Raw genomic sequence first — 230,686 nt, 5'->3', positions numbered from 1 at the left:
TAGTACTCGGCCCTTACCCGCAGAAACGCAAAGCCGAAAGTGATCGCAATATGCTGCGACGAGCCGGGATTGAACCTTGCGCCATCTGGTACTGGGACGCCTGAGTCGTTTGCTGACCTGAGAACAGCTCACGACACTGATGAAGGATGCTGAAGCAGACAAAACGCTGCCAAGGCATCCTTTTTTTATGGCCTTCACTGCGCAGATTCTCTTGTTTGCCTTGAAATCGGAAACCGCCATCCCCAGATCTGCGGCTATACCCATACCGGCCCACGAGCCGGACTGATGCTAAGAGGTAATACCGTGACAACCATAGTCTCTGTACGTCGCAATGGAAAAGTCGTCATCGCCGGTGATGGCCAGGTCTCACTGGGCAATACCGTCATGAAGGGCAATGCCCGCAAAGTCCGCCGCTTATACAACAATCAGGTACTGGCAGGATTCGCCGGCGGTACCGCCGATGCCTTCACCCTGTTCGAGCGCTTCGAACGCAAGCTGGAAATGCACCAGGGGCACCTGATGAAAGCCGCGGTTGAACTGGCCAAAGACTGGCGTACCGACCGCAGCCTGCGCCGCCTGGAAGCCTTGCTGGCCGTTGCGGATGCCACCGCCTCGCTGATCATCACCGGGAACGGTGATGTGGTTCAGCCGGAAAACGACCTGATTGCCATCGGCTCAGGCGGTAATTTTGCGTTATCCGCAGCCCGGGCGCTGCTGGAAAACACCGAGCTGGATGCTCGCACCATAGCTGAGAAGTCGCTGACCATTGCTGGTGATATCTGCGTTTACACCAATGACTTCCAGACTGTTGAAGAACTCGATACCCAGTAAGGATTCCCCATGTCTGAAATGACTCCCCGCGAAATTGTTCATGAACTGAACCGCCATATTATCGGCCAGGACAAGGCCAAGCGTGCCGTGGCGATTGCGCTGCGTAACCGCTGGCGTCGCATGCAGCTGCCGGAAGAGCTGCGCGTTGAAGTAACCCCGAAAAACATCCTGATGATAGGGCCGACCGGTGTCGGTAAAACCGAGATCGCCCGCCGTCTGGCCAAACTGGCCAACGCGCCTTTCATCAAAGTGGAAGCCACCAAATTCACCGAAGTCGGTTATGTCGGCAAAGAAGTGGAAACCATTATCCGCGATCTGACTGACGTTGCGGTCAAAATGACCCACCAGCAGGCCACCGAAAAAGTCCGCTTCCGCGCTGAAGAGCTGGCCGAAGACCGCATCCTGGATGTCTTGCTCCCGCCACCGCGTGATGCCTGGGGCAAAAATGAAGAAAGCGACACCAATTCGGCCACCCGTCAGTCATTTCGCAAAAAGCTGCGCGAAGGCAAGCTGGATGACAAGGAAATCGAAATTGACGTCGCCGCGCCGCAAATGGGCGTTGAGATCATGGCCCCTCCCGGCATGGAAGAAATGACCAATCAGCTGCAGGGCATGTTCCAGAATCTGGCGGGCAACACCACCAAAAAGCGCAAGATGAAAATCAAAGATGCGCTCAAAGCGGTGACCGAAGATGAAGCCGCCAAACTGGTCAATCAGGAAGAGCTGAAAGAGCAGGCGATCCACGCGGTCGAGAACAACGGTATCGTCTTCATTGATGAAATCGATAAAATCTGTAAGCGTGGCGAAAGTTCAGGCCCGGATGTGTCCCGCGAAGGGGTTCAGCGTGACCTGCTGCCGCTGGTGGAAGGGTCCACGGTCTCAACCAAGCATGGCATGGTCAGAACCGATCACATCCTGTTTATCGCTTCCGGCGCCTTCCAGGTGGCACGTCCGTCTGATCTGATCCCTGAGCTGCAGGGCCGTCTGCCGATTCGTGTTGAACTCGAAGCCCTGACCAGCGAAGACTTCAAGCGCATCCTGACCGAGCCGAACGCCTCGCTGACCGAGCAGTACCGCGCCCTGATGGCTACGGAAAATGTCACCATCAGCTTTACTGAAGATGGCATTGCCCAGATTGCCGATGCAGCCTGGCAGGTCAACGAGCGTACTGAGAATATCGGTGCCCGCCGTCTGCACACTGTGCTGGAGCGCCTGATGGAAGAGTTGTCTTATGATGCTTCCGAACAGGGCGGTAAAGAGCAGATCATCGACAAAGCCTATGTGCATGCCCATCTGGGCGAGCTGGTGGAAGACGAAGATCTCAGCCGCTTTATTCTGTAACCCAACCTGTTACTAGCGGGGGTTCACTGAACCACTCAGTGCTCCGGACACAGCGGGATGCCAGATTCTCAACTGGCATCCCGTTTTTTATCTTCTTGTTGCGCCAGAACAACATTCTTTTCTGCCATCGGGCCATACTCACACCCTATGATGTCTTTATCTTAGGATCTTGGCTTTGTCCTCTCTCTCCGTCTGGCTGGATGCGACCCGGCCCAAAACCCTGCTGCTGGCTGTGGCCGCTTTGCTGTGCGGTAACAGCCTGGCCGCTGCCCAGGGACACTTTTCACCGGCGATCGCCCTGCTGGCACTGCTGACCGCTTTGCTGCTCCAGATCTTGTCGAATCTGGCCAACGATTATGGCGACGTACGCAAAGGTACGGATAACCGCCACCGGCTGGGGCCGCAGCGCGGACTTCAGCAGGGCCGGATTAGCCTCACAGCCATGCGGGCAGCCATCACCGTGACCCTGGTATTTACCACGCTGAGCGGCATCGCCCTGCTCTGGCTGGCCCGGCCGTCCACCACAGTCCTGCTGAGCTTTATGGCGCTGGGAATCGCTTCTGTGCTGGCAGCACTGGCCTACACCCTAGGCGCCAAACCTTATGGCTATCGCGGACTGGGCGATCCTGCCGTGCTGATCTTCTTCGGCTGGGTCGCCGTCGGCGGTGGCTATTACCTGCAAAGCCACCAGTTTCAATGGGTCATCTTACTGCCAGCGACCGCCAGCGGATTGCTGGCGGTCGGGGTACTGAATCTCAACAACCTGCGGGATATTGATAACGACAGGCAATGCGGAAAACTCACCCTGGCGGCAAGACTCGGCCCCGCGGCAGGCCGATGGTATCACCTGCTGCTCATGGTATTCAGCTTGCTCGGCTTTGCGGCCTATGCCCTGCTGACGGCCCGCTCGGCGTGGGGCTGGCTGTTTCTGCTGGCCGCTCCTTGGTTGCTGGCGCATGCCGCTCACGTACTGGCCGCGCAAAAAGCACAATCATTGGCTCCGATGCTGGGCTTACTGGCTAAAATCGCACTGGTGACTAACCTGCTGTTTGCCATCGGGTTGCTTGCCGACCGCTAAAGCATAGCGCCGAGATTGCAATGCAGCCTGAGCTGGTTATACTTTCAGCAAGTTAGTGAATAGGCGCTTTCTGCATCCTGTCCTACTGAATATTACTGCCAATAAAGAAGCGAGCTTATGGAATACAATACCTCTGAACTCTGTGATATTTACCTCGACCTGGTTGATGTGGTTGAGCCAATGTTCAGCTCTTACGGTGGCCGAAGCTCATTCGGAGGCCAGATCACCACAGTAAAATGTTTTGAAGACAATGGCCTGCTTCAGAGTGTGCTGGCCGAACCTGGCGCTGGGCGAGTCCTGTTAATTGATGGTGGCGGTTCGCTTCGTCGCGCACTGATTGACGCCGAGCTGGCACAACTGGCAGTACAGAGTGAGTGGGAAGGGATCATCGTGTATGGCTGTGTGCGCCATGTCGATGAATTAGATGAGCTGGATATCGGCATTCAGGCCATGGCCTCGATCCCTGTTGGTGCTGACAAGCAAGGGACGGGCGAAGTCGACGTTGCTGTGAATTTCGGTGGCGTTACCTTCCTGCCGGAAGACCATCTCTATGCCGACAATACCGGGGTGATTCTGTCGCCTGAACCGCTGGATATCGACTGATAGCCGCTGGCTGCATGAACACTAAAAAAAACAGAGCCCAACGGCTCTGTTTTTTCTTGCCGATGGCGGCGGCGGACATTACTCCACTGTCTCCATTTTACCCAGCAGCGTACGGACCCGCTCCTGCCACGCCTGATGATCATTGCGCAGCTTCTCATTGTCCTGGACCAGCGACTCACGATCGGCGCGCAGTTCCTGAGCAAGGTTGACCAGATTATCGTTTTTCTCTTTCAGTTCTTCCACTTCCATCTGCAGCAGGGAAATGGTGTCGACAGCCATTTGCACTTTGGCTTCCAGCTGTTCCAGCATCTCTAAAGACATAGTTTTCACCCTATCAGCACCTGCGCAAGACCGCAGCTTAAGCTACGCCTACCAGGCAAATTACAATTCCAACGTAGCCCCTATTCTAACTAGGCCTTATTCGTCTGGCATCTACTAATACCACGCTTTTTCACAATCGGATAAAATTTATCCAAACTTCCACAAAATTTTACCTTCCGCAAGCCAGTGCGGGCGGCCCGCTGCGCTGAACTGTTAGCGAACACTCAGTTTTCCTCCGCGCGTTTTGAACCGCTGTGGCCGACATGCTAGTGTTCGCGCCTCGCAAGACAAAAAATAGAGCATTAACTCCACCCTCCGACTTTCGCTTTCCTTTCGAAATCGACCAATGAAACAAATTATATGCTCGAACGCACATTTTTGATTCACAGCCCTTTCGATGAAATCACCATTCGAGTATTTTTTGGTCACATAACGATAACAACTCTATTACCTATCACTCGACATAAGGATTGGCACATGACAAAACGACAACCCCCTACGCTGCTCGGTGAATGCCTGGCAGAATTCATCGGCACCGGACTGCTCATCTTCTTTGGTGTGGGCTGTGTCGCCGCACTGGTGTTAGCAGGTGCTGACTTCGGTCAGTGGGAAATCAGCATTATGTGGGGCCTTGGCGTCACCATCGCGATTTATTGCACCGCGGGTGTCTCCGGCGCGCACATCAACCCGGCCGTCACTATTGCACTCGCCCTTTTTCACGGCTTTGATAAAACTAAAGTACTCCCTTACATTCTGTCCCAGCTGGCTGGCGCCTTCTGCTCGGCCGCCCTGGTATACGGCCTGTACAGCAACTTGTTCACCGAGTTCGAAAGCGCGCATGACATGATTCGCGGCAGCGCAGAAAGTCTGGCCACGGCCGGGATCTTTTCTACCTACCCGAATCCTGCCCTGTCATTGAGCGGTGCTTTTGCGGTCGAGTTTGTCATTACTGCCGTGCTGATGTTTGCCATTCTGGCGATAGGTGATGAGAAAAACGGCGCGCCGCGCGGCGCGTTGGGTCCGGTTCTGATCGGTATCCTGATTGCCGTGATTGGGGGTTCGCTTGGTCCACTGACCGGTTTTGCCATGAACCCGGCCCGGGACTTTGGCCCCAAGTTTTTTGCATACCTGGCAGGCTGGGGCGACATGGCGCTGACTGGCGGCAAAGATATTCCTTACTTTATCATCCCTATTCTGGCGCCGATTGCCGGAGCCGGCTTCGGTGCCTGGCTGTACCCGAAAGCCGTTGGCGTCTATCTGCCGGGTAACCGCTGTACCCTGCCGAACCAATGTGAATCAGACAATGAGCAAGAAACCGCGCAAGCCTGATTGCGGCGCTATCTATAATTGATCTAGAGAGAAGAGGACACTCAGATGACCACAGAACAAAAGTACATCGTCGCACTCGATCAGGGAACCACCAGCTCACGCGCCGTGATCTTGGATCATGACGCCAATATTGTCTGCACTGCGCAGCGCGAATTCACCCAAATCTACCCCAAAGCAGGCTGGGTTGAGCACGACCCGATGGAAATCTGGGCCAGCCAGAGCTCCACTATGGTGGAAGCCCTGGCCAAAGTCGGCATCCGCACCGATCAGATTGCCGGTATCGGGATCACCAACCAACGCGAAACCACCATTGTCTGGGACAAAAACACAGGTAAACCTGTCTACAACGCCATTGTCTGGCAGTGCCGCCGCACCGCCGACATCTGCCAGCAGCTCAAACAGCAACAGGGTCTGGAAGACTACATCCGTGACAACACAGGTCTGGTGGTCGACCCGTATTTCTCCGGCACTAAAATCAAGTGGATTCTGGACAACGTCGAAGGCGCCCGTGAGCAGGCCGAAGCGGGTAACCTGCTGTTCGGTACCGTCGATACCTGGCTGATCTGGAAACTGACCCAGGGCCGCGTGCATGTCACTGACTACACCAATGCCTCCCGGACCATGCTGTTTAACATCAACTCGCTGCAGTGGGATGAAAAGCTGCTCAAAGCCATGGATATCCCGCTGTCTATGATGCCGGAAGTCAAAGCTTCGTCCGAAATCTACGGTCAGACCAACATTGGCGGCAAAGGCGGCACCCGGGTGCCTATCGCGGGCATTGCCGGTGACCAGCAGGCCGCGCTCTTCGGTCAGATGTGCGTGGAACCCGGCCAGGCCAAAAATACCTATGGCACCGGCTGCTTCCTGCTGATGAACACAGGCAAAGAGAAAGTGAACTCGCAGAACGGCCTGCTGACCACTCTGGCCTGCGGCCCGAAAGGCGAGCCGGCTTACGCACTGGAAGGGGCGGTCTTCATGGCCGGTGCCTCGATTCAATGGCTGCGTGATGAGCTGAAACTGCTTGGTGATGCCAAAGATTCTGAGTACTTTGCAGAAAAAGTAGGCAGTGCCAACGGGGTGTATGTGGTGCCGGCCTTCACCGGCTTAGGCGCTCCTTATTGGGACCCGTATGCGCGCGGCGCCATTGTCGGCCTGACCCGGGGCGTCAACAACAACCACCTGATCCGCGCCACACTGGAAAGTATCGCTTACCAGACCCGCGATGTCCTGGATGCCATGCAGGCCGATTCAGGGATCCATCTGGCCGCGCTGAAAGTGGACGGCGGTGCCGTGTCCAACAACTTCCTGATGCAGTTCCAGTCGGATCTGCTGAACACCGAAGTGCACCGCCCTGTGGTGACGGAAGTCACCGCCCTGGGCGCCGGCTATCTGGCCGGTCTGGCGGTGGGCTTCTGGGACAGTATTGATGAGCTGCAAAACAAAGCCGTGCTGGACCGCAGCTTCACCCCTTGCCCGGATGACAACAAGCGTGCCCGACGCTATAAAGGCTGGAAGCGCGCCGTGGAATGCGCCAAAGGCTGGGCGATCGACGAGGACGAATAATCCCCGCGGGATCGGGTTATGCCCACCCCTTTTACGCTGAATATTTCACTCTGACCACAAGCCTGCCCTTTCCGGCGGGCTTGTTTTTTTATCGATACCTTGCAGCAGGAAACGCGGCGCTGGCGTCTGTGTTACAATTCGCGCAGAGAATCGACACCCTGATATCTGTGACTGACCTGATATCTTTTACTGAGTAGTTCTGGAGTTCCCATGAAACGCGATTTGGCAATGGCTTTTTCCCGTGTCACTGAAGGTGCCGCGCTGGCAGGTTATCAATGGCTCGGCCGGGGCGACAAAAATGCCGCTGACGGCGCTGCTGTCGAAGTCATGCGCACCCTGCTAAACCAAACCGAGATCACCGGCGAGATTGTCATCGGTGAAGGGGAAATTGACGACGCCCCGATGCTGTATATCGGCGAGCAGGTCGGTGCCGGTGGCGATGCGGTCGATATCGCGGTCGACCCGATCGAAGGCACCCGGATGACCGCCATGGGCCAGAACAATGCACTGGCGGTGCTGGCGGCCGGTGAAAAAGGGGCGTTTCTCAAAGCACCTGACATGTACATGGAAAAGCTGGTGGTCGGCCCGCAAGCCAAGGGGCAGATAGATCTCAACCTGCCGCTGGAAGACAACCTGGTCAATATCGCCGCCGCGCTGGGTAAGCCGCTAGAGAACCTGGTGGTGACCACACTGGCGAAACCGCGCCATGACGAGGTGATTGCCAAAATGCAGGCGATGGGCATTCGTGTCTATGCCGTGCCGGACGGCGATGTGGCCGCCTCCATTCTCACTTGCATGCCGGACAGCGAAGTCGACGTGATGTACTGCATCGGCGGGGCGCCGGAAGGTGTGGTTTCGGCGGCAGCCATCCGGGCGTTAGGCGGTGATATGCAAGGGCGTCTGCTGCCGCGTTTTCTGGTCAAAGGCGGCAGTGATGACAACTATCGCATGGGCCAGCAGGAAATGGACCGCTGCCGCGAAATGGGCATTGAACCCAATCAGGTCCTGCTGCTGGAACAAATGGCGAAAAGCGACAATGTCATCTTCGCCGGGACGGGCATCACCAAAGGCGATTTGCTGGACGGCATTACCCGCAATGGCAATATTGCCACCACGGAAACCCTGCTCATCCGTGGTAAATGCCGAACGATTCGCCGAATCAAATCGATACATTACTTAGACAGAAAAGATCCGGCGATTCTGCCTCATATTCTCTGACAGCGCTCTGCCTTCCCGGTACGCGATAAGTACCGGGATAACCGCCTGATCATCATCAGACTTTCACTGCTTTTTTATCAAGCTGGACTATGCTATTTAGTAAAGCCATTGCTTTATATACTTTGCTGGCCGCATAATGGGCGCATGAATACAAGTAATACGACTATGAAAACCATAGATAAAATTCTTCACAGAATGAAGCAAGACGGCCCGGTCACTGCCAAAACCCTGTCAGAAGAGCTGGGCCTGACGACTATGGGCGTGCGTCAGCACTTGCAGGGGCTGGAAGATGACGGCCTGGTGGGGTTTGAAGACATCAAAGCCAAAGTCGGCCGGCCAACCCGTCACTGGCACCTGACGGCCAAAGGCCACGAGCAGTTTGCCGATCGTCACGGTGATCTGATCATTCAGATGCTGGATTCGGTGGAAAATCTGTTCGGCCAGGAAGGTTTGCAGAAGATTTTGCTGCAGCGCGAGGAAGGCACGCTGAGCCAGTATCAGCAGGCCATTGCAAAAGCCACAGATTTAAAAGAAAAACTTCAGATTCTGACTACACTGAGGGAAAAGGAAGGTTACATGGCACAGCTGGAGTCCGATGAACACGGCTTCATCCTGATTGAGAACCATTGTCCTATCTGCCATGCCGCGAAGCGCTGCCCCTCACTTTGTCGATCTGAACTGGCGGTCTTCCAGCGTCTGCTGGGGGACGGTGTGACCATAGAGCGCAACGAGCACATCATTGCCGGTCAGCGCCGATGCAGCTACCGCATTCATCCGTCCTGAGAATCTGACTCGGTCAATCTGACAATGTAATAGGAGATCAACAATGGCTGACTGGATCCCTGCCAAGGTTATCAATAATCGTCACTGGAACAGCGAACTATTCAGTTTAACGCTGGCGGCGAATATTGAGCCCTTTAAAGCCGGACAATTTACTAAGCTGGCGCTGGAATGCGACGGCAAAATGATCCAACGCGCCTACTCCTTTGTCAATCCGCCCAGTACAAACCAGATTGAAATCTACGCCACCCGAGTCGCGGACGGTTTACTGTCCCCTCGCCTGCACGCTCTGGAAGCCGGAGACGAGGTCTTCATCACCGCCCGGGCTAACGGCTTCTTTACTTTGGATGAAGTGCCTGACGGAGACACCCTCTGGCTGTTATCAACCGGGACGGCCATCGGGCCTTATCTCTCCATTTTGCGGGAAGCCACCGCCTGGCAGCGGTTTCGTAAAATCGTACTGGTGCATGCCGTTCGTTTTGCTGCCGATCTCAGTTACCAGGCCGAAATCAACGCGCTCAAAGCGGCTCACCCGGAACAGCTGATCGTCCAGCCGTTTGTCAGCAGGGAACCGGCACCGCTGGCACTCACCGGCCGTATCCCACAAGCCATTTCAGACGGCCAGCTTGAACGGCACGTTGGTCTGCCGCTCGATCCGAAAACCGCCCAACTGATGCTGTGTGGTAACCCGGCGATGGTGAAAGACACCAAGGCGGTACTGGAAGCTCGCGGGTTTGAGAAAAATCTGCGCCGTAAACCCGGCCAGATCACCGTTGAGCACTACTGGTAACTGGTCAGCCAGCCAGAGCAAGCCTCATTCTCTGTACACTCAGGTTACTTTTATTGAGCGTCTCATCAACGAGACGCTTTTTTCATGCCCCGCCATCTAGTGTTAAGTAAGTCACAGATTTGACGCTTGGGGGAATGAGTTATGCAGACGTTACCATCCTTTGATGAACTCAAAAAACTGGCCGAAACGGCACCTGAAGAACTGGAAGCCTTGCGACTGCGGATGAGCGAAGAAATTATTGAGAACGCCAGCCCAGCCATGCAACCCCGCTTGCGCGCGCAGATGAGTCACATCAATCAGGTCATTGCACGGGGTAAAAACCCGAACCATACCAATATGCTGCTGCGGGCTGAACTCCAACAACAATTACAGCGCTTTGCCCGCTCATTGACCGCACCGGAAACCCTGACGGAACATGAAGCGAAAGTGATGCCGTTTCGCCGTCAGGCCTAAGCTGCCTCTAAACAGATAAGAAGCCAGCGATTGCTGGCTTCTTGCGGGCAGTTCAGCGCTTCGACTTTAAGTAAGTTTCACTTTCCATATCCCGAATTTCAATCGTCAGGCTGTCAATCGCCGCAGCGTGCTGCTCCAGCAGCGGCATCAGACGCTCTGCCAGTCCGCGCTTACAGTCATTGTCACGCCCCGACAACAAAGCCAGTTCCAGGTGAATAAAATTATGAGCATCGCCGCCCTCTCCCACCTGCCACTGATGGCAGGGATAAGCGCGAGATTTCACAGAGGCGGGCTCAAACACCCCGCAGGTTAGCAATGACTGATGGAGGTCTTCCAGTAAGGCTGCAACGTTAACGCGCTCAGCAACGGGATCGGCAAATTCCAGCTTCAGGTGTGGCATACAACTCTCCTTGTTGGTCAGGGGCGACCCGATATTCCATAAACTGGCGCATAACTTAGCCGATTTTACTGACGACAGCGACACGGGCATGCAGAAATTCCCTGTGGATCACTGTTCACCCTCAATCGGGCTAGCCGCGCTGAGCTGAAAGTGAAAATTTATTACAGCTCAGAGTTCACTTTTGCCGTTGAAACAGGTACAACCGGGCATGGATTTGTTCGAGATTAAGGAAGTTTACGTCTATCGGGCGTATACTGTCGGACGTTTAAACCTGCATTATCAGGCAGGCTGCACTGAACACACTACTGCCAGACAGCGGTGTACTCAGTTTAGTCTGACTTTAGACATCACATAGATATGGAGAAAATCTTATGCGTCATCCTGTAGTTATGGGTAACTGGAAACTAAACGGCAGCAAAGAAATGGTCACCAACCTGCTGACAGGTCTGGATGCCGCGCTGGCTGGCGTTGAGGGCGTTGATGTGGCAGTCGCGCCACCTGTGATGTACCTGGATCTGGCACAGCGTCTGATCAGCCAGGGCAAGAGCAAGATCATTCTGGGTGCCCAGAACGTAGATGTGAACGCCAGCGGTGCTTACACAGGTGATATCTCACCTGAGATGCTGAAAGATGTCGGCGCCAGCCACATCATCATCGGCCACTCAGAGCGCCGTGAATACCATCACGAGTCAGACGAGTTCGTGGCTCAGAAGTTTGCCTTCCTGAAAGAGCACGGCCTGACGCCTGTACTGTGCATCGGTGAATCTGAAGCACAGAACGAAGCCGGCGAAACGGTTGCCGTTTGTGCCCGTCAGCTGGACGCTGTGATCAAAACACAAGGTGTTGAAGCCCTGAACGGTGCCATCATCGCCTATGAACCTATCTGGGCCATCGGTACAGGTAAAGCGGCGACGGCTCAGCAAGCACAAGAAATCCATGCTGCGATCCGCGCCCACATTGCGTCTTTCAGCGCTGACGTGGCGAAAAACGTGGTAATCCAGTACGGCGGCTCGGTGAAAGCCGGCAACGCGGCTGAGCTGTTCGCGATGCCAGACATCGACGGCGCCCTGGTTGGCGGTGCGGCACTGGACGCCGAAGGCTTTGCCGCGATTGCTAAAGCGGCAGCAGAAGCCAAACAATAAAACACTCTCAGGAGCGGCGCCTGCCGCTCCGCTAGCGTTTTGTCACCAGACAGACGCACAAAAAAGCCGACCTGCAGAGGGTCGGCTTTTTTTATCTGTCTGTCCCGTCCTGAGATAAGTTGACACATTGGAGACTTATCAATGAACTCATCAAGCAAATCAAAGATAAAACGAACACAGCGTGATTACACATTAGGCTTTAAACTCGCTGTTGTTGCTCAGGTTGAAAAAGGCGAGATGACCTACAAACAAGCCCAAGCACACTTTGGCATTCAGGGACGAAGCACTGTTCTTGTATGGCTAAGAAAGCATGGTAAGTTAGATTGGTCGAAGCCAGTTGAACACTTCCCTACTATGCCTAAATCAAAAGAATCGCCAGCACAGAAGATTAAGCGCCTAGAAAAAGCCCTTGCCGACGCTGAATTAAAGAACATGATTTACAGCGATATGGTGGAAATCCTTAAAAAAGAACACGGAATAGACTTGGAAAAAAAGTACTTAGCCGAGCGCTCTGGCTTGCCAAAGAGCAAGGAAAAGTAAAGCTCGCAACTGCATGTAGGCAGTTCAATTTATCCCGGCAAGCTGTGCATCAATGGAAGCAGCGCCTCGAAGTGCGTGCTGAGGAACTCTTGCCTGTAAAAGAGATGGTAAGGTACTGGCGGCAACTTATGCCTCGGGTTGGTACTCGTAAGCTATACCAGTTGATTAAGCCCCAGCTAGAGAAACAAGGAATAAAGTTGGGACGAGATGGGTTATTCAAGTACTTAAAAAACGAGAACCTGCTGGTCAAGCCAAGGAAGAACTACACCAAGACGACGAACAGCAAACATTGGCTCAGGAAGCACCCAAACCTTTTGAAAGATAAAGTTGTTCATCATGTAGAGCAAGTGGTTGTGAGCGATATTACCTATGTCAAAACAGATGAAGGGACACACTATCTCTCACTAGTTACAGACGCTTACTCCCGGAAAATATTAGGCTATGAATTGAGTAACGAAATGAAGGCTAGCGACGTGGTAAAAGCGCTGGATATGACCATAACCAACCGCCAAACAGATGCAGCAACAATTCACCACTCAGATCGAGGGTTACAATACTGCTCATCAGAGTACCAGGAAAAGTTAAGCGCCAATAGCATGATACCTTCAATGACTGATGGTTATGACTGTTATCAGAATGCGCTGGCTGAGCGGGTTAATGGCATACTAAAGAGTGAGTTCCTACTCTACCAGTGCAATACCCTAAAAGAGCTTATGGTGTTAGTGAAAGAGTCGATATCGACATATAACGACTTGAGACCGCATACGAGCTTGGGGATGAGAACCCCGAGTGAAGTGCATGAAAAAGCCAGTAGGGAATACCTACTGGCTACATAAAAAGCGTCAACCTATTTTAGGACTAGACAGTCTGTCCCGTCCTGAAACAATCAGAACAGTTTATCAGCGACCTTGTACAGGTCTGTGCGCACCGGACGTTTCATATTCTCGATGGCATCAATGATGTCGTGATGCACCATTTTCTCATTCTGCACCCCCACGCAACGGCCGCCTTCGCCCTGCATCAGCAGATCAACCGCGTAGGCACCCATGCGAGAGGCCAGAATCCGGTCAAAGGCTGTTGGCTGCCCGCCACGCTGGATATGGCCCAGCACAGTGGCGCGGGTTTCACGGCCGGTTTCCGTCTCAATATACTTAGCCAGTTGATTGACATCTGTCATCAGCTCGGTAATCGCCACAATCGCGTGCTTCTTGCCTTTATAGATGCCTTCTTTGATTTTGGCCAGCAGCTGCTCTTTGTGCAGGCCGGTTTCCGGGGTGATGATGTACTCACAGCCACCGGCAATCGATGCCATCAGGGTCAGATCGCCGCAATGACGCCCCATGACTTCCACAATCGAAATACGCTGGTGCGACGATGAGGTATCACGCAAGCGGTCAATCGCATCAATCACGGTATTCAGCGCCGTCATAAAGCCGATGGTATAATCGGTCCCGGCCACATCGTTGTCGATAGTGCCAGGCAGACCGATACACGGATAACCCATCTCGGTCAGCTTTTTCGCCCCCATGTAAGAGCCATCACCGCCAATCACCACCAGCGCATCAATCCCGTGAATTTTCAGGTTTTCGATCGCCTGAGCACGGACTTTCTCATCACGGAATTCAGGAAAACGGGCAGAGCCAAGAAACGTGCCACCCCGGTTGATCACGTCAGAGACACTGGAGCGGTCAAGCTTCTGAATACGGTTCTGATGCAAGCCCTGATAGCCATCATAGACACCGTAAACTTCCAGGCCTTCTGATAAACCTGCGCGAACAACACCGCGAATCGCCGCGTTCATACCTGGGGCGTCACCGCCACTGGTCAAAACACCAATCTTTTTAATCATGGTTACCCTCTGACTTTGGGAAATGAAAATCCTTTCCTTTGCGAGCTGGCCCAAGTCAGCGACTCCGCCTCGCCTCCCTCACGGTGGCGACTCGCGTAAACTGTAACTTTCCTACTAATGTAGGAGTATTACAATTTAGAAAAACGATGTATTGATTCATATCACGTAAACTTGCCATGTGTCGGCAGCCTTGCTGGCATCCTGGAACCCCGAGTGCGTTTTGTACCCCAGGGTGCCGCCAGACTATATGCCACTAAGTATATGCTGAGTTCGCCATGTCGGCTGCCTTGTCAGCGAATTCTTCCGAGCCCTGACGGCGAGCCGGGATTCCGGCCACATGAACAGACAAATATTATTCGCAGTATAGCGGTTTTGTGATGAAATTTAATAACAAAATTGACAAGTTAAGCTCATGGTGACAACAAAAAAAGCCACAACATCTCGTTGTGGCTTCGGTATTTTCAGTCAAAGGCAGCATTATTCACTGCGTTTTTCTTGCCATTTCGCCATGCATTCTGCCTGCTTCTCGGCATGCAATGTCTTATACTGTGCTTTCTGCTCCGCAGTCAGAATATTGAGCATGTCGTGACGTTTTTTCATCATGCTGACACGACGCTCAATTTGTTGATCTGACATTTGCTTGGCCAGATCACGCACGGCATTTTCATCAAAGTTGTCGGCAAGCAGCAAATCTTGCATTTTGTCGTGATTTGCTTTCATGGCTTCACGGCCCTGAGCCATGTTGTCGCGCATTTCCGCTTTATAGCTTTCGCGCAGGCTGCGCATCTGCTCTTTTTGCGCGTCGGTCAGATCCAGTGACTGCATCACCCCGCGCTCGGCACGAGGGCCACCACAGTCACCATAATGACCTTTACCATGATATTTGCCCCCTTCCGCCAGGGCCGACACGGAGCCCAGCAGCATAGGTACCGCAAGTACCATGCCGATTGTGGCTTTCATTTTTCTGGTCATCGTCTTATTCATATCCTGTTCTCGCTCTGTTGATGTCCGATAAGCCAATACTACCCGCTGGCAGGTAAACTGTTGTCGTGAAAACGTAAAGCTGGGTAAAGCCCTGTTATCCGGCTTGGCCTGCTTTCGGGCATAAGGGATACTTAACCTGAATCATTTAGAGGGTATGGAATCAGTATGGCAAACATTCTTCTGGTCGATGACGATCATGAACTGACAGCACTGCTCAATGACATCCTTCAGCTGGAAGGCTTCACGGTGCGCGTCGCGCACAATGGCGAGCAAGGGCTGTTAATGGTCGATGAGGACACAGATCTGATTCTGCTGGACGTCATGATGCCGGTCATGAACGGCATTAATATGCTGCGCAAACTCCGTGAGACCAGCAGTACGCCGGTCCTGATGCTGACCGCCAAAGGCGAAGAGATAGACAGAGTGCTGGGGCTGGAGCTGGGCGCGGATGACTATTTACCCAAGCCTTTCAGCGACCGGGAACTGCTGGCCCGCATGCGTGCTATTTTACGCCGCTCCCGCATGGTGCAGGACAACCAGAACGAATCAGACTGCGTAAGCTATCTGGATCTGACCATTTATCCCGGCCGACAGGAAGTGACCTGTAACGGCGAGCTGATAGAAATGACCGCCACGGAACTGGCCCTGCTCAGCCACCTGATCCGCCACCCCGGCACTGTGGTGACCAAACAGGATCTCAGCCTGGAAGTGCTGGGCAAACGCCTGGCACCGTTTGACCGCGCCATCGACATGCATGTCTCCAACCTGCGTAAAAAACTGCCCGCGCGCGAAGACGGTAAGCCCCGAATCAAAACCCTGCGCGGCAAAGGCTATCTGTTTGTGGAGGCGGGATGAAGCGGCCCCTGTTTAACCAGCCCATTTTCAGCCGGCCGCTGTTCAACCGGCTCTCCAGCCGGATCTTTGCCATTTTCTGGCTCACTCTGATGCTGGTTGTTGTGGTGCTCCTGCTGCTGCCGCACCTTGACCCGCGCTCACAGCACACGATTCCTCAGCCTGAATTGGAGCGTTACCAGAACGCCGCGGCGCGCATATCAGAACGGTTAAGCAGCCAACCCGGCACCCTGCAGAAAAAACTGCTGCCGCTGGCCGATCCCGAGCGCCACAAAGGCATGCAGCTGTATTTCACCAATGACGATGGCGAGCTGCTTACGCCGCATCAGCGCACCAAAGCCCTGCGTAATTTCATTACCAGTGCCGACAGCCCGGACGCGCCGCGCCAGAAACTCTACGGCCGCTGGATGGTGGCCGGGCCTTTTCTGGTCAAGGATCAGCAGCAAAGCGCGCTGATGTATATCGGCAGGGTGTCACACCGGCCACCGCCTTTCTTTCTGCGCATTCTCGATCAGCCTTTTCATCTGCTGCTGCTGACCATGCTGGTCAGTACACCGCTGTTGCTCTGGCTGGCCTGGGCATTGAGCCGCCCGGCGCGCAAACTGCAGGAAGCGGCGCAACGGGTGGCAAGCGGACAATTCACCCAGGATCCGACACTCGAATCCTCCGGCCCGCTTGAATTTCGCCAGGCCGGCGCCAGCTTTAATCAGATGGTGACCTCAGTCAATCAGATGATCAGCGGGCAGCAGCGGCTGTTGTCGGATATCTCCCACGAGCTGCGCTCGCCGCTGACCCGGCTGCGCATGGCGACCGCCCTGGCCCAGCGCAAACAGGGCAACAGCACAGAGCTGGAGAGGATTGATACCGAAGCTGAGCGGCTGGAAGCCATGATTGCCAAACTGCTGGAACTGTCACGGATGCAAATCCACGGGCAGGAAACCCGCGAGTACAGTGATGCGGTCAGCCTGTGGCAAGACATGCTGGAGGATGCTGAATTTGAAGCCAGCCAGAACCAGAAAGCGCTGAGCTGCGGCCCGTTACAGCCCTGGCCGCTGGCGGGCAATGCAGAGTTGCTGATCAGTGCCCTGGAAAATGTGGTCCGCAATGCCATCTACTACAGCAAAGATCGCATCGAAGTCCAGTTCAGCGCCAATGACCACTCGCTGACCGTGACCATAGACGATAACGGCGAAGGGGTACCCGATGATCAACTGCAAGATATTTTCCGGCCTTTCTATCGCGTCTCAACCGCCCGGGATCGCCACAGCGGCGGCACGGGACTGGGGCTGGCGATCACAGAAAATGCCATTCGCCAGCACAATGGCAGTATCACCGCCAGCCACAGCCCGCTGGGCGGACTGAGAGTGACCCTGATGCTGCCGCTGGCACAGAAAAGCCAGCGTCACTCGTTGTCGCAGCCGGAAGCACGGTAGTCCCGGATCCCCATGCCGGTCCAGCGTTTAAACGCCTTGGCAAAGGCACTGTCATCCGCATAGCCAAAATGCAGCGCCAGGTTAGCCTGGGTGCTGCCTTTTTGGTGCAGCATCTGCAGCGCCTGCTGTTTTTTTATCTGCTCAGACAAGGTCCTGAAACTGACACCAAAATCTGCCAGCTTGCGGTTGAGGTGGCGCTCGCTGAGATTGCACACGGCCGCAGTCTGGGCGCGGGTAAGGCCGGGTTGCTGTGTCAGCAGATGGCGGATCTGCTCCAGAAACGAGGCGGGTGCCAGGCGTTTCATCTGCTGCTGGGCCAGCCGGATCAGCTGAGCCTGCAATTCCGGCTGGATGTCGCGCCGGGTGCACAGCCAGTCTTCATCACTGAAAACCATGTAGTTCCCTGTCTGGGAAAAACCGATCTGGGTCTCGCCGAACACCTCGCGGTACAGGGCCAGTGGCGCCTGAGGCGGATGCTCGAACGCGACAGTTTTGGGGATCACCGGGCCACTGGCGACCACGGCAGCGCCCTGCATCACACTGGCAAAAATGGCTTCCAGCCGCGGAGCTCTGGCCGCCTCAAAATGGGGACGGTAAACCAGATGCCAGCCTTCCTGACTGTGGAACCGGGCAAAGCGTCCGCCCTCGCCGACCAGATCGGAAAACCGCAGCAGATTGTCCACCGCACCAGCCAGATTGACACTGCTGAGTAACAAAAAGCCCAGCATATCAAACTGATCGATCTGCAGCTGGCGGCCAATCCGCAATCCGACCCCGTCGCAATCGGCGTGATCCGCAATCGCCTGCCAGAGCTGATCCTGCAGCGACAGCGGCAAGCGTTCACCGGCCGGACAGGCTGCCACCTGACGTCGCAGCGCGTCCGGCAGAGCGATCCCCAAAGACGGCAGAAATTTAAGGATCGCTTTGCTGAATCCTGGTGTGACAGTGCTGGCATACATAGTGCGAATCCGGGCAGTCAATTCATCATACTTGCAATCGTTTATACCACAGGCCCGTCTGCGGGCACTGTGATACGGCTCGGAACCCAGCTGTTATTTCGGGCCATTTCGTCCCAAATTAACCTGTTTACGTCCCGTCTGGGCCATAGCCAAGTGTTAACAAAAAGTTAATGATAAGATTCAGAACCTAAACAGAGAGTCATTCAGTATGCATCCCTACATTGTGATTGGCGCCGGTCCTATGGGCCTGTGCACAGTGCGCCGCCTGGCCGAACAAGGATTGCCTGTGATCGGGCTGGAAGCCCATGCCGATGTCGGCGGACTGTGGGACATCAGCAGCCCGACCAGTACCATGTACCAATCGGCTCACTTGATTTCCTCCAAGCGAATGACAGAGTTCTCTGACTTTCCCATGGCGGAGCATGTAGCCACTTACCCGAAACATGATCAGCTCTGTCGCTATTTTCAGGATTATGCGCGGCATTTTAATCTGTATGGCCACTATCGTTTTCACGCCTGGGTGGAGAAGGTGGAACCTTGTCAGGGCAACTGGCTGGTCACTTACCGTCAGCATGATGAGACCTTTACCCTGATGGCATCCGGGGTCTTGCTGGCCAATGGCACGCTGCACCACCCCAGACGGGGGAACTTTAACGGTGACTTCCAGGGCGAGCAATTTCACAGCAGCGATTACAAAAGCGCCGAGGTCTTTGCCGGAAAGCGGGTCCTGATTGTCGGCTGTGGGAACAGCGCCTGCGACATTGCGGTGGATGCCGTGCATCGCGCCCGCTCGGTAGACATGGTGATCCGCCGCGGATATTACTTCCTGCCGAAATTTGTGGCGGGCGTCCCCACAGATACCCTGGGCGGCAAAGTGCGCTTACCGAACCGGCTGAAGCAAATGGTCGACGGCACCCTGGTCCGGCTGATCTCCGGCAAGCCAAGTCAGTTTGGCCTGCCCGACCCCGATTACCGTATGTATGAATCCCACCCTGTGGTCAATTCCATGTTCCTGCACCACATCGGGCACGGCGATATTGGCGTGCGGCCATCGATTGAGCAGTTGTTGCCAACTGGTGCGCGCTTTCAGGACGGGCAGCAAGCAGAGTATGATCTGATCCTTGAGGCCACCGGCTATTCACTGCATTATCCCTTTATTGACCGCCGGCACCTGAACTGGGACGGTGACGCCCCCAGCCTGTATCTCAATATGTTCACCCCGCAGCATGACAACCTGTTTGTGATGGGGATGGTGGAAGCCTCAGGACTTGGCTGGCAGGGACGCGATGATCAGGCGCAGCTGGTGGCCCGTTTCATCCGGGCCCGTCATGAGAAACCGGCCGAAGCGGAAAAATTCATGGAAAAAGTCCGCCAGCAAGCCAGCCGCAGAATTGACGGCGGCATTGCGTACCTGAACCTGGAGCGAATGGCCTACTATGTACACAAAGCCGACTATCTGGCGGCACTGAACCGCGAAATGCGCCAGCTGCAATGGGAGAGCTGAATGTCGAGCACGAGCCTGCTGTTACTGAATCTGATCCTGGCAATGATGATGTTTGGCATCGCCCTGAGTCTCAAACCGGCCGACTTCCGCCAGGTCGTCCGTCAGCCCAAAGGCCCCCTGACCGGGCTGGCGGCCCAGTTTGTGCTGATGCCGGCCCTGACCTGGCTGCTCACCCTGCTGGTGCCCATGCCCGCCGAAGTGGCGCTGGGCTTAATCCTGGTGGCCAGTTGCCCCGGCGGCAGCTTTTCCAATATCGTCACTTATCTGGCCAAAGGCAACACGGCGATGTCCATCAGTATGACTGGAATCGCCAGTGTCGCCGCAGCCTTCATGACTCCCTTTAATTTCATGTTCTATGCCAGCATGAACCCGCGCACCGCCCAGTTGCTGAAGCAAATTGCCGTGCCGCCGGAGAGTCTGTTGATTGTGGTGACACTGGTACTGGCCTTGCCGCTGGCGCTTGGACTGATCTGCAGCCAGCTGGCCCCCGGCTTTGCCAGACGGAGCGAACCCTTTTTCCGCATCATCTCGCTGCTCACCCTGTTCGGCTTTGTCGCCATCGCGCTGATCTCTAACTGGCCGCGCTTTATCGTCGGCGCCAGTGTCTTCCTGCTGGCCGTTATCTTCCACAACGCCCTGGCGCTGGGGATCGGCTGGCTCTGTGCCTGGGTTATGAAACTGCCGGTTGCCGATCGCCGGGCGATCACGCTGGAAGTCGGACTGCAGAACTCAGGCCTGGGACTGGGCATCATTTTTACCTTTTTCGGCGATCTGACCGGGATGGCCATTATTGCCGCAGGCTGGGGGATCTGGCATCTGATCAGCGGCATGGGGCTGTGTTATTGCTGGCACCGCCTGGATAACCGCCACGCCGCCCTCACCACACTCGTTTCATCCTCTCGCGAACAGCATAAAGGGACCTTATGACACAGCGAATTTTAATCACCGGCTGCCAGGGCTATCTGGGCCGGCAGCTTTGTGCGCGCCTCGCCCGGCACGCCCAAGTGTTTGGCATTGATATTCAGGAGGCTCAGCCTGAGGGCATCACCTACCACAAAATGGATATTCGCTCTGCCGCGCTGAGCGATTTCATCGGCCGGCATCACATCAGCCATGTCATCCATCTGGCCAGTATTGTGCAGCCATCCCGTGACCGGCAAAGAGACTATGACATTGATGTCAACGGCACGGAAAACCTGCTCAAAGCCTGCATCAATAATCAGGTCCGCCATCTGACTGTGACCAGCAGCGGCGCCGCTTACGGCTATCATGCCGACAATGCCGAGTGGCTGCGTGAGTCCGACCCGCTGCGCGGCAACCGGCATTTTTCCTACAGCTACCACAAACGGCTGGTGGAAGAGATGCTGGCCACCTACCGCGTCGCCTACCCGGAACTGCAACAGCTGATCCTGCGCCCGGGCACTGTGCTGGGCGCCGAGACCAACAATCTGATCACCGACCTGTTCCGCAAAGACAAGTTGCTGGCTGTCAAAGGCTCGCCGTCGCCTTTTGTCTTCATCTGGGATCAGGATGTGGTCGAAATCATCACTGAGGGGGTCACCCAGAGTAAATCCGGGCAATTTAACCTGGCCGGAGACGGGGCGCTCAGCGTTCACCAGATTGCCGGTATTCTCGGGAAAGACACCCGGGATTTGCCGGCCTGGCTGCTGAAAACCGCCCTGCGGATCGGCAAGCTGCTGCGATTGACCCAATACGGCCCCGAGCAACTGGACTTTCTTCGCTATCGCCCCGTGCTGGCCAACTACGCGCTGAAATTTGATTTTGGTTATATCCCGAAGAAAACCTCACTGGAGGTGTTCGAATATTATGCCAGCCAGCAAGGGTTGATCCCGGCCGGGAGGGGGCAGCATGACTGAGCACAAACCGGTCGCCATCCTCACCGGCGCCGCCTCAGGCCTGGGCCGCGATCTGGCCATTCGTCTGTCATATGGCTACCGGCTGTATCTGATCGACAGGGACCAGGATAAGCTGACGGAGCTGGCCGCCACGCTGGAAGACAGCCGTTTTTTTGTCTGCGATCTGGCTGACAGCCATGCCATAGACACGCTGATGGCCGATATCCACCAGCGTGAGCCTGAGATTGCGCTGCTGATCAACAATGCCGGGATCACCCACCGCTCGCTGTCCCGCATCACGCAACCGGCAGTGATCGAAAAAGTCATGGCAGTGAACTTCTTTGCGCCGGTCCGCCTGACCCAGGGGCTGCTGCCGCTGCTGGTGCAGCATCAGGCCAAAGTGGTCAACATCAGTTCAATGGCAGGCTGGATGCCGGTGATGGGCCGTGCCGGTTACTGCGCTTCTAAGTCTGCCCTGCACCAGTATTTCGAAACCTTCCGCGCCGAAATGCGACAGGACGGTGTGACGGTTCTGATGGTGTATCCCAGCTTTCTGGACACCCCCATAGAGCACAACGCCCTGAATGGCGACGGGGGACGCTGCCGCCATCAACGCTCTATGGTCGGCAAAATGCGCACCAGTTCATGGATGGCCGAGCAGATTGTCACTGCCATCCAGCAAAAGAGAGAACGACTGTTCCCGGATGCCTTTACCCATTTTTCCAGCCTGCTGTACCGCTTGCTGCCGCGGGTGTTTCTGCACCTGATGCGCCGGAAATTTGCCACTGAGCTTGAGGTGAAATCATGACACTGGTGTGGCTGGGCCTGGCAATTATTCTGGCCTTTGGTATTGAAGCCATGACGGGGTTTGGCAGTATCGTGCTGGCGCTGTCGCTGGGCGCGCTGGTGATGGATATGGCATCACTGGTGCATATTCTGGTGCCGCTCAATCTCCTGATGACGGTGCCGCTGGCCTGGCAGCTCAGACAGCACATCCAGATTTCATTCCTGCTGCGTACCGTGTTGCCCATGATGCTGGTCGGCACAGCCGTCGGCGTCGGGCTGACCCCCTATGTCCCCGAACTGCTGAGCAAAACCCTGTTTGCCGGCCTGATCATCTGGTTCGCCGCCCGAGCCCTGCTGCAACCGGCGGCGGTTGAGATGCCGGCACTGCGGCGGCACTCCACCATCACGGCGGCCGGGATCACCCATGGCTTGTTCGCGTCCGGCGGCCCGCTGCTGGTTTATGCGCTGGCCCGCACCTCGCTGGATAAAACCCAGTTCAGGGCCACCTTGCTGACGGTCTGGCTCAGCCTCAATGGCTGCCTGACGCTGTATTTCCTGCAGGCCGGCGAACTGGCACCCTACCGGGAAACCTTGCTCTGGCTGGCACCCTGTGTCGGCATAGGGGCATTTATCGGTAACCGGCTGCATCACCGTATCGATCAGGCGCACTTCAGCAAGCTGGTGTTTGGTGTCCTGCTGGTTGTCGGGCTGATTCTGATGACCAACACATTGTTTTCCTGGGCAGCGCTCAACACTGGTTCCAGACTATGAATGCAAGCTACAATAGTGTTTTTGCCGCTGTTGTAGCCTGACCATGTTTGATATCGCCCTGTACGAACCTGAAATTGCGCCCAATACGGGCAACATTATTCGCCTGTGCGCCAATTGTGGCGCCCATCTGCATCTGATTGAGCCGTTAGGGTTTGATCTGGAAGAGAAAAATTACGCCGTGCCGGTCTGGATTACCACGATCTGGCCCATGTGCATCGTCACGCCAACTTTGAGGCTTTCCTGGCCGCCACTGCCGGTCGCCGCCTGTTTGCCTGCACTACCAAAGCCACCCAGTATCACACTCAGGCCCGGTTTCAGGACGGCGACATTCTGCTGTTCGGCCCGGAAACCCGCGGCCTGCCAGCAGATATCATAGAGAGCCTGCCCCAGACGCAGCGGCTTCGCATCCCGATGCATCCGGACAGCCGCAGCCTGAACCTCTCCAATGCTGCCGCCATCATTGCCTATGAGGCCTGGCGCCAGTTTGATTTTGCCGGGGCGAAATAACCCCTTCAGTGACAAAAAAGGGAGCCGAAGCTCCCTTTTACACAGGCTGAATTTTAGCTCTGCATACGCGCTCAGATGCCGTCACCGGCAATAAAGGTCTGATAAATGCCGTTGAACTGCTGATCCATATCCATCGATGGCTTGTCGCTGCTCGGACGGCCGACAATTTTCGCCGGTACACCCGCCACTGTGGTATGAGGCGGCACAGGTGCCAGCACCACTGAGCCCGAACCAATCTTGGCCCCTTCACCCACTTCAATATTCCCCAGCACTTTGGCACCGGCGCCTATCATTACCCCTTCACGGATTTTCGGGTGACGGTCGCCGCACTCTTTACCTGTCCCACCCAGTGTCACATCCTGCAAGATAGACACATCGTTTTCGATAATCGCCGTCTCGCCAATGACGATACCAGTGGCATGGTCAAACATGATGCCCTGGCCGATACGGGCTGCCGGGTGCACATCCACCTGACAGGTGACTGAGATTTGATTTTGCAGATAAATGGCCAGTGCTTCGCGTTTTTGTTTCCACAACCAGTTGGCAACACGATAGCCCTGCAAAGCGTGAAAGCCCTTCAGATACAGAAGCGGCACAGAAAATTTGTTAATCGCAGGGTCACGGTCAACGACGGCGCGAATATCGCACGCAGCCGATTCCGTCAGCATATTGTCCGCGATATAGGCCTCTTCCACCACTTCGCGCACGGCCATGGCCGGCATGGAAGGGGTGGCCAGCTTATTCGCCAGTATATAGCTGAGTGCAGCACCCAGATTATCGTGCTTGATGATGGTGGCATGGTAAAAACTGGCCAGCATGGGTTCCTGCTCAGTCAGCACCTTGGCCTCTTGCTTAATCGTCTCCCAGACGGCTTGCTGTTGACACTCCCTCACGTCGTCCCCTGTATATCCTTGATATGTTTGCACCATAGCCTGCACCCTACTCACCAGATGAGCCTCGACTGCTGATCATGGTTATCACTTTAAACTTCTCAGCAAAAAAAACAACGCGGGCTTGTTTGCCCGCGCCGTGTCATTTAGGTAAAGTCCCTTTTCCAGCCGATCACTCGTCTTTCTTGGCCCGCGCCAGCAGATCTCTGGCGGCCTCACGTGCATCCTTACCCTGGTAAAGCACCTGGTAAATCTGCTCGGTGATCGGCATATCGACCCCAAAGCGCTGGGCAAGCACCCAGACTTCCTTGGTATTTCGGTAACCTTCAACCACCTGGCCAATACTGTGCTGCGCTTCATCAACTTGCTTGCCCTGACCCAGCGCCAAGCCAAAACGGCGGTTGCGCGACTGGTTGTCGGTACAGGTCAGCACCAGATCGCCCAGCCCGGCCATCCCCATAAAGGTTTCCGGCTGAGCACCGAGCGCCGCCCCCAGACGGCACATCTCGGCCAGCCCGCGGGTGATCAGCGCGGTGCGGGCATTGGCACCATAACCAATCCCATCCGACATACCGGCACCAATCGCAATCACGTTTTTCACCGCACCACCCAGCTGCATCCCGATAAAATCGTTATTGCTGTACACCCGGAAGCTTTTATCGCAGTGAATCTTATCCTGCAGATCTTTGACAAACCCGGCATCCGGTGACGACACCGCAATCGCGGTCGGCAAGCCGGCAGCCAGCTCTTTCGCAAACGTCGGGCCGGAAAGCACCGCTAACGGGATATTCTCACCCAGGATCTCATGGGCAACATCCTGCAACAGACGTCCGGTTTCCGGCTCCAGCCCTTTGGTGGCCCAGCAGATCCGCGAATCCTCCCGCAGGAAGGGCTTCATCTGTTTCAGCACATCGGCAAAAGCATGGCTGGGGACCACCAGCAGTAAATCCCGGCTGGCCTTGACGGCGGCTTCCAGATCCACACTCAGGATCAGCGAGTCCGGAAAGGCCACGCCAGGCAGAAATGCCTCGTTGGCCCGATCGGCTTCCAACTGCGCCATATGCGAAGGATTATGGCCCCATAAAATGACATTCGCGCCATTTCGGGCCAGTGAGATCGCCAGTGAGGTGCCGTAAGAACCGGCACCCAGCACTGTCATCGTTATTGCGTTATCAGTGATTGAAGTCATGCTGTGTCGCCAATCAGGCTTGCGTGCTTTCCTGGTTCCCTTCCGCCTGACTTTGCAGGTAGTTCATAAACAGGGCGTCAAAGTTAACCGGCGCCAGGTTCAGTTGCGGGAAAGTGCCTTTGACAACCAGGCTGGAAATCGTTTCACGGGCATACGGGAACAAGATGTTCGGGCAGAATGCACCCAGGCAATGGGCCAGCTGTGGCGCTTCCATACCGGCGACAGAGAAAATACCGCCCTGCTGAACTTCACACAGGAACGCCGCTTCTGACGCATTGTTCACTGTGACTGTCAGGCGCAGTACCACTTCGTACACACCTTCCGCCAGCTCACGACTCTGCGTATCCAGATCCAATTTCACTTCCGGGTTCCACTCTTTCTGGAACATTTCCGGCGAGCTTGGCGCCTCGAAAGACACGTCTTTCAGGAAAATACGTTGGATTTGGAAGTTCTGTTGCGCTTCGTTGGTCGCTGCTTCAGCCATGTTATTGTCCTTTTTTGATGATTTCTTTCAGAAATCTGTCATTTTTACCGGAAGTTTCCGGCCTGAAATAAAGGGCAGCTGACCGGGTCAGCCGCCTGAGAGTTCAAGAACTTATTTCTTTCCCTGCACCAGAGGCAAATTGGCCTCATTCCAGGAAATCAATCCGTCCTTCAGCAGGCTCACCTTGGCGTAACCCGCTTTGTGCAGCAGGCTGGCACTTTCCTGCGCCGTCTGACCTGTTTTGCATACCACAATGATGGGGGCTGACTTATACTTTTCAAGCAGTCCAAAGTTCTCGGCTTTAATTTCGCTTGGTAAAATGTGAAGTGCGCCTGCAATATGGCCACGCTGGAACTCATCTTTGCTGCGAATATCGACAAAAACGCCGTCTTCACGGTTGACCAGCACTGTCGCCTGATTCGGGGTAACAACGGCATAACCCGCGGTTTTTTGCTTCACCATGGAAGATATCAGGGCCAGAACCAGGCCAACCCAGACCAGTGACAAAATGGGATTACTCGTAACAAACTCTATGAATTGCTGCATGATTTTCGCTCTATTAACCTTTACTGCCTGCCGGATTCCCGCACAGTGGCAAGATTCAACCAAAATTAAGGAAACTGAGTATACCTGTGGCCGGAATGATGTACAGTCACCCACCACATTTACGCGTTGCGGCTCACTGCTTTCTGCGCAATAAACCACATATCGCAAGGCGCCGCCTATAACTACAATAGAAAAAAACGCATGCTCAGATCTTACGTTACACCGTAGAAATGAATATATTCTAGGGTGTAAAGATAACAAACCATTTACAGCAATGTTTGATCTGAACTACAAAGCAGCGCTCGTTTTGTAGTAAAATTACCGACCTGACTACTTACCTGAGCGCCTTGTCGCGACTTTACCGCCGGATGTTGAGGTAATTGGTCTACATTTTCAGATTGTTCACATTGATGGAGAGGACAGCTTATGTCTGCTAAGAAACCACTGGCGCTGGTGATTCTGGACGGTTGGGGATACCGCGAAGATACGGCAAATAACGCGATTGCCAATGCCAACACCCCGGTACTGGATAACCTGATGGCAAATGAAGCCAACACACTCATTCAAGCCTCTGGTTTTGATGTGGGTCTGCCTGATGGCCAGATGGGTAACTCAGAAGTGGGCCATACCAATATCGGTGCCGGTCGCGTGGTGTATCAGGATCTGACCCGCATTGCCAAATCCATCTCCGACGGCGAATTCCAGCATAATCCTACGCTGGTCAAAGCCATGGACAGCGCTATCTCTGCAGGTAAAGCCGTTCACATCATGGGTCTGATGTCACCGGGTGGTGTTCACAGCCACGAAGATCACATTGAAGCGGCTGTGAAAATGGCGGCAGAACGTGGTGCCGAGCATATTTACCTGCACTGTTTCCTGGATGGCCGCGACACGCCACCACGCAGTGCACAAGCTTCCCTGGAGCGCTTCGATGCCTTATTTGCCCAGCTGGGCAAAGGCCGCACTGCCTCTCTGGTTGGTCGTTATTATGCCATGGACAGGGATAACAACTGGGAGCGTGTCGAATCTGCCTATGACCTGCTGACTGCGGCCAAAGGCGATTTCACGGCGGCGTCTGCGGTTGAAGGATTGCAGGCTGCGTACGCCCGTGAAGAAAACGACGAATTTGTCAAAGCCACTGTGATTCGTGCCGACGGCCAGCCGGATGCCGCCATGCAGGACGGTGACGCGGTTGTTTTCATGAACTTCCGTGCCGACCGTGCGCGTCAGATCTCCCGCGCCTTCTTGACTGATTTCAATGGCTTCGAACGCAAACAGTTCCCGGCATTGCACTTCGTGACCCTGACCCAATATGCCGCCGATATCGATTTGCCATCCGCGTTCCCGCCGGAAAGCCTGACCAACACCTTAGGTGAATGGCTGTCGAAGCAAGGCAAAACCCAGCTGCGCATTTCTGAAACCGAGAAATATGCCCACGTGACCTTCTTCTTCAATGGCGGTGTAGAAACCGAGTTTGAAGGCGAGTCCCGCGCCCTGGTGGCATCTCCTAAGGTCGCCACTTATGATCTGCAGCCTGAAATGAGCGCCCCTGAGCTGACCGACAAGCTGGTCGCGGCCATCAAAGGCGGCGAATTCGATATGATCATCTGTAACTACCCGAACGGCGACATGGTCGGCCACACCGGTGTTTACGATGCGGCAGTGAAAGCCTGTGAAGCGATTGATGAAAGTATCGGCCGTGTGGTTGAAGCCATTAAAGAAGTGGACGGGCAACTGCTGATCACCGCCGACCACGGGAACGCTGAAATGATGGTGAACCCGGAAACTGGGGGGATTCATACCGCGCACACGAACCTGCCTGTGCCGCTGATTTATGTCGGCGATAAGCAGATCAGCCTGAAAGACGGCGGTAAGCTGTCTGATCTGGCGCCAACCATGCTGTCATTGACCGGGCTCCAAATCCCGTCAGAGATGACTGGTCAGGTGCTGTACGATCTGAAATAATCCCTGCCATGCGGGAATTATTTTATTGTGTCATCTGTACACTCCGCGCCAGTGCCTTAGGCACTGGCGCTTTGCTATGCCTGGCGTTCAGTGCATCCGTCTATGCTGACGATAAGAATCAGCTTGATGGCATGAAACAGGAAATCGCACGGCAGCAAAAACAACTGAGCGATAAAAAACAACAGCTCAACGATGTCCAGAAAACCCTGAAACAACAGGAACTGGCCATCGCCAGAGCAGCCGGCGATATTCACGCCGCCGAGCAAAAAGTCGACGGCCTGACACGTTCCATCAGTCAGCTGGAAAAAGAACAGCAGGCACTGCTACAACGCCAGATTGGCCAACGTGAACTGCTGAAAGAACTCCTTACCAGCCAGTACAAAATGGGCAAATCCTCACCGCTCGCTAACTTGCTGGGTGAAAACGACCCGACCCGGTTAGACCGAATGGCCATCTACGCTTCGCACCTCAGCCAGGCTCGCAGCCATGCGCTGGATGAACTGGCCGCCACGGATACCGAACTGCAGCTCAAAAAACATCAGTTAAGCGAACAGCGTAATGAGCAGCAAAGCCTGCTGAGCCAGCTGAAAAAGGACAGGGCGACACTGCTGGGCAGCCAGCAGGCGCGTAAAAGCACGGTCAGAGAATTACAGGGTCAGTTGAATGCAGATAAACGCTACTTAACCGAACTGAAAAGCAATGAATCACGCCTGATCGCCGAAATTGCCAAAGCCCGCAAAGCGGCCGAGGAAGCGGCGCGGCAGGCCAGAGTCAATATGGATGGACTGGGCAAATACAAAGGCAAACTGCCCTGGCCGGTTTCGGGCAGTATTCGCCACGCTTACGGTAGCCCGCTTCAGGGTGAGCTACGCTGGAAAGGCATCGTGATAGGTAAAGCTGTGGGCAGCGAAGTGAAAGCCGTGCATGGCGGGAAAGTCGTCTTTGCCGACTGGTTGCGCGGTTACGGCCTGATGGTTGCCGTGGATCACGGCCAGGGCGACATGACTTTCTACGGTTATAACCAGACTGTGCTGAAAAAAGTAGGTGATACCGTCCAGCGTAACGAAGCCATTGCCTTGGTTGGCGACAGCGGCGGACAGGAATCACCGGGGCTGTATTTTGAAATCCGCCGTAAAGGCACGCCAACCAATCCGCAGCCCTGGCTGACCCGTTAACCGCATTTTATGACACGCAGCACCCATTAAGCAGAACAAGGATGGTTCGAATGAAGGGGTTATTCAGTGTAGGTCTGGTCTGGCTGTGGCTCTTGGCATCTCCTGCGCAAGCGGCCAGACTGGCGATTGTAATTGATGATCTGGGTTATCAGCATATGCCCTCCCCGTTATCAGCCCTCCCGCCGCAAATCAGTGTCTCCATCTTGCCCGAGACCCCTTATGACCAATTGACCGCCCGTCAGGCCCGGCAGGAATTCAGAGACGTGCTGCTCCACATGCCGATGCAGCCGAGCAGGACGGCGCCGCTTGAAATGGCCACCCTGACCGAAACCATGAGCAAGGAAGAACTTCAGAGAAAGCTCCGCTTTGCGCTGACACGCGTACCGGGCGCGGTTGCGGTCAACAATCATATGGGCAGCGCCCTGACCCAGAATCCGACCGCTATGGGCTGGGTGATGGAAGTCCTCAAACAAGAGCACCTGGCCTTTCTCGACAGCCGTACCACGGCTAAGTCTGTTGCCCAGGCTCAGGCTCAGGCTGCGCACATTCCCGCCCTGCGCCGCCATGTTTTCCTGGATCATGTCCCGAGTGAAACCTTCATCCGCCGCCAGCTGAAACGCGCCGTCTTGCAGGCGAAAAAACAAGGCACTGTGATCGCGATAGGCCACCCGCACCCAATCACGCTGTCGACACTCGCAGCCATGCTGCCCGAGATTCAGCAGCAAGTTACTCTGGTACGCCTGTCTGAGCTGTTTCCCGCCGGCAGCTGATAAAAAAACGGTGTGCCGAGGCACACCGTTCAGTTTGTTTGGATATGAGAGGGAAATCAGTCCCAGCTCAGAATCACTTTGCCGGACTGGCCGGAGCGCATGACATCAAAACCCTGCTGGAAGTCATCCACATTGTAGTGGTGGGTAATGATTGGTGTCAGATCCAGGCCAGACTGAATCAGGCTCGCCATCTTGTACCAGGTTTCAAACATTTCACGGCCATAAATCCCTTTGATCACCAGGCCTTTAAAGATGACCTGAGTCCAGTCGATACCCATGCTTGATGGTGGAATACCCAGCATAGCCACCTTACCGCCATGGTTCATGCTCGACAGCATGCTGTTAAACGCTGCAGGCACACCCGACATTTCCAGACCGACATCAAAGCCTTCTGTCATGCCCAGCTCCGCCATCACATCTTCCAGCTTCTGCTCTGCCACGTTGACCGCGCGGGTCACACCCATCTTGCGGGCCAGATCCAAACGGTATTCGTTCACGTCAGTAATTACCACATGACGGGCACCAACGTGCTTGGCAACCGCCGCCGCCATGATACCGATAGGGCCGGCACCGGTGATCAGTACATCTTCACCCACCAGATCAAAAGACAGTGCCGTGTGCACTGCATTACCGAACGGGTCGAAGATTGACGCCAGATCGTCTGAAATGTTATCCGGGATCTTAAACGCGTTAAACGCCGGGATCACCAGATACTCGGCAAAAGCACCTTCACGGTTGACACCCACACCGATGGTGTTACGGCACAGGTGGGTACGACCGCCACGACAGTTACGGCAGTGACCGCAGGTAATGTGGCCTTCACCGGAAACACGGTCTCCAATTTCAAAACCACGCACTTCCTGGCCAATCGCGACCACTTCGCCCACGTATTCGTGGCCGACGACCATAGGGACAGGAATCGTATTTTGTGACCATTCGTCCCAGTTATAGATATGAACGTCAGTGCCACAAATCGCGGTTTTCTTAATTTTGATCAGCAGGTCGTTATGGCCCAGTTCAGGCTTGTCGACCTCTGTCATCCAGATGCCTTCTTCAGGCTTCAGTTTTGCTAATGCTTTAATTTTCATGATGCTTTCCACAAGTGGCCCAGAAGCGGTATCGTACCGCTCCTGCAGCAAAGTCGGTGATGATCAGATGATGCCCATCTCTTTACCAATGCGAATAAACGCATCGATCGTATTATCCAGCTGTTCTGCGCTGTGCGCGGCAGACATCTGAGTACGGATACGCGCCTGGCCTTTCGGCACGACCGGGTAAGAGAAGCCCACCACGTAAATGCCTTCTTTCAGGGCGCGCTCAGCAAATTCCGCTGCAACTTTCGCATCACCCAGCATAATCGGGATGATGGCATGATCGGCACCTGCCAGCGTGAAGCCGGCTTCAGACATGCGGGTGCGGAACTGCTCAGCATTTTTCCACAGCGTTGCACGCAAATCACTGCTTTCCGCCAACAGGTCCAGCACGCGGATAGAGGCAGAGACAATCGCCGGGGCCAGCGAGTTCGAGAACAGATAAGGACGAGAACGCTGACGCAGCCAGTCGATCACTTCTTTCTTACCTGCGGTATAACCGCCTGACGCGCCGCCCAGGGCTTTACCCAACGTCCCTGTGATGATATCGATACGATCAATCACATCATGGTATTCATGAGTACCCCGGCCATTGTCACCCATAAAGCCAACGGCGTGGGAATCATCGACCATGACCAGCGCATCATACTTGTCCGCCAGATCACAGATAGCCGGCAGGTTTGCGACCACACCATCCATAGAGAAAACACCGTCGGTCACAATCAGCTTGTGGCGCACACCGGCGTCATTGGCGGCGATCAACTGCTGCTCCAGCTCGGCCATGTCATTGTTCGCGTAGCGGAAGCGTTTGGCTTTACACAGGCGTACACCGTCGATGATAGAAGCGTGGTTCAGCGCATCTGAAATAATGGCATCTTCAGGGCCAAGAATGGTCTCAAACAGACCTGCATTTGCATCAAAACACGAAGAGTAAAGGATAGTGTCTTCCATGCCTAAGAAGGCCGACAGCTTACTCTCCAGCTCTTTATGTGCGTCCTGCGTACCGCAGATAAAACGCACTGAAGCCATACCAAAACCGTGCTCATCCATGCCTTGTTTGGCAGCCTCAATCAACGCCGGGTGGTTAGCCAGACCCAGGTAGTTGTTGGCACAGAAATTCAATACCTGATCGCCACTGGCTATCGCAATATTGGCTTCCTGAGCAGAAGTGATTACACGCTCACTTTTGTATAATCCTTCTGCTTTCACTTCCTGAATCTGATCGGCGATCTGTTGATAAAAGGCAGCTGACATCTTGCTCTCCAAACATGTAAAGGCGTATTTGCCACTTTTAGCGAACAACCTACTATTAAATTAGCAATCATTCGCCACAATGTTACAAAGTTTGCCGGATTCTAAGAGCTAAACTCTACTCAGTCGACAACTATGAAACATCCCGCTCCACTTGATCACAATAATGTGATTCAAGTTGAAGAACGACCTCCCGCCCCTGCGCACTGGTCAGAGGTCTTATCATAGCAAGCATCTGCAACACCCCCTGATAGATGACGGCTTTGGTAATTTTAGCCTTGGGCGCCTGCGCGGTCTGGTAACTGATCCAGCTGGTGGCCACCAGCTTGAGCGTGGTTGCCAGACTCAGCAAATCCTCATCGTTCAGGGTGACCAGCCCCAGGGAACGAAAATGGCGCATCACCACCATAATATCCTGATGGAGGTTTTCCTGCGCTTCCAGATACTTATGCTGTAGCACAGGATCCCGGCTGAGAATATCGGGCAGGTTGGCGTAGAAGAAACGGTAGCGCCACATCAGCATAAACACCGCATCCAGGTATTGCAGCAGGCTGTCAGCCGACAACACTGCCTCTTCCCGCGGCTGGAAGCGAACCCGCAAATCCTGAGCGTATTCATCAAAAATACTGTGTATAATCTCTTCTTTATTACGAAAATGGTAATACAGGTTGCCTGGGCTGATGCCCATATGTGCCGCAATATGGTTGGTGGTGACGTTGGGTTCCCCTCCGTCATTAAACAGCTCCAATGCAGCATGGATGATTTTATCGCGGGTTTTCATAAGCCTCTCACTTGCGTCGCCCTGGGCAGTCTCGGTTTGTTATCTTATGTGGGTCAAAATCAAGATCAACAAACCCTGATGATGTTATCATAACTACTGACTAAATTTTGACGCGGTGGTGCAGTTCTTCTGCTACGCTTTTGGCCACTTATCACCGGGTCCATCTGACAAAACTGGAAGTGCCATGATTATAGTGACTGGTGGCGCCGGCATGATCGGCAGCAACATTGTTAAAGCGCTCAATGAACAAGGGTATAGCGACATTCTGGTCGTCGACAACCTCAAAGACGGTACCAAATTCGCGAATCTGGTCGATTTGGATATCGCCGATTATATGGACAAAGAAGATTTCATTACCCAAATCATGGCAGGTGATGACTTTGGCCCGATCGAAGCCGTCTTCCACGAAGGTGCCTGCTCCGCCACCACAGAGTGGGACGGCAAATACATGATGCTCAATAACTATGAGTATTCCAAAGAGCTGCTGCACTTCTGTTTGGAGCGTGAGATCCCATTCCTGTATGCCTCTTCCGCCGCGACCTACGGCGGCCGTGACCGTGATTTCATTGAAGAGAAGGCCTACGAAGGTGCGCTGAACGTTTACGGTTACTCCAAGCAGCTGTTTGACAACTATGTCCGCCGCCTGTGGCAAGATGCCGAAGCCCACGGCGAAACGCTGTCACAAATCACCGGTTTCCGTTACTTCAACGTCTACGGCCCGCGTGAGCAGCACAAAGGCAGCATGGCATCGGTGGCGTTCCACCTGAATGAACAAATTGCAAAAGGCGAAATGCCGAAGCTGTTCGAAGGCTCAGACACCTTTAAACGTGATTTCATCTATGTGGGCGATGTCTGCAAAGTCAACCTGTGGTTCTGGCAAAATGGTATCTCCGGTATTTTTAACTGCGGCACAGGCCGGGCAGAAAGTTTCCAGGCCGTTGCCGATGCGGTGATTAAGCATCACGGTCAAGGTCAGGTAGAAACTGTCCCATTTCCTGAGCACCTGAAAGGCCGCTATCAGGCCTATACTCAGGCAGATCTGACCAAAGTCCGTGCCGCTGGCTATAACGAAGCGTTTAAAACCGTTGCCGAAGGCGTCGCTGAGTATATGGCGATTCTGAACAGCTAATACTAACAAACCTTGTCAGCGACACCCTGATCCACTCTGGGTGTCGCTGACTTGTATAAAAAGATTGATTTGATGACTATACCAACTTTCGTTGTCAGCTTAGCCCGGTCTTCTCATCGCCGTGAGCACATGCAAGCGTTGATGGATCAGGCTGGAATCCCTTTCCAGTTTTTTGATGCCGTCGATGGCATTGACTCTGAGCATTTCCTGCACAGTGAAAAGGCCACGCCAGCGCTGACATTCAAACGAAAAGGCTATCAATTGGTCCCGGCTGAAATTGCCTGTTTTGCCAGTCACTATGCTCTTTGGGAAAAGTGCCTTGAACTGGATACGCCAATATTGATCCTCGAAGACAATGTCAACTTGCTGGCTGACGTTCACTCCGTGCTGGCTGACATTCAGCCATACATTGAACAATACCATTACATTAAACTGTCAGCGCATCAGCCAAACACATTTAATGCTCTGTTTACTGTCTCTGATACCCACTCAATCGGTGTTTACCGAAAAGGCACCTGCGGTACCAGCGCATATATCATTACCCCGTTTGCCGCAAAAAGTTTTCTGGACAATGCACAGCAGTTTATCGAACCGGTGGATGACTACATGGAAAAGCCCTGGCGACACGGCATTCATGCCTACCATGTCTATCCGTCAGTGTTTGAACGTTCGCAAACCGCGACGACGATTGGCTCCACCCGCAAACAGAAACAATCTGTGGGATTCTCCCACAAACTATACATCGAAGGTTTCAGAACCTATGAAACTATTATGAGAAAGCTGAAAAGCATAAAATAAAAAATAATCAGCCTTATCAATATGAATCACTATTTCAGAGCAACCAGCAATGCAATTTAACGCGCAAATAAAACGACTCATCAACTCTCGGGGCTTTTGTCTGGCGATGCTGTGCTGCATTGTAGGCTATGTGCTGTTCAAGCGCTCTTACCGCGAAATGGGAGACGTATTCCAGTCGGTCTTTATGCTGGCTTCCGTCGCGGCACTGTTTGTCGACAGAAAACAATTTTTCAAAGATAAAATGCTGTGGGCACTATTATTTGCTCTCGTCGTTCAGGTGCTCAGCTGGGCCAATTCACTGATAGACATACCTGAACTCGCCTATTCCAGCCCGCATATTGGTGTGTTAGCAGACCTGTTTGTCTTTATTTTTGTTGCGTATTGGCTGAAAGGCTCACTCAACAATGTTTACCTGATCTGGTGGGCTATGTGCCTGGGCATTTTGCTGGCGTTTTACAGCCATTCCGACATTGTTCAGCAGGTGCAACTGGGCCTTCAGGGTGTTCGCATCGATTTCAATATCATCAATGCCCAATATCCGGCCATGTACAGCGGAGTCGGCTTTCTGCTCTCCTCCTTCTTCTTGGTGAAATACCTGTGCCTCAGCATCCGGACCAGGAAGGCTCAATATATTGCTCTCTTCTTCTCTGCATTATTGCTGTTTATTGCCTTTGTGTTCGTGGTGATCACCACTCAGTCCCGCCAGGTGTGGGTCGGGTTGCTGGCTGCCTATGTGATAGGCACTGTGCTTTATGCGATCTTGCATAAAGAAAAACTGAATAAGATCATTCTGGCCGGTTCATTGTCTCTGTTGGGATTTGCCTTTTACTCCTATGCCAGCATGCCTTTGGTCCATGACAGAGTCCAAAGAGAGATGGGCACAGCCACCAGTTTAGTCACCAGTGGCGACATGTCTAAGATACCTTATGACAGTGCGGGTACCCGCCTGCATTTGTGGTACGAATCCATCAAATGGATCAAAGAAAGGCCACTGCTGGGCAGCGGCTACAACACCCGCGAGACGGTCATTAAGCAGGCAACACATTTTCCACCCAATATCCATAAGTATTTCACACACTTGCACAGTTCACATATTGAGCTGCTGGTTTCTTACGGTATCGTTGGCCTGGCATTAATGTACTTTGTTTTTGCTTGGGTCATTCGAAGTACGCAGGTTGCCCCAGAAAAACGCGGTATTAATGAAGTTCTGCTGATTTCTTTGCTGTTTACGGTTTACTGGCTGACGGTAAATCTGTTCGAATCATTCTTCTTTTCCAATAATGGCCAATGGATCCATAACGTGATGTTAGGCAGTTGTTATACCTTCTACCTCACATATAAACTGAACCGTTTACCGCCTTCAGAACAAGCGAGCTCATGATTAAAAAAATCCACGCCATCTGGCTTGGCAATAAAATGCCACCGTTAGCCTTCGTCTGTATTGATGACTGGAAAAAACAAGGGTTTGACTACACCCTTTGGACGGAAAACAATCCGCTGCTTCAGCAATGGATCAGCGAATGCCGGTTTGCAAAAGAGTGTTACGATAAAGGCCTGCTGGCCTTTGTCACTGATTACTTGCGATTGAAAATTCTGCAACATGAAGGCGGGCTGTATCTGGATGTGGATGTCACCATCCAGCAGGATCCTTTCCCGTTATTTGACAATTGTCTGTTTTCAGTAGGCTATGAAACGGAGACACAGCTGGGTACCGCTGCTATTTATGCCGTACCGAACTCGACGATCTTGGGGCAACTCATTGATTTTTATGAGAATGATATTTATCAGTCCCCGCTGTATATGGGCCCTGATATCATGACTCATTTCCTAATCGAGAAAGCTCTCAGCAACACAGAAAACAGCCAGCTCTACCCGGTAGCCTATTTTTATAACTATCAGGGTGAACCCATGCATTTTGAAAAGCCCGACAACGCTTACCTGACACACTGGTTCCAGCACAGCTGGAAAAAATCGCAAGGGCTGGTGTTTTTGAAATCCAAACACATGGGGCTACTGGGGAAATTCTACGTTTGGCAGAAATATTTTTTCCGTACATAATCCTGCCATTGCTGCTTCCAAACGGTTGATTAGAGTTTACTGCTAAAAGAGAGAACATCTTTTGACTACAGTCCGAACCCGCGTATCACAGGATGAACTGACACCAGGCTATCGTCCAACTTTTCAGTGGTCTTTTTTACATCCCCGCCACTGGGGAACTTGGGTCAGTATTTTGCTGTTAAGCCTCCTGGCACTGTTGCCCTGGAGAATTCGTGACCCCATCGCTGGCTTTCTGGGTTTGCACATCGGTCGGAAAGTCAAGAAAGCACGGCACCGTGCCAGAGTGAACCTGACACTGTGCTTCCCGGATCTGACCGATCAAGAGCGGGAAGAGAAAATCGACGCCATGTTCACCGTCGCCGCCAAAGTGGTGTTGGCCATGGGCGAATTGTTGTTCAGAAGCCGCCGTCACCTCCAGCAGCGCACTGAGGTTTTTGGTCAGGAAAATATTGATAAAGAAGTAGAAGCTGGCAATCCTGTCATTATTTTAGTGCCTCACTGCTGGGCCATTGATTTTCCGGCTATCTACTGGGCATCACTGGGTCTGCCTGTTGCTGCTTTGATGCAGCCTCAACATCGCCAACCTGTTTTTGACTGGTTAATCAGTTGTCAGCGGCTGCAGTATGGGGGAATTTGTTATGCACGCGAGGGAGGATTAAAGCCTTACTTCCGTGCAGTTAAGTCAGGCTTTTTGGGCTATTACCTGCCTGATGAAGACTTCGGGCCAGAGCAGAGTCAGTTTACTGATTTCTTTGCGACCCAAAAGGCGACATTTTCTGGTCTGGGTAAGATTGCGAAACTGACAGGGGCCTCCGTAGTACCTATGATTCCTGTATACAACACGACAAACGGAAAATTTGAGATTCATATCTCCCCGGCCCTGAAACCACTTCCGGGGCCAGATGCGCAACATGATGCCAATTTACTGGCAAACGCACTGGAAAAAATGGTCGCCCCCTATCCTGAGCAGTACATGTGGAATCTGCAATTGCTGAAAACACGCCCTGATGGCAGCAAACCCTACTGAAGTGAATGAGCAGCCTCCTATGAAAATTCTTATTATCGGCCCATCCTGGGTTGGCGATATGGTGATGTCGCAATGCCTGTATACCAGTCTGAAGCAGCAGTATCCGCAGGCTGAGATTGATGTGCTGGCACCGGCCTGGTGCCGGCCTATTCTAGAGCGCATGCCCGAGGTGCACCGCGCGCTTGAGATGCCCATCGGCCACGGCGAATTCAACCTCAAAGGCCGCTACCGGATTGGGCGAAATCTGCGTGAAAATCACTATGATCAAGCATATATTCTGCCTAACTCGGCGAAATCTGCCCTGATCCCGTTTTTTGCCCGCATTCCGGTTCGCACCGGCTGGAAAGGCGAAAGCCGCTACGGTTTGCTCACGGATCTTCGTGCGAACAAGCGTGATTTCAGCCTGATGATTGAGCGCTACTGCGCACTGGCTTATCCCAAAGCGGACATGACAGGGAGTGCGGCGCTGCCGCTACTGCCCAAGCCGGTACTGACGGTTGACCGCCACAATCAGGCCAGTGCAATGAAGCGCCTGGCGCTGAATCATGATCGCCCCATAATAGGCCTTTGTCCGGGGGCCGAATTTGGTCCGGCCAAGCGCTGGCCAGATGCCTATTTTGCGCAGGTGGCACAAAAAATGATTGAGCAGGGCAAGCAAGTCTGGTTGTTCGGCTCGGTCAAAGATCAGCCTGTCACCGCCGCCATCAAACAAGCCCTTCCCGCTGAATTACAAGCGTTCTGCCATGATTTAGCCGGAAAAACCAGTCTGATTGAAGCAGTTGATCTACTGGCGGCCTGCGATACGGTTGTCAGTAACGATTCCGGGCTGATGCATGTCTCCGCAGCGGTTGGCTGTAAAGTCGTGGCTATTTATGGCTCAACGTCACCAGACTATACCCCGCCGCTGGCGCAACAGGTTGCGATCGTATATACAGAGATTGAATGCCGCCCGTGTTTTAAACGAGAATGCCCCTATGGGCACCTGAAGTGCCTGAAAGACTTACCGGCAGATCGTGTCATTCAAGCCATTGACGACCTGACGATATCCAAAACAGATCTATGATGACATTGATACATCAACATAAAAATAATAAAGTCGCTTTTTACAGTCGTAACATACTGCGTTCCCTGACACCCAAGGCATTCTACCATCGCAGATTGCAGTACCTTCTGAATACCCTGGACAAATACGACAGACAATACATTGCATCCAGGGTCAATTATTACCTCAAGTGCAATAACAGATTCCAACTGCCCGAAGACAAAGCCGTATCAATCAAGCATTATCGCAAGAAAGGCCAGAGTGCCTACTATTACGATCTGAAAGAATACCTGCATTACTTTGATCGTCATTTCAAAGTCACCTACCGCTTTGGCGATGACACCCACCTGGAACCTTACCCGTTCCTGGTCAAAGCACGACCGATTGCCGGTGACAATGCCAACGCCGTTTTATTTAAACTCAATAAAGTCCGTCACTTCAATTTCATTGAAGATTCACTGAGCTTTCGTGAGAAAACAGACAAAGCCGTCTGGCGCGGTGCCGCCTACCAGCCCCATCGAGCCAACTTCGTCAGACAATATTACAACCATCCCCTTTGTGATATCGGTCAGACCAACACCGGCGAGACACCGCGACCGTGGGATAAAGGCTTTATGACGATTGCGGAGCAACTCGACTATAAATTTATTCTCTGTATTGAAGGCAACGATGTCGCGACAAACCTTAAATGGGCTATGTCATCAAACTCGCTGTGTATGATGCCCAAGCCGAAATACGAGACCTGGTTTATGGAAGGCACGCTCAAGGCCGGTGTCCATTATGTCGAACTGCAAGATGACTTCTCTGACTTGGAAGAAAAAATTCGCTACTACAGTCAGTACCCAGAAGCCGCCGAAGCGATTATTGCCAATGCCCATGAACACGTGCAACAGTTCTGCCATCTCCGACGAGAGAAACTGATAGGTTTGCTGGTACTGAAGAAATATTTCGAACTGTCCGGCCAATGGCAACAGGAATCGAATCACTGATGCTACGCTTTCTCTACACCTGCCTGCTCGCTGCAGCGGCCCCGTTGCTGCTGGTGTCACTCTATAAAAAGCGCCCGGGTGTCCCGCCGATTGGTCAGCGCTGGAAAGAGCATTTCGGCGTCAGTCCTCAGGTGCAGGGCCAGCGTCCGCTGTGGATCCATGCAGTGTCCGTCGGAGAGACTCTGGCGGTCACGCCGCTGCTCAAAGCGCTGAAAGCCCAGTCTCCCGATTTACCGATCCTGCTGACAACCACGACAGCCACGGGCGCAGAGCAAGCTGCACGCCTCGGATCACTGGTTGAACATCGCTATATGCCGCTCGATTTTCCCTGGGCACTGCGCCGCTTTATCCGTACACAGCAGCCACGTGCTCTGTGTATCATGGAAACTGAGCTCTGGCCCAACACGCTGGCCGAAGCCAAACATGCTGGCCTGCCCGTCACTGTGTTGAACGCCCGCTTATCTGAGCGCTCCTGCCAGCGTTATGCCAGAGTCCAGCCCCTGTTTAACCTGCTTGCCCATAACCTGGATCAGGTCTTGTGCCAGCATCAGGATGATGCCGAGCGCTTCATGCGCTTAGGCGTTGCGCCACAAGCGGTACAGATTACCGGTTCCATTAAGTTTGACCTTGGATTGCCCGAAGGGCTGGAACAGGCCAGTGAGAGACTCAGAGATGCGCTGGGCGGCCAACGTCCAGTGTGGATTGCCGCCAGCACCCACCAGGGCGAAGATGAGCAGGTACTTGAGGCGCACAGACAGATTTTACGCCGCCATCCTGACGCGCTGCTAATTTTGGTGCCAAGGCACCCCGAGCGATTCGACCCTGTCTTCGCGCTGATTGACCAACAGGGTTTTACCGCCGCACGCCGCACTCAGGTCAATGAGCCGCTGACCGGTCAACAAGTCTATCTGGCCGATACCATGGGCGAAATGATGCTGCTGCTCGGTGCCTGCGATCTGGCGTTTGTCGGCGGCAGCCTGCTGGGCGACAAAGTCGGCGGTCACAACCTGCTTGAACCAGCCGCACTGGCAAAACCCGTTCTGACCGGCCCGAGCTATTACAACTTTACCGACATCACCACTCAGCTGTTAAACGCGGGTGGCGCAGAAATCGTCGGCAACAGCGAGGAATTAGCGCGCGCCGTATCACGGCTGATGACGGATAAAAAGGAACAGGTCAAAACAGGTCAGGCCGCCCTTGGCGTGGTCAAAGCCAACCAGGGGGCCATTGCGCGCACCTTGCATGCACTCTCTGCCAGCCTCAATTAATCGGAAGATGACCGGCGGTAACCTGACAACAGTTGCTGCCAGTCGCTTTCCTGCCAGTGAATCCCGGCTTTATCGACTTCTTTGACAAAAGAACGACGCAGCCGGGACAAATTATCGTCCTGCCAGTCATCATCACCACGGTGAATACTGCATTTATCAAAATCAATCAGCCAGATCTGCTCCTGACTATCCAGCAAAATATTGTGTGCATTCAGATCCGTGTGATTGACCCGGCAGTCATGCATCCGGCGAACCATCTCACCGACAAGCTGCCATTGCTCTGACGACAAAGCACCCTGCTGCAAACGCGCCACCAGATCAGTTGCGTCAGGCACTCTTTCCGTCAGCAGATCCGCCCGGTAGTATGGTCCGGATTTACAGACTCTTGCCGCGACCGGTCTCGGTACCCGGACGCCCTGCGCCACCAGATGTTGCAGCAGGGAGAATTCAGCCATACTGCGGCAAGTTGACCAGCTCTTAAACCAATACTGATCTTTCACCAGCTTGCCAAACAACCCGCCCCGAAAGTAATGCCGCAATGCCATCTCAACCCGTTCACCGCGTACAAACCAGGTGGTGCCCCGCCCTTTGGCACTGCCCAGCACAGCCTGCTGACGCTGCCAGAAATCCGGCTCAAAGCACTGCCAGGGATCTTCTGCCAGCAAAGCAGGGTCAAACATGACCTGGCAGTTATCTTGCTCCCGTATTTCCATTGCGGTGTACCCTAAACGACTGAAAAGATCTATTTTATACAGGTTTATCCGTGCCCGTCATAAGATAGGCAGAATCTTTGCACAGTGTTCGCGCAATCACGCTGATTCCGGCATGCGAAATGTATATAATTCCCAACACACAATCACATCTATTCGGTTGAAAGCAGGTGTCATGACATTATTCCACTCCGCTCCCCAGTCTTTGTGCATCCTGCGCCTGTCGGCGATTGGTGATGTCTGCAACAGTATTGCCATGGCACAGGCAATTCAGCGGCAATGGCCTCAGACGCGCCTGACCTGGATCTGCGGCAAAGCTGAGGCAAGGCTGCTGAAAGATTTACCGGGCATCCGGGTGATCATCTTTGATAAAAAGCAGGGCTGGCAGGGATACAAAGCCGTCTGGCAGGCGCTCAACGGGGAGCATTTTGATGCGCTTTTGCATATGCAAACTGCCATTCGAGCCAGTATCGTCAGTCTCGGCATCAAAGCCAGATACAAGCTGGGATTTGATGCCGCCCGCAGCAGCGATCTGCAGCAGCTGTTCACCAATGTGAAAGTCCCGTCACCGGATTCCCCCATGTACTGGATGGCTTCATGCAGTTTGCCGCCACTCTGGGGGTCAGCGATCTGACGCCTCAGTGGGATATTCCGTTATCTGAAGACGATCACCGCTGGGCCGATCAGCAAATTCATCAGGACGCCACATTAGTCATCACACCCGCCGCCAGTAAAGGCTACAAAAACTGGACGCCGGAAGGGTATGCCGAGCTCGCCCGCCATGCCCACCAGCAAGGCTATGCCATCATTCTGGCCGGCAGTCCGGCAAAAATTGAGATAGACCTGGGTAATGCCATTGAAGACAAGCTGGACTTCCCGATCACCAACCTGATTGGCCAGAGCAGCCTGAAACAACTGCTGGCCCTGCTGCAAAAAGCGGCGCTGGTGTGCGCGCCGGATACCGGCCCGGCCCACATGGCGGTGGCTGTCGGTACCCCTGTGCTGGGGCTGTATGCCCACCATAACCCCAAACGTACCGGCCCCTATCTGTCGCGGCAGTATGTGGTGAGTGTATACGATGAATGCATTGCAGCCGAAACGGGCAAGACGCCTGAACAGCTGCCCTGGCGCAGCCGGGTCAAAGATAACGAGGCGATGAAACGCATCACAGCAGAGCGCGTCATCGCGATGTTCGACAAAATCACCGCTGAATTGTGATCGTATGCTTTTCAAACAAAATGAAAGCGATAGATTGATCCCTGAATCAAGGCCGGGGTTTTACATTCCCCCCGGTCGGCATAATCGTTGGCATATCACTGCTTTGACAGTCACGACTCATCTATCTGAAAACTGGACACCTAATGGCGCCTAACACCTCCAACACCACTTTGGGTGTGCTGATGATCATCAAGAATGAAGCCAAGCATTTGGCAGCCTGTCTGGAGACGGTAAAAGACTGGGTTGACGAAATCGTCATTATTGACTCAGGCAGTACGGATGATTCGGAAAACATTGCCCGTCGTTACACAGATAAATTCTTCCGCTATGACGACTGGCCCGGCTTTGGCCCGCAGCGCCAGCGTGCCCAGCAGCATGCGACCACCGACTGGGTGCTGGTGCTGGATGCCGATGAAAGGGTCACGCCTGAGCTGAAAGCGGCTATACAGTCTGCGGTCAGTGGCAATCCGAGCGGGGTGGCCTTTAAGATAAACCGGCTGAGTGACGCCTTTGGCAAAACCATTCACCATTCCGGCTGGTCGCCGGATTGGGTGATTCGCCTGTACCGCCGTGACGAAACCCGCTACAACGATGCCCTGGTGCATGAAAAATTGCTGACCGATGGGCTGGCGGTCCGGCCGCTCGAAGGCCGATTGCTGCATTTTACCTATGACAACCTGCACCATTACATCGGCAAAACCACCCAATATCTCAAAGCCTGGGCGGATGAACGCGAAGGCCGGAAAAAAGCCGGACTGGGGACCGCTTTGCTACATGCCCTGGCCAGTTTTCTGAAAATGTACATTCTTAAGCTCGGTTTTCTGGATGGTCGCCATGGTTTTATTCTGGCGTGGCTCAGCATGCACTCGACCTTCGTCAAATATATTGATCTCTGGCTACGGGATTATCAAAAAGAGAGAAATCAATGAAAGTCGCTCTCATTATTACGACTTACAACTGGAAAGAAGCCTTACAGGCCGTATTGGACAGCGTGAAGCGCCAATCTGAGTTACCTGATGAAGTGATCATCGCTGATGATGGCTCCCGAGCAGATACCGCTGAACTGATTCAATCCTACCAAGCGCAGTTCCCCTGCCCCCTGATACATTCCTGGCAACCCGATGACGGTTTCCAGCTCGCCATGAGCCGTAACCGTGCCATGGCAAAATCGCAGGCGGACTATATCATTATGATTGATGGCGACATTGTCATGTCTCCGGATTTTATTCGCTCTCATAAGCAGGCGGCAAAAGCCGGTTATTTCGTTCAGGGTGGCCGCGTGCTGGCGAACGATGCCATCAGCCAGCAGATCATGCATCAGCATGTGGTGCCCAACCTGTTTTCGCCCGGCATTAAAAACCGCCATAATTGCATCAGCAGTACCTGGCTCAGCAAATTGTGCTCTTACGAGCGCAATAACGATGCCTCAACGCGTGGCTGTAACATGGCATTCTGGCGAGCCGATCTGATCGAGGTCAACGGCTTTAACGAAGACTTTGTCGGCTGGGGCCGTGAAGACAGTGAATTTGTGCACCGCATGCTCAATTGCGGTAAGAAACGGCTGTATCTCAAGTTTGCCGGTGTCGGCTACCACCTCTACCATGATGAAAGCTCAAGAGCCTCATTAGCCAAGAACGACGAGATATTGGAAAATACCGTCCGTCAGAAACTGACACGTTGCGAAAACGGCATAGATAAATTTCTGGATGAAAAATCATGACAACCCGAGTCATTTACCCTGGCACTTTTGACCCTATCACCAACGGCCATCAGGATCTGATTGAGCGCGCTGCCGCCATGTTCGATCAGGTGGTCGTCGGTATCGCTTTCAGCCCGAGCAAAAAGCCGTTATTCGATCTGCAGGAACGAGTGGATCTTGCCAAAGCCATCACCCGTCATCTCGGTAATGTCGAAGTGGTGGGGTTTTCCGGGCTGCTGGTGGATTTCGCCCGCGAGCAACAGGCAACGATTCTGGTGCGTGGCCTGCGCGCGGTATCAGATTTTGAATATGAATTTCAGCTGGCGAATATGAACCGCCGCCTGATGCCGGAGTTGGAAACGGTTTTCCTGACACCGGCCGAGGAAAATTCCTTTATCTCCTCCACCATCGTCAAAGAAGTGGCACTGCACAAAGGACAAGTCGATCAGTTCGTTCACCCGACTGTGGCACAGGCACTGAAGGCCAAGCTGGCCAAATAACACGCAAATCCAAACTCAGATTCGGCGGCTCGCCACTCAGCGTGCCGCTATCTTTGCCTTCGCTGCTTGCCCGTAATACTCCAGATACCAATCCACAAATTGCTGCACCCCCTGCTCAATGCCAACCTGAGGTCTGAATCCCGTCACCTCAAATAAATCCTCGGTGTCGGCAAAGGTGGCATACACATCTCCCGGTTGCATCGGCAGGAAGTTTTTGCTGGCTTCTCTGTCCAGCGATTTTTCCAGTGCGGCAATAAAGTCCATCAGCTTGACCGGCTGACCATGGCCGATATTGTACACCCGGTACGGCGCTGAACTGCTGGCGGGTGAGCCTTCTTCTACGCTCCAGTCAGGCTGAGGGGCAGGAACAATATCCTGAATCCTAATCACGCCTTCAACGATATCATCAATGTAAGTGAAATCGCGCCGCATGTCGCCGTGGTTGTAGACCTCTATCGGCTGACCCGCCATAATCGCCTCAGTAAAACGAAACAGCGCCATGTCGGGCCGGCCCCAAGGGCCATAGACCGTAAAAAAGCGCAAGCCCGTGGTAGGCAGGCCGTAGAGGTGAGAGTAGGTATGCGCCATCAGTTCATTGGCTTTTTTGGTGGCGGCATACAAAGAGACCGGATGATCAACGCTGTCCCGGGTCGAGAAAGGCTGCTTACGATTGAGACCATACACTGAGCTGGAAGAAGCGTACACCAGATGCTCAACCTGATGACGGCGACAGCCTTCGAGAATGGTCAGATGGCCAGTCAGATTACTGTCGGCGTAAGCCATCGGGTTATCCAGTGAATAGCGCACACCGGCCTGGGCGGCCAGATGGATCACTCTGTCGAATTGATGAGTAAGGAACAAACGGGCAATCGCTTCCCTATCGGCAAGATCACAATTGACCACCAGCAAGGCAGAATGGGCAATTTGCTTTATCCTGTCTTGTTTCAATTTCACATCATAGTAGGTATTGAAATTATCAATGCCGACCACTTGATGGCCCATGCTGCATAAACGCTGTGCCACCGCACTGCCAATAAAACCTGCTACCCCAGTTACCAAGAAACGCATATTCACCTACCTGTCAGGTTAATAACCCCAGATATTGAAGTGCATACCGCTAAGGCTGAACCTTAATGCAACCCATTGATTAAAAAATTAATAAAACTATTTCTGACATTGGCTACAGTACACAGTCGCACGCTGTCCGACTTTGACCTCACTCAGGGTATGTCCGCAATTGGGACAAGGTTTTCCTGCTTTTCCATAGACTTGCAGCTCTTGCGCAAAATAGCCAGGCTTTCCGTCACTTTGTTTGAAATCTTTCAGCGTCGTCCCGCCCTGAGTGATCGCCTTACTCAGCACGCCTTTGATTTCAGCAACCAGCACAGCCAGCCGCTCGGCCGTCAGTTGCCCTGCCGGGGTCTGCGGATGGATGCGTGCAGCAAACAGGGACTCATTAGCATAGATATTGCCAACGCCCACAACGACCTGATTATCCATGATGAACTGTTTAATCACGGTGCGCTTACCTTTGGCCCTTTCTGCCAGATAGCCGGCATCAAAGCCCTCAGCCAAAGGCTCAGGACCGAGCTTACTCAGTACAGGGTGTTCGCTGTCACGCTCCTGCCACAGCCAGGCACCGAACCGGCGGGGGTCGTTATAGCGCAGCACTTCACCGCTGGCGAGCAGTACATCGACATGATCGTGTTTCACCGGTGGCTCTTCGGCGGGCAAGATACGCAAGCTGCCTGACATCCCAAGATGGATAATGGCAAAACCGGCATCGGTTTCCAGTAGCAAATATTTGGCTCTGCGTGTCACACCACGAATGGTCTGCCCCTGCAATAACTGTAATTCAGCAGGGACGGGCCAGCGCAGGCTGGCATTGCGAACCGTCACACGGACGACGGTCTGACCCACCACATGAGGCGTGATCCCCATGCGGCTGACTTCAACTTCAGGTAATTCAGGCATCTTCTCTCTGATTAATCTTTGCTGTGGTCAGTGCAGGATATCAGATTTCAGGGAACAGGTAGCTGGCCTCAACCGTGATCGCCAGCCATTCACCCTGCCAGTTTTGTAACAACCAGAACTGGGGAAGCTGATAGACCGTCAGGCGGTAAGGTTCTTCATGATTTTTCAGCCACACTTCCACGCTGCGTGGCGATGCCAGCTTATCATTGAGCTGGGCGAAGGTTTCCGAGTCGATTTGTGTCCCGGCGACATCCTGCCAGTTTGCCACGATGGCCGACGGATCGCTGGCGATGACGGGCTCGGACTGCCAGTCTTGCTGATGGCGGCTGAAAATAATATTGGGCAGCACCAGCTTTTCAATGTGGCTGTCAGCAGGAAGTAAACGCACTAACCCGGCAGATTGCTGCTCGGCTGGCGTGGCCTGCATCATCCGCTGCTGAATCAATTCCGGCAACCGAATCATAGCCAGAAACAGCAAGACCCCAATGATGATGATGTTGTTCCATCCCTTGCGCGACAGTTTCATCGTCTCTCCAGCACTAAGTATGAGTGAGTGATCATAATCCGCTTCCTGACCGACAGCCATAAAAAAACCCAGCCTTGGCTGGGTTTTTATCAAAAAGCAGAATAAACCAATTACTTGATTTTTGCTTCTTTGTACAAAACGTGCTGGCGAACAACTGGATCAAATTTCTTGATCTCAAATTTGCCTGGCATGTTACGTTTGTTTTTGTCGGTAGTGTAGAAGTGTCCAGTGCCGGCAGATGATACCAGACGGATCTTCTCACGAATGCCTTTAGCCATTCTTCAAATCCTCTTAAACGTTCTCGCCGCGAGCACGCATTTCAGACAGAACGGTATCAATACCTTTCTTGTCAATGATACGCATGCCTTTCGCAGAAAGACGTAGTTTAACGAAGCGTTTTTCGCTTTCTACCCAGAAACGATGAGTTTGCAGGTTCGGCAGAAAACGACGCTTGGTGGCATTACGTGCGTGTGAACGGTTGTTACCCGTTACAGGACGTTTACCAGTTACTTGGCATACTCGGGACATTACTGTCTTCTCCAAATCGTTTCAGCTCGATATCAACCGCGATTAACCGAACGCAAAAAGCATTCCACCTAACCGAAGCTATCAAAGGTCGCGCATTATACTAAGTCAAAACCAGTTGCTCAAGTCCCGAGCAGATCCTTTCTCGTCTTTTTGATCAATTTCGGCCTAGTTTGACATCAAGCTGCACAATAATCAGCTTGATAGTTACAGCCATCCTCTTTCAGCAAAAGAAACCACTTCCCCGTCTCCGACGACAAAATGATCGAGGATCCGAATATCTACCAAGGCCAGCGCATCGCTGATCCTTTGAGTAATTCGCCGATCGGCCTGACTTGGCTCCGCCACGCCTGAGGGGTGATTATGCGCTAAAATCAACGCCGCTGCATTAAGTTCCAGTGATCTTTTTACCACTTCTCTCGGATAAACACTGGCGGCATCAATCGTTCCTTCGAACATTACCTCCCCGCGAATCACCCTGTGCTGGTTATCTAAAAACAACACATAAAATGCCTCGCGATGGCGATCACGCAGCATCTGGCTTAAATATTGCCGCGTGTATTCCGGGCTGCTGAGGGCATCCCCTTTCGCCAGTTTCTCGGATAAATAACGCAGGCTCATCTCCAGCACCGCCTGTAACTGGACATATTTAGCCGGCCCTAAGCCTTTGTGCTGGCAAAAGGTTTTACAGTCCGCCGCCAGTAACGCACGCAGAGAACCGAACTCTTCCAGCAACTGGCCAGCCAGCTCAATCACATTCATGCCCGGCAGGCCAGTGCGTAAAAAAATGGCCAGCAGCTCCGCATCCGACAGCGCATTAGCCCCACGCTGCAGCAATTTTTCCCTGGGACGCGACTCCGCAGGCAAGTGTTTCAATACCATGGCGTTTCAACCCTTTCACTGTGTCTGTGCCAAAGAAACGCACATGTTGCTCCCGAGACAAAGCCCGGTCGTTGAAAATGCGGCGGCTGGCGCAGCTCTGGTGTCGTGTTACAACGCTCCGGCCTTGCCGTGTCGAGCGATTGCCCGATCTTGGTCATCCGCCACAACCTGACCGGCACTTTTCTCGCGACTAAAGCGATGAAACCTCGTCGCTTTGGTGATATCTTGTTGCCAGTTTTTTCACGACACAGGCAAGCGAATGAAAACTCTGGCAGGAAAGAAAATACTTCTGGGGATCAGCGGCGGCATCGCAGCATACAAGTGTGCGGAGCTGACACGGCGTCTGATTGAACGAGGCGCAGAGGTTCGCGTCGTCATGACCCCGGCCGCCAAGGAATTCATTACCCCGCTCACCATGCAGGCCGTTTCCGGTCATCCGGTGGCCGACAGCCTGCTCGACCCCGCCGCCGAAGCCTCCATGGGCCATATTGAGCTGGCAAAATGGGCAGATTTAGTGCTGCTGGCACCCGCCTCCGCCGATCTGATTGCCCGCCTCCGTGCCGGCATGGGTAACGACCTGCTGACCACCTTATGTCTGGCCACCGATGCGCCGATTGCTGTCGCGCCGGCCATGAACCAGCAAATGTATCGCCAGCCGGCCACCCAGGACAACTTGTCTGTGCTGGCGAGCCGGGGACATCAAATCTGGGGCCCTGCCAGCGGCGAGCAAGCCTGTGGCGATGTCGGTCCGGGCCGGATGCTGGAACCGATGGCACTGGTGGGTGAGATAGAAAACGCATGCCAGCCACAAGACTTAGCCGGTGTCCGTATCGCCATTACTGCCGGCCCGACCCGGGAAGCGCTGGATCCGGTGCGCTACCTCTCCAACCACAGCTCAGGAAAAATGGGCTTCGCCATTGCGCAGGCTGCAGCACAGCGCGGCGCCAGCGTCACGCTGATCAGTGGCCCGGTCAACCTTGCGACCCCGGCCGGTGTTAACCGTATCGACGTAGAAAGTGCTGTAGACATGCATCTGGCCGCCACTGAGCAGGCCAAGGCGCATGATATTTTTATTGGCTGCGCGGCAGTGGCCGATTTCCGCCCGGCGGAAATCGCGTCACAAAAAATGAAAAAGCAGCAAGGACAGGACGAGCTGGCACTGAAACTGGTGAAAAATCCGGATATTATCGCCACCGTCGCTGCCCTGACTGACCAACGTCCGTTTACTGTCGGCTTTGCCGCCGAAACACAGGACGTCGCTCGCTATGCGCAGGATAAATTACAACGCAAAAACCTTGACCTGATTTGTGCCAATGATGTCGCACAACAGGGCCAGGGATTTAACAGTGAGACCAATGCCCTGCACCTGTATTGGAAGAACGGTGACAAGGCGCTGCCCCTGACTGACAAAGCATCATTGGGGCGCCAATTAATGACAGAGATCATCAACCGCTATAAAGAGCAAGCCTAAGCCGGTTTCGTTGAACCCTCAGCGAAACCGGTAAAAACCCTCAGCGGTTCATTCATTTTTGGCAGCCAGCTCTCAAGCTTACACTCTGGCTGTCGATACAGATAACACTGCCTGATCCAGACACTTTCCATGCCCTGTACGCATGGCTAAGATAGTCAGGCTTTTTCTGTCCGGACACAGTCTTATATCGAAAAGGAACGGTTATTCATGGCTGGCAATAAAAAAAACAACCGCCGCGAAGAAATCTTACAAGCGCTGGCTGAAATGCTGGAATCAAACCAAGGCAGTCAGCGTATTACCACAGCGAAACTGGCAGCTCAGGTGGGCGTTTCCGAAGCCGCGCTGTATCGCCACTTTCCCAGCAAAGCCCGTATGTTTGAAGGCTTGATCGAGTTTATTGAAGATTCGATCACCACACGCATTAACCGTATTCTGGATGATGAAAAAGACACCATGACCCGACTGCGTATGGTGCTGCAATTGTTGCTGGTGTTTGCCGAGCGCAATCCCGGGCTCACCCGCATCATGACAGGCCATGCCCTGATGTTTGAGCAAGACAGGCTGCAGTCGCGCATCAACCAGCTGTTCGAGCGCATTGAAACCCAGCTGCGTCAGATCCTGCGTGAGCGCAAACTGCGCGAAGGGCGTGGTTTCCCGATTGATGAAAACCTGTTATCCGCCCAGCTGCTGGGCCAGGTCGAAGGCAGCTATAACCGCTTTGTGCGCTCCAGCTTCCGTCACAAGCCGAATGACAATTTTGATGCCTACTGGGAACTGCTGACCGGTCAACTGAGCTAACCTTTTCACCGCCATCTATTGTATCGGGCTCAGCACACAGCGGCATTCAGCACAGAAAAAAGGGTTGGCACATGGCCAACCCTTTTTCATCGCATTCTCTGCCCTGTAACAAGCTGAATCAGATACCGTACTGAGCGCGATACGCTTTCACCGCTTCCAGATGTGCGGCCATGCCGTCCTGCTCTTCCAGATAGCTCACCACATCGCCCAGCGAAACAATCGAGATCACCGCACAACCGAAATCGCGCTCCACTTCCTGAATCGCAGAGAGCTCGCCTTTGCCTTTTTCCTGACGGTCAATCGCCACCAGCACACCGGCCAGATCTGCCCCATTGGCCTGGATGATTTCCATCGACTCGCGGATTGCCGTACCGGCCGTAATCACATCGTCAACCAGCATAATGCGACCTTCCAGCGGGCTGCCCACCAGATTGCCGCCTTCGCCGTGGTTTTTGGCTTCTTTGCGGTTAAAGCAGTAAGGCGTGTCCACATCATGGTGATCGGCCAGTGCGACCGCAGTCGTGGTGGCGATCGGAATGCCTTTATAAGCAGGGCCAAACAAGACATCAAACTCAATGCCGGAATCAGCCAGTGCCGCGGCATAAAAGCGGCCCAGACGCGCCAGATCGCGGCCGGTATTAAACAGGCCGGCATTAAAGAAATACGGGCTCTGACGGCCAGACTTCAGGGTGAACTCACCAAACTTCAAAACGCCTTTTTCCAAAGCAAATTCGATGAACTGACGCTGATATGCTTTCATTGTTTCTCCTCGAGCGATTGGTCACATGCTTCAGCCAGACACGGGCGCTGGCCGGTCAATCCGCCGCAGCCTTCGCTTGCTGCAGGCAAAAAAAGCGGCTCCGACAGGAACCGCTCCAAAAACATTAACGTTCCAGCGACGCCTGCTGGATAGTGATGATCTCGGCAATGCCGTCTTTGGCTAACGACAGCATCGCCATTAATTCTTCCGTACTGAAGGCTTCCCCTTCCGCCGTGCCCTGAATCTCAATAATCTTGCCATCACGGTTCATGATGACATTCATATCGGTTTCAGCATTGGAATCTTCGGCGTAATCCAGATCGCACACAGGCGTGCCCTGATAGATGCCCACAGATACGGCTGCGATCGTGGTTTTCAGCGGGTTCTTCTTCAACTGACCTTTTTCCAGCATCAGATTGATCGCATCGGTCAGCGCCACCATGGCACCGGTAATCGAAGCGGTACGCGTGCCGCCATCGGCCTGAATCACATCACAGTCGACCGTGATCATTTGCTCGCCCAGCACTTCCAGATCCACCGCTGCACGCAGGCTGCGGGCAATCAGACGCTGAATTTCCAGTGTCCGGCCGCCCTGCTTTCCATTGGCCGCTTCACGACGGTTCCGGGAATGGGTCGCGCGTGGCAGCATGCCGTATTCCGCCGTCACCCAGCCCTGGCCTTTTCCTTTCAGCCAGCGCGGCACGTTTTCTTCAACACTGGCGGTACAGATGACCTTGGTATCGCCAAACTCAACCAAAACCGACCCTTCGGCATGGGCGGTGAAATGACGGGTGATAGTAATAGGACGAACTTGACTGGCACTTCTTCCACTTGGACGCATCGGGTTTCACCTTGGCTGAGATTGGGTACTGAGCGCTGACCGAACCGTGGTCAGCAGACATTAACCAGCGATTATAGCCAGATCTGCGTCGCAGTGCACGCCTGTCCGCACCCGCCTGCCGAGGAGAGATTTCCATTATTCGCACCGGCGCGTATAATCAAGCCATCATTTCTTAAGGGCCGACAGCCAATGATTCACAGTATGACCGCCTATGCCCGTCGCGAAGTAAAAGGCGACTGGGGCAGTGCCGTTTGGGAAATCCGCTCGGTAAATCAACGATACCTGGAAACTTACCTGCGTCTGCCAGAGCAGTTCCGCAGCCTGGAACCTGTCCTGCGCGAGCGCTTCCGCCAGCGTCTGGCCCGGGGCAAGGTGGAATGCAGCCTGCGCTTTGAAGCCAGTCCGGCTGCCAGCAGCGAACTGCGTATCAATGAGTCTTTAGCCAAGCAAGTGATCAAGGCGGCCAGCTGGGTCAAAGAAGCGGCCGGTGAAGGCAATATCGGCCCGTTTCAGGTCCTGAACTGGCCCGGCGTGATGGAAACGCCTGAGCAAGACATGGACACCATCAACCAAGAGTTGCTGACCGCATTTGACGGCGCGCTGGACGACTTCCTGGCCGCCCGTGCCAGCGAAGGCGCCAATATGAAAGATCTGATTGACCAGCGTCTGGCCGCGATTTCAGAAGAAGCCGGCAAAGTGCGCGCGCTGATGCCGGAAGTGATGCAATGGCAACGTGACCGCATTCTCAACCGTCTGGAAGAAGCTAAAGTTGAGCTGGATGCCAACCGCATCGAGCAGGAACTGATTCTGCTGGCGCAGAAAAGTGATGTCGCCGAAGAGCTGGACCGCCTGGATTCTCACGTCAAAGAAACCCACAAGATCCTGAAAAAAGGCGGCGCCTGTGGCCGTCGCCTGGACTTCATGATGCAGGAGTTCAACCGCGAATCGAACACCCTCGCCTCGAAGTCCATTAACACAGAAATCACCGCCTCGGCCGTTGAACTCAAAGTGCTGATTGAGCAGATGCGCGAGCAGATCCAAAACATAGAGTAACCTTCACCAGCGGTCAAACACGGACGTAAAACCATTTTAAATCATTACATTATGAAAAAATGACACTCATAACATCCATTGCGAACCTACTAAGTTTGGGTAGTTATGGGTAGTAGATTGGGGAGTATTTTCTCGCTATAGTTTGTTTAGCGAGATTTTACTCCCCAATTTTTTGAGGTCGAGAAATGGGCAATTTGCATGACAAAACCGTTAAAAAACTGATCAAGGAAAAATCATCCGTCCGACACTCCGATGGCGATGGACTGTATTTGATGACTCCCAAACGCGGGGATGCCTACTGGATGCTGCGCTACACCACACCAGCAACTAAGCTTCGGCGCGAGTACACTATCGGTAAAGTTGATGACTGGTCACTGGCCGATGCTCGTGATGAGGCCGCCAAGCTGAGGTTAGCGATCAAGCGTGAAGGAGTTGATCCCGTCCAAGAACGCAAGAAAGTTAATCAGAATCCCTTTAAAACCCTGAATGATTTGTATGCTGACTATCATCAGCTCCGCCAGCGACAAATTGCTACCCACGAAAAGGAAAAGAGCCTTTACGAACGAGAGGTGGCTTGGCGTATCGGTAAAGTCGAGCTGGATAAAATAAGACCACTCGACATCAGTGAAATCCTACGGGATATCGTTAATGGTTATGGTGATAAACCACCAAGACCAACTATATCTAACGATGTAATGCGTATGCTTAAGCGCATTTTTGATCATGGCATCAAGCTCAATGTTACTCAGTTCAACCCTGCAAGCCCTTTTCGACCCAAAGATGCAGGTGGGGAGGAACAAGCTGCAAACGACCCTATGACCGAAACCGAAGTCGTTGAGTTCTTTACCAAGCTCAGAGTGATCCCTGCGCAATTCAGCCGAGAGAACTATTTGGCTTGTGCTTTGTTGATTGCGACTTGTACTCGGAAAATGGAATTATTGGCCGCCCCATGGCATGAGTTTGATTTGCCAAACCGAGTGTGGCATCTGCCGAAAAACCGCACCAAGAAACGTCGCGCAATCGACATTCCTCTCAGTGATGCAGCCCTGTTGTGGTTGGAAGAGCTGAAGATCCGCAGTTGTGGTAGCGAATGGGTATTCCCAGCCAGACGAATAAGCAAAAAGGCACGTACCCCACATGTCTGCGAGAATACCCTAAACCATGCACTGAAGAAGTTGTTCGAACAGAACTTTTTCTCGTTTGAAAAGCGCCGGGTGCATGACCTAAGAGGCACCGCCAGAACCCGAATGGGCAAGATGAATATTCCTGACAATATAGCTCAACGATGCCTTAACCAAATTCCAGGTAACCGAACTGATGGTATCTATAACAAAGATGCTTATTTTGAGGAGCGCAAAGTGGCTCACAACATGCTTGGTGAGTGGCTGGCTCCAATTGTTAATGGCGATGAGGCAAATAAGATTGTCAATTTTGACATGGTTTTTAAATCACAATTTTCACGGCAATAATTGCCGTGAAATTACAAATTTACAAACCAAAAATCCAAATCAGTTTGAAAAACCTGAAAATCACGTCGATAATCAACGTGTATTTTATTTTTTATAAACCAAAATGGGATCAGTCATGCTGAACACTGAAGCCAGACAGCAACTACAGAAACTGCTGCCGTTGGATATGCTCGCCACCAAATCATGGCTGGAGACGCAAGGACTCAACCTGCATTTTCTGGACAATGCAGTACGGAGCCAAACGCTGATCCCTGTCGCAGCCGGTGTTTACACTAGGCAAGAAGCGAGACTATCCTGGAAAGGAATCGTTGCCTCGTTGCAACGCATGGCCGATGTCCCTGTCCATGTTGGAGGTCTGACAGCGTTAGAGCTGGAAGGACTTGGCCATTACCTGTCCAAAGGAAACAAACCCAAAGTTCACCTCTATTCTGCTGAGATGCTGCCTAGATGGCTGGCTAGAATCGATGCGCCAGCACAATTTGAGTGGCATGGCACTCGTCGCCTATGGCCAGAGACGCTAATGCAAGACAACCAGTACCTGAGGCAAGATAGCTGGCAAGCATCTCTTCCTTCATTACATTATTCCTGTCCAGAGAAAGCCATTTTGGAGCTTTTAGCTATAGTGCCCAATACCATCAGCTTTGAACACGCTGACCAACTTATGCAAGGATTACACAACCTATCGCCTCGTAAGCTGAATTCCTTGCTGAAAGCCTGTAGCAGTATCAAAGCAAAGCGACTCTTTCTCTGGCTGGCAGGAAGACATCAACACGCTTGGCTTAAATACCTCACACCAGAACAGTATGCACTGGGCACTGGTAAACGACTGATCGCTAAAGGCGGCAAACTAGAGCCAACCTGGCAAATAACAGTGCCTAAGGATATGTGAAAACATGAATAGACAAAGCCACTACTACCGACAAGTGCAGCTACTACTCAGGATTATTCCTTTTGTTGCGCAGCACGACTGTTTCGCTCTCAAAGGTGGAACCGCTATCAATTTGTTCGTTCGTGACTTTCCTCGACTTTCGGTTGATATCGACTTAGTTTTTCTGCCCATGATGGAACGGAATGAAGCCCTGCAGACCATCAAGAGCAACCTAGATACCCTGGCCTCCACGATAACGGCTAACATCGACAATACTCGTGTTGTCCGCTCCTTCCTGGATAAATCAGATGCTCTGCGTTTATTGGTGGAGCGAGATAACGTTCAAATCAAAATTGAACTCTCCCCTGTACTACGCGGTACGGTTTACGACCCCCAAGTCATGCCAGTAAGTGGGGCTGTTGAAGATGAGTTTGGTTTTGCAGAAATGCCAGTGGTGAATTTTGCCGATTTATACGCGGGGAAAATCTGTGCAGCACTGGATCGTCAACACCCGAGGGATCTTTTCGACGTCAAGCAACTACTTGATAACGAAGGACTCACCGATGAGCTTCGCAAAGCCTTATTGGTTTATATTATTAGCCACCCACGTCCTATTGCCGAACTACTTAGACCAAACTTCAAGGACATTTCAGGTGTTTATGAAGGAGAGTTTCGGAATATGGCCGATCAAGACATTCCCCAAGCGGAACTCGAAGCAACTCGCGAGCAGCTGGTGAGGCTCATAAACTCGTCTTTGACGCCTCAAGAGCGATCATTTTTACTGTCTTTCAAAAATCGCTCCCCCGACTGGTCTCTTTTGGAGCTTTCAGGAATCGACCAGTTACCTGCTGTTCGTTGGAAAATGCAAAACCTGGCCAAAATGAACCCCGAGAAACATTCCGAAGCTTACCATCGGCTTCAACAAATATTGACGATATAAAAGCCCCACCCTACACGGGACAGGGCTCGAACTTTACTCAAGCGGCTTTTCTCTGCTCAATCCACCATAGCAGATCTGAAAGCCGCCAAGCTACACAATGGGCGCTCAGTCTGACCCGTTGGGGGGCTATGCCTTGCCGTTCCATCATCCACCACTGAGTGCGACTGACGCCAGTGATCATCTTACGGTCAGGCTCTCTGACCAGTCGCTCGCACTGACCTGATTGACTGAGCACTTGAGTACGAACTTCTTCACTAGGCAAAACGAAGGTTTGTTCACTCATTGCATTTTCCTCCGAAGACTAACTGGGAAAAGTGGGAAACTGGGATATAAGCTGTGCTAGTCATCAATTTCTAGCTCCTGTATCCCTGCAAAAACTCGGTCTGGCAAGAGTGCAAAAAAACGTCTCGATCTGCCATTTACCATAAGCTTTAATGTTGCACGTTCGGGCTCATTGGTAGTTAGCCATCCTCGTTGGAGTAAAGGCATTACCTCGCGCATATACTGCCCAGGCATTTCCAACTGGCGCAAAAACTGGCTTTTATCGATGAGCCATTGCCGCTCGCCATTAACATCTCTGGAATATCCGAGCAACGAAGCGGTATTCTGCTGCCCCATAGGAGATAGAGCCTTTTCCCATTTTGGCAGCAAGACTTTTAAGCGGGCCAAGACCTGATGTTCCTCTGTGTTCATGACGTGGCCACGAGCTGCTAACCACTGACCCAAGACTTGCTTCACAGAATCAATAGACTCTTCCTCATCCCAAGGCACCAAATAATTGCGCGAAGCTAAAGCAAGCGCAGTAGCGACCAGAGCAAAGCGTTGCAATACCCGAATCACTTGGGAAGACATACTACTGGTACGCCATTGATCAACCAGCCGCTGAATCTCTGATTTGGTATAATGAGCAAGTTCATCCGTCGATGTCAGCAGATTCATCCATTCGGGAAATAAGCTTCCGTAGTATCGGCTGGTCTGAGACTTCACATGATCGACAAACAATTGCGGACGTTGAAAGCGATGCAATACATCAAAAGCTCCGAACTGACCAAATACCGGGATTTCAACCAAACGAATCTGTTGCCCGGCCTTAGGCCGTTTGCCAAGCGATTCAAATACCTCTGACAACCATACTTCACCAGTACTCAACGCCAACGTTCGCCAGTGGGATGGTTTTGCTAATCCCCCACTCTCTGTAGCCCGCAATTTACTGGTACCGGCGACAATATGATAAGTTGCAATATCAACATCCTCAGGACGCGCTAAGCCAATTTCATCAAGCCCCAGCATCATATCGTGTTGTTCAGCGGCAACAGCAGCCAAGCCATTGGCCGTCGAAATCCAGCTGCGGACGAAAGATCTATCACTATAGACAGATGCTGCCAGTTCAAGCAGCGACGTCTTGCCAGTCGACGAAGGCCCTACCAAATGAAAAATACCATTCTCTACTGCGGCGGGATGCAGTAGCGGTGCAGACAGTGCCACGCCCACCACAAAAATCATCAGCGGATTTCCAACACATAAGGCCCCAACCTGAGACTGCCACTGTGCTAAAGTACCAGCGCGTTTAAGCATCGACTCATTGAGCTGACCCGCGTAATAGTATGGTTCTGAGTTTGTACCAACGCACCAATCCTGAGTGACATAAACACTGTCATGCCATCCTGTTGAATCGACACAAATTCCCGCAGGGGCTTTTAGAATCTCTTGCAGCAAATAGCGCTGCAAACGCGACCAGCTTTGTGGATAGGGCTCTAACCAATAGCCAGAATCAATCAGGGCGTCCTTAATCAAGCGAGACTGGTCACCATGTAATACCCGGTTGAATACTATGTCCTGTAGCAAAACGCCATCCATGTTGCGCCACTGGATTAACGCACCAAACCCATGCTTCTTGGATTGCTTTCGAGTTCTGGCGATTACTTTTATCCACCCACCTACAACTTGGCGTTCTTCTTTTTCCAGACATTCAAGGTGAGTCTCTGTAAGATGAAATCCCATTCTTACCTCCCGCCAATTAGAGCTCAGCCATCCAGCGACGAACATCACTCGCTCTAAATCTGACGGCCTTACCTTCTGGATTGGGCTTAATAGGCTGAGGAAACTTGCCTGCTTTGACATAACGGCGCAAAGTGGGCTGGGACAGTTTGGTTAGTGAACACACTTCTTCATACGTGAGTAGATTGTTCAGTAATGCGATATTCATATGCTAGTATCTCCCATAACATCTTGATTTGTCATGAGCGATCATACCGTTCACCGAGTACAATCCTCGTCGCTGGAATTGTCCATTTTGGGCACATTGAGCGATATTTATCGGTGCTGCAAATACAGGAATGAGAACAAAGAATTAAAACTATCGACTCACAAACCATAATGTAACAAATTGAATTTTAATGACTAAATCTAAACCGTTACATGTCACACTGTTCATTCGTGACATGTAACGCCAGAATTTTTATTCTAAACACTCACAGAACTGTTCAGAATATTCATGGAGAGCGCTATGGCTAAAACACTGAAACAAATGCTGGAAGAACAGCCTGAGCATATTGTTGCTGCGGCGGCAGAAAAGGCATCATTGATACTGGCGGAGCTGGATAAGAAAAAGCAGCTCGAAGAGGGAGGGAAAATGGCTGGAAGTGATGAAAGTTAATCGTCACTAAAGGTCCGGAAGTCATAATCATAGCTTCCCAAAAGCCATCGTCTCTGTTGCCGACGCTTCGCTGGTGTTGCCCGAGCAATGCTATGCCGCTGCTTGAACATCAACACGATAATCACTGAAGCGCTCAATCCTAACGCTGCTGGCCATTGAAAACACAGCAGAACAAACCATGCAAACGCCATAAGCCTTGGAAAGCGCACGCACCAACCAAATACACGCCAGAACCACACGACTAAGGGCAAACAAAGCAGAAACCAAGCAAAGCTGGTATTGCCATACGCGGCTAATCCGATGACAAAAACCAGCATCAAGAAAATATTACTCAGGTGTTTCATCATCAGACCCTCTCTAAAACTTTCACATGTGAAAGTCAGCACGTTTAAATAAGTGTTACTAAAAGCAGACTAACACCACATTGAAAAATGCAAGTTCCAGCCACTAATCGCCACCCTTGCCACCCTTGGAGTTCATCTTGTTGGCTCTGTAACTGTATAAACTCCAGACGAACACCAGCGTGAAAAACCCCCAGAGCCCAAACATCCCCCATTCAAAAGCAGTCATCCTTTTTCCTCTCGCGGTTAGTTCTCAATAAATCATGGTCCCGACACAGAGAAAAAACAATAAATAATTGAAAAATAATAACTTTGCTCTGTCAGAACATTTTATAAAAACACAAAGGACAACATTCCACACTGGAAAATATCTGATTATTCCCGCCCAATACCTAGCCAATAACTTTCCACATAACTATCTATCTGGAATGTTGCTCATCAAATTCCACATAAGTGGAATCTCACGGCAAAATCATCGGTTGGAATAAATCGGCAGGGATTCCTATCTATCTGGAATCTTAGTGATTAAATTCTATTCTGGAGTATTGCTATTAAGATTCCAGCACTAAGAGCTGCGGTGATACAGAAGGCTATTGAGTTGCTATTTAGCTAGAAGCTTTTGAGCAAATCTTGGCTTAGACTATTAAATACGGCCCAAAAACCACTTCCGAGTTCCTTGTCATTAAAGTTCCGATTACAAAAACACCCAAAAACGACTTATTGATCGTTTTTGGGTAGCTAATACCGTGACATGGTTGTGGGTGGTGAAAAAGCAGACTCTTAGCCTTAAGATCCCGAAAGCCGCTTCCATACTTTCAAATAGTCTTCGCCGGACAGCGAGGAATTATCAGGTTTCAAACGCGCCCAATCATCCGGTTTCAAAGACTTCAGATATTCGCTGGCTTTTCGAGGTGACAGAGTATTTTCTGCACCGGCTTCAGTTCGAGCCTTAAAGTCTTCACCGGCACGTTCAGCAATACTACGCGGAACGCTGTTCATCCGCATCAACACGCCTTCTTCGGTTTTTACACCATGGTAAAGCATCGCTGGAAGGTTATTTAATCTGCGCTTTTCTTCGTCTGTCATGGCTTCAAAATCAAGCCCTGAAGTTGGCATTTTGCTTAATGCCGACAACCCCCAAGCGCCATTATTGGCCAAATCTCTATAAACTGCTCTGCAAGCTTTAGATATTTGATCTGTAAGGCTATCACCTTCAAAGTAAGTCTTCGCTATAGATTCAATGGAGCTACCTGTTACCCAAGCCTGGGTAATATCAGCAAGTTTACGATGACTATTCCCCTGTCCTTTACTAATCTCTTTTAAACTTTCTTGTAACTGCGGAACCCGCAGCATAATCCCCATCAAGCTTGGCAGCACAGACTTCGATTTATCGCCAAATAGACTCGAAGGCTCCCAATCTGCAAGCGTTAACTTGTTTTCAAGGTTATTCAAATCCAATAAAGTTGAACGAACCCCCTCAGGAGAGAAGCCTGTAACATCAGCAAGAGAAGCATTTTCTGGATGCGCAGCTAACTTTCTAACATATCCTTTGGTAGCTTCAAGAAGCGCATCGGCTTTCTCTTGCGAGGCTTTATCAGCTTTAGCGCGAAGAGAACCAAACCCGTAGGTATTTCGCAGTAATTGTTCTGCTTCACCAATTACAGCGTCCAAATTACGTTTTTCATTCCATAAATGAGCGATATAGCTTCTGAAGTCTGCCCATTGTTCTTGCTGCATAACCCAAGATAAGTTTGCTAATTCCCCCGCAGCTTGAAGATCATCCAGCATTCCTTCCAGGCGGGAAACTAACGATGCAGTTGCATCACTAACATATTTCCGGATCTCATTCGGCTGTGCACCTGCTGCAATACCGATAACGCCTACGCTATCATGGCCGATACGCCCAGCTCGACCCGCTAGGTTCCAAAATGCCCGATGCGACATTTCATTGCCGTAAGGCAATTTTCTCGTCGCAAGAAAAACAGATGAAACAGGGAAGTTAAGCCCTTGTGCAATGGTTGTCGTCGCGCACATCACTCGAATATGGCCAGCTTCTGTAAGCCATTCGATTAATGAAAGCGCCTCAGCGGGTAAGCCTGCATGATGCACAACAACACCTTTTGACAGCATATCAATTAGCTCAAAGTCCTCACTAATTTCAGCCGCTAGAAAACGCTGAACCAGTTTAATGTCTTCATGCACCGAAACTAAAGGTTCAAGCTCTGCGGCAACTTTACGAGCAATACTCCAAGCATCTGGAATCGTCTGCGCTACAGCAATACTGGTACCACGCTTAGAGAACACCTTAGCCATAGCAACAGCCTGTGTTGCGAGCCCTTTAGCGCTAGAGTACGTCAGTTTTTGCAGAGGGCGGTTACCATCTACATTGTGGATTCCTTTAAGGTGAATCGTCCGTTGAGTAGTCGTCAACGTTTCAAAACTTAAATTCCAATCACCACGTTTTTCACCTTTATGAATATCAAATAAGCCAACAATTCTCTCATTCGGTTGCCAAGCAGAGGTGCCCAAGCTGATGCTTCGGCCACGATCAGCGGCTAGCCATTGAGCTAAATCGTTAGCATTCGGCACAAATGGCATCAATAGTAAGAAGTTTGCCCGAGGTGATTCTTGCTTAATCGTTGCAAGCAGAAGTTCAATGCGCAAGCCACGAGACTCATCTTCAATATTATGAGCTTCATCCATTACAACCAGAGCCAATGGGCGAGCGACTTTTTTGTTTCTCATCACCAATTGAAGTTTCTCAGGTGTTGCAACCAAAACCTGAAAAGCACGTGCTTCACCCAAAAGCGCTTCTTCAAAAGCATCGACTTCAATCGCGCCAGTTAACGGCTCAACTTGAATACCTAATGGGCCAAAATCTTCACGTAATCGTCGGGTAATTTGAGAAACCAAAGCGCGAGTTGGCGCAACATAGGCCACCCAACCATCATCCTGATCAAACTGATTCAGCGCTTGCAACATGCGGAACTGTGCCAGCGCGGTTTTACCGCCGGATGTAGGCAAATCAACAATTACCGCTCTGCTGGCTTGATCGAGTAAACCTTGCTCTTGCAATGCCGCTCGTTGCGGCGGTAACAGTTCAAATAAGCTCTTGTGCTTAGTCACATGGGAAACAAAGCGTGTCACACGGGAGTTAACCGTATGCGCCACCCACCATAAAGAGCCAGCGACCATTTTTCGGCTTGCGACATGTAACCAGCGTAAAATCATTTCGAGCTGCGGGTCTTTCGAGGCTTGTGCCGCTTTTTGCGCCGCCTCAAAATGCTGATCTAATTGTGCATCGATCGCTACCGGTTCGCCTTGCAGCATGTACACCGCTAAACGCTCTGTTGCTTTGGCCCAGTGATAAAGCGCCACTAAACGCATGGCGATGCTTTGCGCCTCTGCACCTTGAGTTTGCTCTAGTAACGCTTTTTCATAGTTTGCTTGATCGTTTCGTAAACCAAGCACAATCTCTGAAATCTGATCTAAGTCGTCCCAGCGGTTTTTGCGAAGCAGTCGCAACCAGCAATCAAAAATTCGGTAAAGCAAACGCTTATCCCAAGTAACACCAGCCACACTGGGTACTGCTACTGTACTGTTCTGCTCTTCAAACCATCGACGTAAATCGGTCCAGCGATCGGCGCAATACGCCAAACCCGACACATGCAACACATGAAACAAGCGCGCCTCATTGTCACTCGGTACGGGTAACACACGATAAAGCCCGAACGCTCGAAACGCGCCAGCTTGTGCAAGCTCACGAATATTTTTATTGTCCTGATTGGCTACTGGGTGCAACAAAGCGCCAATGCCTTCGATCGCGGCCAACTCATACGCCGTTGCTACTTGCTCTAACAAGTCGCTGTCAAACTCAGTTGCCGCATGTTCAAGTAGATTACCCAGCGCCACATCAACCAAGCGCCGTTCAGCCATTTCCATAGCTTTATCACGCCGCTCAGCGCTAATGGACTGAACAGCCCAATGCTGATCTACCTGTAGTAAGTGCTCTTGTGAAAGCGTCATGACGCCTCCTGCATAGCCGCTTGAGCACGAGCAGACAGCGTACCAATCATGTTTAGGGGAAGGTATAAAGCGTACATTTCAATATCAGTTTGCACTGGACAATCGGCCGCCAGTGCTTTTGCTCGGCCAGCAATATCAGAAGCGCTTGGGGCAATATCGCGCACCAAAACACCATAAACAGCAACGTCCGTTGTATTCGAGCTAAAATAGCGTTTGGCAGCGCTTTTAAACATCGGTTCCCACGGAGCTCGCACCGCATGGAGTCCTAAATAACGTAAGAGAGCATCTTTTACTTGGCGATTATCTCGTAGCCCAAACAATTGGGTACCCAAGCTGGTCATCACGCTTGGCGGCGCTTTGTTCTCTTCAGACGTTTTTACTTCACCAAACGCAAAACGGTAGGGAAGCTCAGCATCCTTTACAGGTTGAAATCCAGTCAAATCGCACCCTGCTGGGCTGGCGTTCGGGTTTTTAAGATCACGCCCTGTGGGCCACGGAAACACGCAATTGCCTTTATCTGCCACAAAGGCTTCGGCAATAGCTTCGCCCACCCGCCAATTATCAGGCACGGTTTCATCGATCAGCGCTTGGCGTAAACCCTCTTGCTCAAACTCCGTGCTCACGACACTGCCAAGTAACTCCTGGAGCTCATCATTGCCTGCGGTATCTTGCAAAATATGCTTTACGGGGCCAGCTAACATCTCGTTCACTTGCTCGTCCTGATAAGACAAGCCATGAGCAATCACAGGCTGGGTGCCAGCATCATAAGCAAGCGTCGGTGCAGGCATAGACATTAAACCAATTCTCCCTTAAAGGCTCTATCTAAAATTGAAGGCATCAGGGCCTCTAGCTCAGTCGCATTTTCTGATTGAGCTTGTTTAATTTTTTCAACATAGCTTTGCAGTTGATTAAACCAAAGCTGCTTATCGTAATCGGGTACAGGAACCTTAATTTTCTCTAATCTTTTCATCGCTAAGGTTCGGTTTCGGTCTGCACTACCAGGCGAAGCTGCCTGTACTTGTTCAATACCCTCTTGAGTCAGAAGATAAAACGCCAGAAAGTTTGCAGTTGTTACCCCTTCTACAGGCACACATGTGATATACCTGTGCGACCCAACTCGACCGTGATCATTATCTCCAGCAGCAGCAATAGCGCCTTCCCAGGCTTTAATATTACTTAAGACCAGATCACCAGAGTGGACGGTATACAGCTTTTGCCAATCGAGTTCCGCACCGATTAACGTCGGCTTGTGGAAAATACCTTTGCCAAAAGACCGAGCACCCAGTTCTGGATATTCGCCATCAACTGTAATTTCAATTTGTCTTCTAACAATCGGAGCCACTTCCGACATCGGCTTGTAGACAGCGCCTTCAATAATTTTATGGAAGGCACTACTCAGCATTGCTTGCGCATCATCAAGCATTGCGGCTCTTAAATTTTTTACTTCTTCAATTTTACTAATAACGAAGTCAATATGATTAACAATCTCTTTTTGTTTTTCCAGTGGAGGTAAAAATACTTCTACTTCAGCAATATCTTTTACTTTCAAAGAAACGTTTGATGTTCCCTTCATGAGTGGGACTAGAACATAGTCTTTGCTTGATTGTAGGTAATAGTATAAGTATTTAGGATCACAAATCTCTGAGTTAGTTGGCACCAAAGCAACCATAATATTCGCGAGGGCAAACTTGCCGGTTTGATAGTGGACTCGATGAATCGCTGCATTGCCATGCCCAGTGGAGGACACAAGAGGAATACAAACCGCCTCTGTATCAAATTGGTATCTGTTAGCAGATCTTCGAAATTCAGCGGTTACGACCAAAGGAAAATCACCAGGCTCAGTTTTTAAAGTTGGAGATTCACCTTTAACCAGATCACAAAAATCTCGTATTTTTAACTTGTTCGACAAAGCCATAGTCAATTCTTCAATGCTCCTTTAATCTCAGTTAAAAGAGTTAGAATCGTTTGTTCTTTGCCCATTAATCTTTCCAATAGATACTCAGGCGGCGTATGTTCTAGTGCCGCTAAGCTTCGAGGGTTTCTAAGGTCTAAATTGACGGCTACAAGTTTCCCCTGCTCATCGTATTTAACCACATCGGAAGACTTAATTTTCCATGAATACTGAGTATCTTTCCTATTATCCCACCAGTTAAGGCACTCTGAAAAAGCACTGTAATCTAATGGGTTTGTTTTTGTATATTTCCTGCGACCTTCGGGTGTTGATATTTCATAAAACCAAATATCTTGCGTGGGTCCACTACGATCAAAGAAAACCAAATTCGCAGGGATATCCGTGTACGGTGCAAACACACCTTCCGGCAAACGAACAATGGTATGCAGGTTAAAGTTCTTTAACAGCTCTTCTTTAATGCGTGCGCTGATACCATCACTGAATAACGTGCCATTTGGCACAACAACCGCGGCGCGACCGCCATTGTCTGAACCATGACCAGGGCGCTTGAGTTTACGCATGATCAATTGAAGGAACAGCATTGCGGTTTCGGCGGTTTGCATGTCTTCTGGGAAGTTGCCAAGAATGCCTTTTTCTTCCTCACCGCCAAAAGGTGGGTTGGTTAAGATCACATCGACACGGTCTTTGTCACCCATCTCTCGTAGTGGAAAGCGCAGGCTATTTTCTGGGTCAATTCTTGGGTACTCCAAACCATGCAGTAACAGGTTCATTTGTACCAGCAGGTAAGGTAACGATTTGGCTTCACCACCAAAGATACTGCTTTCTTGCAATACTTCGCGGTCTTCGACTGTTTTACACTGGCGATCTAAGTGTTCGAACGCTTCAACCAAAAAACCACCCGTGCCGCAGGCTGGGTCCAATACGGACTCACCCAACTGCGGGTCCATCACCTCAACCATAAAGCGAACCACTGGGCGCGGAGTATAAAACTCGCCGGAGTCACCAGCGGCATCACGCATTTCACGCAGCATGGTTTCGTATAAGCGGCTTAAGGTGTGCATCTCTTCAGATGAATTGAAATGAATGCCGTTTATTTTGTCGACCACATCACGTAACAAATAGCCGTTGATCATGCGGTTTTGCATGCCTTTAAACACGGTCGCAATCACATCTCTGCGATCACCACCGTTGTCACCTTGCAGGCTACGCAAGTACGCAAACAAACCGATGCCACGCGTGCCATCAGGTCGCATTGCCTCGTCGTTGTTAATAAAGGCAATTAACTCGTCGCCGGTGATACCACCTTCAATTGCTGCCCAATCTCGCCAGCGGTATGGCGCTTCGATGGCTGGCTGAAAGCTTTTTCCTTCTAGCACGGCTTCGGTTTCTCGCATTTGCTCTAAGTCGTCGAGAAACTTTAAAAACATGATCCAAGTGAGCATTGGCAGGCGATCGAGGTCGCCATTTAAGCCTTTGTCTTTACGCATGATTTGCCGAGACGATTTAACAATCGCACCTAATTGCTGGGCGGTGGTCATCGGCTGATCTGCTTTCTTTGTTCGTGCCATAAATCGTGTCGTCACTTCTGTTATTGCTGGCTATAGAGCAGCGTTTGTAATTGGTCCACGGCGGTTTTCATTTGCAATGCGCCGCCAAAGAGATTGGCTATTTCCATCACATTGCCATATTCAGAAATGGGCGGTACCTGTAGCGAATCCGGAATACTGAATTGCTTAGGGCCGTGGTCGGTGTATTTATCCAGTAAAGACGTTAAGATCGCGCGGGCCTCTGGGCCATACTGATCAAAAAATCCGGTTTGTTTTTCTTCAAATAGTCAGCGCGCTCTTTTCTGGTTCGCAGCGGTACGTTGAATGCTATGTGACAAAGTAAATCCAATGGATCTGCATCTGTTTTACCCGACTCTGCCACCAAATCATCAAACTGGATCCCGCGTTGTTGTAATTCGAGAATGATCTCTTCTCTCTTTAACGGGTTAGCCCAACTATCTTTTAGTTCGTCCAGTGAGGAAAAGAGGGTCTTTACCTTTTCTGCGGTGTAGTCGGTATATTGGATGACGCGAAGCTGTTTACCGTCTTCGTCTAGCTCATAGACCAAATGAGACGTAATTTTAACGCTGCCACCGTCTACGTAGTACTTTCTCGGTTCGTGCTCCCCTTCATCATCAGCGCCTTCACCTTCAGTATTCACTTCGTATTCACCGGTCTCTTCAGCAACCTCTAACTCTTCACTCTCTGGTGTTAAAGTGTCATCCACTACTTCTTCACCGTCTTCATCAATCACCACTTCATCTTCAATTTCTGGGTAACCGTCAAAGTCAGGATCAGCAAAATTTTGTGTAGCGGAGCCGGTATAATCAATGATATTGAACCACAGCTTGCCGTAATCTTCGCGTAGACGAGTACCACGGCCAACAATTTGCTTGAACTCACTCATTGAGTTCACAACACGCGCAAGCACAACATTTTTACAGGTTGGCGCATCTACCCCCGTTGTTAATAGCTGTGAAGTGGTCAGTATCACTGGGGTACTGGTTTCCAACTCTTGAAAACGACTGAGGTGCCCTTTGCCAATTTTCCCTTCTTCTGATGTCACACGTGCAACGTAATCAGGATGCTTGCGTGAAAGGTCAGAATTCAAGTTATTAAGCGCCCGACGCATTTCATCGGCGTGTTCTTGGTCGACACAAAACACGATCGTTTTTGCAAAACGATCGGTTCGTTTCATAAACTCGGTGAGATGCTTAGCAAACGCATCTGTTCGAGCCTTTAACGCAATAACCCGTTCAAAGTCCTTGGTTTGGTATTCACCATCTGGGATTTCTCGTCCAAAGCGGTCTACATCGCCTTTGCTGGGTCGCCAACCTGCCGCATCGACTTCCGAAATAACTCGGTGTACGCGGTATGGCGCAAGAAATCCGTCATCAATACCTTGGCGCAAACTGTAGGTGTAGATTGGGTTGCCAAAATAACGATAAGTATCGCGGTTATCTTCACGCAGCGGCGTCGCAGTCATACCGATTTGAAAGGCTGGCTCAAAATACTCCAGAATTTCGCGCCAGTTACTGTTGTCGCGGGCACTGCCTCGGTGACATTCATCAATGATAATTAGATCAAAGAAGTCTTGCGGAAATTCTTTATACAAGCCAGGACGACGCTCGTCACTGGCAATGGACTGATAAATGGCAAAATAAATTTCACGACTTTTAACAACTTTGCCGCCTTCAATTTTGTGCCTGGCATCACCAAACGGGGTAAATGTTTTATCCTTTGGGTCATCGACCAACACATTTCTATCTGCCAAAAATAGAATACGAGGCTTTCTGTAGTCTCCCGTCCGATTCCAGCGAGCACTCCACAGCTTCCAGCTAATTTGAAAAGCGACGACAGTCTTACCCGTACCCGTTGCCATCGTAATTAATGAGCGTTTTTTACCTTGAAGAACCGACTGGACTGCGCGGTTTATGGCAATTTGTTGGTAGTAACGTGGGGAATATCCTGAAACATGGTGGTAAGGGGACAGCAAGGTATCAAGATCTTCATCCTTTAAACCTTCATCGCCACAAAGCCGCTTGAATAACTCATCAGGAGTTGGAAAGCGCGACAACAATTGCTCTTCACCAGTGGTGTAGTCAAATTCTAAGATCTCATGACCATTGGTTGAATAAGCAAACTTTAGCCCTAAAATTTCTGAGTAATCTTTTGCCTGTTGCATCCCTTGGCCGACAGGGCTGTTTTCAGGTTTAGCCTCAACAACAGCAATAGGAAAGTCGCGAGTGTACTTAAGTAAATAATCCGCTCGCTTTTGCTCCCCACGTTGAACTTTACTGCCCTTAAACTGAACACGACCATCGGTAAATGTGTACTGTTCAGTTATTGCGCTAGGATTGTTTTCCCATCCAGACTCTTTGAGCTTTGGCGTCACATAGACCCGGCAAGTATCTGCTTCGTTTAAGGCCATACTATTTTTCTTCCTTGCTATCATCTGATGCGCCACCAGATCTAACCCACTGATCCACCTCATCTGCTTTAAACTTCCAAGGCCGACCAATTCTATGAGCTGGCATACCCTTTTTACTGATCCATGAATACACAGTATCTTTGCTTACGCCAAGATATTCGGCTATTTCTTCAACAGATAACCAGCGGTCTGAAGTCACAAGAGCACCAAAAGTTTGACGGATTAAAGTTAGAATCAAATTCTGACATAAAAACCGCAAGAGATAAATCAGCTCAAGTCAGATTAGAGCTGAATAAGGATGAATTAGTAGGAATGGGCTGGATTTAGTGTCTCAAATACCTAACATGTGGGATATGTAATTAACACAAATCCTTTAAATCAGAGTAAACTCACAATAGCCTATTACTGAAGACGCGTTCCCACTTTCCCAGTTTTCCCATATCAATAGGTAGAATATTTGCTTACTTGATGAATGTTTTTTCAGCACAAACCGATTAAACACTTTTTCTATGGGTAGTAAATTGGGTAGTGATTATGATAAAAAGACCAGTGGATAATATAAACAATTGTTTTTATTCAAAAATAAATTTTTAATTTACGAGCAGATCCAGAACATCGAATAAAGTTTTTTTGAGTTGACTTATTCTGACCAAGCCCCTGTTTTCAGGGGCTTGTTGTTTTCATTAGGTTTCAGCATTTTTCCGGTGCTTCAACCAACGGATGCGGCTTCACCTTGCCGATTTAGGCCATGTAATGTTCAATCAGCGATTGAGTGAGTTTGCGACACAGCTCGGTTCCTGCTCGCTTCTCTGCTGCTGACGGACTTGCACAAACAAGCCAATCCCGGACAGAGAACCGAGTACCGCGAATGTCAGCCACAGCCAGCCAGAGTGGAAATCCGGTAAGTCCAGCAGCCAGCCTGCGCCCCAGTTGCCTGCAAACGCAAAGAATCCACCGATACACGAATGCAGGCCGTAATAACTCGCCAGTTTCGCCGGTTCGGCAAAACGTGGCACATAAGCGCCTATCAGCGGGTAAACCATCATCGAACCGGTGCTCAGCAGCATGGCACAGAGTACAAACGGCAATGGCAACCAGGGTTCAAAGTGCAGATTCAGGAACAGAAAGGCACTGCCCATCAGCGCCATCCCAATGCCCATGCCTTTGGCAACACCGAGCGTTTTATCCACCCAGCGACTGACGGGCAGTTGCAACAGCACCCCCATGAAGGACGACACCATAAATACCCAGGTGATGACAGAAGGGGTGCCGGTTTGCACCTTGGCCTGATGAGGTATGGCAAGGTAAAGCTGGTGAAACAGAATCTGATAGACGCTGGCGGCCAGCACGAAGTGCATAAAGGCTTTATGTTTCAGCATCAACCACCAGTCGTGCAGAAACCCCTGCTGCGCTGTGCTGCTTGGAAAATAGCTATCTTTGGGCAGATAATGCCACTGAAGCACAAACAAAAGGCAAAACACGCAGGCTGCAGACAAACCGACCCAGCTGAAACTGACGTAAAACAGGGTCAGGCCAATCAGGGGACCAATCAGCATCCCCGCTTCCTTTGCCAGATTCTGCAACGCAAAAACGCGCTGGCGCTCGCTTGGATCAGGGTACTCGGACGACAGATACGCCTGACTGCTCGGGGTAAACAGCGCGCCGGCAAACCCGGTACAGAAAGCCCCCAGGATAATCGCGCTAAAGCTGTCACTGACGCCCAGCAGAAAGAAACCCACAATGCGGACGGCGCAGCCCCACAGGATCATCTGTTTGTAGCCAAACCGGTCGCCCAGCGTGCCGCCCACCAGGAACAGGCCTTGCTGACTGAGGACACGCAGGCCGATGATCAGACCTATATACCAGCCGTCAAACCCCAGATTCTGCAGATGCTCAGCCAGATACGGCAGCAGCATATAAAAGCCGAGATTAAAGCTGAAACTGTTAAACACCAGAACGCGACCTGCGGCCGACAGCAAGCGCCAGTCATGGGTGAAATGGTGCAATCTCACTTACGCCGCCTTTTTCGAACGCAGGGTACGTACAAAGGGGACACCAGTGTCATCAGTGATCACCCGAGCTTCCACGTTATAAATCTCTTCGACCAGTTCAGAGGTCAGAATCTGTTTGGGATGCCCGCAGGCAACGAGATCGCCCTGCTTCAGTACCAACAGATTATCGGCATACTGCGCGGCCAGATTGAGATCGTGCAAGACCATCAGCGTAATGCATTGCTTCTCTCGGGTCTGGCTGACCAGGTGCTCCAGCAAGACATGCTGATGATGCAGATCCAGCGCACTGACGGGTTCATCCAGCATCATGATTGCCGGATCACGCATTACAGCTTGTGCAAACAGCACCATCTGGCACTGACCGCCACTGAGGGTATTCACACTGCGGTTCGCCAGATGCGCAATCCCGATTTTGTCGAGAATTTGCAGCACCTGATTAAGCGTTTGATCATCGACGCGCAGGCTCAGGGCGTCGAGTCGTCCCAGCAGGATCACTTCAATCACCGTTAGATTGACATCCAGATTGATATCCTGCGGCATGTAACCAAATTGATGTCGCCACTGCGCTAACGATTGATAAGACAAGCGATGACCGCAGTAAACAATCTCGCCGCTATCCAGTTTGATCTCACCGAATAACGTCTTTAAAAGGGTGCTTTTCCCGGTGCCGTTCGGCCCGAGAATCGCGGTGATCTGCCCCGGCTTTAAGTCAAAGCTCATATCACGGGCTAAGGTCAGTGAGCCAAGCTGAATATTGGCTTTGTCGACAGTCAACATGGATTAACTCCGCTTCGCGATAATGAGCCAGAAGAAAAACGGCACCCCAATAATGGCGGTCACGATGCCGATAGGAAACAAAGCGCCCGGCACAATCACTTTAGACAGCACCGAAGCCGTAGACAGCAGAAAGGCACCAATCAAAAACGAGAGCGGTAAAAAGAATCGCTGATCTTCACCCACCAGAATTTTGGCAATGTTGGGCGCAACAATCCCCACAAACCCAATGATCCCGACAAAGCTGGTGATGGTTGCCGTCATCAGAGCGACGATAAACAGTGTTTTCAGCCGCAGCTGCTTCACATTCACCCCGACGCTTTTCGCACGCTCCTCGCCCAAACGTAACGCCGTCAGCTTCCAGGCATCTTTCATCAAAAAGAAGAATCCCGAGATCACCACAATAGCCGTCATCATCAGGTTACCCCAGGTCGCTTTTGACAAACTGCCAAATAGCCAGAACAGGATTTGCTGGCTGAGTTCCGGTGACGAAACAAACTGCACCAATGACAGCAGAGACTGGAAAAGGAACAGTAAGGCGATACCCGCTAAGATGAGCTGACCGGAACTGATATGCCGCATCGAGGCCAGCGCGAACAGGAAACAGGCCGACAACATGCAGCAGACAAACGCCCCGATCGGGACGGCATAGTAGCTCTCTATGCCTAAAGAGCCGAAGTAAAGCGTAATCGCCGCGCCAAACCCCGCTGCCGCCGCCATGCCCAGGGTATACGGGCTGGCCATATTGTTGTTGAGCAGAGTCTGCATCTCAGCCCCGCCGACTCCCAAAGCCCCGCCGACAACAATCGCCATCAATGCAATTGGTAGTCGTAAATCAGTGACGATGATCTGTGTCGAGCTGTCGACCTGGAAAGGTAAGCCAACAAACTGAAAGATGGCATGCAAGACGCGCGTAGCATCCAGCATAGAGGGGCCACTCATAATGTCGAGCACAAAGGATGCCATCAAAACAAGACAAAACATGATGAGCACAATTATGCGACGATATTCGTGTTTTCTTTGTATCTCAATGGCTTGTAATACTGCTGCGGATTGCATCTGACATTACCCGATTCTGTATTTGATTGGTTAACAATTGCGACCAGGCGCCTGCCATGATCAGGCTGACTGGCTGATTTTATTCCGTAAGCACATTAACAGAAATGATAATAGTTTGCTTAAGTGTTATTGAACGAATTATGATTACTGGCTAAGTAAGCACCAGGTTGTGCTGGCCGATATGGATAACAAAGAATCAGGGTTCTCATTGATGTATAAAAAGTTACTCAGTATTGCTGCGCTGATGTTCAGCGCATCGACGCTTGCAGAAATCACCACAGTCACGGATGTACTGGGCAGAGAAGTCACCTTTGACGCACCAGCTAAAAGAGCCATTGTCGGGTTTTATCCGGAAGATTACATGGCAATCGGCACAGAAGCGGCGTATGACCATGTTGTCGGCATGTCGAAGTATATCTGGCAGGCACGTTCGGCGAACTGGGATCTGTATGTCAAGCACCGCCCTTCCCTGCAGGACATTCCCGGCATTGGCCGCGTTGATACCAATACGTTTTCCGTTGAAAAAGTCATTAGCCTGCAGCCGGACTTACTGATGCTGGCAGACTGGCAATACAAAGCATTAGGCGCAGAAATAGCGCGCATCGAAAGCGCCGGCATTCCTGTCATTGTTGTCGATTACAACGCGCAAACCCTGGATCGCCACATCCAAAGCACCCAACTGATCGGCGTGATTACCGGTCAAAAAGAAAGAGCCGAAAAAATTGCCGGTGAATACCGCCGGAATATCGACATGATCAACGAGCGCCTGGCCTCGGCCAACCTGGCAAAACCCAAAGTCTATACAGAGTACGGCGCGACGGGTATCAAGGAGCTTGGCTACACATTCGGTAAAAACATGTGGGGCGCCATTGCCACCATGGCCGGCGGCGACAACATTTCCGCACCTTATGTAGAGTGGTGGGGCAAGCTGAATCCGGAGCAGATCATTGCCGCGAACCCAGACGTCATTGTCATGACAGGGTATGAATTAGGCAGTGTGAATGACGCCATGGTGATGGGACAAGGTGTCCCGGAGGCACTCGCTAAGCAGCGCTTAGCCGGCTTTAAGAACCGCCTTGGCTGGACATCTGTTGCCGCTGTCCGCAACAATCGTCTGTACGCCGCCTACCACGGAGCATGCAGAACAATTATGGATGGCGCGATGATCCAGTTTTATGCCAAAGCCCTGTACCCGGAGTTGTTCAGCGATCTGAACCCCCAGCAGGCTTACCTGGATTTCTACCGCAATTACCTTCCCGTCACCCCGGAAGGCACCTTTGTCACTCAGTTGTAGCCATTCAACCCAGCGTTTTTTAAATCAGGCAGACTGCAGCAGGGTTACATCCTGCCCCGCAGTCCGCCGCCCCCGAGTCCGCGCAGCTGACCCGCGCCAATATTGGGGTGATTCATCATGCCGCGCTGAATCGCAGGTCGGTTCGCGCGAATGGCTGAGCGGTCGACAGGCCCCTGCGCTCGCCGGGTTTGCAATTGTTGCTGAACTCGCTGCTGGGTTTCCGGCGGCAGACTCTGCCATTTCTGATCAAACCGGGCTTTGACCGCCGGCAGGTTGTCGGCAATATCAGCACGATCACCCTGCCAGTTGTCGAACTTATCTTTAATTTCCTGCTGCTTGTCCGGATCCAGACTTTGCCACCACTGGGTCACCATTTCCTTGTATTCGCCGTCACCCTGACAGCAGTTCGGATAATAATGGTGCCAGTAATACAGGTAATCGTCGTACCACCACGTATTGCTGTAGTGATAGCTGGCTGAGCTGGATGAACCGGCTCCTGTGCTGCCGCATCCGGTTAACAGCAATAACAGACCGAGACACAAAAAACGAATCGCCATGTTGAGGAACTCCGTTACAGAGATGAGATGAACAGCGTCAGTCACCCAGCCCGGCAATCAATCACAGATAAGCCTGATAATCAGGTTAGCAGATTCGGCTCAAACCCCAACAGGCAGGGAATATTTTCCTCGCTGCTTCTCGCTGTTTTCGCCCTCTCATCTCAACTTTTGCATGACTTTACTACGTCGCCGCTCAGTACCTGCCTTCACTGACTATAGTTAACAAGAGCGGCGAAAATATAGCATAAAAGTTCAATTAAAAGTCGCAGCTAACCACTGATTTTCAAGGGATAATGCAGAAGGGCAAAAGCATGACAGCAAAAAAAGACAATAAAGTCATCCTGATTGGTGCGGGTTACATATCGGATGTTCACGCGGCGGCGATCCGGTCGCTGGATGACATTGATCTCGTTGCTGTGGTCGATCCCAACCGCTCTGCCGCGCAAGCACTGGCGGAGCGCCATCATATTCCGTTGCGCTTCAGCACCGTGGAGCAGGCGCTGGCTGAAACCGAGTTTACCGCCGCCCATGTGCTGACCCCGCCCAATCTGCATTATGCGCTGGCAAGCCAGCTGCTCCGCCACGGCAAACATGTGCTGGTCGAGAAACCGCTGGCTGAAACCGAGGAAGAATGCGAGGCGCTGATCAGTCTGGCTCAACAACATAACGTCACCCTGGCCGTGAATCAGAACTTCATCTTTCACCCTGTGATGGAGCGGGCGAAACAGCATCTGGCCAATAATGATATCGGCCCGGTCAAATCGGTTTGCCTGCACTATGAAATGCCGTTACGCCAGCTGGCGGCCGGCCAGTTCAGCCACTGGATGTTCCGTCAGCCGGTTAATTTACTGCTGGAGCAGGCCGTGCATCCGCTGTCGCAACTGATGAGCCTGTGCGGACGCCCGACAGCACAGTCAATGGCAAAGATGCTGGCGAAGATCACTCAGCCCCGGCAGCTCAGCAATGGTCAGCCTTTTATTCAGCGCCTGGATGTCATCGGCGAGCTGGACATCCCGGTCCATTTTGCCTTTGCGATGGGCCAGGATTTTCCGGTGTGGGACATGCAGATCACCGGTGAAGATGGCTGCCTGAACCTGGATTTCGTCCGTCAGCAAGTCACAGTGCAAAGCCGCAGTCGCTTTTTGCCGGCACTGGATACTGCGGTGACCGCCTGCACCCAGGCAGGCAGCCTGCTGTCCCAGGGAATGCAGCAGTTAACCAACTATGCCCTGACCACTGCCGGTCTGAAAGACTCGCAGGACCCCTTTTTCCTGTCGATGAAAACCAGTATTAACCAGTTTTATCAGGCGATTGCGACCGGGCAGCCCTTGCTGCATGACGGGACATTCGGCCGCGATCTGGTGGCACTGTGCCATCATCTGGCCAGCCAGAGCCAGGGTGCCGATCTGCTGAGCGTCCCTAAACCGCCGGTTCGTCGCGCCGTTAAGCCCGACGACGACCAGCCATTCGATGTACTGGTCATTGGCGGAACCGGTTTTATCGGCCGTCATGTGGTGGCACAATTGCTGGCCAAGCACGATTCAGTCGGCGTCATGGCGCGCAATATTCAGGCCTTACCCGCGTTTTACCACCAGCCGGCCGTTCAGCTGCTCCAGGGCGATGTGTGTGATCCTGCCGCCCTGGATGCAGCGGTGCGACGTGCCACCTATGTCATCAACCTGGCCCACGGCGGCGCCAGCGGGGACTGGGAGACGATCAAACACGCCATGGTTGATTCGGCCCGCGAGATTGCCCAGGCCTGTCAGACACACCAGATCACCCGGCTGGTACATCTGGGCTCCATCGCTTCGCTCTATCTCGGCAGCGACCGGGCTGTGATTCACAGCGACACCCCGCCGGATCCCGCCGCTGCTCAGCGGGCACATTACGCCCGCGCCAAAGCCATGGCGGATCACCTGCTGCTGCATGAGCTCAAAGGGCAGGACCTTGTCGTGCTCCGGCCCGGCATTGTGGTCGGCCAGGGCGGATTGGTGAATCACACAGGGGTCGGCTTTTTTAATAACAACCAGTACTTTATTGGCTGGAACCTCGGCCATAACCCCCTGCCTTTTGTTCTGGCCGAGGATGTCGCCGCCGCCGCAGTTTCCGCCCTCACCGCGCCGGGCATTGCCGGCAAAGCCTTGAATCTGGTCGGTGATGTGCGCCCCAGCGCGCGTGAATATGTGGCCATGATCAGCAAAGGACTGGGCCGTCCCTACCGCTATGTGCCGCAATTGACCTTCTGGCTGTATCTGCAAGAGCTGGGCAAATGGAGCATCAAACGCCTGGCCGGACGCCGCACGCCGCTGCCCGCCCTGCGGGATCTGCGCTCCCGCGCCATGAATGCGCGTTTTGATACCAGTGTCGAAAAGCGCTTACTGAACTGGCAGCCGGTCAGCGACTGGGACAGCTTCTATCAACAGGCCATTCTGGTGCACCGGGCAACGCCTGCGGCGATATCAGCAGCCAAAGCCACCCGTGATAAAAAACCCGTTCCGCTCGCTATGCAAGCTGACAAGGTGGCATCCGAATGACCCGCCTTCTGCATGTGTTTTCCACCTTTGCCGTTGGCGGCCCGCAGATCCGCTTCGCGCAGCTGGCCAATGCTCTGTCCGGGCAATATCACCACACCATCCTCTCGCTGGACGGCGCCAGCCAGGCAATGTCCCGGCTGGCACCCGATGTGCAGGCCGACTTCCTGCCGATGGCAGAACTGAAAGCCATGAGCCTACCGCAGCGTTTCCACACCATTCACCGCCTGATCCGCAGTCATCAGCCCGATATCCTGATGACCTACAACTGGGGCGCCATCGAATGGGCGTTCTGCAATCGCCTGCTGCGTCTGTGCCGGGGCATTCACTGGGAGGACGGCTTCAGTCCGGACGAAGCCAGCGGGCTGTACCGGCGCCGCAATCTGTTCCGCCGCCATGCGCTCAGCGGTCAGACTCAGGTCGTGGTGCCATCCAACACCTTAATGGCCATTGCCCGGCAGCACTGGCAGATCCCCGCGCAGCGGCTGCACTATTTTCCCAACGGCATTGCCATGCCGGCGGCCGTCAGAAAAGGGCCGTCTTCCGCGGTGACCACACTGATCACCCTGGCGAGCTTGCGCGCCGAAAAAAACCTGCACCGCCTGATCGACACCTTTGCCAGCCATGCCCCCAACAGCCGCTTACTGATTGGCGGTGATGGCCCGATGCTGACCGAACTGGAGGCTTACATAGATAGGCTCAATCTGACCCACTGTGTCCGGCTGGCCGGACGCATTGAGGATGTCTGGGGGTTTCTGGCCCAGGGCGACATCTTTTGCCTGTCATCCGATACCGAGCAAATGCCCTTATCTGTGCTGGAAGCCATGGCCTCGGCCCTGCCGGTCGTGGCCACCGATGTCGGCGATGTCAAAACCATCGTGGCCGCGGAAAACACCCCTTTTGTGGTACCGCCCGCTCATTACGCCAGCGCGTTTCGCCAGATACTGTCTGAGCCCAGACACTGGCAAGCGATTGGAGAAGCCAATTGCCAGAAGGCCCGCCAGCACTACAGCTTCCAGCACATGCTGGACAATTTCACCCGCCTCACTGCCCCGCAGCGCTAACCCGGCAACAAGCTGCTATTTTTTATAAGAGCAAGGGGATGAACGCGGTTTTGGCTCCGAAGGCGAAACTTACACGTGCCGATTCAATTTAGCCGAAGTTCGTGATACCCTGCGCGCCCTTTCTTCCACTTGAGTGACAATGGTAATGAGCAAAGGCACGCTATACATAGTTTCGGCCCCCAGCGGTGCAGGCAAATCCAGCCTGATCAACGCCCTGCTGGAAACCAATCCGACCTATGACATGAAAGTCTCCGTATCCCACACCACGCGCGGTATGCGTCCGGGTGAAGTTCATGGTGTGCATTACAATTTTATCGGCGTGGAAGAATTTCAAGAACTGGCTGAACAGGATGCGTTTCTGGAACATGCCGAAGTGTTCGGTAATTTCTACGGTACGTCTCGCCTGTGGATCGAACAGCAGCTGAACAAAGGTATCGATGTGTTTCTCGACATCGACTGGCAGGGCGCGCAGCAGATCCGCCGCCTGATGCCTGAAGCCAAAAGTATTTTTATCCTGCCGCCGTCCAAAGATGAGCTGGAGCGTCGTCTGAATGCCCGCGGTCAGGACAGCGAAGCCGTGATCGCCAGACGCATGGATGAAGCACGCTCTGAAATCTCGCATTTCACAGAGTACGACTATGTGATCGTCAATGACGATTTTGATGTCGCATTAATTGATTTTAAAGCAATCATCCGCGCTGAGCGATTGAAGCAAGACAAGCAAGCTGCTAAATATAGCAGCATGTTGACTGCGCTACTGGCGCAACAGTAAGTAATTTTGTACAATTTTCCGTCTTTTTATTAAACCCACTGGAGTCCTCGATGGCACGTGTAACTGTTCAAGATGCTGTTGATAAAATCGGCAACCGTTTCGACCTGATCCAAATTGCTTCTCGCCGTGCACGTCAAATGCAGACTGGCGGTAAGGATCCATTGGTTCCTGAAGAGAATGACAAGTACACAGTGATCGCACTGCGCGAGATCGAAGAAGGCCTGATCACGAAAGACATTCTGGATGCACGTGAGCGTCAGGAAATGCAAGAGCAGGAAGCCGCAGAACTGGCGGCGGTCAGTGCGATTGCAGGTAACCAGCGCTAATTCAAGGAAGCGGGCAATTTGTATCTCTTTGATAGCCTGAAAGAAGTTGTAATTGAATACCTGCCTGAGACTCAGATTGAGGCGCTCAGGCAGGCCTATTTAGTCGCAAGAGACGCCCACGAAGGCCAGACGCGTTCCAGCGGCGAGCCTTACATCATCCACCCGATTGCCGTTGCCCGAATCCTGGCCGAAATGCGTCTGGACTTTGAGACTCTGATGGCCGCCCTGCTCCACGACGTGATCGAAGATACCGATGTCACCAAAGACGACCTCGACAGTCGTTTCGGCTCGACCGTGGCAGAACTGGTGGACGGCGTGTCCAAGCTGGACAAGCTCAAGTTCCGCGACCGCAAAGAAGCGCAGGCGGAAAACTTCCGCAAGATGATCATGGCCATGGCCAATGACATCCGGGTTATCCTGATCAAACTGGCCGACCGGACCCACAACATGCGCACCCTGGGTGCGCTGCGTCCGGATAAACGTCGCCGCATTGCCCGCGAAACGCTGGAAATCTTCTCGCCCCTGGCCCACCGTCTGGGTATTCACAATATCAAAACCGAGCTTGAAGAGCTGGGTTTCGAGGCGCTGTACCCGAACCGCTACCGGGTGCTGAAAGAAGTGGTTGCTGCCGCCCGCGGGAACCGCAAAGAAATGATCAACCGTATCCACGCCGAGATTGAAGGCCGCCTTCATGATGCAGGGATCAACGGCCAGGTGCTAGGCCGTGAAAAAAATCTGTACTCCATCTACAACAAGATGAAGAACAAAGAACAGCGTTTTCATTCCATCATGGATATCTACGCGTTCCGGGTGCTGGTCGATAACCTGGATACCTGCTACCGGGTGCTGGGTCAGGTGCACAACCTGTACAAACCGCGTCCGAGCCGGATGAAAGACTATATCGCCATCCCGAAAGCCAACGGCTATCAGTCGCTGCATACCTCACTGGTCGGCCCGCACGGTGTGCCGGTGGAAGTGCAGATCCGTACCGAAGACATGGATCAGATGGCCGATAAAGGGGTCGCGGCGCACTGGGCTTACAAAGACGGTGAAAGCTCAGGCACCACAGCGCAGGTCAAAGCCCAGCGCTGGATGCAAAGCCTGATCGAGCTGCAGCAAAGCGCCGGTAACTCGTTTGAATTTATTGAGAACGTGAAATCCGATCTGTTCCCGGATGAGATTTACGTTTTCACCCCCAAAGGCCGGATTGTCGAACTGCCGGTCGGCGCGACTGCCGTTGACTTCGCCTATGCGGTACACACCGATGTCGGCAACACCTGCGTCGGCGCCAAGATTGACCGCCAGCCTTATCCGCTGAGCAAACCGCTGAAAAACGGCCAGACGGTCGATATCATCAGTGCGCCGGGTGCCCGTCCGAATGCGGCCTGGCTCAACTATGTGGTGACCTCGCGGGCTAGAACCAAGATCCGCCAGGTGCTGAAAACCATGCGCCGTACCGAGTCAATCACCCTGGGTCGTCGCCTGCTCAATCATGCGCTCGGCGAGCTGAACATCGATCAGATTGACCCGGTCACGCTGGACAAAGTCCTCAGGCGATCTGCGTCTCAAAGACGCAGAATCCCTGCTGGCTGCGATTGGCCTGGGTGAGCTGATGAGTGTGGTGGTCGCCCGCCGCCTGCTGGGCACGCTGGATGAAGAGACTCAGGCGGATGACAAACGCCGCATGCCTATCCGGGGTGCGGACGGCATTCTGCTGACCTTCGCCAACTGCTGTCATCCGATTCATGGTGACCCGATCATGGCCTATGTCAGTCCGGGTAAAGGGCTGGTGATCCACCGCGAAGAATGCGCCAATATCCGCGGCTACCAGAAAGAATCGGACAAATACATGCCGGTCGAATGGAGCCGGGACTTCGAGCAGGAGTTCGTCACCAACCTCAAAGTGGATATGCAGAACCACCAGGGGGCGCTGGCCGATCTTACCAACACCATCGCCAATACAGGGTCTAACATCCAGGGATTGTCGACGGAAGAGAAAGACGGCCGCCTGTATACCATTACGGTGCGCCTGACGACCAAAGGCCGGGTCCATCTGGCCAATATCATGCGCCGGATCCGGGTAATGCCCAATGTGGTCCGGGTGGCCCGGCAGAAGAACTGATATGTCTGCCTGCTGCAGCAACACTGATCACTCAAACGCCCGCCCCGGGCGTTTGTGCTTTCCCGAGCGCTGAATTATCACCCGTTCAGCCAGAACTCAAACAAGACCAGAATCATGACGCCAGAACGTTACCAGAGGATCCAGTCAGTACTGGCCACCCGCCAGCCCGATTTAACCCTGTGCCTGGAAGAAGTGCACAAACCCAATAACGTCTCCGCCATTATCCGTACCGCCGACGCCGTTGGCGTGCACAAAGTCCACGCCGTATGGCCGGAAAAAATGCGGGTACTCGCCCATACATCCGCCGGCGCGCGCAACTGGGTTGAGCTGGAAACCCACACCAGCATGCCCGATGCCATCGGCCAGCTGAAACAGCAAGGTATGCAGGTCCTGGCCACGCACCTGTCTGATCGCGCGGTGGATTTTCGCGAGATTGATTACACCCAACCCACCGCCATTATCCTGGGCGGCGAAAAAAACGGGATCACTGCCGAAGCGCTGTCACTGGCTGATCAGGATATCATCATTCCTATGGTGGGTATGGTACAGTCACTCAATGTCTCAGTAGCCAGCGCGCTGATCCTGTATGAAGCGCAGCGCCAGCGCCAGCTCGCCGGTATGTATGACAGAGACACCACACCGCTGCCAGCCGATACGGTTCACCGCATCTTGTTTGAACGCGGCCACCCTGTGCTGGCGAAAGTGGCCAAACGGAAACAACTGCCCTACCCGCCGCTGGACGACGCCGGCCAGATCGTGGCCGATGACGCTTGGTGGCAGGCGATACAATCCAGGGATAAGCCCCGGCGGAAAAAATAATCCAGAACGGACAACGCACAGAGTAAGCAGGCATGAGCGGACAGATGCTGGACACCATCGCCCTGACAGAACTGTCAGGCGTCGGCGCCAAAATGGCGGAAAAACTGAGTAAAATCGGTCTTCACACCGTACAGGACCTGCTGTTCCACCTGCCGCTGCGCTATGAAGACCGCACCCGGATCTGGCCGATTGGCGAAGTGACACCCGGCCAGCACCTGACGGTGCAGGGCGAAGTGCTGCATCACGCCATCAGTTTTGGCAAGCGCCGGATGCTGACGGTCAAGATCAGCGACACAACCGGCTCTGTCACCCTGCGCTTTTTCAATTTCAATGCGGCGATGAAAAATGCCCTGTCCGAAGGCAAGCAGGTCAAAGCGTACGGCGAGATCCGTCGCGGCCAGCACGGGCTGGAAATCATCCATCCGGATTACAGCGTTTTTTCTGAACCGACCCCACTGGCGGTTGAAGACACCCTCACGCCTGTCTACCCCACCACAGACGGCTTACGCCAGCTCACCCTGCGCAGCCTGACCGAACAGGCGCTAAACCTGCTCGACAAAGCGGCAGTCAGCGAATTGCTGCCCGAAGGCTTGTACGACCGCCAGATGACCCTGGCCGATGCCCTGCACCTGATGCACAGACCCACGCCGGATGTGTCGCTGGATCAGCTGGAAAAAGGGCAGCACCCGGCCCAGCAAAGGCTGATCCTGGAAGAACTGCTGGCACAGAACCTGTCTATGCTGGCGGTGCGTGAAAAAAGCCAGCAGCACCAAGCCTGGCCGTTGCCGTCCAGTATCTCACTCAAGCAGCAGTTACTCGCTGGCCTGCCGTTCAGCCCGACCGGTGCGCAGCAGCGTGTGGTGGCCGATATCGAAAGCGATCTCGCCAAGCCCATCCCCATGATGCGGCTGGTGCAGGGCGATGTCGGTTCAGGCAAAACCCTGGTCGCCGCTTTGGCAGCAGTCCGCGCGATTGACCACGGTTATCAGGTCGCGCTGATGGCCCCCACCGAATTGCTGGCCGAACAGCATGCCCTCAACTTTGCTCAGTGGCTGGAGCCGCTCGGTATTCAGGTCGGCTGGCTGGCCGGAAAACTCAAGGGCAAAGCGCGGGACACCGAGCTGGCCCGCATTGAAAGCGGCGAGGCCAAAATGGTGGTCGGCACGCACGCTTTATTTCAGCAGCAGGTCGTGTTCAGCAACCTGGCTTTGGTGATCATCGACGAGCAGCACAGGTTCGGGGTGCACCAGCGGCTGGAATTGCGGGAAAAAGGCGCCAACCAGGGCCGATACCCGCATCAGTTGATCATGACGGCCACCCCGATTCCGAGAACGCTGGCCATGACCGCCTATGCCGATCTGGAAACCTCGGTGATTGACGAGCTGCCGCCAGGGCGCACCCCGATCCAGACCGTAGCCGTTTCAGACACCCGCCGGGCCGACATCATCGAACGTATCCGCGCGGCCTGCCTCAGCGAAGGCCGACAGGCTTACTGGGTCTGCACCCTGATTGATGAATCTGAAGTGCTGGAAGCCCAGGCCGCATCAGACACAGCCACCGAGCTGACCGCACAGCTGCCCGAGCTGAAAATCGGGCTGGTGCACGGCCGGATGAAAGCTGCCGAGAAACAAGACATTATGCAGCGCTTTAAAGCCGGTGAGCTGCATCTGCTGGTGGCCACCACAGTGATTGAGGTTGGTGTCGATGTGCCCAACGCCAGTCTGATGATCATTGAAAACCCGGAGCGGCTGGGACTGGCCCAGCTCCACCAGCTGCGCGGCCGGGTCGGCCGGGGCAATGTGGCCAGCCACTGCGTGCTGCTCTATCATGCCCCGCTGTCAAAAACCGCGCAGCAGCGTCTGGCGGTCCTGCGCGAAAGCAGCGACGGCTTTGTGATCGCCCAGCGCGATCTGGAAATTCGCGGCCCTGGCGAGCTGCTTGGGACCAAGCAAACCGGCATTGCCGACTTCAAAGTCGCCGATCTGGTGCGTGACCAGCACCTGATCCCCCAGGTGCAGAAAATGGCCCGCTATCTGCACGATCGGTACCCGGCCAATGCCAAAGCTATCATTGACCGCTGGCTGGGGCAGAAAGAAAACTACTCGAACGCCTGATCACCCGTCTTCTGTTTGCTGATGGCGACAATGTGTGGCTATTTTCTGCTTTTAATCGCGATTTTACCGTTAATTTAATTGCGCAAACGTTTGCTAAAAATAACAACCTCATTAGAATAGTGGCCACTTTTGACCCCAGAGTCATTATCGGCTTCAGCGACTGCCCGTCTCGCAGCCTGAGGCCGTTCTGTCGACGCCCATAAGGAAGCTTCATGACTGGCCAGCACCAAGAGATCACGCCACCGCGTTCATCCGATTTGATCTACCGACTCAATGACAGACCGCCTTTGCCGCAAACCCTGTTCGCCGCATTGCAGCATTTGCTGGCAATGTTCGTGGCCGTGATTACCCCGTCGCTGATTATCTGTCAGGCGCTGGGCCTGCCCGCCAGTGACACCAATACCATCGTCAGCATGTCGCTGCTGGCTTCCGGGGTGGCTTCTTTCATTCAAATCCGCACGATAGGCCCGGTTGGTTCCGGCCTGCTGTCGATTCAGGGCACCAGCTTTAACTTTCTTGGCCCGATTATCGGTGCCGGACTGGCGATGAAAGCCGGCGGGGCGGATGTCCCGACCATGATGGCGGCTATTTTCGGCACGATTCTCGCCGCTTCTCTTACTGAAGTGGCGATTTCTCGGATTTTGCAGCACACCCGCCGCATCATCACGCCACTGGTGTCCGGCATCGTGGTCACTCTGATTGGCCTGACGCTGATCCAGATAGGCCTGACCTCCATCGGCGGCGGTTATGCGGCCATTGAAAACGGCAGCTTCGGCAGTCTGGACAAGCTCCTGCTGGCTGGCATCGTGCTGGGATTGATCGTGCTGCTCAACCGGATGAAAAACCCGTATCTGCGGGTCTCGTCGATTGTGATTGCCATGGCCGCCGGCACACTCACAGCCTGGGGCATGGGCATGATAGACAGCAGCCAGCTCGCGGAAACCAGCCTGATTGCGGTGCCAGCGCCGATGCAGTACGGCCTCGGGTTTGACTGGTCTTTGTTGATCCCGCTGGTGATTGTCTTTGCCATTACCTCGCTGGAAGCCATTGGTGATATCACGGCCACTTCGGAAACCTCTGAACAGCCTGTCTCCGGCCCGATTTACATGAAACGTATCAAAGGTGGTGTGCTGGCCGATGGCATCAACTCCGCTCTGGCTGCCGTGCTGAACAGTTTCCCGAACTCCACCTTCAGCCAGAACAACGGCATCATCCAGCTGACCGGCGTTGCCAGTCGTTACATCGGCTATTTTGTTGCAGGCATGCTGGTGCTGCTCGGCCTGTTCCCGGCCGTGGCCGGCCTGGTGCAGCTGATCCCGGAACCTGTGCTGGGCGGCGCCACCATCGTGATGTTCGGCACCATTGCCGCTTCAGGGGTGCGGATTATCTCCCGCTGCGAACTGGATCGCCGGGCGATTCTGATCATGGCGCTGTCGTTCTCGATGGGCTTGGGGATTGCGCAGAAACCGGAAATTCTCCAGTTCATGCCGGATGTTGTGAAGAGTATTTTGTCCTCCGGCATGGCGGCCGGTGGCCTGACCGCGATTCTACTCAACCTGATCCTGCCGGAAGAAAAGAAAGCCTGAGTCTGTATGATCCCTCCCCTTGCCAAGGGGAGGGAATATTCGTGGTTTCTGCAAGCTCATTACGACCCCTCCCCCTTTTCAAGGGGGAAGGATGGAAGAGGATACAGGGAAAAGAGCTTAAGACTTCACACTCCGCTTGCCATTGTGTTTGACTGTCCGCACCGGCAGGCTGATCTGCACTTTCAAACCACCGGCACTGCGGTTACTGAACTGAATGTCGCCCTGGTGCTGATCCACAATCCGCTTGACGATAGCCAGCCCCAGACCGGTGCCTTCTGCGTCACTGCCCCGGGCGCTGTCGCCGCGGGTCAGCGGTTGCATCATTCTGGCCACCTGATCCGGCTCAATGCCCGGGCCATCATCCTCAACACAGAACCAGGCCATCTGGCGATCGGCCGTCATGCCGCTGGTGACCCGCACCCAGCCGTGACCGTACCGCAGGGCATTGACCAGCAAGTTACTGATCAACCGCTTAATCGCCACCCCGTTGGCATACACTTTGCCGTTAATGGTGCCCAGCGACTGTTCAATCCCGCGCTCAATGCCGCCTTCTGCTTCTGCCACATCTTCAAGCAGTATGTTCAGATCGAGCAGTTCCTGCTCCAGCAGCTGGGTGGATTTCAGGTACTCCATAAACTGGCTGATAATGGCATTACACTCTTCGGTGTCCTTAATCATGCTTTCAGCCAGATAGGCATCTTCGGGCGACATCATTTCGGTCGCCAGACGGATTCGGGTCAGCGGCGTACGCAAATCATGGCTGACACCGGCCAGCAGCAATGCCCTGTCATCTTCAAGCTGCTTGATCCCCTCACCCATGCGATTAAAGGCTTTGGTGACCGCCCGGATCTCCGAAGCGCCCTGAACATCTAAGTGTGGCGGAGAGCCGCCTTTGGCCACTTCCAGTGCCGCCTGCTCCAGCGCCACCAGGGGGCGGTTCTGGATCCGGATAAACATCCAGCCCCCTGCGATCACCATCACAGCAATAAACAGGCTGTAACCAAACAGCGGCGCAAAGTCTTCTTCCTGCAATTCCGACAGCGGGACCCGCATCAGGTAACCCGGCATGGCATCGCAGTCAAGCCACAGCACATAGCTGTCCGTGCCCAGCACCAGGCGCACTTCCGTCGGGGTGCTGAGCTCTCGGGTCATTTCCTCGCTGAGATAATCAATGCGGGTGGCTTCTCTGAATTCGGCCGATTCGGGGCTGTCGTCGGCATGAAGCGTGACCCCCAACTGCTCCAGCAACTGCCGGCGCAGTGGAGTATCAAGGTGAAACTTGTGGCCATCGGCCAGTTCCACGTCTTCTTTGAGCATCAGTTTGACTTCATAAGCCATGATGCGGTTGAACTGCTGCAGGCTGGGGAGCAGGGCGTAATTCAGCACCGCCAGATAGGAAAAAATCTGGCTGGCTATCAGCAAGCCAGCCAGCAGGATCAGGGTGCGGGTAAAGGTCGAGCGCGGCGACAGGCGCATCGGCATGGTTTAGGCCTCGCTGCCGTCTGGGACAAACACATACCCCAGCCCCCACACGGTCTGAATATAACGCGGACGGCTCGGATCTTCTTCAATCATGCGGCGAAGACGCGAGATCTGGACGTCAATCGAACGCTCCATCGCCGAGTATTCGCGGCCGCGGGCCATGTTCATCAGCTTGTCGCGCGACATCGGCTCGCGGGCGTTGGTGACCAGGGCTTTGAGCACTGCAAATTCACCTGAGGTCAGCGGCATGGCGTCCTCCCCGCGGAACATTTCGCGGGTGCCCAGATTGAGACGAAACTCGCCAAAGGTGATGATTTTGCCTTCCACACTCGGCGCACCTGGCGCTTCGACCGTCTGGCGACGCAAGACCGCACGGATACGGGCCAGCAGCTCGCGCGGGTTAAACGGCTTGGGCAGATAATCATCGGCGCCGACTTCCAGACCGACAATCCGGTCGACTTCATCGCCTTTGGCGGTGAGCATCAGGATCGGCAGCATGTTGTTGGCATTGCGCAGACGACGGCAAATCGACAGACCATCTTCACCTGGCAGCATCAGATCCAGCACCATCAGGTGGAAATTTTCACGGGCCAGCAGGCGATCCATCTGTTCGCCATTGGCCACACTGCGTACCTGAAAGCCCTGCTCAGACAGGTAACGCTCCAGCAGCGCACGCAGGCGCATGTCGTCATCGACCACTAAAATCTTAAAATTGTCTTGCATCGTTTCACCTTATGCTTCGAACTCTGGATGTCGCCGAGGCGCTATTTTACGCGACCGCTGCCTGTTCTGACTGACACAGTGCACAAATGATCACCCTGAAATTGTTACTGAGTGTGTCCCCACACCCGGCACGCCCTTAAAGCCTAGTCTGTGACGTAAGTTATCGTATTGATGAACCAGACTTTATCACCTTCAGGTGTGCGTACCACGACTTCATCGTCCACTTCTTTTTTCAGTAAGGCACGCGCCATCGGCGAATCAATCGAAATATAATCCCTGCGGCCGAAAATCTCGTCATAGCCGACAATGCGGAATTTCTTGCTGTCACCGGCTTCGTTTTCCACCTCGACCCAGGCACCGAAAAACACCTTGCCTTCCTGCACCGGGGAGTAATCGACAATTTTTACTTTCTCTAAGGTTTTGCGCAGGTAACGCACCCGGCGGTCGATCTCCCGCAGGCGTTTTTTGTTGTACTGATAATCGGCATTTTCCGAACGATCGCCCAGACTGGCCGCCCAGGTGACTTTCTTGGTCACTTCCGGCCGCTCTTCCTGCCACAGAAAATCCAGCTCCTGCTTGAGCCGGTTATACCCTTCCCGGGTGATCAATGGGGTTCTCATTCCGCCTGTCTCTGCTTGCTGATAATGGCTTGATTATATGACGTTGTAAGGCCTGACGGCGAGTCGTTCGCATCCACTGGCCTGTACCGAGATCACACCCACCGCTTCGGCTGGCAAACTCCTGACATTTTGCGGGGATTTGAGCGCTGACTGACGGGCGGAATTGTGGTTAGATGGTCAGCCTGAGACATACTGTATCCAAAGGAATTCTATGACCACGAGTATCCATCACCTGATTGCGTCTGAACTGAACGTCAAAACGCAGCAGGTTGCCGCAGCCGTGGCGCTACTCGATGACGGTAACACCGTCCCTTTTATTGCCCGTTACCGGAAAGAAGTGACCGACGGGCTGGACGATACCCAGCTGCGTAATCTGGAGTCCCGTTTGGGCTACCTGCGCGAACTGGAAGACCGCCGTCAGGTGATCCTCAAATCCATTACTGAGCAGGACAAGCTGACGCCTGAACTGAAAGCCGAGATTCTGTCGGCCGACAGCAAAACCCGTCTTGAAGACCTGTACCTGCCGTACAAACCCAAGCGCCGCACCAAGGGCCAGATCGCGATTGAAGCCGGTCTGGAGCCGCTGGCCGAGCTGCTGTGGTCACAACCGGACCACGATCCCGACGCCGCGGCGGCCGGCTATGTGTCGGCCGACAAAGGGGTCGCTGATACCAAAGCGGCCCTGGACGGTGCGCGTGCGATTCTGATGGAGCGTTTTGCCGAAGACGCGGCCCTGCTGGATAAAATCCGCCGCCATTTGCAGGGCAATGCCGAGCTGACCGCCCGCGTGGTGGAAGGCAAGGAGCAGGAAGGCGCCAAATTCAAAGACTACTTCGAACACAACGAGAAACTGACTCAGGTGCCGTCGCACCGGGCGCTGGCGATGTTCCGCGGCCGCAACGAAGGCGTGCTGCAGCTGGCGCTCAATGCGGACCCGAATCAGGAAGAAGGCGTGCGCGGCTCTTACTGTGAAGTCATCATTGCCGATCATTACGGCGTGAACTTAGGCACCCAACCGGCGGACAGCTGGCGCAAGCAGGTGATCAGCTGGGCCTGGCGTATCAAGATTCTGATGCACATGGAAACCGAGCTGATGGCCGCCCTGCGTGAGAAAGCCGAAGACGGCGCGATGCAGGTGTTTGCCGATAACCTGAAAGATCTGCTGATGGCCGCTCCGGCCGGTCCGCGCATGACACTGGCGCTCGATCCGGGCCTGCGTACCGGCTGTAAAGTGGCTGTCGTCGACAGCACGGGTAAGCTGGTCGATACCGCCACCATTTATCCGCACCAGCCGCAGAAACAGGTGGCCCAGTCCGCCGCCACTGTGCTGGCACTGCTGAAAAAGCACAATGTCGATCTGATTGCGATCGGCAACGGCACTGCTTCACGTGAAACCGACAGTTTCGTGGCTCAGTTGCTCAAAGACAACAATTTGAAGATTCAGAGCGTGATGGTCAGTGAAGCCGGAGCCTCTGTGTATTCGGCCTCTGAGCTAGCCGCCAACGAATTTCCGAACCTGGATGTGTCGCTGCGCGGCGCGGTTTCCATTGGCCGCCGCCTGCAGGATCCGCTGGCCGAGCTGGTGAAAATCGATCCCAAATCTATCGGTGTCGGCCAGTATCAGCACGATGTCAGCCAGAGCAATCTGGCCAAACGTCTGGACGCCGTCGTGGAAGACTGCGTAAACGCCGTCGGTGTCGATGTCAATACGGCCTCCCCGGCCCTGCTGACCCGCGTGGCCGGTCTGTCGCCGGCGATTGCCAGCAATATCGTGGCTTACCGTGACGAGCACGGCCGCTTTGATGCCCGAACCACACTGAAAAAAGTCTCCCGTCTGGGGCCAAAAGCTTTCGAACAGTGCGCCGGTTTCCTGCGGATCATGAACGGCAAGAACCCGCTGGATGCCTCTGCGGTTCACCCGGAATCCTATGATGTGGTCAAAGCCATTGCGGCGAAAAACGGCAAGCCGCTTGATGCCTTAATTGGCAACAGCGAGTTCCTGCGCGGTCTGAAAGCAGCCGACTACACCACAGACGAAGTCGGCCTGCCGACCGTCACCGACATCATCCGCGAGCTGGACAAACCGGGCCGCGATCCGCGCCCTGAGTTCAAAACAGCCACCTTTGCCGAAGGCATTCACGAAGTGAAAGATCTGGTGCCGGGCATGGTACTGGAAGGGGTGATCACCAACGTGACCAACTTCGGTGCCTTTGTCGATATCGGCGTGCACCAGGATGGTCTGGTCCACATTTCGGCGCTGTCGGACAAATTCATCTCCGATCCGCGCGAAGTGGTCAAAGCCGGTGATGTGGTGAAAGTCAAAGTGATGGAAGTGGACTTGCAGCGCAAACGGATTGCCCTGTCGATGCGTCTGAGCGATGAGCCGGGCCAGGAAGCCAGCCACAAACCGCAGGGTGGTCAGCGTCAGGGCGATCAAACTCGCCGTGCGCCGCGCCAGCAGCGTGACCGCCAGCCGGACAACAATGCGATGGGCGGTGCCTTTGCCGCGGCGTTTGCCAAAGCCAAAAAGTAACCCACCCGATCATGCACGCAATACAGCAAAAGGCGGGGATTCCCCGCCTTTTTTGACTTCTTTTGTCTTCTTTTTTACTTCAACGTATCAAAGCAATCCAGTCAGACAATTTTCAGCATTTCGGTGGGCGGATTCGGCACTGTAGCCTGGGCATACTTGTAGCGGATCACGCTGCGGATGCGTTCCATTTTGCTGATCTGAGCCAGCTCTTCGAGCAGCGCCCTTGGCAGGCGGATGTGCATGCTGTAGCCCAGCTCGCTGACATCTTTCATATAACTGTCGGCTGACAGTGCCAGCACCAGTTGTTCGAATTCCTGCTGATAGCCATAGCTTTTTTGCTGGGCGCCATCCAGCGACGCATAATCCGGGTGTTCACTGGGATCCCAGCCCGGCCGCCGCATTTGTTTGTCATCGCCTTTGAGTGAAGGCTCACCGCCTGAGGGGAGACTGGCACTGGCCGGGCGCACTTTTTCACGGATCTTGTTATCCCGCGCAGCCTGCTCTGTCATCGGATTTACCGATGGCGCCAGTGTCGGTATACCGGCATTCAGGGGCGACACTATCATGTTCAGGCGACTCCTACAGACAACGCTTTGAGCCACGGGCTCTACGCTGACGCACCCGAGCAACGGCTGTCGTGCGCCTCATGAATAACTGCAAAAATGGCAGAGCTCTCTGCCGTGACACACAGATTATCGGCCAAGAAAGGTTTTACTTTAATCTTTCTGTTGATTCTGTCGCCAGGGCTGCCGAGGTACCACCGTCAATAAATCTCTGTAATGCCTGCATAAAGTCCTGCGGATGAGAAATAAAAGGCGCATGCGACGCTTTGGCGAAAACCACTTTCTCTGACTGCGGTGCCAGCTTGTCCATATCGCTGGCCACTTTGGCCGGCACCAGCCCGTCCAGCCGGCCATAGAGGCGCAGCCAGGGCTGTTGGATTTGAGCCAGCTGCCGCCGCAAATCCACCTCCGCCAGCATCTCCAGGCCGGCAGCCAGCGCATCCGGTGACGGCTGAGGACGCGACAGCACGGCCTGCTTGAGTAACTTGATGTCCTGCCGTGCACTCGGACTGCCCATCGCCTGTAGCGCCATGAAGCGCTCAACCGTCAGGCTGAAATCGTCACTGAGCTGTTGCTGGAAATCACTCAGCACCTGAGGCTGGATGCCGCGCCAGCTGTCCATCGCGGCAAAACGCGGCGAACTGGCCACAGTGATCAGCCTGCTGACCCGCCCGGGTGCCTGCAGCGCCGCCTGCTTGGCCACCAGTCCGCCCAGCGACCAGCCCAGCCAGACTGCCTGCTCGGGTGCACCGGCCAGCAAGGCTTGCGCCATAGCTTCAACCGACTGCGCCTTGACACCGGCACTGTAACCATAACCCGGCATGTCGACGACATGCACCCGGTAGTGCGCTGCCAGTTGCGGCACCAGATGCTGCCAGACGGCGCCATTCATACCCCAGCCATGAATGAGAACCAGATCGGAACCCTGAGCCGGGTCCTGACCAAATGCTTGCCAGTAGACAGATGCCGTCATGTACACTTCCTTCACTTCAAACCGGATGGCAAGGATGTTATCCCCTGTGGCTGTAAGATCAATCTTTCGTTGGCCAAACCAGCGATGTGCCCTGTGCCGTTTACCGCTGCGTGACGGTGATCACTACTGGTGTCTGCACTGCCTGACCAGCCTGCCTCGGCCGCCATATTGTCAGCGCTGCGGGGCCACCACACTTGAGACTGTCAGCCACTGCGGCTATTGCCTGCGCCGCCCGCCGCCCTGGGATCGGCTGGTGCGCCTCGGCGAATATGGCTTTCCGCTCAACCGGCTGGTCCAGCAATACAAGTTTCAGGGGAAGTTCTGGCTCAGCCAGCCACTGGCCGGCTTGTTAGCCGAGCAAATCACTGAGCCTGCTCCGCTGCTGCTGCCTGTGCCGCTGCATCCCTGGCGACGCTTCATCCGCGGTTTTAATCAAAGTGCGCTGCTGGCGGATGCCCTGGCAGAAATCACAGGGAGCGAGAGCGATCACCGGGTGCTGCACCGGACCCAGTGGGCCCGCCCGCAGCATAAGCTGTCGAGAAAAGCGCGCCTGCAGAATCTCAAGCAGGCATTTATACTGAACAATAGAGTGTGGCCGAATCATGTCGCCATCGTTGATGATGTGGTGACCACGGGCAGTACGGTCTCCGTGTTATCTCAGCTGCTCAGAAAGCAACAGGTGGCCAGAATTGATGTCTACTGCCTGGCCTTTACACCGCATTCTCGCTGACCGGTGACCGTCCGTTATGACTGTTCAAAAAAACCACACAAGATTCAGGGGTGCGAGTTCTTCCGCCAAAGAGTAGAATAGGTTTAACGCTTACTAAGTCAGGTATTACGTCGTGTCTATGATTACTATTTCAGAAAATGCACAGCAGCATTTCGTTAAGCTGCTGGCCCAGCAGCCGGAAGGCACCAACATCCGTGTCTTCGTGGTCAACCCGGGTACCCCAAATGCTGAGTGCGGCGTGTCTTATTGCCCGCCGGAGGCCGTAGAAGCCAGTGACACCGAAATTAAGCTCGGTATGTTCTCCGCTTATGTTGATGAGCTGAGCCTGCCCTTTCTGGCCGACGCTGAGATTGATTTTGTCACCGACAAAATGGGTTCACAGCTGACACTGAAAGCGCCCAACGCCAAAGTCCGCAAAGTGTCAGACGATGCGCCATTGATGGAGCGTGTGGATTATATGATTCAGACTCAGGTCAACCCTCAGCTTGCCGGTCACGGCGGCCATGTGTCCCTGTCTGAAATCACTGAAGATGGCGTTGCGATTCTGCAGTTCGGCGGCGGCTGTAACGGCTGCTCCATGGTAGATGTGACCCTGAAAGAAGGGATCGAAAAGCAGCTGCTGGCCGAGTTTGAAGGCGAGCTGAAAGGTGTGCGCGACGTGACTGAGCACGCCCGTGGTGACCATTCTTACTACTGATTGTCTTACTACTGATTTGTGCCCGCGCGGGATCGCATCCCTACTCCCGCGCACCGGGAAAAATCACATAAAAAAAGCCGCATTCGCGGCTTTTTCCATGATTGTCTTTTGCTTAATGCCTATCAGGATAATCAGGCTTTCGTGCGATTATTCGGCTAGGTATTGTGCGATATCAGGCTTTTAAAACTGTGATAGTCACAGCGCGTCGGCCCCAGTTTTTCGCGGCCCGGACATCCCGCCCCATATAGATATCAATTTTCTTTGACCAGCGGTGATGCATCTTATCCAGCACCACATACTCACCAGGCAAACCTGAGATTTTGACTTTAGAACCGTGTTTGAGGCCCATTTTCAAAAGGTCCCGAGATACTGCGATTGCCTTCATTCCCGGCTTAAGTCTGTCTCCCCAGGCAGCAATGGATGGGTTGCTGTCGGTCTGGGCTGGCACGGAATTATACGCCGTTGCCGTCACTCGAACTTTGGCTCCCGGAGCCACGGCACTAGCATTAAAACACCATCCTAAGCCCATAAAAAGCAATAAAAAAACACCGATTTTTTGTTTCATTTTCAACCTGCTCAACTCCAAAAACAGGTCATATTTTAAACACTATCAATAAGAAAGGATAGGGTTATTAGCCAGCACAGGCTTATTGAACAGCATAAAATATGATAACTATTTGTTAGAACAGGCCTCTTCAAGAAAAATATTTTTTTGCCATTGATACGCAAAAATAGCCGCTAACAGTACCCCTCGCATGGCCAGAAAACCTAACATTGCCGCCCACAACGCATGGTTGCCAAACGAGTTAAACAGTAGCCATATCAGGAAGAAACTACAGGTTGCAATAAACATGCTGTTCCGCATTTCTTTGCCTCGGGTCGCGCCGATAAAAATGCCATCCAGCAGAAAGCACCACATCGACACCAGAGGCACGGCAGCCAGCCAGGGCAGGTAGCGACTTGCTTCGCGCTGCACCGCTGGGATATCGGAAATCAGGGCGATAATCGCATCGCCGAACAGCGCGAAGGTCAGTGTCATCAGCAAAGCTATCATCACACTCCAGAGCGTGGTGCTGATCAGTGTCCGGCTCAGGGCTTCGCGGTTTCTGGCACCGATGGCTTTGCCCACCATAGCTTCCATCGCATAGGCAAAACCGTCCATCCCGTAAGACACCAGCATCAGAAAACTCATCAGCACCGCATTGGCAGCCACCACGTTATCCCCCAGGCTGGCGCCCTGAAATGTCATAAAGCTGAACGCCAGCTGCAAGCATAAGCTGCGCAGGAAGATATCCCGATTCAAACGTAATAAGCGCCCCATGCTCTGCCCGACTTTATTGAGCTGGCTACGCCAGGGCGGTAAATTCAGGGTTTTCCACTGGCAGGCCACAAAATACAGACCCAGTATCATACCGCTGTATTCGGCAATTACAGAGGCGGCGGCCGCACCGGCCACCTGCCAGCCCAGCCCCAACACAAACAGAACATCGAGCAGAATGTTGATGCTGTTGGTGATGATCAGCAGCCACATGGGCAGCCGGGCATTCTGGCTGCCCAGCAGCCAGCCCATGATGACGAAATTGGCCAGTGCCGCCGGTGCCCCCCAGATACGAATCGAGTAATATTGCTCCGCATAGGTTTTCACTGCGTCGCTGGCATCGCTGACGGAAAACACCGCATCCGCGATCAGGCTGTGACTGAGGATCAGCAGTGCCGCCAGACCCCAGGCCAACGCGATGCCCTGCAGGAGCACAGTGGCCTGAGCCGCTTTATTGCTGGCGCCGTAAGCCTGCGCGCACAGCCCGGTTGTTGCCATACGCAGAAAACCAAGCAACCAGAAGGTCACGCTGATCATCGTGCCGCCGACCGCCACGCCCCCCAGATACCAGGCATGCTCAAGATGGCCGATCACAGCCGCGTCCACCAGCCCCAGCAAAGGGACAGTGATGTTGGACAACACCATAGGAAGCGCCAGGGCAAAGACCTGGCGGTGGAGGGAGATATCTTTTAATGCGGCCAGCACAGTTTCAACCTTATGATTCACACGCTTAAGCCGCACAGTGTAACAGCAGCACTCATGACTGCCAGCGGTTCGCATCCATTAGCCTGTGTTACGCCAGCAGTATTCCCAGCCAGTGGTCAGCCAGCAACACCACAAACAGCCCCAGCAGATGCCAGATTGAAAACTTGAAGGTGGCCCAGGCATGGCCAGGTTCATCGGCAAACTTGAGCTTCACCGCGTAACCGACAAAGCCCAGATTCAGCACCAGGCTGCCCGCCAGATACAGCGCACCGCTCATGCCTGTCAGCCAGGGGAACAGGCCAATCAGCGTCAGAATCAGGGTGTACAGCAGTACCATGGTCTTGGTGAAAGCAATTCCGTGCGTCACCGGCAACATAGGAATATCAGCCTTGGCATAATCATCGCGCCTGTGTATCGCCAGCGCCCAGAAGTGCGGCGGTGTCCAGGCAAATACCAGCATCACCAGTAACAAAGCATGAGGATCAAACTGGCCGGTCACAGCCGCCCAACCGAGCAAAGGCGGCGCTGCGCCAGCCAGACCGCCGATCACGATATTCTGTGGCGTGGCGTGCTTGAGCCACACCGTATAAACCAGCGCATAACCGACCAGACTGGCCAGCGTCAGCCAGGCCGTCAGCGGGTTCAGCTGCCACAGTAAAGCAAAACCCACGATCATCAGCACAGTGGCAAAAATCACCGCGTTGACAGTCGGCACCCGTCCGCGCGCCAAGGGCCTGTGATGGGTACGCGCCATTTTGGCATCTAATTGCCGATCGAGCACATGATTAAAGGCCGCCGCGGACGCCGACTGCAAGCCGATCCCCAGCAACCCCAGCACCACGGCGTTGACGGGCGGGATCCCCGGAACCGCCAGACACATGCCCACCAGCGCCGTCAGCAGTAACATGGCCACGACTTTGGGCTTGGTCATCATCAGATAATCGCGCCCCAGCTGTCGCCAGCTTCGACCCGAATACGCTAGCTGGCGCTGTTCCAGTGACTGTGATTTCGCCATATCGCTTCCCTCCCTGAATTAGCCTGACTTGGGTGTCATACGGCCAAAATGCGTTTGCCTTCCCTGTGAACCTGTCTGCAACTGGAGCGGAGCATGACGGACTGTTTTCACCCGCGGTATCCGTGCAGACCGGCTGACACTCACTGCAGCTGGAACCCTAAACAACGCCCAGTTCGCCGCCAGCACGCTGAGCAGTAGACTTAAACCGCCGAGATTATGGCCCACAGCCACAGGCAGTGGCAGGCTGGCCAGTACATTTGTCACCCCCAGCGCGATCTGTCCGGAGAGGCACACCACTATCACGACGGCGTGACGCCGCCAGCCGATATGCCATAACCGCCAGGAAAGCAGCAGGAGCACCAGCGTCGTCAGCATAGCGCCGATACGGTGCGCCGCATGAATCGAAACCCGCTGGTCAAAATTCAGTACACCATACTGATAGGTCTGAAAACCCGGTTGCCAGGGCTCAAACGCCCTGATATCAAATTTACTCACCCAGTCGACTTCGCAGACAGGCAACTGAGTACACACCACAGCGGCATAGTTGGCCGCCGTCCAGCCGCCCAGAGCAATCTGCACTGCCACCACGATCAGCCCGGCCACGGCTAAGCGCCTGACACTGAGTCGTTGGTGCGCGGGAGACTGCACAGCCGGTAATCGCGCCCGCTGTCTCATCAACATCCGTAACCAGAGCACCAGTAACAAGCTGGCGGTGGTAAAGCCGCCCAGCAGGTGACCCATCACGATCACCGGTTTGAGCGACATGGTCACAGTCCACATCCCCAGCATCGCCTGAAAGACTACTATCCCCAGCAACACCAGCGGTAAACGGCGCGGTCTGTCAACGCGGCGACGGGCCACGACATTCATGGCCACAATCAGCAGCCCGAGCGAACCGGCCATGTAGCGGTGGAGCATTTCATTCCAGGCTTTATGAATCTCGACCGGGTGCTCCGGGAAAGCCTGCTGAGCCAGTGCATGCTGAGCGTCTGTTTTGGGGACGGTCATGAAACCATAGCAGCCGGGCCAGTCCGGACAACCAAGCCCGGCCTCTGTCAGCCGGGTATAAGCCCCCAGAGCGATGACCGCAACGGATAATAAGAGCGTCAGTCCAACCAGCCAGGTAAAACGCCGGTCAGCCTGCCGGTGTTGGGAAGAAGCCATTGATAACATCGCCACTCCTTAGCGCATGCGGTTTGCAGCATCAGCCTATTTTGGAAACCTTGAGTAAACGCTTGAGATCCCTCAGCATGTCCTTCCCCTGAGCCAGGACCTGGGTCTGACCTTCCACCAGCGGATAAGCCAGCATGACATTGCCTTGCGGATCTGAGATATAAATGGCCTGGGCGCCGAATTCCAACGCACGGATTTGAGCAAGGACAGGATCCGGTGCGGCCAATACTGTACTGCCGCCGGCCTGCACATGCTCTGCAGCAGGTAAGCCTGTATCCCCCTGACCTGAGACCAGTACCAGGCTGGCAATACGCTCCTGTTCGGCCCCCATGGCCTGAGGCACCTGACGCAAATTAAACAAGGCGCCCTGACAACGGGTATCACACTCTGCCGGCAGCAGATACACCAACTGCCATTTGCCACGCATCCCCAGCCAGTCGGTCACCACAGGCTCATCCAATAGCTGCCCCCGATTGATGGCGCCCCCTGATACCAGTGGTTGTCCAGCACCAGCTTGGCCACCACCACAGGCAAAACAAACAACAGTAACAACAGCACTAAATTGATGTGTTTTCTCATCCCTGACTCCTGATTCTCAGCGCACACTGCGTTCTCAGTGCGTACTGCGTTTCAGCCACCACCAGGCCAGTCCGGCGACCGCCAGCGCCAGCAGAAACCACTGTACGGCATAGGCGTAATGCTTTTCCGGCCCCATTACGACGGCCTGCCAGTTTTGCTTGAGCGCCAATGGATCATCCGGCGCTATCTGTATGACCCAGTCAGGCAAGGGCAATCCTGTTGCCGCTGCCAGTTCTGCTGGCTTGATGTTTTGTACCCGCCTGGGCCAGCCATTTTCTGTCCCGGCCTCGCTCAGTTCAGGAAGCTGCGTCGAAGGTGCAATCATGCCCGTCAGCATGACCTGGCCATGAAATTCGGGTAACACAGGCAGCTCATCCCGGTATTGGGGTGCAGGCAACCAGCCTAAGTTCACCAGTACCCAGGCGCCGTTTTCCGTCCGGAACGGGTAAAACAGGTGATAACCCGGTCGGCCGCGATCCAGCTGGTTATCCAGTAAAATCGCTTTGCTGTGATCATATTCGCCGCTGAGCCTGACCCGGTACCACAAGGGATCATCCGGCAGACTGGCGATACTGTAAAATATCTGCTCTCCCCTGAGCTTCAGTGCTGCTGTCAGCGTTTCTTTTTCCTGTCCCCGTGAGATCTGCCACATTCCCAGCTTGACCAACACGGTCAGGACCACCAAAGTAAAAAGAACAAATCCTGTCCGTCTCATCGCGTCCTGTACCTCTTCACTGGCGCCCTGATTCAGCCATCTACGGAGATACCATGCTGCTGAAAGCCTTGATTGTCTGTTTGCTGATTTTTATCGTATTTAATCTGTTTCGCGCCTTGCCTGTGATGCTAAAAGGCAAACAAGACAAACCTATGTCTCACTACCTTGGCCGCCGTGTGTTGTTTTCCGCACTCTTATTTGCCCTGTTGCTGCTGGCGCTGGCCACAGGCATTCTGGAACCCAACACACGTCCGTACTGATACCTTCGGCATCGTCCTCAGAGGATATAGACAAAGACAAATAACCCCAGCCACACCACGTCCACAAAGTGCCAGTACCAAGCACCTGCCTGAAAGGCGAAATGGTGCTGCGGAGTGAAGTGCCCTCTCAGGACCCGCAGCCAGACAATGAACAAAATGATAGTGCCCAGGGTCACGTGCATACCGTGGAAGCCAGTCAGCATAAAGAAAGTATTACCGTAGACACCCGCATCCAGTGTCAGACCCATTTCTTCATAGGCATGGATATACTCGACACCCTGCAGGTACACAAACAGCCAGCCCAGTAACACGGTTAACAGCAGAAACAGCGTCAGTTTCTGTCGTTCACCTTTTTCCAGCGCAACATGGGCAAAGTGTACCGTCACCGAAGAGGTCAACAGGATGAGGGTGTTGTAAAGCGGCAATCCAACCGGCCCCATGGCTTGTGTTTCGCTACCCCCGGTGTCAGTATCAAGGGCCAGTGTGCGACAAACTCCGGCCATAAAACTTCGTGGGTCATGGCGTTATTGCCCGCCCCACCCAGCCAGGGTACGGCGATCAAACGGGCGTAAAACAGTGCGCCGAAAAAGGCGGCAAAAAACATCACTTCTGAGAAAATGAACCAGCTCATCCCCTGCCGAAACGATCGATCCATCTGGGAACTGTACAGGCCGGTCATCGATTCACTGATCACATCGCGGAACCATCCCACCAGCATGATCAACAGCAGGCCCACGCCGCCCATCAAAATCCAGGGGCCATGACCGCTAAACAGTCCGCCGACGGTCGCCCCTGCACCCATCGCTATCAGAAATAACGCCACAGCACCGACTATCGGCCAACCACTGGCCGCTGGCACATAGTAATGATCATGGGACGGTTTCAGCGACTGCTCATGTTCTGTGTACGGATTTGCCATGGTCGACCTCATTGCGTTTGCGCCGCAGGTTCCGGCTGAGCGTTAAACAAGGTATAAGCCAGAGTCAGCGTCTTGATATCCTCAGGCAGCTTGGGATCAATATAGAAGAGCAAAGGCAGCTCTGCTGACGCCCCGGCTGCCAGTGGCTGTCGGTTAAAGCAAAAACATTCAATTTTATTGAAGTACTGCGCCCCCAGCCCCGGCGAGACAGACGGTACGGCTTGTCCTACCGTTGCTAGCTGCGTCAGGTTCTTAGCCGAATACAGTACTTTATGAGTTTCACCCGGATGTACCTCCAGCCTTGTCACTTCCGGCTCAAACTGCCAGGCCATGCCAGGATGCACATACGCCATGAACTCCACCGTAATCGTACGTTGGTCGTCCACCTTCTCGCTGGCGGCAGCGACTTGATCGGACGTCTTGCCGTTGATACCCGTAACGTCACAAAACACGTCATAAAGCGGCACCAAAGCAAAAGCGAAACCAAACATCCCCAATGACAGTAAAATCAGGCTCAGTAACGATTTCTTCTTGCCTTTTTCCTGATCCGCATCAGCCATATTGCCTCCTTAATCCACCTTTGGTGGGGTGGAGAAAGTATGATGTGGCGCCGGAGAAGGCACTGTCCATTCCAGTCCTTCGGCACCATCCCAGGGTTTCGCACCTGCCGGTTCCCCGCCACGTATACACTTCACCACGACGGCAAGGAAAATCAGCTGTGACAGACCAAACAGAAAGCCGCCAATACTGACAATGGCGTTCACATCGGCAAACTGCAGCGCATAATCCGGAATCCGGCGCGGCATTCCTGCCAGTCCCAGGAAATGCATCGGGAAGAACAGGATGTTGACGGAAATCACTGAGCACCAGAAATGCCATTTCGCCAGACGGTCATTGAACATATGCCCCGTCCACTTCGGCAGCCAGTAATATGCCGCAGCCATAATGGAGAAGATTGCCCCCGACACCAGCACATAGTGGAAGTGAGCCACCACGAAATAGGTATCGTGATATTGAAAATCTGCCGGGGTAATGGCCAGCATCAGACCGGAGAAGCCACCGATGGTAAAAAGGATAATAAAAGCGATAGCAAACAGCATCGGCACTTCAAACGTCAGTGATCCTCGCCACATGGTCGCCACCCAGTTAAACACTTTCACCCCGGTCGGCACCGAGATCAGCATGGTGCAGTACATGAAGAACAGCTCGGCGGCCACCGGCATCCCAGTGGTAAACATATGGTGCGCCCAAACCAGAAAACTCAGGCCGGCAATCGACGCCGTGGCGTATACCATGGAGCTGTAACCAAACAGTTTTTTACGCGAAAAGGCAGGGATAATTGCGGAAATGATACCGAAACTCGGCAAAATCATAATGTACACTTCCGGGTGACCGAAGAACCAGAAGATGTGCTGGAACATCACAGGATCCCCGCCCCCGGCAGCATCAAAGAAACTGGTGCCGAAGTATTTATCGGTCAGCACCATAGTAACCGCCCCCGCCAGCACCGGCATCACGGCAATTAACAAAAATGCCGTGATTAACCAGGTCCAGACAAACAGCGGCATCTTCATGTAAGTCATGCCAGGCGCGCGTAAATTCATGATAGTGACGATGACGTTGATCGCCCCCATGATGGAACTGATCCCCATGATATGAATCGAGAAGACAAACAGGCCAGTGCTTTGCGGGCTGTACGTTGTCGAGAGGGGCGCATAGAAAGTCCAGCCGAAGTTAGGGCCGCCACCTTCCATGAACAATGAAGACAAGAGTATCAGGAAGGCAAACGGCAAAATCCAGAAACTCCAGTTATTCATTCTCGGCAGCGCCATGTCCGGCGCCCCGATCATCATGGGCACCATCCAGTTTGCCAATCCGGTAAAGGCGGGCATCACGGCACCAAAGACCATGATCAGGCCATGAACTGTGGTCATCTGATTAAAAAACAGCGGCTCAACCAATTGTAACCCCGGCTGGAACAATTCAGCCCGGATCACCATCGCCATTGCTCCACCAATCAGGAACATGGTGAAACTGAACATCAGGTACAGGCTACCGATATCCTTGTGGTTGGTAGTAAACAGCCAGCGCTTAATACCACTTTGATGATGTGTATCATGCTCAGTATGGCTGGTTTCTTCCACAGCCTGTTCACGCATCATGTCCGTCATGACCTGTTACTCCCTAAAGCTGTTCGCCCTTAAGAATTGCCTGCACTTCTGCTGCCTGAACCGTATCGCCAGTGTTGTTTCCCCAGGCATTCCGCTCATAGGTAATGACAGAGGCTAATTCCTTCAGGCTCAGCTGCGGTCCGAATGCCTGCATCGCTGTGCCATTTCGTCCGTGCACAACAACACTGATGTGTTCCAGTTTCCTCGCGGGATCGATGGCGATACCGTCACCCGCTAATGCAGGGAAAGCGCCCGGTAACCCCTGACCATTCACCTGGTGACACACAGCACAACGGGTGTTGTAGACTGTCTCCCCCATCGCCATCAGCTCATCCATGGGCATCTGCATATCCAGCAGACGCTGCTCTTCAGCTTTTGCCTCTCGCTGAGCCGTTTTAGTGACCTGGAGCCATTCCTCAAAATCGGCCTGCGGCTTGGCGATCACCACAATCGGCATAAAGCCATGATCTTTTCCACACAGCTCGGCACATTGCCCGCGATAGATGCCCGGTTTGTCAATTTTGGTCCAGGCTTCGTTGATGAAACCGGGATTGGCGTCTTTCTTGACGGCAAACGCAGGAACCCACCAGGAATGAATCACATCCTGTGAGGTCATCAGAAAGCGGATTTTCTGCCCGACAGGCACCACCAGCGGATGATCGACTTCCAGCAGGTAGTTATCGCGTTTTTGACGTTCATTGTTAATCTGGGCCTGAGAAGTGGCCAGGTTGGAATAAAACTCAACATCTTCGCCGAAATAGCGATAGTGCCATTTCCACTGTGAGCCGGTGATCTGAATGGTAATGTCCGGTTGCGATGCATCTTCCATCGCCAGCAGCGTTTTGGTCGCCGGAATGGCCATCACGATCAAAATCACAAAAGGTATCAGGGTCCAGAGCAGTTCAACCCGGGTACTTTCATGGAAGGAGGCCGCCACAGCCCCCCGTGACTTTCTGTGATGAATAATCGCCCAGAACATCACGCCAAATACCACAATGCCTATCGCGACACAGATATAAAAAATCGTCATGTGCAGTGAATAGACTTGCTGACTGATCCCGGTGACGCCCTGGGTCATATTCAGCGGCATCGACTTGGTTTCTGCCAACAAGGGCAAACTCAGCAAGCCCAATAATCCATAAAACAATTGCCGCATCATTCTGTGGATCCCTCCCTCAGTCACCCTGACAGCCAAGTGCCAGTTACCGTCCCACGCCAGAGACAACAGACGCCTGTCTCAGCCAGGATTCCCTAATCAGCGCAAAATAGCCATAACAGCTTGTTTACATTTAACTTAGGACAGATTTGCCGGAATGAACAAAAATTTGAGTAAGAAATAGTCAACGCCCACCAGAAATGGGCGCTGGTAGACATAAGCGGGCAGAAAGAGAAAAGAGCAGGCTTAAAGACGAAGGTGCGAGACTATCGGTGTCAGTCTGTGACCGAACGAAGGCAAGTGCGACAACCAACGCTGCCAGGGACGCCAGCGAGGACAAGGCACAGTCAGGGGAGAGTCGCTGGATATCTGCTCCGCCCACGGCAGCCATTGCAGCAACTGGCGGACAGGATCCTCAAAACCATGGGCATAGTCCTGCGTCCCTAACCTATGACCCAAAGCGCTGTCACAGCGATCGCCGGCCAGCACAAGACACAATTCCAGCTGATTAAAGTGACAGCCTATTCGCTGGACAAATTTCGCCACATCCGTCGCAGAAACCTGCAGCAAAGCCTGATCACAAACCAGCATCACCGGTGAAGAAAAAGAGGTCGGCAACTGGGATAACCAGCTCAAATCCGTCACAGAGCCCGACTGCATCCGATACCGCTCACTGGCGTGAAACAGCTTTTGTCGCCACAGCAGGTTCTCGTTGCAGTCCAGCTCCAGCCAGCGGCACCGGCCATTATCCAGACGATAGAAGCGGGTATCCAGACCGGCCCCCACATTGATGACATGACCATTCGGAAAGCGGCGCAGGAAATGCTGTACCCGCTGATCCACCAACAGAGTCAGGGTCGCGTGCAGCAGCTGGTGTTGATCAACATTACCAGCCAGACAATCGGGTGCCAGATGACATTGCTGGCAAGCCGCTGCGGCCAAAGGGTCATAAATCAAGCCACCGTCAGCCAGACTCTCGCGGCTACGCAGCCAGAGCGGCTGCAAAAGTGCAGCCGGAATATGATAGCGGGCAGATTTCGTCATTATCGTCATCGTCTACAAGGTGATAGATTGATGATAATGACTATCATTCACTATTGCAAAGGATTCGTCGACGCTTTACACGCGATCAGGTCTCAGCCCCAGTCGCCGTTACGAATCACCCCCACCGCAATGCCTTCTATGGTCAGGTGCTGCTGGGTCAGATCCACCACAATCGGTGCGAACGCCTCGTTTTCAGCATGCAGGTATACCTGAGACCCTTTCTTTTCAAGACGTTTGACCGTCACATCGTCATCGACACGGGCAACCACCACCTGGCCATTACGGACATCCTGGGTTTTATGCACCGCAAGCAAGTCGCCATCCATAATGCCGATGTCCTTCATGCTCATACCATTCACACGCAGCAAGAAATCAGCCTGCGGTCTAAACATAGACGGGTCGACATCGTAATGGGTTTCAACATGTTCCTGAGCCAGAATCGGCTCACCGGCAGCAACACGCCCGATGAGCGGCAAACCACGTTCCTGTGCATCCTCGTCATTCACCAGCAGGCGAATACCGCGTGATGCACCCGGTACAATTTCAATCACCTGCTTACGAGCCAGCGCTTTTAAATGCTCCTCTGCCGCGTTGGCAGATCGGAACCCCAGTTCACGGGCAATTTCCGCCCGAGTCGGCGGCATGCCGGCTACTTCAATTTTTGCTTTGATCAAATCAAAGACTTCTTGTTGGCGTGGCGTTAACGGCTTCATGACATACCCTGTCTTTTTATACAGTTCACTGTGAGTATATCCAGTGTTCATTGTTTTGAAAAGACTATATTCAATGAAATGCGGGCTTGGCAGTCCCTGCCATAACACCAGCGAACAAAATTTTACGCTTTGCTCTCCTGTATCCTATTTTTCGCAGCAATAACCGGCCTGTTTTCTGCTATCCTTGCCACGCATTAAGATTTCGAGGCTCGTTATAAACATGTCAAGTTGGCAGAAATTTTCGCAAAGTCTTCTGAATTTGCCGCTTTCTTTACTGGTGAAGACCCGTACCATTCCGTCCGATCCTGTTTCTGAACTGGAACTGGATCTCGACCGCCCTATTATCTACACCCTGCCTTTCAGCTCGCAGACCGATCTGCTGACCCTGAGTGCGGCGACCCGGGCCGTCGGACTACCCGACCCGCTGGAGCCTGTTACCATTAATGGCCAGGTGTTCCCCCGCTATGTCTTCGTCGCCAACAGCCCGAGCATTTTCGGCAGTGATGGCCAGTTACCGGCCAAATCTTTAACGCTGTTTACCGATTTGCTGGCGGCCCATAAAGCGGATCAGCAACTGGATGTTCAGCTGTTGCCCGCGTCGATCTTATGGGGCCGCAAGCCCGGCACTGAAGGTGAGCAAAAACCAATACTCAAAGCCTTAAATGGCCCGGAAAAATGCTTCGCAGTGCTGGCACAGGGCCGGGATTGCATGGTCCGCCTCAGCCCGACCATGTCCTTACGATTTATGGCCGACAAGCACGGTACAGATAACGCGATTGCCAATAAGCTGGCCCGGGTGGCGAAGATCCACTTCTCCCGCCAGAAGCTGGCCGCTGCCGGCCCGCGTCTGCCGCAGCGTCAGGCACTGTTTAACCGCCTGCTGGCTTCCAAAGCGATAGAAAAAGTGGTCCGCGAGGAAGCGGAAAGCCGCGATGTGCCGTTAGAAAAAGTGCGCAAAGAAGCCATTGATATGATGGAAGAAATTGCGGCCGATTTCTCCTACAGCCTGGTCCGTCACGGTGACCGCTTCCTGAGCTGGTTATGGAATCGTCTCTACAAAGGGATCAATGTCAGCAATGCCCAGCGCGTCCGCCAATTAGCGCAGGATGGCCATGAGATTGTCTATGTGCCCTGCCACCGCAGCCATATGGATTACCTGCTGCTGTCTTATGTACTCTATCAGGAAGGCATGGTGCCGCCGCACATTGCAGCCGGAATTAACCTGAACTTTTTCCCGGCCGGGCCGATTTTCCGCCGCGGCGGCGCGTTCTTTATCCGCCGCAGCTTTAAGGGCAACCGCCTCTATTCGACAGTATTTCGCGAATATCTCGGCGAGCTGTTTGCCAAAGGTTATTCGGTGGAATATTTCAGTGAAGGCGGCCGATCCCGGACCGGCCGCTTGCTGGCCCCGAAAACCGGCATGCTGTCGATGACCATTCAGGCCATGCTGCGCGGCCTCAACCGCCCGGTCACTCTGGTGCCTGTGTATATTGGCTACGAACACGTGATGGAAGTGGCCACTTACGCCAAAGAGCTGCGTGGAAAGCGCAAAGAAAAAGAAAGCCTGGGCCAGGTACTGCGCACCCTGCGTAAACTGCGCAATTTCGGCCAGGGTTATGTCAACTTCGGTGAGCCTATCCCGCTCAATCAGTACCTGAACGAGCAGGTGCCGGACTGGCGTCAGCATATCGACCCGATTGAGCCTGCCCGCCCGCAATGGCTCAACCCTGTGGTCAACAACCTGGCCGATAAGATGATGACCCACATCAACGATGCGGCAGCGACCAACGGTCTGACCCTCTGTGCGCTGGCCTTGCTGGCCTCCCGCCAGCGCGCCCTGAGCCGTGAAGAGCTGGAGCAACAGATTGACTGTTACCTGCAGCTGCTCCATAACACGCCCTACTCATCGGACTGTACCCAGCCGTCAGACACAGCAGCTGAGCTGGTTGAGAATGCCATCAGCATGGACAAGTTCATGGTTGAGCGTGACAGCCTGGGAGAGATAGTGTCGCTGGATCGGCAGCAGTCACTGCTGATGACCTATTACCGCAATAACATCATCCACCTGTTTGCGCTGCCTTCGCTGATTGCCCACATAGTCGTCTCGCACCAGCGCCTGAGCCGGGCCGAAATGCATCGTCAGATCAGCCTGCTGTATCCGTTTTTGAAGGCCGAACTTTACCTGCGTTTTGACTGGGCGGATTTACCGGAAGCGGTTGATGCCCTGATTGATGAGCTGATCCGCCAGCGGCTGATCCTGAGCGACGGCAATGAACTGTCGCTCAACAGTGTCCGTATCGGGCCGCTGCAGTTACTGGGCAATACCATTACCGAAACCTTGCAGCGCTATGCCATTACCCTGACGCTGCTGCGCAGCGAACCTCAGCTGATGAAGAGCGATCTGGAGCAGCAAAGCCAGATGATGGCACAGCGCCTGAGCCGCCTTCATGGGATTAATGCGCCTGAATTCTTCGATAAAGGCGTCTTCTCTGCGATGGTCAAAACCCTGCGTCAGGAAGGCTATCTGAATCAGGACAACCATGCCGTGTCCCGTCCGGTGGCCACTCTGGCCGATTTACTGGCCGACCTGGTGTCTCCGGAAGTGAAGCTGACCATTCAGGCAGTCATGAACCGGGAAGAGAAAAAAGAGCCGGGGCCGGATTCAGCGAACAAATAATCCCCCCGCTGACAACAGAAAACGCCCGCAATATGCGGGCGTTTTTACAACCGGAGCGGAATCCTCAGCTCAGAGCATTAGGCCTGCAGCCATGCCCAACCACACCAGCATGCCGACATAGTTATTGTTGAGAAAAGCCTTAAAACAAGGTTCACGCTCTCTGCCGCGAATCAGCATCTGCTGATAAACAAACAGCGCCGCCGCACCCAGCAGGCTCCAGTAGTACAGCTGAGATAGCCCCATCTGCATACCGACCACAATCAGCAGCCCTAATGTACCCAGCTGCAACAGGCCGATCATGCGCTTGTCATTGCGGCCAAACAGAATGGCGGTGGATTTGATGCCGATTTTTAAATCATCATCCCTGTCGACCATGGCGTATTGGGTATCATAGGCAATGGTCCAGAGAATATTGGCGATAAACAACAGCCAGGCCACTGGCGGTAAAGCCCCAGACTGCGCGGCATACGCCATTGGAATGGCCCAGCCAAAGGCCATGCCCAGCACCAGCTGCGGCAAGTGGGTGTAGCGCTTCATAAACGGATAAGCGGCCGCCAGCAACAGGCCGACCACAGACAACTGAATTGTCAGTGTATTCATGGTCAGCACTAAGGCGAAAGACACGAACGACAACACGGCAAAAAAACCCAGCGCTTCGCGTTCGCTGATCAAACCGGAAGGCAGAGGACGCTGCGCGGTGCGCTTTACATGACCGTCAAAATGCCGGTCGGCGTAATCATTAATGACACAGCCCGCCGCGCGCATCGAAAAAACCCCGAGCACGAACACCACCAACACCTTGATATCCGGCATGCCATCTGCAGCCAGAAACAAGGCCCACAGGGTCGGCCACATCAGTAACAAACTGCCAATCGGGCGATCCATCCGCGCTAGCTGCCAGTACGCTCTGGCTTTGGTCATCTCCAAACCTTCACTCTCCTACTTTTGTTCGTAATGGGCGGCTTTCTTGCTGCCCGAGACCACCGGTCATGTGCCGTTCAATGGCGCTGTCTGGCTGATAAACCGGCGCGGGGGCCAGAAACAGCTCAGCCACCAGCATCGGCTTTTCCTTGACCCACAGGCGGGAGCGCCGCGCCCATAGCTCATCGCCATGGAACGGAATGCGCGCCAGCTGCAGGGCGTCACGGCGCGCACTCTGATCGGTAAACACCCGGTAACCCAGCGGCGATTCTCCCAGCCGGGCGATGTCCTGCTCTTCTCCCGTCAGGGTCGGCACCGGGATCAGCGTACGGCCAAACACCCAGGGCACACCGTCGCCATGCAAGAGTACGATACGCTCCAGGCAATCCACTGGCCCCAGCATCGCCTGCTCATCAGGCTGTAAGCGGCTGGCTTTGATCGGCTCCTGCGCCAGCAGCAGCACACTGAACTGATGACAATAACGGGCAAAACGACGTGACAACGAGCCATTTTCCTGCAACCAGCTTTGCAGTTCCGGCTGATTGAGGTGTATGTTTTCCGTCAGTTGCCAGTCGGCATTGTCCAGAGCGGACTGATATATCTGCTTGAATTTCGACATCTTCCCAATTCAATTCCTAGAAAGGGTGATAGAATGTGGCCAATTGATAACACTGAATGATGCCCTATTGTAGCAAGCCGTCACGGACAGGAATATCATTCCTCGCCAAAGTAGGCACTTGGGTAACAGATTTTTCCCTGATACAGATGGATAGCAAGATGAAATCTCTACTCCTGACATTGGCGATGGTGCTGATTACCCTGACTCAGCCTGCGCTGGCACAATCTGCGCCGGCAAAGACCCCTGAATACAGTTATTTCACCCTGACGCCGGATATCACCACCAACTACATCACCCAAGGTAAAAAACTGGGTTATCTGCGCCTGCAGGTCGATCTCATGGTCTCCGACCCGGACTATATCCCTCTGGTGGAACACCATGCGCCGCTGATCCGCGATGCCATTATCCAAATCATTGGCGAACAGCCGGAAGTGAAAATCAAGTCTCTGGCCGGTCGCGAAGCCATACGCCAGCAATGCCTGGACAAAGTGAATGATCTCTTGATAGCCGAGACCAACCAAAAGCTATTAACTGAGCTGCTGTTCACCAAATATCTGTACCAGTAACCCCGACAAAACAATCACCACCGCCATCACCTGTGGTTTAGAGGTGACAAAAAAAGCGCCCGATGGGCGCTTTGGTCTTTATTTCCCGTATTTCATTACACAGTATCAGGCTGCAGCGTGCGCCTTGCCATGTTGCGAGGCAATATACTCTGCCACCGCCTGTTGCTGCTCACGATTCAGATACAGCCCCAGCTTGCTGCGCCGCCACAGCGCATCGTCTGCGCTGACAACAAACTCACGGCTGATCAGATAATCCAGTTCTCTGGCGTAAAAACCTTCGCCAAAATGCTGCCCCATCTCTGCTTCACTGCTGACACCTTCCAGGATCTGCCAGCTCAGGACACCGTAATTGGTTGCCATGCGATCGGCGGTAAAGGCGCTCATCCAGCTAAACCGGGTGCGTAAATCCGCACTGAGGCGCTCACGGTCAAAATCCACCTCGCCGCCCGGCAGGCAGGCTTGCGCCGTCCAGGCCGGTCCCATGTCCGGGAAGAAAGGCGCCAGCTTGCGCAGTGCCGATTCGGCCAGCTTGCGATAAGTGGTCAGCTTGCCGCCAAACACAGACAGCAAGGGCGGCTGAGAGCCTTCCTGTTCCAGCTCCAGCGTATAATCACGGGTCACGGCTTGCGGTGAGTCTGACTCATCATCACACAGCGGACGGACGCCGGAGTAAGTCCAAACCACATCCTGGCGTTGCAATTTGTGTTTAAAGTGATCGTTGTACACTTTGAGCAGGTAGCGAATTTCGTCTTCATCAATCGCCACCTGACGCGGATCGCCGTGGTATTCCACATCTGTGGTGCCGACAATGGAGAATCTGTCCAGATAAGGAATCACAAATACGATGCGGTTATCTTCGTTTTGCAGTATGTAGGCCTGCGGCTCGTCGTGCACGCGCGGGACCACGATATGCGAGCCTTTGATCAGGCGAATATTGCGCGGCGACGGGGTATCCAGACTGGTGTCAAAGAAGGTTTTCACCCACGGGCCGGCCGCGTTGACCAGCGCATGCGAGCGACGAATGAAACGCTCACCGGTCTGGCTATCCAGCACAGTCACTTGCCACAGCTCGCCGTCACGCTCGGCCTTTTCAACCCGGCAGCGGTTCCGCACTTCACCGCCACGGGCCGCGGTTTCCATCGCATTTAAGATCACCAGACGGGCATCATCAACCCAGCAGTCTGAATATTCAAAGCCGCGGGTAATTTCAGGCACCAGCGCGGAATCCGCTCCAAAGCGTAATCCTTCACTGGCGGGCAAAGTGGTACGTTTTCCTAAATGATCATACAAAAACAAGCCGGCCCGAATCATCCAGGCAGGACGCAGGTGCGGCCGGTGCGGCAGGCGAAAACGCATTGGCCGGGCAATATGCGGGATTTTTCGCAGCAGGACCTCTCGCTCGGCCAGGGCTTCGCCAACCAGGCGAAACTCGTAATGCTCAAGATAGCGCAGACCCCCGTGGATCAGCTTTGAACTGGCAGACGAGGTGGCAGATGCAAAATCATCGGCTTCAAACAGTGCCACTTTCAACCCGCGACCTGCGGCATCAGCGGCAATACCCGCACCGTTAATGCCACCCCCTACGACGATAATATCCAGAATCTCGTTTGCTGCTGTCATGCCTTTCACCTGTGCCTTAACTACGCTGCGCGCTTACCGTATGCATTGCCTCTCTGCTTATATTAGGCCATGCATTCGAAAGTGTTCACTTTGCATAAATGTTCGATATCGCTCAATATAGCCAATTGAAAAGCGAATATCATCCTTTTTATGCTCGAAAAATGACACCTATTTGATCATACGCACAAAAAAAGCTGCCTTATCAGGCAGCTTTCCGCGTGTATGCAGGCAGAACAATGCTCGTTGCAAACCGTGATGAGCGAAAACGCTCATCTCCAGCACTGTCAGTCGATGATGATTTCGAGGTGGGTATCCAGCTCTGCCATCCGCTTGGCCAGCGGCTCTGGCGGTGTTTTATTGGTGAACAGCATATCAATCTGGCTGATGTCTCCCAGATTGACCATGGCATTGCGGCCGAACTTGGTGTGATCAACACCCAGCATGACACAGCGGCTGTTTTCAATAATGGCTTGTTTGACCCGGACTTCGTGATAGTCGAAATCCAGCAGGGAGCCATCGAGATCAATGCCGCTGATCCCGATGATGCCAAAGTCCAGACGGAACTGGGAGATGAAATCCAGGGTCGCTTCCCCCACGATACCGCCGTCACGATTACGCACTTCGCCACCGGCCAGAATCACCCTGAAATCATCTTTGCCGGTCAGAATACCGGCGACGTTCAGGTTATTGGTCACGATCCGCAAGTCGGCGTGGTCCAGCAAGGCGCGCGCCACCGCTTCCGGCGTGGTCCCTATATCAATAAACAGCGTGGCGCCGTCGGGGATATGCTTGACCATCGCCTGCGCGATACGGTCTTTCTCGGCCAGCTGCATCACTTTACGGGTGGTGTAGGACGTGTTGACCGAGCTGGACGGCACTGTCGCCCCGCCGTGATGGCGCCGGATTTTATTCTCTTCGGCCAGCTCATTGAGATCCCTGCGGATCGTCTGCGGGCTGACGTTAAAACGGGCAACCAGGTCATCGGTACTGACATAGCCCTGAGTTTTCACAAGATCGATGATCTCCTGATGACGTTTGCTTTGCTTCACTGCTGTTACTGCTCCTGATTGACGAAGTTCCAATGACCGTAGTGGCCCGTTTTCCGGGCGTGCTCATCTTACTGGGCAATCGGTCTGGTTACTAGGTAAGTGATCCCACTCCTGGCTGAAACCTTACTGTGCAGAATCCGCCGGCTGCCGCAGATGCGCATCGACAAAAGCCAGCAGGCATCCTGAAATCAACCCGAACAGATGTGCCATATTGGCTACTTCAAACCCCATCACACCAACGAAACCTAAGACCAGCCAGACCAGCATAAAGACGACATAGCCATTGGGAATCGTGAGGCCCCGCGAAGGGGCCAGCCAGCCCAGCCACCACAGGTAACCCATCAATGCGTAAACCACGCCGGATAAGCCGCCGAAGTTGGGGCCGTGGAACCAAAACTGTGCCAGGCCGGATACCAGCGCGGAAACGATGAAGACTTCCAGTAACTTGCCGCTGCCGCTGTGTCGCTCAAGCCGTCCGCCCAGCACCCACCACCACAGACAGTTAAATATCACATGCAGTGCGGAGAAATGGATCAGCGTGTGAGACACATAACGCCAGATTTCCCAGCTGTCGCCCTGCATGGTCGGAAAATGCAGCCAGTAAAATAGCGGTACCTGCCAGCCCAGCAGCCAGCCACCGTAAATGCCGAGCGCCAGCACCATCACCAGCAAACAGACAGGCCCGGCACCCGACTTGACCATGTCAACCATACTGGGACTGTCGTAACGAAACGAAGGCTGCTGGCGGCGGTTCGCCACCTGCCAGGAGGCAGCCTGGTATTTCTGATCGTCAGGACGGCGGAGAAACTGCTGCCACTCGGCTTCGGTTTCTACCTGATGTGCTGGGTCAGACAACCAAATGGCAAACTGGCCGCCGGGTTCAGCGGCCAGGGTCAGTTCAATACCACGGGAGGCCATGTAATCGATGAAGGCCTGTGCCATTCGAGGGTTATTGAGCACGGCGATACGCTGCATCTCAGACTCCCTGTTAAAAGTTGTGCGCCGGCAGGCGCAGGGTGATCATCTGGCTGAATTACTGCTCAACGCACGGATAGGCCTGACGACGCCACGCTTCAAAGCCGCCGTCCATGCTGTACACGGTTTCATACCCCTGATTAATCAGATACTGGGCAGCGCCCTGAGAGCTGATCCCATGGTAGCACATCACGATCACCGGCTGCTCGAAGTCAACATCATCCATAAAACTGACCATAGTGTCATTGGTCAGATGAAAAGCAGACGCCGGATGAGATAAGGCGTGAGATTGAGGATCGCGGATATCAACCAGTACCGCCTTGGTGTCGGACTGTTGTAATAATGCGTAGGCTTGCTCAACCGAGATATGTTCAAACTGCTCCATGATGACCTCATTCTTTAATTTTCAACCGGGGGCCGGCATCTGGCTGCGGCCCCCTCATCACACGATCTTACGCGACACACGATCGACGTAAAAACCGGCCATGGTATATGGCAATAGTATGCGGCAATGATATGCCCAGGGATCCTGGCTCATTGAGCGCGGTATTCCCAATTCTTGCAATGCCAGCCAGTATACTCAGTTACTCACAGCTTTGAAAAAAATCTGGCTGCCTTTTGCCTGCAGGTTTTGCCAAATCTCCTTACAGGATCGAGAGTTAGTCAGACTGGCTGTGTCAGCCGGCACCCTGCTGATCATAGTTTCACCAGCTGTGGAAAAAACTGTGAATAGCGTTGATAATGTGTTTCAGCCCAAAAGGATCCACTAGATATAGTAAAGATCCGATCAAAGCCTGTGGATAACATTTTCAGCCGCCACCAGGCCAGCCCGTGCTCACTCAGCAAACCGCCATTCCATCGGTGTTCAGGCATAAAAAAACCGGCTCAAAGCCGGTTTCTTCATTCAATAAGTTTGTGGATAGAAAATCCAGCGACCCACAGGGATCCTTACCCCCAGGATCCTGCGCCCTACGGATCGTTACAGCGCTTCACCGACGGCATCTTTCAATTTGCGCATCGCGTTTTTCTCCAGCTGGCGAATTCGCTCGGCAGAGACACCATAATGATCAGCCAGATCCTGCAATGTGGACTTATCGTCCTCCAGCCAGCGTGAACGCACGATGTGCTGGCTGCGGTCGTCCAGATTCGCCAGTGCCAGTGACAGACGATTGTTGGCGTGATCTTCCCAGTTATTCTCTTCATAACTGAGCGCCACGTCAGATGACTTATCTTCCAGGAAATACACAGGTGCTGTGTAGCTGTTATCACGCTCGTCATCATCGGCCGGCATATCAAAAGTGGCATCCTGCGCAGCAAGACGGGATTCCATCTCACGCACTTCACTGGTTTCCACACCCAGTTGCTCGGCCACCATTTCGACTTCTTCATTATTAAACCAGCCAAGGCGCTTTTTCGCCTTACGCAGGTTGAAGAACAGTTTACGCTGAGCCTTGGTGGTCGCAACTTTCACGATCCGCCAGTTACGCAGCACATACTCATGAATTTCAGCCTTGATCCAATGGACAGCAAAAGACACCAGTCTGACACCCACTTCCGGGTTAAAGCGTTTGACCGCCTTCATCAGACCAATGTTGCCTTCCTGAACCAGATCAGCCATTGGCAGGCCATAACCTGAATAGCCGCGGGCAACATGGACTACAAAGCGCAGGTGCGACAATACCAGACTGCGGGCAGCCTCAATATCACCGTCATAATGCAGACGCTCAGCTAACTCCCGCTCCTGCTCGGCTGTCAGCATCGGATGGCTGTTTACAGACCGGATATAGCCTTCCAGGCTATCAGCAGAAACTAAAGCTAATGAAGTCATCTCTTTTGTCATTCAAGTAACCCCTGTGGATGCTTTGCCAGGGCTAAATCCCCTGGACTTTCACGTCAGTCAGGCAGCATGACGCTGCCAGACCGATAATAATGCCTTCAATACTGCACAAAATGCAAGCATGCGTAACCAATAGGTAGAGTCTGATTCGTCATATTGGTTCAATTTCTTTTAAATGTCTGCCGGCCGAAAGACGAGCCGCCAGTATGCCCAGCAAAGCGGATAACAGGATCAGCAACAGGCATTCGTCCCATGCCAGGCCGGTTAAGTGGAAATCACTGCCATACAAGGCTGCCAGCTTATCCACTGCACCTTCCAGTATAAAGCTGACCACCGTAGTAAGCACTAACGCAGCTACCGAGGCCAATAAGCCATACCAGGCACCTGTGTACAGAAAAGGCCGCAGAATATAGGTATTGGTCGCCCCGACCAGCTTCATGACCTGGACCGCCTCTTTCTGATTTTGCAACTGAAGACGCAGGGTATTCCCCACAATCAGGAACACCGCCAGCAGCATCAGACCCGCCATTAACAGAGTCAGCGTGACACTGAGTTGTTTGATGGCATCAAGACGCTGCAGCCAATCGCTGTCGAGCCGGACATCATCCACACCGGCCTGTTCACTGAGCTTGCGGGCCAGTATTTCCGCCTGGCTGCCCGACTGCCACTGCACCGAAGGTTTGATAATCAGCACCGCCGGCAGGGGGTTTTCATCCAGCAGGCTCAGTGCCTTGGCAAAGCCGGCATGCGCGCGAAATTCATCCAGTCCCTGTTGAGGAGAGACATAGTCCGCCGATTGGATTTCCGTCCAGCCTGCCAGCGTATCCCTCAGGGCACGGGCGTCTGAATCGCCGGCACCCGGCGCCATGTAAACCGTCAGCTGAGTCGGGTTCTGCCAGGCCTGACTGACAATCGCAATATTCTTGGCCGCCAGGTAAAAACAGGCCGGCAGCGTCAGAGCAAACGCCAGCACGGCCAGCGTCAGCACATTGCCCACCGGACGGCGCCATAAATCAGTGAGTGCCTGCTTACCTACCTGTCGCTGGACAGAGAACCAGCTTTGAGCTTCACGCGCCATACGCCACCTCGCGCAAACTGCCCTGGTGTAAATCAAGCCGTCTGTAACTGTGACGGCTTAATAAAGAGGTATCGTGGGTGGCCATCAGTACACTCACCCCGACCCGGTTAAATTCGGCAAACAATCCCATCATCTGCTGGGACAAATCAGCATCGAGATTGCCGGTCGGTTCATCCGCCAGCACCACCAGCGGCTTATTGACCACAGCCCGGGCAATACCGACCCGCTGCTGTTCCCCGCCGGACAGCTGAATCGGCAGGCATTGTGCTTTATCCAGCAGGCCGACTTTATCGAGCGCGGCGGAAACCCGCCGCTTCACATCCCCGGCCGGAGACTGGGCGATTTGCAGCGGCAGCGCCACATTGTCAAACACAGTCCGGTCCATCAGCAGTCTGTGATCCTGAAAAATCATCCCGATATGACGGCGAAGAAAAGGGATCTGATGGCTGTCGATTCGGGTAATATCATGATCATTGAAGAAAATCCGGCCATCACTCGGCCGCTCAACCGCAGCGATCAGTTTCAACAGCGTACTTTTACCGGCACCGGAATGGCCGGTGAGAAAGGCCATCTCACCTTTTCCCAGATGGAAATCCACTTTTTGCAGGGCCTGGCGACCGCCCCGATATGCTTTACTGACCTGCTGAAACCGAATCACAGTTAATCCTCGTCGCTGAACAGAGCCTCAATAAATTCCTGGGCGGCAAAAGGACGCAAATCTTCAATCCCTTCGCCAATCCCAATGTAGCGGATAGGGATATTGAACTGATCCGCGATGGCAAAAATTACCCCACCCTTAGCCGTGCCATCCAGTTTGGTCAGTGTAATACCAGACACTGGTGCCACTTCACTAAACAGTTTGGCCTGACTGATCGCATTCTGGCCAGTACCGGCATCGACGGTCAGCATAATTTCATGCGGCGCCAGCGGATCAATTTTCTGCATCACCCGGACAATCTTACGCAGCTCTTCCATCAGATTGCCTTTGTTCTGCAGACGGCCGGCGGTATCAGCAATCACCACATCGACATTGCGCGCTTTGGCGGACTCAATCGCATCATAGATCACAGACGCGCTGTCGGCCCCGGTATGCTGGGCAACCACAGGCACGTTGTTGCGATCGCCCCACACCTGCAGTTGCTCGACCGCCGCGGCCCGGAAGGTATCCCCGGCGGCCAGCATGACAGACAGGCCCTGCTGCTGAAATTGCTTGGCCAGCTTGCCAATGGTGGTGGTTTTACCCACGCCATTGACGCCCACCATTAAAATCACATACGGCTTGCGGCTGGTGTCGATCACCAGTGGCTGCTCGACTTTGGCCAGCATCTCACTCAGCTCGTCTTTCAGCAGACCGTACAGGGCCTCGCCATCTTTGAGCTGTTTGCGGTCGGCTTTTTCGGTCAGGTTTTCGATAATCTTGAGCGTGGTGTCCATACCGACATCCGCAACCAGCAGCTGCTCTTCCAGCTCTTCAAACAGATCATCATCAATCTGCTTGCCCCGGAATAAACCGAAGAAGCCTGCCCCCAGATTGTTGCGGGTTTTCTTCAGCCCTTTCATCAGCCGGGCAAAGAACCCCTCGCGCGGCGGTTTTTCCTGCACCGCTGGCTCCTCAGAGGCAGAGACCGGTTCAGCCGCTGCTTGCTGGCTTTGTGGCTGTGCCTCGTCTTCTACCGGCCGGATCTGAGTATCGGCCTCGACATCCAGATGCACACTCTGCTCTGGCAATTCGGGCTCAGCGTCGCGGTGCGTCAGCGGGGCTTCCGCATCCGCCATGTCCTGATGAGGCGGAACCGGCTCCTCTGCGGCAGCAGACTGGGTTTGCGTCTCCGTAGCGACATCTTGAGGCTGCTCCGGCTCTATGGTCTCTTCTTGCGGCTTATGCTGTTCTTTTTGCTCGGTTTGTTCTTCTTCACCAAACCCCAGCCATGAAAATAATCCGCGCTTCTTTTTTCTGCCATTGGCAAATCCTAGACATTGATTGGTACAATTTACGGCCTGAAAATAAAGGGCCTGTTTATCTTTGGGCTTGCCAGCTTAGTGTACCCGGCAAACATAGCCAATCGCCAAGGTAACAACGAACAAACACAAAGATAATCAGGCCCATGTATACTACCACTTTCTCTACGGTCGAAGAAATGTATGACTAGACGTAAGACGCATTCCGGACACAAAGCTAACCCGCCCAGCCAGGCCGGCTTTGTGCGTATCATCAGTGGCCGCTGGCGAGGACGTAAACTGCCGGTCCACGATGTGGCCGGGTTACGCCCGACAACCGACCGTGTCAAAGAAACCGTTTTTAACTGGCTGGCACCGGATATCCACGGCTCGCGATGCCTGGATCTCTTTGCCGGCAGCGGCAGCCTGGGTCTTGAAGCCTTATCGCGTGGCGCTGACCATCTGACGCTGCTGGAGCTCGACACGAAAGCCGCCAGCCAGCTGAAGCGTAATCTGGACACGCTGGCAACCGACAAAGCTGAGCTGCATCAGACCGACAGCCTGGCTTTCCTCAATCAACCGGGGTCGGCTTTTGATCTGGTTTTTATTGATCCGCCTTTTCGGCGTGACATGCTGCCGGAGGTAATTCGTCTGCTGGAAACCAATGGCTGGCTGACCCCTAATGCCCTGATTTATCTGGAAGCAGAAAAGGAACTGGGACTGCCTGATACGCCCGAACACTGGCAGCTCATCAAAGAAAAATCGGCGGGACAAGTTTGCTACCGCCTGTATCAAAGAGAGGAAATATGAAAGCGCTGATTTTACTGGCGAAAGTTGCGATCGGATTTGTCTGGGCGGTGCTTTTGCTCAACCTGTTCCACCCTTTCCCGGGTGTGGCGGCGATCGCTCTGTATATTATGACGGCGTTTCTGCTGGCGATGCATGGCCTGCAAATGCTGATTTTCCTCGGTGCGTTTGGTGACAAACTGTCTCTGAGTCGCTGGGAAAAATGGTCGATACTGATTTTCGGCATCTTTGCGCTGCTGGATATTCGCCGTAAGCACATGGTGTAAAAAGCTCACAGCAAGGGCGCTCTAACAGCGCCCTTCGTTGATTCATTCATTGATTGATTCAGCGCTCGGTCTCGGGTTTATCGGTGCCGCATTGCCAGCACCAGTCAAACTGGCCTTCGTTCTCTTCGCCGCAGGACACGCAACGCCAGCGCCGCTGATTCCCCTTCTCGTACCCGGCGAGTAACTGGCGCGCCTTCAGTGCATCCTCTTCCGATACCCAGACTGTCACCTGTACCACATCCGCCGGTAATTCCCCGGCAGCCGAACCGAGATTTTCCCCGGTCAGACGCACCGCCAGACCGGCATGTTCCAGCAGTCCTTTCAGGGTGTGCGCTTCCAGGCTGTTGCCCGCCCGGTAGATCTGTTGCCAGCTAGCTGCCATTACCAAACCCTTCTCTTTATCATCAGCGTAGCAGCACACTGACCACTAAGAGCGACTGGGCAAGATAATAGGTGGTCATGATACTGCCGGTGGCAGCCCTGAAATGGCCTCTGAACCGATCCAGGGCCAGCAAGGTATCGGAGACCAGAAACACCAGCGCCCCGGCAAAGGCAGCCAGGCCGGCACCTGTGCGGGTCGTCAGCCAGTATTCACCCGCAGCCCAGGTCATTTGCAAAATCACCCCGATATAGACACCGACCGGCAGAGCCAGCCGGCCCAGCGACGGCAGCAACAGCAGATAGACGATAATCCCGGCCCCCATCAGCAAGGCAGGCAGCCACCAGACAATCGAGCCGGTCAGCTCATTCCAGAAGGCCAGTGAATACACGATGTGCGCCAGCAAGAAGCTGGTCAGGCCCGGCACAAACTTGTCTTTGGGCAACATCAGAAAAATGTCCCCGGCGACGGAGCACAGCAGACCGGCCATGATCCATTGCTGATAGCCATCACTTTGGCCAAACTGCAGGATTGTTGCCAGCAGCAAGACAATCGTCAGCGGTTTAAACAAATAAAACTGCCACTGCGGACCGCGGTAAGCGGCATTGATATGTAACAAAGCAGAAAAAGAAATGGCTAACCAGACCCACATACGTTCACCCGAGTTATCAAAGCAGTGACAGTGTAAAAAGCAAACACAGTTTGTCTAGCTCAGATAGACCAGAAACCCGGTCAATTCTCACCTCTGTGATCCATCACTCTTTCATATAACTTATTCCTTTACCGCCACTTTTATTCCTTTTCGTTCAATGCTATGGCTGCGATTCCCTGCCTGAGAACAAAAACAATGCGCTTCCGCTGCCCAAACCGCCAGGTTCGTACTCATGCGACAAATACCGCTTCAGTTTCGCAAATCCAGTAAAGAAAACGGATAGAAACCCCGTTCAAAACAAAAAATAAAACACAATAAAAACAAAAAGATAAAACAAAACACACCACCAGAAACAGGTCAGAGCTCTCTTGAGCTCTTTTATCGGACATCCACGCACTTACTAAACACTGAATGTCGATAAATAACGTAAATCGTATGCAAAAACCTGAGCCAGCTGTATACCTTACCCTGTTTTATTTAGTTTTATCACGAAAAACAACGATAACTAACGCCAGACGCCGCCAGAGCACAAAACCACAACCAGAACTTAAACACGGATAAAATCAGAATAATAAAACCAATAAAAATTAATGATAATCAAATACTTAAATGAGATCAAAAACTTAAAAACCCAACAAGGTTGTTTTTTGACCTCACCATTTTCAGCAGCAAAATGTCATCGACAAAGGGATTTCATGACAACTAAAAGTAAATTTATTGCTAAATATCACACTCTTCCTTTGATCAGGCGACAAAAAAAGTGCTATTCTTTTCTTAACAAATTTTCCAGCAACAGAACAGGAGCCTATAACTATGTTATCACCCTCTCAAAAACAAGGGCTTGTCATGATCGCCGTCGTCGCCGGTCTCATGTTGCTGCCTGTGCTTTATTAAGCAAAAGATAAAATTAGCCAATAAAAAAGGTGCCTGAGGCACCTTTTTTATTGTGTCGCTATCCTGCGCCATCCGTTACGGATCCAGCTTGATATGGTGCCAATTGTTTGAATAAAACCACATCGCCAGCGCGGTCATGCCTAGCACCAGCAACACGGCAACCGCCCACACCCTGCGTGCACTGCGGGGCGTCAGCTCTTTTTCGCACGCCTGACAGGCCCGCCGAAAGCGACGACTGTCATCCAGGCTAAATCCTTCCTCATGCACCACTTTATTGCGTATGGTGGCCACATAACGCAAAGTCGGGATGATCTCATGCGGCAAACGCTCTTCACAGCTGGTAATGAGCTGATGCAGCCCTTTTCCTTCCGCATGATAATGGTGCCGCAGCAAATACTCGAGGCGCCGGCTCCGGCTCACCACTAATTCAATTTCTGACACCCACATCTCTCCTGCTACACACTTCTTCTTTAACCTTACAAGGAGATCAGCCAGTTGCAAATCTACCGGCAGCGATCTCACCATCCCCGCATTCTGTCACAGACAACCCGATACACACTCAAGCATAATAACGGGCAGTTACCTAAGGAGCCTGCTATGCCTGTTACTCTTGTTCTGATTCTTCTGGTGTTGCTTGTTGTTGCTGTCGCCTCATTCGCTTACATCTACCGCCGTCATCTGTCGGGCAACGCGGCGATAGAAAAGAAAATCGAGGTGCTGATACTCGATAAACAGAGCGTCGCTGTCGACAACACGCAACCCGGCAGCGACAGTGAAGAATATTGGCTATATGTCCAGCCGGTCAAAGGCGGCCCTAAACGTGATTTTCAGATCGGACCGCACTACTTCCACGCCCTGAATCCCGGTGACTCAGGTACCCTGACCTACCGAGGCCGTCTGTTCCTGCACTTTGCACTGAAGCGCTGACAAATGTCGCCATCGTCAGTAAGACAATACATCAGGGCACCAGCCAGGCCGTCAGCCGGTGTCGGCTGAGCAGCCAGCTCGCCAGCAAAGCAAGGCCGCCGGCCACCAGAGTCCAGAACGGTATCATCACAACAGGGTGAATAAAGTACCAATCAAATGCCCTGACCGGCCACAGAAAAATCGGGTGCAGCAGGTAAATCCCCAGACTGTAACGGCTCACAAAGGCCAGCTTGGTCAGCGTCTCTTCACTGAGGCGATCGGCAATATAACGGCACACCATAAAAACCATCGCGGCAATGAGCACAGTATTCAGGGTTTTGTAAGACAGCCAGCGGCCCACCATGTATTCACCGGCCGCAAAGCTGCGGCTGAGTACCATATAATCGGTCAGCAGCAATGCCGCTATCCCCAGGGGCAGTAACCAGCCCAGAGTCGGCCAGGAATAACGATAAAGGCAATAACCCAGCAGCAGATACCCGCTGTACAGCACCAGCTGGTGGCTCCAGGGGCCGTCGATGTAAAACAAAAACAGAGCCGTCAGCAGCATCCATACCAGCGTCACCCCTTTCACTGCTGTGGGATCCGCCCGCTTCACCCACGCCTGCAAAAACGGCATCACCAGATACAGAGGCAGGAAGTAGTAGAAAAAGCCCAGGTGATAATAGGTTTCGTGCTCCGGCATGTGAGCCAGTGTCGTCATCGCGGTACTGCTCTGATAGCCCTCAGGGGTCAGGCCGGAAAAAATGCATAAAACACCGACCACACCAGAAAAGGGATCAATACCTTACCCAGTCGTCGCCGGACATAATAATTGAGCTCAAACGGCCGGGTATCTGTCAGCATGAGCGCGCCGCTGATCATGATAAAGACAGGCACAGCCCAACGGCTGAAGCTGTTATAACTCACCGCGGTAATCCAGGCATGGTCCGGGATCTGCCCGATCAGTTCACGGTAAGGCCCTAACACATGAATCACAACCACAGCGGTGGCGGCAACACAGCGCAGTAAGTCGACAAAGACTATTTTTTCCCGCATGGGATCTCCTTCACTTGTGACAGCCCGCTTTCAATACGAAAGCGTCATGAGTTGCCTGTTCAGAATTTGTGCATCCCTCCCTGCCGTGCCGTCCACACTAACTAACGGCAAACTAAAGGCAGACGCTTATCAGTATGTTATCAAATTGATAATTTGAATGATGTTTTATTAAATTCCCACCAAAACGAGAGATGGATCACACTTTCATCACCGTTATCGGAAGCAGACCAAGCAAAACTGAGTCCTTTATTCTCTGGGTCACTCGCGCAAATAATCAACAGAAAGCATATGAAAAAGTAAAATGGTCCACTGCTAACACAAAAATAAACATAAAAGACCAATTTGATCGTCAATATGCAGTCATAAAACATACAATAGAAACATTTAGACACATTTTTATCTTGTTTATAGTGTTAACAATAGCGTAACCTCCCGCACCGATTAAGATGCCCATTGACGGGTACATGACGTAAGAATGGAGGTCGTGATGCATTCGAGTGCTTCACAAAAACAGTTGAATACCAAAAAAACGCTCTTTACGCGTTTTCTGGATACAGTGGAGTGGCTGGGTAACCTGCTACCGCACCCTATCACCCTTTTCGCCCTGTTCAGCCTGGCAATCCTGATTGCTTCCGGCATTGCCGGCTACTTCGGCGTTTCAGTGCCAGACCCGCGCCCGGAAGGCGCCCCGGGACGTGCTGCCGACGGTATGATCCACGTGATCAGCCTGATGAACGCCGAAGGTCTGCAAATGATTGTGGCCAATCTGGTGAAAAACTTTACGGGCTTTGCCCCGCTGGGCACCGTGCTGGTGGCCATGCTGGGCGTCGCGATTGCAGAATATTCTGGCTTACTTTCTGCTGCAATGCGCGGACTGGTCATGGGCGCGTCGCGTCGCATGGTAACTCTGGTGGTGGTATTTGCCGGTATCATTTCCAATACAGCATCTGAGCTGGGCTATGTGGTCCTGATCCCGCTGGCTGCCATGCTGTTCCACTCGCTGGGCCGTCACCCGCTGGCGGGTCTGGCCGCGGCTTTTGCCGGTGTTTCCGGTGGCTACAGTGCCAACCTGCTGCTGGGCACAGTGGATCCCCTGCTGTCCGGGATTACCCAGACGGCCGCGCAAATGATTGACCCGACCTATCAGGTTGGTCCGGAAGTCAACTGGTACTTCATGTTTGCCTCAACGTTCGCGATCACCATCATGGGTGCCTTTGTGACCGAGAAAATTGTGGAGCCGAAACTGGGCACTTACAATGTCGAGGAAGCCAGCGACGATCTGGGCAAAGACAAAATGGGCGCACTGACGGATCTGGAAAAGAAAGGTCTGAAAATCGCAGGACTGGCGGCACTGGCAGTGTCTGCCCTGCTGGCGCTGACGATCGTGCCGGAAAACGGCATCCTGCGTCATCCTGAGACCGGTCTGGTGGCGGGTTCGCCTTTCCTGAAAGGTATTGTGGCTTTCATCTTTGTGTTCTTCGCCATCCCGGGCTTTGCGTACGGTAAAGTCGTTGGCACCATGAAGACAGATCGCGACGTGATCAGTGCAATGTCGGCTTCCATGTCGTCCATGGGCATGTATATCGTGCTGGTGTTCTTTGCCGCTCAGTTTGTGGCATTTTTCAAGTGGACCAACTTCGGCCAGGTCTTTGCCGTAGCGGGTGCAGACATGCTGCAGTCCATCGGTCTGACCGGACCGATGCTGTTCTTCGCCTTCATTCTGATGTGCGGCTTCATCAACCTGATGATTGGTTCCGCCTCAGCACAGTGGGCCGTAACCGCGCCGATCTTCGTGCCGATGCTGATGCTGGTCGGCTATGCGCCGGAAACCATTCAGGCGGCGTACCGTATCGGTGACTCAGTCACCAATATCATCACTCCGATGATGAGCTACTTCGGTATGATTCTGGCGGTGGCGACCCGTTACCAGAAGAATCTGGGACTGGGAACCCTGATTGCCACCATGCTGCCGTATTCCATGGTCTTTGTGGTCGGCTGGAGCCTGATGTTCTATGTCTGGGTGTTTGTACTCGGGATCCCGGTCGGTCCGGGCGCAGCGACCTATTACAACATCGGCGGCTAACCCTGCTTCCCCCTGAAACGACAAACCGGGCAAATGCCCGGTTTTGTTTTTCCTCTTTTCCCTCAACGGGATACACAGATCATTTCTGATACGGGATCTGATAGCTGGTCAGCCAGCGCAGCGTCTGGTGATACACATTGGCGACCTGAGCTTCATTCATCCCCAGCCGCTGGCAATACCGGGCCGTACTTTCCCAGTCGGCATTGTCATAGGCATCGAGCAGATTCAGAATATCGCCCAGCGGCCCTTGCCGCAGCAACAAGGCGCTGTGCACTTCCTCAGACAGGGGTAACAGCTCCAGCAATTTAGGCAGCGGCTTGTCGAGCAGGGCATCAAGCAGCGAAAACATCCCGGCCAGAAACGCCTGATCACTGTTCAGGGCAATGCCGCTTCCTCTGGCCAGCTCTTCGCACATCCGTGCCCGCTGCAACGACAGAATATACAGCTCGCGTGGTTTGCGAATCGAAGCGTGCGCCGCGGCCACCACAGAGACAAACAGCTTAATTTTCTCCTCGCCCAGATAGACCAGCGCCTGCTTAAAGTTACCGATAGGCGATAAGGTTCTGTGGGCGGCGGAATTGACATAGCGCAGCAAGAGATAAGACAGAGACACGTCGCTGGCAATAATGCGCTCGACACGGGGAAAGTCGACCGGGGTACGGCTGATTTCCCGCAGCAGCCTCAGGGTCGTCAGGGTTTCAGGGGTCACCTGACGGTTTTTCAGCAGCTCAGGCTTACTGAAATAATAGCCCTGAAACAGATGAAAACCGGCAGCCCGGGCGGCTTCAAACTCTTCGCGGCTTTCGACTTTTTCGGCCAGAAATTTCAGGCGGCGATTCTCATGCTGGGCCACAAAGGCACAGGCGCGTTGACAACCCAGCTTGATGAAATCGAGCTTGATCAAATGCACGTAGGGCATGAATCGCTGCCAGGCCGGATGCAGATCAAAATCATCCAGCGCGATGGTATAACCCTGCTTGTTCAGATGGCGTATCGCCGCAAACAGCTCATCATCCGGGGTGCAGGTTTCCAGCACTTCGATCACGACCTTGTGCCGCGGCAGCAATAACGGCAGCAATTTGACCAGGCTGTCATAGGGAAAATTGATAAAGGTACGCTGGCTGGCGGTTGCCAGATCATCACCGACCGCCATGTAGTTTTCCACCAGCAAACGGCTGGTGGCCGTATTGGCTTCGATGTCCGGAAAAGCATTCTGCTCCCCATCACGAAACAGCAGTTCATAACCAACGGTTCTCTGCTGGCGGTTCAAGATAGGTTGACGAGCAACGTAGGCGTACATATTGGGGAAATTAATGATCCTGTCCGGTGGAAGACAATAACAATAATAGAATGGCAGCAGATTTTATGCCGTATCCAAAACCATCAACACTTTACGTTATACTGGAACATATTACTAATTCCTTTATCACGCCACCAAGAGCGGACAAATGTTGGACAAGCTTCCCATGACTCAAGGATTTTCTTTTGCCCTCCCGGCCGGGGCGATCAGCATGGAACCCGATTTTGCAGCCACCATGGCAGGACCGGTCGCCGAGTGCTGGGCCCAGCGCCGGCAAAGCCAGTTCGCCGGTGTCGGCGGCGTGCCCATTGCCTGGATGAGCCTGACCGGATTCAGCGCAGACAGAGCCATCGTGCTGGTCAACGGCCGGGTCGAAACCTTCCATAAATACCAGGAACTGTGCTGGGAGCTGACCCGTCAGGGCTATGATGTCTATGCCCTGGATCACAGAGGTCAGGGCTGCTCCGGCCGCTTGACCCCGGACAGCCAGCTCGGCCATGTGGAAGAATTTGCCGATTACGTCAGCGATCTTCATACCTTTGTCGAGACCATCATCAAACCCGCGGGCTACCCGCAGCTCTTTATGCTCGGCCATTCGATGGGCGGCACAGTCACCAGCCTGTATCTGGCCCAGTATCCGGATGAGATTGCAGCCGCCGTGCTGAGCGCCCCGATGCACGGCATCAAAGTCAGCCACTGGATGAAACCGATTGCCTCGCCGCTGGCCAGGGTTGCCGAGCAGCTCCAGCGTCAGCCCGGTTATGCACCAGGCCAGGCGCCTTATTACCCCAAACCTTTTGCCGATAATCCCTTGTGCCAGAGCCAGTGCCGCTATGAGTGGTTTCGCCAGTTATATGAAGATCACCCTGAATTAAAGCTCGGCGGCCCCAGCTCCCGCTGGGTCTGGCAGGCATTGGGCGCCGCCCGCCAGTCGGTGGCCCTGGCCGGTCAGATCCGCTGTCCGGTACTGCTGCTGCAAAATGAACAAGACACTATCGTCGACAACCGGGCGCAGAACCTGTTTTACCAGCAGATCAAACAGGCCGGCGGTCAGTGCCAGGTGAAGGTGATCAAGGGCGCCCGCCATGAAGTGCTGTTCGAGCAGGACTCGCAGCGGGTTGAGGCAGTTACGGCGATGCTGGCGCACTTCGCCCGGTTCAGCAAACCGGCGGCAGCCGAGACCCCGCGGGTCGCCAATAGTCAGCCAGGCTGAACCCAGACTGACTGGAATAGCGGAAAAAACCGGGGTCGCAGATTAGCCTCTTTTCTTGATCCCAATCTGGTTTACACTGCCGGTGTAGGTCAATCACCCGGCTGGCCCGAACGGTGCAGCCAATCAAAGAAAGAGATGCGCCATGTATAAAATTGTTGCTTCAGATCTCGACGGTACTTTGCTGACACCTGATCATAAAATCGCTCCTTTCACCAAAGAGGTGCTCCAGCAGTTGCACCAGCAAGGCAAAGATTTCGTCTTCGCAACCGGCCGCCACCATGTCGATGTGGCCGAAATGCGCGAGCAACTGGGCATTCCGGCGTTCATGATCACCTCCAACGGCGCACGGGTTCACACCTGTCAGGGTGAAGTCCTGTTCCAGCAGGATGTGCAACCTGAGGTGATCCTGGAGTTGATGGCACTCACCAAAGACGAGCCGGACTTACGCATCCATATCTACCGTCATGACGACTGGCTGCTCAACATTGAAGATGCGTATCTGCGTGATTTCCACCAAACCTTTACCTACAAACTGTTCGACGTGAACAACCCGCCGCTGGATGGCGTGGCGAAGGTATTCTTTACCCGTGATGATAAAGACCACGACAAGCTGGTCGTGCTCGAAGACAAGTTCCGCGCTGTCTTTGGCGAGCGTGCCAGCATCGCCTTTTCCACCCCCTGGTGTCTGGAAGTGATGGATATCGGAGTGTCGAAAGGTCATGCGCTGGCCGCGGTTGCCGAAGCGAAGGGCTATGCGCTGACAGACTGTATCGCCTTTGGTGACGGCATGAATGATGTGGAAATGCTGAGCATGGCCGGCAAAGGTCTGGTGATGGGCACCGCCCACCACAAAGTGATGGCAGCTCTGCCGGACAACGGCGTGATTGGCTCCTGTGCCGACGAAGCCGTGGCGCATTATCTGGCCGAACATCTGCTGTAATCCGCTTTTCCCGAGTCCTTTTCAAGGGGAGGGAATAATCAGTGCTTCAGCAAACTCGGTACGATCCCTCCCCCTTTTCAAGGGGGAGGCTAGGAGGGGGTTATACGGCACAAACGCTAAATCCGCGCCCGCCGCTCGAACCCCACCCTCACCCTCTCCTTGCCAAGGGGAGGGAATATTCAAACAATCAACCACGACACCCGTGCGTTAAAACTGCCCGGTCATGCGCAGCACTTCCTGCCACTGCTGCTCCGTGACCGGCATGATGCTGAGGCGGTTGCCGCGCTGTACCAGCGGCATTTCATGCAGCGCATCATTGGCTTTGATGCGTTTCAGCGTGACCAGACGCAGATGACGCACATATTCAATATCGACCATCACCCAGCGCGGATTGGCAGGATCGGATTTCGGGTCGAAATACGGGCTGTCGGGATCAAACTGAAAATGATCCGGATAGGCTTCGCGCACCACTTTGGCGATCCCCACCACCCCAATGTCTTTGCACGAGGAGTGATAGATAAAGACCTGGTCACCCACTTTAACCTCATCACGCATCATGTTGCGCGCCTGATAGTTACGAACGCCTTCCCAGCAAGCCACATTCATCTGCTTGAGCGTATCAATCGAGAAAGTATCCGGTTCCGTTTTGAATAACCAATAAGCCATATTGCATCCTGTTGTCGTGATTTTGTGGGATCAGCGCAGTAACATCTGAGGTCACAGACTCAAGAATACCATAAGCGATGACAACCATGAGCGCCGAACCTGCTCCGCAAAATGCGTCACCCTGCCCGAATTGCGGCTTTGTTCAAAATTGTATCTGCCATGCCGGGGTTCGCCTGCACACTCAGGCAATCTTTGTGCTGCTCACCCACAGCAAGGAATTTGGCAAAGACACCAATACCGGCGCCCTGATGGCCAGAACGCTGCCGCATTGCCAGCGCCTGCTTTGGTCTCGCACTGAGCCGCCCGAAACCTTGCTGACGCTGATCGCCAGCAACGAGATCCAGCCCTGGCTGCTGTTTCCGGCCGACGACGCTCATCCCGCAGTCCCCTTTGTGCGCGAAACGGGCAAGACTCCTTTATTCATTCTGCTCGACGCCACCTGGCAGGAAGCACGCAAGATGGTGCGCAAAAGCCCTTGGCTGACTAAGCTGCCCCGGCTCAGCCTGACTCTGGATCGCGACTCCGCTTACTCACTGCGCCGCAATCAGCAGACAGGCCATCTGTGCACCTGCGAAACAGGCATCGCCCTGCTGGAACTGCTGGGAGAGCACCAGGATGCCAAGGCGTTACAGCAGTATTTCGACGCTTTTCTGACGGCCTTTCCGGCGGAAAAAGCGGGCATCCGCGTCGCCGGACAGCGCCATAATGGCGCAGCGCCTCACAGGCTGCATCTCACAGAATAGTATTTAACTTTGCCGGTTTCTTGCGCACAGCCCTGAGTCGCTCTATATTAAAACCGACTGGTCAGTCGGTTTATGGAAAAACCGGCTGGCATTCTCTGATACTGAACCGCATGTACGCGGTTCACTCTGTCAAAACAGGAGATAGGGATGACCTTTGCCACTGCGAGCCAAGACAGCCAGCAGATTTTCACGATGCAGCGACTGTTTCACACCCAGCGCAATGAGTACCTGACTCAGACCATGCCGGACTATGCCAGCCGGATCGCCAAGCTCAAACGGCTCAAGGCCGCCTTGCTGGAGAACAAAGACGCCCTGTGTGACGCCCTGTCTGCCGACTTCGGCCACCGCAGCCATCAGGATACCCTGCTGAGCGACATCCTGCCCTGTGTCCAGCAAATCAACTACACCATCAAGCGCCTGAAGAAATGGATGCGGCCGTCGCGCCGCCACGCCGGTCTGCTCTTGATGCCAGCCAAAGTGGAAGTCATTTACCAGCCGGTCGGTGTGGTCGGGATCGTGGTGCCCTGGAATTTCCCGGTCATGCTGAGTATCGGCCCGTTGATCCCGGCGCTGGCAGCCGGCAACCGCGCCATGATTAAGCTGAGTGAATTCACCCCGCAAACCAACCAGGTCATGACTGCCCTGCTAGCAGCGATTTTCGATGACACTGAGGTCGTCGTCATTGAAGGAGAGGCCGACATCGCGGCGGCCTTTACGGCCCTGCCGTTTGATCACCTGTTGTTTACCGGCTCCACCGCCGTCGGCCGCCATGTCATGCGCGCCGCGGCGGACAACCTCACCCCGGTTACGCTGGAGCTGGGCGGTAAATCGCCGACCCTGATCGCCCCGGATGCCGATATGCCGCAGGCGGTTGAGCGGATGATTTTCGGCAAATGTCTGAATGCGGGCCAGATCTGCGTGGCACCGGATTACGTTTTAGTCCCGGAAGGCAAAGAAGAGGCGTTCATTACCGAGTTCAAGAAACAATTTACGCAAATGTATCCGCAAGGCGTGCACAGCCAGGACTTTACCTCAGTCGTCAACCAGCGCCAGTTCGACCGCCTGAGCCAGTGGCTGGCAGAAGCCGCGCAGAAAAACACCCGGATCGAAACCGTCCACCCGGACGCCATCAACCCCGGTGCACACCGTATGGTGCCGCATGTGCTGGTCAATCCGAGCGACAGCCTGACTCTGATGCAAGAAGAGATCTTCGGCCCCTTGCTGCCGGTGATCACCTACAGCAACATCGACGAAGCCCTGCAGTACATCCAGCAGCGCCCCCGTCCGCTGGCCTTGTATCTGATGACCCAGGACAAAGCCCTGCAGGAGCGCGTGAAGTCTGATGTCCACGCCGGTGGCATGGCGATCAATGATTCTGTGTTCCACGTCGCGGCCGACGATGCGCCCTTCGGCGGTATCGGGCCGTCAGGCATGGGCCATTATCACGGCAAGGAAGGCTTTCTGACCTTTTCCAAAGCCAAAACCGTGCTGACCAAAGGCCGCATCAATACCGCCAAACTGGCCGTACCGCCTTTCACCGGCTGGCGAGCCACAGTGCAAAAGCTGATGATGGCTTTCTTCTTGCGCTAAACCTGTATTATGCTGGCTCACCCCAATGAGCCAGTTTCTCCACTGACAGCGAGCTATGAGCCAGAATAAGAAGCAACAATTGTTAGATGCCGCCCTGACCCTCTTTACTCAGCATGGGATTCAGGCCACCGCCACTGCCAAGATTGCCAAAGCCGCCGGGGTAGCCAATGGCACGCTGTTCCATCACTTTGCCAGCAAGCAGGTGTTGGTCGAAACCCTGTATCTGAGCATCAAAGCAGACATGGCAACGGCCCTGACACCGCCGGACACCAGCCTGAGCGTGCAGGCGCAGTTGCAGCATATCTGGCAAGCCGCCATCAGCTGGGGGCTGGCCCATCCGCAGCAGTTCCAATTCCTGCGCCAGATGGCCAGCGATCCGCAGTACCTGCTCAGCCAGCAGCATGCCATGCTCAGCCAGGCCCTGCCTTTCCTGCCGCAGCTGCTCGAACAAGGCCAACAGCAAGGGGAACTGGCCGACTGGCCGCGCGCCCTGATGCTCAACACCTGCCACAGCCTGTTTTTATCCACCGTCAGCCTGTTTGCCGAGCAGCCCGCGCTGGCGGCCGATCCCGCCTCACGTCAGGCGGCATTTGAGATGTTGTGGCACGGCATGGCCCGGCGAACCTGATCACCAACACTTTGGCGATAAAAAATTCTTCTTTATCGCGACTTTTCATATATTTCTGACGCAAATTTCACGCTTGCTTCACCTTCTCTTCGTTATTCTGACTTCACAGACAGCACGATGACAGCGGCAAACCGTGACTCAGCTGTCATACTGAAAACAGTCGCTGCTCCATGAGTCCGATAACGGAGAACCCAGTCATGAAAAAAGTGATCTTCTTATTCGCCACGCTGGCCCTGCCCCTGACCGCGATCGCCGCTCAGGGCGGCTACACAGGACCGAACGAAACCCAAGGCGCCAGCGCAACCGTCGCTCAGGCAATGCAGGCCAAAGACGACACGCACGTCACCCTGACCGGCCACATCGTCGCCTCACTCGGCGATGAAGACTACCGCTTCAAAGACAGCACCGGCGAAATGATTGTCGAAATCGACAACCACCTGTGGGGCGATCTGCAAGTCGGCCCGGAAACCCAGGTTACCCTGATGGGCGAAGTCGACAAAGACCTCAACGGCACCACAGTGGATGTCAACAGCGTACAGATTGGGCAGTAAGCCTGCTCGTTCCATGGGATACCCCAGCTTTCACAATAAAACTGGGGTATCAGTTAAAACGTTTATCGGCGGTAATTTCCCTTAACTTCCCAGCCCTATTAATAATCCACACGCCCCTCATTTTTCACATCAAGATTGTATATTATTAATTTCTTTCACTTTCCTCTTTGATATCATTTACATCTCAATTCTATTTAAGATGCACACCAATGAAAAAGAAATTAATTGCAGGACTATTTTTAGCGATATCCACATCAGCAAGAGCAGAAATTGTAAACACCCAGCTTGGTTTAATCACTGAAATCACTAGTTGGGCAGAAGCTGAATACATTCCGTCTGTAGATGGTGATACCTTAATAAAGTTAACTACAGGACTCGTTGAATGCCCTAGCGGCGTCTACATACAGCATTCCGAATATTCTGATAAGTTACTTTCCATGGCGATGGCGGCATATGTTTCAAGTCAGACGGTTCGTTTCCAAGTCTGGAATGATGCTGAGAAGTTTTGGAAAGGTTCAAAAGACAATTTTTGCAAGGTGCGTAGTGTTCGTTTAACCAAAGTATAAATACCGTCTGTTACAAACCAATGATTATTCATTTAGAGTGCTTTACACCGAAGAGGCAAGATAACATTGTTGTTGTATACCTCAAGTAAGGATTTCATATGAAAATCAGGCACATTTTCGTTACAGCAATGCTCGCTCTTTTTTCTGTATCTTCATTTGCCAATGCGCCCGTTTACCGGGACGGTTGGCAGTGGAACACCAATGTATCTATTCAGTTTATTTACGGATTTTGGAATAACAACAGTACGCAGGTACGTTTCAGCAATGGTGAATTCTGCTACATCAAATCCACGGAAAAAGAGCTGCTTTCCATTGTACTTGCAATGCGTGCCCAGAATGCTGTGGGTGATTTTGTTTGTGCGAAAGATGCAGACTCGACCGTTGACGGAAAAGATTCCCGTCACTTACACAGGGTCCGATTTTAATGAAAAATTTATCAACTTGTTTGTTCTTACTCTTGCCGCTGCTGAGTTTTCACCTGCAAGCAGCAAGTCACTCTCAAGATAATGGCGTGATAAGCCGGGTCTTTGTCAGTGCTGAAGGCGCAGTTGCAGCCCAACTAAAAGGCGGCTTTCCAAGGGCGATCTCAGATAATCAATGCCCGGAAAACAATGGCTGGGCCGGGCTCCGTATGGCTGATAACACCATCAAATCGGCCATTCTGGCAGCTAAAACCGCCAACCTCTCTGTCACCATTACAATTGAAGGTTGCGAAGGTCCTTGGTTTAAAATAAAAGATATATACCTGAACTAAATCTCAAGCCCGTGAGTAATATCCACGGGCTGATTTGGCAAGTCGGTTAATTAAATGAGACATACTTGATGTCTTCACCATCACCCCAACGCATACAGGTTCCAGCACCTTCAATATAAACGGCTTTTCCGCTGGCTTTGGCTGCCAATAACAGGCTGTACTGCGACTTTCCGTATGTGCTGTTTTCGTCTTTTATTATCCAATATTTATAGTCCTTTGCGCACTCTGCACGATTAACGATATCACCATGAATATAGACATAATGCAGGCCATCATCCCTGACGATGATACGCGATACCGTGCCAGTCACTGAGCCGGCAAAAACAAGTGAAGAGGAGATAAGCAAAAATGCAGAAATAAACAGCTTCATCACACTGGAGTTTTTCATTACTTCATTGATCCTATATACACAGGTACAGGTGCGCTGCCATAAGTAGCTAATGTGCTGCAGTCGCCCGAGCCTGGGTAGTAAAATATCGCTTTGGCGTACGATTTTTGAATATTTTGTAACATGCTGGTCCACATCGCGCAGGTGGTGATACCCACACCTTGTCTTTCTGAGTTCAAATTACAAATATAGGTGTACTCATTTCTGCCGGAATGCAGCACATTCACACTGCCGTTTGCGTATACCAGCACGCGATTGACTTCAACTTCACAGCTAAATTCTGCCAACGCGGTTGTCGAAAAAAACAGAGATAAAACCGCTATCATCTTTTTGAACATTCGTTCTTACCTCAGCCTCATGATTCTACGGAACACACTGTTATTACTATCCCATGCTTCACAACTTCCCACGTTGGTATAGGAAACCGTAATTGAAGTACCAGCAGTTTTGGCTGCCAAGAGCATCGAATACATTCTCGATCTTGCCTCACTGGACAAGGTATTACTGATTGCAAACACATGTTTATCAGAACATTCAGCGACGTCCTGGCCATTGTTATCCAAGAAAACCAGAATGGTTTCTGTGGCCGCATACGTGGCAATATTCAATACTTTCCCTGTTGTATCAATCCAATACTCTGATGAAAAAGCATTCGATGACAGACATAAAGCAATCAGTATTAAAATGTGTTTTTTCATCATATGTCCCTATCGGATATGTAAGCCTGTTGCCGTACATTTTTCATTATCGTCTTTCTTATAATAAATCCTGACCACCTTGAACCCAGCACTCTTCGCTGCCAGGACCTGCGAAAACATAGCTTTGCCCGATTCTGTAGAAAGGTCCAGATACATAATATTCCACTTACACCCAGTTAAAACTTCCGCAGTATAAAACCCTGCCGTTGTTGTAGCTTCAGAAAATGTTTGGGTGATAGTGAAAGCCTGGTTAAATTCAGGATCAACTTGTTCTGCAAATACAGAGAATGGCAAAGCAATTATTACCATGAAACTTAACATTAATTTTTTCATATTATTCACAACCTTTCCCAATATTCATTTTTATGCAAACTAAGCATCATCAGTAAATATGTAATTGTTAGACATTTCTTTTGACTATTTACCCTATTGGTAATTGATCGCATAAAGATGACAGTACTTACCCGTTTGAGAACCCGGCCAAATTTCATCAGGTAATCCATACACCACAACACGCGATTTTGCGTGAAATGCGGCAATTAACATTGACAAATTAGCATCAAAACCCGGATCCGTTTTTCTTAACCAATATCCGCTTGGACAAGATGTCGTCTCTGACTCTGCAAGCCTGAAGATAACATCCCCTCCGCCATATTCAGAATAGGAATGTATCATTTTTATTGTTGATGCGCCTGAACCGACGTAATTTACATCAAACGCATAGGATTTTATAGATACAAATACCATTAAAATGGCAAAGATTTGCCTCATCATCATCTCCAAAAAATTCTTTTATTAGTTAATTAACATCAGCCAGCAGGATCAACCTGAATCACTAAACAGTATTGACCACCTGTTTCAATACCCGATGTATACACAGTCGCCACTCGGTTATTGGCCGCCCACTGTGCTAGAACGACAGAGATCATAGTGGTGTTTTCCTGCTTTATTTTCATCCAGTTGTAGTGTGTTCCGGCACAGTTTTCTGGAATGATTTGATTCTCGACTTTCACTAACAATGCGCCTTCAATCGCGGTAATGTTGGTGATTTTTCCTGACACGTAATGTTCTGCGGCCATCGAAAATGGGATTGAAAACAGAAAGAATAGCAGGCCTGCAGATTTAAGAAACTTGGTCATTTACCGAATCCTTACTTTGATTGGTGATGTAAAATACTCCGTTTTATCGCATTCCACACCGCTGTCTGATGAAAAGGCCAACATGATTTGCTTTCCAGATGCATGTGCAGATAATGCCAAAGATAAGCGACTGTTTAAGGCATACTCCTGATAAGTACCCAGTTGTTTCCAACCCTGACCTTCAAGATGAATCAACACATTCGTTACTTGAGATTGAATTTCCAACACTTTAGTGTAGGGACAGGAAATTGTATCATCGGCCAACACAGTGTCTGCCCACAATAATGAAAGCAATATAGGTAATTTACTAAAATGACCTATTTTCATTTTATACGCCTTTACATAAACATTCGGACATAACTGACTTCACAGTCTTCCGAATTTTCAACAATCCGGACTGTTAATTGCTTTTGAGTAGAAAGCGCAGTCAGTACTGTCGAATACATGGCATCAAACACAGGGTGAGTGTTTTTTAACACCATAAATTGGCCTTCGACCAGTTTACAATTCAGCTTTTCTTTCCCTGCCGGCGCTTGTAAGTAAATGTGCCCGGTTTGATTAGGATAAACAGATAACAGTGCCTCTTTTCCAACGCCTATACATGCCGTTGGGATACATTCCGCCAGTACTGTCGGACTAAAAACCATTAACAAAAATAAGAAATAGCGCATTCTCTTCCAGCCAATATCAAGGTGTCATCGTCACATATTCAATCTCACACTCAGGTGAGTTTTCCACAATTCTGATTTGCAACTGCTTTTGCGCTGCAATACCTGTCAGAATCGTCGAATAAATCTCTCGATACAACAAGTGATTCATTTTCAGCGTCATATATTCACCCGAATAAAGATCACATTTCAGGTTTTCTTTCCCCACTGGCGCGCCAATGTAGATATTACCACTGGATGCCAGATAGGTGCGGGTTAACACATCTTTCCCTACACCGTAGCAGGCGATGTTGTTGCAGCCAGCCCAAGAGGCAGGGGTGATAAAAAACAGCATAAATATAATATTTTTCATAAACCAACGCATTCTCTAATTTCAGTATTCATGATGACGCAAGAAACTTCACCCTATAGCATTTTTCTACTATCTGATTTTTGACGTCCCAGATACTTGACCTCAGCCCAAATTCACCTGAAAAACATGCCAACCAACCAATTTATGCACCATCAAATGTATCCATTTTTCATTAAGAACATATGAACCGAGTTAAATTTTTACTTTTTGATTTGTTTAAACCTCCTTTGTTAATTAACGCAAAAAATTAAATAACAAAATTAAAAAACCAGAAAAAACGCATCGCATAAAACAGATATTACCATCAAATAAACTCGCAATTTATATATCTGAAAATCAATCACAATACGCAGCTACCTCCCTACATAAAATGAAATCTTGATCTTCATCAGAAATATTTTCAACTTCGTCAAAAGGGTCAAATGAGATGTAATACAACCCATCACCCCCTGAAAAAACTTCAACATTTCAATATTATAGAAATAGTAATCATCAAAGTATGAGAATGAATAGCATTTGCACCCAGCAAATCTAAGTTGAACTTCTTTATAATTCGAGGACGATCTCATATAAAAATCGATATTTATATTCACAGATGCATCTGAACCAAAGATCTCTATTCTTTTTATTTTCCCATCAAGTAAACTATTATTACCTGAAAAATGAGTTATCAATTCTTGATCACTACAAATTAAATTCATTCTATCCACCTATAAAAGTTCCATGTCATTTAAGTCTCTTGGCCTTGGTGCTCGACCAGGCATTCTTTCTCCACGTCCAGTTGGGTTGCGTGGATTAGGCTTGTAATCATGAATATGATCATTCTGCTCATTTTTGGGAGCTTTCGGTCCATGACCTTTATTCCATTCTTTCTGAACATTACCATCAGGACCATACCTTTTACGCGTAGTACCTGCGGGATTTTCAGCAACTGTATTAGGCTCACCTTTATCTGGAATTCTGTTTTTCCTTCTTGTTCCTTCAGTCTTATTACCCTTTCCTTCAGCCTTCTCAACCTTTCTTTCAGCCTTCTCAACCTTTCTTTCAGCCTTCTCAACCTTGCTCTCAACCTTTTCCACTGCTTTCGCGGTAGCATTTAAAGACTGCTTCACTCGGCGAAAATTAGCGAACCTCTCTACAGCATAAGCTACACCTCGAGCAATAAACGAAACGCCTCTAGCAACAGGTACCACAGACATAAGCGCGACTACAGCTTCCTGTTTCTCTGCCTCCGTGGACTGATTGACAAAGTTTTCATTGCCCCATACAAACCGATTTTCAACGCGATTAAATTGATGGTTATTCTGACCTCTTCTTTCTCCACTGAAATCATGCACATTCGCCCAAGGGTTTCTGGGGGCGGTCACCTTTATCGTTTCAATCGAATTACCACTATTGGTACCTGCGTTTGAATTATCATTACCACTAGTCTCGGAATTTTCCTCCGTCTCAAAACCGGTCGGATCAATATACTTCAGTGGGTTATTCCACGTATAAGTATAGCGGTTGAAGCTGCCCGTTACATAAGGTGACTGGATCAGCGGATCTGCACTCAAGAAGCGGCCAAGTTCCTGGTCATACACACGGCCGTTCATGTGGATCAGGCCCACTTCTTCGATATGCTCATGGCCTGTGTAACCCCGATGCGTTATCGCCGACTGCAGAATCGTTTGGGGTCCGCGCACATGCCACTGGACTGAACGCTTATTCCCCCAGGTATCATAACTGCGACGCTCTACAATCAAGCCGTACCCATCAGTGATCATGTCGATGGAATTCAGTGCATCGTAATGCAGGTAACGTGTCTGTTTGTTTTCCAGTTTGTTTTCTGCATTTTTAAACTGGGTGTTCAGCGCAATCAGTTTGCCATCAGCATAGATGTAGTGCTGATGCTGTACTTGGCCGGTTTTGGTGTCGGTAGTACGCTCATACTGATTGCCGACATAAACCGTTTGCTTACCATCACTGGATTTTTTCAGATACCGGTTATGGTTGGCGTCGTAGACAAATTCGACAGTGTGGTTGTCCCGCGAAATCTTCACCGGTTTGTTGAAGGCACTCCACACAATCACGCGTTCTGGCGTACTGGTGCTGCCAGCCGAAGCGCGCACCATGTTACCTGCACTGTCGTACTGGTACGTCAGACCATTTGCCTGTGTCACCGCATGAGGGCCTGCATTGTGTTGACTATAGCTGTAGCTGCCCACGCCTGTTTTCGAGGTGATATTACCCAGCTTGTCGTAACTGAAATGGAACGGGCTGGTAAAATCAGGGTTATTCGGTCCGTGCAGATCAGGCGTGTCCAGCACGATACGATTGGCCGTCACCCGGTCCAGCCCGTCATACTCGTAACTGTCAGTAATACCCAGTTCACTGTCGTTACGGTACACCACATTGTTGTGGTTATCGTATTTATAATGCAGGAAACGGACGTTTCTGCCTTTGCTTTGGCGTCCGGCAACGCAGCATTAAACAAAGCATCGCTCTTGTGTGTTACGATGTAATCCGGACGGCCGGTGGCTGCGTTATGGCTGTAGGTATTCACCAGCCCGTTACCCAGGGTTTCTGCCAGTGTATGATCAAACGCATCGGTGTCACGGCGTTGCCAGTAATACACATAAGCCGCATTCTCGACAGAATCTGCCAGCTCTGATTGCGTCAGAATGACGTTGAGATGATCCGCCTGTCCCACCTGCTGCGTCTTCGCACATCGACTGCCTGTCGCGTGTTGTATTTGCTGACCACCTAACTGATTAGCATAGTCGCAGTAGACACCCGTTAAATCGGCCACACGCTCAGCCAATGCCGTTAAGTCACTCGCCAGATCGGTGTAGAATTTATAACGCTGCCCTGAAATACGCGCAGCTTCAGCCAGATCTTCTGCGGTAAAAAGCAGTTCCTCACGGGTTTCACCATCGGCGTGTGCCGCATAAATATCCCGATTGCTCATCAGATCCTTGTGACCGTTGCCGTCATAGTCAGCCAAAATCAGGTCGTCAGAAGCCTTTAGTGAGAGTTTGTCAAAGTCCGCTTTCGTGAACTTATGAATCGTAGCATTGTAATTACGCTTGCCACCGCTGGTGCCAGCCAAGGATGTCTCTAGCTGGTACACCGCTTCACCTAAGGTGATATCTAAGGGAACGCTGATATCATCATGCAGCAGTACCCAGGTCGCCGGACGCAGATAACACTGCCCCTGACTGTCGCACCATTGCTTGAAGCGATAACCGCTACCTAACAGCCCGGCCGAAGAAGCATCCAGATTCCGGATGTTCACGGTTTTCTGCCGATATTCTGCTGCCTTATCGTTGAAGAAGGCTTCACGGGTGGCATACTTCTCAGCCGTTGCCACATACTGCATGGCCTGGATTTTTGCTTGAGTCAGTAGTGCCTTAATTTCTTCACGGAAACTGGCGCTGGTGAAGGCTTCATCCGCGTACGTTTTCGGACTGCGAACCGCAGAAATATAGCCATGTGGATTATAAATGTACTCAACGGCCAGGCGGTCCAGGGTATTTTCTTTATCGCTGAGCTGATTCACGATCCCCAAAGCAGAACTGTCGACACCATTCGGGCGAACCTCACGGCTGACACGTTCATACTGATCGTAAAAATAATGGGTACTGAATTTCTCACCACTGGTCTGGACGGCAACTTCTTCAGTCAGTCCGGCAGCGTTGTAGTAATAGTCGGTCCGGTTACCATAGCCTTCAAAGTAAGACAGCTCACCTGTCAGTCGAGTGTCATAAACCCAGTAAGAGGTATTGCCACCTTCTACCTGCTTGGTTTTACGGCCGAGGTTATCGTAAGTCACCGTCGTCATCACGCCATTGGCGTCTTGCTGTTCAACCAGCTCACCCAGGGCGTTGTAAATGTATGTCCACTTTCCTAAGTCCGGATCATCAAGAGAACGACGATGACCCAGATTGTCATAACGAACAGTAGTGATATTGCCGACCGAGTCGGTTGAGGAACGCAGTAAGCCGTCCGGATAATAGGTATAACTCTGCGAGGCACCTTCCGGTTCGTTTTTCTGCAGTATATGGCCGAGCTGGTTTTGGACTGTGCTGTGCTGAAAGCCGCGAGCATCCGTGACTGTGGTGGTTAAGCCGTGATAAACCGTTGTGAATTCCACACGCCCGCCATTGCTGGCAGGTTCCGACTTTTTAATTTCACGGTCCAGTGCATCGTAGGCAATGGTCACGTAAGGCGCAGCAGCATTTTTTGAGACAAACTGAGGCCGGGTGATCTTCACTTTACGGCCATTGCGGTCCCACACCGTATCCACCACCACAAACTGGCCGTTGAAGGCTTTATGCAAACGGCGAATTTCCCGGCCCGCAAAATCGTACTGAGTGATGACCTCACCACCCGCTGCAGCTTGGGTCACAGCACATGACACCGTTTTTGATGTCGTGTGAGGGCAGGTTTCATTCAGGGTGTAAGTGTAAGACACTGTATTACCTGCACCGGGCAGTGTTTCCAGCTTCAGCCGATTCAATGCGTCATAACTGTAGCTTTGTTTGCGTCCTTGCGGATTCGTGCTGGATGCCAGCATACCATCGCCGTTAAAAGACACATCCGTTTCATGGCCCAGGGCATTGATCATGCGATCGACAAATAAGCCCACACTATCGTAAACCGTGACAGTTTCGCGTTCTGCCACGTTTGTGCCAGATACTGCTTCTTTGGTCAGGTTCCCCCAGGCATCGTAACTGAAATTTTTGGTCAGGAATTTGCTGGCCAGGCCAATTGTCGACCCTGCTTCGTAATCTGAAGCTGTGGTCGTTGATGAACGGATCAATCCATTGGATGCGTACTCAAATTCATTCTTAACCGTACGTGTCAGACCCGTTTTCACATCTTGCAAGATAGTTTGAGTCGATTTCAACGCACCGACTTGCCAGTATCTGTCACCGACTTCAGTAATCAATTGCGAAACAGTTCGGGAACTGGAGGAAAGTTCTGCATCGCTGTCACTATTGACATTTTTAAATACAAATGTGCCGCCACAGGCTTTGGGCGAGACTTGATTAAAATCAGAAGCGGAAATAGCGGTCAGGGTACCGGTATAGGTTGTCACGCCAAATGCGTTCGTCGAAGAGGTACTGCCATCGTAACGATAATAACTGTTGTATTTTTCCAGTACGATCGGGGTTGAGACATCACCATGAATCAGAATAACAAAATCACTGGGTTTAAAGTAAGCCTTACCGTCTGAACCACAGTATTTTTGCATACCGGCTTTAAACGAAGACAAAGTCGCTGAGGTGACTCCGTTAAAGGTACTTACATCGTAAACTAAATGACTTTGTATTGAGCCAACAGACAAGTATTCATTTTTGATCGTCTGATTAAAACTTCCGGCATTTTCATCAGTACCCGACAGAGTTGTTTTCTCTTCGGTCACATTACCAAAAGCATCAAGCGTCCGTTCGATAATTTCTCTTTTAGTGATTAAAGACGCGTTGTGCAAATCATACTGTATTGACTCTGAACGGTTGGTATAGACTTGATAAATATTATTTTTCTTTACACTTTTATAATCATTCTTCGAATAGGATACCTTATTGCCGCCTTTAAATACGGTGATACTTTTTACTTTCCCGGCTTTTATTGGATCAACATTTTCATACTCAGTCACACGTACCGTTTTAACGTCACCCTGTTCTGTTTCAGTAACTTTATCAAAGCCCAAGAAGCCGTAACCTTCCCGGTGAGATTTTGCACCTTCATACACATAGTTATAGGTGGATTTAACATAACCACGAGGAGACTTCATAACATCTGACACCAGATATCGACCAGGGGTTGCATTTACAATTGGATATTTAAAATATCGCTTCTGTGTGTGGACTGAACTATCTGACGCAGGTTTATATACGATCGAATAATCTACACCATACTCTTGTATAACTTTTACTTTATCTTGAGCAAAAGGATTCGTTCTTTTTATATTCTTAGCAGTAACAAAATCAGGCCAGCCATCACTATTCACATCAGCCAGATTAGTTAAATTACGTGCATTCTCAATATATCTAGGCGATAACTTCCCAAAATTGTTTTTTATGGATGAAGAGGATATATACCCACCTTTATTTAGGTAAACTAAATCACTGTAGAGTATATCTAAATAGCCATCAGCGTTGTAATCTGCTACAGACAAACCATTAGGGACATAAGCATATGTGTATTCAGTACATGCACTCCCATCACTACCACCACATGTTGTATTCCTACTCTTCACGACTCTATAGTGATATTTCACGGCAAGTGATTTTTGATGTTGAAATTTAACACCATCGAAATAATATATTTTAACGTCTTGATCTACCATTCCTTGGGCAATACGATCTTTCAAACCGACTTGGTCTTTGAACTTTCTTGTATAATCTTTTTTAGAGACAATAATATCTAAATAACCATCATTATTCAGATCGATCACTTCTCTAATCTGTGAATCATCTGCTATTTTTTGAATGAGCTTATCATTTTTATATAGTTCAATTTTTCCACCAGTATCTTTCAAATACTCGTCATTCTTTCCATCATTATAAAAATCATGATATTGGCAACCAATACAAATTGCCTCTTCTTTAAAAACCCCATTGCCATTTTTATCAAGAGGATATTTAGTGCCACTTGCCCACGGCCAATCTCCTGCCTTACCAATGTTCGCAGTAAAAAAGGTTTACTCTTACCACTGCCGTAGTGGTAAGCAATCATAGAGCCAAAAGGCTTCGTTCTGTCTGCTGTCTGATTTGGCCATGCGCAAAATGATCTAAATGACGGTATATCGTTGCCATCCCAATCAGAAACAGCAAAGTCATGGCATGGCGCATCTTTCTGGTTAGAATAAAAATATCCCCATCCACTGATTTTTTCTTTGCATCAGTATTGGTGTATACAGTCTTTCTGTTGTTAGACAGTGCTAATATTTCTACATTTCCATCCCGCTCGACATCAAAAAATTTATGCTCAACTATATCGCCAGGAAATATTGCTTTTGTAGATTGATAGCTTGGCTGTGACTTCATCTGCCATGAAAAAGTAACTGGCGTACTGCACGTGCTACCGACACACTGCTCTACTTTATCAAGTAGAGAGCGTTGTGTTCCCTCAGAATACCTGTAAGAAAGTTTATACGTGGCAAATTCACTGCCCGAACTATTCTTGGTAACAACGGACTTTATTCTGTAAGACTGGTTGAGCTTGCTGCCTTTCAGATAAGAAAATGTTTTGTCAGCACGAGAGTCATAGTTGAGCGCTATCGAGCCACCGACGTAACTCACAGTGCTCAGTCTATGGGTGCCAGCCGCATTATCTTCCGAATAGCTGTATGTAATCGCATTCCTTCTGGTTTTATCTGTCAGCTTGTTCAGCGACCACTTATAGACATCTGACTTACCGGGTAATTCCACTCTTGAGTCACCGGACACGCCATACTCAAACACCTGCCCGGATTTCGTCCAGACTTTAAAGTACTGGGGACCACTGCCTTGTTTGCCAATCGATACAATCTTGCGGTAATCGTTCATGTGAGTGCGATATTCTGTTTGATCGCCACCAGGCTTACCGTTAACCGCCACTAAGCGTTGGCCATCAATACAATATTGATCGCTGGCATCGAGATTAACGCCTCCCCAGGCACCATCAATCGCAAGATTCTTACCACAACGATAAACAGAAGACAGGCCTTTCAGGTGCCAACCCACACCAAGCGGACCATTACCACTATTACTGCGGTATTCAAAGCTGAGTTGTGGCTGATGCCCGGCACGCCCTGGCGCCACAGAGATAGGTAATGAATACGTGGCTTCACCGCCAGCGGTTTGATATTCCCCGCTGAGTACGATGCTTTTTCCGTGGCCAGAAGTGAGCGCCAAAGCCTCCGCTGGTGCTAAACCCAGCGACAGCACCATGAGGAAACATACATGGACAGTCAAAAACTTGACCATTAGACGGTGAGAACGTCCGTATTTCATTATTATTACCTGCAAACTGATATTTTTATTCGTTAGAATGTTTAGTTGATAGCACTGTATTTAAGGCTTCCAGCCGCTGCTTCAAATCGTGCAGCTCACTTGCCTGACCGATATCTACAGCCACTTCGCCATCTTGAATATTATCTTGCGAAAATTGGGCTAACTCGCCTTTTAATAAAGGTAAATCCGGCGCATCCTGATTCACCAGACCGAAAGCCACAGTTTGCTGCAACTGCTGTACGGGTGATGGATAGCTCACATCTTCGCTCAAAGGAGATTCAGAAAGATCATTTTCTGATTTCACGTTAACTGTTATGTCCTGAGCTTGCTCAGCTTTACTGGTTTCCGGCTTCGCCAACCACAGAAAATAGCCACCCGTGAGTACGATAATGAGTAAAACAATAATGACTATTACCGAAATGGCTTTGACCGAAAACGCTTTGTTTTGAGTGACCACTCAATTCCCTTCACAATGATATGTTCACGAAACAGATGACCAAGACAAGTTATTTACCTTGCTCTCGCGATAAGGAGAACAGGTAGTTGGCAATCCGTGTATTACTTTTTAGACTGGCTATATAATAAACCGATTCAAATAGTAAACAATAATTTACTCGCATTCAGTCTGAAAGTGTGCCCTAAAGCACAAAATCACTTTGTGTATATTGAAATTATTAATCATAGGAAATGTATGTTTAAGCACTTATTAACAGGTGGGGTTCTGTTAATCTCATCACTCCCCCTAAAAGCTGATCCCTGGTCTGATACAACACGGATCAACTGGATTTATCCAACAGCAAGTGGATTGATCTTCGCCACTCAAGACTATTCCAATAAGGAATTAAGTAATTGCGATAATGGTCATCGATTTATCATTCCTCGTTCAACCGATAATTATGAAGTGATGAGCAGCTCAATGATTGCAGCTTTCATGGCAGATAAACGTGTCAAAATTAATATTGACGGTGAAAGCTTAAGTGGTGCGGTATGCGAACCCAGTATTAATCGCTTTATTGTATTTAAATAACGGAAGTTCAAAGGCTTTTTATGAAATACTTTCTTTTTATACTGACCTTACTCTTTTCATCTGCAAGTTATGCCAAATGGCAATACTACGTACAACCTGTGGAATTGCTCTATGAAGGAGATAACTCTGGCTCACGAGCTTACATCGTCTTTAAAGATAAGCTTCCTCTGGTTGACTGCGGAGATCAAGATGGCGGATATATCCGGATATATGGTGACACGCAGAAGGGCCAATACTTTATCAGTACACTGCTTACGGCAATTACTGCTAATAAAAAAGTATTCCCTGCCCTTGCTGGTTGTGATGATTGGGGGCGCCCGGTATTAACGGGCTTAAGAATTAAAGCCGGTATCTAAAAAAACAGCCCCGCGATGCGGGGCTTGGTTCATTCAAGGCACTCAGTAGAACTCAGATTACACATGCTGTCCGGCGACAAAGCCGGAGCTCCAGGCCCACTGGAAGTTATAGCCGCCAAGCCAGCCGCTGACGTCCATCACTTCACCGATAAAATACAGGCCGGGCACGGTTTTGGCTTCCAGGGTTTTCGAGGACAGGCCGTCGGTGTCGACGCCGCCCAGGGTAACTTCGGCGGTGCGATAGCCTTCGGTGCCGTTGGGGGCGATCTGCCACTGGTGAAAATACGCGTGCAGTGCCTGAACCTCTTTCGGGTTGAGCTGCCTGAGTGGCTTATCTTCGAGATCACCACGCGCAATCATGGCTTCCACCAGGCGCTTGGGCAGCAAACGGGACAGCGAATTTTTCAGGCTCTGATTGGGGTGCTTGTCGCGCATTGCCTGCAGGGTGTCGTCGAGGCTGAGGGTCGGCAGCAAGTCAATCGACACCGCCTGGCCTGGCTTCCAGTACGAGGAAATCTGCAAAATGGCCGGGCCGGACAGACCGCGGTGGGTGAACAGAATGTTCTCTTTGAAACTGGTACCGTCGGCGGCTGTCACCACAGCGGGAACCGCGATCCCGGACAGATCGGCAAAGGCGTCTTTGTCTTCGACATGCAGGGTAAAAGGCACCAGGCCGGCCGTGGTCGGCACCATTTTCAGGCCGAACTGCTCGGCAACCTGATAACCAAACGGTGTGGCGCCGAGCTTGGGCATCGACAGACCGCCGGTGGCAATCACCAAAGATTCACAGGAAACCGTGTCTGCGTTGATTTTCAGGTGAAAGCCGCTGTCGGTTTTGCTGATCTCCAGGACATCACTGCGATAACGCTGCTGTACCGTCGGCAAGTCGCATTCTTTGAGCAGCATCTCGACGATGTCTTTGGCCGAATCGAGGCAGAACAGCTGACCGTGATCCCGCTCTTCGTAGGCAATCTCGTGCTTGGCGATCATGGCAATGAAGTCCCACTGGGTGTACTGCGCCAGCGCCGATTTGGCAAAGTGCGGGTTGCGGCAGACATAGTTGCTGGCCGTCACATCATAGTTGGTAAAATTGCAGCGACCGCCACCGGAGATCAGAATTTTCCGGCCCGGTTTTTTGCCCTGTTCAACCACCAGCACAGAACGGCCGCGTTTGCCGGCCTCGGCGGCACACATCAGCCCGGCGGCACCCGCACCGATAATTACTACATCAAACTTTTCTGCCATTCTCTTATCCGCAATCCGACTCAGCGACAAAATAAAAAGGATGCGGTAATGACATGCATTACCTGGCATCCTTTTCAAGTGCGCGTATTTTACCCGTCTGCGGGCGGATTACCAAATTTGTCGGCAATAACCGGTTAAATACCCAGATAAGCGACGACAAAGATAGAGACCAGGAACACCATCAGGCTGGTACTGGCAAGGACAAACAGCTTGCGGACCTTGTCGCACTTGGCCATGAACAGCTCGTCGTGGTGCTTCTGATACTGCTGGCTGCGAATATAATGGAACAAGCGGATTTGCTTGTTCACATTCCCCTGGGAGGAGAAAAAGCCCCGGCCGTCAACCTGCTGGTAAAGCAAGGGATCACAGTCACGCATCACCGCCAGCAAGGTTTTCAGCGTGCTGACATACCGAGAGATATTGACTACAGCCACCAGAAACAGGGCCATCAGAATTGCATCGCCACTAAACATAACACCCTCCGAACAACAACTATTGTTCCTCGCTGACCGGAAGGACTGGGGCAAACATCAGCGACACTCTTTCGGAAAGGGGTGCCGCCGTGCATCTCTCAGAGCCTGTTAGCCGGCCTGCTGACCCATGACAGAGCTGGATTCCTGCTTTGCCATGGCGGCAAGATCTTTATCAATGAAGAACAAAGCTTTACCGTCTTCACCCACCAGTTCGATCTTGTCCAGAATACCTTTAAACAATTTCTCTTCTTCGTGTTGCTCTGACACATACCACTGCAGGAAGTTGAACGTTGAGTAGTCCTGCGTGGTAAACGCAACATGCGCCAGCTTGTTAATGCGCTCAGTGATCAGTCGCTCATGTTCGTAAGTGGCGCGGAACACTTCACCCAGTGAACTGAACTCATGCTGCGGTGCTTCAATCGTACCCAGAATCGGCAATGCGCCAGTCTCGCTAACATAGGTAAACAGACGTTGCATATGCTGCATCTCTTCTGCTGCATGAATGCGCAGGAACTCTGCCGCTCCTTCAAAGCCTTTATCTTCGCACCATGCACTCATCTGCAGGTACAGGTTGGATGAAAAGAACTCCAAGTTGATTTGTTCATTCAGTTTCTCAACCATTGCTTGAGCAAGCATCGAACTACTCCTTCCTAATCAAGTGTAATAAACACATTGTCACTATGCATAACTGAGTTTGCAACTCATACGACAAGGTATCATGCTTAACCTGCCGGTAAGCAATAAAAATCCCAAAACGATCCAACTGCTTACCTAACGTGTCACAGAATTTTCCGTTAGCGTAAGCAATGCGATCAGCACGGCATTTTTTACCCATACGCCATGCTAGCATATAAAAAACCTTACAGGAGAGCGGGTTATGACCTATCAACATATTCTGGTTGCGGTTGATTTATCTGAAGACAGTCACATTCTGGTCAGCAAAGGGGCCGCGCTGGCTGAGAAACTGGGGGCCAAGCTGTCTCTGATCCACATCGATACCAACTATGCTGAGCTGTATACCGGCCTGATTGATATCAACATGGCCGAGGCGCAGTACCGCATGGCGGATCATGCCCAGGAGCAGCTGCAAGATCTGGCTAAAAAAGCGAACTATCCTGTGACGCATACTTTTGTCGGCAGCGGCGATCTGAGTGATGAAATCTGCAATACCATTAAACAATCGGATGTCGATTTGATGATCTGTGGCCACCACCAGGATTTCTGGAGCAAAATCCTGTCTTCCACCAAACAGTTAATCAATCACACCCCGGTGGATTTGCTGATGGTGCCGCTGCACTGATTTTCCCTCAGCGCCCATAGCGATTCTGGCTGGCGACTGTGAACGCCAGCCAGTCTCTGCTCAGGACAGACCAGCCTCCCATTGGCTCGGACAGAATTTCGGTTACACTAGGCGGCCAAAATTCAAAGGACATGTCACATGGGATACTTAACTGCGATTACGCTGCTCTGGGCGTTTTCCTTCAGCCTGATTGGGGTTTATCTGGCCGGGCAGGTGGACGCCTGGTTCTCGGTACTGACCCGGGTAGCACTGGCCGCCCTGGTCTTTTTGCCGTTTCTGCGTCGTCAGCACCTGACGATCAAACTGGCACTCAAGCTGATGGTGGTGGGTGCTTTTCAGCTCGGCATCATGTACTGCTTTTACTACCAGTCTTTCCTGTACCTGTCGGTGCCGGAAGTGCTGCTGTTCACCATCTTTACCCCCATTTACGTCACGCTCATTTATGATTTGCTGCAGCGCCGTTTTTCGGCCTGGTATCTGATCACCGCCGTCATTGCGGTATTCGGCGCCGCCGTCATCAAGTTTGAAGGCATCAACGAAGACTTTGTGCTCGGTTTCCTGATTGTCCAGGGTGCAAACCTGTGCTTTGCCATCGGTCAGGTGGGGTATAAAGTCATCATGGAGAAAGAAAAAGCCGATTTGCCGCAACATACGGTCTTTGGCCTGTTCTATCTCGGTGCCGTCTGCGTGGCCCTGCCGATGTTTCTGCTGTTCGGCAACACAGAAAAACTGCCGACCACCGACACCCAATGGGGCATTCTGGTGTATCTGGGTATCGTTGCTTCCGGTCTGGGTTATTTCATCTGGAACAAGGGCGCGACACTGGTAAACGCCGGGGCGCTGGCCATCATGAACAATGCCCTGGTGCCGGCAGGTCTGATCGTCAATATCGTGATCTGGAACCGGGATGTCGACTACCCGCGCCTGATCGTCGGCGGTGCCATTATCCTGCTGTCGCTGTGGATCAATGAAACCTGGGTGAAGAAGCGCGTGGCAGCCGCCCACGCTTGATCAGCTCATCCACCAAACACTCACTCCCGCCTATGGCGGGGGTTGAAGGGTGACAATAAAAAAAGCCCCTGCCATCGATTGATGCCAGGGGCTTTTGTTTTGGGTCAAGACAATCAGATAAAGGCGTATGCGTCGGCAAACATCCGGTTGCGATCGGCACCCTTCTCAGCCGTAAACTGTTCACGGGCCGCACCCGCCATCTCGAAACGCCCACAGATATAGATGTCATAGGAAGACAGGCTGACAAAATCGTCATTGACCGCTTCGAGCACATTCCCCACTTTGCCCTGCCAGGCAGGCGGCGCAGTTTCCACCACGGGAACATACGTCAGGTTGGCATGCTTGGCAGCCAGCGCCACAAGCTCGTCATGGGCATACAGCTGGCATTCATCACGGCCGCCCCAGTAGACAAAAATCGGCTGCTTCATGCCGCGGCTCAGGCAGTTATCCAGCAGGCTGCGCACGTAGGAAAAGCCCGTGCCGCCGGCAATCAGCAGCAAAGGCTGATTGCTGTCTTCACGCAGCCAGGCATCCCCCAGCGGGGCTTCCACCTCAAATGCACTGCCGTCTTTCATCGCCAGACGCATGGCATCCACCACTTCCATGGCATAGGGATTGTGGTCCGCCGCACCGATGTGCAGTTCCAGTTCGCCACTGCGGCAAGGGCTGCTGGCAATGGAGAATGCACGCTTGTCTTTTTCACCCATCACCGCCAGCAAATACTGCCCGGCTTTAAAGTCAACCTGTTGCTTGGGTTGCAGCAGGATACGGTACGTATTACACGCCAGTGACTCGACTGACTTCACTTCACACTGAATCGACATTCTGTTCCTCTATTCCAAAGTCAGTACCAGATCGCTGCGGGCCATAGCCAGACAGGGAAATATCCATCCCTCTGCCTGCTCCTTCTCCGTCAGCACCGGGGCCAGCTTGTAAGTCACCTCACCCGCCAGCTTTCGGCATAAACAAGTGGCACACACCCCGACCTGACAGCGGTGGGGGAAAGCCAGTCCCGCCCGGCGTGCTGCACTCAACAGGGTTTCCTCTTCCCCGGCGATGAACATAACGTCCTGCGGCAGCACCTGAACCTGATACATTGCGGTAAACCTTGTTGCTGGGTATCCGGCGCTATTTCGCCAGAATACCCAGTTCATCCCAAATGGCATCCACCTTCGCAACCACTTCCGGGTCTTTCACGATAGGTGTCCCCCACTCGCGCTGTGTTTCACCCTGCCATTTATTGGTGGCATCCAGCCCCATCTTTGACCCCAGGCCAACCACAGGCGAGGCAAAATCCAGGGAATCGATCGGGGTATTTTCTATCATCACGGTATCCCGCGCCGGATCCATCCGGGTGGTGATCGCCCAGATCACGTCATTCCAGTCACGGGCATTGACGTCATCGTCACAGACTATCACGAACTTGGTGTACATGAACTGGCGCAGGAAAGACCACACGCCCATCATCACCCGCTTGGCATGGCCCGGATACTGTTTTTTCATTGTCACGACTGCCATCCGGTAGGAGCACCCTTCCGGTGGCAGGTAAAAATCGACAATTTCCGGAAACTGCTTTTGCAGAATCGGCACAAATACTTCATTGAGCGCCACACCCAGCACAGCCGGCTCATCGGGCGGACGGCCGGTATAGGTGCTGTGGTAAATCGGGTCTTTGCGCATGGTCACGTGCGTAACGGTAAACACGTGGTGACTTTCCACTTCGTTGTAATATCCGGTGTGGTCACCGTACGGACCTTCGTCTGCGTATTCATTGGGATCAATATAGCCTTCCAGCACGATTTCTGCGCTGGCCGGTACATCCAGATCGTTGCTGATACTTTTGACCACCTCGGTCTTGCTGCCGCGCAGCAGACCGGCAAAGGCATACTCAGACAAGGTATCCGGCACAGGCGTGACCGCCCCGAGAATGGTTGCCGGATCGGCACCAAAGGCGACAGACACCGGAAACTTCTCGCCGGGATGGGCCTGCATGAACTCGCGCATATCCAATGCACCGCCGCGGTGAGCCAGCCAGCGCATAATCACTTTGTTCTTGCTCAGCTTCTGCTGGCGGTAAATGCCCAGGTTCTGGCGTTTCTTTTCCGGTCCGCGGGTAATGGTCAGGCCCCAGGTCAACAGCGGTGCCACATCGCCCGGCCAGCAACTCATGACCGGAATTTTATCCAGATCGACTTCATCACCCTGCCAGACGATCTGCTGGCACGGTGCTTTGCTCAGGCGCTTGGCAGGCATATTGAGGACTTGCTTGAAGACCGGCAGCTTGTCGATAGCATCCCGGAAGCCTTTTGGCGGCTCCGGCTCTTTGAGATACGCCAGCAGTTTGCCGACTTCCCGCAGCTCCAGTACATCCTCACGCCCCATGCCCATGGCCACCCGCTCGGGAGTGCCAAACAGGTTCGCCAGCACAGGGATATCGTAACCCACCGGATTTTCAAACAGTAATGCCGGTCCGCCCGCCCGCAGGGTACGGTCGCAGATTTCAGTCATTTCATACCGGGGATCGATTGGCTGCTTGATGCGCTTCAGTTGCCCACGCTCTTCCAGGTAGGCGATAAAGTCGCGCAAATCATTGAGTTTCATTCCTGCACCCTATCTGTTTTGCTCGACCCGGCTGACGGACAGCCGGGATGAAAATAGGACACATTATATACTGAATCCCGGACAAGATGCTTGTGAAGCACGCATTTATTGGTGGTAAAACAAGGTACTGAGAAGAAAGCGCCTGAATCAGCACCACGCTATGACAGAGATCAAGGCACAGATGCCGACAAGGCAGATTCCAGATTGCGCTTCAGGGTGTAGCTCTGTGTACCCGCGGCGAGTGTGGTCAGCCAGCTAGCATGGCCCTGATTGGCCAGTTTACTGGCCACCAGCTCACCGTCTTCCGGCTCAGATAGCTTACCTAACAAAAAGATTTCAAGATCGTTCGGCAGCGGCTTGAGGGTCGCCAGCGCCTGATAGGCCTGGGCTTTCAGGGACGGATTGCGGGTTGCAGCCATCAGCTGCGTAACAGCCTGCCGGGCTGGCAGCGCATCCGCCAGCCGGTTCAGCTCGGCCCGGCTGTACTGATCCGTGCGACGACGCCACAACTGCTGGTACAGGCCCTCATCCGCGGTTATCGCGGCCAGTTTGGCCAGTAAGCCGTTATCTGGCAGCCAAAGCAGCTGTCTGTCGGATAAAAACTGATCGGCGAGGTAGCGAGTGCCCTTGTCGGACAGCGCGGGGAGCTGCGCCAGGGCAATATCACGCCGGGTGCGCTGGGTCTGAAGATCACCGGCCAGCCAGTCTGCCAACACTAAATCACCAGCATCGACCTGACGGACAAAGGATTCAGCCAGCTGCTCACGCTGCCAACGCTGCAACAACTGGTGTGCCCGGGGGCCGTAGGTAAATGCCGCCCGGGTCACCCGGTAGCCATCGCCCTGCTCTGTCAGGGTGAAACGTGATTTCCGGGCCGCTTGTGTTTCAAGCCAGGCGATTTTGTCTTCATCAAGTTTTTTGAAGGTATGGGCGTAGTCCACCAGTGCCGAACGCAGTGCTTCCTGTTCCAGCACAGAGAAATCGGCCAGCTGATAATTAAGCTGGGCCATATCACTCTCCCGGTACAGGGTTTTGAGCGATTTCAATGCCGGTGTGATGTCCTGCGTGACCTGCCGGTACTCCTGCTGGCTGATTTCTTCAGCCCTCAGGGGGAGTGCGACCAGCAGTAACCACAACCAGACCCACATGCCTCTTCCATGTTGCATGTTGCATACTCCGTGTCATTGCTGACTTGATTCATTGTTGGTTCCCGAGCCGCTGGGCATCAGGGACATTTCGGCCCGCCTTCCTGACACGCCGGCAAAGACTGATTGAGAATAAACTCATTCATCAATTGAATGCTGTTTCAAACAACATGCCGATATTATCAGCAATAAAAAAACGCCACACAAGGTGGCGTTTATACAATCTGTGACATCAAGCCAGTGGAATCAGGACTTCTGGCGACGCATCGCTTCGAAGAACTCGTCGTTGGTCTTGGTCATGCCCAGTTTGTCGATCAGGAATTCCATGCTGTCGGTTTCATTCATTGGGTGAACGATCTTACGCAGGATCCACATCTTCTGCAGCTCATCCGGCTTGGCCAGCAGCTCTTCACGACGGGTACCGGAACGGTTGAAGTCAATCGCAGGGAATACGCGCTTCTCGGCAATCTTACGCGACAGGTGCAATTCCATGTTACCTGTCCCTTTAAATTCTTCGTAGATGACTTCGTCCATCTTAGAACCGGTATCAACCAGTGCTGTCGCGATGATGGTCAGGCTACCGCCTTCTTCCACATTACGGGCCGCACCGAAGAAACGCTTCGGACGGTGCAGGGCGTTGGCGTCAACACCACCGGTCAGGACTTTACCGGAAGATGGCACCACTGTGTTGTAAGCACGGGCCAGACGGGTAATCGAATCCAGCAGGATCACCACGTCTTTTTTATGTTCTACCAGGCGCTTGGCCTTTTCGATCACCATTTCAGCAACCTGAACGTGTCGGGATGCCGGCTCGTCAAAGGTAGAAGCGATCACTTCGCCTTTGACCAGACGCTGCATCTCGGTCACTTCTTCAGGACGCTCGTCAATCAGCAGCACCATCAGCTCACACTCAGGGTGATTATGGGCAATACTCTGTGCAATGTTCTGCAGCAGCATTGTCTTACCCGCTTTAGGCGGTGCCACAATCAGACCACGCTGACCCTTACCAATTGGTGAGGCCAGATCCAGTACACGGGCAGTAATGTCTTCAGTCGAGCCGTTACCACGTTCCATACGCATGCGATCATTGGCGTGCAGCGGGGTAAGGTTTTCAAACAGGATCTTGTTGCGGGCGTTGTCTGGTTTGTCGTGGTTAACTTCGTTGACTTTCAGCAGGGCAAAGTAGCGTTCACCGTCTTTTGGTGGCCGGATTTTACCTGAAATGGTATCACCGGTACGCAGGTTGAAGCGGCGAATCTGGCTTGGTGAGACATAAATATCATCCGGGCCTGCCAGGTAAGAACTGTCTGCGCTGCGAAGGAAGCCAAAGCCGTCCTGCAGAATTTCCAGAACCCCGTCGCCAAAAATGTCCTCACCACTTTTCGCGTGCTGTTTGAGAATGGCAAAGATGATGTCCTGTTTTCTCAAACGCGCTAGGTTTTCGAGTCCTAAGCTTTCGCCGAGCGCAACCAACTTTGAGATAGGCTGGTTCTTCAGTTCTGTAAGATTCATAGTGGTGGGTTTCTTGTCAGTCAAATTAGGGGTTCTATGGTTAATTGAGAAAAGCTTCGACCAATGGGGCTGGTCAAGAAATGAACTGTCGTATAATTTACGTGCAATAACTTAGCACTAATGCCAGCATCCGTCTAGTGGCTTGAAAATGACACCGCGTACAAACGTCATTGTACGCGGTTTCGCGTTACTGTAGGCCAATTACAGGTTGGCGTCCAGAAACTCTTTCAGTTGTGACTTAGACAGGGCGCCGACTTTGGTCGCAGCCACATTGCCGTCTTTGAACAGCAACAGAGTCGGAATACCACGGATACCAAATTTTGGTGGTGTCGCGGCATTGTGATCTATGTTCAGCTTTCCGATAGTCAGCTTGTCTTGGTACTCGTCTGCGATTTCGTCAAGAATAGGCGCGATCATTTTACACGGTCCGCACCACTCAGCCCAAAAATCGACTAAAACTGGGCCTGCAGCGTTAATCACATCGTTATCAAAACTTGCGTCTGTCAGCTGCACAATCTTGTCGCTCATCTTCCACTCCAATGGTTGATTTTCAACGCTGATTCTATTTTAACCAGCAAATCGATGCCCTATTTGAATTGAATACGTTTCGTATTGCAACCCTAAGCTGATATTCTATACGAATGAAGACGACTCATATCACAGAGCAGAAATTTGCCGACCTGGGACTAAACCCCATGGTTTTACAAGGACTGGAAGAAAAAGGGTTTCATAATTGTACCCCTATCCAGGCCCTGGCATTGCCGGTATTGCTCTCCGGCCGTGACATTGCTGGTCAGGCACAAACAGGGACTGGTAAGACCCTGGCTTTCCTGACAGCGACCTTTAACTATTTGATGCTGAACCCAGCATCCGAGGAGCGAAAAACCAATCAGCCCCGTGCAATTATTATGGCACCTACACGGGAACTGGCAATTCAGATTTACAATGATGCTGCCCCCTTGCTGGCAAGCACTGGCCTGACCGCTGGTCTGGCTTATGGTGGCGAAGCCTACGAAAAACAGAAGCAGCACCTGGAAAATGGCGTCGATATTCTGATCGGCACCTGTGGTCGTATCATCGATTTCTACAAGCAGCGTGTCATCGATCTGAGCAGCATTCAGGTTGTGGTTCTGGATGAAGCCGACCGGATGTTCGATCTGGGCTTTATCAAGGATATCCGTTTCCTGTTCCGCCGCATGCCAAGTCCGAAAGCGCGCCTGAACATGCTGTTCTCTGCCACCCTGTCCTACCGGGTCAAAGAGCTGGCGTTCGAGCACATGAACAACCCGGAAAGCGTGGTGGTTGAGCCTGATCAAAAAACCGGTCACCGTATCCAGGAAGAGCTGTTCTACCCGTCAAATCAGGACAAAATGCGTTTGCTGCAGACCCTGATCGAAGAAGACTGGCCGGATCGCGCGATCATTTTTGCCAACACCAAACACCGCTGCGAAGATATCTGGGCGCACCTGGAAGCCGATAACCACCGTGTTGGCCTGCTGACCGGCGATGTACCGCAGAAAAAACGCGTGCGCATTCTGGAGCAATTCACCCAGGGTGAAGTCGACATTCTGGTCGCTACCGACGTCGCGGCTCGCGGTCTGCACATTCCTCAGGTCACGCACGTCTTTAACTACGATCTGCCTGACGATGCCGAAGACTATGTTCACCGTATTGGCCGTACCGGTCGTGCCGGTGAAAGCGGTCATTCCATCAGCTTTGCCTGTGAAGAATACGCCATTAACCTGACGGCAATTGAAACCTACATCGAGCACACGATTCCGCAGTCGAAATACGATGCCGAAGCGTTGCTGGATGATCTGCCGCCACCGGTCAAATTCCAGCGAGCACCTCGCCAGAGCGGTGGTCGTCGCAACAGTGGTTCCCGTCAGGGACAAGGACAGGGACGCCAGCGCAATAATAACCGCCGTCGTTCACCACAGAAAACACAGTAACTGAAGAAGACGCTATGGAAAGTTGTGTCGTATCCCCGCTGTATGCAGCCATTGACCTTGGCTCGAACAGTTTTCACATGTGGATCGTGCGTGAAGTCGCAGGCAGTGTGCATACACTGGCTAAAATCAAGCGCAAAGTACGGCTGGCAGCCGGCCTGAACGGCCAGAATGAACTGAGCCAGGAAGCCATGCAGCGCGGCTGGGAATGCCTGGCGATGTTTGCCGAACGCCTGCAGGATATTCCGGCCGAGCGGGTTCGTATTGTCGGTACCGCGGCACTGCGCACCGCTGTGAATGCCGAAGACTTTCTTTCCAGAGCCGTCAGTATACTGGGACACCCCATCGACATTATTCCTGGTGAAGAGGAAGCACGCATTATCTACCAGGGCGTTGCACACACCTCTGGCGGTCAGGGTAAACGCCTGGTCGTCGATATCGGTGGGGCCAGTACTGAAGTCATTATCGGTGAAGGGTTTGATGCCAAGGCACTGACCAGCCTGAAAATTGGTTGTGTCACCTGGCTGGAACGCTACTTCAAAGACAGATACCTATCCGCCGAGAATTTCAACGCGGCCATCCTGGCGGCAAAGCAAGCCATTGCGCCTATCGTCGCTCCCTACCGCGAACTGGGCTGGGAGCACTGTGTCGGTGCCAGCGGCACCGTACAGGCGCTGCAGGAAATCATGGTTGCCCAGGGTATGGATGAGCTGATCACTCTGACGAAACTCAAGCGTCTGCAGCGTCAGGCCATGCAGTATGAACGCCTGGAAGACCTGGATATCGAAGGGCTGACCTTAGAGCGGGCTCTAGTATTTCCGAGTGGTTTGTCCATTCTGATCGCCTTGTTTGAATCGCTGGACATCCAGACCATGACACTGGCCGGCGGCGCCCTGCGCGAAGGCATGGTGTATGACATGATGAGCCAGATGCGTCACGACGATGTACGGGCCAGAACCCTCAACAGCCTGCAATACCGTTTTCAGGTGGATACCGAACACGCCCGAACCGTGGCCGATACCGCCCAGGCCTTACTGGCGGACTGTCAGCCCGTCTGGCAGACCGATGAACAGACCCGCGCTTTGCTCCAGTCCAGCGCCATCTTGCACGAAATCGGCACCGGGATCGGCTTCAAACAAAGCGGCGATCATGCCGCGTACCTGATCCAGCATCTGGACTTGCCCGGTTTTACCCGCGCGCAGAAACACCTGCTGGGCGAGTTGCTGCGCAGGCACAGGGACACCCTGACCAGCCTGCCGGAACAGCATGCGATCCCCGCACTCAACGCCGTGCGTATCTTGCGCCTGCTGCGTCTGGCGGTCATTCTCTGCCACCGGCGAGACGGCCAGCACCAGCCACCGGCGCACCTGACGGTCGATGACAATCAGCTCACCCTGATCCTGCCGAAGGCCTGGCTGGCAGCCAATCCGCTGACCGAGGCAGAGCTGCAGCAGGAAGCCCATCGCCAGAGCGATCTCGGCTGGCCGCTGCATCTCAGCAGCGAAGGATAGTCAAACCGGCCGCCTCGCAACAGCGCACAATAAAAAGGCTCCCAATGGGAGCCTTTTCTGATCGGATGCAGAGATGATTAACCGGTAATGCCGCTGTGGCGCAGCAGGGCATCAATCTTAGGTTCACGGCCGCGGAAGCGCTTGAACAAATCCATCGGCTCTTCGCTGCCGCCGCGCTCCAGAATACAGGCCAGGAAATCGGCTCCGGTTTGCGGGTTAAAAATCCCTTCTTCCTCGAAACGGGAGTAAGCATCGGATGACAGCACTTCGGCCCACAGGTAACTGTAGTAACCCGCGCTGTAACCGCCGGCAAAGATATGGCTGAAGCTGTGCGGGAAACGGCCCCATTCCGGGCTTGGCAGCACAGACACCTGACGTTTAATCGCCGCCAGCGTATCGAGCACCTGCGCGCCCGTTTCCGGATCGTAATTGGTGTAGAGGGAGAAATCGAACAGGCCGAATTCCAGCTGACGCAGCATGCCCAGCGCCGAATGGAAATTCTTGGCTGCCAGCATTTTCTCCAGCAACTCAGCCGGCAAAGGCTCACCGGTTTCGTAATGGCCGGAAATAAAGGCCAGCGCCTCTTCTTCCCAGCACCAGTTTTCCAGGAACTGACTCGGCAATTCGACTGCATCCCAGGGCACGCCATTGATGCCAGAGACCGAAGACTCATCGACCTTGGTCAGCATATGGTGGATCCCGTGGCCGGTTTCGTGGAACAGAGTCACCACTTCGTCGTGGGTAAACAGCGCTGGCTTCCCGCCGACCGGCTTGTTGAAATTGCAGGTCAGGTAGGCCACCGGATGCTGCAGACTGCCGTCTTGCCGCACGCGGCGCACAATGCACTCGTCCATCCAGGCGCCACCGCGCTTGTGCTCGCGGGCATAGAGATCCAGATAGAAACTGCCGCGCAGCTCGCCATTGGCATCGAAAATATCGTAGAAACGGACACTCGGATCCCAGACATCGACCCCTTCACGCTCTGCCACCGTCATGCCAAAGACACGCTTGAGCACCTCAAACAGGCCCGATACCACTTTCTGCTCCGGGAAATACGGCCGCAGCTGCTCATCGGAAATGCTGTATCTGTGCTGTTTCAGTTTTTCGGCATAATAAGGAATATCCCAGGGTTCCAGCGCATCGGCACCGAACTCGCTGCGGGCAAACTCGCGCAGCTCCGCCACTTCGTGTTCACCCTGCGGCTTGGCGCGGGCGGCCAGATCATTGAGGAAACCCAGCACCTGATCGGTGGATTCCGCCATCTTGGTGGCCAGCGACTTCTCGCTGTAGCTATTAAAGCCCAGCAAACGCGCCAGTTCATGGCTGAGTTTGAGTTTCTCCGCGATGATTTCGCTGTTATCCCATTTGCCCGCGTTCGGACCGCGATCCGACGCCCGAGTCACGAAGGCTTCATACATTTCGCGGCGCAGTTCGCGATTATCGCAGTAGCTCATCACAGGCAGGTAGGAAGGAATTTCCAGCGTGAACAGATAGCCCTGTTCCCCTTTCTCTTCTGCGGCGGCCGCCGCCGCCTGCAAAGCCGACTCCGGCAGACCCGACAGCTCGCCGGCATCAGCAATCAGCTTGCTCCAGCCCATCGTGGCATCGAGCACATTGTTGCTGAATGCGGACGACAGCTCTGACAAGCGCTTGCTGATTTCACCATAGCGGTGCTGTTCGCTCGCAGGCAGGCCGATGCCCGACAGCTCGAACTCTTTCAGCGCATCGGTAATGGATTTTTTCTGCGCCTGCGACAAGGTGGCAAAGGCATCGCTGTGACGGATACTTTTGTAGGCTTCATACAGCCCCTTGTGCTGGCCCAGCCAGGTGCTGTAGTCCGACAACATTGGCAGACAGCTTTCATAAGCCTCACGCAGCGCCGGGCTGTTTTTGACCCCGTTCAGGTGCCCCACCGGTGACCAGATCCGGCCCAGGCGATCATCGGTTTCCGCCAGCGGTGCACAGATGCTGTCCCAGCTGGGAGTCTCGCCGCTGGCCAGAACTTCTTCTACCTTGGCCCGGCAGTCTTTGATGGCCTGCTCAACCGCAGGAAAGATGTGTTCGGGTTTGATTTGTGAAAACGGGGGTAGATCCGTCATGGTCAGTAATGGGTTCGACATCAGCGTATCCTTTTGAAGTAGGTTCCTGAAGAAATGCGTCTGCATCAGGTGATTTTCAATCCCTTGGCGCAATTTAGGCTCGCAGTTCACTCTATTTTAGTGGCCGAGAGGATGACAGACCACAATCCCGCTGCATAATCCGCCGGATTACGCCATAATAACGCCCTTCGTCGACCACCACAGAGTAACCCATGCTGAGTTATCGCCACAGTTTCCACGCCGGCAACCATGCTGACGTGATCAAACACATCGTCCAAAGCCTGATCCTTGATGCGCTCAAGCAAAAAGAGAAACCTTTTGTGTATCACGACACCCATTCAGGTGTCGGCCGTTATGATCTGCAGGATGCGCGCAGCGAGAAAACCGGCGAATACCTGCAAGGCATTGCCCGCCTGTGGCAGCGCGACGATCTGCCTGAGGAACTGACCTCTTACCTCAAGGCGATTCAGGTGCTGAACCAGGGCGACACCCTGCGCTACTACCCGGGTTCCCCCAAGGTGGCCCGCGCGCAAATCCGTGAACAGGACCGCATGATCCTGACCGAACTGCACCCAACCGATTTCCCGCTGCTGTTGCAGGAATTTCGCGGCGATCGTCAGGTACGTATCTACAAAGAGGACGGTTTTGCCCGCCTTAAAGCCAGCCTGCCGCCCAAAGAGCGCCGCGGTCTGGTCTTAATCGACCCGCCCTACGAGCTCAAACATGAGTACATGGACGTGGTGAAAGCCATCGGCCAGAGCGTCAAACGCTGGGCAACCGGCACCTATGCCGTCTGGTATCCTGTGGTGTACCGCAGCAATATCGACGCCATGCTGGAAGGACTGGAGAATCTGGGGATCCGTAATATTCTGCAGATTGAGCTGGGCGTCGAACCCGATACTGAAGAGCGCGGCATGACAGCCTCCGGCATGATCGTCATCAACCCGCCGTGGAAGCTGGAAAGCCAGATGGCTGCCCTGCTGCCCTGGCTGCAATCTGTGATTGCGCCCACCCGCGGCCACACCACACTGCGCTGGGTGGTGCCGGAATAATCCCTGCCGTTTGATGATATCCGGTGCACAGCCAGGCATGGCCTGCACCGGAATGATTGACCCTTCCCTTCTTCCCGGCGTCAATATCGCCACCGATTCCACGGCAAAGACGTCCGTTTCGCCGAACCTAGCATCTGAAGGCGACTTAGGTATACACTGTCGTCCAGCTAAGATTTCACAGCATAGAGAGAACAGTCATGGCAACGCATTTTGATTACATCTGTATTGGTGGCGGCAGCGGCGGGATTGCATCAGCTAACCGCGCAGCGATGTACGGCGCAAAAGTGGCGCTGATTGAAGCCAAAGCCCTGGGCGGCACCTGTGTCAACGTCGGTTGTGTACCGAAAAAAGTGATGTGGCACGGCGCTCAGATTGCAGAAGCCATGCATCTGTATGCCAAAGATTACGGCTTTGACGTGGACGTGAAAAACTTCAACTGGGCGACCCTGGTTGAAAGCCGTGAAGCCTACATCGGCCGTATCCATCAGGCTTACGACAACGTGCTGGGCAAAAACAAGATTGAAGTGATCAATGGTTTCGCCAAGTTCGTCGATGCCAAAACTGTAGAAGTGAACGGCCAGCATTTCACTGCCGATCATATTCTGATCGCCGTTGGCGGTGAGCCGACCATTCCGGACATCCCGGGTGCAGAGCACGGGATCGACTCGAACGGTTTCTTCGAGCTGACCGAACAGCCAAAGCGCACCGCCGTGATCGGCGCCGGTTACATCGCAGTCGAAATTGCCGGTGTGCTGAGCGCGCTGGGCACGGACACCCACCTGTTCGTACGGAAAGAGTCGCCGCTGCGCAGCTTCGATCCGCTGATTGTCGATACCCTGGTTGAAGTCATGAACAACGAAGGCCCGACCCTGCACACCCACTCAGTGCCAAAAGAAGTGGTCAAAGAAGCCGATGGCACGGTCACACTGCATTTTGAAAACGGCGAGTCACACAATACCGACCTGCTGATTTGGGCCATCGGTCGCAACCCGGTGACACACAAAATCAACCTGGAAGCGACCGGTGTTGAAACCACAGGCAAAGGCTACATCAAAGTCGATGAGTACCAGCAGACCAATGTGCCGGGCATCTACTGCGTGGGCGATATCATGGACGGCGGCATCGAGCTGACCCCAGTGGCCGTGAAAGCCGGCCGTCAGCTGTCTGAGCGCCTGTTCAACAATAAGCCAGACGCCAAAATGGACTACAAACTGGTGCCAACCGTGGTCTTCAGCCACCCGCCTATCGGCACCATCGGCCTGACGGAGCCGGAAGCCATTGCACAGTACGGCGAAGACAACGTGAAAGTGTACCAGTCCGGCTTTACCGCGATGTACACAGCCGTCACCAGCAACCGTCAGCCTTGTAAGATGAAGCTGGTCTGCGCCGGTCCGGAAGAAACCGTAGTCGGCCTGCACGGCATCGGCTATACCGTGGACGAAATGATCCAGGGCTTCGGCGTTGCCATGAAGATGGGCGCCACCAAAGCCGATTTCGACAGCGTGGTTGCCATCCACCCAACCGGCTCGGAAGAGTTTGTGACCATGCGTTAATTCGCCAGATCACCTTCAGCGAGTCACCACACTGATCATAGAAAGCTATATACCCTTGGGGTGTATAGCTTTTTTTATGGTGCTGAGCTCCTCACTCTCCGCCGCCCTTGTCTGGTTCGCGGCTGTCCCAATTGCACCCAAAACTGTCTGATCTGAAGAAGACGGGAACCGCGGCGTCCGGCATGCTGGGACGTATTCATTTCCTACCCGTTCCGGTGGTTTCAACCATGCCAAATACTCTGATGAAAAGGCCACGACGCCTGAGAACCAATGCCCTGATCCGCCAGTTGGTTCGCGAAAACACACTCTCTGTCCGCGATCTGATCCAGCCGGTGTTTATTGAAGAAAACATCACATCGCCGAAAGAGATAGCCGCGCTGCCGGGGATTCAGCGCATCCCGGAATCAGCCATCCGGCAGGAAATAGAGGCGCTGTATGCGCAGGGGATTCGCTATGTCATGCCGTTTGGCATCTCCCACAACAAAGATCACTGCGGCAGCGATACCTGGGATCCGGATGGCCTGCTCTGCCGGATGATCCGGCAGATTAAAGAGGCACAACCCGAAATGATCGTGATCCCGGATATCTGTTTCTGTGAGTACACCACCCACGGGCATTGCGGTGTAATTACAGATCAGGATGTCCACAACGATCAGACCGTCAATAATCTGGTCAAACAGTGCATCGCTGCAGCCCAAGCCGGTGCCGATATGCTGGCACCTTCGGCCATGATGGATGGTCAGATCGGCGCGATTCGCCGCGGACTGGATGAAGCCGGATTCACGCAGGTCGGCATTCTTGCGCACGCCATTAAGTTTGCCTCGGCATTTTATGGCCCGTTTCGCAGTGCGGTCGACTGTACCCTGCATGGCACCCGGGAGACCTATCAGGCCGATCCCTGCAATGGTCGCCAGGCGCTGATCGAAGCGCGGCTGGATGAGGAAGAAGGCGCTGATATCTTAATGGTCAAGCCGGGCACGCCTTATCTGGATGTCCTCAAAAACCTCAGAGAACACACCGATTTACCGCTGGCTGCCTATCAGGTGAGCGGCGAGTATGCGATGCTCAAGCACGCGGCCCAGGCCGGATTGCTCGATGAGAAACAAGCCGTGCTGGAAACCATGCTGGGCTTCAAACGTGCCGGCGCAAGCATAATTGTGACCTATTTCGCCCGCCAAATAGCGCAATGGCTGAAAGAATCAGCATCGGTGAACTGATCTGCGCCGCACCCGGCTTGCCACTGATGTCATGACAAGGAGGCCGGGGAAACCGCCTCCGTCACAAAGCGCTTCGGGGACACGCCCATGATTTGCTTGAATATTTTTGAATAAGCTGACTGCGTGCTGTACCCGAAGTCCTGTGCCACGCGGCTCAGCGGCTTGCCATGCAGCACATCCGGCAAGGAGCGGTAGATGCGCAGTGTCTGACGAAAACCAACAAAGGTCATGCTCAGTTCAGCCTGGAATAACCGGGCCAGGGTCCGAGGCGAAGCCCCCACCTGTGCCGCCCACGCCTGCAGAGACTGCGGACTGGCCGGATTATCCGACAGACAACAGCAGACTTGCCGCAGCCGCTCATCTTTGATGCCACAGAGATCCAAACGATGAAACCGAAAATCGGTCGCCATTTGGGTGGACTTTAAAGGGATTGCATGCGTGACGGTCCCGCTGATACAGCCTGTTGCATTCAGGATTATATTTTTCCGGATCAGAAAATGGTGCAAGCGGCCCGCTGCGTCCCGGATCAGATAACAGAGGGTATACTGCCTGCCTCGCATCACATCATCCTCATACATCTGAAATACAGACGCAGCCTGGTGCCAGGGCATATCATCATCCGTCAGGCCGATCAGCTCTGAATGATGCTCTCTCCCCGACAGTTGCAGATGAACAGGGTTGCTGGCCACAATCTGATGGTGCTGATTCTTGACCACTAAGCAACCTTCCGGGAACGGAATCATGGGATGGTCGATAAAGTATTCAATATCCATGTAGGTTCGATTGGATAGACACAGAAATAGTATGCAACAAATACCATTTCACAGGCCTCTTGATCCAGTCTTTCATGTCCGTTCATTCGTCATATGAACGGGGACTGCCGTTTCTGCCCGAATTGAGTGCGTCAAAGACTACCGGCATCCAATCTGCCTCGCGTTCCCCGTGACCCGAGCGCCGCAAGCCATTACAATCATCAAACCACTTTATCTTTATCAATCAGGTGTCTGCATGGCCCATCAGCTCGATACACTGGATCTCAACCTTATGCGCTTGCTCAAGGCGGTGGTTGATCACAAGAGCATTAAAGTCGCGGCGGCACAGCTCGGGATCTCTCAGCCCAGTGCCAGCCGCGGGGTGGCCCGATTGAAGACCACGTTCAACGACCCGCTGTTCGTGCGCAAGCCGCACGGTGTCGAGCCTTCTCCCATGGCGCTGCGCTTGGCTGAAGAGTTCGACAACATCCTGGCGCCCATTGCCAAGGTGCTGCACGAGTTTGAGGATTTCAGTGCCCTGGAATATGACGGCCAGCTCTCGCTGGTCATCGACCCGTATCTGCTGGATGAACAGGGCGCACGCCTGCTGAGCGGCTGTTACCAGGCCTTTCCCCGCGCGACGTTTTCCTTTTCCAGCTGGAACAATAACAGCCAGAGTGAAATGCTCGAAGGTATGCATGATTACTGCATTCTGGATCAGGAAACCGAGCTGTCGAACGACATCTATATGCGGCCGCTGTTTACGGAAAAGCGGATGATTTTGGCCCGGCACAACCACCCGAGCCTGTCGCTGGATAAAGACAGCAACGACTGGGAGGCCGTCGCGCAATTGCCGATTGTGTCTCTGCCGGCCCCCGCGTCATACAACCCGCTGTGTACCGTGGAGTCTGAATATCAGCGGATGGGCTATCAGCCGAATGTCTTGCTCAAAACCTACAGCTTACGCGTCGCGGCCGAGATGCTGCGCAATACCGACGCCATCATGTACGCCAGCAAAAGCTCTATCCGGCTTTTTCCGGATCTGGTGGCCTATCCTATGCCTGCGGTCAACCGGGAATTCAGTGACTTTGTTATCTCAGGCGGCTTTTTACAAACCAACAGAAATCACCCCATGCATCAGCATTTACATCGTATTGTAAAGAACCTCTTCAAACACCCGCTCTGATCCACCAAGAGATATTCAAAAATGAATATCTCAATTACCTGTCCAGACCCAGTGCCGCAGGCTAAGCTGGCCTTACGTCATAACATTTGACTGCACGGTCTTCAAAAGTACGGTTCCAACGTTTCTCTTTCCTGCTGGCGGGGCCTCATGCTCTTCAATGTTATGCATTTAATTCAATTCATTTAAAGGTGAATGATGTTTCTTGCACGAATCTTTCTGCTGCTGGCGATTGCCTCTGAAGTCGCCGGCACCAGTACCATGAATCTGATCGGAGAGGAAAATTCACTTTGGGGATACGGGGTGATGTATCTCCTGATCACTGTGTCTTATTTCTTTCTCTCGCTGGCGGCGAAAAAAATCGCCATCGGTGTGGCGTATGCGGTCTGGGAAGGACTGGGCATTACCCTGATCACTTTGGTTTCCATCCTGGTGTTTCAAGCGGACTTGAACAATCAGGAGCTGCTTGGCCTGGGTCTGGCCGTGGCCGGTATTGTGATGGTGACTCTGGGGGAAGCAGAGTCAGGCAAGCGAGCCAGTCCATCTGAGCCCGCGATGCCGCGCGATGCCTCTGCCGCTATCTCTGATCGGAGTCGATCATGAATCAGTTTTTTACCCTGTCATTCGGTTTTGTGGTGCTGGCGGCGTTGGTCGACATCGCCGCCAACATGGCGCTGACCCGTTCGAACGGCTTCAAGCACAAGTTCTGGGGAGGCTTGTCCATCGCGCTGGTTTTGTGTGCCTTTACGCTGCTGGCTCAGGCCGTAAAAGAGATTGATTTAGCGGTCGCTTATGCATCGTGGGGTGCCATCGGTATTCTGGGTACAGCCATTGGTGGCTCAGTCTTATTTCAGCAGCGCCTGTCTCCACTCGGTTGGGCCGGAATATTTGTGGTGATTGCTGCTGTGGTTGTCATGAAAACGGCCTAAAGGCCTAAAGATGAAAGACTTGAATCAATAAAGAAGAAATAAAATCCAATAGCGAGCAAAAATGACGCTCGCTATTGGGTGTTATCAAAAGTAATTAGGGTTGAACCGCAGTCACATAAGGGTCCCAGTTAATTTCTTTAATCAGCTGGTCATCTTTAAACACCTGCACCCAGAATGTATACGCCGCTTTTTGCTGAGTGCCCGGATTCGGACGACCCGGTAATGTGGCAGTCGCCTGAACATAGGGCATGTAGGCCGTTTGGCGGACAAAGGGCACATTGACGCTGTCATTCATCGGAATGCCGTCTTCCTGATAGACATAAACCTGTGTATTGCCCTGATAAGCCGACCAGCCTTTGATCAAAGTACTGTTCCATTCGTGTTCAGCATCAATCAGGACGGAATAATGGCTGCCATCTTCCGCGATAGTCACTTTCGGAAACGCAGACCAGCGAATCACATCGCCATTATTGACCTTGATACTCAGCTCATAAGAGCCCTGTGAGTTATCGATGACCAGGCTGGGATCAGCAAACATCTGAACCGCTTGATAGCCCTGTGCACCATTTTCAATTGCTTCGCAGTCGATGACGATTTCGACTTTGTTAATACTAGCCATGACGTTGTTCCTCATATTTTTATGGTGACGTCCCTTTTCATCGCACACTGAACAGAAGAATCAGTACGATTAAAAAATAGCGGGAACGATAAAATAAAGATCGACTCTTTATTTCCTTTGTTATGTCGCCAAGAAATGAAGATTCACTTCATTGCTTATGAGGTTAGTTAATATTCTGGGGAATTCTAATGAATCACAAAAAAGCGGGAATTATTTTTACTTTTTATTTCAGGTGATTATAAACATTGATTTGGCATTGTTTTATTTTTGGAACCGTTACGGAAATACAATGTAATTAATACACTTGTCATATACACAGCCCGCCAAATGAATAACGGGCTGCGCACGATACATTTCCGGGTGATTACATCGTAAAGCCGAACTGCAGGGCCGCACCGTAGTTATTGTCCTGGCCGTATTGCAGCGCCAGATCCACCGCGACGACGCCAAACGGGCTCAGGCCGATACCGGCACTCATGGTATCTTCAGCGGAATCCGTCAGGCTCAGGCTGTAACCGGCACGGAACTGTACCCAGTCCCAGCCATTCAGCTCCATCCCCAGACGCGCATATTGCGTCGCCAGATCGAACTCTTTGAAGTACTTCTGCTCCGTCAGATCCACGTCAGCGGCAGCAGTAAACCAGCTGTTGCTGTATGCCGCGCCCAAGGTGTATTTCGGCTCAACCAGCAAGGTTTTGCTGGTAAATTTGCCCGGCTGACCTGCGGGGGATTCCGGCGTATTGGTTTCCAGCTCCTGCTTGAACAGGTTACGGCCACTGAAACCGACGGTCACACTCGGAATGGGCTGATACGCCAGACCGATATCCAGATTGAAGGCAGAATCATCCTGATATTCGTTTTCAAAATCGAAGTCACTGTTATCAAACTGGCTGACGGTATTTTGAAAGCTCACGGCAATCAGCTGCTGGATTTTAGGTGAGATACCCACAGACAGCTTCTGATCCGGCAAGGCTACAATTGGCAATTCGAACGATTTGCCCAGGGTTAAACCGACATCAACAATGCCCCCGGCAATACCCAGCACATCAGACTGAAGATTGTCGAGATCCGGCGGATTCGAGCCATTCACGCCAGCCAAATCATCGGGATCAATATTGGCTTGTGCCAGGCTCACTATCTGCGCCTGAGTAAACAAACTCATGCTCAGGTAGCGGTTGGGAACAGCAACGGCAGCACCGAAACTGATGTCAGCTTTAAGTTTTCCCTGATCCATAGCCATCAGCGCCGCTTTCCACTCATTGATTAATGAATCTGAAACCGGGCTGCCGCCGCTATTATTGATTGCCATTTCCAGCTCATCATTCACATCCTGAAAATCTTCCACTTTCTGGTTCAGGTCATCCGGATCATGAATGCTGATTCCTACCGCGGGCAATAACACGCCAAAATCATCGGTCTTATTGTAATGGGCCACCAGTGCCGGGTTATAAAAACTGGCCGTCAGATAACTCGCTGATGCCACCCCTGTGCCGCCCATGGCAACACTGCGTGCATCCGCACCGTTGACTGCCGCTTGAGCTGAAAATGTACTGACTGACAAAGCCGTAGCCACTGCCAGCGAAAGTCCCTGCAATTTTATCTTCATAAGTATTGGTGTTTTTTTGTTGTGAACTTGTCAAAAAAGTATCAAGAAGCGCCCATTATATAAGCGGTTTTGCGCTTAACAATGACAATATCAATAACAGTGAAGTGCTGCACAAATCTTGCCAGCCGTCCAATACCAGCGAAAAATGTAATGCAAGATATATCGTTGTTAAACGTGAGTAACTTATCATAACGTCTAATTTACAATGCATAATTAGATGATTCTTTCAGAGAAGTATTCCATTGCAGTGATAAAAAATGTAACCTTCGGCACGATTATATTAATAATAACTGCATGTTCATGCTGAGAAAATCCTTGAACTCAGCACAAAAACACGTTGTATCAGTTACTTAAAGGTCAATCATGTCAGAACAAGTGATAACTGGCGCAAACCAGCGTAAAGCGCCTTGGCTCATGTTTATTCTGCCATCATTCATCGGTGTGCTGCTGTTTATGGCACCAATCACCGTAGGTGGAGAGATAACCATCCCTATTGCCTTGATGGCAAAAGCAATCCAGAACCTGTTTGAAGGTAGCCTGACGGCCATCGTCACCACCGTCATTACCCTGACGGCGCTTTGCTCGACCCTGGTTCGCCTCACCAAACCCCGTTTTATTGAACGTAAACCTTTTATTGCCAATCTGTTTAAGCCAAGCCTGCCTTGGTACATCGTTCAATTGCTGGGCGCGACCTTTGCCATTCTGACGTTTTTTAAAGTCGGACCGGCTGCTATCTTTGACGGTAATACCGGCGGCCTGGTGCTGAACGACCTGCTGCCCGTGCTGTTTGCGGTCTTCCTGTGTGCGGGCTTTTTCCTGCCCTTGCTGACCAACTTTGGCCTGCTGGAATTCTTCGGCGCGATGCTGACCAAAGTGATGCGTCCGCTGTTCAATCTGCCGGGCCGTTCAGCGATTGACTGTCTGGCCTCCTGGCTGGCTGACGGCAGTGTCGGTGTGCTGCTGACCAGCAAACAATATGAAGAAGGTTTTTATACCAAACGTGAAGCCGCGGTTATCGGTACCACTTTCTCTGCGGTGTCGATTACTTTCAGCCTGGTGGTGATTGCGCAGGTTAACCTGGAACACATGTTCCTGCCTTTCTACGCCACTGTGTGTCTGGCAGGTGTGGTGGCAGCCATTGTTGTGCCGCGTCTGCCGCCTCTGAGCCGCAAGCGCAATGAATATGTGTGCGGTACACCGGCCGATGCCAACATGGATGCGCTGCCTGACGGTCACACGGTGCTGAGCTTTGGTCTGGAAAAAGCTTTCGAGCGCGCCAATAAAGTCACCAGCTTACGTAAAGTGGTCAACGACGGTGTCAAAGCCGCTGTCGATATGGTGTTTGGTGTCCTGCCTGTTGTCATGGCCATCGGGACGCTGGCACTGCTGATTGCCGAGAACACGCCAGTGTTCGACTGGCTGGGTAAACCCTTTATTCCGTTGCTGGAACTGTTGCAAATTCCGGAAGCCGCTGAAGCCTCCAAAACCATAGTGGTCGGCTTTGCCGATATGTTCCTGCCGGCGATTCTGGCAACGGAGATTCAGAGCGATCTGACCCGTTTCGTGATTGCGGCACTGTCGGTAACACAGCTGATTTATATGTCTGAAATCGGTGCTCTGCTGCTGGGCAGCAAGATTCCGGTGAAAGCCTGGGAGCTGTTCGTGATTTTCATTCTGCGTACCCTGGTGACCCTGCCGGTGATTGCGCTGATGGCTCACCTGATTTTCTGAGTTCAGCCTTAAACACTGCACATGAAAAAGCGGCTGAAATCAGCCGCTTTTTTTATTCCTGCATCGCTGACCACTTAATAAATTCGGTCTTCGCTGTCCGGATCAAACAGCACCGCTTTGCTCACATCGATCGCGAATGAGAAATCACGTCCCGATACAGGCTGGCTTTCAGGGTCCAGTCTGGCGGTCACCTCCTGATCATTGAACTGGGTGACCACCAGCGTATCTGCCCCCGTCGGTTCCACCACGTCCAGTCGATTACAGATATACCGTTCCCACGCGGCTGGCGGATTCGCCGTTGCCTGACGGATCTGCTCCGGCCGAATCCCCAGTATCACTTCGCGATTGACCCAGGCTGACAGATCGTTTGCTCTGTCAGGTAAAGGAATACTGACCCGCTCGCCGTCCCGGTTGTGCAGCTCTATAGCAAAGCCGTCATGGAGTGCTCTGAGGTAGCAGCGGATAAAATTCATCGACGGTGACCCCATAAAGCCCGCCACGAACATATTGACCGGGTTGTTGTAAATCTGCTCCGGGCTGGCGAGCTGAAGCAGAACGCCGTCTTTCATCACGGCAATCCGGTCGGCCAGCGTCATGGCTTCAATCTGATCATGGGTCACATATACGATGGTGGTTTTCAACCGCTGATGCAGTTTCTTGATTTCAGTGCGCATTTCCACTCTGAGTTTGGCATCCAGATTACTGAGCGGCTCATCAAACAGGTAGATCTGCGGCTCCCGGGCCAATGCACGCCCCATGGCAACCCGCTGGCGCTGACCGCCCGACAACTCGGCCGGCTTGCGGTCGAGCAGATGATCGATCTGCAGCAGAGTCGCCACCCTGTCCACTTCGATAGCAATCTGGGCCTGAGGTACTTTGCGCATTTCTAAACCGAAGGCGATATTGCGACGCACCGTCATACTGGGGTACAGCGCGTAAGACTGGAAGACCATGGCGATGTCCCTGTCTTTGGGGGACAAATGTGTCACGTCCTGATCTCCTAACAGAATGGCACCTTCACTGATCGTGTCCAGTCCGGCGATGGTATTCATCAGCGTCGATTTACCACAGCCTGACGGCCCCACCAGCACCAGAAATTCACCGCTGTCTATTTTGATATCGATATCTTTCAGCGCGTGATAATCGCCATAATGCTTGTTGACGTCTTTGATATGTAAGCTCGACATTGTCATTATCCTTTGACTGCACCGGCAACCAGTCCACGCAGGAAGTACTTACCGGAGATGATGTAGATAAAAATGGTCGGGATAGCGGCAATAATCGCAGCTGCCATATCCACGTTGTATTCCTTCACACCGTGACTGGTGTTGACCAGGTTGTTGAGAGCCACGGTGATGGGCTGAGAGGCCGGGCCGGAATACACCACACCAAACAGAAAATCGTTCCAGATATTGGTGAACTCCCAGATCAGGGTGACCACGATGATCGGGCCTGAGAGCGGTAACACGATATGGTAAAAGGTCTGGAAAAAACCGGCGCCGTCCAGCTTGGCGGCGGAAATCAGCTCAGTCGGCAACCCCACGTAATAGTTGCGGTAAAACAGCGTTGTGAACGGAATCCCGTAAATGGTATGGACCAGAATCAGGCCGGGGACCGAATTTGCCAGCCCGAGATAACCCAGCGTCTGTGCCATCGGCAGCAAGACGGCCTGAAAGGGAATAAAACAGCCCAGCAGCATCAGCGCAAAAAACACTTCACTGCCCCTGAAACGCCACTTCGAGAGCACATAGCCATTGATCGCGCCGATGGCTGACGCCAGCACCACGGCCGGTAAGGTGATCTTGAATGAGTTCCAGAAGTACGCAGACACCCCTTCACAGCTCAGCCCAGTACAGGCCGATGACCAGGCTTTTTGCCAGGCCTCAGTCGTCGGTGACTGGGGTGGCAGTACCAGATTCCCGGTCCGGATTTCTGCCAGTTCTTTCAGCGAATTAAACACCATCACCAACAACGGCATGATGAAATACAGTGCAAAGATTGCCAGCACCAGATATGTCAAAGCCCGCCCGGCGTGCTGGCTCCAATTGGCCTTAACCATGCTTTTTCTTCCTCAGTTCGGAATACAGATAGGGGATCAGAATGGCAATAAAGCCCATCAGGGTGATCATGGCACTGGCCGAGCCAATCCCAATCTGATTGCGGCCAAATGCGTACTGATACATGAATGTGGCCGGTAAGTCGCTCGAGTAACCAGGACCGCCGGCTGTCAGCACCACCACCAGATCGAAACTTTTAATCGCCAGATGCGAGAGGATAATGAAGCAGCTGAAGAAGATCGGCCGCATCATCGGCAGTATGATGCGACGGTAAATCGTCGGCATGGTCGCGCCATCGATCTGCGCCGCTTTAATGATCGAAGTATCCACCCCCGCAACCCGGCCAGCATAATGGCCATTACAAAACCGGAGGCCTGCCATACCGCCGCAATCACGATGGTGTAAATCGCCATGTCCTTGTCCACCAGCCAGTCAAACTGAAACTGGGTCAAGCCGATATCGTGCATCAGTTTCTCAATGCCGATTTGAGGGTTGAGTATCCATTTCCAGGCAGTGCCTGTCACGATCAGGGACAGCGCAAACGGGTACAGGTAAATGGTCCGCAGTACACCTTCGGCCCGTATTTTCTGATCCAGCAAGATCGCCAGCAGGGTGCCCACACAAATGGCAATCACAATAAACAGAAAACCAAAAATAAACAGGTTGGTATAGGCTACCGTCCAGCGATCCATGCTGAACAGCTTGCTGTAATTACTCAGACCGATGAAGTCATAGTTCGGTAGCATGCGGGAGTTGGTGAAAGACAACACGAACGACCACACAATAAATCCATAGGTAAACACCAAAGTGATCACCATGGAGGGCGCAAGCACTATCTTCGGCAACACGGCTTGCAGCTTGTCAGCCAGACTTTCCCGTGACGGCGCGCCCGACAGTGGCTGAGCTTGAGTTCCAATCGTCATAACGTGGCTCTTATCAAAATAGGCAGGAAAGCCGGTCCCTTTGGTACCGGCTGTTACTGACGGGGATTACTGCGCCAGCTCGATAGCCGACACCAGACGCGATGTGGCCGCATCCGCGGTCATGTCGTTGTCATTAAAGTAATTGGTCACAACGTCATACACCGCCCCGCTGACGGCAGGCTCCATGGCCATGGCATGCGCAAAACTCGGCACCAGTGAGCCGGATTTTGCACTGGCCTGAAAATCAGACATTGATTGCTTGGCGCAGCTGTCATAGCGGGCCAGTGACACATCAGGGCGCACCGGAATCGAACCTTTTTTCAGGTTAAACTCCTCCTGAAATTCCTTCGACACCAGCAAGCGGGACAAATCCTGCTGGGCCGCCTGCGCCTCTTTGCTTTTCTGCGCAAACATCATGAAAGCATCGACATTGAAGTTGAACGCATTCTGCGTGCCCGGCACGGTGGCACAAAGGTAATCCTTGCCGGGCTGTTTACCGGCAGCAGCAAACTCCCCTTTTGCCCAGTCCCCCATGATTTGCACAGCGGCTTTGCCGTCGATCACCATCGCGGTCGTCAGGTTCCAGTCACGCCCCGGCATGCCGGGATCCATGTAGGATTTGAGCTTTTTAAAGGTCGCGAAGGCCTGAGTCATGGTGTCAGAACTCAGCGCTTGCTTATCCAGCGCCACAAAAGCCTGGCGATACCAGTCATCGCCGCCGACTCCCAGCGCAACCTGTTCAAACACAGTGGCGTCCTGCCAGTCCTGCCCGCCATGGGCAAAAGCAATAAAACCGGCCTGCTTGGCCTTGTCCATAAAGGCGAAGAACTCATCCCAGTTTTGTGGGACTTTGCCGCCGTTCACCTGATCAAGAATCGGCTTGTTTATCCACATCCAGTTAATCCGGTGGACATTCACCGGCGCCGCCACATAACTGCCCTGATATTTATGAATTTCGGCCACAGCTTTTGGCAGCAGAGCATCCCAGTGCTCGCTGGTCGCGACGTCATCCAGTTTGGCCAGCACACCCAGATCACCCCACTGAGCAATTTCAGGGCCGGCAATCATGGAAGCCGAAGGCGGATTTCCCGAAATGGCACGTGATTTCAGCACTGTCATCGCCGTTTCACCCCCGCCACCGGCCACCGCAAAGTCTGTCCAGCTGTGACCTTCCTCCTTCATCATCTTCTGCAAGATAGCCAGCGCTGCCGCTTCACCACCCGAGGTCCAGTAATGCAGCACCTCAACATTGCCGGCATGTGCTTGTCCCGTTAACAGCGCGGCAAAGGTTGCCGCCGTCAGTGTTTTGTTCAGACCTTTCACGTTTTATCCTCCCTGGATAACTATTATTGTCGTTGCCAAACAGCCGCATCCCGGCACCGTTCACCCTGATGGACAGGCACTCGAGTTGTTACTGATTTGTTAACTTTTTGTTTATCAATTATTCATTGTGAGAGTCTGTAAGTCACTGAGTGCTTGGTAAGCACGTGTAAGCAGTTTGTATCAATTTACTTACAAATTAAGAAATTGAAAAATAAAGAAAAATTCACATTCAGCGGGAGCCCGGCTTTCACCCCATGGCTTGGGTGCATTGCGGCGCTGATCAACCGGGCGGATTACGGGAGGAATAAAAAAACCCCTGCCGTGGCAGGGGTTGTGAAGAAAGTCAGCTTCTGTGCGTCGGAACTAGCCTTTGTAGACCTTCGGGTTAAAGACATCTCGCAGCCAGTCACCCAGCAGATTGATCACCAGCACCAGCGTCACCAGCACAATGCCAGGAAACGCAGTGATCCACCAGGAACCCGAGAAGATGTAGTTAAAGCCGATACTGATCAGTGAGCCCAGTGACGGCTGATCAACCGGCATGCCCAGCCCCAGGAAAGACAGCGCCGCTTCCGACATGATGGCATTGGCCACCTGCACCGTGGAGATCACCAGGATCGGCGACAGGCAGTTCGGCAGAATATGGCGGAACATAATGCGCATTGATTTCAGGCCCATCACCCGGGAGGCTTCAACATATTCTTTCTTCTTCTCTGCCAGCACAGATGCCCGCACCGTCCGTGCATACTGCGGCCATTCTGCAATCCCGATAATCACCACCAGCATCACGATGGCGTACTGACTGTAAAAGTCGCTGCCAAAGCTGGCTTTGAAGATGGCCGACACGATAATCGCCACCATCATTGTCGAGAACGACAGCTGGACATCGGCAATCCGCATCAGGAAGCTGTCGATCCGGCCGCCGAAGTAACCCGCACACAGTCCGACGATGATGCCGATAAACAGCTGCAGGGCGACGGCAAACAGGCCGATGGCCAGTGAAATGCGCAGCCCGTAGATAATGGTCGACAAAATATCACGGCCCTGATCATCGGTACCCAGCAGGAAGCGGGCGTCGCCAAACTCCATCCATGACGGTGCCAGCTCTGAGTCCATAATATCAATGCTGTTCAGATCATACGGATTCATGGGCGACAGCAAAGGGGCGAACAGTGCCGTCAGCACAAAGAGCATAAACACAGTAAAACTGGCAATCGCCACTTTGTCTTTCTTAAAGAAATAAATGAAATCTGAATTCAGAAAACGCTGCCAACGTGAAGGCGCGTCAGTCGTCTTGGTCGTCATGCTTACGCTCCTTTGCCAGTCAGGTTCACAGTTGGGTTGATCAGTCCATATAACAGGTCAACCAGGGTATTGGTCACCACGAAGATCAGACCAACAAAAATGACATAGGCGGTAATCAACGGGGTATCGACCCGGTTAACCGCTTCCAGGAACAGAAAACCCGTTCCCGGCCACTGGAATACCGTTTCGGTCAGGATGGTGTAAGCCACCATAGTCCCGATTTGCACCCCACCGACGGTGATCACCGGCAGCATGGTATTTTTCAGCGCGTGCTGATAATACACCTTGTTCTGCGCCAAACCTTTGGCACGGGCAAATTTCACATACTCAGTGCTCAGCGCTTCGAGCATTTCAGAACGCACCAGACGGATAAAGAGCGGCAACATGATAGATGCCAGAGAGATGCTCGGCAGCACCAGGTGCGCCAGACCATCCAGCGTAAAGAAGCCTGAGTTCCAGCCCAGTACATTGGCCGTTTCGCCCCGTCCGAACGACGGTAGCCAGCCTAATTCAATGGAGAACACATACATCAGCATAATGGCGGTCAAAAAGACCGGAATAGAGATACCCACGATGCTAAAGCCCATGATCACTTTCGTCAGGGCGCTGTTGGGGTGGATGGCCGAATAAACGCCTAAGGGGATCGACACCACAACAATAATCAGAGACGCAGCAAACACCAGTTCCAGTGTGGCTACCAGCTTGTCCAGAATCACGTCCACCACCGGACGTTTAAAGAAATAAGAGTTCCCTAAATCCCCCTGAACAGCTTTCGAAATAAAGCGGCCGTACTTCACCATAAAGGGATCGTTGAGGCCCATTTCAGTCCGCAGCGCATCTCGCTCGGCTTCGGACACCGACTGTCCCACCAGCTCACGCAGGGGATCGCCTAAATTGTCCTGGATAGCAAACGCCACCAGACTGATCACAAACATCACTACCAGTGCCTGCACCAGGCGCTTGACCAAAAACGTAAACATTTCTTGCCTCTTTAGACATCGATAATCAGGCCCCGGCCAACGCCGGAGCCTGAATGACGACAGGTATTACTTGATCACCAGATCGCCCAGGTACGGGAAGTCCATACCGTTCACGATAGGTTTGATGTCCACATTCTTCTTGGCAGCCCAAGACGGGTCTTGCCAGTACAGCGGAACAAAGGCGGCGTCGTTGTACAGCAACTCTTCAACCTTCTTCAGCATCGTGCTGCGTTTTTCCAGATCGGTTTCCGTGTTCGCCGCTTCAACCAGCTTATCAACTTCAGCGTTCGAGTAATGACCACAGTTATACTGACCTTTACCTGTGTCAGCGTTACGGGTCATGGTCAGGAACTCAGTAAAGTTCGCTGAATCTTCGGTATCCGGGTGCCAGCCGATCATCAGCATACCCGCATCACACTTATCAAACTCCGGCCAGTACTGTGCTTTTGGCATCGTTTGCAGGTCGACTTTAATCTTGATTTTCGCCAGCATCGCCGCGACAGCCTGAGCAACTTTCTCATCGTTCACGTAACGGTTGTTCGGCGCAATCATGGTGATAGAGAAACCGTTCTCATAACCGGCATCTTTCATCAGCTGCTGAGCTTTTTTCAGATCATAACGCGGGGTCAGCGACTCGTTGTAACCGGCATAACCTACAGGGCTTTGCTGGCCGGCAGGTGTTGCCGCGCCTTTCATGATCTTCTCAGCAATCCCTTCGTTGTTCACCGCGTACACAATCGCCTGACGGACACGCGCATCACGCAGCGGCTCGGCCACTTTCTGGTTCAGTTGGAAGGTAATGACGCGGGTACCCGGCATAGTCACCAGATCCAGCTTATCGTTACTCTTGATACGCTGATAATCATTCGGCGACACAGGTGCAATCATATCAACATCACCCGACAGCAGTGCTGCAACACGGGTTGCGTCTTCTTTGATCGGGCGCAGCGTGATGTGATCCACGTTGCCTTCACTGTCTTTGTCCCAGTAATCAGCAAAGCGTTCGAACTCAACTTTTACGCCTTGCTCGCGGCTGACCACTTTGAACGGACCGGTACCTGAGATATGGGTTGAGGCAAAAGTCGAACCATTTTTCTTCAGTTCAGCCTTGTCTTTGCCATCTTCCGTCTTACCCGTATAGAACTTGCTGTCCATCGGGAACACATAAGTCATGACGTTTTCAATCAGTGGATAGGTACCATCCGTGATCACGTCAACCGTGTTGGCATCCACTTTTTTGATATCCACGATAGGGGTGAAGATACCTTTAAAGTCAGCAGAAGATTTCAGACGCTTGAAGGTCCAGACCACGTCATCAGCGCTGAAGGTGTTGCCGGAGTGAAATTTCACACCTTCACGCAGCTTGAAACGCATCGTGCTGTTATCAACACGCTCCCAAGACGTTGCCAGACGGGGTTCAAATTCCATTGACTGGGTAAAACGGATCAGCGGATCAAAGGTCATGTGAGAAAGTTGCAGCGTACCACCGGACAATTGCTCATGAGGATCCATAGATACCGGGTCAGCATCATAAGCTAAATTCAGGTTGGCAGCTGCCGCACCGAAGCTCAGACCAGCAGCCATTAACGCAACGGCTAACTTGCTCTTGAAGGTTTTCATTTGCATAGCTCCTTTATGCAGGGAGAGAACTCCCAGATGGTTATGTTTGCTTATTATTGGTTTAGGTAAGCAACAACAGCCCGGCTCGCGACAGAGCCATGCCGGAAACATGGGTTCCCGGCGGGCAAACAGATTCTTTATCAGGCCAATTTCAGGCCTTCCTGACTCATTCCTTTGAATGCAGGCATTAACGAAATCAATTGCTTGCTGTATTCATGCTGTGGATCCGTGAACAACTGCTCAGTCGGCGCCACTTCCAGCAAGGTGCCTTTCTGCATCACGCCGATGCGATCACACATCTGGCGGATCACCGGTAAGTCGTGGCTGATAAACAGCATCGTCAGGTTCAGTTCATCCTGCAGATCTTTCAGCAGGTTGAGGATTTGCGCCTGAACGGACACATCCAGCGCCGAGGTCGGCTCATCACAAATCAGCAGACGTGGACGCGTAGCCAGGGCGCGGGCGATGGAAATCCGCTGACGCTGACCGCCCGAGAATTCATGGGGATACTTCACGCCAGCTGCACGGCCCAGGCCCACATGGTCGAGCAAGTCAGCAACGATCTGCCGCACCTGAGATTCACTGCCGGCCAGTTTGTGAAAACGAATCGGCTCAGCAATGATGTCGAAAATTTTCATCCGCGGATTCATGGACGAATACGGATTCTGGAATACCATCTGCATCTGGCGGCGCATCGGGCGGCGTTCGTTCTCGCTCTTGAGCGCCGTCAGATCGATGCCCTCAAACACCACTTTGCCTGAGTTGGGCGGATATAAACCGGCAATCACACGGGCAATGGTGGACTTGCCTGAACCGGATTCACCGACCAGGCCAAAGGTTTCACCTTCAAACACCTCAAAGCTGACATTGTTCGAAGCCTGTACATACTCGCGGCGGCTTTCAAAGAAAGAATCTTTGGTCACAAAGCGCAGATTGACATTCTCGACCTGTAATAAGGCACCCGTGTACTGACGCTCGTCCTGACTCTGACCCAACCAGTGATTTTTCACATCCAGCTGCGTGGTTTCCCCCGCTTCTTCGATATAGCTCACCAAAGGGAAGCGAGCCAGTTTGATGTCCGAGCGCGGCACTGCAGAAATGAGGCTCTTGGTGTACGGGTGATTCGGGTGACCCAGCACCTGTTCCGTCGGACCGATTTCCACCAGATCACCACGGTACATCACAGCAACACGATCAGTGACATTGGAGACCACACCCATATCGTGCGTAACCAGCATGCAGCCAACGTTTTTCTTCACGCACAATTCACGAATCAGGGTCAGGATCTGATCCTGAATCGACACATCGAGCGCCGTGGTCGGTTCATCGGCAATGATTAAATCTGGCTCACCCGCCAGAGCGATGGCAATCACCACACGCTGACGCATACCGCCGGAAAATTGATGCGGATACTGCTTAATGCGGATTTCCGGCTGCGGGATCCCAACTTGCTCCATCAGCTTAATCGCACGGCGAACCGCTTCTTCTTTACTGACATTCAAATTGGTAATAATGGTTTCCGTCAATTGACGCTCGACGGTATACAGGGGGTTCAGCGAGGTCATCGGATCCTGGAAAATAAAACCGATTTTTGCGCCACGCACTTTTCGCATCGCTTCTGGTTTTAAACCCGAGATTTTCTGGCCGTCCAGGTAGACATCACCGCTGGCAATATTACCAGGAGGACTCAACAGATCGATTACGGCATTACCTACCGTCGATTTACCCGCCCCGGATTCCCCGACAACACCGACGATCTCACCGCGCTCAATGGTGAACGACAGCGATTTCACCGCAGCGTGGATACCGTGACGAGACGGGTATTCAATACGAAGGTTTTTAACTTCCAATAATGCCATGCTCAGACCTCAACAACCTGGCAGCGACTCTGCCTGTCTGCAAATGATTCCATTCCAATCAACCGATAAAAATATCGGCCACATAAAGTGCCAACAATCTGGCAAAGATTTCACCAAAAATCAACATTTCATACTATAAAACTGTGCTACCGCACAAAATCAGCATAAATAATCACTAAAACCCGCAGTCAAAACAAACATAACCCTTGTAAAACATCTGAGGCAAACTCCGGTAAAACCAGTCAAAAACAGCTAACAATTCCATATTTAAGCATTTATATTCATAAATACCAGAAGCGACCATCTGCATAAAGCACCAAACAAAACTAAACATTTCATTAACACGCTATGATTTTAGACCACTAAAAACAAAAGTATCAGTATATGAACCCATCCAGATCACGCACCGCAGTATGAACAACCACCCTGAATTCAGAATGCAGCGCAGACAAACATGAATAAGCCATGATTTTTCAACCATTCTCCGTGAAATGAACTGTGATGCACTAACAACTATGGCACAAAGAAATCAACTTGCTTCACTGCCATCACACAACCCGCGACAACTGCATCTCAGAACGCTAAACACAAATACAAAAAAAACCGCTCAATGAGCGGGTCCTTCAATAGGAGCGGTGAAGAGAGATTAACGCGGCAGTATCCGTTCGTCGAACTTGCGTGCGGCGGGCTTCCGCACCCGACCCCGACAGCCCTTCCTCTACTCCAGACTGAGCCGGGAAGCAAAATACGGGTATAAAAAAACCCGCTCAATGAGCGGGTCTTCAAAAGTGGTCGGTGAAGAGGGATTCGCACGCGGCGGGCTTCCGCACCCGACCCGACTGCCCTTCCTCTACTCCAGACTAAGCCAGGAAGCAAAATACGGGTATAAAAAAACCCGCTCAATAGAGCGGGTCTTCAAAAGTGGTCGGTGAAGAGTGATTCGCACGCGGCGGGCTTCCGCACCCGACCCGACAGCCCTTCCTCTACTCCAGACTGAGCCGGGAAGCGAAATACAGGTATAAAAAAACCCGCTCAATAGAGCGGGTCTTCAAAGGTGGTCGGTGAAGAGGGATTCGAACCCCCGACCCTCTGGTCCCAAACCAGATGCGCTACCAAACTGCGCTATTCACCGATAATCTTTTCTTGCCGGAGATATACGACTTGCGCTATCTGCCGCTAAGTACTGAGCTTGTTACAAGCTTCATACCCAATTGTATGGGGTGGCTAACGAGACTTGAACTCGCGACAACCGGAATCACAATCCGGGACTCTACCAACTGAGCTATAGCCACCATTGTAAAGTGGTCGGTAAAGAGGGATTGAACGCGGCGGGCTTCCGCACCCGAGCAATGCACTTCTTTTTCCGAACCTGTAGGTTTGCTCACTGGGCAAATCTACCATATAAATGGTCGGTGAAGAGGGATTCGAACCCCCGACCCTCTGGTCCCAAACCAGATGCGCTACCAAACTGCGCTATTCACCGATAATCTTTTCTTGCCGGAGATATACGACTTGCGCTATCTGCCGCTAAGTACCGAGCTTGTTACAAGCTCCATACTCAATTGTATGGGGTGGCTAACGAGACTTGAACTCGCGACAACCGGAATCACAATCCGGGACTCTACCAACTGAGCTATAGCCACCAACATTTACACGCCAACAGTGCCATTCTGACTTTCCGGAGTGGCGCGCCCGACAGGATTTGAACCTGTGACCTTTGGCTCCGGAGGCCAACGCTCTATCCAGCTGAGCTACGGGCGCCTTGCCCTATCGGCGGTGGTGAATATTACGGATCAGCATGCTTCTCGTCTAGTCTTTTTTGCAAAATTTTTTGCATTCGCTTCATTTATAACCATCTCTGGGTTGATTCGCGTCATACAAACAATGCCACTCTGTTTAATACCACCTCGTTAAGGGATATAATCATTGCGTTTTTTACCCAAAAACCACTGGTTAATTACTCACAGCCCAGTCTCATTACGTAACATTTACAATAACTTATACAAGACAGCTGTGATATTCGAGCAAATAATCTGGGAGTGTTAAGGTGAGCTCAATGGAATTTTCTCTTCGACAACTAATGGTCGCTGCAGTCGCAACCGTCGCCATCAGCGGCTCAGCCGTAGCGGCAGATATGTCTGGCGAAGCGATCGCAGAACGCATCAAGCCTGTTGGCTCTGTATATAAGGAAGGCGATGCACCAGCCGCTACAGCCGCCGCTTCCGGCCCTCGCTCAGGCGATCAGGTATACGGCACTTTCTGTGTGGCTTGCCACAGCAGCGGTGTACTGGGCGCACCGAAGTCAGGTGATGCCGGCGACTGGGGACCACGCATTGCCAAAGGCATGGACACACTGACCAATCATGCGCTGAATGGCTTCAATGCCATGCCAGCGAAAGGCACCTGTATGGACTGCAGCGATGAAGAAATCGTCGCTGCTATCAACCATATGATCGACGGGCTGTAATTCAGTCTCACCCTTCGAATACCAAAAAAGGTTAGCTGTGACAGCTAACCTTTTTTTCTTTGTTTTGGGCAGTACTTGACTGATTATTTCTTCTTGAACATGGATCGGAGATTGGCAATGTGCGCCTGACCCCGTTCCATTCGTTCTTCTGCCGTGACAGGTTTGCGCTCAGCTTCCCAATCCAGATCGTCCTGGGGCAATTCATAGAGAAAGCGGCTGGGTTCGGGTTTGAGCAGCTCGCCATACTGCCGGCGTTCCTTGCACAAGGTAAAGGTCAGTGTTTTCTGCGCCCGGGTAATCCCGACATACGCCAAGCGTCGCTCTTCTTCCACATTGTCTTCATCGATGCTGGTTTGATGAGGCAAAATCCCCTCTTCAGCACCAATCAGATACACATGGGGGAATTCTAGCCCCTTTGAAGCATGCAGTGTCATGAGCTGTACCTGATCGGCATCCTCGTCCTCTTCACCCCGCTCCATCATGTCACGCAGCGTCATGCGCTGAACCACTTCTTTCAGGGTGCGCACTTCATTATCGTAATTATCACCTTCCAGATCTGCGGTGATCCAGCTGTATAAATCCGACACGTTTTTCATCCGCATTTCGGCCGCTTTCGGACTGGCGGAAGTTTCAAACAGCCAGTCCTCGTAATGGATGTCGCGGATCATCTGGCGTACCGCCGCGACGGCATCGCCCCGCTCAGCGTTATCGGCCAGCTCGACAATCCAGCGCGTAAACTGGCGCAGGCTGTCCAGCCCACGTCCTGAAAGATGCTGTTCCAGGCCAAGCTCGAAGCTGGCTTCAAACAAACTCTTGCCCCGCATATTGGCGTAGGTACCCAGTTTCTCCAGAGTCACCGGGCCGATTTCCCGTCGCGGCGTATTGACGATACGCAAAAAAGCGTTGTCATCATCCTGGTTGGTGAGCAAGCGCAGGTACGCCATGATGTCTTTGATCTCGGTGCGGGAGAAAAAGAGGTACCGCCAGAAATTTTATAGGGGATCCGGTTCTGCATCAGGGCTTTTTCAAACAGGCGCGACTGATGGTTGCCGCGGTACAGAATCGCGTAATCTTTGTAGTCAGTATTGTTGAGAAAGCGATGGGCTATCAGTTCCCCGACCACTTTTTCGGCTTCGTGCTCTTCATTTTTGGCCGTCAGGACCTTGAGCATCTCGCCATCAGGAATTTCAGAAAACAGCGCTTTTTCAAACAAGTGCGGATTATTGGCGATCAGAATGTTGGCGCTGCGCAAAATCCGGCTGGTCGAACGGTAGTTCTGCTCCAGCTTGATCACTTTGAGGGTCGGGAAATCTTTATTGAGCAGGGCCAGGTTCTCAGGCTGCGCCCCCGCCAGGAGTAAATCGACTGATCGTCATCCCCGACCACAGTAAATTTTGACCGTTCGCCCACCAGCAGCTTCACAAACGCATACTGGCTGGTGTTGGTATCCTGATACTCATCCACCAGCAGGTAGCGGATCTTATTCTGCCAGCGCTGGCGCACCTCATCATTATCACGCAGCAAGAGCACAGGCATCAGAATCAAGTCATCAAAGTCCAGCGCGTTATAGGCTTTCATCTGACGCTGATATAACTCATAACAATGGGCAAACAGCTGGTCGCGCTCACCTTGCGCCTGCGCTTTCGCCTGGGCGGGCGACAGCATGGCGTTCTTCCAGTTTGAAATCGATGACAGCAGCAGTTTAAGCAAGTCTTTGTCACCATCGAGCTGATCTTCCGTCAACTCTTTGAGCAGTGCCATCTGATCCTGATCGTCAAACAGCGAAAAACTCGCTTTCAGCCCCAGTACCTTGTACTCACGGCGAATGATATTCAGGCCCAGCGTGTGGAAGGTCGACACCATCAGCCCTTTGGCTTCCTGGCGGCCCAGGGTCTGCCCGACCCGCTCTTTCATTTCCCGCGCCGCTTTATTGGTAAATGTCAGCGCAGCAATATTCCGCGCTTTGTAGTCACATTGCTGGACTAAGTAGGCGATTTTATTGGTAATGACCCGTGTTTTACCTGAACCTGCACCGGCCAGAACCAGACACGGTCCAGCAACAAAACGTACTGCCTCATTTTGTCTCGGATTGAGTTTCATTGATTTGCCCTATGAGTCATGATTGATTCAGCTGCCGCATTGTAACCTGTTCTCGTCTCGTGTCTATTTCAGACAATCCCCCGCGTTTTTCACCGAAAAATAAAGGTAACAGATGAGTTGCATACTAATAAAGCATCCACAATAATGAATGAACGTTCATTCACTTTGTGATCAATTCATGACTGACAAAAAAGAACGTATCTTGCAGGCAACCGAAGAATTGCTGGCAAAACATGGTTTTCACGGTCTGTCGATGAATATGGTGGCCAAAGAGGCCAGGGTCGCGACAGGGACCATCTATCGCTATTTCAGTGATAAAGAGGATCTCCTGTATCAGCTTCATGACCATATACTGACGATTGTCGCCAGGAAAATCACTCAGAACGTTTCCGATGTCATGCCCTTAGAACAGCAGTTCCGTACTATGTGGCTCAACATCTGGAACATGGCTACGGATAATGAAGCACCGCTGATTAACCGGGGTCAGTTTGAAAACATGCCGCACCGAGGTAAGCAGTACAAGATAGCGTTAGAACAAACGCTCTTTGCCCCTGTCCACAGGATGTTTGACACGGGTAAAGCTCAGGGGCTGTTTAAGCCTTTAGACAACGAGATATTAAGCGCACTCAGCCTTGAACCCAGCGCCTGTCTGGCCCGCAAGCACCTGAGTGGTACTTTTACGGTAAGTGATGAGGCGCGGGATGCTGCCATCAAAGCTTGCTGGGATGCTGTAATTACACATTGACTTAGCATTAACTTAGACTCCGGAGCAAAGATAATGAAAAAATGGGTAGCATGGATAGTCATGCTCATCATCGTTGCCGTGCTGTTTGGCACGCTTTTTACGTCCAAGTACTTTGAAATCAAAGGAAAGATGGCTTATTTCGCCAACATGCCTGAACCGGATTATCCGGTGACAGTCGTGGAGGCAAAACCGACCAATTGGGTGCCGGCCATTGAAGCGATTGGTTTCATTGAGCCCAACCAGGGCGTGACTGTCACCACGGAAGTGGCCGGCGTGATCAAGTCGCTGGCGTTTGACTCAGGCATGTCGGTGAAAAAAGGCCAACGTCTGGTCACGCTGGACTCAGATGTTGAGGAAGCCAACCTCAAGAGCTCCCAGGCTCGTCTGCCGGCCGCCAAAGCCAAATTCATCCGCTATCAGGATCTGTACAAGAAAGGCTCTATCTCCAAAGAGGCCTATGATGGTGCTCAGGCGGATTACTTCTCTCTGTCTGCCGATATTGAAAGCCTGAAAGCCACCATCGACCGTCGCATTATTAAAGCCCCGTTTGCCGGTGATGTCGGTCTGCGCAATGTATTCCTGGGTGAGTATATTCAGCCCGGTACGGACATCGTCCGCCTGGAAGACACCTCCCTGATGAAACTGCGTTTCACCATTCCGCAAACCGATCTGTCTGACATCCACATCGGACAGGAAGTCGATATCGCGGTCGATGCATACCCGGATGCCAAATTCCAGGGCAAGATCAGCGCGATTGAACCTGCGGTTAATTATCAGAGCGGCTTAATTCAGGTTCAGGCGGATATTCCGAATAACGCCGGCCGTCTGCGCAGCGGTATGTTTGCCCGTGCCAACATCATCCTGCCGACCCTGGAAAATCAGGTTGTCCTGCCGCAGTTTGCCATCACCTATACCCTGTATGGCGATAATGTGTATGTGCTGTACGAAGATGACGAAGGCGTTACCCGCGTCCGTCAATCCGTGGTGAAAACCGGTGAGCGTAAGCGCGATATCATCCACGTCCTTGATGGCGTAAAACCGGGAGACCGCGTTGTCACCACAGGCCAGGTGCGCCTGAGTAATGATGTGAAAGTCCGTATCGTCGAAAACGATGCCCTGAAAACCCCGGCTGAAACACCGATGCTGTGATTCGGAGGTTAAATGCGCTTTACTGATATATTCATAAAAAGGCCGGTCCTGGCAGTGTCGATCAGTATTCTGATTGCCCTGCTTGGTTTCCAGGCTATTTTCAAAATGCAGGTCCGGGAATATCCCGAGATGACCAATACCGTGGTTACTGTGACGACCAGTTATTACGGTGCCAGTGCCGATCTGATCCAGGGCTTTATTACGCAGCCACTGGAGCAGGCCATCGCGCAGGCAGATAACATTGATTACATGACGTCATCGTCGGTACTGGGTTCCTCGACCATTACCGTCAACATGAAACTCAATACTGATCCCAACGCAGCCCTGTCTGATGTCCTGGCAAAAACCAACTCGGTGCGCTCTCAGCTTCCCCGTGAAGCGGAAGACCCGACGGTGACCATGTCAACCGGCTCGACTACGGCGGTGATGTACATCGGCTTTACCAGTGACGAGCTCAATTCCAGCCAGATCACCGATTACCTGGAGCGGGTATTCAACCCGCAACTGTTCACCGTGAACGGCGTCTCCAAAATCGATCTTTATGGCGGAATGAAGTTTGCGCTGCGGGTCTGGCTGGATCCGGCCAAGATGGCCGCTTACAACCTGACTGCCACCGACATCATGACAGTGCTGAACGCCAACAACTACCAGTCGGCGACGGGTCAGGCAACAGGCGAGTTCGTGCTGTATAACGGCACGGCGGATACCCAGGTCAAAACTACCGATGAGCTGAAAAAGCTGATTGTCTCGACGCAGAAAGGTCAGGTGATCCGCTTAGGTGATATCGCCAAGGTTACCCGGGCGAAAAGCCACGACATTTACCGTGCAACCGCAAACGGACAGGAAGCCGTGGTCGCCGCCATCAATGCGGCACCCAGTGCGAACCCGATTAATATTGCCGCCGATGTGCTGGATCTGTTGCCTGAAATTCAGCGCAACATGCCAAGCAACATCAAGATGAACATCCTGTATGACTCGACAGTCGCCATTAACGAGTCGATTCAGGAGGTGATCAAAACTATCGGTGAAGCGGCGCTGATTGTCCTTGTGGTGATCACCCTGTTCCTGGGGTCGTTCCGCGCAGTACTCATCCCTATCATTACCATTCCGCTGTCGCTGATTGGGGTGGCCATGGTGATGCAGGCCTTCGGTTTCTCCTGGAACCTGATGACACTGCTGGCCATGGTACTGGCCATCGGTCTGGTGGTCGATGATGCGATCGTGGTCCTGGAAAACGTCGACCGTCATATCAAACTCGGCGAGTCCCCGTTCCGGGCCGCGATTATCGGTACCCGGGAAATCGCAGTGCCTGTCATTGCCATGACCCTAACGCTGGGCGCGGTATACGCACCTATCGCACTGATGGGGGGAATTACCGGCTCACTGTTTAAAGAGTTCGCCCTGACGCTGGCAGGGTCGGTCTTTATCTCCGGGATTATCGCACTGACACTGTCGCCGATGATGTGTTCTAAGATCCTGAAAGCACACGATAAGCCAAACCGCTTTGAAGATACCGTGCACAGTGTTCTGGATCGCATGACCAACCGCTATGAAAAAATGCTGACCACAGTGATGAAATCACGCCCTGTGGTGATCGTGTTTGCGGTCATTGTCTTTGCGATGCTGCCGGTTCTGTTCAAGTTCATCCCCAGTGAACTGGCACCGGCGGAAGATAAAGGCGTCCTGATGATGATGGGGACCGGTCCGTCTACCGCGAACCTGGACTACATCGAAAATTCCATGAGCGAAGTGAACGAAATGCTGAGCAATCAGCCTGAAGTGGCTTTCGCTCAGGTGTTCTCCGGTGTACCGCAATCCAATCAGGCATTCGGTATTGCATCTATGGTGCCCTGGAGTCAGCGTGAAGCCAGTCAGGCGGAAGTGGTTGGCCGTGTCACTAAACTGGTGAACGATGTGCCTGGTATGGCGGTCACCGCTTTCCAGATGCCAGAACTGCCAGGTGCGGGCTCAGGTCTGCCGATCCAGTTTGTCATTACCACGCCGAACAACTTTGAAAGCCTGTTCCAGGTGGCCGGTTCGATTCTGGATGATGTGACGAAGAATCCGATGTTTGTGTACTCGGATTTGGATCTGAACTTCGACTCCGCCACCATGAAAATCAGCATAGACAAAGACAAAGCGGGCGCGTATGGCGTGACGATGCAGGATATCGGTATCACTCTGAGCACCATGATGGCCGACGGTTATGTCAACCGTATCGACCTCAATGGCCGTTCTTACGAGGTGATTCCGCAGGTAGAACGCAAGTACCGCCTGAATCCTGAATCGCTGAACGCCTTCTATGTTCGCGCGGCGGATGGCAATTCAGTGCCGCTGGGCAGCCTGATCACCATTGATGTGGTGGCTGAACCGCGTGCACTGCCGCACTTCAACCAGCTGAACTCGGCCACCATAGGTGTGGTGCCTATGCCGGGGACGGCCATGGGTGATGCCATCGAATGGTTCCGTACCGAAGCCGTCAGCCAGCTGCCTTCGGGCTACCAGTACGACTTTATGGGGGAAGCTCGCCAGTACGTCACCGAAGGTAATGCCCTGTTTGCGACTTTCGTTCTGGCACTGGCGGTGATTTTCCTGGTACTGGCGATTCAGTTTGAATCGCTGCGCGACCCGATGGTGATCATGGTGTCGGTACCACTGGCTATTTGTGGCGCTCTGGTCTCACTGGCCTGGGGAGCGGCGTCGATGAATATTTACTCGCAAGTCGGCTTGATCACCCTGATAGGCCTGATCACCAAGCACGGGATTCTGATCTGTGAAGTCGCAAAAGAAGAGCAGCTTAATCACCAGAAAGACAAAATGTCTGCAGTGATGGAAGCGGCCAAGGTGCGTCTGCGACCGATTCTGATGACCACGGCGGCGATGATTGCCGGTCTGATCCCTCTGCTGTACGCCACCGGAGCCGGTGCTGCCCAGCGCTTCAGTATCGGTATCGTGATCGTCTCCGGCCTGGCAATAGGCACCCTCTTTACCCTGTTCGTACTGCCGGTGATCTACACCTACCTGGCCAGTACCCACAAACCGCTGCCGGTTTTTGTGGAGGACAAAGAGCTGGAAAAGTTAAAACGGGCTGATGAAGCGAGACAAGCGCTGAAAGCCCGGGAAAGTTAATCCGCCACTTTCTATCAGACTAAGGCCGCGCAAGCGGCCTTTTTTCAGCCCTGCTTCCCCAATCTGGCCAAGGATTCCTGCCTGCCACAGAAATTTTTGGTGTACACTAACGGCTAAAAGTATCCCATTAACCTCATGGAGTTAAACCCGCGTATGTTTGATCCAAAGAAACTTGAGCAGGTTGCCAGGCAAATTCAGGAAGCCATGCCTCAACCGGTCAAAGCGCTTGGTCAGGATGTGGAACAGAAAGTGCGTCAAACCATCCAGGCACAACTGAGTAAGCTGGATGTGGTGAATCGCGAAGAGTTCGATGTGCAGACCCAGGTCCTGCTGCGCACACGCCAAAAGCTGAACGAGCTGGAACAAAAGGTTGCCCAGCTGGAAGCTATGCTGGCAGATAAATCCGAATAGTCGGTTTCATTACAGACATAAAAAAGCCCGGCAAATTGCCGGGCTTTTTACAAACCAGGAAGGATTTTGACTTAGTCGCCGACAGCGATACGCTTCATGTCTGTCATATAACCACGCAGTTCGTGACCAATCTGCTCTACAGGGTGATTACGCAGCGCTTCATTCACATCAATCAGCTGCTGGTTATCCACATGGTTGCTGGTCGCAGCCAGGCCTTTGCCGATCACATCTGTGCTGACTTTCGGCATGAACTTTTCACGCAGCAATGGCGTCGCCACGTTCGCAAACAGGTAGTTACCATATTCTGCCGTATCAGAGATCACCACGTTCATCTCGTACAGACGCTTACGGGCGACTGTGTTGGCAATCAGAGGCAGCTCGTGCAAAGACTCATAGTAAGCCGACTCTTCAATAATGCCTGAGGCTGTCATGGCTTCAAACGCCAGCTCAACACCGGCACGCACCATAGCTACCATCAGAATGCCGTTATCAAAGTATTCCTGTTCAGCAATTTTGGCATCTGTTTGCGGGTAGTTTTCAAACGCCGTTTCCGCCGTTTCTGCACGCCAGCCCAGAAGCTCTGCGTCATCGTTCGCCCAGTCAGCCATCATGGTCCGTGAGAACTCACCTGTAATGATGTCATCCATGTGCTTGTTATACAGCGGACGCATCAGATCTTTCAGCTCTTCAGACAACTCAAATGCTTTGATCTTGGCCGGGTTGGTCAGACGATCCATCATATGCGTGATACCGCCAAACTTCAGGGCTTCGGTAATGGTTTCCCAGCCGAACTGCAGCAGCTTACCGGCATAGCCAGGCTCGACGCCTTCCGCAATCATCTTCTCGTAACACACGATAGAGCCCGCCTGCAGCATGCCGCACAGAATCGTCTGCTCACCCATCAGGTCAGATTTCACTTCAGCAACGAAAGAGGATTCCAGCACACCGGCACGGTGACCACCGGTTGCAGCCGCCCAGGCTTTCGCAATTTCCAGGCCTTCACCTTGCGGGTCATTTTCCGGGTGAACGGCGATCAGCGTCGGTACACCAAAGCCACGCTTGTATTCTTCACGTACTTCCGTACCCGGACACTTAGGCGCGACCATCACAACCGTGATATCCGGACGGATCTGCATCCCTTCTTCAACAATGTTAAAACCGTGCGAGTAACCCAGCGCAGCACCTTGCTTCATTAACGGCATGACAGTGGTCACAACATCGGTGTGCTGTTTGTCTGGTGTCAGGTTGATCACCAGATCGGCCTGGGGGATCAATTGTTCATAGCTACCCACTTCAAAACCATTGTCTTTCGCATTACGGAAAGAAGCACGCTGCTCATCAATTGCAGCCTGGCGCAGTGCATAAGCAACATTCAGACCTGAGTCACGCATGTTCAGACCCTGATTCAGGCCCTGTGCACCACAACCGACAATCACGACCTTCTTACCTTTCAGGTAATCCGCTTCCTGAGCAAACTCGCTGCGATCCATAAAACGGCAACGGCCCAGTTGATCTAATTGCTGACGTAAATTTAAGGTATTGAAATAGTTAGCCATAACAAGTTACTCCGTGAATTCTAATCCTTGGTCGGCACTTCACTGCCGAATAACCTGATAGTAGATCAGGCTTGATGTTGTCTAAAGTGATATATTCACAACATCATATTGCAAACGGTGCAACATAGAATATGAACATCAAATCCCTTCAACTGTTTCTTCATCTGTGTAACAGCAAGAACTTTAGTCAGACCGCACAGAAGATGCACATCAGTCCGTCCGCGCTCAGCCGGCTGATTCAGCGGCTGGAGCAGGAGTTGTCTCAGCCCCTTTTCATTCGTGATAACCGCAGTGTGGAACTGACCACCTCTGGCCGTAAACTGCTACCGGTTGCCAGCCGCATTGTTGCCGAATGGCAACAACTGCAGCAAGAGCTGACTGAACAGGATCAAATGCTGAAAGGTAAACTGACCCTGTTTTGCTCGGTCACAGCCAGCTACAGCCATCTGCCCAATGTCCTGAATCAATTCAGACAACATTACCCTCAGGTAGAAATTCAGCTCGTCACCGGCGATCCGGCGCAAGCGGTGAATAAAGTCCTGCACGATGAAGCTGATTTTGCAATTACTGCCCTGCCCGCCAATTTGCCCAATAAACTCACTTTCATTTATTTGGGTAATGTCTCAATGTCGTTAATCAGCCCATTAATCACCTCACCCGGTCTTCAGGCGTTGCTTTCACCGGACATTCAGTGGGACAAACTTCCCTTCATTCTGCCTGAGTATGGGACGGCAAGAGAAAATGCTGACAAGTGGATGAAATCACAAAAAATAAAACCCAACATTTATGCTCAAGTTGCTGGGCATGAAGCTATTGTTAGTATGGTAGCATTGGGATGCGGCATCGGAATTGCGCCAGATATTGTGATAGAAAACAGTCCGATTCGCGATCAGATTCAAAAGCTGCCAGCAGCAGCCGTCGAACCATTAACACTGGGATTGTGCTGCAAACAAAGTCGACAGCAAGAGCCTCTGTTTCAGGCATTGCTGACGTTATTCAAATAGCAGGTCGGTTATGACGTCAACGCATACTTTAACGCACAGTTACTACTCCGCTTTCTATGCAGAAAAAGGTTATCGATTTTTAGAACAGATTGCGCAAACGCATACGATGCCGGGTGATCTCGTTGTTTTCTCCGTCATGCATTGCTATGAAGGCTCTCTGCCATATCTCAACGTGCTGTGTAAACTTGCTGACCATGTCATTTTCATCCCTAAACAAGCGACTTTTTGCAACAACGGCACACTGCTCAATACCATCCGATCCATTCCAAACTGTGATGTCGTTGCCCCCGGCTTTGACAAAATCGCGTTAAGAGATCCGATGCGGTGCCTGGAACTCATTCAGCAATACACCCAGCCAGGGCAGGCTTTTCTGATTCTGGATCACGGGGGCTATTTTGCTCAAGGCGTTGAAGCCATCTTTGAAGCATATGATGAGCAGTGCGTGGGAATAGCTGAGTTAACCGCCAATGGCATCGCCAAATATCGCAACCGGCATCTCGTCAAGCCCTTAGTCTCGGTTGCGCATCTGAGCATTAAGACCCCAGCCGACTACGAAGCTTCTGAGTGTATCGTGCATTACACAGATCAAATCCTGCGCGAGGCATTTGGTCTGAAATTGAACAACCTCGGCTTTCTCACTATCGGGGTGATAGGAAGTGGTAATCTGGGCCGGGGTATCTGTAAGACACTGCAAGGTAAAGGTATCCATGATCTCTATGTCAGTGATCAGGATCCCAGACAACTCACCGCTTTACCCAGAAATGGCATTCAGGTGTGCTCAACCGAAACCATGCTGGAACACTGTAATCTCATTTTCTGCTGCACCGGAAATGGCGCGCTTCATTCGGCTCATATCCAGTCCAGACACGAGAACTTATTCATCGCCACTGTCACCTCTGCCGACGACGAGCTGAATCTTCCCGATCTGATACAGCAAGGGACGTTGCAGTATGTCGGGGGGAATCAACTGGTGACAGAATATCAAAATCGACATGGTGCCAGTATCTACCTCATTGCCGGCGGGGAATCTGCAAATACCCCTTTCAAAACAGGCATGGGCGATCCCACTTTGTACCTGTTTGAAGCCGCGCATTTACTGGCAGGACTGCAGCTCAGTAGTCATTCTCACAGCTATGCATCAGGTATTCAGGCTTTATCTGCACAAGATGAAATTTTCATTGCCGAGCAATGGCTGCGTTTTTTCTATAGCTACACTTAACGAACTGCAGCTTACGCCACAGCTCTGTGTTGGCCGCAGTGATGGAGAAAAATCTGTCTGTCGTCGGAGGCATTACAAATGCGTCAGATAGCAAAAAACCCAGTCATTGCTGACTGGGTTTCTTTAATAAGTGGCTGAGCGAACGGGACTCGATGGTCCGGCATTCCGGCCCGCGACCAAAGTGCAACGCACTTTTGGGGCGCCCACCCTGAGCAACTCACCAGTGACGAACAACAAAAGGTAGTGCAACCACCAAATAGCAAAAAACCCAGCCATTACTGACTGGGTTTCTTTAAGAAGTGGCGGAGCGGACGGGACTCGAACCCGCGACCCCCGGCGTGACAGGCCGGTATTCTAACCAACTGAACTACCGCTCCACACGGCCGAAACCAGATTGACTCTGATTTCTAAATAGGAAGCCTGGCGATGTCCTACTCTCACATGGGGAGACCCCACACTACCATCGGCGCTGCTGCGTTTCACGTCTGAGTTCGGCATGGGATCAGGTGGGTCCGCAACGCTATGGTCGCCAAGCAAATGCTTTCTCTACCGCCCGCAGGCGATAAATCACAATCTCGGAAATCTGACTAGTGTTCTCAGCACATCATTCAAGTGCTCATGGAGTCCGTAAAACCCCTTGGGTGTTGTATGGTTAAGCCTCACGGGCAATTAGTACAGGTTAGCTGAGCGCCTCACAACGCTTACACACCCTGCCTATCAACGTTCTAGTCTCGAACAGCCCTTCAGGAGGCTTGAAGCCTCAGGGATGACTCATCTCAGGGCTCGCTTCCCGCTTAGATGCTTTCAGCGGTTATCGATTCCGAACTTAGCTACCGGGCAATGCGTCTGGCGACACAACCCGAACACCAGCGGTTCGTTCACTCCGGTCCTCTCGTACTAGGAGCAACTCCCTTCAATCATCCAGCGCCCACGGCAGATAGGGACCGAACTGTCTCACGACGTTCTAAACCCAGCTCGCGTACCACTTTAAATGGCGAACAGCCATACCCTTGGGACCGACTTCAGCCCCAGGATGTGATGAGCCGACATCGAGGTGCCAAACACCGCCGTCGATATGAACTCTTGGGCGGTATCAGCCTGTTATCCCCGGAGTACCTTTTATCCGTTGAGCGATGGCCCTTCCATTCAGAACCACCGGATCACTATGACCTGCTTTCGCACCTGCTCGAACCGTCATTCTCGCAGTTAAGCGGGCTTATGCCATTGCACTAACCTCACGATGTCCGACCGTGATTAGCCCACCTTCGTGCTCCTCCGTTACGCTTTGGGAGGAGACCGCCCCAGTCAAACTACCCACCAGGCACTGTCCGCACCCCGGATGACGGGGCGACGTTAGAACATCAACACGACAAGGGTGGTATTTCAAGGACGGCTCCACAGATACTGGCGTACCTGCTTCGAAGCCTCCCACCTATCCTACACATGTAGGGTCAATGTTCAGTGCCAAGCTGTAGTAAAGGTTCACGGGGTCTTTCCGTCTAGCCGCGGGTACGCAGCATCTTCACTGCGATTTCAATTTCACTGAGTCTCGGGTGGAGACAGCGTGGCCATCATTACGCCATTCGTGCAGGTCGGAACTTACCCGACAAGGAATTTCGCTACCTTAGGACCGTTATAGTTACGGCCGCCGTTTACCGGGGCTTCGATCAAGAGCTTCTCCGAAGATAACCCCATCAATTAACCTTCCGGCACCGGGCAGGCGTCACACCGTATACGTCATCTTTCGATTTTGCACAGTGCTGTGTTTTTAATAAACAGTTGCAGCCACCTGGTATCTGCGACTCTCAGCAGCTCCATCCGCGAGGGACTTCACCGCCAAGAGCGTACCTTCTCCCGAAGTTACGGTACCATTTTGCCTAGTTCCTTCACCCGAGTTCTCTCAAGCGCCTTGGTATTCTCTACCCGACCACCTGTGTCGGTTTGGGGTACGATTGCTTATTATCTGAAGCTTAGAGGCTTTTCCCGGAAGCATGGCATCAATGACTTCATCACCGTAGTGACTCGACATCGGGTCTCAGCCTTAGTGCAGAACCGGATTTGCCTAATTCTGCAGCCTACACCCTTGAACCAGGACAACCGTCGCCTGGCCCACCTAGCCTTCTCCGTCCCCCCATCGCAATAATAAGCAGTACGGGAATATTAACCCGTTTCCCATCGACTACGCCTTTCGGCCTCGCCTTAGGGGTCGACTTACCCTGCCCCGATTAACGTTGGACAGGAACCCTTGGTCTTCCGGCGAGGGGGTTTTTCACCCCCTTTGTCGTTACTCATGTCAGCATTCGCACTTCTGATACGTCCAGCATGCCTTACAGCACACCTTCAACCGCTTACAGAACGCTCCCCTACCCAATACGATAAATCGCATTGCCGCAGCTTCGGTGTATCACTTAGCCCCGTTAAATCTTCCGCGCAGGCCGACTCGACCAGTGAGCTATTACGCTTTCTTTAAATGATGGCTGCTTCTAAGCCAACATCCTGGCTGTCTGAGCCTTCCCACATCGTTTCCCACTTAGTGATACTTTGGGACCTTAGCTGGCGGTCTGGGTTGTTTCCCTCTCCACGACGGACGTTAGCACCCGCCGTGTGTCTCCCGGATAGTACTTACTGGTATTCGGAGTTTGCAAAGGGTTGGTAAGTCGGGATGACCCCCTAGCCTTAACAGTGCTCTACCCCCAGTAGTATTCGTCCGAGGCGCTACCTAAATAGCTTTCGGGGAGAACCAGCTATCTCCAGGTTTGATTGGCCTTTCACCCCTAGCCACAAGTCATCCGCTAATTTTTCAACATTAGTCGGTTCGGTCCTCCAGTAAGTGTTACCTCACCTTCAACCTGCCCATGGCTAGATCACCTGGTTTCGGGTCTAATCCCAGCAACTGTACGCCCAGTTAAGACTCGGTTTCCCTACGGCTCCCCTATACGGTTAACCTTGCTACTGAAATTAAGTCGCTGACCCATTATACAAAAGGTACGCAGTCACACCACGAAGGTGCTCCTACTGCTTGTACGTACACGGTTTCAGGTTCTTTTTCACTCCCCTCACAGGGGTTCTTTTCGCCTTTCCCTCACGGTACTGGTTCACTATCGGTCAGTCAGGAGTATTTAGCCTTGGAGGATGGTCCCCCCATGTTCAGACAGGATAACACGTGTCCCGTCCTACTCGTTTTCACGCTTAAAGCATCGTCGGTTACGGGGCTGTCACCCTGTATCGCGGCCCTTTCCAGGGACCTTCACCTGACACTAAAAACGCTTAAGGGCTAATCCGGTTTCGCTCGCCGCTACTGCCGGAATCTCGGTTGATTTCTCTTCCTCGGGGTACTTAGATGTTTCAGTTCCCCCGGTTCGCCTCACCAGGCTATGTATTCACCTGATGATAACTGCTTATGCAGCTGGGTTTCCCCATTCGGAAATCGGTGACTCAAGTGGCTCTTACTGCCTCATCACCGCTTATCGCAAGTTAGTACGTCCTTCATCGCCTCTGACTGCCCAGGCATCCACCGTGTACGCTTAGTCACTTAACCATACAACCCCAAGAGGTTTCGTATGTTCAAACAACCAAGGTTGTGTCTCTGACAAAGAGACAATTGGTTTATTCGCCGGACTCATGTTGTCTTCACCGCAGTGAACACAACGAACACAAGACACTTGAATGTGTATTGCTTGAGAACTCTGTTTCTCTCGAAACAGTTTGTATTCAATCTCTAGGATTGAATTTACTAGTCAGCTTTCCAGATTGTTAAAGAGCATGTGAATTATCTTTCAATAACCACTTTCTAAAGGCTTTCAGCGTCAGAGAATCGATCCAACAACAATTAAGCTATTGAATCTGCGTATCCGTGCAGAAAGTATTTAGAGAGTGGTGGGCGATACCGGGCTCGAACCAGTGACCCCCTCCTTGTAAGGGAGGTGCTCTCCCAACTGAGCTAATCGCCCACGGTATTTTTACATTCCCGTGGCAGGAATGGTGGGTCGTGCAGGATTCGAACCTGCGACCAATTGATTAAAAGTCAACTGCTCTACCAGCTGAGCTAACGACCCGTGGCGTCCCATAGGGGAGTCGAACCCCTGTTACCGCCGTGAAAGGGCGGTGTCCTAGGCCTCTAGACGAATGGGACTCTAATTCTGTCAGCGAAACATTTCCGCTAATTCGTACCCATGCTGTTGGGCAGCATGAGTGGCTCTCTACATTTCGACCAAGCAATCTGTGTGGACACTGCGTCAGTGACACAGTCTTTAGGTAAGGAGGTGATCCAGCCCCAGGTTCCCCTAGGGCTACCTTGTTACGACTTCACCCCAGTCATGAACCACACCGTGGTAAACGCCCTCCCGAAGGTTAAGCTATCTACTTCTGGTGCAGCCCACTCCCATGGTGTGACGGGCGGTGTGTACAAGGCCCGGGAACGTATTCACCGTGGCATTCTGATCCACGATTACTAGCGATTCCGACTTCATGGAGTCGAGTTGCAGACTCCAATCCGGACTACGACGTACTTTGTGGGATTCGCTCACTATCGCTAGCTTGCCGCCCTCTGTATACGCCATTGTAGCACGTGTGTAGCCCTACTCGTAAGGGCCATGATGACTTGACGTCGTCCCCACCTTCCTCCGGTTTATCACCGGCAGTCTCCCTGGAGTTCCCACCCGAAGTGCTGGCAAACAAGGATAAGGGTTGCGCTCGTTGCGGGACTTAACCCAACATTTCACAACACGAGCTGACGACAGCCATGCAGCACCTGTCTCACGGTTCCCGAAGGCACTCCTCTATCTCTAAAGGATTCCGTGGATGTCAAGAGTAGGTAAGGTTCTTCGCGTTGCATCGAATTAAACCACATGCTCCACCGCTTGTGCGGGCCCCCGTCAATTCATTTGAGTTTTAATCTTGCGACCGTACTCCCCAGGCGGTCTACTTAACGCGTTAGCTCCGAAAGCCAGTGTTCAAGACACCAACCTCCAAGTAGACATCGTTTACGGCGTGGACTACCAGGGTATCTAATCCTGTTTGCTCCCCACGCTTTCGCATCTGAGCGTCAGTCTTTGTCCAGGGGGCCGCCTTCGCCACCGGTATTCCTTCAGATCTCTACGCATTTCACCGCTACACCTGAAATTCTACCCCCTCTACAAGACTCTAGCATGCCAGTTCCAAATGCGATTCCGAGGTTGAGCCCCGGGCTTTCACATCTGGCTTAACACGCCGCCTGCATGCGCTTTACGCCCAGTAATTCCGATTAACGCTCGCACCCTCCGTATTACCGCGGCTGCTGGCACGGAGTTAGCCGGTGCTTCTTCTGCAGCTAACGTCAAAGATGGTATCTATTAAACACCAACTCTTCCTCACTGCTGAAAGTGCTTTACAACCCGAAGGCCTTCTTCACACACGCGGCATGGCTGCATCAGGGTTTCCCCCATTGTGCAATATTCCCCACTGCTGCCTCCCGTAGGAGTCTGGACCGTGTCTCAGTTCCAGTGTGGCTGATCATCCTCTCAGACCAGCTAGGGATCGTCGCCTAGGTGAGCCGTTACCCCACCTACTAGCTAATCCCACCTGGGCCAATCTTAGCGCGCGAGGCCCGAAGGTCCCTCGCTTTGGTCCGAAGACATTATGCGGTATTAGCCATCGTTTCCAATGGTTATCCCCCACACTAAGGCATGTTCCCAGGCATTACTCACCCGTCCGCCGCTCGCCGCCCATCAACGCACCCGAAGGATTGTTGATGTCGCTGCCGCTCGACTTGCATGTGTTAGGCCTGCCGCCAGCGTTCAATCTGAGCCATGATCAAACTCTTCAATTAAAGTTTTGTTGCCTTCCCGAAGGAAAGCGGCTCAGTGATTACTGATGTTTCAACCGAAGTTGAAACGAATTGACTGTGCCGGTAACCCTTTTAAAAAGCGCTACCAATTGGTCACTCAGTTCACTGATAAATCTTTGATGACTGTATCATTGTCGAGTGCCCACACAGATTGCATGGTCAAATTGTTAAAGAGCTTTTCCAGACTTGCCGTTGGCTTGTCGTGGACAGGGCGGCCATTCTATCGAAATGAAAAACAGTGTCAAACACTTTTTCAATCTAGTTCAGAACAACTTTCCTGTGAACCTCTGGTTTTCAGCTTTCTTTGCTGTAATCCCGTTCAGTGAGGCGGCATTATAGGGACTTTATTTCAGGGCGCAAGCGCATTTTCAGATTTTTTTGGATTTTATTATTTTTCGAACAAAAGCTCACCAAAAGCCCCCTTTTTGACCATTAAAGTTGCTTAAACACCTGACTAAAAGCACTCACCTTGTCCCAATCCGTATATTCGACTTCTTTTGTCGTATCGGTTTCTCCGCCAGTCATCCGCATAATGAGCTGAATCATGGTTCGGTCAAACCAGCGGTAGCGCGGATAACGCAGCGCTCCGGCAAATACCGCCAAGAGTTTGGGCTGCCAGGGGGATTTTTGCAGGAACTTCTGCACATAGACGCTGGTCTCCGGCGTATCCTTGCCGGGTTTACGCGCGGTCAGGTTGACGCAGAAGAAAGCCGCGCTCTGTCTCTCCAGGGCTTGCTGATTCTGCTCAACAAACTGGTACAGCTTTTTATTTAAATGACCATATCGAACCGAAGCACCAATCAACACTCGATCATAGCGCGTGAAGTCAATTTCAGGTGACTGATGAATATCCTGTGTCTCGCACTGATAGTGCCCCCCAAGCTGCTGCTCTATATAGCGTAAGATTTTGATGGTTTGACCGTCACAGCTGGAATGCAGTAATAAAACCCTCTCCACACATTTCTCCTTAGTTTCGCCAGAATGTCGGGGTGAATAAAACCAGTAAGGTGAAGACTTCAAGGCGCCCAAACAGCATGGCCACAATTAATGTCCACTTCGCCGCATCATTCACCTCTCCGAAATGAACCGCGACTTGCCCTAACCCCGGGCCCAGGTTATTGAGGGTGGCCGCGACTGCCGAAAATGCCGTCAGCTCATCCATCCCCGTACCGACCAGCACCAGCATGCAAATCACAAAGACCAAAGCATAAGCGGAGAAGAATCCCCAAACAGCATCGACCACACGCTGCGGCAATGCCTTATTACCGACTTTGATGGTGTACACAGCGCGGGGATGCACCAGACGCTTGAGCTCCCTGACGCCTTGTAAAAACAAAAGCAGTACGCGAATCACTTTAATCCCGCCTCCTGTCGATCCTGCACATCCCCCAATAAAGGAAGAGAACAAAAGCAACACAGGCAGAAATAGCGGCCATTCAGAAAAGCCTGTGGTGGTAAATCCGGCTGTCGTTGAAATAGAGACCGTTTGAAACAGCGCCTGATCCAGAGTAGACCACCAACTGTCATAGGTTTGGTGTTTCATCAGCATGCCGTAGCAAATCAGCAGCAGGATCAACTGTATTACGAGAAAGGCCTTGAACTCGGGATCCCGCAAGTATGTCCGCAGGTTTAGGCCACGGTTGGAAAACGCCGCAAAGTGCAATGAAAAGTTACAGGCGGAGATCAAGAGAAAGACCACAGTGACCATATTAATGGCGGTACTGTTGTAATAACCGATACTGGCATCGTGTGTCGAAAAACCACCAATCGCGACGGTCGAAAAGCTGTGTGCTATGGCATCAAAGAGATCCATCCCTGCCACCCAGAAAGCACCGGCGCAGGCAACCGTCAGCGTCAGATAGATATACCAGAGCGTCTTGGCGGTTTCAGCAATACGGGGGGTCATCTTACTGTCCTTGACCGGTCCCGGAATTTCAGCCCGGTAAAGCTGCATCCCACCAATCCCTAAGACAGGTAAGATAGCCACGGCCAGCACGATGATCCCCATACCGCCAAACCACTGCAGCATTTGCCGGTAGAACAAGATGGCTTTGGGTAATTCATCGAGCCCCACAATGACGGTGGCGCCCGTGGTCGTCAGTGCGGAAAACGACTCAAAAAAAGAATCGGTAAAAGAGAGATCCGGTGTCTTAGACAAGATAAAGGGCACGGCACCGGCGCTGCCGATAACTGTCCAGAACAGCACAACAATCAAAAATCCATCCCGGGCTTTCAGCTCTCGCCTTTGATGACGATTCGGCAGCCAGAGTGCCGCCCCGCCCGCCAGCAAAATAAAGAAGGTCACCACGAAAGGGAAACCCGCACCGTCACGGTACAGCAAGGCGATGAGGGCCGGTACCAGCATAGTGACACTAAATAGCGCCAGTAACAGGCCAACGATACGGATAATGGAACGAATTTGCATAATCTAGCGGGCGCTCACTTTTAGTTCTTCAAAATATTGTCTGCGTCCTGAATCACAATCCGGCCGCCACTGCGATTGATCAGCACTGCCTTGCATGTTTCGGCTAAGCGAGCATCCAGCAGAATGTTCATAGTGACATCCACCCCGTAATCTGCGCTCTGCACTTCTGCATGATGCTCAGCGAGCACAGCCTCCAGTAAAGGCACCTGATTATACGCACAGCGGACATAAAGTGGTGAAGTAATGACCTTTTCTTTGGTGATGAGCACTGCAAGCGCCTGCTGCACCCCGCCGCCATACGCTTTCACTAAACCCCCCGTCCCCAGCCGGATGCCACCATAGTAGCGCGTGACGACGGCCGTGACTTCCCCGACCCCGCTGCCACTGAGCTGGGCCAGCATAGGTTTACCCGCCGTTCCGGATGGCTCGCCGTCATCACTGAATCCCCAAGACATGGAATCTTCAGGCCGGCCGGCCACAAAGGCCCAGCAATTGTGACGTGCATCCGCATGCCGTAACTTGATGCTCTGAACAAAGGCTTTCGCCGCCTCCGCACCTGGTGTATGAGCTAAATAGGTAATGAAGCGGCTTTTTTTGATCTCTTGTTCGAAAACAACGGGTTCCGCTGGTATTAGATAAGGAGCCTGATCCATTTTGCCTGCTCACGTCACGCCATACAAAGGCGCAAGAATAGCATAAACGCGCTCACAGATTCACAGCGAACCACAAAGCGCCGTCTATCGATCCTGCTTTTCCATTCAGGTGATGGAAGTGGGTTTGGCTGATCGTTCGCAACAGCCCGCACAACTTTCAGCAGGTAACGCCATTGTTATCACTTTCATGAGCTATACATGAATGAAAGCTCACCGCGAAGGCATGCTGGCACACGATCAACAAAACGAACAAACCATTGATATTATTTACAAAAAACACAACACCGATGCCGATAAATTCCCGGATAAGTCAAACACAAGCTAAGCGAACCAACTTCAGTTACAAACCAATATCAAAGTTTAAACAATTGTTTAAAATAGGTGTTGAAATCCCTTTGCAACAGGTTCAGACTAATCTTTAACCTGGTTGGAGGCCAAACCAGTCAAAATCAAACCGGCAATGAACCGGTATTCACGGAGATAGAACATGATTTACCAAGGTGAAACCCTATCCGTAAGCTATCTGGAAGATGGCATTGCGGAAATCAACTTCAATGCGCCAGGCAGCGTCAACAAGCTTGATCGTAAGACCCTGGAAAACCTCAGTGAAGCTATCAACGCGCTGTATCAGCAAAATGAGCTGAAAGGCGTCATCCTGACTTCCGGTAAATCCGCCTTTATTGTTGGTGCGGACGTCACCGAGTTTCCTGACATCATGACCCAAGACGCGGATGTTCTGTCCAGCTGGCTGGCAGAAGCCAATGTCATTTTTAACCGCCTGGAAGACATCCCGGTTCCCACGATTACCGCGATTACCGGCTTTGCATTGGGTGGCGGCTGTGAGTGCGTACTGGCAACCGACATGCGCGTTGCAGATCATACTGCGCTGGTAGGCCTGCCAGAAACCAAATTGGGCATCATGCCTGGCTGGGGTGGCTCCGTACGCCTGCCTCGCCTGATTGGCGCCGATCCGGCCATGGATATCATCGCTGGCGGTAAAGCCAAAAAAGCCGACGAAGCCTTAAAACTCGGGATTGTGGATGCCGTCGTGGCACCAGAGGCCCTGCGCGACGCTGCGCTGACCATGCTCAAAGATGCCATTGCCGGCAAGCTGGAATGGCGAGCACGCCGTGAGCAGAAAAAAGCGCCACTGAAACTGAACAAAATCGAAGCGACCATGAGCTTCACTATGGCCAAAGGCATGGTGATGCAAGTGGCCGGCCCTCACTATCCTGCGCCAATTACTGCAGTTAAGTGTATTGAACAAGCCGCTGGCATGAGCCGTGATGAAGCCCTGCAAGTGGAAAACAAAGGTTTCGTGGCCCTGGCTAAAAGTGACGTCGCCCCAGCGCTTGTGGGTATCTTCCTCAATGATCAGTACATCAAAGGCAAGGCCAAGCAAGCGGCTAAAGAAGGCAAAGACACTCAGCGCGCAGCCGTTCTGGGTGCCGGTATCATGGGCGGCGGTATTGCCTACCAGTCTGCATTAAAAGGCGTCCCGGTTGTCATGAAAGACATCGCTCAGCCATCGCTGGATCTGGGGATGAATGAAGCCTCTAAACTGCTGAACAAGCAGTTGGAGCGCGGCAAACTGAACGGCCTGAAAATGGCGAAAATTCTGTCATCCATTCAGCCCACCCTGCATTACGCAGGCATTGAAGAAGCCGATGTAATTGTTGAAGCTGTGGTTGAAAACCCGAAAGTGAAAGCCGCAGTACTGGCAGAAGTGGAAGCGCTTGTCGGCGACGATACAGTGATCACCTCGAACACTTCGACCATTCCAATCAACCTGCTGGCGAAATCGCTGAAGCGCCCGGAAAAATTCTGCGGCATGCACTTCTTCAACCCTGTACACCGCATGCCACTGGTGGAAATTATCCGCGGTGAGCACACTTCGGAAGAGACCATTTCGCGCGTGGTGGCTTACGCGGCCAAAATGGGCAAATCCCCTATCGTGGTCAACGACTGCCCCGGGTTCTTCGTTAACCGCGTCCTGTTCCCTTACTTTGCCGGTTTCAGCCTGCTGCTGCGTGACGGCGCGGACTTTACCAAAGTTGATAAAGTCATGGAGAAGAAATTCGGCTGGCCGATGGGTCCGGCTTACCTGCTGGACGTTGTCGGGATCGACACCGCGCACCATGCCCAGGCTGTGATGGCAGAAGGCTTCCCGGAGCGCATGGGTAAAGATTACAAAGATGCGGTCGACGTGATGTTCGAAAGCCAGCGTCTGGGTCAGAAAAACGGCCAAGGCTTCTATGCCTACTCGGTTGATAAGAAAGGCAAGCCGAAGAAAGATCTGGCACCCGAAGTGGCTGAACTGCTGGCCCCTGTTGTCAGCCGTGCTGCTGATTTCAGTGATGAAGACATCATCGCCCGGACCATGGTGCCTATGATTAATGAAGTGGTGCGCTGCCTGGAAGAAGGCATCATCGCTACACCGGCAGAAGCGGATATGGCGCTGGTCTACGGCCTGGGCTTCCCTCCGTTCCGCGGCGGGGTGTTCCGTTACCTGGATTCAATCGGCCTGGCGAACTATGTCGCAATGGCAGAAAAATTCGCGCATCTGGGCGCTGTTTACGAAGTCCCTGCCGGTCTTCGTGACAAAGCCGCTAAAGGCGAAAGCTATTACAACGCACCAGTAAACGCTTAAGGACGAGGAACACACACATGAATAACGTCGTAATTGTTGATTGCATCCGTACCCCGATGGGGCGTTCAAAAGCCGGTGCTTTCCGAAACAAACGTGCTGAAGATTTGTCAGCACACCTGATGAAAGGCCTGCTGGAGCGTAACCCTCAGGTTGACCCAACGGCCATTGAAGATATCTACTGGGGCTGTGTCCAGCAAACGCTGGAGCAAGGCTTCAACGTTGCCCGTAACGCAGCACTGCTGGCCGGTATTCCGCACACTGTCGGTGCCACCACCATTAACCGTCTGTGCGGTTCTTCAATGGACGCACTGCACAGCGCCACCCGTGCCATTATGGTCGGTGATGCCGAGATCTGCCTGGTCGGCGGCGTGGAGCACATGGGCCACGTGCCGATGAACCATGGGGTAGATTTCCACCCGGGTCTGTCTAAATCTGTGGCCCAAGCTGCCGGTATGATGGGTCTGACCGCTGAAATGCTGGGCCGTATGCACGGCATCAGCCGTGAGCAGCAGGATGCGTTTGCCGCACGCTCTCACCAGCGCGCTTATGCCGCGACCGTTGAAGGCCGCTTCAAAAATGAAATTCTGCCTACCGAAGGCCATGACGAAAACGGCATCCTGAAAGTCTTCGACTATGATGAAGTGATTCGCCCTGAAACCACAGTTGAAGGTCTGGCGGGTCTGCGCCCGGTGTTCGACCCGGCCAACGGCACAGTGACAGCCGGTACCTCATCTGCCCTGTCTGACGGTGCTTCAGCCATGCTGATCATGAGCGAAAGCAAAGCCAAAGAACTGGGTCTGCGTATTCGCGCCCGTATCAAGTCAATGGCAGTCGCCGGTTGCGATCCATCGATCATGGGGTACGGCCCGGTACCTGCGTCGAAAAAAGCGCTGAAACGTGCCGGTCTGACTATCGATGATATCGGCATGATCGAGCTGAACGAGGCCTTTGCCGCTCAGTCTCTGCCATGCGCCAAAGATCTGGGTCTGTTGGATGCAATGGATGAAAAAGTGAACCTCAATGGCGGTGCCATTGCATTGGGTCACCCGCTGGGCTGTTCCGGTACCCGTATCTCAACCACGCTGATCAACCTGATGGAACATCAGAATGTGAAATACGGTCTGGCAACCATGTGTATCGGCCTGGGTCAGGGTATTGCGACCATTTTTGAGCGCGTTGACGACTAATCCGTTACCGCAGCACAGATCAAGCCCGCACCTGACGCGGGCTTTTTTATATCGGCAATCAAACAAAAACTTGTTTTAGGTTCAGCTATGAGACATTCTGACTCATTACAATCGCAAACAGACGCTTATTCCCAGCACGGAGAACCGTAATGTTTAAGGCACTGATCCTCAACCAGCAAGACAACACCACACACGCTCAGGTGGGCAACATTGACCACAGTCAGTTGCCGGACGGCGATGTTACCGTGGCTGTCGAGTATTCCTCACTCAATTACAAAGATGGCCTGGCGATCACAGGCGCAGGTAAAATCATCCGCCAGTTTCCCATGGTCCCGGGTATCGACTTTGCCGGTACTGTCATCACATCCGATGATAGCCGCTACCAGGCGGGCGATCCTGTGGTACTGACCGGCTGGGGGGTCGGCGAAACTCACTGGGGCGGCATGGCTCAGCAGGCCCGCGTGAAAGGCGACTGGTTGGTGCCCCTGCCCGCAGGTTTAAACGCCGAACAGGCAATGGTCATCGGTACAGCCGGCTTAACCGCTATGCTCTGTATCCAGGCGCTGGAAGATGCAGGTGTCACGCCTGAGTCTGGCGAGATTCTGGTTACCGGCGCCAGTGGGGGTGTCGGTTCTGTTGCCGTGACTTTGCTGTCCAGACTGGGGTATCGCGTTGCAGCGGTCACCGGCCGCGCTGCTCAAAATGCAGCACTGCTGAAACAGCTGGGAGCAGAGTCCATCATTGATCGCAGTGAACTGGAGGAAGCGGCCAAACCGCTGGAGAAACAGCGCTGGGCAGGTGCAATCGACACTGTGGGCAGTAAAGTCCTGGCCAAAGTGCTGACCCAAATGGATTATAATGGCGCGGTCGCGGCCTGTGGACTGGCCGGCGGTTTTGATTTACCGACTACAGTGATGCCTTTCATCCTGCGTAATGTACGGCTGTTGGGGGTCGATTCTGTCTATTGCCCCTACGAAAAACGCCAGCAGGCATGGCAACGTCTGAGCAAATTGCTGCCGGATAGTTTTTATCAGCAAGCCGGCCAGACCATTTCGCTGGAACAAGTACCAGAATTTGCCCAAGCCATTATTCAAGGCCAGGTCACCGGGCGCACGCTGGTTAAACTGTCCTGATAAACCATCACTCATCACCCGGTCTGCCACACGGGCCGGGTGATTTTTTCTGTACCCCGGATAAAAAAATCCCGCTATAAAAGCGGGGAAGCCCAAGAAAACTGGGGAGTGTAGTAGATGTGAAAGTTAGCTTTCCTCTTCTTCAAGCTCAGGAGAATGAGAGAGCTCGAGCCAGAGTCCAATCGCCGCGGCAACTAAGCCAGCCAGCGAAAAGAGTGTTAAGTCGCTTGCATTGCGCAGTACAATAGAGCAGAAAGCGATAAAGCACAGCACACAGTAAATAGTCAGTCTATCCATCTGAGTAATCATTTTCGCCTCCCTGCGATGACAAATTGGTTAACAAGTTGTTAACTAAGTTACACATAATTGTTACCTTTGCCAACCCCCGGTTGATTGTTTATTATCCGTGAGTATGATCTGGCTCTCATTTACGATATGGCTTCACTATGATCACGAAATTTGAATCCGCCACTCACAATCTGGAAGCACAAGGGCTGCGTTGTCCGGAACCTGTCATGATGGTGCGTAAAACGATTCGCAGTATGGCAGATGGCGACACATTATTAGTGCTGGCCGATGACCCGTCGACCACCAGAGACATCCCCAGCTTTTGCCGGTTTATGGACCATACGCTGCTGGCAGCGGAAACAGACTCACTGCCATACCGCTTCCTGATCCGTAAGGGCAAGCCATAGCAACAAGTTACAAAAATAAGTAAGGCAGCCTAACGCTGCCTTATGACAATCTCATTAATCGCAGGCATAACGCCCGCTCCCCGCTTGCTACAGGCCAAAAGCAGCACCCAGCGCCAGCACAGCAAACAGCACAGCGGTCACTTTGCGAATTAACCCCAGCGGCATTTTGTCAGCGGACAGCTTACCGATCAGCACCACAGGCACATTCGCCAGCAGCATCCCTATCGTGGTGCCCAGCACGACCAACATCAGGCCATCATGGTATTTTGCCCCGAGCATCGTGGTTGCCACCTGGGTTTTATCGCCAATTTCCGCCACAAAAAAAGCAATAAAACTGGCAACAAACGGGCCGCGGTTTGAAATGGTTTCATCGTCATCCAGTTTATCCGGGATCAAAATCCAGCCCGCCATCACCACAAAACTCACGACCAGCACCCATTTTAAAATCTCAGGCGATAAGTAATCAGCAACGACCACCCCCAACCAGGCCGCCAAAGCATGGTTGGCCAGGGTCGCCAGGAAAATGGCCAGAATGATAGGAACAGGCTTACGGTAACGACTGGCCAGCAACAAGGACAGCAGCTGGGTTTTGTCCCCAATTTCCGCCAGGGCGACCGTAGTAATTGAAACAGCTAAAATGCTCACGACATGCTCATTGGGGCGAGGATTATAATTTTAACCAAAGACAAACAGACACGCCCCACCCCGGTTCATGTCGATTTGCCTATGGTCTCGCCAAACTGACCGGAGTGATGGTCAGTCACAATCACCATGAAGATTTTGCTTCAATTATGTTGATGATTGTTCCGTCAGAACGGAAGGCTACTCCCCAAAGGAGGTCGCATGATAGCCAGAATGGCACCCGGAATCAAGTGACGAAAAGGGAAGCCAATGGCTTCCCTTCCTTCCAAACACATGCTGCTTCGTGGATTAAGAAGCTGTCGGGCTTAATACAATTTCCACCCGGCGGTTTTGCGCGCGTCCCTGATCACTGCTATTGGAAGCAATCGGGTGCGCTTCACCCATCCCTTTGGCCAGAACACGCTGCGCCGCTACACCCGTACGCACCAGATAATTACTGACTTCGCTGGCACGCACCTGAGACAAGCGCAGGTTATAAGCTTCAGATCCTGTGCTGTCCGTAAAACCGTAGATGTTCAACTGGGTCTTATTGTATTCCTTCACCACCAGGGCGACGTTTTGCAGCGCATTCATCGCCTGCTGGCTCAGGTTCGACTGGTCAACACCGAAAGTGATGGAGTTTGGCATGTTCAGCACAATCTGATCGCCTTCACGCGTCACACTGATACCGGTTGATTCCAGTTGCTGTCGCAGCTTTGCTTCCTGCACATCCATGTAATAGCCAACACCACCGCCCAGCGCCGCACCGGATGCCGCACCGATCAGCGCACCTTTCCCCCGATCACTTTTGCTCGAAGAGGCCACACCGATAGCCGCACCAGCGACTGCACCAATCAGAGCCCCACTGGTTGATTTGGCCGTCTGATCTTCACGCGTATAAGGGTTAACTGTGGTACAGCCCGTCGCGACCATAGAGGTAACACCGGCCAAAAGGATAGCGTGTACCCACTTACGTGATGTCGTTGAATTCAGTTGTTGCATGTTGTTTCCCCGATAAATTGTCTGTTTACCCAACAGAATGCCTTTTCCGCTAAGCATTTTCCTGCTGCATTGTAGTCAAGCAGAGGCGGCAGATATCAAAAATCTGTCAATTTTTTACCCTGTTTCTGCTTATAGCGGAAGCCTGATGACAAAAATTTACATTCGATACCGTTATGCACAAAAAACGTGCGCAGCCCCTACTCCCTCAAGGCGACCCAAGGTATACTGGATTGTTATCTTTTCTACTTATATCAACGGATCTCGCGAAGCTGACAATGCAAAAATACGACATCAAGACCTTTCAGGGCATGATTCTGGCGCTTCAGGATTACTGGGGCCAGCAAGGTTGTACTATCGTGCAGCCGCTGGATATGGAAGTGGGTGCTGGTACCTCGCATCCAATGACCTGCCTGCGTGCTCTGGGCCCGGAGCCGATTGCGGCCGCCTATGTGCAGCCATCACGCCGCCCGACTGACGGCCGTTACGGTGAAAACCCGAACCGTCTGCAGCACTATTATCAGTTCCAGGTGATCATCAAACCATCGCCGGACAACATTCAGGAACTTTACCTGGGCTCGCTGGAAGCACTGGGCGTAGACACGCAGGTACATGACATCCGCTTCGTGGAAGACAACTGGGAAAACCCGACGCTGGGTGCCTGGGGTCTGGGTTGGGAAGTGTGGCTGAACGGTATGGAAGTGACCCAGTTTACCTACTTCCAGCAAGTTGGCGGCCTGGAATGTAAGCCGGTCACCGGTGAAATCACTTACGGGATTGAGCGTCTGGCCATGTACATTCAGGGCGTCGATTCTGTTTATGATCTGGTGTGGACTGACGGTCCTTTAGGTAAAGTGACCTACGGCGACATTTTCCACCAGAACGAAGTAGAACAATCAACCTACAACTTTGAATACGCTGATGTCGACTTCCTGTTCACTTTCTTTGATCAATGCGAGAAAGAATGTAAGTCACTGCTGGAGCTGGAACAACCTCTGCCGCTGCCGGCTTACGAGCGTATTCTGAAAGCTGGCCATGCCTTCAACCTGCTGGATGCCCGTAAAGCGATCTCGGTGACTGAACGTCAGCGATATATCCTGCGCATCCGTAACCTGACCAAGCAAGTGGCTGAAGCCTACTATGCCTCACGTGAAGCACTTGGCTTCCCGATGTGTAAAAAAGACAAGTAAGGATCACGCATGGCTGACAAGAATTTTCTGATTGAACTGGGTACGGAAGAGCTACCACCAAAAGCCTTGCGCACCCTGGCAGAAGCCTTTGCCGACAACTTTACGGCGGAACTGAACGCGGCTGAATTAGCCTTTGACCAGATCAAATGGTACGCCGCACCTCGCCGGCTGGCCCTGAAAGTCACCGCTCTGGCAGAAGGTCAGGCCGACAAAGTGGTCGAGAAACGCGGTCCGGCGATCAGCGTAGCTTTTGATGCCGACGGTAACCCAACCAAAGCTGCTCAGGGCTGGGCCCGTGGCAACGGGATTACGGTTGAGCAGGCCGAACGCCTGAAAACCGACAAAGGCGAATGGTTGCTGTACAAAGAAGCCGTTAAAGGCAAAGCCGCAACCGAACTGCTGTGCGAACTGGCAGCGGCGGCCCTGGCAAAACTGCCTATCCCGAAACCAATGCGCTGGGGCGATAAAGAGACCCAATTTATTCGTCCGGTGAAAACCCTGGTCATGCTGCTTGATGACGCACTGATCCCAGGCACGATTCTGGGTGTGGAATCGGCACGTACCATTCGTGGCCACCGTTTTATGGGTGAAGCGGAGTTTAGCATTGAACATGCGGATCAGTACCCTGCCATCCTGGAAGAGCGCGGTAAAGTGATCGCTGACTACGACACCCGTAAAGCGCACATCATTGCCGGCGCCAAAGAAGCCGCCATTGCCGTTGGCGGCACCGCCGATCTGGAAGACGAGCTGGTTGAAGAAGTCACCTCGCTGGTCGAGTGGCCGGTTGTCCTGACCGCCTCTTTTGAAGAAGCATTCCTCAACGTACCGGCAGAAGCCCTGGTGTACACCATGAAAGGTGACCAGAAGTACTTCCCTGTCTATGACGCGGCGGGCAAGCTGCTGCCTAAGTTCATCTTCGTGTCGAACATCGTGTCGAAAGAGCCGCGCCACATTATCGAGGGGAACGAGAAAGTCGTCCGTCCTCGTCTGGCTGATGCGGAATTCTTCTTTAACACCGACCGTAAGCGCCCGCTGGTTGATCGCCTGCACGAGCTGGACAGCGTGCTGTTCCAGAAACAGCTGGGCACCCTGCGTGACAAGACAGATCGTATTACCGCGATGTCCGGTTACATCGCTCAGCAAATTGGTGCCGATGTTGAACACGCAGAGCGTGCTGGTCTGCTGTCAAAGTGCGATCTGATGACATCCATGGTCTTCGAGTTTACTGATACTCAGGGCGTGATGGGCATGCACTATGCGCGGCTGGACGGTGAGCACGAAGATGTCGCAGTGGCGCTTAACGAGCAATATATGCCCCGTTTTGCCGGCGACAGCCTGCCGGGTTCCGATGTCGCCGCTGCAGTTGCACTGGCTGACAAAATGGACACCCTGGTCGGTATCTTCGGTATCGGCCAGCACCCGAAAGGGGCCAACGACCCGTTCGCGCTGCGCCGTGCCGCTCTGGGTGCCCTGCGCATCATGGTCGAAAAAGGCTATCAGCTGGATCTGGTCGATATGATTGCCAAAGCCAAAGCGCTGTTTGGCCATAAGCTGACCAACCATAACGTCGAAGCCGATGTGATTGATTTCATGCTGGGCCGCTTCCGTGCCTGGTATCAGGATGAAGGCCACACGGTTGATGTGATTCAGGCCGTTTTGGCCCGTCGCCCAACCTCACCGGCTGACTTTGATAAGCGCGTTAAAGCGGTCAGTCATTTCCGCTCTCTGGATGCGGCGGAATCGCTGGCTGCGGCCAATAAGCGGGTCGGCAATATCCTGGCGAAATTTGACGGTGAGTTAGCTGCGGCAATCGACAGCCAGTTGCTGGTTGAAGACGCCGAAAAAGCCCTGGCGAAAGACGTGGAAGCGGTGACCGCTAAACTGGCCCCTGTCTTTGCTGCCGGCGATTATCAGCAAGCCCTGTCAGAGCTGGCGACTCTGCGCGATTCGGTCGATGCCTTCTTCGACAACGTCATGGTCATGGCTGAGGATGAAGCACTGAAAGTGAACCGTCTGACCATGCTCAATCAGCTACGGAATCAGTTCCTCAAAGTGGCAGATATTTCCCTGCTTCAGAACTGACAGTCATTGCAGAGCGTCACCGACGCGCTGACCTGATCACAAAGCCCGCAGATTACTGCGGGCTTTTTTTTACCTACTAGTTACCTGCAGGTCCCACTTGTCAGGCCCTGCAGCTGACAGGCAGAATCTAAGACCTGACTGCCGGCTCGCTGCCGCAGCGTGTTTCACGTGAAACAACCCAGTCATACAGTCTGCTTTGCTCGGCTATTCCTGAACCCGATGTAATGAAGACAACGATACATGATCCCAGGTCCAATGTTGCTCCGGACTGACTTTTATCCCCCCGACCCAATACGTGCCGGACACCATCTTTTGCTGCTGTGACAGGCATAATCTGCCCTGCTCAGTCAGACTGACAGTCTGTTCCAGCCAGGAATCTGCACCAGTTGACGACTCAAGACAGATTAAAGGCTGACTGCCTTGCAGCAACGGCTTGAGCAATACCCAGAACATCAAATCACCCAAAAAGGGTAACGGCTCCAGTGATTGATAGCCTCGGAACAGATCGGGAACCGTCATCGTGCCTGATGTCGACAACACAGACAGTGCCAACGACTGAGTCAGGCTTAGGCCGGAATGCTGATGAGGCAGTTCCTGCAAATGGCGGCGTATCACCTGCGACATGTTTTCGAATCGGCTCAGCCAGGGAGCATTGAGCAAGGCAAGCAGCGCGGCAGGATCAGGGAACAAAACCCCTGCCACAGTTCGCTCGCTTTCTCCAGGGTCACAGAATCGACAGACCGTCTGTGCTGCCAGAGCGATCTCAGCCCCTCGGCGGGTAACTGGCCCAGTCCGATAAAACGGGTGTTGCCCGGAAAATGATTCACTTCGATGATCTCAAGCTGACGGTCGGCCACATCCGGCAATGTCGCCAGATACGCCAGCAAGCGAATCAGCATAAGTTGATCGTAATTATCGTGTTCCACCCAGAATACCAGCCTGCGATACTCAGGGTTTGCGAGCTGCACTAGCTTATCCGCCGTCTCTGTCTGGATGTCATGCGTCGTGCGCGGATCGCCGATCTCACTCAGTAAATACTGCCGGATGTACTCAGCCCGTTGCCGTTCGAAGTCGGGCGCAGCAGTGAGCGGGCCCATGCAGTAGGGATCGATAAAAGGCAAGAAGTCGCCATGAAAACCCGCCTGCGCTAAGCGCTGCGCAATATCATGTCCGCAGCGAATGTGTAAGGTAGCGAGATCCTTATCCAGCGCTTCACCCCCTGCACTATTTGCTGTTTGTGATGCTCAAGCATTTCCGCATGGTGTTTCAGGCGGCTCCAGCCGGGCAGGCCACACTCCCTGGCCATCACGAATTGGATATCAGCCAGTTTGATATTGTCCGGGTTGAGCTGTGCCTGTTTCGGATGGAACTGCTGAACGGATTGCAAGGCATGGTGATCGCCGCTGCGTACGGCTTTCAGGCGATGCTTCGCCTGGGATTTGAGATAGCTTAGGTTGAACGAAAACGCATTGTCTGAATTCATGATTTCCCCATTCTCTTGAACTCCTGTGCTCGCCTGACAGAAGAGAAGGCAGAAATACGTTGTCGGCTGTGTTACAGCAAAGCCAATGACCCTGGAGACTATCCTTTCCGCGAGCAGGAGGCGCAGGCAGCGCCATTCAAGGTTACAACACCCAGCCCATGATGCAAGCTCCAATCTCAGGTGCAGTCACCTGATAATTCGCCAACGCGCTGACTATCATCCTCCCGGCTCGCGACTCCCCACTCGCTGCATTTCGGGCCGAACCAATACCGCAACGATTCACCGGTTCGATTCATCTAAACTTAAGGTGACACGCCTGATTTACGTCTGTGTTTCACGTGGAACCTCTGATGAACACTATGTTGGGCTGGGGTGACTCAAGCCACTTTCACTGTATGAATCATTGTTGTATGTTGTTTGGCTCACCCACAAAATAATCACAACAGACACACTGAGGTCGAAGCAAGATGGAGTTTTCTACATTCGGTAACAAGTTTGCCCGCTACTCAGGCATTACCCAGCTGATGGATGATTTGAACGATGGCCTGCGCAATCCGGAAGCCATTATGCTAGGCGGCGGTAACCCGGCACAGATACCCGCGATGGTGGCGTACTTTACCCAGCTCAATGACAGTTTGAATCAAAGCGGCGAGTTGACTGCTGCCATGACAAACTATGATGGGCCGCAGGGGAAAAACACCTTCATCAATGCGCTGGCCGCTCTGCTGAGTGAGCGTTACGGCTGGGACATCAGCAGCAAAAACATCAGCCTGACCAACGGTAGCCAAAGCGCCTTCTTCAGTTTATTCAACCTGCTGGCGGGTGAGTTTCCCGATGGCCGCCACAAGAAAATCTTGCTACCCCTGGCACCAGAATATATCGGCTACGGTGATGCCGGCGTCAGCCCGGATATGTTTATCTCTTATAAGCCGGAGATAAGCTTACTGGACAATGGCCTGTTCAAGTACAACGTCGACTTCAACGCCCTGACCCTGGATGACAGTATCGGTGCAATTTGCGCATCGCGGCCGACCAACCCGACCGGCAATGTCCTGACCGATGAAGAAATTCGTCATCTGGATCAGCTCGCCCAGCAGCACAACATCCCATTGATCATAGATAATGCTTATGGCATGCCGTTCCCCGACATCATTTTTGAAGACGTCACCCCCTTTTGGAACCGCAACACTATCCTGTGTATGAGCCTTTCTAAACTGGGCTTACCTGGTGTGCGCTGCGGCATCGTCATTGCCAGTGAAGAGATCACCACAGCACTGGCCAATATGAATGGCGTGCTCAGCCTGGCGCCGGGGAGTGTTGGCCCGTCGATTGCCAACAAGATGATTGAACAAGGCGACTTGCTGCATTTGAGCGAAACGGTCATCAAGCCTTACTATCAGAAAAAATCTCAGCAGGCAGTGCAATGGCTGCAACAAGCCATCCCCGATCCGCGTTTCCGGATCCACAAGCCGGAAGGTGCCATGTTCCTTTGGCTGTGGTTTAAAGAACTGCCGATCACCACCATGGAACTGTACCGACGCCTGAAAGCACGAGGCGTATTGATCGTGCCCGGCGAATATTTTTTCATTGGATTACAGGAAGACTGGCAACACGGTCATGAATGCCTGCGCATGAACTATGTGCAGGAAGATGAAAAGATGCAGCGCGGTATTGCCATCATTGCCGAAGAAATCGCAAAAGCATACCAGGAGAAATAAACTCCTCTGGCAACGACAGTGATTCATCAGGGCCTGTCAGGCCCTGTTTTTGCTGGTTATCAAGATAAGGGGACAGCGCTGTCAGCACTGTGGTTTGTCGCATTCGGTAACCGCACCATAGACACGAACTGATGGTCCTGTGATAACAGATGAAAACCGTGTCTCTGGTATAGCGTGAAGACCTGATTTCCCTGTAAATACATCAGCTGACAGGGTAAGTTCTCCGCATCGCAAATGGCCTCAAGCAAAGACATCACCGCCGTGCCTATCCCCCGCCCCTGCCATTCAGGTAACAGAAAAAAGCGACTGAAATACAAATACCGGCAGCTCGCTTCTCCAGCGGCAGACGGGTCAGCTTCAGTAACAGACTCAAGCAACACACTGCCAATCGGTGTATCGTGCCAGCAGATCAAGGTCGGTTTACAAGCCCGCCATTCTTGGTGATGAAGCTGATATTGCACCTGCTCGTCCCAGCCAAAGACCTTAGTGACTGCGGTTTTCTCGGCCGCTGTCTTGAGCTGAAAGATAAACGCTTCGTGCGTCTCTTGCGCATCACGAAAGTTTACACCATGCTGCTGACCTGCGCCGAAGCACAGCGTGTCAGGCCAACATGTGTATCTTCGTCTGCCTGACGTCCTCTCGGTCACTGCCATGTGCCACCACCTCTCCTTTGATAATCACTTCGGATTAACCCGTATAAATGTTTCACGTGAAACACGGCTGAACCAGCAACGCCACTGACACTGCTGTTTCACGTGAAACATTACGCGCGGTTGAACTGAGCAAAGTTTCTGACTCCCATGAAAAAGGCCAGCGCTGAGGCTGGCCTTCCATACAAACAGAGAAAACTTAAATGCTGTCACTGACCACCGATTCATCACGACCAATCAAACGCTGACCGTTAATGGCAATCTTACGCGGTTTTTCCTCTTCAGGAATTTCCCGCTCCAGCTCGATGTGCAGCAAGCCGTTTTCCATTGAGGCACCTACCACTTTGACATGGTCCGCTAACTGGAACTTGCGCTCGAAATCGCGCTCAGCAATACCTTGGTACAGGTAATGGCGCTTTTCTTCGTTGCTGTCGGCATCGGCACGCTTGCCCGTCACAATCAGGCGGTTTTGATGCTGGCTGATGTCCATCTGCGCTTCAGAAAAACCGGCCACCGCCATGGTAATACGGTAGTGGTTTTCATCCTGCTGCTCTATGTTGTATGGAGGATATCCGCCATTACTGTTATTGAGGTTTTGCTCCATCTGGTTGAACAGACGGTCGAAACCAATGGCAGAACGATACAGGGGAGTAAAATCTAAGGTACGCATAATCACTATCCTTCTATGAAGCAATACTATTACGAAAATCAGTCATGAAGCGGGTTTTCCTCGTGGACAAACCGTCGAAGGCCCAATGTCTGGCACCTCCTGCTTCACCAATAGATATAAGGGCAACTGAAATGGCTTCAAGGGAGAATTGAAAAAAATTGTCGGCACGGGTTCACAACGACAGCTCGCCCCAGGACAAGGACAAGGTAGATTACAAGGTCTCAAGCCAGCAACTGACGACGGTATTCGCCCGGCGCCTGCCCTGTCCAGCGCTTGAACGCGCGGTGAAAATTGGCATCGCTGGCAAAGCCCACCAGGTACCCGATTTCACTTAAGGATAAATCCTGCCGGCGAATATAGTTCAGCGCCAAGGTTTTGCGACTGTGTTCCAGTATCTGCGTATAGCTGGTGCCCAGTTCACTGAGTTTACGCTGCAAATTACGCACGCTCATCCCTAACGCAGCCGCCACTTGGGTTTGGCTCGGAGCGCCCAGAGAGAGCCGTTCGAGAATTTTGCACTTCACCTGGTGCACCAGATCGTTGCGATCGATACGAGCCAGAAATTCGTTGAGGATCTTTTCATGTCCTGCTCTGATCGCCGGGTTGCCGCTGAGCAATGGTTGTCTGGCGGCACTACTGTCAAACGCCAGCAAATTACGCGGCTGACCAAAGCTGACCGGGCACTGGAAGAATGCCGTCAGGTACTGCCCGTGATCGGCTGGCGGGTAAAACTGGAACGTGACATAAGCCGGTTTCAAATCGGCAGCAACCACATCACGCGCAAAACTGACCACCATGGCCATAAAAGCTTCCAGCTCCTGGCGACGCATCAATAAAGATGCTTCTTCATTCCTGGCCACCAGCGCAACATCCAGCACCAGCGCATCCGGGTTGTCGATGAGTTGCAGATTACTGATGTCGCAAACCACGCTGTTGTAGGCGACAAGCTGTAACAGCGCTTCTTCCAGCGTATCCGCCGACATCATGGCGTAACCCAGAATATGAAACACACCGGGATGAAAATACCGTGCAATCTGAACGGTAAAATCCTGCTCAGGTAAAAAGCGGTTGCAGTAATCAATCAGGGCCGACAATTTTCGGATGGGGACCCGTACTTCCTGGCTCTGCAGTTCACGGAGGTCGAGGCCGCATTCATGCAGGGCCTGCTCCATATCCAGTCCATGATGTTGCATCGCTTTCGCGATGGGGATCATCCAACTGCTCAGGGTTGAGTAATAGCCTTCCATCAATACTGCCCCGCTCTCATGCGGCTTGCCTCCCAGAAATGTCATCGCAGCTGCCGATTGCACCGATCAACAATAAATTGGCGTGAACAGACATAGCCAAACCCGGCTGCTCATATAAAGTCCATGTTAAGGCGATGTTAATAGTATTGACGGGGAATGTCGAATGCGATGATCGCCAAACCTACAGCAGATCAACAGGACAATCTGAACGATTGCAACCAAAGAGAGCGACTATGGAACCTTTCAACCCGGCCACCAGCCAGGATACGCACACTGTACTGAACCAGCCAACCCCCTTAGAACACTACAACGCTTATGATTCAGATGGCATATTGAAATATTGGGTAGCCCAGTTTTCCGGGGACTGGGCCAACAGTCGATTATCGAGCTTTGGTCATCATATTGGCCATGAATTACAGGAAGCCGGTTTTCTGGCCAATAAGCATTTACCGGAGTTTCAGCCCCATAACCGCTTCGGATACCGGATTGATCAGGTCGATTACCATCCGGCTTACCACCAGCTGATGGCGCACGCGATCGAAAACGGCCATACCAGCCTGCCCTGGACACAGCCCAAAGCCGGTGCCCATGTTGCCCGGGCAGCACTGGCCTTTATGCACAACCAGGCCGATCCCGGTTCAGGCTGCCCGCTGACCATGACCTTTGCCTGTGTGCCAGCCCTCAAGCACCAGCCAGACGTGGCAGCCCTCTGGCTGCCGAAAATCACCGCCACCGTCTATGACGGCAGTAACACACCCTATTTCGACAAAGCCGGTGTCACCATCGGCATGGCGATGACAGAAAAACAGGGCGGCTCGGATGTCCGGGCGAACAGCACACGTGCCACGCCTGTCGCTGACGCCGGACCGGGCAAACTCTACAGCCTGGTCGGTCACAAATGGTTCTGCTCTGCCCCGATGTGTGATGCGTTTCTGGTGCTGGCCAAAACCGGCGAAACACTGTCCTGCTTCCTGGTGCCACGCTGGCGCGAAGACGGCAGTAAAAACCCGATGCACATCCAGCGGTTGAAAAACAAGCTGGGCAATCAATCCAATGCCAGCTCTGAAATCGAGTTTCGCGGCGCACACGGCTGGCTGCTCGGCGAGGAAGGCCGCGGTATCCGTACCATTATTGATATGGTCGCCCTCACCCGCTATGACTGCATGATCGGGTCCAGTGCCCTGATGGCCCAGGCCGCCAAAGAAGCGATCTGGCATACCTCAGGCCGCAGCGTCTTCGGCCGCAATCTTCATGACCAGCCGCTGATGATCAATGTGCTGGCTGATCTGGCGCTGGAAGCCGAAGCGGCGCTGGCGATCACCATGCGCATTGCGCATGCGCTGGATAACAGCAAAGACAGCACACAAGCGGCGCTGATCCGCAGTGCAACGGCCATCGGCAAATACTGGATCTGCAAGCGGGCGATTCAGCATACCGCCGAGGCGATGGAGTGTATTGGCGGTGTGGGCTATGTCGAAGAGAACATTGCCAGCCGGTTGTATCGCGAAGCGCCGGTCAACTCGATCTGGGAAGGCTCAGGCAATGTGCAGTGCCTCGACCTGCTGCGCGTGCTGCAGCGCGAACCCGAGACCTTCAGCGCCCTGTTTGCCGAGTTTGACCAGGCACAAGGGAAGCACCCGCTGTTTGACCACAAGCTGGCACAACTGAAAGCCGAATTTGCCCGCACGGAAAACATTGAGGTCCGTGCCCGACAAATGATGGAGCAACTGGCGCTGATCTGGCAGGCCGCGACTCTGTTCAGCTATGGCGAACCACACATTGCCGAGGCCTTCGCCCAGGCGCGCTTATCCGATCATTATTTCCAATTCGGCACCCTGCCGGCAGACATCGATGCCAAATCCATCGTTGAACGAGCGCTGGCCAAAATCTGAACCACCCACCCGATAACAATAAGCCTCCGCCATGACGCGGAGGCAATCCCTGAACGGAACAAGAAGAGAGCACATCATGGATGCATACCAATACCTGAACACTTTTACCAACCTGGCGGATTTTCTGGCAGACGGTTTTGCCCGCTATGCAGATAAGCCGGCCTTTCACTGCCTGGGACAAACCCTGACCTACAGTGATATTGAGCAGCGCTCGCGGCATCTTGCACAGTGGCTGCAGCACCAAAGCGGGCTGCAGGCCGGTGATCGCATTGCCATTCAGCTGCCCAACATTATTCAGTATCCGATTGCCGCCTATGCCGCCATCCGCGCCGGACTGGTCGTGGTCAATACCAACCCGCTCTACACCGCCAGGGAAATGCAGCACCAATTCAGCGATGCCGGTGTGAAAGCACTGATTATTCTCGAAGACTTGTTACCCAAGTATGAAGCCATCCGCGATCAGGTGCCGGTGGAAAACGTCCTGGTCACCGCCGCAACCGATCTGCTGACAAACAGTACCGAGGCTGGCCATCAGTATCTTGCCTTGAATGCGGTGATTGCGAGCGGCAAACAACAGCCCACGCTGCGCCCGAATACGGCCGGCACGGATGACATCGCCGTGCTGCAATACACAGGGGGCACAACCGGGGTCGCCAAAGGGGCATGCCTGAGCCATGGCAACATTCTGGCCAATGCTGCACAAATGAGTCACCGCATTTTGCAAAAAGGCGTCCCGGGCGAGGAAACTTTTGTCTGTCCACTGCCGCTCTATCACATCTATGCCTTTACGGTGAACATGATGGGGCTGTTTTATCTGGGCGCACAAAACGTGCTGATCCCGAATCCGAGGGACATAGAAGGCTTCATCAAGATCCTGAAAAGCCAGCGCTTTACCGGGTTTGCCGGTATCAATACCCTGTTTGTCGGTTTATGCCAGCACCCGGAATTCAGACAACTGGATTTCAGCGCCCTGAAAGTTACCTTTTCCGGCGGCGCAGCCCTGACAGGTAAAGCGTTCGAGCTGTGGCAATCCATCACAGGCTGTACCATCACCGAGGGCTGGGGGCTGACAGAAACTTCGCCGGTATCGACACTCAACCCCTTCGACAGCGAACAGATCAACAGTGTCGGGGTGCCGCTGATAAACACTGTGGTTGAAGTCTGGGATGAGCATCACCGGCCGCTGCCTCAGGGCGAAGTGGGCGAGTTGGTGATCAAAGGCCCGCAGGTGATGCAGGGCTACTGGCAGCGTCCGGATGAAACCGCCAAAGTACTGGTCAATGGTTTCGTCAAAACCGGCGACCTGGGTTTGATTGCGCCGGATGGGTACATCAGGATAGTCGATCGACTCAAGGACATGATCATCGTCTCTGGCTTTAACGTGTACCCGAACGAGATTGAAGAAGTGCTCTGTCGCCACCAACACATAGTCGAAGCGGCTGTGGTCGGAGAAACCGATGAAAAAACCGGCGAGGCTGTCCATGCACACATCACCACTTCGGTGTGTTTGGACGAAGCCGAGATCATCGCCTTCTGTCGCGAACACCTGACGGCCTACAAGGTGCCCAAGCGTATTTCCGTGCATCAGGAATTACCCAAATCGACTGTCGGTAAAATCCTGCGCCGTGAACTGCGCCCAGCCTGATGAACCATCATAACCCGCATAAAAAACGCCGCTCTGTCTGAGCGGCGTTCGTCGATCAAGTGTGTACTATCCGTTGTACCGGTTACACGTCCAGATTCGCATTCAGGGCGTTCTCTTCAATGAACTGACGACGCGGTTCAACGTGATCGCCCATCAGGGTAGTGAACAGCTCATCGGCAGCCACTGCATCATTGATAGTCACCTGCATCATGCGGCGCGAGTTCGGATCCATGGTGGTTTCCCACAGCTGATCCGGGTTCATCTCACCCAGACCTTTATAACGCTGACGGCTCAGACCACGGGTCGAATCTTTAATCAGCCACTCCAGTGCCGCCTTAAAGCTGTCAACCGGTTGCTTGCGCTCTCCGCGCTGGACATAGGCCGTCTCTTCCAGCAGATCGCACAATGCTTCAGACAAATCAGCCAGCTTGGCGTACTCTTTCGAGTGCAGCAGATCGTAGCTCAGCGGGTACTGGTAATCGACACCATGGGTACGCACCACAATCTTCGGCAGCCAGGCGTTGTGCTCCGGGTCCTGGAACACTTCATAACCGTAGTGGCTTTCACCGGTTTGCTTGCTGTTCAGGGCATCCACCACCCCTTTGACCCAGGCTTCCACCTGAGACTGATCAGCCAGTTGCGCTTCACCCAGACGCGGCTGGTAAGTCAGCTCATTGAGCAGCAGTGTCGGGTAACGACGGCTCATCCGCTCAATCAGTTTCACCGCGCCATTGTATTGCTTGACCAGGGTTTCCAGCGCCAGACCGGAAATGGCCGGTGCACTGTCGCTGGTGAACAGAGAGGCATTTTCCAGGGCCAGGGCCACCTGGAACTGGTTCATGTCTTCATCGTCTTTAATGTACTGCTCTTGCTTGCCTTTCTTCACTTTGTACAGTGGCGGCTGGGCAATATAGATGTGACCACGCTCGATCAGCTCAGGCATCTGACGATAGAAGAAGGTCAGCAGCAGCGTCCGGATGTGCGAACCGTCGACGTCGGCATCGGTCATGATGATGATGCTGTGATAGCGCAGTTTGTCCGGGTTGTACTCGTCGCGGCCAATCCCGCAACCCATGGCCGTGATCAGCGTGGCCACTTCCTGTGACGACAGCATTTTGTCGAAACGGGCTTTTTCGACGTTGAGGATCTTACCTTTCAGCGGCAGAATCGCCTGATTCTTACGGTTTCGGCCCTGCTTGGCGGAACCGCCGGCAGAATCACCCTCCACGATGTAGAGTTCGGACAGCGCCGGATCTTTTTCCTGGCAATCAGCCAGTTTGCCTGGCAGGCCGGCTAAATCGAGCGCGCCTTTACGGCGGGTCATTTCGCGGGCACGACGCGCCGCTTCACGGGCACGGGAGGCATCGATAATCTTGCCGCAGACAATCTTGGCATCGGTCGGGTTTTCCAGCAGGTATTCACTCAGCTTCTCACCCATGGCCGACTCAACTGCCGGTTTCACTTCGCTCGACACCAGCTTGTCTTTGGTCTGGCTGGAGAATTTCGGATCCGGCACTTTCACTGACACCACAGCGGTCAGGCCTTCACGGGCATCGTCACCTGAGGTCGCCACTTTGGCTTTCTTGGTGTAACCCTCGGCATCCATGAAATTATTCAGGGTCCGGGTGAGTGCGCCGCGGAAACCGGCCAGGTGACTACCACCATCGCGTTGCGGAATGTTGTTGGTAAAACAGTAAATGTTTTCCTGGAAGCTGTCGTTCCACTGCATTGCCACTTCAACAGAAATACCGTCTTCACGCTCATAGGCAAAGTGGAACGCTTTCGGGTGGATCGGCGTTTTATTGCGGTTCAGGTGCTCAACAAACGCACGGATCCCCCCTTCATACATAAAGTGGTCCTGCTTGCCGTCACGCTCGTCGCTCAGCTTGATCGACACGCCTGAGTTCAGGAAAGACAGTTCGCGCAGACGCTTGGCCAGAATCTCATAATGGAAAGTGGTATCGGTAAAAATCGTATCACTCGGCCAGAAGCGAATCCGGGTTCCGGTACGATCTGAGTCGCCCACCACACCCAGTGGTGCCTGAGGTTCACCCAGGTGATAAATCTGTTGGTGGATATGACCGTGGCGAT

At 52.6% G+C, this 230,686-nt stretch carries 210 protein-coding genes, 9 tRNA genes, 3 rRNA genes, 9 pseudogenes and 1 riboswitch (2 of these 232 only partly in view); of the genes and pseudogenes, 101 read left to right on the top strand and 130 right to left on the bottom strand.

Going from position 1 to position 230,686, the window contains the following annotated elements; translation table 11 throughout:
• The 5 genes from P4S53_RS10455 to rraA all read left to right on the top strand — a co-directional run.
• Nucleotides 1–104 carry the final stretch of an SPOR domain-containing protein gene (locus P4S53_RS10455; protein WP_337112649.1) on the top strand. The gene continues 550 nt to the left of window position 1, outside the view, so only the last 104 of its 654 coding nucleotides appear in the window; its start codon lies beyond the left edge, outside the window; the stop codon is at nt 102–104.
• A 199-nt stretch (nt 105–303) separates the two neighbouring features.
• Nucleotides 304–831: an ATP-dependent protease subunit HslV gene (hslV, locus tag P4S53_RS10450; protein WP_027250611.1), complete on the top strand. Its 528-nt coding sequence runs from the start codon at nt 304–306 to the stop codon at nt 829–831.
• Nucleotides 832–840: 9 nt separating this feature from the next.
• The gene (gene hslU, locus P4S53_RS10445; RefSeq protein WP_120513759.1) at nt 841–2,172 is read left to right on the top strand and encodes an HslU--HslV peptidase ATPase subunit; all 1,332 of its coding nucleotides are present in this window, start codon (nt 841–843) and stop codon (nt 2,170–2,172) included.
• A 169-nt stretch (nt 2,173–2,341) separates the two neighbouring features.
• The gene (locus tag P4S53_RS10440; protein ID WP_337112648.1) at nt 2,342–3,250 is read left to right on the top strand and encodes a 1,4-dihydroxy-2-naphthoate polyprenyltransferase; all 909 of its coding nucleotides are present in this window, start codon (nt 2,342–2,344) and stop codon (nt 3,248–3,250) included.
• 117 nt (nt 3,251–3,367) lie between these two features.
• Complete coding sequence (rraA, locus tag P4S53_RS10435) at nt 3,368–3,853, top strand: ribonuclease E activity regulator RraA (RefSeq protein WP_337112647.1); 486 nt, start codon at nt 3,368–3,370, stop codon at nt 3,851–3,853.
• A gap of 78 nt (nt 3,854–3,931) precedes the next feature.
• On the opposite strand, the gene zapB is transcribed toward rraA, so the two are convergent.
• Nucleotides 3,932–4,174 (bottom strand): cell division protein ZapB, encoded by a 243-nt coding sequence (zapB, locus tag P4S53_RS10430; RefSeq protein WP_120513757.1) that lies wholly within the window; start codon nt 4,172–4,174, stop codon nt 3,932–3,934.
• A gap of 477 nt (nt 4,175–4,651) precedes the next feature.
• Here zapB and P4S53_RS10425 point away from each other — a divergent pair, with 477 nt between their 5' ends.
• From P4S53_RS10425 to P4S53_RS10400, 6 genes are all read left to right on the top strand, one after another.
• Nucleotides 4,652–5,503, top strand: coding sequence for an MIP/aquaporin family protein (locus P4S53_RS10425; protein ID WP_337112646.1), 852 nt, complete (start codon nt 4,652–4,654; stop codon nt 5,501–5,503).
• A gap of 45 nt (nt 5,504–5,548) precedes the next feature.
• Nucleotides 5,549–7,066 carry a glycerol kinase GlpK gene (gene glpK, locus P4S53_RS10420; RefSeq protein ID WP_337112645.1) on the top strand — a complete coding sequence of 506 codons (1,518 nt, stop codon included), beginning with the start codon at nt 5,549–5,551 and terminating at the stop codon, nt 7,064–7,066.
• A gap of 210 nt (nt 7,067–7,276) precedes the next feature.
• A complete protein-coding gene (gene glpX / locus P4S53_RS10415) occupies nt 7,277–8,284 on the top strand; it encodes a class II fructose-bisphosphatase (RefSeq protein WP_337112644.1) in 1,008 nt (335 codons plus the stop codon).
• A gap of 165 nt (nt 8,285–8,449) precedes the next feature.
• Nucleotides 8,450–9,067: a helix-turn-helix transcriptional regulator gene (locus P4S53_RS10410; protein WP_337112643.1), complete on the top strand. Its 618-nt coding sequence runs from the start codon at nt 8,450–8,452 to the stop codon at nt 9,065–9,067.
• A gap of 43 nt (nt 9,068–9,110) precedes the next feature.
• Nucleotides 9,111–9,854, top strand: a complete 744-nt coding sequence (locus tag P4S53_RS10405; RefSeq protein WP_337112642.1) for a ferredoxin--NADP reductase — start codon at nt 9,111–9,113, stop codon at nt 9,852–9,854.
• A gap of 141 nt (nt 9,855–9,995) precedes the next feature.
• Entirely contained in the window at nt 9,996–10,307 is a 312-nt protein-coding gene (locus tag P4S53_RS10400; RefSeq protein WP_192015967.1) for a DUF3135 domain-containing protein, read from the top strand.
• A 52-nt stretch (nt 10,308–10,359) separates the two neighbouring features.
• On the opposite strand, the gene P4S53_RS10395 is transcribed toward P4S53_RS10400, so the two are convergent.
• The gene (locus P4S53_RS10395) at nt 10,360–10,707 is read right to left on the bottom strand and encodes a 5-carboxymethyl-2-hydroxymuconate Delta-isomerase (RefSeq protein ID WP_234203870.1); all 348 of its coding nucleotides are present in this window, start codon (nt 10,705–10,707) and stop codon (nt 10,360–10,362) included.
• A 371-nt stretch (nt 10,708–11,078) separates the two neighbouring features.
• Between P4S53_RS10395 and tpiA the strand changes: the two genes are divergently transcribed.
• Both tpiA and P4S53_RS10385 read left to right on the top strand, forming a co-directional pair.
• Nucleotides 11,079–11,849 carry a triose-phosphate isomerase gene (tpiA, locus tag P4S53_RS10390; protein WP_337112640.1) on the top strand — a complete coding sequence of 257 codons (771 nt, stop codon included), beginning with the start codon at nt 11,079–11,081 and terminating at the stop codon, nt 11,847–11,849.
• Between the two features lie 141 nt (nt 11,850–11,990).
• A protein-coding gene (locus P4S53_RS10385) for an IS3 family transposase (RefSeq protein ID WP_337111999.1) occupies nt 11,991–13,225 on the top strand; the annotation gives its coding sequence in 2 pieces (ribosomal slippage) (nt 11,991–12,336 and nt 12,336–13,225; 1,236 coding nt in all).
• A 50-nt stretch (nt 13,226–13,275) separates the two neighbouring features.
• On the opposite strand, the gene pfkA is transcribed toward P4S53_RS10385, so the two are convergent.
• Nucleotides 13,276–14,238: a 6-phosphofructokinase gene (gene pfkA, locus P4S53_RS10380; protein ID WP_027250596.1), complete on the bottom strand. Its 963-nt coding sequence runs from the start codon at nt 14,236–14,238 to the stop codon at nt 13,276–13,278.
• 477 nt (nt 14,239–14,715) lie between these two features.
• Nucleotides 14,716–15,198: a CpxP family protein gene (locus tag P4S53_RS10375; protein ID WP_442958685.1), complete on the bottom strand. Its 483-nt coding sequence runs from the start codon at nt 15,196–15,198 to the stop codon at nt 14,716–14,718.
• A 189-nt stretch (nt 15,199–15,387) separates the two neighbouring features.
• Here P4S53_RS10375 and P4S53_RS10370 point away from each other — a divergent pair, with 189 nt between their 5' ends.
• Together P4S53_RS10370 and cpxA are read left to right on the top strand one after the other, a co-directional pair.
• Complete coding sequence (locus tag P4S53_RS10370; protein ID WP_337112638.1) at nt 15,388–16,077, top strand: response regulator; 690 nt, start codon at nt 15,388–15,390, stop codon at nt 16,075–16,077.
• Nucleotides 16,074–17,507 (top strand): envelope stress sensor histidine kinase CpxA, encoded by a 1,434-nt coding sequence (gene cpxA, locus P4S53_RS10365; RefSeq protein ID WP_337112637.1) that lies wholly within the window; start codon nt 16,074–16,076, stop codon nt 17,505–17,507. The genes P4S53_RS10370 and cpxA overlap by 4 nt, the downstream gene beginning before the upstream one ends.
• Here cpxA and P4S53_RS10360 read toward each other — a convergent pair.
• Nucleotides 17,477–18,466, bottom strand: a complete 990-nt coding sequence (locus P4S53_RS10360; protein WP_337112636.1) for an AraC family transcriptional regulator — start codon at nt 18,464–18,466, stop codon at nt 17,477–17,479. The two genes, cpxA and P4S53_RS10360, sit on opposite strands and share 31 nt — an antisense overlap.
• Nucleotides 18,467–18,674: 208 nt before the next feature.
• On the opposite strand from P4S53_RS10360, the gene P4S53_RS10355 reads away from it, so the two are divergent.
• From P4S53_RS10355 to trmL, 6 genes and pseudogenes are all read left to right on the top strand, one after another.
• Nucleotides 18,675–19,970 carry a flavin-containing monooxygenase gene (locus P4S53_RS10355; protein ID WP_337112635.1) on the top strand — a complete coding sequence of 432 codons (1,296 nt, stop codon included), beginning with the start codon at nt 18,675–18,677 and terminating at the stop codon, nt 19,968–19,970.
• On the top strand, nt 19,971–20,897 hold the full coding sequence (locus P4S53_RS10350; RefSeq protein WP_337112634.1) for a bile acid:sodium symporter family protein: 927 nt from the start codon (nt 19,971–19,973) through the stop codon (nt 20,895–20,897).
• Entirely contained in the window at nt 20,894–21,847 is a 954-nt protein-coding gene (locus P4S53_RS10345) for an SDR family oxidoreductase (protein ID WP_337112633.1), read from the top strand. Before P4S53_RS10350 ends, P4S53_RS10345 begins: the two co-directional genes overlap by 4 nt.
• Nucleotides 21,840–22,634, top strand: coding sequence for an SDR family NAD(P)-dependent oxidoreductase (locus P4S53_RS10340; protein WP_337112632.1), 795 nt, complete (start codon nt 21,840–21,842; stop codon nt 22,632–22,634). The genes P4S53_RS10345 and P4S53_RS10340 overlap by 8 nt, the downstream gene beginning before the upstream one ends.
• Nucleotides 22,631–23,383: a sulfite exporter TauE/SafE family protein gene (locus P4S53_RS10335; RefSeq protein ID WP_337112631.1), complete on the top strand. Its 753-nt coding sequence runs from the start codon at nt 22,631–22,633 to the stop codon at nt 23,381–23,383. Before P4S53_RS10340 ends, P4S53_RS10335 begins: the two co-directional genes overlap by 4 nt.
• A gap of 43 nt (nt 23,384–23,426) precedes the next feature.
• Nucleotides 23,427–23,890 (top strand): annotated as a pseudogene (gene trmL, locus P4S53_RS10330) (tRNA (uridine(34)/cytosine(34)/5-carboxymethylaminomethyluridine(34)-2'-O)-methyltransferase TrmL).
• 71 nt (nt 23,891–23,961) lie between these two features.
• Here the strand turns inward: trmL and cysE are convergent.
• The 4 genes from cysE to P4S53_RS10310 form a co-directional block, all read right to left on the bottom strand.
• Nucleotides 23,962–24,819 (bottom strand): serine O-acetyltransferase, encoded by an 858-nt coding sequence (gene cysE / locus P4S53_RS10325; RefSeq protein ID WP_442958659.1) that lies wholly within the window; start codon nt 24,817–24,819, stop codon nt 23,962–23,964.
• A 133-nt stretch (nt 24,820–24,952) separates the two neighbouring features.
• Entirely contained in the window at nt 24,953–25,969 is a 1,017-nt protein-coding gene (gene gpsA / locus P4S53_RS10320) for an NAD(P)H-dependent glycerol-3-phosphate dehydrogenase (RefSeq protein WP_337112629.1), read from the bottom strand.
• Between the two features lie 13 nt (nt 25,970–25,982).
• The gene (gene secB / locus P4S53_RS10315; protein WP_027250588.1) at nt 25,983–26,453 is read right to left on the bottom strand and encodes a protein-export chaperone SecB; all 471 of its coding nucleotides are present in this window, start codon (nt 26,451–26,453) and stop codon (nt 25,983–25,985) included.
• Between the two features lie 111 nt (nt 26,454–26,564).
• Nucleotides 26,565–26,999, bottom strand: coding sequence for a rhodanese-like domain-containing protein (locus tag P4S53_RS10310; RefSeq protein ID WP_337112628.1), 435 nt, complete (start codon nt 26,997–26,999; stop codon nt 26,565–26,567).
• A 426-nt stretch (nt 27,000–27,425) separates the two neighbouring features.
• Here P4S53_RS10310 and gpmM point away from each other — a divergent pair, with 426 nt between their 5' ends.
• From gpmM to P4S53_RS10295, 3 genes are read left to right on the top strand one after another with little or no spacing between them, the layout of a single operon-like run.
• The gene (gpmM, locus tag P4S53_RS10305; RefSeq protein ID WP_337112627.1) at nt 27,426–28,964 is read left to right on the top strand and encodes a 2,3-bisphosphoglycerate-independent phosphoglycerate mutase; all 1,539 of its coding nucleotides are present in this window, start codon (nt 27,426–27,428) and stop codon (nt 28,962–28,964) included.
• Nucleotides 28,965–28,972: 8 nt separating this feature from the next.
• The gene (locus P4S53_RS10300; RefSeq protein ID WP_337112626.1) at nt 28,973–30,139 is read left to right on the top strand and encodes a peptidoglycan DD-metalloendopeptidase family protein; all 1,167 of its coding nucleotides are present in this window, start codon (nt 28,973–28,975) and stop codon (nt 30,137–30,139) included.
• 50 nt (nt 30,140–30,189) lie between these two features.
• Entirely contained in the window at nt 30,190–30,909 is a 720-nt protein-coding gene (locus tag P4S53_RS10295) for a divergent polysaccharide deacetylase family protein (protein ID WP_337112625.1), read from the top strand.
• A gap of 56 nt (nt 30,910–30,965) precedes the next feature.
• Here P4S53_RS10295 and tdh read toward each other — a convergent pair whose 3' ends face one another.
• The 3 genes from tdh to P4S53_RS10280 all read right to left on the bottom strand — a co-directional run bounded on the left by tdh (nt 30,966) and on the right by P4S53_RS10280 (nt 34,032).
• Nucleotides 30,966–31,997 carry an L-threonine 3-dehydrogenase gene (gene tdh, locus P4S53_RS10290; protein WP_337112623.1) on the bottom strand — a complete coding sequence of 344 codons (1,032 nt, stop codon included), beginning with the start codon at nt 31,995–31,997 and terminating at the stop codon, nt 30,966–30,968.
• Between the two features lie 63 nt (nt 31,998–32,060).
• Nucleotides 32,061–33,254, bottom strand: a complete 1,194-nt coding sequence (locus P4S53_RS10285; protein ID WP_337112622.1) for a glycine C-acetyltransferase — start codon at nt 33,252–33,254, stop codon at nt 32,061–32,063.
• A gap of 130 nt (nt 33,255–33,384) precedes the next feature.
• Nucleotides 33,385–34,032, bottom strand: a complete 648-nt coding sequence (locus P4S53_RS10280) for a TetR/AcrR family transcriptional regulator (protein ID WP_337112621.1) — start codon at nt 34,030–34,032, stop codon at nt 33,385–33,387.
• A 184-nt stretch (nt 34,033–34,216) separates the two neighbouring features.
• Here P4S53_RS10280 and rfaD point away from each other — a divergent pair, with 184 nt between their 5' ends.
• From rfaD to waaA, 8 genes are all read left to right on the top strand, one after another.
• On the top strand, nt 34,217–35,161 hold the full coding sequence (gene rfaD, locus P4S53_RS10275) for an ADP-glyceromanno-heptose 6-epimerase (protein WP_337112620.1): 945 nt from the start codon (nt 34,217–34,219) through the stop codon (nt 35,159–35,161).
• Between the two features lie 72 nt (nt 35,162–35,233).
• Nucleotides 35,234–35,959, top strand: a complete 726-nt coding sequence (locus P4S53_RS10270; RefSeq protein WP_337112619.1) for a glycosyltransferase family 25 protein — start codon at nt 35,234–35,236, stop codon at nt 35,957–35,959.
• A 49-nt stretch (nt 35,960–36,008) separates the two neighbouring features.
• Nucleotides 36,009–37,340 carry an O-antigen ligase family protein gene (locus P4S53_RS10265; protein ID WP_337112618.1) on the top strand — a complete coding sequence of 444 codons (1,332 nt, stop codon included), beginning with the start codon at nt 36,009–36,011 and terminating at the stop codon, nt 37,338–37,340.
• Complete coding sequence (locus P4S53_RS10260) at nt 37,337–38,017, top strand: glycosyltransferase family 32 protein (protein WP_337112617.1); 681 nt, start codon at nt 37,337–37,339, stop codon at nt 38,015–38,017. Before P4S53_RS10265 ends, P4S53_RS10260 begins: the two co-directional genes overlap by 4 nt.
• A gap of 61 nt (nt 38,018–38,078) precedes the next feature.
• Nucleotides 38,079–39,044, top strand: a complete 966-nt coding sequence (gene lpxM, locus P4S53_RS10255) for a lauroyl-Kdo(2)-lipid IV(A) myristoyltransferase (protein ID WP_337112616.1) — start codon at nt 38,079–38,081, stop codon at nt 39,042–39,044.
• A gap of 19 nt (nt 39,045–39,063) precedes the next feature.
• Nucleotides 39,064–40,107 carry a lipopolysaccharide heptosyltransferase II gene (waaF, locus tag P4S53_RS10250; RefSeq protein WP_337112615.1) on the top strand — a complete coding sequence of 348 codons (1,044 nt, stop codon included), beginning with the start codon at nt 39,064–39,066 and terminating at the stop codon, nt 40,105–40,107.
• A complete protein-coding gene (locus P4S53_RS10245) occupies nt 40,107–41,075 on the top strand; it encodes a glycosyl transferase family 90 (protein WP_337112614.1) in 969 nt (322 codons plus the stop codon). The genes waaF and P4S53_RS10245 overlap by 1 nt, the downstream gene beginning before the upstream one ends.
• Complete coding sequence (gene waaA, locus P4S53_RS10240; RefSeq protein WP_337114463.1) at nt 41,072–42,343, top strand: lipid IV(A) 3-deoxy-D-manno-octulosonic acid transferase; 1,272 nt, start codon at nt 41,072–41,074, stop codon at nt 42,341–42,343. Before P4S53_RS10245 ends, waaA begins: the two co-directional genes overlap by 4 nt.
• On the opposite strand, the gene P4S53_RS10235 is transcribed toward waaA, so the two are convergent.
• Nucleotides 42,340–43,056: a 3-deoxy-D-manno-octulosonic acid kinase gene (locus P4S53_RS10235; protein ID WP_337112613.1), complete on the bottom strand. Its 717-nt coding sequence runs from the start codon at nt 43,054–43,056 to the stop codon at nt 42,340–42,342. The genes waaA and P4S53_RS10235 overlap by 4 nt on opposite strands.
• 172 nt (nt 43,057–43,228) lie before the next feature.
• Between P4S53_RS10235 and P4S53_RS10230 the strand changes: the two are divergent.
• From P4S53_RS10230 to coaD, 4 genes and pseudogenes are all read left to right on the top strand, one after another.
• A pseudogene (locus tag P4S53_RS10230) lies at nt 43,229–44,271 on the top strand (glycosyltransferase family 9 protein).
• Between the two features lie 143 nt (nt 44,272–44,414).
• Nucleotides 44,415–45,200, top strand: coding sequence for a glycosyltransferase family 2 protein (locus P4S53_RS10225; RefSeq protein ID WP_337112612.1), 786 nt, complete (start codon nt 44,415–44,417; stop codon nt 45,198–45,200).
• Nucleotides 45,197–45,991 carry a glycosyltransferase family 2 protein gene (locus tag P4S53_RS10220; RefSeq protein WP_337112611.1) on the top strand — a complete coding sequence of 265 codons (795 nt, stop codon included), beginning with the start codon at nt 45,197–45,199 and terminating at the stop codon, nt 45,989–45,991. The genes P4S53_RS10225 and P4S53_RS10220 overlap by 4 nt, the downstream gene beginning before the upstream one ends.
• Entirely contained in the window at nt 45,988–46,470 is a 483-nt protein-coding gene (coaD, locus tag P4S53_RS10215; RefSeq protein WP_337112610.1) for a pantetheine-phosphate adenylyltransferase, read from the top strand. Before P4S53_RS10220 ends, coaD begins: the two co-directional genes overlap by 4 nt.
• A 36-nt stretch (nt 46,471–46,506) precedes the next feature.
• On the opposite strand, the gene P4S53_RS10210 is transcribed toward coaD, so the two are convergent.
• The 6 genes from P4S53_RS10210 to radC form a co-directional block, all read right to left on the bottom strand.
• Entirely contained in the window at nt 46,507–47,538 is a 1,032-nt protein-coding gene (locus P4S53_RS10210; RefSeq protein WP_337112609.1) for an NAD-dependent epimerase, read from the bottom strand.
• A gap of 96 nt (nt 47,539–47,634) precedes the next feature.
• Nucleotides 47,635–48,444 (bottom strand): bifunctional DNA-formamidopyrimidine glycosylase/DNA-(apurinic or apyrimidinic site) lyase, encoded by an 810-nt coding sequence (gene mutM, locus P4S53_RS10205; RefSeq protein ID WP_337112608.1) that lies wholly within the window; start codon nt 48,442–48,444, stop codon nt 47,635–47,637.
• Between the two features lie 40 nt (nt 48,445–48,484).
• Complete coding sequence (locus tag P4S53_RS10200) at nt 48,485–48,970, bottom strand: hypothetical protein (protein WP_337112607.1); 486 nt, start codon at nt 48,968–48,970, stop codon at nt 48,485–48,487.
• 110 nt (nt 48,971–49,080) lie between these two features.
• Nucleotides 49,081–49,248: a 50S ribosomal protein L33 gene (gene rpmG, locus P4S53_RS10195; protein ID WP_005371942.1), complete on the bottom strand. Its 168-nt coding sequence runs from the start codon at nt 49,246–49,248 to the stop codon at nt 49,081–49,083.
• Between the two features lie 13 nt (nt 49,249–49,261).
• Nucleotides 49,262–49,498, bottom strand: coding sequence for a 50S ribosomal protein L28 (rpmB, locus tag P4S53_RS10190; RefSeq protein WP_027250565.1), 237 nt, complete (start codon nt 49,496–49,498; stop codon nt 49,262–49,264).
• Nucleotides 49,499–49,702: 204 nt separating this feature from the next.
• A complete protein-coding gene (radC, locus tag P4S53_RS10185; RefSeq protein WP_337112606.1) occupies nt 49,703–50,377 on the bottom strand; it encodes a RadC family protein in 675 nt (224 codons plus the stop codon).
• Nucleotides 50,378–50,636: 259 nt separating this feature from the next.
• Here radC and coaBC point away from each other — a divergent pair, with 259 nt between their 5' ends.
• Both coaBC and slmA read left to right on the top strand, forming a co-directional pair.
• Nucleotides 50,637–51,848: a bifunctional phosphopantothenoylcysteine decarboxylase/phosphopantothenate--cysteine ligase CoaBC gene (coaBC, locus tag P4S53_RS10180; protein WP_337112605.1), complete on the top strand. Its 1,212-nt coding sequence runs from the start codon at nt 50,637–50,639 to the stop codon at nt 51,846–51,848.
• Nucleotides 51,849–52,055: 207 nt separating this feature from the next.
• A complete protein-coding gene (gene slmA, locus P4S53_RS10175) occupies nt 52,056–52,646 on the top strand; it encodes a nucleoid occlusion factor SlmA (protein ID WP_027250562.1) in 591 nt (196 codons plus the stop codon).
• Nucleotides 52,647–52,764: 118 nt separating this feature from the next.
• Here slmA and pyrE read toward each other — a convergent pair whose 3' ends face one another.
• Both pyrE and rph read right to left on the bottom strand, forming a co-directional pair.
• The gene (gene pyrE, locus P4S53_RS10170; protein WP_161444243.1) at nt 52,765–53,406 is read right to left on the bottom strand and encodes an orotate phosphoribosyltransferase; all 642 of its coding nucleotides are present in this window, start codon (nt 53,404–53,406) and stop codon (nt 52,765–52,767) included.
• Between the two features lie 124 nt (nt 53,407–53,530).
• On the bottom strand, nt 53,531–54,247 hold the full coding sequence (rph, locus tag P4S53_RS10165) for a ribonuclease PH (protein ID WP_337112604.1): 717 nt from the start codon (nt 54,245–54,247) through the stop codon (nt 53,531–53,533).
• 189 nt (nt 54,248–54,436) lie between these two features.
• Between rph and P4S53_RS10160 the strand changes: the two genes are divergently transcribed.
• The 4 genes from P4S53_RS10160 (at nt 54,437) to P4S53_RS10145 (ending at nt 58,577) form a co-directional block, all read left to right on the top strand.
• Nucleotides 54,437–55,300, top strand: a complete 864-nt coding sequence (locus P4S53_RS10160; RefSeq protein WP_337112603.1) for a YicC/YloC family endoribonuclease — start codon at nt 54,437–54,439, stop codon at nt 55,298–55,300.
• Between the two features lie 185 nt (nt 55,301–55,485).
• On the top strand, nt 55,486–56,769 hold the full coding sequence (locus P4S53_RS10155; protein ID WP_337112602.1) for a tyrosine-type recombinase/integrase: 1,284 nt from the start codon (nt 55,486–55,488) through the stop codon (nt 56,767–56,769).
• Between the two features lie 115 nt (nt 56,770–56,884).
• Nucleotides 56,885–57,658 (top strand): type IV toxin-antitoxin system AbiEi family antitoxin domain-containing protein, encoded by a 774-nt coding sequence (locus P4S53_RS10150; RefSeq protein WP_337112601.1) that lies wholly within the window; start codon nt 56,885–56,887, stop codon nt 57,656–57,658.
• 4 nt (nt 57,659–57,662) lie between these two features.
• Nucleotides 57,663–58,577 (top strand): nucleotidyl transferase AbiEii/AbiGii toxin family protein, encoded by a 915-nt coding sequence (locus P4S53_RS10145; protein ID WP_337112600.1) that lies wholly within the window; start codon nt 57,663–57,665, stop codon nt 58,575–58,577.
• A 37-nt stretch (nt 58,578–58,614) separates the two neighbouring features.
• Here P4S53_RS10145 and P4S53_RS10140 read toward each other — a convergent pair whose 3' ends face one another.
• The 3 genes from P4S53_RS10140 to P4S53_RS10130 are packed head-to-tail and all read right to left on the bottom strand — an operon-like array spanning nt 58,615 to nt 60,783.
• The gene (locus tag P4S53_RS10140) at nt 58,615–58,860 is read right to left on the bottom strand and encodes a helix-turn-helix transcriptional regulator (protein ID WP_337112599.1); all 246 of its coding nucleotides are present in this window, start codon (nt 58,858–58,860) and stop codon (nt 58,615–58,617) included.
• Nucleotides 58,861–58,916: 56 nt separating this feature from the next.
• Nucleotides 58,917–60,578 carry a DUF927 domain-containing protein gene (locus P4S53_RS10135; RefSeq protein ID WP_337112598.1) on the bottom strand — a complete coding sequence of 554 codons (1,662 nt, stop codon included), beginning with the start codon at nt 60,576–60,578 and terminating at the stop codon, nt 58,917–58,919.
• Nucleotides 60,579–60,594: 16 nt separating this feature from the next.
• Entirely contained in the window at nt 60,595–60,783 is a 189-nt protein-coding gene (locus tag P4S53_RS10130; RefSeq protein WP_041416689.1) for a helix-turn-helix transcriptional regulator, read from the bottom strand.
• A 300-nt stretch (nt 60,784–61,083) separates the two neighbouring features.
• On the opposite strand from P4S53_RS10130, the gene P4S53_RS10125 reads away from it, so the two are divergent.
• Nucleotides 61,084–61,233, top strand: coding sequence for a hypothetical protein (locus tag P4S53_RS10125; protein ID WP_337112597.1), 150 nt, complete (start codon nt 61,084–61,086; stop codon nt 61,231–61,233).
• Here P4S53_RS10125 and P4S53_RS10120 read toward each other — a convergent pair.
• The 10 genes and pseudogenes from P4S53_RS10120 to P4S53_RS10070 form a co-directional block, all read right to left on the bottom strand.
• Nucleotides 61,230–61,580 (bottom strand): hypothetical protein, encoded by a 351-nt coding sequence (locus P4S53_RS10120; protein ID WP_337112596.1) that lies wholly within the window; start codon nt 61,578–61,580, stop codon nt 61,230–61,232. The genes P4S53_RS10125 and P4S53_RS10120 overlap by 4 nt on opposite strands.
• A gap of 780 nt (nt 61,581–62,360) precedes the next feature.
• The gene (locus tag P4S53_RS10115; RefSeq protein ID WP_337112595.1) at nt 62,361–65,600 is read right to left on the bottom strand and encodes a DEAD/DEAH box helicase; all 3,240 of its coding nucleotides are present in this window, start codon (nt 65,598–65,600) and stop codon (nt 62,361–62,363) included.
• Nucleotides 65,597–66,394, bottom strand: coding sequence for a hypothetical protein (locus P4S53_RS10110; protein ID WP_337112594.1), 798 nt, complete (start codon nt 66,392–66,394; stop codon nt 65,597–65,599). Before P4S53_RS10110 ends, P4S53_RS10115 begins: the two co-directional genes overlap by 4 nt.
• Entirely contained in the window at nt 66,394–67,515 is a 1,122-nt protein-coding gene (locus P4S53_RS10105) for a restriction endonuclease subunit S (RefSeq protein ID WP_337112593.1), read from the bottom strand. The genes P4S53_RS10110 and P4S53_RS10105 overlap by 1 nt, the downstream gene beginning before the upstream one ends.
• A gap of 2 nt (nt 67,516–67,517) precedes the next feature.
• Nucleotides 67,518–69,080, bottom strand: coding sequence for a class I SAM-dependent DNA methyltransferase (locus tag P4S53_RS10100; protein ID WP_337112591.1), 1,563 nt, complete (start codon nt 69,078–69,080; stop codon nt 67,518–67,520).
• 20 nt (nt 69,081–69,100) lie between these two features.
• Nucleotides 69,101–71,490 (bottom strand): annotated as a pseudogene (hsdR, locus tag P4S53_RS10090) (EcoAI/FtnUII family type I restriction enzme subunit R).
• Nucleotide 71,491: 1 nt separating this feature from the next.
• A complete protein-coding gene (gene mads1 / locus P4S53_RS10085; RefSeq protein WP_069503494.1) occupies nt 71,492–71,689 on the bottom strand; it encodes a methylation-associated defense system helix-turn-helix domain-containing protein MAD1 in 198 nt (65 codons plus the stop codon).
• Between the two features lie 562 nt (nt 71,690–72,251).
• Nucleotides 72,252–73,502: an MDR family MFS transporter gene (locus P4S53_RS10080; RefSeq protein ID WP_337112589.1), complete on the bottom strand. Its 1,251-nt coding sequence runs from the start codon at nt 73,500–73,502 to the stop codon at nt 72,252–72,254.
• The gene (locus P4S53_RS10075) at nt 73,503–74,279 is read right to left on the bottom strand and encodes an ABC transporter ATP-binding protein (protein ID WP_337112588.1); all 777 of its coding nucleotides are present in this window, start codon (nt 74,277–74,279) and stop codon (nt 73,503–73,505) included.
• A 3-nt stretch (nt 74,280–74,282) separates the two neighbouring features.
• Nucleotides 74,283–75,260, bottom strand: coding sequence for a FecCD family ABC transporter permease (locus P4S53_RS10070; RefSeq protein ID WP_337112587.1), 978 nt, complete (start codon nt 75,258–75,260; stop codon nt 74,283–74,285).
• Between the two features lie 286 nt (nt 75,261–75,546).
• Here P4S53_RS10070 and P4S53_RS10065 point away from each other — a divergent pair, with 286 nt between their 5' ends.
• Nucleotides 75,547–76,629 carry an ABC transporter substrate-binding protein gene (locus P4S53_RS10065; RefSeq protein ID WP_337112586.1) on the top strand — a complete coding sequence of 361 codons (1,083 nt, stop codon included), beginning with the start codon at nt 75,547–75,549 and terminating at the stop codon, nt 76,627–76,629.
• Between the two features lie 44 nt (nt 76,630–76,673).
• Here P4S53_RS10065 and P4S53_RS10060 read toward each other — a convergent pair whose 3' ends face one another.
• Nucleotides 76,674–77,186: a hypothetical protein gene (locus tag P4S53_RS10060; protein ID WP_337112585.1), complete on the bottom strand. Its 513-nt coding sequence runs from the start codon at nt 77,184–77,186 to the stop codon at nt 76,674–76,676.
• 311 nt (nt 77,187–77,497) lie between these two features.
• Here P4S53_RS10060 and P4S53_RS10055 point away from each other — a divergent pair, with 311 nt between their 5' ends.
• The 8 genes and pseudogenes from P4S53_RS10055 to P4S53_RS10020 all read left to right on the top strand — a co-directional run bounded on the left by P4S53_RS10055 (nt 77,498) and on the right by P4S53_RS10020 (nt 88,520).
• A complete protein-coding gene (locus P4S53_RS10055) occupies nt 77,498–79,720 on the top strand; it encodes a Gfo/Idh/MocA family oxidoreductase (protein ID WP_337112583.1) in 2,223 nt (740 codons plus the stop codon).
• Nucleotides 79,717–80,781 (top strand): glycosyltransferase family 4 protein, encoded by a 1,065-nt coding sequence (locus P4S53_RS10050; RefSeq protein WP_337112582.1) that lies wholly within the window; start codon nt 79,717–79,719, stop codon nt 80,779–80,781. Before P4S53_RS10055 ends, P4S53_RS10050 begins: the two co-directional genes overlap by 4 nt.
• 145 nt (nt 80,782–80,926) lie before the next feature.
• Nucleotides 80,927–81,553 (top strand): guanylate kinase, encoded by a 627-nt coding sequence (gmk, locus tag P4S53_RS10045; RefSeq protein WP_337112581.1) that lies wholly within the window; start codon nt 80,927–80,929, stop codon nt 81,551–81,553.
• Nucleotides 81,554–81,603: 50 nt separating this feature from the next.
• On the top strand, nt 81,604–81,879 hold the full coding sequence (gene rpoZ / locus P4S53_RS10040) for a DNA-directed RNA polymerase subunit omega (RefSeq protein ID WP_027250547.1): 276 nt from the start codon (nt 81,604–81,606) through the stop codon (nt 81,877–81,879).
• A gap of 18 nt (nt 81,880–81,897) precedes the next feature.
• A pseudogene (gene spoT / locus P4S53_RS10035) lies at nt 81,898–84,001 on the top strand (bifunctional GTP diphosphokinase/guanosine-3',5'-bis pyrophosphate 3'-pyrophosphohydrolase).
• Between the two features lie 114 nt (nt 84,002–84,115).
• A complete protein-coding gene (gene trmH, locus P4S53_RS10030; RefSeq protein ID WP_337112580.1) occupies nt 84,116–84,820 on the top strand; it encodes a tRNA (guanosine(18)-2'-O)-methyltransferase TrmH in 705 nt (234 codons plus the stop codon).
• 32 nt (nt 84,821–84,852) lie between these two features.
• Nucleotides 84,853–86,934 carry an ATP-dependent DNA helicase RecG gene (gene recG / locus P4S53_RS10025; protein WP_337112579.1) on the top strand — a complete coding sequence of 694 codons (2,082 nt, stop codon included), beginning with the start codon at nt 84,853–84,855 and terminating at the stop codon, nt 86,932–86,934.
• Between the two features lie 212 nt (nt 86,935–87,146).
• The gene (locus P4S53_RS10020) at nt 87,147–88,520 is read left to right on the top strand and encodes a uracil-xanthine permease family protein (RefSeq protein ID WP_337112578.1); all 1,374 of its coding nucleotides are present in this window, start codon (nt 87,147–87,149) and stop codon (nt 88,518–88,520) included.
• Nucleotides 88,521–88,637: 117 nt separating this feature from the next.
• Here the strand turns inward: P4S53_RS10020 and envZ are convergent, their stop codons facing one another.
• The 3 genes from envZ to greB form a co-directional block, all read right to left on the bottom strand.
• Nucleotides 88,638–89,996 (bottom strand): two-component system sensor histidine kinase EnvZ, encoded by a 1,359-nt coding sequence (gene envZ, locus P4S53_RS10015; RefSeq protein WP_337114461.1) that lies wholly within the window; start codon nt 89,994–89,996, stop codon nt 88,638–88,640.
• Between the two features lie 9 nt (nt 89,997–90,005).
• The gene (gene ompR / locus P4S53_RS10010) at nt 90,006–90,725 is read right to left on the bottom strand and encodes an osmolarity response regulator transcription factor OmpR (protein WP_337112577.1); all 720 of its coding nucleotides are present in this window, start codon (nt 90,723–90,725) and stop codon (nt 90,006–90,008) included.
• A 143-nt stretch (nt 90,726–90,868) separates the two neighbouring features.
• Nucleotides 90,869–91,345, bottom strand: a complete 477-nt coding sequence (greB, locus tag P4S53_RS10005; protein ID WP_046220413.1) for a transcription elongation factor GreB — start codon at nt 91,343–91,345, stop codon at nt 90,869–90,871.
• A 211-nt stretch (nt 91,346–91,556) separates the two neighbouring features.
• On the opposite strand from greB, the gene P4S53_RS10000 reads away from it, so the two are divergent.
• Entirely contained in the window at nt 91,557–93,878 is a 2,322-nt protein-coding gene (locus P4S53_RS10000; RefSeq protein WP_337112576.1) for a Tex family protein, read from the top strand.
• A 101-nt stretch (nt 93,879–93,979) separates the two neighbouring features.
• Here P4S53_RS10000 and P4S53_RS09995 read toward each other — a convergent pair whose 3' ends face one another.
• Both P4S53_RS09995 and bioH read right to left on the bottom strand, forming a co-directional pair.
• On the bottom strand, nt 93,980–94,444 hold the full coding sequence (locus P4S53_RS09995) for an ATP-dependent Lon protease (protein WP_337112575.1): 465 nt from the start codon (nt 94,442–94,444) through the stop codon (nt 93,980–93,982).
• A 145-nt stretch (nt 94,445–94,589) separates the two neighbouring features.
• On the bottom strand, nt 94,590–95,414 hold the full coding sequence (bioH, locus tag P4S53_RS09990) for a pimeloyl-ACP methyl ester esterase BioH (RefSeq protein WP_337112574.1): 825 nt from the start codon (nt 95,412–95,414) through the stop codon (nt 94,590–94,592).
• A 46-nt stretch (nt 95,415–95,460) separates the two neighbouring features.
• Here bioH and P4S53_RS09985 point away from each other — a divergent pair, with 46 nt between their 5' ends.
• Both P4S53_RS09985 and nfuA read left to right on the top strand, forming a co-directional pair.
• Nucleotides 95,461–96,144 carry a ComF family protein gene (locus P4S53_RS09985; RefSeq protein WP_337112573.1) on the top strand — a complete coding sequence of 228 codons (684 nt, stop codon included), beginning with the start codon at nt 95,461–95,463 and terminating at the stop codon, nt 96,142–96,144.
• A 118-nt stretch (nt 96,145–96,262) separates the two neighbouring features.
• Complete coding sequence (gene nfuA / locus P4S53_RS09980) at nt 96,263–96,841, top strand: Fe-S biogenesis protein NfuA (protein ID WP_192016104.1); 579 nt, start codon at nt 96,263–96,265, stop codon at nt 96,839–96,841.
• 172 nt (nt 96,842–97,013) lie between these two features.
• On the opposite strand, the gene P4S53_RS09975 is transcribed toward nfuA, so the two are convergent.
• The 7 genes from P4S53_RS09975 to P4S53_RS09945 all read right to left on the bottom strand — a co-directional run bounded on the left by P4S53_RS09975 (nt 97,014) and on the right by P4S53_RS09945 (nt 102,346).
• A complete protein-coding gene (locus P4S53_RS09975; RefSeq protein ID WP_161444847.1) occupies nt 97,014–97,406 on the bottom strand; it encodes a 3D domain-containing protein in 393 nt (130 codons plus the stop codon).
• A gap of 108 nt (nt 97,407–97,514) precedes the next feature.
• Nucleotides 97,515–98,864 (bottom strand): MATE family efflux transporter DinF, encoded by a 1,350-nt coding sequence (gene dinF / locus P4S53_RS09970; RefSeq protein WP_337114460.1) that lies wholly within the window; start codon nt 98,862–98,864, stop codon nt 97,515–97,517.
• Between the two features lie 88 nt (nt 98,865–98,952).
• Nucleotides 98,953–99,879: a heme o synthase gene (gene cyoE / locus P4S53_RS09965; protein WP_337112572.1), complete on the bottom strand. Its 927-nt coding sequence runs from the start codon at nt 99,877–99,879 to the stop codon at nt 98,953–98,955.
• An 18-nt stretch (nt 99,880–99,897) separates the two neighbouring features.
• Nucleotides 99,898–101,052, bottom strand: coding sequence for a COX15/CtaA family protein (locus P4S53_RS09960; RefSeq protein ID WP_337112570.1), 1,155 nt, complete (start codon nt 101,050–101,052; stop codon nt 99,898–99,900).
• A gap of 31 nt (nt 101,053–101,083) precedes the next feature.
• The gene (locus P4S53_RS09955; RefSeq protein ID WP_337112569.1) at nt 101,084–101,512 is read right to left on the bottom strand and encodes a cytochrome oxidase; all 429 of its coding nucleotides are present in this window, start codon (nt 101,510–101,512) and stop codon (nt 101,084–101,086) included.
• Complete coding sequence (locus P4S53_RS09950; RefSeq protein ID WP_337112568.1) at nt 101,494–101,631, bottom strand: hypothetical protein; 138 nt, start codon at nt 101,629–101,631, stop codon at nt 101,494–101,496. The genes P4S53_RS09955 and P4S53_RS09950 overlap by 19 nt, the downstream gene beginning before the upstream one ends.
• 34 nt (nt 101,632–101,665) lie before the next feature.
• Nucleotides 101,666–102,346, bottom strand: a complete 681-nt coding sequence (locus P4S53_RS09945; protein ID WP_337112567.1) for an SURF1 family protein — start codon at nt 102,344–102,346, stop codon at nt 101,666–101,668.
• A gap of 53 nt (nt 102,347–102,399) precedes the next feature.
• On the opposite strand from P4S53_RS09945, the gene P4S53_RS09940 reads away from it, so the two are divergent.
• Nucleotides 102,400–102,606, top strand: a complete 207-nt coding sequence (locus P4S53_RS09940) for a DUF2909 domain-containing protein (RefSeq protein WP_337112566.1) — start codon at nt 102,400–102,402, stop codon at nt 102,604–102,606.
• 17 nt (nt 102,607–102,623) lie between these two features.
• On the opposite strand, the pseudogene P4S53_RS09935 reads toward P4S53_RS09940, so the two are convergent.
• The 6 genes and pseudogenes from P4S53_RS09935 to lexA form a co-directional block, all read right to left on the bottom strand.
• Nucleotides 102,624–103,525 (bottom strand): annotated as a pseudogene (locus P4S53_RS09935) (cytochrome c oxidase subunit 3).
• A gap of 8 nt (nt 103,526–103,533) precedes the next feature.
• On the bottom strand, nt 103,534–104,085 hold the full coding sequence (locus P4S53_RS09930; RefSeq protein ID WP_337112565.1) for a cytochrome c oxidase assembly protein: 552 nt from the start codon (nt 104,083–104,085) through the stop codon (nt 103,534–103,536).
• Between the two features lie 9 nt (nt 104,086–104,094).
• Nucleotides 104,095–105,684, bottom strand: coding sequence for a cytochrome c oxidase subunit I (ctaD, locus tag P4S53_RS09925; RefSeq protein ID WP_442958684.1), 1,590 nt, complete (start codon nt 105,682–105,684; stop codon nt 104,095–104,097).
• Nucleotides 105,685–105,709: 25 nt separating this feature from the next.
• Complete coding sequence (gene coxB / locus P4S53_RS09920; protein WP_442958683.1) at nt 105,710–106,852, bottom strand: cytochrome c oxidase subunit II; 1,143 nt, start codon at nt 106,850–106,852, stop codon at nt 105,710–105,712.
• A gap of 246 nt (nt 106,853–107,098) precedes the next feature.
• A complete protein-coding gene (locus P4S53_RS09915) occupies nt 107,099–107,896 on the bottom strand; it encodes a class I SAM-dependent methyltransferase (protein WP_337112562.1) in 798 nt (265 codons plus the stop codon).
• A gap of 92 nt (nt 107,897–107,988) precedes the next feature.
• On the bottom strand, nt 107,989–108,609 hold the full coding sequence (lexA, locus tag P4S53_RS09910; protein WP_337112561.1) for a transcriptional repressor LexA: 621 nt from the start codon (nt 108,607–108,609) through the stop codon (nt 107,989–107,991).
• 220 nt (nt 108,610–108,829) lie between these two features.
• Between lexA and plsB the strand changes: the two genes are divergently transcribed.
• Nucleotides 108,830–111,286 carry a glycerol-3-phosphate 1-O-acyltransferase PlsB gene (gene plsB, locus P4S53_RS09905; RefSeq protein ID WP_337112560.1) on the top strand — a complete coding sequence of 819 codons (2,457 nt, stop codon included), beginning with the start codon at nt 108,830–108,832 and terminating at the stop codon, nt 111,284–111,286.
• Between the two features lie 69 nt (nt 111,287–111,355).
• Here plsB and ubiA read toward each other — a convergent pair whose 3' ends face one another.
• Together ubiA and P4S53_RS09895 are read right to left on the bottom strand one after the other, a co-directional pair.
• Nucleotides 111,356–112,207, bottom strand: coding sequence for a 4-hydroxybenzoate octaprenyltransferase (gene ubiA / locus P4S53_RS09900; RefSeq protein WP_442958658.1), 852 nt, complete (start codon nt 112,205–112,207; stop codon nt 111,356–111,358).
• A 10-nt stretch (nt 112,208–112,217) separates the two neighbouring features.
• Entirely contained in the window at nt 112,218–112,826 is a 609-nt protein-coding gene (locus P4S53_RS09895) for a chorismate--pyruvate lyase family protein (protein WP_337112558.1), read from the bottom strand.
• Nucleotides 112,827–112,984: 158 nt separating this feature from the next.
• On the opposite strand from P4S53_RS09895, the gene P4S53_RS09890 reads away from it, so the two are divergent.
• Nucleotides 112,985–113,392, top strand: coding sequence for a flagellar basal body-associated protein FliL (locus P4S53_RS09890; protein ID WP_027250521.1), 408 nt, complete (start codon nt 112,985–112,987; stop codon nt 113,390–113,392).
• Between the two features lie 105 nt (nt 113,393–113,497).
• Here the strand turns inward: P4S53_RS09890 and glpD are convergent, their stop codons facing one another.
• The 8 genes from glpD to ftsY form a co-directional block, all read right to left on the bottom strand.
• Nucleotides 113,498–115,012: a glycerol-3-phosphate dehydrogenase gene (glpD, locus tag P4S53_RS09885; RefSeq protein WP_337112557.1), complete on the bottom strand. Its 1,515-nt coding sequence runs from the start codon at nt 115,010–115,012 to the stop codon at nt 113,498–113,500.
• Between the two features lie 284 nt (nt 115,013–115,296).
• A complete protein-coding gene (locus tag P4S53_RS09880) occupies nt 115,297–116,061 on the bottom strand; it encodes a DeoR/GlpR family transcriptional regulator (protein WP_120513684.1) in 765 nt (254 codons plus the stop codon).
• Nucleotides 116,062–116,184: 123 nt separating this feature from the next.
• On the bottom strand, nt 116,185–117,036 hold the full coding sequence (gene glpG, locus P4S53_RS09875; protein ID WP_337112556.1) for a rhomboid family intramembrane serine protease GlpG: 852 nt from the start codon (nt 117,034–117,036) through the stop codon (nt 116,185–116,187).
• Between the two features lie 58 nt (nt 117,037–117,094).
• A complete protein-coding gene (gene glpE / locus P4S53_RS09870) occupies nt 117,095–117,421 on the bottom strand; it encodes a thiosulfate sulfurtransferase GlpE (RefSeq protein ID WP_337112555.1) in 327 nt (108 codons plus the stop codon).
• Nucleotides 117,422–118,015: 594 nt separating this feature from the next.
• The gene (gene rpoH, locus P4S53_RS09865) at nt 118,016–118,876 is read right to left on the bottom strand and encodes an RNA polymerase sigma factor RpoH (RefSeq protein ID WP_161458540.1); all 861 of its coding nucleotides are present in this window, start codon (nt 118,874–118,876) and stop codon (nt 118,016–118,018) included.
• Between the two features lie 148 nt (nt 118,877–119,024).
• On the bottom strand, nt 119,025–119,951 hold the full coding sequence (gene ftsX / locus P4S53_RS09860; RefSeq protein WP_337112554.1) for a permease-like cell division protein FtsX: 927 nt from the start codon (nt 119,949–119,951) through the stop codon (nt 119,025–119,027).
• Nucleotides 119,941–120,609: a cell division ATP-binding protein FtsE gene (gene ftsE / locus P4S53_RS09855; protein WP_027250514.1), complete on the bottom strand. Its 669-nt coding sequence runs from the start codon at nt 120,607–120,609 to the stop codon at nt 119,941–119,943. Before ftsE ends, ftsX begins: the two co-directional genes overlap by 11 nt.
• 2 nt (nt 120,610–120,611) lie before the next feature.
• A complete protein-coding gene (gene ftsY / locus P4S53_RS09850; protein WP_442958682.1) occupies nt 120,612–121,877 on the bottom strand; it encodes a signal recognition particle-docking protein FtsY in 1,266 nt (421 codons plus the stop codon).
• 216 nt (nt 121,878–122,093) lie between these two features.
• Here ftsY and rsmD point away from each other — a divergent pair, with 216 nt between their 5' ends.
• Nucleotides 122,094–122,699 carry a 16S rRNA (guanine(966)-N(2))-methyltransferase RsmD gene (gene rsmD, locus P4S53_RS09845; RefSeq protein WP_337112552.1) on the top strand — a complete coding sequence of 202 codons (606 nt, stop codon included), beginning with the start codon at nt 122,094–122,096 and terminating at the stop codon, nt 122,697–122,699.
• Complete coding sequence (locus P4S53_RS09840) at nt 122,696–122,962, top strand: DUF1145 domain-containing protein (protein WP_027250511.1); 267 nt, start codon at nt 122,696–122,698, stop codon at nt 122,960–122,962. The genes rsmD and P4S53_RS09840 overlap by 4 nt, the downstream gene beginning before the upstream one ends.
• A 58-nt stretch (nt 122,963–123,020) precedes the next feature.
• On the opposite strand, the gene P4S53_RS09835 is transcribed toward P4S53_RS09840, so the two are convergent.
• From P4S53_RS09835 to P4S53_RS09825, 3 genes are all read right to left on the bottom strand, one after another.
• Complete coding sequence (locus P4S53_RS09835) at nt 123,021–123,344, bottom strand: putative signal transducing protein (RefSeq protein WP_337112551.1); 324 nt, start codon at nt 123,342–123,344, stop codon at nt 123,021–123,023.
• 22 nt (nt 123,345–123,366) lie between these two features.
• Entirely contained in the window at nt 123,367–123,993 is a 627-nt protein-coding gene (locus P4S53_RS09830; RefSeq protein ID WP_337112550.1) for a lysoplasmalogenase, read from the bottom strand.
• Between the two features lie 969 nt (nt 123,994–124,962).
• The gene (locus P4S53_RS09825) at nt 124,963–125,328 is read right to left on the bottom strand and encodes a DUF4145 domain-containing protein (RefSeq protein ID WP_337112549.1); all 366 of its coding nucleotides are present in this window, start codon (nt 125,326–125,328) and stop codon (nt 124,963–124,965) included.
• Between the two features lie 156 nt (nt 125,329–125,484).
• Here P4S53_RS09825 and P4S53_RS09820 point away from each other — a divergent pair, with 156 nt between their 5' ends.
• Nucleotides 125,485–125,814 (top strand): DUF2500 domain-containing protein, encoded by a 330-nt coding sequence (locus tag P4S53_RS09820; protein WP_337112548.1) that lies wholly within the window; start codon nt 125,485–125,487, stop codon nt 125,812–125,814.
• A gap of 31 nt (nt 125,815–125,845) precedes the next feature.
• On the opposite strand, the pseudogene P4S53_RS09815 reads toward P4S53_RS09820, so the two are convergent.
• Nucleotides 125,846–126,849, bottom strand: a pseudogene (locus P4S53_RS09815) (acyltransferase).
• Between the two features lie 487 nt (nt 126,850–127,336).
• On the opposite strand from P4S53_RS09815, the gene P4S53_RS09810 reads away from it, so the two are divergent.
• Complete coding sequence (locus P4S53_RS09810; RefSeq protein WP_337112547.1) at nt 127,337–128,932, top strand: AbgT family transporter; 1,596 nt, start codon at nt 127,337–127,339, stop codon at nt 128,930–128,932.
• A gap of 79 nt (nt 128,933–129,011) precedes the next feature.
• Here the strand turns inward: P4S53_RS09810 and P4S53_RS09805 are convergent, their stop codons facing one another.
• On the bottom strand, nt 129,012–130,232 hold the full coding sequence (locus P4S53_RS09805) for an EAL and HDOD domain-containing protein (RefSeq protein WP_337112546.1): 1,221 nt from the start codon (nt 130,230–130,232) through the stop codon (nt 129,012–129,014).
• A 148-nt stretch (nt 130,233–130,380) separates the two neighbouring features.
• Here P4S53_RS09805 and P4S53_RS09800 point away from each other — a divergent pair, with 148 nt between their 5' ends.
• Both P4S53_RS09800 and P4S53_RS09795 read left to right on the top strand, forming a co-directional pair.
• On the top strand, nt 130,381–131,445 hold the full coding sequence (locus tag P4S53_RS09800; RefSeq protein WP_337112545.1) for an alpha/beta fold hydrolase: 1,065 nt from the start codon (nt 130,381–130,383) through the stop codon (nt 131,443–131,445).
• A 142-nt stretch (nt 131,446–131,587) separates the two neighbouring features.
• Nucleotides 131,588–132,385, top strand: coding sequence for a Cof-type HAD-IIB family hydrolase (locus P4S53_RS09795; RefSeq protein ID WP_337112544.1), 798 nt, complete (start codon nt 131,588–131,590; stop codon nt 132,383–132,385).
• Nucleotides 132,386–132,592: 207 nt separating this feature from the next.
• Here the strand turns inward: P4S53_RS09795 and P4S53_RS09790 are convergent, their stop codons facing one another.
• On the bottom strand, nt 132,593–133,051 hold the full coding sequence (locus tag P4S53_RS09790; protein WP_046220450.1) for an EVE domain-containing protein: 459 nt from the start codon (nt 133,049–133,051) through the stop codon (nt 132,593–132,595).
• A gap of 77 nt (nt 133,052–133,128) precedes the next feature.
• Here P4S53_RS09790 and P4S53_RS09785 point away from each other — a divergent pair, with 77 nt between their 5' ends.
• From P4S53_RS09785 to P4S53_RS09755, 7 genes are all read left to right on the top strand, one after another.
• The gene (locus tag P4S53_RS09785; protein WP_337112543.1) at nt 133,129–133,794 is read left to right on the top strand and encodes a tRNA-uridine aminocarboxypropyltransferase; all 666 of its coding nucleotides are present in this window, start codon (nt 133,129–133,131) and stop codon (nt 133,792–133,794) included.
• Nucleotides 133,795–133,941: 147 nt separating this feature from the next.
• A complete protein-coding gene (locus tag P4S53_RS09780; RefSeq protein WP_442958657.1) occupies nt 133,942–135,384 on the top strand; it encodes a coniferyl aldehyde dehydrogenase in 1,443 nt (480 codons plus the stop codon).
• A 55-nt stretch (nt 135,385–135,439) separates the two neighbouring features.
• Nucleotides 135,440–136,012, top strand: coding sequence for a TetR/AcrR family transcriptional regulator (locus P4S53_RS09775; protein WP_337112542.1), 573 nt, complete (start codon nt 135,440–135,442; stop codon nt 136,010–136,012).
• Between the two features lie 197 nt (nt 136,013–136,209).
• A complete protein-coding gene (locus tag P4S53_RS09770) occupies nt 136,210–136,563 on the top strand; it encodes a YgiW/YdeI family stress tolerance OB fold protein (protein WP_337112541.1) in 354 nt (117 codons plus the stop codon).
• 209 nt (nt 136,564–136,772) lie between these two features.
• Nucleotides 136,773–137,129 carry a hypothetical protein gene (locus tag P4S53_RS09765; protein ID WP_337112540.1) on the top strand — a complete coding sequence of 119 codons (357 nt, stop codon included), beginning with the start codon at nt 136,773–136,775 and terminating at the stop codon, nt 137,127–137,129.
• Between the two features lie 98 nt (nt 137,130–137,227).
• Nucleotides 137,228–137,554, top strand: a complete 327-nt coding sequence (locus tag P4S53_RS09760; RefSeq protein WP_337112539.1) for a hypothetical protein — start codon at nt 137,228–137,230, stop codon at nt 137,552–137,554.
• Entirely contained in the window at nt 137,554–137,883 is a 330-nt protein-coding gene (locus P4S53_RS09755; RefSeq protein ID WP_337112538.1) for a hypothetical protein, read from the top strand. Before P4S53_RS09760 ends, P4S53_RS09755 begins: the two co-directional genes overlap by 1 nt.
• Nucleotides 137,884–137,929: 46 nt before the next feature.
• On the opposite strand, the gene P4S53_RS09750 is transcribed toward P4S53_RS09755, so the two are convergent.
• The 13 genes from P4S53_RS09750 to P4S53_RS09690 form a co-directional block, all read right to left on the bottom strand.
• Complete coding sequence (locus P4S53_RS09750; protein ID WP_337112537.1) at nt 137,930–138,271, bottom strand: hypothetical protein; 342 nt, start codon at nt 138,269–138,271, stop codon at nt 137,930–137,932.
• On the bottom strand, nt 138,271–138,609 hold the full coding sequence (locus tag P4S53_RS09745) for a hypothetical protein (protein ID WP_337112536.1): 339 nt from the start codon (nt 138,607–138,609) through the stop codon (nt 138,271–138,273). The genes P4S53_RS09750 and P4S53_RS09745 overlap by 1 nt, the downstream gene beginning before the upstream one ends.
• Before the next feature lie 6 nt (nt 138,610–138,615).
• Complete coding sequence (locus P4S53_RS09740; protein WP_337112535.1) at nt 138,616–138,969, bottom strand: hypothetical protein; 354 nt, start codon at nt 138,967–138,969, stop codon at nt 138,616–138,618.
• Between the two features lie 9 nt (nt 138,970–138,978).
• Nucleotides 138,979–139,302: a hypothetical protein gene (locus P4S53_RS09735; RefSeq protein ID WP_337112534.1), complete on the bottom strand. Its 324-nt coding sequence runs from the start codon at nt 139,300–139,302 to the stop codon at nt 138,979–138,981.
• A 93-nt stretch (nt 139,303–139,395) separates the two neighbouring features.
• The gene (locus tag P4S53_RS09730; protein ID WP_337112533.1) at nt 139,396–139,740 is read right to left on the bottom strand and encodes a hypothetical protein; all 345 of its coding nucleotides are present in this window, start codon (nt 139,738–139,740) and stop codon (nt 139,396–139,398) included.
• 38 nt (nt 139,741–139,778) lie between these two features.
• Nucleotides 139,779–140,108: a hypothetical protein gene (locus P4S53_RS09725; RefSeq protein WP_337112532.1), complete on the bottom strand. Its 330-nt coding sequence runs from the start codon at nt 140,106–140,108 to the stop codon at nt 139,779–139,781.
• Nucleotides 140,109–140,435, bottom strand: coding sequence for a hypothetical protein (locus P4S53_RS09720; RefSeq protein WP_337112531.1), 327 nt, complete (start codon nt 140,433–140,435; stop codon nt 140,109–140,111).
• 11 nt (nt 140,436–140,446) lie between these two features.
• Complete coding sequence (locus P4S53_RS09715) at nt 140,447–140,779, bottom strand: hypothetical protein (RefSeq protein WP_337112530.1); 333 nt, start codon at nt 140,777–140,779, stop codon at nt 140,447–140,449.
• Nucleotides 140,780–140,795: 16 nt separating this feature from the next.
• A complete protein-coding gene (locus P4S53_RS09710) occupies nt 140,796–141,140 on the bottom strand; it encodes a hypothetical protein (RefSeq protein ID WP_337112529.1) in 345 nt (114 codons plus the stop codon).
• 698 nt (nt 141,141–141,838) lie between these two features.
• The gene (locus tag P4S53_RS09705; protein WP_337112528.1) at nt 141,839–143,518 is read right to left on the bottom strand and encodes an RHS repeat domain-containing protein; all 1,680 of its coding nucleotides are present in this window, start codon (nt 143,516–143,518) and stop codon (nt 141,839–141,841) included.
• Nucleotides 143,452–147,657 (bottom strand): hypothetical protein, encoded by a 4,206-nt coding sequence (locus P4S53_RS09700; protein ID WP_337112527.1) that lies wholly within the window; start codon nt 147,655–147,657, stop codon nt 143,452–143,454. Before P4S53_RS09700 ends, P4S53_RS09705 begins: the two co-directional genes overlap by 67 nt.
• Before the next feature lie 193 nt (nt 147,658–147,850).
• A complete protein-coding gene (locus tag P4S53_RS09695) occupies nt 147,851–149,113 on the bottom strand; it encodes a SpvB/TcaC N-terminal domain-containing protein (protein WP_337112526.1) in 1,263 nt (420 codons plus the stop codon).
• 25 nt (nt 149,114–149,138) lie between these two features.
• Nucleotides 149,139–149,570, bottom strand: coding sequence for a hypothetical protein (locus P4S53_RS09690; protein WP_337112525.1), 432 nt, complete (start codon nt 149,568–149,570; stop codon nt 149,139–149,141).
• Nucleotides 149,571–149,804: 234 nt separating this feature from the next.
• Here P4S53_RS09690 and P4S53_RS09685 point away from each other — a divergent pair, with 234 nt between their 5' ends.
• Together P4S53_RS09685 and P4S53_RS09680 are read left to right on the top strand one after the other, a co-directional pair.
• The gene (locus P4S53_RS09685) at nt 149,805–150,140 is read left to right on the top strand and encodes a hypothetical protein (protein ID WP_337112524.1); all 336 of its coding nucleotides are present in this window, start codon (nt 149,805–149,807) and stop codon (nt 150,138–150,140) included.
• A 20-nt stretch (nt 150,141–150,160) separates the two neighbouring features.
• Nucleotides 150,161–150,496, top strand: coding sequence for a hypothetical protein (locus P4S53_RS09680; protein WP_161443140.1), 336 nt, complete (start codon nt 150,161–150,163; stop codon nt 150,494–150,496).
• Between the two features lie 57 nt (nt 150,497–150,553).
• On the opposite strand, the gene P4S53_RS09675 is transcribed toward P4S53_RS09680, so the two are convergent.
• The 3 genes from P4S53_RS09675 to ftnA all read right to left on the bottom strand — a co-directional run bounded on the left by P4S53_RS09675 (nt 150,554) and on the right by ftnA (nt 152,850).
• Complete coding sequence (locus P4S53_RS09675; protein WP_337112523.1) at nt 150,554–151,741, bottom strand: NAD(P)/FAD-dependent oxidoreductase; 1,188 nt, start codon at nt 151,739–151,741, stop codon at nt 150,554–150,556.
• A 134-nt stretch (nt 151,742–151,875) separates the two neighbouring features.
• The gene (gene uspB, locus P4S53_RS09670) at nt 151,876–152,214 is read right to left on the bottom strand and encodes a universal stress protein UspB (RefSeq protein WP_337112522.1); all 339 of its coding nucleotides are present in this window, start codon (nt 152,212–152,214) and stop codon (nt 151,876–151,878) included.
• A gap of 108 nt (nt 152,215–152,322) precedes the next feature.
• Complete coding sequence (ftnA, locus tag P4S53_RS09665; protein ID WP_027250494.1) at nt 152,323–152,850, bottom strand: non-heme ferritin; 528 nt, start codon at nt 152,848–152,850, stop codon at nt 152,323–152,325.
• A 241-nt stretch (nt 152,851–153,091) separates the two neighbouring features.
• Here ftnA and P4S53_RS09660 point away from each other — a divergent pair, with 241 nt between their 5' ends.
• The gene (locus P4S53_RS09660; protein ID WP_337112520.1) at nt 153,092–153,514 is read left to right on the top strand and encodes a universal stress protein; all 423 of its coding nucleotides are present in this window, start codon (nt 153,092–153,094) and stop codon (nt 153,512–153,514) included.
• Nucleotides 153,515–153,652: 138 nt separating this feature from the next.
• Nucleotides 153,653–154,525, top strand: a complete 873-nt coding sequence (locus tag P4S53_RS09655) for a carboxylate/amino acid/amine transporter (RefSeq protein ID WP_337112519.1) — start codon at nt 153,653–153,655, stop codon at nt 154,523–154,525.
• Between the two features lie 113 nt (nt 154,526–154,638).
• On the opposite strand, the gene fre is transcribed toward P4S53_RS09655, so the two are convergent.
• The 6 genes and pseudogenes from fre to trxA form a co-directional block, all read right to left on the bottom strand.
• Nucleotides 154,639–155,349 carry an NAD(P)H-flavin reductase gene (fre, locus tag P4S53_RS09650; protein ID WP_337112518.1) on the bottom strand — a complete coding sequence of 237 codons (711 nt, stop codon included), beginning with the start codon at nt 155,347–155,349 and terminating at the stop codon, nt 154,639–154,641.
• 9 nt (nt 155,350–155,358) lie between these two features.
• Complete coding sequence (locus tag P4S53_RS09645; protein WP_337112517.1) at nt 155,359–155,622, bottom strand: 2Fe-2S iron-sulfur cluster-binding protein; 264 nt, start codon at nt 155,620–155,622, stop codon at nt 155,359–155,361.
• Between the two features lie 52 nt (nt 155,623–155,674).
• Nucleotides 155,675–157,126, bottom strand: a pseudogene (ubiD, locus tag P4S53_RS09640) (4-hydroxy-3-polyprenylbenzoate decarboxylase); the annotation flags it as partial.
• Between the two features lie 170 nt (nt 157,127–157,296).
• Entirely contained in the window at nt 157,297–158,292 is a 996-nt protein-coding gene (locus P4S53_RS09635) for a hypothetical protein (RefSeq protein WP_337112515.1), read from the bottom strand.
• Between the two features lie 225 nt (nt 158,293–158,517).
• Nucleotides 158,518–159,783 carry a transcription termination factor Rho gene (rho, locus tag P4S53_RS09630; RefSeq protein WP_027250486.1) on the bottom strand — a complete coding sequence of 422 codons (1,266 nt, stop codon included), beginning with the start codon at nt 159,781–159,783 and terminating at the stop codon, nt 158,518–158,520.
• A gap of 201 nt (nt 159,784–159,984) precedes the next feature.
• The gene (gene trxA / locus P4S53_RS09625) at nt 159,985–160,311 is read right to left on the bottom strand and encodes a thioredoxin TrxA (protein WP_046220469.1); all 327 of its coding nucleotides are present in this window, start codon (nt 160,309–160,311) and stop codon (nt 159,985–159,987) included.
• A gap of 113 nt (nt 160,312–160,424) precedes the next feature.
• Here trxA and rhlB point away from each other — a divergent pair, with 113 nt between their 5' ends.
• Together rhlB and gppA are read left to right on the top strand one after the other, a co-directional pair.
• Nucleotides 160,425–161,735, top strand: coding sequence for an ATP-dependent RNA helicase RhlB (rhlB, locus tag P4S53_RS09620; RefSeq protein ID WP_337112514.1), 1,311 nt, complete (start codon nt 160,425–160,427; stop codon nt 161,733–161,735).
• Between the two features lie 14 nt (nt 161,736–161,749).
• Nucleotides 161,750–163,243, top strand: a complete 1,494-nt coding sequence (gene gppA / locus P4S53_RS09615; RefSeq protein ID WP_337112513.1) for a guanosine-5'-triphosphate,3'-diphosphate diphosphatase — start codon at nt 161,750–161,752, stop codon at nt 163,241–163,243.
• Between the two features lie 77 nt (nt 163,244–163,320).
• On the opposite strand, the gene prlC is transcribed toward gppA, so the two are convergent.
• Nucleotides 163,321–165,363 carry an oligopeptidase A gene (prlC, locus tag P4S53_RS09610; RefSeq protein WP_337112512.1) on the bottom strand — a complete coding sequence of 681 codons (2,043 nt, stop codon included), beginning with the start codon at nt 165,361–165,363 and terminating at the stop codon, nt 163,321–163,323.
• Between the two features lie 191 nt (nt 165,364–165,554).
• On the opposite strand from prlC, the gene P4S53_RS09605 reads away from it, so the two are divergent.
• From P4S53_RS09605 to hemB, 3 genes are all read left to right on the top strand, one after another.
• On the top strand, nt 165,555–166,394 hold the full coding sequence (locus tag P4S53_RS09605; protein ID WP_337112511.1) for a 23S rRNA (adenine(2030)-N(6))-methyltransferase RlmJ: 840 nt from the start codon (nt 165,555–165,557) through the stop codon (nt 166,392–166,394).
• Between the two features lie 197 nt (nt 166,395–166,591).
• The gene (gorA, locus tag P4S53_RS09600) at nt 166,592–167,947 is read left to right on the top strand and encodes a glutathione-disulfide reductase (RefSeq protein ID WP_337112510.1); all 1,356 of its coding nucleotides are present in this window, start codon (nt 166,592–166,594) and stop codon (nt 167,945–167,947) included.
• Nucleotides 167,948–168,189: 242 nt separating this feature from the next.
• Nucleotides 168,190–169,164: a porphobilinogen synthase gene (gene hemB / locus P4S53_RS09595; RefSeq protein WP_442958656.1), complete on the top strand. Its 975-nt coding sequence runs from the start codon at nt 168,190–168,192 to the stop codon at nt 169,162–169,164.
• Between the two features lie 29 nt (nt 169,165–169,193).
• On the opposite strand, the gene P4S53_RS09590 is transcribed toward hemB, so the two are convergent.
• On the bottom strand, nt 169,194–169,937 hold the full coding sequence (locus P4S53_RS09590) for a helix-turn-helix domain-containing protein (protein ID WP_337112508.1): 744 nt from the start codon (nt 169,935–169,937) through the stop codon (nt 169,194–169,196).
• A gap of 235 nt (nt 169,938–170,172) precedes the next feature.
• On the opposite strand from P4S53_RS09590, the gene P4S53_RS09585 reads away from it, so the two are divergent.
• The 3 genes from P4S53_RS09585 to mdtI all read left to right on the top strand — a co-directional run bounded on the left by P4S53_RS09585 (nt 170,173) and on the right by mdtI (nt 172,028).
• Nucleotides 170,173–171,102, top strand: a complete 930-nt coding sequence (locus P4S53_RS09585) for a LysR family transcriptional regulator (protein ID WP_337112507.1) — start codon at nt 170,173–170,175, stop codon at nt 171,100–171,102.
• A gap of 195 nt (nt 171,103–171,297) precedes the next feature.
• The gene (locus tag P4S53_RS09580) at nt 171,298–171,702 is read left to right on the top strand and encodes an SMR family transporter (RefSeq protein ID WP_337112506.1); all 405 of its coding nucleotides are present in this window, start codon (nt 171,298–171,300) and stop codon (nt 171,700–171,702) included.
• Nucleotides 171,699–172,028, top strand: coding sequence for a multidrug/spermidine efflux SMR transporter subunit MdtI (gene mdtI, locus P4S53_RS09575; protein ID WP_161459327.1), 330 nt, complete (start codon nt 171,699–171,701; stop codon nt 172,026–172,028). Before P4S53_RS09580 ends, mdtI begins: the two co-directional genes overlap by 4 nt.
• A 94-nt stretch (nt 172,029–172,122) precedes the next feature.
• On the opposite strand, the gene P4S53_RS09570 is transcribed toward mdtI, so the two are convergent.
• Together P4S53_RS09570 and traF are read right to left on the bottom strand one after the other, a co-directional pair.
• Complete coding sequence (locus tag P4S53_RS09570) at nt 172,123–172,647, bottom strand: AidA/PixA family protein (RefSeq protein ID WP_337112505.1); 525 nt, start codon at nt 172,645–172,647, stop codon at nt 172,123–172,125.
• A 364-nt stretch (nt 172,648–173,011) separates the two neighbouring features.
• Nucleotides 173,012–174,253: a conjugal transfer protein TraF gene (gene traF, locus P4S53_RS09565; protein ID WP_337112503.1), complete on the bottom strand. Its 1,242-nt coding sequence runs from the start codon at nt 174,251–174,253 to the stop codon at nt 173,012–173,014.
• 363 nt (nt 174,254–174,616) lie between these two features.
• Here traF and P4S53_RS09560 point away from each other — a divergent pair, with 363 nt between their 5' ends.
• Nucleotides 174,617–175,984 carry a YjiH family protein gene (locus tag P4S53_RS09560; protein WP_337112502.1) on the top strand — a complete coding sequence of 456 codons (1,368 nt, stop codon included), beginning with the start codon at nt 174,617–174,619 and terminating at the stop codon, nt 175,982–175,984.
• A gap of 74 nt (nt 175,985–176,058) precedes the next feature.
• Here the strand turns inward: P4S53_RS09560 and P4S53_RS09555 are convergent, their stop codons facing one another.
• From P4S53_RS09555 to P4S53_RS09495, 13 genes and pseudogenes are all read right to left on the bottom strand, one after another.
• On the bottom strand, nt 176,059–177,171 hold the full coding sequence (locus P4S53_RS09555) for an ABC transporter ATP-binding protein (RefSeq protein ID WP_337112501.1): 1,113 nt from the start codon (nt 177,169–177,171) through the stop codon (nt 176,059–176,061).
• A gap of 5 nt (nt 177,172–177,176) precedes the next feature.
• Nucleotides 177,177–178,043, bottom strand: a complete 867-nt coding sequence (locus P4S53_RS09550; RefSeq protein WP_337112500.1) for a carbohydrate ABC transporter permease — start codon at nt 178,041–178,043, stop codon at nt 177,177–177,179.
• A pseudogene (locus tag P4S53_RS09545) lies at nt 178,036–178,964 on the bottom strand (carbohydrate ABC transporter permease). Before P4S53_RS09545 ends, P4S53_RS09550 begins: the two are co-directional and overlap by 8 nt.
• Nucleotides 178,965–179,030: 66 nt before the next feature.
• Nucleotides 179,031–180,287, bottom strand: coding sequence for an ABC transporter substrate-binding protein (locus P4S53_RS09540; protein ID WP_442958655.1), 1,257 nt, complete (start codon nt 180,285–180,287; stop codon nt 179,031–179,033).
• A 363-nt stretch (nt 180,288–180,650) separates the two neighbouring features.
• A complete protein-coding gene (locus P4S53_RS09535) occupies nt 180,651–181,592 on the bottom strand; it encodes an ABC transporter permease (protein ID WP_337112499.1) in 942 nt (313 codons plus the stop codon).
• Nucleotides 181,593–181,594: 2 nt separating this feature from the next.
• Nucleotides 181,595–182,572, bottom strand: a complete 978-nt coding sequence (locus P4S53_RS09530; RefSeq protein WP_027250469.1) for an ABC transporter permease — start codon at nt 182,570–182,572, stop codon at nt 181,595–181,597.
• A gap of 66 nt (nt 182,573–182,638) precedes the next feature.
• Nucleotides 182,639–184,192 (bottom strand): ABC transporter substrate-binding protein, encoded by a 1,554-nt coding sequence (locus tag P4S53_RS09525; RefSeq protein WP_337112498.1) that lies wholly within the window; start codon nt 184,190–184,192, stop codon nt 182,639–182,641.
• A gap of 140 nt (nt 184,193–184,332) precedes the next feature.
• Nucleotides 184,333–186,051: an ABC transporter ATP-binding protein gene (locus P4S53_RS09520; protein ID WP_337112497.1), complete on the bottom strand. Its 1,719-nt coding sequence runs from the start codon at nt 186,049–186,051 to the stop codon at nt 184,333–184,335.
• A 1,055-nt stretch (nt 186,052–187,106) separates the two neighbouring features.
• A tRNA-Pro gene (locus P4S53_RS09515) sits at nt 187,107–187,183 on the bottom strand.
• 84 nt (nt 187,184–187,267) lie between these two features.
• Nucleotides 187,268–187,343 (bottom strand) — tRNA-His (locus tag P4S53_RS09510).
• Between the two features lie 114 nt (nt 187,344–187,457).
• Nucleotides 187,458–187,534: transfer RNA gene (locus P4S53_RS09505), tRNA-Pro, on the bottom strand.
• A gap of 84 nt (nt 187,535–187,618) precedes the next feature.
• Nucleotides 187,619–187,694: transfer RNA gene (locus P4S53_RS09500), tRNA-His, on the bottom strand.
• A 41-nt stretch (nt 187,695–187,735) separates the two neighbouring features.
• Nucleotides 187,736–187,812, bottom strand: a tRNA-Arg gene (locus tag P4S53_RS09495).
• 295 nt (nt 187,813–188,107) lie between these two features.
• On the opposite strand from P4S53_RS09495, the gene P4S53_RS09490 reads away from it, so the two are divergent.
• Nucleotides 188,108–188,518, top strand: coding sequence for a c-type cytochrome (locus P4S53_RS09490; protein ID WP_337112496.1), 411 nt, complete (start codon nt 188,108–188,110; stop codon nt 188,516–188,518).
• An 83-nt stretch (nt 188,519–188,601) separates the two neighbouring features.
• On the opposite strand, the pseudogene rep reads toward P4S53_RS09490, so the two are convergent.
• A pseudogene (gene rep / locus P4S53_RS09485) lies at nt 188,602–190,618 on the bottom strand (DNA helicase Rep).
• Between the two features lie 178 nt (nt 190,619–190,796).
• Between rep and P4S53_RS09480 the strand changes: the two are divergent.
• From P4S53_RS09480 to ubiK, 4 genes are all read left to right on the top strand, one after another.
• Nucleotides 190,797–191,363, top strand: coding sequence for a TetR/AcrR family transcriptional regulator (locus P4S53_RS09480; protein ID WP_337112495.1), 567 nt, complete (start codon nt 190,797–190,799; stop codon nt 191,361–191,363).
• Between the two features lie 33 nt (nt 191,364–191,396).
• The gene (locus P4S53_RS09475; RefSeq protein WP_337112494.1) at nt 191,397–192,512 is read left to right on the top strand and encodes an efflux RND transporter periplasmic adaptor subunit; all 1,116 of its coding nucleotides are present in this window, start codon (nt 191,397–191,399) and stop codon (nt 192,510–192,512) included.
• Between the two features lie 12 nt (nt 192,513–192,524).
• Nucleotides 192,525–195,641 (top strand): multidrug efflux RND transporter permease subunit, encoded by a 3,117-nt coding sequence (locus tag P4S53_RS09470; protein ID WP_337112493.1) that lies wholly within the window; start codon nt 192,525–192,527, stop codon nt 195,639–195,641.
• A 153-nt stretch (nt 195,642–195,794) separates the two neighbouring features.
• Nucleotides 195,795–196,052, top strand: a complete 258-nt coding sequence (gene ubiK / locus P4S53_RS09465; RefSeq protein ID WP_192016091.1) for a ubiquinone biosynthesis accessory factor UbiK — start codon at nt 195,795–195,797, stop codon at nt 196,050–196,052.
• A gap of 71 nt (nt 196,053–196,123) precedes the next feature.
• Here the strand turns inward: ubiK and ilvC are convergent, their stop codons facing one another.
• Nucleotides 196,124–197,608, bottom strand: a complete 1,485-nt coding sequence (ilvC, locus tag P4S53_RS09460; protein ID WP_337112492.1) for a ketol-acid reductoisomerase — start codon at nt 197,606–197,608, stop codon at nt 196,124–196,126.
• A gap of 131 nt (nt 197,609–197,739) precedes the next feature.
• Between ilvC and ilvY the strand changes: the two genes are divergently transcribed.
• Together ilvY and P4S53_RS09450 are read left to right on the top strand one after the other, a co-directional pair.
• Entirely contained in the window at nt 197,740–198,612 is an 873-nt protein-coding gene (ilvY, locus tag P4S53_RS09455) for an HTH-type transcriptional activator IlvY (protein ID WP_192016093.1), read from the top strand.
• A gap of 10 nt (nt 198,613–198,622) precedes the next feature.
• Nucleotides 198,623–199,831 (top strand): NAD(P)-binding domain-containing protein, encoded by a 1,209-nt coding sequence (locus P4S53_RS09450; RefSeq protein ID WP_337112491.1) that lies wholly within the window; start codon nt 198,623–198,625, stop codon nt 199,829–199,831.
• A 300-nt stretch (nt 199,832–200,131) separates the two neighbouring features.
• Here P4S53_RS09450 and P4S53_RS09445 read toward each other — a convergent pair.
• The 10 genes from P4S53_RS09445 to P4S53_RS09400 form a co-directional block, all read right to left on the bottom strand.
• Nucleotides 200,132–200,208, bottom strand: a tRNA-Asp gene (locus P4S53_RS09445).
• Nucleotides 200,209–200,249: 41 nt separating this feature from the next.
• Nucleotides 200,250–200,365: ribosomal RNA gene (gene rrf, locus P4S53_RS09440) — 5S ribosomal RNA — on the bottom strand.
• A 114-nt stretch (nt 200,366–200,479) separates the two neighbouring features.
• A 23S ribosomal RNA gene (locus P4S53_RS09435) occupies nt 200,480–203,369 on the bottom strand.
• Between the two features lie 336 nt (nt 203,370–203,705).
• Nucleotides 203,706–203,781 (bottom strand) — tRNA-Val (locus P4S53_RS09430).
• A 29-nt stretch (nt 203,782–203,810) separates the two neighbouring features.
• A tRNA-Lys gene (locus tag P4S53_RS09425) sits at nt 203,811–203,886 on the bottom strand.
• A 1-nt stretch (nt 203,887) separates the two neighbouring features.
• Nucleotides 203,888–203,963, bottom strand: a tRNA-Glu gene (locus P4S53_RS09420).
• A 123-nt stretch (nt 203,964–204,086) separates the two neighbouring features.
• Nucleotides 204,087–205,637, bottom strand: a 16S ribosomal RNA gene (locus tag P4S53_RS09415).
• Together the 16S, 23S and 5S rRNA genes with 4 tRNA genes alongside form the textbook arrangement of a ribosomal RNA operon.
• 450 nt (nt 205,638–206,087) lie before the next feature.
• Complete coding sequence (hemG, locus tag P4S53_RS09410) at nt 206,088–206,612, bottom strand: menaquinone-dependent protoporphyrinogen IX dehydrogenase (protein WP_337112490.1); 525 nt, start codon at nt 206,610–206,612, stop codon at nt 206,088–206,090.
• A gap of 10 nt (nt 206,613–206,622) precedes the next feature.
• Nucleotides 206,623–208,080, bottom strand: coding sequence for a TrkH family potassium uptake protein (locus P4S53_RS09405; RefSeq protein WP_337112489.1), 1,458 nt, complete (start codon nt 208,078–208,080; stop codon nt 206,623–206,625).
• Nucleotides 208,081–208,100: 20 nt separating this feature from the next.
• Nucleotides 208,101–208,733: a YigZ family protein gene (locus P4S53_RS09400; RefSeq protein WP_337112488.1), complete on the bottom strand. Its 633-nt coding sequence runs from the start codon at nt 208,731–208,733 to the stop codon at nt 208,101–208,103.
• A gap of 202 nt (nt 208,734–208,935) precedes the next feature.
• On the opposite strand from P4S53_RS09400, the gene P4S53_RS09395 reads away from it, so the two are divergent.
• From P4S53_RS09395 to acuI, 4 genes are all read left to right on the top strand, one after another.
• Nucleotides 208,936–209,058: a hypothetical protein gene (locus tag P4S53_RS09395; protein WP_337112487.1), complete on the top strand. Its 123-nt coding sequence runs from the start codon at nt 208,936–208,938 to the stop codon at nt 209,056–209,058.
• A 162-nt stretch (nt 209,059–209,220) separates the two neighbouring features.
• On the top strand, nt 209,221–211,383 hold the full coding sequence (gene fadB, locus P4S53_RS09390) for a fatty acid oxidation complex subunit alpha FadB (protein ID WP_337112486.1): 2,163 nt from the start codon (nt 209,221–209,223) through the stop codon (nt 211,381–211,383).
• A gap of 17 nt (nt 211,384–211,400) precedes the next feature.
• Complete coding sequence (gene fadA, locus P4S53_RS09385) at nt 211,401–212,570, top strand: acetyl-CoA C-acyltransferase FadA (protein WP_337112485.1); 1,170 nt, start codon at nt 211,401–211,403, stop codon at nt 212,568–212,570.
• Nucleotides 212,571–212,719: 149 nt separating this feature from the next.
• Nucleotides 212,720–213,703 carry an acrylyl-CoA reductase (NADPH) gene (gene acuI / locus P4S53_RS09380; protein WP_337112484.1) on the top strand — a complete coding sequence of 328 codons (984 nt, stop codon included), beginning with the start codon at nt 212,720–212,722 and terminating at the stop codon, nt 213,701–213,703.
• A gap of 126 nt (nt 213,704–213,829) precedes the next feature.
• On the opposite strand, the gene P4S53_RS09375 is transcribed toward acuI, so the two are convergent.
• Entirely contained in the window at nt 213,830–214,000 is a 171-nt protein-coding gene (locus tag P4S53_RS09375) for a hypothetical protein (protein ID WP_442958654.1), read from the bottom strand.
• 149 nt (nt 214,001–214,149) lie between these two features.
• Between P4S53_RS09375 and tusA the strand changes: the two genes are divergently transcribed.
• Entirely contained in the window at nt 214,150–214,398 is a 249-nt protein-coding gene (gene tusA, locus P4S53_RS09370; RefSeq protein WP_337112481.1) for a sulfurtransferase TusA, read from the top strand.
• An 87-nt stretch (nt 214,399–214,485) separates the two neighbouring features.
• Here the strand turns inward: tusA and P4S53_RS09365 are convergent, their stop codons facing one another.
• Together P4S53_RS09365 and P4S53_RS09360 are read right to left on the bottom strand one after the other, a co-directional pair.
• Nucleotides 214,486–215,043 carry a TMEM165/GDT1 family protein gene (locus tag P4S53_RS09365; protein ID WP_337112480.1) on the bottom strand — a complete coding sequence of 186 codons (558 nt, stop codon included), beginning with the start codon at nt 215,041–215,043 and terminating at the stop codon, nt 214,486–214,488.
• Between the two features lie 92 nt (nt 215,044–215,135).
• Nucleotides 215,136–215,237, bottom strand: a riboswitch (yybP-ykoY riboswitch).
• A 91-nt stretch (nt 215,238–215,328) separates the two neighbouring features.
• A complete protein-coding gene (locus P4S53_RS09360) occupies nt 215,329–216,021 on the bottom strand; it encodes an OmpA family protein (protein WP_337112479.1) in 693 nt (230 codons plus the stop codon).
• A 275-nt stretch (nt 216,022–216,296) separates the two neighbouring features.
• Here P4S53_RS09360 and glyQ point away from each other — a divergent pair, with 275 nt between their 5' ends.
• Together glyQ and glyS are read left to right on the top strand one after the other, a co-directional pair.
• Nucleotides 216,297–217,208 (top strand): glycine--tRNA ligase subunit alpha, encoded by a 912-nt coding sequence (glyQ, locus tag P4S53_RS09355; RefSeq protein WP_027251759.1) that lies wholly within the window; start codon nt 216,297–216,299, stop codon nt 217,206–217,208.
• Between the two features lie 9 nt (nt 217,209–217,217).
• Entirely contained in the window at nt 217,218–219,290 is a 2,073-nt protein-coding gene (gene glyS / locus P4S53_RS09350) for a glycine--tRNA ligase subunit beta (RefSeq protein WP_337112478.1), read from the top strand.
• Between the two features lie 204 nt (nt 219,291–219,494).
• Here glyS and P4S53_RS09345 read toward each other — a convergent pair whose 3' ends face one another.
• Genes P4S53_RS09345 through P4S53_RS09335 form a run of 3 tightly spaced genes read right to left on the bottom strand, consistent with a single transcriptional unit; the run spans nt 219,495 to nt 220,773 of the window.
• A complete protein-coding gene (locus tag P4S53_RS09345; protein WP_337112477.1) occupies nt 219,495–219,992 on the bottom strand; it encodes a hypothetical protein in 498 nt (165 codons plus the stop codon).
• The gene (locus tag P4S53_RS09340; protein WP_337114457.1) at nt 219,929–220,453 is read right to left on the bottom strand and encodes a DUF1835 domain-containing protein; all 525 of its coding nucleotides are present in this window, start codon (nt 220,451–220,453) and stop codon (nt 219,929–219,931) included. Before P4S53_RS09340 ends, P4S53_RS09345 begins: the two co-directional genes overlap by 64 nt.
• Complete coding sequence (locus tag P4S53_RS09335; RefSeq protein WP_337112476.1) at nt 220,438–220,773, bottom strand: hypothetical protein; 336 nt, start codon at nt 220,771–220,773, stop codon at nt 220,438–220,440. Before P4S53_RS09335 ends, P4S53_RS09340 begins: the two co-directional genes overlap by 16 nt.
• A 467-nt stretch (nt 220,774–221,240) precedes the next feature.
• Here P4S53_RS09335 and P4S53_RS09330 point away from each other — a divergent pair, with 467 nt between their 5' ends.
• Nucleotides 221,241–222,491, top strand: coding sequence for a valine--pyruvate transaminase (locus P4S53_RS09330; protein WP_337112475.1), 1,251 nt, complete (start codon nt 221,241–221,243; stop codon nt 222,489–222,491).
• Nucleotides 222,492–222,550: 59 nt separating this feature from the next.
• Here the strand turns inward: P4S53_RS09330 and P4S53_RS09325 are convergent, their stop codons facing one another.
• From P4S53_RS09325 to P4S53_RS09315, 3 genes are all read right to left on the bottom strand, one after another.
• Nucleotides 222,551–223,144: a GNAT family N-acetyltransferase gene (locus P4S53_RS09325; RefSeq protein WP_337112474.1), complete on the bottom strand. Its 594-nt coding sequence runs from the start codon at nt 223,142–223,144 to the stop codon at nt 222,551–222,553.
• Between the two features lie 196 nt (nt 223,145–223,340).
• Complete coding sequence (locus P4S53_RS09320) at nt 223,341–223,811, bottom strand: Hsp20 family protein (protein WP_337112472.1); 471 nt, start codon at nt 223,809–223,811, stop codon at nt 223,341–223,343.
• Nucleotides 223,812–224,032: 221 nt separating this feature from the next.
• On the bottom strand, nt 224,033–225,103 hold the full coding sequence (locus P4S53_RS09315; RefSeq protein ID WP_337112471.1) for an AraC family transcriptional regulator: 1,071 nt from the start codon (nt 225,101–225,103) through the stop codon (nt 224,033–224,035).
• Nucleotides 225,104–225,291: 188 nt separating this feature from the next.
• Between P4S53_RS09315 and P4S53_RS09310 the strand changes: the two genes are divergently transcribed.
• Together P4S53_RS09310 and P4S53_RS09305 are read left to right on the top strand one after the other, a co-directional pair.
• Entirely contained in the window at nt 225,292–226,950 is a 1,659-nt protein-coding gene (locus P4S53_RS09310; protein ID WP_337112470.1) for an acyl-CoA dehydrogenase family protein, read from the top strand.
• A gap of 76 nt (nt 226,951–227,026) precedes the next feature.
• The gene (locus tag P4S53_RS09305; RefSeq protein WP_337112469.1) at nt 227,027–228,595 is read left to right on the top strand and encodes an AMP-binding protein; all 1,569 of its coding nucleotides are present in this window, start codon (nt 227,027–227,029) and stop codon (nt 228,593–228,595) included.
• A gap of 82 nt (nt 228,596–228,677) precedes the next feature.
• Here P4S53_RS09305 and gyrB read toward each other — a convergent pair whose 3' ends face one another.
• Nucleotides 228,678–230,686, bottom strand: partial view of a DNA topoisomerase (ATP-hydrolyzing) subunit B gene (gene gyrB, locus P4S53_RS09300; protein ID WP_337112468.1) — the 3' portion only. 403 nt of this gene lie beyond the right edge of the window; 2,009 of the gene's 2,412 nt are visible here — the last part of the coding sequence; its start codon lies off the right edge, out of view — the gene reads right to left on this strand; it ends in the stop codon at nt 228,678–228,680.

The organism is Photobacterium sp. Hal280, from assembly GCF_037162255.1.
Classification (GTDB): domain Bacteria; phylum Pseudomonadota; class Gammaproteobacteria; order Enterobacterales; family Vibrionaceae; genus Photobacterium.
The sequence above is the reverse complement of the archived record's forward strand: the minus strand, read 5'-3'. Positions and strand labels throughout refer to the sequence as shown.

Excerpts from the sequence above, each read along its gene's own strand:
- hslU (WP_120513759.1), top strand. The coding sequence starts at position 841 with ATGTCTGAAATGACTCCCCGCGAAATTGTTCATGAACTGAACCGCCAT.
- rraA (WP_337112647.1), top strand. The coding sequence starts at position 3,368 with ATGGAATACAATACCTCTGAACTCTGTGATATTTACCTCGACCTGGTT.
- zapB (WP_120513757.1), bottom strand. The coding sequence starts at position 4,174 with ATGTCTTTAGAGATGCTGGAACAGCTGGAAGCCAAAGTGCAAATGGCT.
- P4S53_RS10425 (WP_337112646.1), top strand. The coding sequence starts at position 4,652 with ATGACAAAACGACAACCCCCTACGCTGCTCGGTGAATGCCTGGCAGAA.
- glpK (WP_337112645.1), top strand. The coding sequence starts at position 5,549 with ATGACCACAGAACAAAAGTACATCGTCGCACTCGATCAGGGAACCACC.
- glpX (WP_337112644.1), top strand. The coding sequence starts at position 7,277 with ATGAAACGCGATTTGGCAATGGCTTTTTCCCGTGTCACTGAAGGTGCC.
- P4S53_RS10410 (WP_337112643.1), top strand. The coding sequence starts at position 8,450 with ATGAAAACCATAGATAAAATTCTTCACAGAATGAAGCAAGACGGCCCG.
- P4S53_RS10405 (WP_337112642.1), top strand. The coding sequence starts at position 9,111 with ATGGCTGACTGGATCCCTGCCAAGGTTATCAATAATCGTCACTGGAAC.
- P4S53_RS10400 (WP_192015967.1), top strand. The coding sequence starts at position 9,996 with ATGCAGACGTTACCATCCTTTGATGAACTCAAAAAACTGGCCGAAACG.
- P4S53_RS10395 (WP_234203870.1), bottom strand. The coding sequence starts at position 10,707 with ATGCCACACCTGAAGCTGGAATTTGCCGATCCCGTTGCTGAGCGCGTT.
- tpiA (WP_337112640.1), top strand. The coding sequence starts at position 11,079 with ATGCGTCATCCTGTAGTTATGGGTAACTGGAAACTAAACGGCAGCAAA.
- pfkA (WP_027250596.1), bottom strand. The coding sequence starts at position 14,238 with ATGATTAAAAAGATTGGTGTTTTGACCAGTGGCGGTGACGCCCCAGGT.
- P4S53_RS10375 (WP_442958685.1), bottom strand. The coding sequence starts at position 15,198 with ATGAAAGCCACAATCGGCATGGTACTTGCGGTACCTATGCTGCTGGGC.
- P4S53_RS10370 (WP_337112638.1), top strand. The coding sequence starts at position 15,388 with ATGGCAAACATTCTTCTGGTCGATGACGATCATGAACTGACAGCACTG.
- cpxA (WP_337112637.1), top strand. The coding sequence starts at position 16,074 with ATGAAGCGGCCCCTGTTTAACCAGCCCATTTTCAGCCGGCCGCTGTTC.
- P4S53_RS10360 (WP_337112636.1), bottom strand. The coding sequence starts at position 18,466 with ATGTATGCCAGCACTGTCACACCAGGATTCAGCAAAGCGATCCTTAAA.
- P4S53_RS10355 (WP_337112635.1), top strand. The coding sequence starts at position 18,675 with ATGCATCCCTACATTGTGATTGGCGCCGGTCCTATGGGCCTGTGCACA.
- P4S53_RS10350 (WP_337112634.1), top strand. The coding sequence starts at position 19,971 with ATGTCGAGCACGAGCCTGCTGTTACTGAATCTGATCCTGGCAATGATG.
- P4S53_RS10345 (WP_337112633.1), top strand. The coding sequence starts at position 20,894 with ATGACACAGCGAATTTTAATCACCGGCTGCCAGGGCTATCTGGGCCGG.
- P4S53_RS10340 (WP_337112632.1), top strand. The coding sequence starts at position 21,840 with ATGACTGAGCACAAACCGGTCGCCATCCTCACCGGCGCCGCCTCAGGC.
- P4S53_RS10335 (WP_337112631.1), top strand. The coding sequence starts at position 22,631 with ATGACACTGGTGTGGCTGGGCCTGGCAATTATTCTGGCCTTTGGTATT.
- cysE (WP_442958659.1), bottom strand. The coding sequence starts at position 24,819 with ATGGTGCAAACATATCAAGGATATACAGGGGACGACGTGAGGGAGTGT.
- gpsA (WP_337112629.1), bottom strand. The coding sequence starts at position 25,969 with ATGACTTCAATCACTGATAACGCAATAACGATGACAGTGCTGGGTGCC.
- secB (WP_027250588.1), bottom strand. The coding sequence starts at position 26,453 with ATGGCTGAAGCAGCGACCAACGAAGCGCAACAGAACTTCCAAATCCAA.
- P4S53_RS10310 (WP_337112628.1), bottom strand. The coding sequence starts at position 26,999 with ATGCAGCAATTCATAGAGTTTGTTACGAGTAATCCCATTTTGTCACTG.
- gpmM (WP_337112627.1), top strand. The coding sequence starts at position 27,426 with ATGTCTGCTAAGAAACCACTGGCGCTGGTGATTCTGGACGGTTGGGGA.
- P4S53_RS10300 (WP_337112626.1), top strand. The coding sequence starts at position 28,973 with ATGCGGGAATTATTTTATTGTGTCATCTGTACACTCCGCGCCAGTGCC.
- P4S53_RS10295 (WP_337112625.1), top strand. The coding sequence starts at position 30,190 with ATGAAGGGGTTATTCAGTGTAGGTCTGGTCTGGCTGTGGCTCTTGGCA.
- tdh (WP_337112623.1), bottom strand. The coding sequence starts at position 31,997 with ATGAAAATTAAAGCATTAGCAAAACTGAAGCCTGAAGAAGGCATCTGG.
- P4S53_RS10285 (WP_337112622.1), bottom strand. The coding sequence starts at position 33,254 with ATGTCAGCTGCCTTTTATCAACAGATCGCCGATCAGATTCAGGAAGTG.
- P4S53_RS10280 (WP_337112621.1), bottom strand. The coding sequence starts at position 34,032 with ATGAAAACCCGCGATAAAATCATCCATGCTGCATTGGAGCTGTTTAAT.
- rfaD (WP_337112620.1), top strand. The coding sequence starts at position 34,217 with ATGATTATAGTGACTGGTGGCGCCGGCATGATCGGCAGCAACATTGTT.
- P4S53_RS10270 (WP_337112619.1), top strand. The coding sequence starts at position 35,234 with ATGACTATACCAACTTTCGTTGTCAGCTTAGCCCGGTCTTCTCATCGC.
- P4S53_RS10265 (WP_337112618.1), top strand. The coding sequence starts at position 36,009 with ATGCAATTTAACGCGCAAATAAAACGACTCATCAACTCTCGGGGCTTT.
- P4S53_RS10260 (WP_337112617.1), top strand. The coding sequence starts at position 37,337 with ATGATTAAAAAAATCCACGCCATCTGGCTTGGCAATAAAATGCCACCG.
- waaF (WP_337112615.1), top strand. The coding sequence starts at position 39,064 with ATGAAAATTCTTATTATCGGCCCATCCTGGGTTGGCGATATGGTGATG.
- P4S53_RS10245 (WP_337112614.1), top strand. The coding sequence starts at position 40,107 with ATGACATTGATACATCAACATAAAAATAATAAAGTCGCTTTTTACAGT.
- P4S53_RS10235 (WP_337112613.1), bottom strand. The coding sequence starts at position 43,056 with ATGGAAATACGGGAGCAAGATAACTGCCAGGTCATGTTTGACCCTGCT.
- P4S53_RS10225 (WP_337112612.1), top strand. The coding sequence starts at position 44,415 with ATGGCGCCTAACACCTCCAACACCACTTTGGGTGTGCTGATGATCATC.
- P4S53_RS10220 (WP_337112611.1), top strand. The coding sequence starts at position 45,197 with ATGAAAGTCGCTCTCATTATTACGACTTACAACTGGAAAGAAGCCTTA.
- coaD (WP_337112610.1), top strand. The coding sequence starts at position 45,988 with ATGACAACCCGAGTCATTTACCCTGGCACTTTTGACCCTATCACCAAC.
- P4S53_RS10210 (WP_337112609.1), bottom strand. The coding sequence starts at position 47,538 with ATGCGTTTCTTGGTAACTGGGGTAGCAGGTTTTATTGGCAGTGCGGTG.
- mutM (WP_337112608.1), bottom strand. The coding sequence starts at position 48,444 with ATGCCTGAATTACCTGAAGTTGAAGTCAGCCGCATGGGGATCACGCCT.
- P4S53_RS10200 (WP_337112607.1), bottom strand. The coding sequence starts at position 48,970 with ATGAAACTGTCGCGCAAGGGATGGAACAACATCATCATCATTGGGGTC.
- rpmG (WP_005371942.1), bottom strand. The coding sequence starts at position 49,248 with ATGGCTAAAGGCATTCGTGAGAAGATCCGTCTGGTATCATCTGCCGGC.
- rpmB (WP_027250565.1), bottom strand. The coding sequence starts at position 49,498 with ATGTCCCGAGTATGCCAAGTAACTGGTAAACGTCCTGTAACGGGTAAC.
- radC (WP_337112606.1), bottom strand. The coding sequence starts at position 50,377 with ATGGTATTGAAACACTTGCCTGCGGAGTCGCGTCCCAGGGAAAAATTG.
- coaBC (WP_337112605.1), top strand. The coding sequence starts at position 50,637 with ATGAAAACTCTGGCAGGAAAGAAAATACTTCTGGGGATCAGCGGCGGC.
- slmA (WP_027250562.1), top strand. The coding sequence starts at position 52,056 with ATGGCTGGCAATAAAAAAAACAACCGCCGCGAAGAAATCTTACAAGCG.
- pyrE (WP_161444243.1), bottom strand. The coding sequence starts at position 53,406 with ATGAAAGCATATCAGCGTCAGTTCATCGAATTTGCTTTGGAAAAAGGC.
- rph (WP_337112604.1), bottom strand. The coding sequence starts at position 54,247 with ATGCGTCCAAGTGGAAGAAGTGCCAGTCAAGTTCGTCCTATTACTATC.
- P4S53_RS10160 (WP_337112603.1), top strand. The coding sequence starts at position 54,437 with ATGATTCACAGTATGACCGCCTATGCCCGTCGCGAAGTAAAAGGCGAC.
- P4S53_RS10155 (WP_337112602.1), top strand. The coding sequence starts at position 55,486 with ATGGGCAATTTGCATGACAAAACCGTTAAAAAACTGATCAAGGAAAAA.
- P4S53_RS10150 (WP_337112601.1), top strand. The coding sequence starts at position 56,885 with ATGCTGAACACTGAAGCCAGACAGCAACTACAGAAACTGCTGCCGTTG.
- P4S53_RS10145 (WP_337112600.1), top strand. The coding sequence starts at position 57,663 with ATGAATAGACAAAGCCACTACTACCGACAAGTGCAGCTACTACTCAGG.
- P4S53_RS10140 (WP_337112599.1), bottom strand. The coding sequence starts at position 58,860 with ATGAGTGAACAAACCTTCGTTTTGCCTAGTGAAGAAGTTCGTACTCAA.
- P4S53_RS10135 (WP_337112598.1), bottom strand. The coding sequence starts at position 60,578 with ATGGGATTTCATCTTACAGAGACTCACCTTGAATGTCTGGAAAAAGAA.
- P4S53_RS10130 (WP_041416689.1), bottom strand. The coding sequence starts at position 60,783 with ATGAATATCGCATTACTGAACAATCTACTCACGTATGAAGAAGTGTGT.
- P4S53_RS10125 (WP_337112597.1), top strand. The coding sequence starts at position 61,084 with ATGGCTAAAACACTGAAACAAATGCTGGAAGAACAGCCTGAGCATATT.
- P4S53_RS10120 (WP_337112596.1), bottom strand. The coding sequence starts at position 61,580 with ATGATGAAACACCTGAGTAATATTTTCTTGATGCTGGTTTTTGTCATC.
- P4S53_RS10115 (WP_337112595.1), bottom strand. The coding sequence starts at position 65,600 with ATGACGCTTTCACAAGAGCACTTACTACAGGTAGATCAGCATTGGGCT.
- P4S53_RS10110 (WP_337112594.1), bottom strand. The coding sequence starts at position 66,394 with ATGTCTATGCCTGCACCGACGCTTGCTTATGATGCTGGCACCCAGCCT.
- P4S53_RS10105 (WP_337112593.1), bottom strand. The coding sequence starts at position 67,515 with ATGGCTTTGTCGAACAAGTTAAAAATACGAGATTTTTGTGATCTGGTT.
- P4S53_RS10100 (WP_337112591.1), bottom strand. The coding sequence starts at position 69,080 with ATGGCACGAACAAAGAAAGCAGATCAGCCGATGACCACCGCCCAGCAA.
- P4S53_RS10075 (WP_337112588.1), bottom strand. The coding sequence starts at position 74,279 with ATGTTGACTGTCGACAAAGCCAATATTCAGCTTGGCTCACTGACCTTA.
- P4S53_RS10070 (WP_337112587.1), bottom strand. The coding sequence starts at position 75,260 with ATGTTTTGTCTTGTTTTGATGGCATCCTTTGTGCTCGACATTATGAGT.
- P4S53_RS10065 (WP_337112586.1), top strand. The coding sequence starts at position 75,547 with ATGTATAAAAAGTTACTCAGTATTGCTGCGCTGATGTTCAGCGCATCG.
- P4S53_RS10060 (WP_337112585.1), bottom strand. The coding sequence starts at position 77,186 with ATGGCGATTCGTTTTTTGTGTCTCGGTCTGTTATTGCTGTTAACCGGA.
- P4S53_RS10055 (WP_337112583.1), top strand. The coding sequence starts at position 77,498 with ATGACAGCAAAAAAAGACAATAAAGTCATCCTGATTGGTGCGGGTTAC.
- P4S53_RS10050 (WP_337112582.1), top strand. The coding sequence starts at position 79,717 with ATGACCCGCCTTCTGCATGTGTTTTCCACCTTTGCCGTTGGCGGCCCG.
- gmk (WP_337112581.1), top strand. The coding sequence starts at position 80,927 with ATGAGCAAAGGCACGCTATACATAGTTTCGGCCCCCAGCGGTGCAGGC.
- rpoZ (WP_027250547.1), top strand. The coding sequence starts at position 81,604 with ATGGCACGTGTAACTGTTCAAGATGCTGTTGATAAAATCGGCAACCGT.
- trmH (WP_337112580.1), top strand. The coding sequence starts at position 84,116 with ATGACGCCAGAACGTTACCAGAGGATCCAGTCAGTACTGGCCACCCGC.
- recG (WP_337112579.1), top strand. The coding sequence starts at position 84,853 with ATGAGCGGACAGATGCTGGACACCATCGCCCTGACAGAACTGTCAGGC.
- P4S53_RS10020 (WP_337112578.1), top strand. The coding sequence starts at position 87,147 with ATGACTGGCCAGCACCAAGAGATCACGCCACCGCGTTCATCCGATTTG.
- envZ (WP_337114461.1), bottom strand. The coding sequence starts at position 89,996 with ATGCGCCTGTCGCCGCGCTCGACCTTTACCCGCACCCTGATCCTGCTG.
- ompR (WP_337112577.1), bottom strand. The coding sequence starts at position 90,725 with ATGCAAGACAATTTTAAGATTTTAGTGGTCGATGACGACATGCGCCTG.
- greB (WP_046220413.1), bottom strand. The coding sequence starts at position 91,345 with ATGAGAACCCCATTGATCACCCGGGAAGGGTATAACCGGCTCAAGCAG.
- P4S53_RS10000 (WP_337112576.1), top strand. The coding sequence starts at position 91,557 with ATGACCACGAGTATCCATCACCTGATTGCGTCTGAACTGAACGTCAAA.
- P4S53_RS09995 (WP_337112575.1), bottom strand. The coding sequence starts at position 94,444 with ATGATAGTGTCGCCCCTGAATGCCGGTATACCGACACTGGCGCCATCG.
- bioH (WP_337112574.1), bottom strand. The coding sequence starts at position 95,414 with ATGACGGCATCTGTCTACTGGCAAGCATTTGGTCAGGACCCGGCTCAG.
- nfuA (WP_192016104.1), top strand. The coding sequence starts at position 96,263 with ATGATTACTATTTCAGAAAATGCACAGCAGCATTTCGTTAAGCTGCTG.
- P4S53_RS09975 (WP_161444847.1), bottom strand. The coding sequence starts at position 97,406 with ATGAAACAAAAAATCGGTGTTTTTTTATTGCTTTTTATGGGCTTAGGA.
- cyoE (WP_337112572.1), bottom strand. The coding sequence starts at position 99,879 with ATGGCGAAATCACAGTCACTGGAACAGCGCCAGCTAGCGTATTCGGGT.
- P4S53_RS09960 (WP_337112570.1), bottom strand. The coding sequence starts at position 101,052 with ATGTTATCAATGGCTTCTTCCCAACACCGGCAGGCTGACCGGCGTTTT.
- P4S53_RS09950 (WP_337112568.1), bottom strand. The coding sequence starts at position 101,631 with ATGAGAAAACACATCAATTTAGTGCTGTTGTTACTGTTGTTTGTTTTG.
- P4S53_RS09945 (WP_337112567.1), bottom strand. The coding sequence starts at position 102,346 with ATGAGACGGACAGGATTTGTTCTTTTTACTTTGGTGGTCCTGACCGTG.
- P4S53_RS09940 (WP_337112566.1), top strand. The coding sequence starts at position 102,400 with ATGCTGCTGAAAGCCTTGATTGTCTGTTTGCTGATTTTTATCGTATTT.
- P4S53_RS09930 (WP_337112565.1), bottom strand. The coding sequence starts at position 104,085 with ATGGCTGATGCGGATCAGGAAAAAGGCAAGAAGAAATCGTTACTGAGC.
- ctaD (WP_442958684.1), bottom strand. The coding sequence starts at position 105,684 with ATGCGTGAACAGGCTGTGGAAGAAACCAGCCATACTGAGCATGATACA.
- coxB (WP_442958683.1), bottom strand. The coding sequence starts at position 106,852 with ATGCGGCAATTGTTTTATGGATTATTGGGCTTGCTGAGTTTGCCCTTG.
- P4S53_RS09915 (WP_337112562.1), bottom strand. The coding sequence starts at position 107,896 with ATGACGAAATCTGCCCGCTATCATATTCCGGCTGCACTTTTGCAGCCG.
- lexA (WP_337112561.1), bottom strand. The coding sequence starts at position 108,609 with ATGAAGCCGTTAACGCCACGCCAACAAGAAGTCTTTGATTTGATCAAA.
- plsB (WP_337112560.1), top strand. The coding sequence starts at position 108,830 with ATGTCAAGTTGGCAGAAATTTTCGCAAAGTCTTCTGAATTTGCCGCTT.
- ubiA (WP_442958658.1), bottom strand. The coding sequence starts at position 112,207 with ATGACCAAAGCCAGAGCGTACTGGCAGCTAGCGCGGATGGATCGCCCG.
- P4S53_RS09895 (WP_337112558.1), bottom strand. The coding sequence starts at position 112,826 with ATGTCGAAATTCAAGCAGATATATCAGTCCGCTCTGGACAATGCCGAC.
- P4S53_RS09890 (WP_027250521.1), top strand. The coding sequence starts at position 112,985 with ATGAAATCTCTACTCCTGACATTGGCGATGGTGCTGATTACCCTGACT.
- glpD (WP_337112557.1), bottom strand. The coding sequence starts at position 115,012 with ATGACAGCAGCAAACGAGATTCTGGATATTATCGTCGTAGGGGGTGGC.
- glpG (WP_337112556.1), bottom strand. The coding sequence starts at position 117,036 with ATGCAGCGTATCGCCGTGCTCAATAACCCTCGAATGGCACAGGCCTTC.
- glpE (WP_337112555.1), bottom strand. The coding sequence starts at position 117,421 with ATGGAGCAGTTTGAACATATCTCGGTTGAGCAAGCCTACGCATTATTA.
- rpoH (WP_161458540.1), bottom strand. The coding sequence starts at position 118,876 with ATGACAAAAGAGATGACTTCATTAGCTTTAGTTTCTGCTGATAGCCTG.
- ftsX (WP_337112554.1), bottom strand. The coding sequence starts at position 119,951 with ATGGCGCGTGAAGCTCAAAGCTGGTTCTCTGTCCAGCGACAGGTAGGT.
- rsmD (WP_337112552.1), top strand. The coding sequence starts at position 122,094 with ATGACTAGACGTAAGACGCATTCCGGACACAAAGCTAACCCGCCCAGC.
- P4S53_RS09840 (WP_027250511.1), top strand. The coding sequence starts at position 122,696 with ATGAAAGCGCTGATTTTACTGGCGAAAGTTGCGATCGGATTTGTCTGG.
- P4S53_RS09835 (WP_337112551.1), bottom strand. The coding sequence starts at position 123,344 with ATGGCAGCTAGCTGGCAACAGATCTACCGGGCGGGCAACAGCCTGGAA.
- P4S53_RS09830 (WP_337112550.1), bottom strand. The coding sequence starts at position 123,993 with ATGTGGGTCTGGTTAGCCATTTCTTTTTCTGCTTTGTTACATATCAAT.
- P4S53_RS09820 (WP_337112548.1), top strand. The coding sequence starts at position 125,485 with ATGCCTGTTACTCTTGTTCTGATTCTTCTGGTGTTGCTTGTTGTTGCT.
- P4S53_RS09810 (WP_337112547.1), top strand. The coding sequence starts at position 127,337 with ATGCATTCGAGTGCTTCACAAAAACAGTTGAATACCAAAAAAACGCTC.
- P4S53_RS09805 (WP_337112546.1), bottom strand. The coding sequence starts at position 130,232 with ATGTACGCCTACGTTGCTCGTCAACCTATCTTGAACCGCCAGCAGAGA.
- P4S53_RS09800 (WP_337112545.1), top strand. The coding sequence starts at position 130,381 with ATGTTGGACAAGCTTCCCATGACTCAAGGATTTTCTTTTGCCCTCCCG.
- P4S53_RS09795 (WP_337112544.1), top strand. The coding sequence starts at position 131,588 with ATGTATAAAATTGTTGCTTCAGATCTCGACGGTACTTTGCTGACACCT.
- P4S53_RS09790 (WP_046220450.1), bottom strand. The coding sequence starts at position 133,051 with ATGGCTTATTGGTTATTCAAAACGGAACCGGATACTTTCTCGATTGAT.
- P4S53_RS09785 (WP_337112543.1), top strand. The coding sequence starts at position 133,129 with ATGACAACCATGAGCGCCGAACCTGCTCCGCAAAATGCGTCACCCTGC.
- P4S53_RS09780 (WP_442958657.1), top strand. The coding sequence starts at position 133,942 with ATGACCTTTGCCACTGCGAGCCAAGACAGCCAGCAGATTTTCACGATG.
- P4S53_RS09775 (WP_337112542.1), top strand. The coding sequence starts at position 135,440 with ATGAGCCAGAATAAGAAGCAACAATTGTTAGATGCCGCCCTGACCCTC.
- P4S53_RS09770 (WP_337112541.1), top strand. The coding sequence starts at position 136,210 with ATGAAAAAAGTGATCTTCTTATTCGCCACGCTGGCCCTGCCCCTGACC.
- P4S53_RS09765 (WP_337112540.1), top strand. The coding sequence starts at position 136,773 with ATGAAAAAGAAATTAATTGCAGGACTATTTTTAGCGATATCCACATCA.
- P4S53_RS09760 (WP_337112539.1), top strand. The coding sequence starts at position 137,228 with ATGAAAATCAGGCACATTTTCGTTACAGCAATGCTCGCTCTTTTTTCT.
- P4S53_RS09755 (WP_337112538.1), top strand. The coding sequence starts at position 137,554 with ATGAAAAATTTATCAACTTGTTTGTTCTTACTCTTGCCGCTGCTGAGT.
- P4S53_RS09750 (WP_337112537.1), bottom strand. The coding sequence starts at position 138,271 with ATGAAAAACTCCAGTGTGATGAAGCTGTTTATTTCTGCATTTTTGCTT.
- P4S53_RS09745 (WP_337112536.1), bottom strand. The coding sequence starts at position 138,609 with ATGTTCAAAAAGATGATAGCGGTTTTATCTCTGTTTTTTTCGACAACC.
- P4S53_RS09740 (WP_337112535.1), bottom strand. The coding sequence starts at position 138,969 with ATGAAAAAACACATTTTAATACTGATTGCTTTATGTCTGTCATCGAAT.
- P4S53_RS09735 (WP_337112534.1), bottom strand. The coding sequence starts at position 139,302 with ATGAAAAAATTAATGTTAAGTTTCATGGTAATAATTGCTTTGCCATTC.
- P4S53_RS09730 (WP_337112533.1), bottom strand. The coding sequence starts at position 139,740 with ATGAGGCAAATCTTTGCCATTTTAATGGTATTTGTATCTATAAAATCC.
- P4S53_RS09725 (WP_337112532.1), bottom strand. The coding sequence starts at position 140,108 with ATGACCAAGTTTCTTAAATCTGCAGGCCTGCTATTCTTTCTGTTTTCA.
- P4S53_RS09720 (WP_337112531.1), bottom strand. The coding sequence starts at position 140,435 with ATGAAAATAGGTCATTTTAGTAAATTACCTATATTGCTTTCATTATTG.
- P4S53_RS09715 (WP_337112530.1), bottom strand. The coding sequence starts at position 140,779 with ATGCGCTATTTCTTATTTTTGTTAATGGTTTTTAGTCCGACAGTACTG.
- P4S53_RS09710 (WP_337112529.1), bottom strand. The coding sequence starts at position 141,140 with ATGCGTTGGTTTATGAAAAATATTATATTTATGCTGTTTTTTATCACC.
- P4S53_RS09695 (WP_337112526.1), bottom strand. The coding sequence starts at position 149,113 with ATGAAATACGGACGTTCTCACCGTCTAATGGTCAAGTTTTTGACTGTC.
- P4S53_RS09685 (WP_337112524.1), top strand. The coding sequence starts at position 149,805 with ATGTTTAAGCACTTATTAACAGGTGGGGTTCTGTTAATCTCATCACTC.
- P4S53_RS09680 (WP_161443140.1), top strand. The coding sequence starts at position 150,161 with ATGAAATACTTTCTTTTTATACTGACCTTACTCTTTTCATCTGCAAGT.
- P4S53_RS09675 (WP_337112523.1), bottom strand. The coding sequence starts at position 151,741 with ATGGCAGAAAAGTTTGATGTAGTAATTATCGGTGCGGGTGCCGCCGGG.
- uspB (WP_337112522.1), bottom strand. The coding sequence starts at position 152,214 with ATGTTTAGTGGCGATGCAATTCTGATGGCCCTGTTTCTGGTGGCTGTA.
- ftnA (WP_027250494.1), bottom strand. The coding sequence starts at position 152,850 with ATGCTTGCTCAAGCAATGGTTGAGAAACTGAATGAACAAATCAACTTG.
- P4S53_RS09660 (WP_337112520.1), top strand. The coding sequence starts at position 153,092 with ATGACCTATCAACATATTCTGGTTGCGGTTGATTTATCTGAAGACAGT.
- P4S53_RS09655 (WP_337112519.1), top strand. The coding sequence starts at position 153,653 with ATGGGATACTTAACTGCGATTACGCTGCTCTGGGCGTTTTCCTTCAGC.
- fre (WP_337112518.1), bottom strand. The coding sequence starts at position 155,349 with ATGTCGATTCAGTGTGAAGTGAAGTCAGTCGAGTCACTGGCGTGTAAT.
- P4S53_RS09645 (WP_337112517.1), bottom strand. The coding sequence starts at position 155,622 with ATGTATCAGGTTCAGGTGCTGCCGCAGGACGTTATGTTCATCGCCGGG.
- P4S53_RS09635 (WP_337112515.1), bottom strand. The coding sequence starts at position 158,292 with ATGCAACATGGAAGAGGCATGTGGGTCTGGTTGTGGTTACTGCTGGTC.
- rho (WP_027250486.1), bottom strand. The coding sequence starts at position 159,783 with ATGAATCTTACAGAACTGAAGAACCAGCCTATCTCAAAGTTGGTTGCG.
- trxA (WP_046220469.1), bottom strand. The coding sequence starts at position 160,311 with ATGAGCGACAAGATTGTGCAGCTGACAGACGCAAGTTTTGATAACGAT.
- rhlB (WP_337112514.1), top strand. The coding sequence starts at position 160,425 with ATGAAGACGACTCATATCACAGAGCAGAAATTTGCCGACCTGGGACTA.
- gppA (WP_337112513.1), top strand. The coding sequence starts at position 161,750 with ATGGAAAGTTGTGTCGTATCCCCGCTGTATGCAGCCATTGACCTTGGC.
- prlC (WP_337112512.1), bottom strand. The coding sequence starts at position 165,363 with ATGTCGAACCCATTACTGACCATGACGGATCTACCCCCGTTTTCACAA.
- P4S53_RS09605 (WP_337112511.1), top strand. The coding sequence starts at position 165,555 with ATGCTGAGTTATCGCCACAGTTTCCACGCCGGCAACCATGCTGACGTG.
- gorA (WP_337112510.1), top strand. The coding sequence starts at position 166,592 with ATGGCAACGCATTTTGATTACATCTGTATTGGTGGCGGCAGCGGCGGG.
- hemB (WP_442958656.1), top strand. The coding sequence starts at position 168,190 with ATGAAAAGGCCACGACGCCTGAGAACCAATGCCCTGATCCGCCAGTTG.
- P4S53_RS09590 (WP_337112508.1), bottom strand. The coding sequence starts at position 169,937 with ATGGATATTGAATACTTTATCGACCATCCCATGATTCCGTTCCCGGAA.
- P4S53_RS09585 (WP_337112507.1), top strand. The coding sequence starts at position 170,173 with ATGGCCCATCAGCTCGATACACTGGATCTCAACCTTATGCGCTTGCTC.
- P4S53_RS09580 (WP_337112506.1), top strand. The coding sequence starts at position 171,298 with ATGTTTCTTGCACGAATCTTTCTGCTGCTGGCGATTGCCTCTGAAGTC.
- mdtI (WP_161459327.1), top strand. The coding sequence starts at position 171,699 with ATGAATCAGTTTTTTACCCTGTCATTCGGTTTTGTGGTGCTGGCGGCG.
- P4S53_RS09570 (WP_337112505.1), bottom strand. The coding sequence starts at position 172,647 with ATGGCTAGTATTAACAAAGTCGAAATCGTCATCGACTGCGAAGCAATT.
- traF (WP_337112503.1), bottom strand. The coding sequence starts at position 174,253 with ATGAAGATAAAATTGCAGGGACTTTCGCTGGCAGTGGCTACGGCTTTG.
- P4S53_RS09560 (WP_337112502.1), top strand. The coding sequence starts at position 174,617 with ATGTCAGAACAAGTGATAACTGGCGCAAACCAGCGTAAAGCGCCTTGG.
- P4S53_RS09555 (WP_337112501.1), bottom strand. The coding sequence starts at position 177,171 with ATGTCGAGCTTACATATCAAAGACGTCAACAAGCATTATGGCGATTAT.
- P4S53_RS09550 (WP_337112500.1), bottom strand. The coding sequence starts at position 178,043 with ATGGTTAAGGCCAATTGGAGCCAGCACGCCGGGCGGGCTTTGACATAT.
- P4S53_RS09535 (WP_337112499.1), bottom strand. The coding sequence starts at position 181,592 with ATGACGACCAAGACGACTGACGCGCCTTCACGTTGGCAGCGTTTTCTG.
- P4S53_RS09530 (WP_027250469.1), bottom strand. The coding sequence starts at position 182,572 with ATGTTTACGTTTTTGGTCAAGCGCCTGGTGCAGGCACTGGTAGTGATG.
- P4S53_RS09525 (WP_337112498.1), bottom strand. The coding sequence starts at position 184,192 with ATGAAAACCTTCAAGAGCAAGTTAGCCGTTGCGTTAATGGCTGCTGGT.
- P4S53_RS09520 (WP_337112497.1), bottom strand. The coding sequence starts at position 186,051 with ATGGCATTATTGGAAGTTAAAAACCTTCGTATTGAATACCCGTCTCGT.
- P4S53_RS09490 (WP_337112496.1), top strand. The coding sequence starts at position 188,108 with ATGGAATTTTCTCTTCGACAACTAATGGTCGCTGCAGTCGCAACCGTC.
- P4S53_RS09480 (WP_337112495.1), top strand. The coding sequence starts at position 190,797 with ATGACTGACAAAAAAGAACGTATCTTGCAGGCAACCGAAGAATTGCTG.
- P4S53_RS09475 (WP_337112494.1), top strand. The coding sequence starts at position 191,397 with ATGAAAAAATGGGTAGCATGGATAGTCATGCTCATCATCGTTGCCGTG.
- P4S53_RS09470 (WP_337112493.1), top strand. The coding sequence starts at position 192,525 with ATGCGCTTTACTGATATATTCATAAAAAGGCCGGTCCTGGCAGTGTCG.
- ubiK (WP_192016091.1), top strand. The coding sequence starts at position 195,795 with ATGTTTGATCCAAAGAAACTTGAGCAGGTTGCCAGGCAAATTCAGGAA.
- ilvC (WP_337112492.1), bottom strand. The coding sequence starts at position 197,608 with ATGGCTAACTATTTCAATACCTTAAATTTACGTCAGCAATTAGATCAA.
- ilvY (WP_192016093.1), top strand. The coding sequence starts at position 197,740 with ATGAACATCAAATCCCTTCAACTGTTTCTTCATCTGTGTAACAGCAAG.
- P4S53_RS09450 (WP_337112491.1), top strand. The coding sequence starts at position 198,623 with ATGACGTCAACGCATACTTTAACGCACAGTTACTACTCCGCTTTCTAT.
- P4S53_RS09405 (WP_337112489.1), bottom strand. The coding sequence starts at position 208,080 with ATGCAAATTCGTTCCATTATCCGTATCGTTGGCCTGTTACTGGCGCTA.
- P4S53_RS09400 (WP_337112488.1), bottom strand. The coding sequence starts at position 208,733 with ATGGATCAGGCTCCTTATCTAATACCAGCGGAACCCGTTGTTTTCGAA.
- P4S53_RS09395 (WP_337112487.1), top strand. The coding sequence starts at position 208,936 with ATGAAAGCTCACCGCGAAGGCATGCTGGCACACGATCAACAAAACGAA.
- fadB (WP_337112486.1), top strand. The coding sequence starts at position 209,221 with ATGATTTACCAAGGTGAAACCCTATCCGTAAGCTATCTGGAAGATGGC.
- fadA (WP_337112485.1), top strand. The coding sequence starts at position 211,401 with ATGAATAACGTCGTAATTGTTGATTGCATCCGTACCCCGATGGGGCGT.
- acuI (WP_337112484.1), top strand. The coding sequence starts at position 212,720 with ATGTTTAAGGCACTGATCCTCAACCAGCAAGACAACACCACACACGCT.
- P4S53_RS09375 (WP_442958654.1), bottom strand. The coding sequence starts at position 214,000 with ATGGATAGACTGACTATTTACTGTGTGCTGTGCTTTATCGCTTTCTGC.
- tusA (WP_337112481.1), top strand. The coding sequence starts at position 214,150 with ATGATCACGAAATTTGAATCCGCCACTCACAATCTGGAAGCACAAGGG.
- P4S53_RS09360 (WP_337112479.1), bottom strand. The coding sequence starts at position 216,021 with ATGCAACAACTGAATTCAACGACATCACGTAAGTGGGTACACGCTATC.
- glyQ (WP_027251759.1), top strand. The coding sequence starts at position 216,297 with ATGCAAAAATACGACATCAAGACCTTTCAGGGCATGATTCTGGCGCTT.
- glyS (WP_337112478.1), top strand. The coding sequence starts at position 217,218 with ATGGCTGACAAGAATTTTCTGATTGAACTGGGTACGGAAGAGCTACCA.
- P4S53_RS09335 (WP_337112476.1), bottom strand. The coding sequence starts at position 220,773 with ATGAATTCAGACAATGCGTTTTCGTTCAACCTAAGCTATCTCAAATCC.
- P4S53_RS09330 (WP_337112475.1), top strand. The coding sequence starts at position 221,241 with ATGGAGTTTTCTACATTCGGTAACAAGTTTGCCCGCTACTCAGGCATT.
- P4S53_RS09325 (WP_337112474.1), bottom strand. The coding sequence starts at position 223,144 with ATGGCAGTGACCGAGAGGACGTCAGGCAGACGAAGATACACATGTTGG.
- P4S53_RS09320 (WP_337112472.1), bottom strand. The coding sequence starts at position 223,811 with ATGCGTACCTTAGATTTTACTCCCCTGTATCGTTCTGCCATTGGTTTC.
- P4S53_RS09315 (WP_337112471.1), bottom strand. The coding sequence starts at position 225,103 with ATGACATTTCTGGGAGGCAAGCCGCATGAGAGCGGGGCAGTATTGATG.
- P4S53_RS09310 (WP_337112470.1), top strand. The coding sequence starts at position 225,292 with ATGGAACCTTTCAACCCGGCCACCAGCCAGGATACGCACACTGTACTG.
- P4S53_RS09305 (WP_337112469.1), top strand. The coding sequence starts at position 227,027 with ATGGATGCATACCAATACCTGAACACTTTTACCAACCTGGCGGATTTT.